The organism is Paenibacillus sp. OK076 (genome assembly GCF_900110055.1).
Taxonomy (GTDB): domain Bacteria; phylum Bacillota; class Bacilli; order Paenibacillales; family Paenibacillaceae; genus Paenibacillus.
This window is the reverse complement of record NZ_FOCH01000001.1, coordinates 3,690,795-3,921,480: the sequence shown is the minus strand read 5'-3', so window position 1 is coordinate 3,921,480 and position 230,686 is coordinate 3,690,795. Positions and strand designations below refer to the sequence as shown.

Here is a 230,686-nt window from a genome sequence, read left to right as displayed (position 1 = left end):
GCGTTGAGATTAACGCTCACTACGATCATCGCGTAATTATGGCACTGACCGTTGTTGGTCTGCGTTCCAAAGAACCGCTTCGTATTCGGGATGCACACCATGTAGCCAAGTCTTATCCCCAATATTTCGATCATTTGCAGGCGCTTGGCGCCTCGGTTCAATGGGTAAAAGAGTAAAATAACACGTTTAAGAAGTTGTTCAAAAAACCGCTTCATCCCATCTTCTCGGTACTGAAAACCGGTCTTTTTGAACACGCACTTTAAGCAGAAAAGGATGGTGCTTGAACATGGAATTTAACAATCCTACTCGTGAAGAAATTGGACAAATTTTGCGCAAGGCAGGCAACATTGCAGTCGTCGGCTTATCGGACAAATCAGATCGCACTTCCTATATGGTAGCGGAAGCGATGCAAAGCAGAGGTTATCGCATCATCCCGGTAAATCCACAGGTACAAGGTGAGATTCTCGGTGAGACAGTATATGCAACCCTCGCGGATATCCCTGAGCCGGTAGATATCGTGAATGTATTCCGCCGCGATGAATATTGCGCAGATGTCGCTCGTGAAGCTGCGGCGATCAAAGCAAATGTACTGTGGCTTCAGCTTGGTATCCACAGCGATGAAGCCGTACAGATTGCTGCTGAGAACGGCATGACAGCGGTAACGAATCGTTGTATCAAGGTAGAGGATTCCATCGTTCTGCGCGGTGCTGGACGCGGTTAAATCTCGATCACTTAATCCCGTTAACCTCGAGTTGACGGGATTTTTCTGTTGTATACTTGGAATATTGAATAAATGACCAACAGGTTACTGTTTTGCTTTGACAAAACGTTGCGTAAAGCTTACCATCTAGGATAGAAAGGAGAGGTCGCCATGAATTGGCTCGGATCCTTGCAGCAGCTCGGACGAGCGGTAATGCTGCCTACAATGGTCCTTCCCGCCGCCGCAATTTTGCTGAGTGTTGGCAGTTTGCCCTGGGACGCCTGGGGATTGAAAGTTGTTGGTGAAGTGTCTACCGTGGCCGGACACGGTATTTTTTATTTTTTGCCGTATTTGTTCGCTGTCGGTGTAGCGCTGGGACTCTCCAACCAGGCCGGACAAGCGGGACTCGCTGCTCTGGCTGGTATTGTGATATATGATCAGGTGACTCGCAATTTCGGGGATGGCACCGTTCAACCTGCTTCCTTAATCGGAATTATTCTCGGTGCACTTGCCGGGGTGACGCATAATCGGTTCAAAAGTATTAAACTGCCCGAAATCTTACAGTTTTTCGGTGGTTCGAGGTTTGTTTTGCTCATCGTAGGGCTGTGCTCGGCACTGTTCTCCTTCTTTATGTTATGGATCGCACCCATTTTGCAACATGCATTGAACGCCATCGCCACCTGGGAATACAGTCTCGGCGGTTTTGGGCTGTTTATATATGGGGTCCTGTACAGGGTGTTGGTGGCCTTCGGACTGCATCATCTGCTGAACAATGTGTTCTGGTTCCAACTGGGGACGTATGAAACAGCAGACGGCAATATTGTGCAAGGGGATTTGCCGCGATTTTTTGCGGGTGATCCAACAGCAGGGTATTTTATGGCCGGGTTATTCCCGATCATGATGTTTGCGATTCCAGCGATTGCCTTTGCGATTATTCAGGAGGCAAGGGAAGACCTGAAGCCGAAAATCAAAAAAACATTTCTTACTTCCGCACTTGTTTGTTTTCTGACAGGGGTATCGGAGCAGATTGAGTTTGCCTTTTTGTTTGCGGCACCCTATCTGTTCATCGTGCATGCAGTCATGTCGGGACTTGCGATGTGGATCAGTTACTGGCTTGATATACGCCATGGGTTCTCCTACTCGGCTGGCATTATTGACTACATACTCAATTTCCATCTATCGGAGAATGCTTGGAAGCTCATACCGATTGGCATACTATATGGGTTGGTCTATTATTTCCTGTTTAGGTGGGCGATTCGCACGTTCAAGATTCCAACTCCAGGACGCGAAGAGGGGTCCATGCTGGAAGATTGGGTAGGTAACATTCCTTATCAAGCTCCTCTCATTTTGGAAGCATTGGGCGGGAAAGAAAACATTGTGCAGGTAGAGGCCTGCATTACACGACTTCGACTCACCGTGCATAATGATCGATTAATCGATACAGGTGCAATGAAGAGTATGGGGTCTGCAGGGCTGATCAAGCTGGGTGGCGGTAACGTACAAGTGGTATTTGGCACCTATTCGGAATTAATCCGGGAAGAGATTGCGAAGCTGCTTGAACGGGATCTGCAACAAGTTCTGTTCTGTGCGCCTGTGCAGGGTAAAATGCTGCCGATTGAAGAGGTGCCGGATCAGATATTTGCAGCCAAGCTTGTGGGCGATGGTGTAGCCTTTGTCCCGGAAAAGGGAGAGCTGGTCTCGCCTGTGTACGGAACGATTATGCACATGTATCCGACAATGCATGCCTTGGGCATTTCGACTCGGGAAGGGCTTGAGGTGCTGCTGCATATCGGTATCGACACTTCCCAACTGAAAGGCCACTTTGAAGCCTTTGTTCAGGAAGGGGACACGGTGGAGCCGGGGCAGTTGTTAATCAAGTTTGACCTAGCTGTACTGCGAGCCGAGGCGGCATCGCTGACGACACCAATGGTGATCACGAATCCCGATCGTGTCAAATCATGGAGCTTTGCTCCATTTAAGCAAGTTAAGAAAGGTCAGGCATCCGTTATGTCCGTGGTGCTCTATGACAGGAACGTTGGAGGGGTAGAATGAAGATACAAGGCATCAACGGCGCTGCAGGCATAGCCATCGGCAAAGCATTTGTCCTGCCCAGTTGGGAATGGGATCTGCCGGATCAGAAGATGGATTCAGTGGATCTCGCCCAAGAGTTCGAACGGCTGTACGAGGGCATACGGACATCGAAGGATGAGATTGAATATATCAAGAACGAGTTCAAGGAAGTGGTCGGTCCTGAAGAGTCCAGCATCTTTGATGCGCATCTGGCTATTCTGGAAGATCCGGTGTTCATGAACGAAATTCGCGGCATTATTGAACGGCAGTACAAAGCAGCAGAAGTAGCCGTCAAAGAAGCCATTGATCATTTTGTCACCATGTTCGATCTGCTTGACGACGAGTATATGAAGGAGCGGGCGATCGACATTAAGGATGTGGGTAACCGTCTGTTAAAACATCTGCTGGGCGCACCGGAAATTACGCTCCCATCGGATACCCAGCCTTATATACTCGTGGCCAAAGAGCTGTCGCCCTCTCAATTGGCGCATTTGAATCCAAGCCACGTGCTGGGCATTGTGACACTTATCGGAGGCAAAACGTCACATTCGGCAATTATGGCTCGTGCCCTTGGCATTCCTCTCGTTTCCGGTCTGGAGGCGAGTCTTGGCATGCCGGTAGAGACCGGAGATATGTTGGTTGTCGATGGAGATAACGGCCTCGTCTTTACGGAGCCGGACCGCAAGACGATTGAACGTTACACGATGATTCGCAGCAAACAACTGAAGAAAAAAGAACAGCTGCAGGTACTTGCAACAGTGGATGCCGTAACTAAAGACGGTTCCGTTCTGCATCTGGCTTCTAACATCAGTTCCGTCAAGGAACTGGATATGGCACTGAAACATGGGGCGAAGGGCGTGGGGTTGTTCCGGACAGAGTTCCTATACATGGACCGTGCTACGTTCCCTGGTGAGCAGGAACAGTATGAGGTCTATCGTCTTGTCGCTGAGAAAACTGCAGGTCAGTCTGTCGTTATTCGTACGCTAGATATTGGTGGTGACAAGCAGCTAGACTACTTTGAACTGCCAGAAGAAGATAATCCATTTCTCGGATATCGTGCGATTCGGATCAGTCTGGACCGCAAAGATCTTTTCAAAACGCAGCTCACAGCCATTCTGCGTGCCAGTGCTGCGGGCAATGTCAAAATTATGTACCCGATGATTTCTTCGGTAGAAGAACTTCAGGAGGCCAATGAAATCCTGCGTGAAGCGATGTCTGATCTGGACGAGCGAGAATTGCCGTACGATCCGCATATTCAGGTGGGCATCATGATTGAGGTTCCCGCAGCGGTGATGATAGCCGATCTGCTTGCCGAGGAAGCTGATTTCTTCAGTATTGGTACCAATGATCTAGTGCAATATGTACTGGCTGTGGACCGAATGAATGAGCAGATTGCACATATGTATCATCCGTATCACCCGGCTGTACTGCGCATGCTTCGTGCAACAGTGGAGGCGGCTCACACGGCAGGCATTGATGTCAGTGTATGCGGAGAGATGGCAGGAGACGAGCGCTCGATTCCCCTATGGCTGGAGCTGGGGATCAGCAATCTGAGCATGTCTCCACAATCTTTGCTGCGTGTGAAGCACAGGGTATTGAATACGACGGCTGCTGCTGCCAAAGAGGCAGCTCATGATTGCTTCACTTTGCGGACAAGTGCAGATATCGAACAGCGTTTGCAGGTCTTCAATGATTCGATGGGCAGTCCGGATGAACAGAGTGGATCGAACGCATCTTGAATAGGATATTTTCAAATAAATACCTTTAAGTGAAAATATTAACTTTTGTATAGTTTTGGAAAATAGTCTTATTTCAACGATAAAGCCCCACGCCATATTGGCGAGGGGCTTTGTTTTATTTTTCAGCAAGGGCATCGCAAAATGCTTTGCCATACGGCGGAAGGTCAGGTGGACGACGAGCTGAAATGATGTGTCCATCCACAACAACGGCTTCATCTTTCCAGATGGCTCCCGCGTTTTCCATGTCATCCCGGATGCCTGGTGTAGAAGTCACCGTAACCCCGTCCAGTATTTTGGCGGATATCAGTACCCAGCCTGCATGACAGATCTGTCCAATCGGCTTACGATCCACATGCATTTCCTTGACGAGTTCAAGTACTTTAGGATAGCGACGAAGCTTGTCCGGTGCCCAGCCGCCGGGTACAAGAATACCATCATATTGTGAACTATCGAGTTCATCAAAACTGTATTCCGCCTCGGCGGGAACACCATATTTACCAATGTAGGTTTTGCCTTTCTTCTCTCCGGCGAGATGCACCTCAGCGCCTTCTTCACGGACACGATGCACCGGATACCACAGTTCCAGATCTTCGAATTCCTCATCGACCAGGGCGATGACTTTTTTGCCTGTTAATCTCATCATCATCTCTCCTTTTGCGGTAATTAGCACATAGCGTCTTTATTGTAACAGATTATCAAGGTGACTTCATCGTCATGCAATCTAGCGATCGGGGAAGCGATTACAACTCAATGAACGCCTACATTCGACAACCTTCTTCTGGAGACGGTGGTAATTTGTGCAACCTATGGTGTATAGCAGGATTTGAGCGGAAATAGGTCGAATGGTATCTGTATAAGAGTATGGAACGAATGGGGTGATGACTGTGCGTAAGACGTGCAGATGCGGACATGTAATGGAACTGGAATTAAGAACGGTGGTATATGCCAAAAAGGTGGAGATTCGTAACGTACCTGTATTTGCTTGTACGGATTGCGTTTCCTATGAAGTGCTTCAGCCGGTCAAGCCGGATTTGAAAGAGTGCATCAGTACACTTGGTGAACAGCCTGCGAAACAGGATGTATCATTTGGAGAGCGAAATGAACTTGCGGATCTCTTTCATGAACAGCTGCTGGCCTGGCCGGACGCTACGGACCGTGAGATGGAGCATCGGATGCAACGTGCTGTGGAGGAGAGAATTAACCTGCTGCTGGATATTATGGGTTACGCCCAAAACTCTAATGATGAAGAATGGATCGAGACAACACAGCGCAGATTAGGTCAATTATCCGGCTTTGTATGGCAGGCGCACTTCTCGAATGCTGTCTAATTTTGACGTGCAAAATGCTTGTTTTCATGAAAATTGGCTTTTTCGCCCGCTTTTTGTTAAGATATCGTAGAGTGAAAACGCTCAACATAGCGGTAATCCTGGTAAAGGGGGATGTATATCAAATGGCTGACATGACTAAAATGACAAGTATTGAACAGCTAAACTCCGCAGTGGAGGCTACCGAGGATCAACCTTTGCTTCTGTTTAAGCACAGTACACGCTGCCCGATCAGTGCGAACGCCTATCAGGAGATGAACAATTATTTGCAAAATAGTCCAAATGAACAAGTGAAATACGGTATCATCTATGTAGTGGAAGACCGCCCTGTATCCAATGAAGCAGCGGACAAGCTGGGTGTTAAGCACGAATCTCCGCAGGCGATTCTAGTCAAAAAGGGAATTCCTGTATGGCATACTTCCCACTCGGATATTACTTCAACCACAATCACGAAAGCACTGCGTGAGTCCTAAAGCCTATTTTAATTGATTAATGCATAAATTTGTCGTAATATAAATCTTAATGAAAATGGTATGAAAATTTACTGGTAATGGAGAGAAGTACTGTGACGGTAACCATTTATGATGTGGCACGTGAAGCCGGTGTCTCTATGGCAACGGTATCACGGGTTGTTAATAATAACCCTAATGTTAAGCCACAGACACGCAAAAAAGTATATGAAGCCATCGATCGGTTGGGATATCGTCCGAATGCGGTAGCCAGAGGTCTGGCGAGCAAGAAGACAACCACGGTCGGGGTCGTTATTCCGGACATTTCGAACTCAACCTTTGCAGAGATTGCTCGCGGAATTGAAGATATTGCGAATATGTATCACTACAACATTATTTTGTGTAACGCGGATAAGAAGAAAGAAAAAGAAATTCGTGTAATTAACACGTTGCTCGAGAAACAAGTGGACGGTCTGCTCTTCATGGGTGGAACTGTGACGGACGAGCACATTCAAGCGTTCCAATCAGCGGCTGTACCGATCGTTCTCTGTGCAACAAGTGACGAGAAGGGCACATACCCTTCTGTAGATATCGATCATGAAGCAGCGGCATTTGACGCTGTAAATACGTTGATCCGTCATGGACACAAGGAAATCGCAATGATCAGTGGTACCCTGCAAGATCCTGCCAACGGTTATGCTCGTTTCCAAGGGTACAAGAAAGCGCTTGAAGCAGCAGGTATGGAATATCAGGAGGATCTCGTACGCATTGGTAACTATCGTTATGAATCCGGTGTGGAAGCGATGAAGTATTTCCTCGGATTGAAGAAAAAACCATCAGCAATCTTCGCTGCAACAGATGAGATGGCAATTGGTGCGATTCACAGCATTCAGGATGAAGGTCTGAAAGTTCCAGATGACTTCTCTATCATTAGTGTGGATAACATTCGTATGGCTTCCATGGTTCGTCCTCAGTTGACTACTGTAGCTCAACCGATGTATGACCTGGGCGCTGTAGCCATGCGTTTGCTGACCAAGCTCATGAAGAAAGAAAACGTGGAGAACCCACGGGTTATCTTGCCGCATGAAACGATTCTTCGTCTGTCTGTAAGCCACGCAGACGTCGTTTAAATCAGGCGTTGAGGTTCATCGTCATTTCTAATTGAAATGGAAGATGATTGAAGAAAGGGAGAAGGCATTCTCTCTACATAGTGGAATGACGAAAGCTCCGGAAACGGAGCTTTTGTGCTGAATGGGCAGAATGTAGAATGCTATATAGGAGGTCAGAACATGCGTGAAACAATCGGTATCATTGGTGCAATGAATGAGGAAGTCGAACTTCTCTTGGCTGGTATGAAACAACTAGAGACTGTAAAACAAACCGGGATTACCTATGTTGCAGGCGAATGGCTGGGTAAACAGATTGTAGTCTGCAAATCAGGCGTGGGGAAAGTAAATGCGGCTGTGACGACACAGATTTTGATTGATCGTTTTCAGGTCAACCGTATTATTTTCACAGGTGTTGCAGGTGCAGTTCATCCAAAGTTGAATATTGGAGATATGGTCATCTCGTCCGAATGTGTACAGCATGATATGGATGTGACTCCACTTGGATTTGAGCGCGGGGTTATTCCTTACCAGGAGACGTCCGCCTTCCCGGCGGAAGCATCCCTTATCGCATTAGCTGAAGAAGCCTGCAAAGCGCAGGGAGCGAACTATCTGATCGGCAAAGTGCTGTCAGGAGATCAATTCATTGCAAGCAAGGATACGGTGAAAATGCTGTATACCGAAATGAATGGGGCATGTGCGGAGATGGAGGGAGCTGCCGTAGCGCAAGTGAGCTACATGAATCGTGTTCCGTTCGTTATACTTCGCGCAATGTCTGACAAGGCGGATGGATCAGCACATGTGAACTTTGCCGAGTTTACGGTGGAGTCTTCCCAGCGCTCTCACCGTATTGTGGAACATATGCTGGAACATATGTAAACCGTTAAGGTTTACGCATGTTGAACATCATAAAGGCTTATAAGCCAACAAAAAACCGCTTATTTCGTAGCAGATCATCCATGATGAACCTGTTTACGAAGAGCGGTTTTTCTATGTATACGTATTGAGAAATCATCCATGTGAATTCGTGATTAGTACATAAAACGATGGCGGAATCGCACGCGGTCGAACTGTTCTTCCGATTCGATGGGCACTTGGCTGCCAATACGGACCATGAGACAGTTTGCCGGATGTGAACAAATCTCGGGATCGTCGGTGGCGTACCAGGTCATGTCTACAGTTTGCATCAATTTTTCCATCATCTTGCGGTAGTCCCACACGGAAAGGGCGCTGCCCTTCAGATCCCAGTGCCAGTAATATTCTGTCGTAAATACGATATATTTCTCCATCTGTTTATTTTCAAACGCAGTGAGCAGCATTTCCCGTCCAATCCCCAGCGATCGATAGGCATCTGCAACCTCAATGGCGCCAAGCTCAATCAAATCAGTCATATTGCCTTCCGACCAACGCTCGCATTCATCAGCATAATGGAAAGTCACATAACCAACAATGGTCTCATTCTCCCGTGCAATGATGATTCGACCTTCAGGCAATGCGGCAATTTCGGACAATGCCTCCTGCTGTTCCGAAGGGCGCCTGAAGGCATCCAGATCGGTATGAAATTCAAGCTGCTTAATCGTCTCAGCCAGAACGGGCCCCTCAATGATGATTCGGTGGCCGGACTTGAAGATGGAACGCATATGATGCTCCTTAATATGCTCCATAGTTCATGCTCCTCTCTCCCCCTACTTATAGAGGTTGTTCAAAAAGTCCGCTTTTGATTACGAAGGATGCCTAGTGGCATCATCAGCATCGAATATGGAATTCAGCCGAAATGTCCGTTGCTCACGTAGTTTTCCCTACGCTCCGCTACTCCATTTCTAGCTTCATCCCATCTTCTTGGTACTGAAAACCGACCTTTTTAAACACATATTTATAGCAAAAAACCAAAAATTTGAAAAGCCATAGACGATGATTGAAAAGATTTGCTATAATTGCGTAGACAAAAAATGTTCACAAATCAACTGCAGTTTGGGTTCATCGGTTTGGCCTGGCAAGTACATGATGAGAAGTTCTCTCTACTAATGTAAGCGCTAACTGGAAGTTCAGTCAACACAAAGGCAATCAGAAGTGACCCATAATGGGAATCGAAATGTCGAGTTGAAGGAGGCTGGCAAGCATGAGTCAAGCACATGGTGAGATGCTGCAAACGGTTGTGTCTGAATCTAATCTGGGCGATTACACAGAGGCCCGAAGCCGGTTTGATTGGGAATCGGTTGAAAGGCACTTTACGTGGCACGCCAGCGGGAAAGTCAACATGGCGCATGAAGCGATAGATCGTCATGTGCTGGAAGGAAGAGGCGGAAGAACGGCATTATTATACAGCGATGCTTCGCGTGAAGAGGCATACACGTTTGCTGATTTGAGCGAGCAGTCGAGTCGCTTCGGTAACGTTCTGCGCAAATATGGCATAGCCAAGGGAGATCGGGTATTTATTTTTATGCCACGGAGTCCTGAGCTCTATTTTAGTCTGTTAGGCATATTGAAGGTTGGGGCTATTGCAGGTCCGCTATTTGAAGCCTTCATGGAAACTGCGGTGAAGGACCGGCTGGAGGATAGCGGAGCCGTGGCACTGGTAACGACCCCTCAATTACTTGGACGAATCAAACGTTCGGAATTGCCTGAACTGAAGCATATTTTTGTTGTAGGTGGAGGTCCGCAGACGGAAGAAGGTCTTATCGACTTTGATGCAGAGATGTCTGCGGCGTCGGATGATATGGAAGTGGAGTGGCTGACTCGTGAAGACGGTCTGCTCATTCACTATACTTCCGGTTCTACTGGCAAACCGAAAGGTGTTTATCATGTGCAGAATGCGATGATTCAGCATTATTATACCGGCAAGGTTGTACTTGATTTGCGTGAGGATGACGTATACTGGTGCACAGCCGATCCAGGCTGGGTAACAGGTACCTCCTACGGGATTTTTGCACCGTGGTTGAATGGTGTGACCAACGTTATTCGCGGGGGACGTTTCAGTCCGCAAGATTGGTACAGCACCATTGAGAAAAACAAAGTCAGCGTATGGTACAGTGCGCCGACGGCTTTCCGCATGTTGATGGGAGCGGGCGAGGAGACCATTGCACAGCATGATCTGAGCAGTCTTCGTCATGTCATGTCTGTCGGTGAGCCGCTTAATCCAGAAGTGGTCCGTTGGGGCTGGAAAGCCTATGGACAGCGAATTCATGATACCTGGTGGATGACGGAGACGGGGGGACAGTTAATCTGTAACTACCCGGGCATGCCAATCAAACCAGGTTCCATGGGACGTCCTTTACCGGGGATTGAAGCAGCCATTATCGATGATCGAGGACAGGAACTGCCGCCATACAGTATGGGGAACCTGGCTATTCGTACTTCCTGGCCTTCTATGATGGCGAAGATCTGGAATAACCCGGCCAAATACGAGGAGTACTTCCGACTTTCTGGCTGGTATGTATCCGGTGATTCCGCTTATATGGACGAAGATGGCTACTTTTGGTTTCAGGGCCGGATCGATGATGTCATTAACTCTTCCGGTGAACGCATTGGCCCCTTTGAGGTGGAGAGCAAGCTCGTAGAGCACCCTGCGGTAGCAGAGGCAGGCGTTATCGGCAAACCGGATGTAACTCGCGGAGAGATCATCAAGGCCTTTGTGGCACTGCGTGAGGGGTATGAGCCGACACCGGAGCTGAAAGAAGAGATCTATCGATTTGTAAAAGAGGGCTTGTCTGCTCACGCCGCTCCGCGTGAGATTGAGTTCAAGGATAAACTGCCCAAGACCCGCTCCGGCAAGATTATGCGCCGGGTGTTGAAAGCTTGGGAGCTGGATCTGCCAACAGGCGATCTATCGACCATTGAAGATTAAAGAGTAAACCAGCGGATGCAACGTGTCTGCCTGTCCATAATTCAAAGCCTGATCCGTATCTCAATGCGGATCAGGCTTTTTGCTTTGGAGTATCCATGAATAACAAAACCCCATCCTCATGATGCGAGAATGGGGTCAAGAGTGGAGTTAGGATCTCTGTATTACGGTTGGAAATGCACGGCTCCAGACGGCTCAGATTCGCCTATGCTGTTGCTGGCGGATACCTTGAACCATCCACTGGTGGATGCAGGCACTCCGTAGTCCATGGAGGTACCTGAAGTTGTGCCAATTTTGGTGTAAGGGGCTGCCCCTGTCTCACTAAAATATACAGCATAACTTTGAACACCATCTGCTTCCGGATTGGAGGCCCATTGAATGCGCAGTCCTTGGGAGAGCGCCGACACGCTCACTTGGCCTGGTGTAGCTGGAGCCGTAGTTGCGGCGTTCTCATTCTGAGAGTCTTCCGGTGTAACAACTGTTCCCGGAACATTAATCGGTTCATTTATTTCTTCATCTGCAGGAGGCTCTACCATTCCTGCACTGCTAACTGCTGCGCTAGGAGCAGACTCACGACCCGCTACATCCACTGCTGTCACGTAGAACGCAAAGTTTCCACCTTGTGCATATGCGGTAAATGATCTGGACTCACCTGTCAGGACAACCTGCCCCTGATTCTGGAATCCAGCGCCATTTACTGAACGATACAGGCGATAACCAACCACGTCACTTTCAGGTGTTGCATTAAACGTAATCACGGCGTTCCCGTTGGCAACGGAAATTCTCACATTGCCTGGTGCATCCGGTGCTTTGCCGTTATCCGTTCTTGGATCGATCTGTGTCGGCATGTCTGCATCGGCATCTTCCGGCAGGTAATATGCAAGTGATTCGTGACGACTCATACGTGAGAATGCACTTTGCAGTTCCTTGATGAGATCAGAGATCGGTTTCTTACGTTTGACAACGGTTTTCTCTTTCGTCATATCTCCGGGTGTTTCATCACGCGGAATGTAGTTGACACCATTGTAAGTGATATATTTGGCTTTGGCGACGCCATCATCGCTGTCCTTCGGCACAAATTTGCTATTGAAAATATCAGTGACAAATCGGTCGGTCAGAGAGGTTGGCAATTTGCCACTATAAGCCGATACGGTTCGTGTCTCGATTCCGGATGGTTTCTTGAACGAATCGGTTACGAACATCTCTTTGTCTGTAGCGATAACTTGATTCATGATTTGCGTCCACAGCTGTTGTGCACGTTTCTTCTGTGATTTGGTCTCCAGTGTGTTTACCGGCTGTTTGTATCCAACCCATACACCCAATGTGACATCCGGCGTATAGCCTTCAAACCAGACATCGGCGTAGTTTTGAGTTGAACCCGTTTTGCCTACGATAGGCACACTCTTGGAGTACTTGTAATTTTCACGAACTTTATCGGCTGTACCTTCCGTAATAACGGTGCGAAGCATATCTGTCATCAGGTATGCCGTCTGTTCTGAGAAAGCTTGAACAGGTTCTGCATCGTGTTTATATACGATATTCCCTTTTGAGTCTACAATTTTGCTGATCATATAGGAATCATTGTACACACCCTTGTTGGCAATAGCTCCATAGGCATTAGTGAGCTCTTCAACGGTAACACCGTACTGAAGTCCTCCAAGAACACCAGTCTGGGCTTGATAATCTGCCGGCTGGATGGTGGTAATCCCCAGCTTCTTGGCAAAAGCCCATGATTTGTCGATACCAACTTCTTCGTTGAATAGCTTCAGCGCAGGCACATTCAGCGAGTAGTTGAGTGCTCTACGGGCAGTCACAAGTCCCTGGTAGCGATTGTTGGCATTTTTCGGAATATGGAATCCGGTCTGGCCGTCCTTCAGAATTATCGGTGAATCATCAATAATGGAGGCCGGTTGAACAAGTCCTTCATCCAGTGCAGGCAGATAAGCGGCAATAGGTTTCATAGTTGAACCTGGCTGACGCACCATCTGGGTTGCATAGTTCATCTGCTCATCCTGGAAATCACGACCTTCAATCATGCCGAGAATGGCGCCTGTTTTATGATTGATCAACATGGCAGCAGTCTGTTCTTTTCCCTTCACGGGATCGTCAGCAGCGAAATTACTGTCATCTTCGGCAATGGTACGCATCGTTTTGTAGATACTCTTGTTGATGGTCGTGTAGATACGATATCCGCCTGTACGCAATTGCTGCTGAGCTTCTTCCAGCAGGGCACTGCTTTCTTTTTGCGGTGTATCTGTACCCGTATCCTTGGCTGTATCCGCTTTGGCATCCGTGCCTTCAGCTTTATCCGAATTGAGTTGCATCAAAATCTGTGCAGCTTGACGCTCTGTTTCCATCATAAGGTATGGATAAGTATTGTAAGCTTTGATGGTTTTGGGTGCGAGTGAACTCTTGATGTCAAAAGCAAGAGCTTCGTCATACTCGGATTGATTAATTTTGCCCAATTCCAGCATACGGCGCAAGACCAGATGCTGACGATTAATTGCACGCTCAAAATTTTCCTCAACAAAGTCGCCTTTTCCATTAAAGGCAGAATAAGAGGAGGGGAGCTGAGGCAATCCTGCCAGATAGGCAGCCTGAGCCGTGTTTAATTTGCTCAAATCATTAATATTGAACAGTCCTTTGGCAGCTGCCTTGACTCCATATACGTTATATCCACTGGAGCCGTTACCAAAAGGAACCTTGTTCAAATAGGCTGTCATAATTTCATCTTTGGTCAGGAAACGTTCGAGTCGGAGCGAAAGTAAGATTTCTTTCACTTTCCGGTCCTCGGTTCGATCCAAATTGAGGAATACACGCCGGGCCAATTGCTGAGTCAGTGTGCTGCCGCCGGTCTGAACAGATTCTTTTAGCACTTTCTGTTTCACGGCACGGAGCGTTCCGCTCATGTCTACACCTTTATGTTCGTAAAAATGATTGTCTTCAATCGAAATGACTGCATCAATAACGTTCTGCGGGATCTGGTCAGAGGTGACCGGACGCCTGTCTTCTTCTGTTCGTAATTGACCGATCGGACTGCCGTCGGCAAAGTAAGCAAAGCCTGTGATGGAGTTTTCGCTGACTTTTTGTTCAATCAGCGCCCTTGAACGGACGGGTTCGTCTTTTACAATGGAACTGACGTATCCCATCAGAGCACCGCCTACGAATAGTACCCCCATGAATCCCAGGACAACCATCCATTTGACGAAACTACCCAGTCTGCGGGCAAAGCTGCGCTTGCGGACAGGCTGTTCATCGGGCTTTTTCTTATTAACATCAACCATTCAGTGTCTTCCTCCTTTTAACAGCACTTATTATAGCATAAAAAGGCTGGTTTGCATGCCTGAGAAATACAAGCAATGGTCGAAAATTGCCATTCTTTCTTGGATTATAATATATATCATGCGGAATTGAGTTGCATATCATGAGAAGTCGTGGAGAATTTCAATAAAACGTGGAGACAGCATGTCTACACCGTTGCTATGGCGGAAAGATGAGTTGAGGGAAAAAGGCCGTAACTGTACATTTCGCACAGTACGGCCTCATGATTTCCTTTTGAATGACGTTTTTTTAGAATATAGAAAAGCTTTGCAAATTAGGTCCTGAAACGCTGAATCAGCTCGAGCAGTTCCTGTGTAAGCTTAGCAAGCGCAGCAGAGGCGGCTGTAACTTCTTCCATCGCTGCAAGCTGCTCCTCGGAGGCAGCTGCCACACTTGAGGCGTGATCTGCCGTCTCGTGACCTATGGTTTTGAGCTGTTCCAATGTGGCGTCCACCTGCTGTGATCCAGCAGACATTTGCTCAGCGATGGCGGAGACATCCTCAATCTGGATATTCACATCGGAAATCTGTGAAGAAATAGAGAGGAACAGTTCTCCACTTTCATTAATTACATCGGCAATATGAAGGACTTCGGAATTTCCTTTTTCCATATTTGCGACAAGGGAGAGTACTTCTTGTTGAACGGTATGAATCAATACTGCGATCTGTTCGGCGGACGTGCGTGACTGTTCGGCCAAATTGCGAATTTCAGATGCTACCACACCGAATCCACGTCCGTGCTCGCCTGCTCTCGAAGCTTCAATTGATGCGTTAAGGGCAAGAAGATTAGTTTGGCGACTTACTTCACTAATCATGTCTGTTATGTTCCCAATCTGCGCCGAACGCTGACGAAAGTTCTCCAGTGCAGACATGGACCCCTGTGCAGAAGAAGTCGCGGAGTCCACCATTCGCATAGCAGACTGAATCTTGTCCGATCCTGCCGCAGTTTGGTCAGCCACGCTTCGCGAAGATTCAGCTACATCTGCTGCGGCTTGTGCAATGCGGCCAATACCTGTCGTAATCTCATTCATGGCACGTGAAGTCTCTTGAAGCTCATGCATTTGCGTGCCGGCCTTTTGAGCAACGTCCTGACCTGTTGAAGCAATGACCTCAGCGGCCTTACCCGTTTCCTCTGCACTGGCTGTCAGCTGTTGGGAAGTGGAACCCACAGATAAAGCATGCTCCGATATCACGGAAATGGTATGGCGGAGCGTATCCATCATCTGATTCAAATGGCCTGACATCACGCCGAACTCATCTTTGGAATAGACAGGAAGCTTCTGTGTAAGATCTCCATCTGCGAGTTGCCCGGCAACCGTATTGACCCGATTCACTTGCCTTACAATGTACAGGATTGTGTAAGTCACAACACCACCAAGCAACAGCAAAGCGAGAAACGCAATGATAACGGACCAGGTCAGGCTATCGTAGAAGGGTTGCAAAATATGACGTTTGGGCAGGGCTGACACGAGATACCAGTTCGAATCCGTTCCTTGCAACTGAGCAGGCTCCGCAATAAACAGTTCTTGCTCTGATCCATCCGTGACGTAAAACTGACGCTCGCCTGTTTGAATCCGTTTAATGACGTTTTGAATCTCTGTCGGGATTACTGCGTCTTCCTTCGCCAATTCCGGATGGGTTCCATGCGCAGCTATTTTTCCATCACTTGTAACCAGCATCGCGTAGCCGTTATCCGGATTTAGTGAAGATATATTCTGTTGAAAGCGTTCAATGGAGAAGTCGGCTCCGACAATGCCAAGAAACGTATTATTCTCATCCAGTAAAGGCAGGACGATGGAGACAAGCAAAGTTTCCTTTCCAGATACGGTGTAGGTGGTTGGCTCAGACCAGTAGGCGGATTTACTCTTTTTGGGCTCCTGATAGTATCTGCTGGTTTTACCTTCTCCCTCATAGGTCGTCAGAGGTTCCACGTGCAGGGTATTCCCATCACGTATCACGTAAGGAACGAAGCGGCCGGTGTCATCGTCATAAACGGTCTTATTCATATTCTCTGTATCTTTTCCGTCGAACGCATCAGGTTCCCAACCGGTATAAAATCCGAAAACCTTATCATCTTTTTTTAAGTATTGTTCCAGAAGGTGGACGATCTCTTTGCGGTCAAGCGACCCTGTACGAGCTGAATCCACTAATGTGGTACGTATTGTATCAAGGGTGTTTTTCACTTGGTTCATTTCAACCATGAATTCATTTTGAGCTCGGTCTGATGCTTGTGCAGCAACGGTTTCACCGTACTGAACGCTCTTGTCGTAGATCATTTTGGTATTAAATGCAATGAGTGTTCCAATACAGCACAATAATACGACTCCCAGTAACAGTCCGAGTTTGACAGCCAGTTTGCGATCGCTCAGAAACTTTATCATGTGATCCCCCCCATGTTTCTCTTTAGATGTACGATGTGTTATTCAGTTCTCCGAAAGGGAGTGTATATTTTATATCGTTACTTGGGGGTTCATAATGTATATTCAGGTAAAAAAACACGTAAAAAAACAGCTGCCGAGAAAATCTCGGACAGCTGTTTGGTGTGAAGCTTAATGAAATTGCAACGATTAACGGTTGTAGAACTCGACGATTTGTTTTTCGTCGATGTCTTGGGACAATTCCGAACGCTCAGGCAAACGAATAAATTTACCTTCCAGAGCAGTATCGTTGAATTCTACGTATGCCGGAAGATGCGAACGGTTTTCCAAAGCTTCCTTAACGGAAGAAAGACCGCGGCTTCTTTCACGCAGGCTGATAACGTCGCCAGTGCTTACTTGGTAAGAAGCGATGTCAACTTTTTTGCCGTTTACAGTTACGTGACCGTGGGATACCAACTGACGCGAACCAGCGCGGGAGTTAGCAAATCCAAGGCGGTATACGAGGTTATCAAGGCGGCTCTCAAGCAAGAACATGAAGTTTTCACCCGCGATACCTTGCATTTTTTGCGCTTTAGCAAAGAGAGTGCGGAATTGCTTCTCGCCCAAACCGTACATGTGACGCAGTTTTTGTTTTTCTTGCAATTGCATACCGTAGTTGCTCATTTTTCTCCGTTGGTTAGCTCCGTGCTGACCTGGAGGGAAAGGACGTTTCAATTCTTTGCCTGTTCCGCTCAGGGAAATGCCGAGGCGACGGCTCAATTTAAATTTAGGACCAGTGTAACGTGCCATGTTTAAAGTAGCTCCTTTTTAGTTAAAGTTCATATAGGGCTCTGTTTGCGCTCCAATTTGTTGATGCGGGCTAGGCCACGCATAAGACGATCAGAAAAGTTCAGCCGCTGTCCTGAAAGCAACAAAAAGAATGAGGGTGACACAACCGGTAATGCCCAAATTTAAAGACCCATTAGTAGTCTTCATCAACAATTTATTTTACAGTTTAATAGAACCAAAGTCAAGCTTGTGATAAAAGCAAAAAAACGTCTAAATTTGTCGATAGGTCATTAGGCCCAAAAAAATGGGACAATTTTCTGAAATATGGATGCAAAAAAGCTTTAAAGAGAGTAAAATAGATTGTATCTTAACTTTAAATGATCTTGTACATTAAGGTTATCGCATAGGATTTGCAGGTTTGCGATAACGTCTGCAGATTAATGCATCCGAGTGGATGCAAAAACGGTGCAAAGGAGCGCCTGACATGTTAGAACATCTAAGAAGTAAAACAGCCAGCTTGAATTCGCGAAGTTCGGGCGATTCCGCATCTTCTGCCGCTCCTCACGAAGCGCATATATTTTGGATGCAAAAAATGGACATCACACCTTTTGATTTTTCATATTTGGGGAGCCTGTTGCAGCAAGCATACACCGACTGGCATGCCCAGCGGCGGCCACACTCAGACAGATCATCGATAATATACAACGTATGGAATACAGAAGGGATCTGTATGGGGCAAGGGAATGAAGGGGTTCCATTGCTTGATGTACATTCGACTGTGATGCAATGCCTTGAATCGGGACAGGCCCAGTCGTTACGTGGAACTACTGAAAATGGAGAGTATCATCTAATGGCTGAACCGCTGTTCTCCAGAACAAATAGGGATATGTTTGCTGTCTTCACTGCTGTAACCTACGAGCAAAATCGAGATGACACGTCTGAAGCTGTTGTTCGATCGGAGGCATTGCATTATCGTACCTGCTTTTACCGAAGATTTGAATACATATTTATGACGGATCTATTACATGCTCATGAACAAACTGCTCGTGAAGATCATCGAAGGTCGATTCTGTTCCAAATCGTTCAACGGATGCATGACAAAATGGATGTGGACGCCATATTGGATGAAGTATTTGACAGCATTGACTACTTATATCCAACGACCCGCATGACATTGTATATGTCTCAGGATCAGAGCAGCCTCAACCCACGCATCAAACCGCTGCTTGTTCATGAACGTGGAGAAGACATCTGTGTACAATCGTTCATGGAAGGCAAGCTCATTGTTGTTCGATCGGATGAAGGTGAACATCGTATTCTGGAGGTTGGTCTTCCTCTAAAAGGCAAACAAGGGATCTATGGTGTATTTCATATTGAGATGAATGAGGAGCTAATGGAAGATTCAGATTTGCAGCTGATTACGATGATGGCGGATACAGCAGGAACTGCTTTTGAAAATGCCAAGCTGCACGAACAATCGAATATGTTGATCCAGGAACTTCGTCTAATCAACGATCTGACACAACGTTTGAACAAAAGCCTGCAGCTAATGGAGATCTACCAAATCTCCGAGCAGGAGTTAAAGGACATCTTCCAGGCTGAATCTTGTTGTATTCTGCAATTGAATGATAGTACGAATCACTTCGAAGTGATGTCATCGAATATAAATGAGTTATATCGCAAAACGTTTCCTATGGACTATGGAATCGCAGGTTTGCTCTATCAAACCGAAGAACCACTCATCCTATCCAATTATGCAAAATACGATAAAGTGTCATCGGTTTTCATGGATCTTACCGGCTCCCTGTCATTGATCGCTTCACCCGTTCGGGTGAATGGGGAAGTGAAGGGTGCCATTTTGCTGGGACATCCGAAAAAGCAGTATTTTTCGTACGATAATTACCGTCTGCTGCAGATGCTGTCCATTCATATTGGACTTGCTCTCTCCAATGCTACCCTCCACGCCGAGGTACGACGTTTGGCAAACCTGGATATGCTGACAGGACTATATGTGAGGCATTACCTGGATACTGTGATCCATGAACGTCAGGCTCACGAATTCTGTGGTTCATTGGTTGTTGTGGACATCGACCAGTTTAAGCAGGTGAATGACACGTTTGGACACCAAACCGGTGATCAGGTATTGAAACAGGTGAGCGACATTGTAACGAGTTCTGTCCGGCCCGAGGACATCTGTGCCAGATGGGGCGGGGAAGAGCTGGCCATCTATATGCCTCAGATTGGTGCTCGTCAGGCACTGGAATATGCAGAAATCATTCGTACCAGGGTTGCTGAAGAGACAAGGCCTTCCGTGACCGTATCCAGCGGTATTGCCGAATGGAACTGGATGGATGAGAAGGTTAGTGTGGAATCGTTATTTTACCGGGCTGATATGGCTCTGTACGATGCGAAGCATGGTGGTCGTAACCGAATCGTCATGGAAAAACAGGAAGTTACACGTTAAGAGAGGACTATTCCGATTTCGGAGTCGTCCTCTCTTTATTTTTTTGAAGAGGCGATGCCAAAGGAAGGAAGTATAAGCAAATAAGGGAGGGGCAGGCTATGGAGAAAGTTTGATGGAAAGGTGGAATAGAATATGTTGAACCGTCGGTATATCCGCGGACTATTGTTAATTCTGAGCATGGTTGTGTTGTGTGCTCCTGGTTGTGGATTGTTAGAGCGAGATCGAACTCCCGAGGAATTATTTTCACTGGCTTTATCAGGAATTGCAGGTAAAGAAAAGCTGAGTTTTGATGGGGAAGCGGGATTGCGACGTGAAAGCAGCGGGCTGTTCGAAAATCAGTTCAAATTTGAGGGCAAACTGGAGGATCATGATCGCCTGACCTTGCAAACGAGGTTGCCTGGAGCTGTAACTGCTGCCGGAACGGGAGTAAAGGGAGTAAATGCCGCTGCTGTTAACAATAATGGGCAACCGAGCGGATTCAGTGCATCTTTTGAACGAAAACGAGGACAATGGATGGCTCTAACCGCCCAACATGAGCCCCTGCGCGGATCGCTGTCCCGTTTTAATCCCATCGCGCAAATGGAAAGTATCGATCGGTTGAACAAAACGATAACGTCCGAGTACGGTTCAGGTCGTCGAACGAAAATACTGCGAATTGAACTCGCGCCGAAAGACGCCAAAACCTTAGCACTCGCACAGCTTAACGACGAGATGGATGCAATCCGGGCAGAATATATGCATAAGGCGGCTGCGGTTAAGGCAGACAATCAGGCGAAGCTGGAGAAGGATTTGAACAAAGTGTGGGAGCAAGGGGAAGCATCGATGCAAGAGATGATGAAACAGGCCGAGGTACAGACGGTGTATCATCTTACCATAGATCGGAAAAGCAGCTTGCCCTTGCGACTTTCCTCGGAAAGCCAGGTGAGCTATAAGGACATGAACAGGAAATTGAATAAAGAAGCTCTTGTCACAGATGTAAACTTCAGGGCTTATGAGTAAATGAGTTGCGGGACTGCCTGCTGACGGGATCGTTGTAGCGTGCTACAATAGTATCGTAATTTACCGTTGTTCAATTCAAGGAATGGCGGATGACAGGAGGAGTTTACACGATGAAGGACCCAAGAATTCAGAAGCTCGCAGCTAATTTGGTGGGCTACTCTGTAGATGTACAGCCCGGTGAGAATGTGCTGGTTGAGATGATCGGCACGGAACGTGATCTGATGAATGCAATTATTGAAGAAGTAGGCAAAAAAGGCGGTAACGTCTTTGTACAGCTGACTGACAAAACAGTACAGCGTGCCATGCTCAAAAATGCGACAGAAGAAATGATGAAAACCTGGGCAGAGATCGATCTGAACCGGATGAAACAAATGGATTGTTACATCGGTATCCGTGCAGGGGAGAACGTGAATGATCTGTCCGATGTACCGGAAGAGAAAATGAAAATGTACAATTCACTGTATTCCCATCCGGTACATAGCGAGCAGCGGGTAAAACATACAAAATGGGTTGTGCTTCGTTACCCGAATGCAAGTATGGCACAGCTGGCGAATACAAGTACAGAAGCGTTTGAAGATTTCTACTTCGACGTATGTAACCTGGATTACGCTAAAATGGACAAAGCACAGGATTCACTGGCTAACCTGATGAAACGCACGGATAAAGTCCGTATTACTGGACCAGGAACAGATCTGAGCTTCTCCATTAAAGATATCGGCGCAGAGAAATGTTCCGGGCAAAAAAATATTCCGGATGGCGAAGTGTACAGTGCCCCTGTACGTGATTCCGTGAACGGAACGATTAGTTATAATGCGCCAACGCTGTATAACGGCATTACTTTTGAGAATATCAAGTTCACTTTCAAAGACGGTAAAATTGTTGAAGCAACAAGCAACGATACAGACCGCATCAATGAAATTCTGAATTCAGATGATGGCGCTCGTCATATCGGTGAATTCGCCATCGGATTCAATCCACATATCCTGCACCCGATGAAGGACATTCTGTTTGATGAAAAAATTGCAGGCAGCTTGCACTTTACGCCAGGCCAAGCATATGAAGAAACAGATAACGGAAACCGTTCCTCCATTCACTGGGATCTGGTGTTGATCCAGCGTCCAGACTACGGTGGTGGCGAAATTTATTTTGATGATGTATTGATCCGTAAAGACGGTATTTTTGTTATTCCTGAGCTGGAATGCCTCAATCCGGATAACCTGAAGTAGGAACCGTATTTTGCTGTTGCTAGGAAAGCGGATTCACGGTATCATGTAGTGGTAATTAATAGATGATATCAAAAGTGAAAAGACGGAGGGATTCCTATGTCGAGTAATAACGCAGCGGTAGTTGAAATTGCTCAAACAGCGAGCAAATTTACTTCTTCAATCGTACTTCATTCAGAGAACAAGTATATCGATGTAAAAAGTATTCTCGGGCTGTTTACAACGCTGATCAGCACGCACAGCTATGAACTGCACGTTCATGGCCCGGATGCAGCTGAGGCCAAAGCAGCTATGTCTGAAGTATTTGCCAAACATGGACTGAATGTGAGTATCGCATCCGAGTAATGGCACTAAGAAGCATCTCTGCCTATTATGGCAGAGGTGTTTTTTTGCATGAAATCATTCAAGTGTACGGCAAGACCTCTCTAAAATAGGGAGATTAGGCAAGAATAAAGCTGTTCATGATCTATGGTTATTTTGGTCAGGTTCTTGTATTAGCTCCTGATTTCGTCTAATATTAGAGGTAGAACGTCTTTACGCGATTTTTGGGACATAGGGGGGAAAAATGCATGACTTCATCTGATCTGCAGGACCAGTTGCACTTGAAAGCGATCAGTCTTCTTCAAGAAGATGCAGATAAAATACAGAAGCTTATTGAAGTACAGATGGAGAATCTGGCTACCCGCTACTGCCCTCTCTATGAGGAAGTATTGGATACACAGATGTATGGGTTCTCCAAGGAAGTCGATTTTGCTGTTCGTGCAGGGCTTCTTCCAGAAGGTGCAGGTAAGCAGCTGGTAAGCGCGCTTGAGCGGAATCTGGCAATTCTATATGAAGCTTTGAACAAGAAGAATGAGCAATAGCCTGCAATAGCGCGGGTCAGAATAGAAGGCATGCAGGTGTTTGCATGCTTTTTTTGTGCGCCTGGATCGGACAGCTTCTCTGATGTGATCCAGGCAAAGGGAATAAGAAAAGGCAGTCTGGAAATGCGATTTCCAGGCTGCCTTTTACGCGCTGATTTTTTAGTAAATCATTTAGGGTGATGGGAGTACTGTTATACCAGGAAGAACGATACACCCAAAATAATATACACGACCATGAGGAGCAGACCTTCGTACCAGTTCGTTGAACCGTCCTGTGTGATGGACTTGGCAATAAATACGGCTACGCCTATGGCAACCAGCTCAATCGTTGTAAATACGATGTCCATCGTTCTGCCTGTGAAGAAGCTGACAAAAACGAGTACAGGGGCAACAAAGAGTGCGATTTGCAAACTGCTGCCGACTGCGATCTCCACGGCGGCACCGATTTTGTTTTTCATGGCAAGCATGATGGCTGCACTATGCTCGGCGGCGTTACCGATAATGGCAACGAGGAACGCACCGACGAACAGTTCGCTGAGTCCGAATTGTTCAGTAAACACCTCAAGGGTGCCAACGAGCCATTCACTGACGAAGGCAACCATGACGGTTGCAAGAACGAGATAGAGAATCGATTTTTTCTTGGACCACTCGGGTGCATGTTCATGCGGCAATTCTTCATCTTCATCTACCGTGACATCTGCAAGATAGTTCTTGTGTGTGACCATGGAAAATACTAACCACGCTATGTAGGCAAGGATTAGTAAGCCTGCGACAATAAGACTGAGTGTATTCGTGTCCTTCTGTGTGATGGAATGGGTATTCAGGAATACGGCTGGAATAAACAGGGCAATGATGGCTACAATCATCAGGGAGCCGTTTAGGCCGGCAAGCGATACGTTATAATTCTGAATTTTGAACTTGAGTCCTCCGGCAAAGATACTTAGACCAAGCACCAGCAGCAAGTTACCGATAATGGAGCCTGTCAAACTCGCCTTAACCATGTCGAACAATCCTTCTTTGACGAGGAAAATGGCAATGATCAATTCGGCGGCATTGCCGAATGTAGCATTCAAAAATCCGCCTAACCGTTGTCCGGCATAATGGGCTACATTTTCAGTGGCTTTGCCTAAAAAACCGGCCACAAAAATAACCGAAATGGCTGAAATGACGAATTGCAGAATCGAATCCCATTTCAAGTAGTGGGCGACGGCGCTGAGTGCAAAGGTGGCAATCAGCAAAATGGATGAAATTCGGTTTCTCACAACAAACACCTCGGTAACGTATTATTTTGTTTTAAACGATAGTACTAAACACTTATGAGATTATTTTCATATTTCAATATAACCAAATCGTGGTAGGTTGTAAACGCATCTTTTTGAGTTTAATTTGCTTTTTGGGGTCGAAAGGATTTAAAATACGAGTAACGAAGTGAAGGAGGATGTGGCATGGCAGAACAACTTCAACTAGAGGGCGGAAACATCCGGATTGCCGATGACGTAGTGGCGAAAATTGCCGGAATGGCTGCGATGGAGACACCCGGAATTGCCGCAATGTCTGGAGGATTGTCAGAGGGCTGGGCGAAGCGCCTGAGCGGTAAAAACGTACAGAAAGGCGTAGGCGTGGAGGTCGGCCAGCTGGAAGCAGCCATTGACCTGCGCATCATCGTCCTTTACGAGACACCGATTCATGAAGTTTCCCGCATGCTCCAGCAGAACGTAAGAGAAGCGGTAGAGACCATGACCGGGTTACGTGTTGTTGAAGTCAATGTAAAGGTAGAAGGCGTATCTTTCAGAGGCGACGATCTGTAAACTTTAGCAATCCGTGATGGAAGAGCAGCTTTATAATGGCTTGGTTCTTCCATCTTGATAGACAGAGTGTACCGAGTATACGAAACCGAGCTCACACAATAAGGCTGCGCACCCCACCGGATGCACAGCCTTTTTGGTGTTGCTTTTTTCTATTGAAGGGGTACATGATTTGTTCCGGTAGGAACAGTCCCATTTACCGAATTCGACGGATGGATTCACGTGAACGAAGTGCGGGAGAGGTACGAGTCTGTGTCTGAACTGTCACCGACTTCGTTTTCTCTTCCTTGATAACGTCCAAATTATTGGTACGCGAGATGCTGAGCAAAATACCCATGGCCACCATCATCACAAAGAGTGAGGTACCGCCATAACTGATGAACGGAAGGGTAACCCCTGTCACCGGAATGGTCTGGGTGACGCCCCCAATGTTGATAAAGGCCTGGATCGCAATTAATCCCATAATACCTATACCGACCAGCGTCCCAAATGGATCGGGACAACGAAGGGAGACGATAATGCCTCGCCAGATGAAGTAGAGGTAAACCAGCAGAAACAGGGCAGTTCCAACAAAGCCAAGCTCTTCTCCAATTACGGAGAAAATGAAGTCGTTATAAGCATTAGGCAAGTAATGCAGCTTCATCGTACCTTGTCCGATCCCGGAGCCGGTGATGCCTCCATCCCCGATTGCAACAAGGGAGCGATAGAGGTTAAGGCTTCCATCAGTTGGATCTGATAGTGGATTTAAGAAAGCCTGAATTCGGCCAATCTTGTAGTTCTGCTTCACTTCCTTAACAGAAACCGTAGAACTATCATCCGGAGAAGACATGGAAGAAAAAAGGGCATTCGCTCCAAGTGCTAATGCTGCTCCCAACACTACGAGCAAAATGGAACCCATAATGTGTTTCATACTTGCTCCACCCGCATAAATGACCAGACCGCACGTCGAAACCAGAATGAAGCAGGTACCAAAATCCGGTTGCAGCATAATCAGTCCTGCAATGAATCCGACAATGACCAGCACGGGAATATATCCTGTCCTAAGATCCCTGAACCGTTCCCCTTTTTTGGTAATCAGTGCAGCGAGGTACAAAATAATGGCGATTTTGGCAAATTCCGCAGGTTGGACACTGAAGCCGATAATTTCAATCCAGCTTCGGGCACCGTTTACCTTCTTGCCTGCAACTAATACAATTAGTAGCAATACCGTGGTAAGTAAGAAAAAGGGTGCATAAAGTTTTTTGTATTTGTTAAATCGGATATTCATGGCAAAAAACATGCCCACTAAACCGATAACCGCCCACATAAGTTGTTTTTTCGTGAAGAACAGGGCATCATTGTTAAAACTTTTATTTGCAATTGCAATGCTGGAACTGGAGCTGAACACCATCACCAGTCCAAAGCCCACCAACAATAAAGTGAGGATTAGCAGTTGAAAATCCGGCGTGCCTCTCTTCGTTTTCGTTTGGGCCGTTTGTTGTTTCATGGTTTGGCCCAGCCTAAGCTTCCAGCAGTTCTTTAAGCTGCTGTAATTTTTGGGCGGCCAGCTTCACGACTGGCTGCGGTACGGTAGAGTCATAATCCAGACCATGCGGAAAGGTTGCTTTTCCAAGATAAACAGCTTCAACTGCGAGAACCGTATCCGGTTTTTCGAGTTTGCCATCGATCGCACGGGTATTAATACGTACAAAGTATTCCGATTTGGTTTGTTCATCTTCAATTTTGTAGTCATATGTAGCACGATAATATTCCCATTGCCACCGGACAAATCCGACTTTCTCGGCGCTCTCATCCAGGTATGCCAAGTCGCTCTTCAAGCCATCCAAGCCTGTATTCTCAAAAATCATAAGCGTCTGATCCTCCTCATAAGCTTCCGAGAGTATAAATCTCGTTCTTTTCTCTAGTTTATGATAGTATGTTTCCCCTTCCCGTGCAAGCTTTCAAGCGGTCATTCGTATCGGTTTTCTTCCAATTCTGCTACAATATACAGCAATAGGTTTCAAGAGGAAGGTTCGGGCTTGATGAAAGTCCCGTATAGAGAGCGAAAGGATGGAGAGACATGACAAATAATATATGGTGGAATGACCTGCAAATCCACATGGTAGAATGGCGTCGTCATCTTCATCGGAATCCTGAGGTTTCCTTTCATGAGGAGAAGACATCCTCTTTTGTAGCGGGTATGCTGGAGAGCTTTGGTGTTGAAGTGAGACGGCACGTTGGCGGACACGGGGTTATAGGTACCCTTCGTGGGGACAAGCCAGGGCCTGTCGTAATGCTTCGTGCAGATATGGATGCACTTCCGATCCAGGACGAGAAGGACGTTGAATATGCATCACAACAAGCAGGAGCCATGCATGCCTGCGGCCATGATGGTCACATATCCATTTTGCTGGGCACGGCATTGTACTTCAGTCGTCATAAACATGAGATCAAGGGTGAGATTCGCTTTTTGTTCCAACCTGCAGAAGAATTACTTCCAGGTGGGGCGCTCAAGGTCATTGCAGACGGCGGACTGGAAGGGGTAGATGTCATCTATGGTATTCATCTGTGGACCCCGCTTCCTGTAGGCGTGGCAGCAAGTACTCCGGGGCCGATGATGGCAGCGGCAGATGACTTTTATATTGAGATCAAAGGAAAAGGTGGACATGGCGGCATGCCGCAATCCACAGTGGACAGCCTGGTGGCTGGCTCCGCCCTTGTAATGCAATTGCAGACGGTTGTCAGTCGTTCAGTGGACCCTTTGCGTCCCGCAGTATTGACGATTGGCACAATGCAGGCGGGGTCAGCACAGAATATCATCGCTGAGTTATGCAAAATGACGGGTACGGTGAGAACCTTTGATGAAGAGACGCGCAGTATCATGAAGGAACGTGTGCATACGATCGTGGCTCAGACCGGAGAGATCTACGGTGCCGAGACGAAGTTGAACTATATTATGGGATATCCTCCTGTTGTGAATGATGAGCAGGAAACGGCACGATTTTTCAAGGAAGCGGTGGATGTATTTGGCGCAGACCATGTACAGAAATCACCGATGCTGATGCCGGCTGAAGATTTCGCTTATTACTTGCAGCAGATTCCTGGCTGCTTTATGTTTGTCGGAGCAGGCAACCCGGAGAAGAATGCCATCTATCCGCATCATCATCCCAAGTTTGACTTTGATGAGGATGCCATGCAGAATGCGGTGAAACTATTTATAGCAATGGCTAAAGGATATACAGCCGAATGATTTGAGTATAGTTGGGCATCCTATTCATACGAAGGTATGGGCAGGGTGCTTTTTTTGTTAGGTTTTTATAATGATTAGGTTAAGGTCGAACTGTTGTACGATACAGGTTCAATTTCGGAAGAAACCGGAACTGGACTTTTTGTGATGCCTGTTATTCGGAAAAACATATAACTCATTTTTAAATTAGGGAGGCAGCGGAATGGAGAAAACGGACGCCTGCATTGTCCAGCGTGATTTTACAGTATTGCTTGAAGTGGGTCATTCTGGATTTGACCAAGCCCGAGCTCAATTAGGGATGTATGCCGAACTGGTGAAGACACCTGCGGCTTTTCATACATATCGTATCACTGCATTATCGTTGTGGAATGCGGCTGCACTCGGATGGAGTGCTGATCAAGTGATAGCAAGTCTGGAATCCGTGTCTCGTTGGAATGTTCCTGCCGCCCTGATTCAGGATATCCAGAGAATTATCCATCAATATGGGAAGCTGCAACTGAGGCCAGAGGCAGATCATGGGAGAATGCGTCTCGTGAGTGAAGACGAACGATTGCTGGATGAATTAAGCAGTATGAAGACCATCTCGGCTTTTCGAATGGAACGTGTCGATCCCCATGAGCTTATGCTTGGCGGTGAGCAACGCGGATTGTTGAAGCGGGAATTGACCCGTTTGGGTTATCCGGTGCTGGATTATGCGGGATATCGAGAAGGAACAAGTCTGCCGTTCGAATGGCGAGCTAATACGCTAGGCGACAGTTCTGATGGCTTCCGGTTGCGCCCGTACCAACGAGATGCTGTGGATGCTTTTGAAGGTAGCGAAGGCATGGGAGGAAGTGGTCTGCTTGTTCTTCCCTGCGGTGCAGGCAAAACGGTTATTGGGATGGCTGTATTAGAGCGTTTACAATGTGAATGCCTTATCTTGACCTCGAATACCACATCCGTGCGTCAATGGATTCAGGAATTGCAGGACAAAACAACGATAACGAGTGAACAGATTGGTGAGTATTCCGGTCAGAAAAAACAGGTGAAACCTGTGACCGTGGCTACTTATCAGATTCTTACACATCGAAAATCGAAAGATGCTGATTTTACTCATATCAAATTGCTTAGTGAACGTCAGTGGGGACTTATCATTTATGATGAGGTCCATCTGCTGCCAGCACCTGTATTTCGGGCTACTGCAGATATTCAGGCTACGAGAAGACTGGGATTGACAGCAACATTGGTGCGTGAGGATGGCTGTGAACAGGATGTGTTTTCACTAATTGGTCCGAAACTATATGACATGCCGTGGAAAGAATTGGAACAGCAAGGCTGGATTGCTAATGTAGAATGCCAGGAAATACGCATTCCGTTTACTCCTGAACTACGATCAACCTATTTGGAAGCGGAGGTGAAACATCAATTTCGCCTTGCAGCGGAAAATCCGGCCAAATTATCGGTGATCAAACGGATATTGGACCATCATGAGGGGATGCCAGCGCTTGTCATCGGACAGTATTTGGACCAGCTTGAGAGCATTGCCCGGGAAATTGAAGCCCCGCTCATATCGGGTACGATGTCGCAGCAAGAGCGAGTGAAATGGTTTGCGGCTTTCCGGCGTGGTGAGATCAAAACGATTGTAGTATCCAAAGTTGCCAATTTTGCCGTAGACTTGCCGGATGCTGCTGTTGCACTTGAAATATCCGGAAGTTTCGGTTCAAGGCAGGAAGAAGCCCAGCGATTGGGTCGGATCTTAAGGCCGAAGTCCGGAAAAAATAAAGCTTATTTCTATGCCCTTGTGTCCGAGGACAGTAAGGAACAGGAGTTTGCATTACGTCGTCAGATGTTTCTGGTCGAACAAGGATATGAGTACAAAATCGTTCATGAATTGCAATGAAAAAATGCTGTACATCTCTACTTAAAATTATGGGAAAGGCATGATAAGCAATGCATACACAAGGTAATCTGAATGTGAATTCATTAAAAGAGCTTTCATGCGTTGAAAGAATGGTACTTGGTGTGTTTTTCTGCAAATATGCTGGACAGCCCTTTTCCAACATGTTGACATCAGCAGAGTGGGCTGTGAATGGTCTTAGCAGAGCTGAAGCAGTAACCGCGTTTATAGCGCTTCGGCATAAAGGGTGGATTAAAGCTGTGCGCAAGTCTTGGGGCGAACGCCTGTATTACATACCAGAATCATTACTTTCGTTGTTAACTATTGCCTATGCAGCACGGGTCGGACATTTCGTTCAGCAGAAGGTGAACGTATTACAGAATGATATGACACAAGCTAAGTCCATCTCCAATAATGAAGTCCAGAAAGTGAACGTTGTTCGAGAGGGGAAGCCGGATATTGCTGCGGAGCTTCTGCATGTATTGGCTTGGATGGTAAGGGAAGGTCAAGCTCAAGGCGGACTTCCATTAACAAGTAAGGGAACGATCCACAAGAAAATGGTGCAGCGATTAAGTCGAATGACGGTTCTGGACCCTGAAGACTTCGCCGAACTAGGTATTCGTTACGATCATGCGGATGTATATCCAGTCCATGTGGCCCTTGTGATTGATGTACTGCTTAGTCTGGGTTTGATTGAAAAGGCGCATAATCGAATGCATGTGTCATCAGATCGTCTTTATCACTGGTTATCAATGCCGTGGTCTTCAATGCACCGAGAAATTTATAGCATATGTCTGGACCGATATGGTATAGCGCAGCCCAAACTTCAACATTTTCGTCAGCAATTGCTGATGTTTGCTTCACGGGAAAATGAATGGTTGAGTATTGCAGCAGGAACTATATACGGCGACAACAATCCGGAAGAAGCAATTGTAAATAGTGAGAGTGGAGATTCTTTGAGACCATCTTTCTCAACACATATTCGAGGGTGGCTCAATGTTCTGGCAGGTTTGGGATATGGTGAGGTTGGTGAGTCAACTGCGGGAGAGCTTTTTTATCGCTGGCAGATTGATCCTAAACTCTTACTGAACTTGGCAAATGATGAGGCGGAACATGAGGGGGGGAATACCATTTTTGTTCAGCCTGACTTTGAAATTATGGTTCCCCCAGACGTAATTCCTTCGGTTCGCTGGAATTTGGATATTGGTGCAGAGCTTATAAGTCGTGATCGAATGTCCATATACCGGATAACAAAGGAACGAATCGTCGCAGCCTCAGAGATCGGTCTTACAGCGGATGCAATGATAAACTTCCTTAGGCGGTATGCTGCCTCGGGATTGCCTGAGCATGTGGAGCTGGCAATCCAGCAGTGGGGACAGGAGGCAGAACGACTTCACATCGATGCTGGGAAGAACGTTGATGAGGACGAAGCAACGGATACATTCAAGAAAAGGGATACATGGATATATGAATCAAGAAGTGAACTACCTGAGGAGTTGACCCGGACAGAGTCGGACGCCATTGCAGATGAGTCCATTGTCGGGGCAAATGAGTTCAATGTCGGACTTGAGGTGCAGAAGGAACTCTTTTATATTCGTGGGAGGGTAGGGCTCATTCAAGGTGAAACCAATTTGCACACGTATGAACAGGATCATTCCATCACGGAACAGTCGGGGCTGTTTCCCGGATACGGAGAGATCCCGGAGATGTGGCATAACGAGTGGCGGGGATATCATGTGTCCACTGCCCGTCAGATTGCTGCAAAAGCTATTGAATGGCAGACAAAACTGGGTCTGAAGCTGGACAACAATATCGTATACGTGATTCCCGATCAGATTCACGGTCATGAAGATTGGACACTAACCGGATGGTCCATAGCGGATGGTGATACAGATCCCGTAGAACGCCGTACTTTTTCACCTAACGAATGGAACCAGATCCGCCTGATTATTCCGGACCATGCATAAGTTTGATTATCTTTGCTAAAGCAGATCCCATGTTCCCCATATTTCTATTTGCAGGAAAAACTCTTCTTAACTTTTCGGGGATATGATATGATGAAGTAGTCTACGTTAAGTAGAACTTTATATATAGATAGGATGAATTTCATGAGCGTAGCGGAAATGAACACGGTCGATATGGCCCAAGTGTTAACGGGCGCATATGAACTGGGCGACATGATTAACCAATCAGCCGAAGTATCGGATTATTTATATTGGAAGCAGCAAGTGGAGACGAACCCTGAAATTCAGGCGGGAATACGCAAGCTGGACGCCAAAAAGGAACTATTCGAAGAAACCCAGCGTTTTGGGCATTTTCACCCGGACTATCACGCCGCAAAAGATCAGGTCCAGGCTTTGGAGCTGGAGTTGGAACGTTTCGAGGCGGTAGCCCGCTTCAAACAGGCGGAGAAGGCATTGGACGATATGTTGTTCCAGATGTCGGAGACAATTGCATTCGCCGTGTCAACGACCATTAAGGTTCCGAGCAATGATCCGAATCCGAAGGGCGGCTGCGGTAGCGGAGGCAAGTGCGGTTGTAGCTAAGATGTGATCAGAAAATAAATTCATGACAGACCGGACCTTTCCGAGGCTCCGGTCTCCATTATAGAAAGGCGGGGAAAATGATGTTTGCGGAAAGGACAGGATTCATTATTTGGGTCAGTGATTTGAAAGCGGCTCGTAATCTCGAAAAGTATGGTACCGTTCATTACATCTCCCGCCGTATGCATTATGTCGTCATGTATGTTAATGCAGAGCGGGCAGAAGATACGATGAAAAATGTGAACAGACTTTCCTATGTGCGCAAGGTTGAACGTTCCTACCGGAATGAGATCAAAACAGAGTATGCTAGCAAAACAATGGACAAAACGAGTTTTTACGGAATATAACAAAATGGTTTGGGTATGTACAGTGAACTTGTTGCCACAGTACATTCCGAAACGATTCACCAGAGGGGTCCTTCGGGGCCGCTCTTTTATTGAATTAGGCATAAACTGGATTTTGTGAAAAAAACTGAAGTTACGCCTTGAGGTTGCGGGACTTATGTTGTAATATATTGGGTAAATAAATAGATAGAAAGTCCTATCTGGTGGAGAGTGATTCCCATGCGTGATAAGGTGATGCAACGTTGGAGCACGTATGAGCCTTTTTTCGTGGCTCTTGGAGACAAAAAAGTGGCCGACATCGTCATTACCAATCATGCCAAGATGCGGTATGCAGACCGTATTGAGCCGGCACGTAATGATGATGACCATATTGCGGCATGGTTATGGGAGTGTCTGAAGCAGGACCGTATTACACCATACTACCGTAATGAGCAGGATGTTTACCTGATCGACGAAGATCTGGTCGTGGTTGCTGAATTTTCCGAACTTGAAGGGGAATATGATATCGCCGGCAATCCGCTTCATAAGATGATTGTGGTTACGTTTCTGGGGAAAATGTCCGAGACAATTGAACTGCGGGATTTAAAATCGTATTATTCTTGGCTAAGACATTCAAGACGAATGACTCTTGTCAAGAACAGTCGCAAGCATAAGTAAGTTTGGAATAATCCATATTTTCGAATTGATAGATTCAGGTTACATCGCATGCAGACAAGCTGCATGCTTTTTTTGTTGGAATTCACGAAATCGGCTACAATGGGGAAAGCGTACAGAAGAGGGGCGAAGATATGAATTTTCATCAATTGCATATTTTTTATACCGTAGCAGAGAAGGGAAGTTTTTCAGCGGCTGCGCAAGCACTACATATGACACAACCTGCGGTGACGATGCAGATTCAATCGCTTGAGGATTATTTTGGGACCAAGCTGCTGCATCGTTCTACCAAGAAAATAGAATTATCCGAGGCGGGGCGGACATTACTGCCTCATGCCAAACGCAGTGTAGAGTTGGTCAGACAGACAGATGAGGCGATGTCTGCGTTTACACAAATGCTGCAAGGCCGATTGCAGCTTGGTGCAAGTTTGACGATTGGTGAGTATGTGCTGCCACGCATGCTGGGTCCTTTTGCCCGTCAATACCCGGATATCTCGATCGTTATGAAAGTGATGAATACGACGCAAATTATGGACGATATCTTGAAACATCAGCTTAACTTTGGACTGATTGAAGCCCCGGTTCATCACCCGGATATGATTGTAGAGCCGGTCATGCAGGATGAATTGAAGCTGGTTGTTCCGGCAGGACATGCACTGGCAGATCGTGGTGAAGTAGAGCTGGAGGATGTGCTGAGCTACGCATTTGTACTGCGGGAGAAAGGCTCAGGCACCCGTCAGGTGATGGAGGATCAGCTGCAGAAGAGAAATATAGACCCACAGGACATGAATGTAGTGATGGAACTTGGCAGTACAGGTGCTGTGAAATCTGCCGTAGAAGCGGGTGTGGGCATCACCATGTTATCCCCGTCGTCGGTTCAGCATGAGCTGGCTCTTGGACTGGTTCATATCGTGGATATTCGTGGGCTTGAGTTCAAAAGACAATTCTACGCTATACATCTGAAATCTTCATTACTTCCCTTGTCAGCAGTAGCTTTCCTGAATTATTTACGTCAGCAGGAGCAGACATTATGAGAAGGAAGAGCGGAATAAGAGGATAATATCATTTAGAAATTCGTCCAGCTAATCACTTGATATAAGAAGGAGCTGTTGTTCATGCATCAATCTAACGGACGTTGTGATCTTCATACGCATAGCCAAGCGTCGGACGGAATGCAGCCACCTGCCGAGAATGTGAAGCTTGCCAAACAAAGGGGTCTGTCTGCGGTTGCGCTGACGGATCACGATACCGTAGCGGGTGTAGCCGAGGCACAGCAGGCTGGCCGTGAATATGGGGTTGACGTTGTGGCAGGAGTAGAGATCAGCACCCGCGCAGGCGGTAAGGATATTCATGTGCTGGGGTATTATGTGAATACAGAAGATGAGAAATTTCTGGATCGACTGCGCGGGCTGCGTGAAGCGAGAGAGGAACGCAATCATCTGATCATTGCCAAGCTGCAAGAGCTTGGACTCGAAATTAGCTGGCAGGAGGTCATTGATGGCCTTGGCCGACCGCTGGAGCCGGATGAAAGCATCGGTAGACCTCATATGGCCGATGTGTTGGTACGGAAAGGATATGCCGCTGATATGAGGGATGCGTTCAATCGTTATCTGGCTGAAGGTCAACCGGGCTTTGTGTCGGTTCCCCGAGTTGCACCAGAAGACGCATGCCAGTGGATTAAAGATGCGGGTGGTGCTGCTGTTATTGCTCATCCTGGTTTATACGGAGACGATGAATTGGTTCGTCGTATTCTGGAGGACTCCCGCCCTGACGGTATTGAAGTGGTTCATTCGGATCATGGACCAGAAGAAGAGCGCAGATATGCGGAGTTGGCACAGGAATTTGGGCTTATTCAAACAGGCGGTTCGGATTACCATGGTGTAAGGCAAGGGGTAGTATTCCACGGGGATCTGGGTAGCAAAACCGTAACCATTGATGTGCTCGATAAACTCCGGGCTGCCGCCGCAAAGTCTTGATTCGGAAACTCTCTTCAGTTGTTGTATGAGACTGGGTATAAGGGATCGGATGTCATCGTGCTAAAATTGAATATGAAAAAAAGAAAGGACATAGAGATGGGTGAGCGTTAGTCGCTAGCCATGTCTCTATGTCCTTTTGGATTGCCTATAATGGGCTAGGTGATGGAATAATTCACCCATGTGCCGCGAGCAGCCCCAAGGCGTTCAAATAACTGCTGTGCCCGCTCGTTGGTTGCTGCTGTGATCCAGGACATGTAAGCACATCCGTGTTCACGTGTATATCGCTGACAATGTTCAAACAATCTGGCCTCGGCTTCGCCTTCTCTCCAAGCTTCCGTCACAAACAAGTCATTCATAATGGCCACGCGGTTTGCCTTCATCGTGCTGTAGGTAAAATAGAGTGTAGCGAACCCGATGAGTTCACCATCCTGCTCTGCAACGAATTGAACACCGATCTGCTGATCAAGCAGGTTTTTGAACAAAAGCTCGATTGCCTGATCACCAGGCCAGGGGTTGTTATAAAAGCCGACGACATACTCTTGCATTAATGCACTCAGCGGCAGTATATCATTAGGCTGAGTTGGTCTGATATTTAGCGTCATGGGACACATCCTTAGAAGTTAATATATAGATTTCACAATTGAATTATTATACATTATAATGAATTTATATTCAAAAAAATAAAATGGATCAACTGCATGACTTCCATATTTATTTGAGAACAAAGAAAATCCTCCGGACCGTCTTTTGTTCCGGAGGATTTTATGTTGCCTAACAGGGTTGAAAGCAAACATCTTATCCATTTTTGATCGTGGATGGCAAACTTTTAACCAGTTCTTCGTTCGGCGTCACAAACAGGGTCTTCTGATGGTCATAAATCACAAAGCCTGGTTTGGAGCCGCTTGGCTTGCGCACATGTCGGATAAAGGTGTAGTCCACCGGCACGCTGCTGGATTCTTTGGCCTGACTGAAGTAAGCCGCGAGTTGAGCAGCTTCCTCCAGGGTTGCTTCGCCAAAGTCTGTGCTGCGAATGACGACATGTGAACCGGGGATGTCTTTGGTATGCAACCAGGTATCATTGGCAGAAGCCAGACGGTTGGTGACGAACTCATTTTGCAGGTTATTTTTGCCTACGAGAAGTTCAATTCCCTCCGAAGAAGTAAACTGATGCACGGTAGGGCGGTCGTTTTTCTTTTTCTTTTTTCCTTTTTTGTTGCGGTCACGAAGATAACCCTGCTGTACAAGTTCTTCGCGAATTTCTTCGATGTCGTTCATGGATGCGATAGACAGTTGCTGGAGCAAATTGTCGAGATAGTTGATCTCGTCTTTCGTTTTTCCAAGCTGCTCATGAATAACTGCCAGACTGTTCTTGTATTTGTTATATCGTTTGAAATAACGTTGAGCGTTGTCAGACGGTGTTAGTAATGGGTCAAGCTGAATGGTAATGTTGGCTTGATCTTCATCATAGAAGTTCACAAGCTCCACACTTTTGTCCCCTTTACTAACCTGGTGCAGGGAGGCAAACAACAGCTCACCCCATAATCTGAATTTATCCGCATCGTCGGCTTCCAACAGATCCTTGTTCAGGTTGTCCAGCTTTTTGATGTTTTTGCTGCGCTCATTTTGCAGAAAACGTAGAAGATCGCTCACTCTTTGCTTAACCGTATCCCGCTCAGCCTTGTCTCCGTAATAATCCTCCATACACTTGCTCATCGTGTCATAGGTTTTCTCTGCGTCCTGAATGCTCTGAAGCTGAACGGCTGAGAAAATCATTTTGCCTTTGGCATTTAGCCCGGTTACAGGCGTATAACTATTATCTCTTACTGGCCCCATGACGGACTCAAAAGCAGTCCACAGCGCATCGGCTTCGATTCTAGCATCTTCACCTTCGCTTAGAGCGTGGTCGTCACCTTGATCGGCAGATACCCGAGAGGTAATCTCTCCTGCGATCAGCGGACTAAGACCGCTGAATGAATTCACCAACCAGCGAGAGGCTTCTTCTTCAGTAGCAGTATAGCTATTTCGGAATTCAGTGCTGCTAACTTCCAGTGGATTGCTTTTATGCTGCTCTGGTGGTTCGGTGTACGAAAATCCAGGCATAATGACCCGGTAACTGCTGATGGACGGGGTTACGTGATGAATTCCATCCAGAATCGTTCCTGTTATCGGATCGACCAAAACAATATTACTGTGACGCCCCATCAGTTCAATGATGATCCGTTTGACCGAAACATCCCCCAGTTCATCACGCTGACGCACGTCAATATGAATAATCCGCTCCATGCCAATCTGACGGATATCCTCAATGATCGCGCCCTCGCAGTGCTTGCGCAGCAGCATGCAGAACATCGGAGCTTCAGTGGGGTTAACAAACGTTTTTTCGGTAAAATGCACACGCGGATATGTCGGGCTGGCCGAAATAAGCAATTTGCTATTTCCGCGCTGAGCACGGAGGGTCAGTACAACATCATGGCCGTTAGGTTGATGTATTTTGCTGATTCGTCCGCCCTTGCAGCCTTGCAGTTCATGCACGATAGCTCGTGTTACGATGCCGTCCAATGCCATTTTTTTCAACGTCCTCTCTATCTATAACTGAAATGAACACCGGGATATGTAAAAAAGAACCCGTTGCAGATTCGTATTCGTTTGTATAGCAAAAAATCGGATTGCCACTGTGTACATAACCACAGACCTTTATTTTAGCTTATTCTGCCCATCAGGGAAAGGATTCGCCATCGGGTGCTAATTAGGGTCCTGTCCGAATACATATAGAGCAGGTAGTTTGTCCGGCATCGCGTACAACCTGTTGATTAGCATAGCCGGTGTAGTATGTGTGACGTTTTACAGAGGAAATACAGACTGGGAGGGAATTTTGAAGCATGGAACATACCAAGTGGCACCAACTAAGCGTTGAAGAGCTTCGTAACACTCTTGGCGTCAGTCTTGAGGAAGGATTAACCGAAGAGACTGCAGCAGAAAAGAGGAAGACTGCCGGTTCGAATGAGCTGAGCGAAGGAAAGCGCATATCTCCAATCACATTATTGCTTAATCAATTTAAGGATTTCATGGTTCTGGTCTTGATGGGGGCCACACTGGTGTCCGGATTGCTTGGAGAATACCTGGATGCTGTAACGATTGTTGCCATCATCGTCCTTAATGCCATTCTTGGTTTTGTACAGGAATTCCGGGCGGAGCGTTCCCTTCGTGCGTTGAAACAATTGTCAGCCCCATTGGCCAAAGTGCTAAGGTCGGGTCAGGAAGTTCATCTTGCAGCCAAACTTCTGGTGCCAGGGGATATTGTGCTTGTGGAAAGCGGTGATCGCATACCTGCCGATGTGCGCTGGCTGTCCACGAACAGCCTCGATGTGGAGGAATCTGCACTTACTGGGGAATCAGTTCCTGTAAGCAAACATTTCCATCCCATAGCTGCGGATGACGTGCCGCTCGGAGATCAGAAGAACATTGGATTCATGGGAACCATGGTTACTCGCGGTACCGCCAAGGGCGTTGTGATCCGGACGGGCATGGATACCGAGATGGGCAAAATCGCCGATCTGATCCAGAATACGGAGGAACAGGAAACACCACTGCAACACAGGCTGGAACAGCTGGGTAAAATTTTGATTTTTGTGGCGCTTGGATTAACCGTTATGGTTGTTGTTGCAGGTATTCTGCATGGACAGCCGGCAGTAGGCATGTTTCTGGCAGGGGTCAGCCTCGCAGTGGCCGCCATACCAGAAGGGTTGCCAGCGATTGTAACGATTGCGCTAGCCCTGGGCGTACAGCGTATGATCAAGCGAAAAGCGATTGTGCGCAAGCTTCCCTCTGTGGAAACCCTTGGTTGTGCCTCGGTCATCTGTTCGGATAAAACGGGTACGTTGACCCAGAACAAGATGACGGTTACGGACGTGTGGCTGGAGGGACGCAGCATCAAGGTCACGGGGGATGGATATGCACCAGAAGGGCAGATGCTGGAGAATGGTCGTACCTTGGAACTGAAGAGTGACCAGACATTGCGGAGAATGCTTCAGATCAGCGCACTTTGTAACAATGCCAGTATTATCGAGAGTGTTGCAGATGAGATGCGGAATAAAAAGAAAGGCAAAGAGACAAATAAGGATAGTAAGAAAGAGGCGAAGAAAGGTACAAAAAAAGATCAAGTTAATGAATCGGTCAAGGAAGAGAGCGTGGTATGGGAGCTGAAAGGCGACCCTACGGAAGGGGCGCTCATAACACTGGCTTCCAAAATGGGGCTTACCCCCGCTGGCCTCAAAGAGCTATATGCACGTGAGCAGGAATTCCCGTTTGACTCTGATCGGAAGCGGATGTCCGTCCTGGTTCATCATCAGGGTGGGCGCATGATCTACACCAAGGGTGCACCGGATGTGCTGATTGGGCAATGCAGCTACATTTTGTGGGAAGGCAATGTTGTACCTTTCACAGGAACGCTGCGGCAGAAAGTCATGGCGGCGAACGAGAATATGGCGGGTTCTGCACTGCGGGTTCTCGGGATGGCTTACCGCGATGTACGGCCGAATGAAAAAGTAGAGAATGAACATGCTGCCGAGAGCCAACTCGTCTTTGTCGGGCTTGCAGGCATGATTGATCCACCGCGGCGTGAGGCACGGGATGCAATTGCGACTTGTCGCAGAGCAGGCATACGCACCGTTATGATTACGGGCGATCATGGCACGACGGCAGAGGCTATCGCCCAGCAGTTGGGTATTCTTCAGCGGGGTGGGTCTTCACTTAGCGGCCAACAATTGGCGGGCATGACGGACGAGCAATTGGATAAACAGGTAGAGGGGATTTACGTATTCTCACGAGTATCGCCTGAGCACAAACTGCGGATTGTAAAATCATTACAGCGTAAAGGGCATGTCGTAGCGATGACTGGAGATGGCGTGAATGACGCACCAGCCATTAAAGCAGCAGACATCGGTATTGCGATGGGAATTACCGGCACGGATGTGACGAAGGAAGCCTCGGCGTTAATCCTGAGTGATGATAATTTTTCTACTATAGTAGCTGCAATTGAAGAAGGACGTAATATTTATGAGAACATCCGCAAGTTTATCCGGTATTTGCTGGCATCCAACGTTGGCGAGATTTTAACGATGTTTTTCGCGATGATGATGGGATTGCCGTTGCCACTCGTGCCGATCCAGATTCTGTGGGTCAACCTGGTGACGGATGGCTTGCCAGCAATGGCACTCGGTGTGGATCAGCCGGAAAAAGATCTGATGGAGCACAAGCCACGTGGCTCCAAGGAAAATATTTTTGCCAGACGACTGGGCTGGAAAATTGTCAGTCGGGGTGTATTGATCGGACTTTGCACACTCGGGGCATTCTGGCTTACCCTACAGGCCGCGCCGGATCAACCGGGTCAGCTCATTAAAGCTCAATCTGTAGCCTTTGCTACGCTCGTTTTGGCACAGCTCATTCATGTATTCGACTGCCGTAGTTCACGCTCCATCTTTCATCGGAATCCATTGCAGAACAAGTATCTGGTGTTTGCAGTTATTTCATCCATCGTGCTGATGCTGGCGGTCATGTATGTAGAGCCGCTGCAGCCTATCTTCAAAACCGTACCGCTGGGTATGCGTGAATGGGCGATTTCCATCGTTGCCGCAGGTATTCCAACCTTCCTTATGGGAGTGGGCAGCGTGTGGGGAGGTCGTCGCAACCGTCGCCGCATGGGCCCTGAGCGCTTCGTACCGAAAAGTACAAAGTTTTCGGCATAAAATCAATAGCAATTGCTTATCGTTTTCGTTATGCTATCCTCAAAATGATTCGAGGCGAGATTCCTCGGCATTTTGCAGGATAGCTTTTTTTATTTGGAATGTTGGATATGAATTTTCCGGGTTATCCTGTAGAGGAGCAAGAATAACGCTTTGGCAGCAGACTGCCAAAAGGAGTGGGCAAGGTATGGAATTTACAAAAATGCATGGACTCGGCAACGATTTTATTGTTGTGTTTGGAGAACAACAGCTTCCGGCTGATGCAGCAGAATTAGCTGTAAAATGGTGCAACCGTTTCTTCGGCATCGGCGCGGATGGCCTGGTTTATATACTACCTTCAGAGAAGGCGGATTTTCAGATGCGCATCATGAACTCGGACGGTTCGGAGGCAGAGCAATGCGGCAATGCCATCCGCTGTGTATCCAAATATGTATATGATCATGGTCATGTGACCCAAGAACAGATTACGATTGAAACCATCGGTGCGGGTGTACAACCCGTAAGCTTGAACATTCGTGATGGTAAAGTGGAAACGGTTCGTGTGGATATGGGAGAACCTATCCTGAATGGACTTCAGGTTCCCACCACCGTCGATGCCAACCCGGTGGTAGATCACTCCATTGAAGTGAGCGGACAGGAGTTCAAATTTACGGCAGTCTCTATGGGTAATCCTCATGCAGTCATCTATGTCGATGATGCTGTCAATTTCGATCTCTCGACATGGGGGCCACTTCTTGAAGTTCATCCTATGTTCCCGAAAAAAATCAATGTAGAGTTCGCGACGGTTCGCGATCGCGGATATGTGGACATGCGTGTGTGGGAACGCGGTGCTGGCCCAACACTTGCCTGTGGAACTGGAGCTTGCGCAACACTGGTATCATCCGTTCTGAACGGACATACGGATCGCACAGCGGTGATCAGCCTCAAGGGCGGCGATCTTCATATTGAGTGGAACGAAGCAGACAATCACGTATACATGACTGGGCCTGCCGAAGTTGTTTTCAAGGGAGTCACTTCGTAAAGGATACGTTTAAATGAGGAGGCCTTAGGGCCTCTTTTTTTGCAGTTATATGAATTCCTACTAGTCCAGATGGTTATAGAAACTGAATTTCACGAAAAACCTGTGTTTTTCTTCGTTTTCAGATGTTTTTTGTGTTACATTAGTATGAAATGATCAGTCAGGCGGGGGGAAAAGGGATGAAGGCGGATTTACGCAGTGTAATGCAGGAACGGGTCCTCATAGGGGATGGGGCGATGGGAACTTTCCTGTATCAGATGGGATTCCCGGTAGGGATTTCTTATGAAGAGTTGAACTTGATTTCACCTGAAGTGGTGGCAGATGTGCATCGTCGTTATCGCGATGCGGGTACAGAAATTCATGAAACCAATACGTACTCTGCCAATTACGATAAGTTGTCCAAGTTTGGTCTGGAATCCAAGGTGGAGGATGTAAATCGTGCCGGTGTGCGCATTGCCAAAGAAGTAGCTGGGCCAAACGGTTATGTTCTGGGCGCGGTTGGCTCCATTCGTGGAGGAAAGCGGACGAACGTATCAACAAGTGAATTGAAGCGCTTCTACCAGCAGCAGATTTTTGCACTGCTCGAAGAAGGAGTGGACGGCATTCTGCTCGAAACCTTTTATGATATCGAGGAGATGGATATCGCCCTTCTGCAGGCGCGCAAGCTGAGTGATCTCCCGGTAATTGGACAGTTCGCTGTTGAGGATGTAGGGCATACACTGGATGGATACACGATGCCTGAAGCTTTCCGAATCATGCGTGAGCAAGGGGCTGACGTCATTGGTTTCAACTGCCGTTCCGGTCCAAACGGAATCATGCGGGCGATGGAAACTGTATCAGGCCGTATCGGTGTTCCCATGTCTGTTTACCCGAATGCGGGTGCCGCGGATTACGTCGATGGTCAGTTCCGTTATGGAGCGTCTCCGGAATACTTCGGACAGACCGCAGTGCAATTTGCTGATCTGGGCGCACGTATTATCGGAGGCTGCTGTGGTACGACACCTGATCATATCGCGGCAATTGCCCAGGCTCTTGTTGAGTACACACCTGCTCCGATACTGGAACCTGATCCGTCCGAGTCGAAACCGCGTATCATCTTGCATGAGAATGTAGATGAACGGTCTGGACGGGGTGGGCAGCCTACGATTGTGGATCTGGTCAAACAACGTCATACCGTCATCGTCGAACTTGACCCACCGCGTGATCTCGACATTGCGAAGTTTATGAAAGGTGCCGAGACACTGAAAGCGGCTGGTGCAGATGCATTAACATTGGCTGATAATTCCCTGGCGGTTACCCGGATGAGCAACATGGCTCTAGGTCATCTTGTTCAGGATCGTACTGGATTGCGCCCACTGGTGCATATTGCATGTCGTGACCGGAATCTGATCGGGACACAATCGCACATGATGGGATTTGATGCTCTGGGCATTAATCATGTACTCGCTGTAACAGGTGATCCTGCACGATTTGGTGATTTGCCCGGATCAAGCTCGGTATACGATCTGACTTCATTTGAAATTATACGTATGATCAAACAGTTGAACGACGGCGTGTCCTTCTCCGGTAAACCGCTTAAGCAGAAGGCAGGCTTTGTTATCGGTGCCGCATTTAACCCGAATGTGAAACATCTGGATAAGGCTGTACAGCGTCTTGAGAAAAAGATTGCTTCCGGAGCCGATTATATTATGACACAGCCGGTATACGATCCTGAACTAATCGTAGCCATGCATGAAGCGACCAAGCATCTGGATGTGCCGATCTTCGTAGGGGTAATGCCGCTAGCCAGCGGCCGAAATGCAGAATACCTGCATAATGAGGTTCCGGGTATTCAACTGTCGGATGAAGTTCGCTCCCGGATGGCTGGTCTCGAAGGCGAAGAAGGTCGAGCAATGGGTGTGAAGATCGCCAAGGAGCTTCTGGATGTAGCAACAAAACATTTCAAAGGAATCTATCTAATGACTCCATTTATGTTCTATAGTATGACGGCCGAATTGACCCAATATGTGTGGGAGAAGTCGGAGCATCAATGTCCTACTTGTTTCAACCCTAATAATCAATTACAATAGTGTAACGGATGTGATGCCGATGTCATTCAGTATGACCGGATACGGTCAATCCGCCTTTCATTTTGGAGGCTATAAGGTACAATTGGAAATCAAGTCTGTCAATCATCGTTATTGCGAAGTGATGATGCGTCTCCCAAGAGAGTGGACGTGTTATGAAGACGGATTGAGGAAAAAGGTACAAAGCCGCTTAAAACGTGGGCGGATTGATGTTTATGTAATGAAAGAAAAAGATGAAGACCAGGCTCTTCCCGCTGTTCTGAATGAGCAGGCGGTCAGGGCCTATCTTCAGGCCGCAGAGCAATTGGAGAGCCGCTATGGTATGCAGGGCAAACCGAGTATTATGGATATGCTGGCACTTCCAGATGTCATGGTTCATTCGGATGGGACGAGTTCGCTTCCGGAAGAGCAGAAGGACGAATGGGAGCGTGTCCTGCAGCAGGGGTTGGAAGAGGCTTTATCCGGTCTGGAGCAGATGCGCGCCCGCGAGGGTCTTCATCTGGCCAGTGATCTGGAACGACGTGTCAGTCGTCTGGAATCACTGCATACCGAGATGCTTGCTCTTGCGCCGACTGTGGTGAGTGATCATCGCAACAAGTTAAGACAAAGGCTTACGGAAATGCAGGAAGAAGGCTCTTTCCCTTTTGACGAGCATAAATTGGGTATGGAAATTGCTATGTTTGCCGATCGTTCTAACATAGAGGAAGAGCTTACGCGTCTACTCAGTCACTTTGGACAGAGCAGGGAGCTGCTGAAAAGTGATGAGCCAGTAGGCCGCAAGTTGGACTTTCTTATTCAGGAGATGAATAGGGAAGTCAATACGATTGGATCAAAAGCCAACCATTTGGCTCTGGTGAACCGTGTTGTCGAGATGAAGGCGGAACTGGAGAAAATTCGTGAGCAAGCGGCGAATATCGAATGAACGGTCATATTTCGGCAAAAGAGTCGCATGTATAGGGGGAAGAACCTGATTATGGCAATCAAACTCATTAACATTGGATTCGGTAACATCGTATCGGCGAACCGGATTATATCCATCGTGAGTCCGGAATCGGCGCCGATCAAGAGGATTATACAAGAGGCAAGAGACCGTCATATGCTGATAGACGCAACGTACGGAAGACGTACTCGTGCCGTGATTATTACGGATAGCGATCATGTCATTCTGTCTGCGGTTCAGCCAGAAACGGTCGCCCATCGTCTTTCTTCGAAAGATGATGACAACGACGAATAAAATGGAGTGTAATATGTCTAAGGGATTACTGATAGTGTTGTCCGGCCCATCTGGGGTCGGGAAGGGTACAGTATGCAGCGCTTTGCGCAAACGGGTGCCGGAATTGATTTATTCTGTCTCGGCAACGACTCGTCAGCCACGTCTGGGTGAGGAACATGGCGTCAATTATTTCTTCAGAAGCCATGAAGAATTCCTGAACATGATTGCTGAAGATCAATTGTTGGAACACGCAGAATATGTAGGGAATTATTACGGAACACCGCGTGATTTTGTGGAGAAAACGATTAACGAAGGCCGGGACATCATTCTTGAGATTGAAGTTCAAGGCGCGTTGAAAGTGAAAGAAAAGTTCCCGGAAGGGATCTTTGTATTTCTGTTGCCTCCTTCATTGGACGAGCTTAAAGATCGCATTCAGGGCCGTGGTACGGAAAGTCAGGCGACGATTGATCACCGGATGTCCGTCGCGGTAGATGAGATCAGTCTGCTGGAGCAGTACGATTATGCTGTCGTTAATGATGAAATTGATTTGGCGTGTAAACGAATAGAAAGCATCATTATCGCCGAACATTGTAAGATCAATAAATAATCCATTTGCCGCCGCAAAATGCGATAATCAGTGGAGTTGCTGTCATAGGATATATGAGAGTAGCTCCAGTCTGGTTAACGTATCCAGCGGTGCACCATGATTCCGTCAGGCGGCGAATTGTGATTATACTAATGCAAAGAGGTGTTTTGTAAATATGCTGTATCCTTCTATTGATGAAATGATGAACAAAGTCGACAGCAAGTATTCCCTTGTTGTTGCCGCTTCCCGCCGGGCAAGACAGCTTCGTGAAGGTGAGAAAACGGATTTGAGAAATGCCAGATCCCATAAACAGGTTGGCGTTGCACTTGAAGAAATTTATGGTGATCTGCTCGTTGTCATCAAAGGACAGGACGAAGAGGAAGAAGAGTAAGCCGCCTGCGGCTGCTCTTCAACTGCATACGGCGCATGCCGGATTTATTTGACAACCGCGAGGTTGTTATTTTTTTCTCTATTCATCATTATAAACGTCGTATATCGGGGGGATAACCATGTTGAACGGTAAAAAAATCGTGCTCGGTGTGACTGGCGGCATAGCCGCATACAAAGCGGCTACATTATGCAGCAGGCTGGTGCAAAAAGGAGCGGACGTTCATGTCATTATGACGAATTCCGCGAAACAGTTTATTACCGAATTAACGCTGCAAACCTTGACCCGAAATGTGGTATATAGTGATACATTTGATGAGCGGGAGCCTTCGGTCGTCTCGCATATCCATCTGGCTGATATGGCCGATCTTGTTCTGGTTGCTCCGGCAACAGCCAATGTCATTGCCAAAATGGCACATGGGATGGCAGATGATATGCTCTCAACAACCCTGCTTGCAACCACTGCTCCGGTGATGATTGCGCCAGCGATGAATGTACATATGTATGATCATCCGGCTGTGCAGCATAATATGTGCCTGTTAACGGAGCGCGGAACGATGATGATTGAACCGGGTGAAGGTCAACTGGCGTGCGGGTATGTGGGCAAAGGACGTTTGGAAGAACCAGAGACAATTGTCGATGTGGTGGAACGTTTTTTTGAACAGCAGGAGTCTGCCAAACTGGAACGTAACGAACAGCTTTCCTTGTTGAGCGGGAAGAAGGTTGTGGTCACTGCAGGAGGTACCATTGAACGCATTGATCCGGTGAGATATATTACCAATGATTCCTCTGGAAAAATGGGTTTTGCCATTGCAGCGACAGCGCGTGATCTGGGGGCAGATGTGACTTTGGTTATGGGGAATACCCAGGTTCAGCCGCCAGCCAATGTAAAGGTGATCCCGGTACAGTCTGCGCAGGATATGTATGATGCGGTAGCAGGTGAGTGGGATGATGCAGATATCGTGGTTAAGGCCGCGGCTGTTGCGGATTATCGCCCCAAGGAAGTGTACACGGAGAAAATCAAGAAGAAAGGCGATACATTATCGCTTGAACTTATTAAAAATATAGATATTCTTGAAACGCTGGGTAAGCAGAAAAGCCATCAATTTTTGATTGGTTTTGCTGCGGAGACAAATTCATTAGAAATGTATGCACGTGAGAAACTGGAACGGAAAAACTGTGATCTGATCGTAGCCAATGATGTCACCCAGACGGGTGCCGGATTTGGAACAGATACCAACGCGGTGCACATCTATGACCGTGAAGGTTTGGTGGAAGAGCTTCAGGTGGTGGCCAAGGAAGAGGTGGCCCGCCGGTTGCTTTCGATTGCGGCGGAGCGCATTGCCGGGAGGAATTAATATGGAGATCGCCAAGGTTATTGTCGATGTTCCTGTGAAGGAAACGGACCGGCCGTTTGATTATCTGGTGCCGGAATCCATGCGTGAATGGATTGAGATTGGCAGCAGGGTAGGTGTACCTTTTGGTCATCGGACGGTGCAAGGTTTCGTAATTGATCTGGTGCCTCGCACGGGTACGGAGACTTTCAAACTCAAACCGATTCAGGAATTGCTGGATATCGTTCCACCGTTGTCTGAAGATTTGGTGGAATTAGCCGAGTGGATGAGTGAACGTTATGCCAGCAACCGCATTTTGTCTTTGCAGGTGATGGTCCCGACTGCACTGAAAGGGAAAGCAGAACGGTATATCTCACTGGGAGATGCCCTGGATGGACAAATGGCAGGTTCTGCGTCAGGTGAAGAAGTTCTGTTTGTGTGGGGAGAAGAATCGACTTCAGAAAAAGTGCAGCAAGATATTATTCGTTTTGTAAAGAGTCGTGGGCAGGTTCCCCTCCAACAATTGAGTCGTAAATACCCCAATCATGCTGCGCTGATCAAGAAGTTGTTGCTCAGTGGTGTCCTGCTTGAAAGTCAGGCGATTAAGGACAAGCTGAATAAAAAAACGATGAAATCCATTAATCTAGCTGTGGAAGCAGCGGCTGCGGAAGAAGCATTGACTTCATTCCCTGCAAAGGCGCAACGGCAGAAGGAAGTTTTGGCTTTCTTGCTGGAAATGAAAGAACTGTTGCCGATGGCGATGAAAGAATTGCTGTCCACACTTCAGGTATCAGCGGCTACAGTCAAAGGTCTGGAGGAGAAAGGGCTGGTTGTAACGGAGGACGTCGAAGTCTTTCGTGATCCTTATCAGGGACGTAAGTTTCGTGCGACCGAGCCACTGAATCTGACCGATGAGCAGCAGCTTGTCTATAACAATATTAATGGTCGATTGCAGGAAAGGCGCCATGGCGTCTTTTTGCTTCATGGTGTAACAGGCAGCGGCAAGACGGAAGTATATCTCCAGACCATTCAGCGCTGTATTGAACAGGATCGGCAGGCGATTGTGCTTGTACCCGAGATTGCATTGACACCGCAGATGGTTGAGCGTTTTAAAGGACGTTTTGGTGATCAGGTTGCCGTGATGCACAGTCGTTTGTCTGGTGGAGAGCGTTATGATGAGTGGCGCAAAATTCGGGAAGGCCAGGTGAAAGTTGCCATTGGCGCCCGTTCAGCAGTTTTTGCTCCGTTCAGTCGTCTTGGTTTGATCATTATGGACGAGGAGCACGAAACTTCATATAAACAGGAAGAAACCCCGAAATATCATGCCCGTGATGTAGCGGTAAAAAGAGCACAGCAGCATCAGGCGGTCGTAGTCCTGGGTTCAGCGACACCTTCGCTGGAAAGTTACTATGCTGCTCGTTCACAGAGCAATGATGATTTTGCACCACTTTTGTTGGAGATGCCGACCCGCGCACTTGGTAATAAGCTGCCGGAGGTACGGATTGTTGATATGCGTGAAGAATTGAAGGACGGTAATCGCTCGATGTTCAGCCGCGCCTTGCACAAAGGATTGGAAGAGCGGTTGGAACGTGGGGAACAGACCGTGCTTTTGCTGAATCGACGTGGCTATTCCACCTTTGTGATGTGTCGCAGTTGTGGATACGTCGCAGGCTGTCCCGAGTGTGATATTTCGTTAACCTATCATCAGCGTTCCAACAATCTTCGTTGTCACTATTGTGGATATGCGGAAGCAGCACCAGAAGTGTGCCCGGATTGTGGCAGCGAGCATATTCGATATTTCGGTACAGGTACGCAGCGGGTAGAGGAAGAATTGGCGAAGTTGTTCCCGGGTATTCGCGTCATTCGGATGGACGTGGATACAACGAGCGAAAAAGGTTCGCATGAGAAGTTATTGAAGCAGTTTCGCGAGAAAAAGGCAGACGTATTGCTCGGTACCCAGATGGTGGCTAAAGGGCTTGATTTTCCTGATGTCACTCTGGTTGGTGTCATTACCGCAGACTCCGCACTCAATTTGCCTGATTTCAGGGCTGCCGAAAAAACATTTCAACTGCTCACCCAGGTGGCGGGTCGTGCAGGTCGACATCAACTGCCGGGCGAGGTATTCGTTCAGTCCTATACACCAGAGCACTATTCGATTGGGCATGCGAGCCAGCATGACTATGTTTCGTTTGTCCGTGAGGAATTATTGCATCGGCGCAATTTGCAGTATCCGCCTTACTGTCGCCTGATTTTGGTGACCTTCTCACATGAGCAGCTTCCGGTACTGATCCGACTGGCTGAGAACTACACACGAATACTGAAAGAAAAGGCAAATGCTGCTGGCTGGTTAGGCAGTTTGGATCGTTTCAGCAATGATGCCTTTGACGTGCTTGGCCCGGTAGCATCACCGATTCCCCGGATCAAGAATAGATACAGATTCCAATGTATGATAAAATGGCGGGGGGATGTCGACGCCATTGGCCTGGCGCTCGCGACGGCCCGGCGCATGGACGACGACGTTCAGGCGCAGAAGCTGCAAATTAGTCTGGATGTAGACCCGCAAATGTTAATGTGAGCATTTGTAGTAAAATGCGGATGTAAACAAGCGGTATAAACATAGATTAAAACAACATGAATGATGGCTCGAACTTAAAATCAGTTTTTGATACCTGCTACATAGCAGAAAATCAGTACTATTTTTGAAATGAGCCTGATGTCCTGAAATTATGATGAGGATTAGGAAGGTGCTTACAACATGTCGATTCGTATTATCGTGAAAGAACCGGATGAGGTACTACACAAAAGAGCTAAAGAAGTAACGAAAGTTACACCCAATGTACAGAAACTGCTGGATGATATGGCAGATACGATGTATGACGCAGAAGGCGTAGGTCTGGCTGCACCACAGGTTGGTATTTTGAAACGGCTTATTGTGATCGATTGCGGAGATGAGCAGGGCCTGATCAAGATGATCAATCCGGAGATTATTGCGAGTGAGGGAGAGCAATTTGGACCCGAAGGATGCTTGAGTATTCCTGGTATTAACGGTGATGTGCGTCGTTTTGAGACAGTTACTGTCAAAGGGTTGGACCGCGAAGGCAAGGAACTGATTATTACGGGCAGCGGACTGTTGTCTCGCGCATTCCAACATGAGATTGACCATTTGGATGGCGTGCTATTTACGGATATTGCTGAAAAGGTGTACGAAATTGCAGCCGATCAAACCGGGCCGCGTCGTAACTAAGGAGTGATCGATTTGAATATTGTTTTTATGGGAACGCCTGAATTTGCAGTTCCGTCTCTCGATATGCTTATTGCCGAGGGATATAACGTGGTTGGGGTAGTCACACAGCCGGATAAACCACAGGGCCGCAAAAAGGTACTAACACCAACACCGGTCAAGGCTGCGGCAGAACGCCACGACCTGCCTGTATTTCAACCAGTGAAACTGCGTGCGCCGGAAGCTGTAGCCCAGTTGGCTGAATGGAAACCGGATCTGATTGTGACTGCGGCTTTTGGGCAGATTCTGCCCAAAGCTGTGCTGGATATGCCCGTTCGCGGTTGTGTGAACGTGCATGGCTCTCTTTTGCCAAAATATCGCGGTGGTGCCCCGATTCAACGTTCCATTATTAATGGAGAGCCGGTGACGGGTGTTACACTGATGTTTATGGCGGAAGGCTTGGATACGGGAGATATGATCTCACGTGTAGAAGTAGCGATTACGGATGAAGATACATCAGGGTCCATGTTTGTAAAGCTCAGCGAAGCGGGCTCCAAACTGCTTCAGGAAGAAATGCCGCGGCTGATTGCAGGTGAAACAACGGCTGTCCCACAGGATGAAGCCGAGGCTTCCTATGCACGTAATCTGACTCGGGATGACGAGAAGATGGACTGGAATCGGACGTCGCGTGAATTGTTCAATCAGATTCGCGGTCTTGTGCCGTTCTCGGGTGCATTCACGATGTGGGATGAGCAGGTCTTCAAGGTATGGGCAGCAACGAATCCGAAGCAGATGGATGTACTCTCGTCTTCCGATGCTGGACAAGCTGAGCCGGGAACGGTGTTACAATTGGGCAAAAACGGCATTGAAGTTCGCACAGGTGACGGTTCTCTCTGGCTTACTGAGGTTCAGCCCGCAGGCAAAAAAGTAATGCAAGCTGCTGACTTTGCCCGTGGTGGTACCCTGAAACCAGGAACGGTGCTGCAATGAGCGGAAATACACCGGGCCGTCCGTCAGGAAATGGTCATAAAGTCGCAGGAAACGCCTCTCGGGGCGGAGGAAACCAGCGTCGTCCGAACACAGGAAAATCGGGTCGTGCAGGACATTCATCTGCATCCCCAGCTTCTGCCAATGGTGCATCACGCTCGGAGCGGCCTAAAACATCTGCTCGTGCACTCGCTGTAAAGGTACTCAGCGCTGTTGAGCAAGAAGGAGCGTACAGCAACCTTGAGCTGAACCGGCGTCTGAAAGAAGCCGAGCTAAGTCCGGCAGATGCTGGGCTGGCTACAGAGTTGGTCTATGGTACGATCGCAAGACGGAATACCCTTGATTATTTTCTGGAACGATATGTAGCCAAAGGTGTATCCAAGCTGCAACCTTGGGTTCGCAGCCTGCTGCGCATCAGCGTGTACCAGATGTTATATCTGGACCGTATTCCGGAACACGCGGTGGTGAGTGAAGCTGTCAATTTGGCTAAGAAATTGGGTCATCAGGGCATCTCCGGTATGGTGAATGGAGTATTGCGGAACATGATTCGCAATCGTGATGAACTGCGTATTCCCGAACATCTGCCTGCAGCTGAACGTATCTCACTGGAGCATTCTCATCCGCTGTGGATGGTCGAACGCTGGATCAGCCAATATGGCGAAGAGACAGCGGAAGCGATCTGTCGTGCGAATAACGAGCCGCCTGCGGTTAGTGTTCGTGTGAACACGACAATGACTACACGTGAGAAACTGATGCAAGAGATGGAGAGTACGGGAGCGATCGTGGAACCTTCTCGACTTAGTCCGGACGGTATTCTCGTTCGCAGTGGTGGTAACATGGCACATACGTCCTGGTATCGGGATGGCTTGCTGTCCGTTCAGGATGAAAGTTCCATGCTTGTAGCTGAGGCCGTTGGGCCTGAAGATGGTCAGACTGTACTGGACTGCTGTGCAGCTCCCGGCGGAAAGACAGCCCATATGGCGGAGAAAATGCAGGACCGTGGACGGATTGTGGCCAATGATGTACATGCTCACAAACGTCAGTTGATCATGGATCAGGCAGATCGTCTGGGACTTAGCTGCATTGATGCTGTGACAGGTGATGCCCTTGATCTGGATAAGCGTTATCCAGAGGCATCCTTTGACCGCATTCTGCTGGATGCGCCATGTTCAGGTCTGGGTGTTATTCGCCGCAAGCCAGATGTCAAATGGACCAAAACTGCGGAAGACATCCAGGATATCTCCAATCTGCAACGTGAACTGCTGGATCGGGTTGCACCGCTATTAAAGCCGAATGGTGTTTTGGTGTATAGTACGTGTACAATCGAGCCAGCGGAGAATGAGCATAGGATCGCTGACTTTTTGGCTCGGCATCCCGAATACAAGGCGTCTGAAGACGTTGCCTGGTCTGGTATGGAAACAGCGGATTTGAAGGTTGTTAACGGTGGTGTTCAGATTCTGCCACAGTACGCTCACAGTGACGGGTTTTTCATTGCCAGGTTGACAAGGATAGCGGATTAACAGTTTAATAGAGCACTGAAGGATAGCCGCCGAGGGGAACTTCGGCGGATTTCTTTGTGATTAGCCTCAAGGTTTAACATCAGTAAAATGTCATGATAGGGTGCGATGCAGGCATTGAGGTGTTATAATGCATGAAGTAAAGGCATCAAGGGTATACATGGATGTAACGTGGTCTTTGTGATAGAATAGGACGAATGGAAAGAAAAGAAGGAAGACGATCAAAAGAAAAGAAGGAATAGGTGTTGACAACAAAATGAAACCTTTTATATATGATTATTCCCTGGAGGAGCTGCAACAGTGGGCTGTTGAGAACGGGGAGCCGGCTTTTCGCGGTGGTCAGATTTTCGACTGGATTTATGTGAAACGTGTGAATGATTTCAGTGAAATGACGAACCTGTCGAAAGCGCTGCGTGAAAAGCTGACTGAACAATTTGAATTCGTTACACTAACTGAAATTACGAAATTTGAATCCAAGGATGGAACGGTTAAATTCCTGTTCGGTCTGCATGATGATCATGCGATCGAAACAGTTATTATGAAGCACAACTATGGTAACAGCATCTGTGTAACAACACAGGTTGGCTGCCGGATTGGCTGCACGTTCTGTGCATCCACGCTGGGTGGACTCAAACGTAACCTTACAGCTGGCGAAATTGTCGCTCAGGTTGTGCAGGCCCAGAAAATTCTGGATGAACGCGGTGAGCGGGTCAGCAGCATCGTAATCATGGGTTCAGGTGAGCCTTTTGAGAACTATGAAGCAACAATGACGTTCCTGCGTATCATGATTCACGAAAAAGGGCTGAATATCGGTCAGCGCCATATTACGGTGTCCACAAGTGGAATCGTACCGAACATTTACAAGTTTGCAGATGAAGATACACAGATTAACCTGGCGATCTCCATCCATGCGCCAAATGATGCATTGCGTTCCAAATTGATGCCGGTAAACCGCCGTTTTCCTTTTGACGATGTAATGGAGTCATTGCGTTATTACTTGGCGAAAACGGGCCGCAGAATTACGTTTGAGTACGCACTTATCGGTGGTGTGAATGATCAGCCGGAACATGCGGCAGAACTGGCAAGTGTGCTTAAGAACATGCTGTGCCACGTGAACCTGATTCCGGTCAACCATGTACCTGAGCGTAAGTACGTAAGAACATCCAGAAGCGACATTTTCAATTTTCAGAAGATCCTCTCGGAGCAGGGTGTTAATGTAACCATTCGTCGTGAACAGGGACATGATATTGCTGCCGCTTGCGGTCAGCTTCGTGCAAAGCATATGGAGTTGAGGTGAGAACGTTTTGATCAAAACAGTTCATGTGAGCCATATCGGACGGGTGCGTTCGGTGAATGAAGATTCAGCCTGGATTCGAAATCTTGATACAGGTTATATTCTGGGTATTGTTGCCGATGGTATGGGCGGACATCTTGCAGGAGATACAGCGAGCCGCCTGGCGGTAGAGACGTTGGTGCAGGATCTGGGAACGCTTGAGCCGGGTCTTTCACATGCGTCTTTGTCAGCCGCACTCAGCGATGCTATTTTGCATGCCAACGAAGTGATCTTCCGCACTGCATCCTCGGATGATAATTACCACAACATGGGAACCACCGTGGTTGCGGCCTTATTGAATGATACGGAAGGCGTTATTGGTCACATCGGTGACAGCAGAGCATACAAGATTGCAAACAAACATGTGATCCAGTTGACCGAGGACCATACGCTGGTCAATGAATTGTTCAAAAATGGTCAGATCAGCAAAGAAGATGTCTCTCATCATCCGCGACGCAATGTGCTGACACGTGCACTTGGGACAGACGCTGAAGTGAAGGTGGATCTGGATACTGTCAAGCTGGAAGAAGGCGAAGTTCTTCTCCTGTGCAGTGACGGGCTTAGTAATCTGGTCAGCAATGAGCAGATCATTCAGGTCGCAGGTAATCTGGAACTGGCATTGGAAGATCGGGCGGATCGCTTGCTTCAGCTGGCTTTGCTTGCTGGAGGAGATGACAATATCACGGTGGCATTATTCGAACTGCAAAAGGAAGGTTCCGTGACATCGGAAACGGGGTGTGAGTCATGATTGGGCACCAGCTAGGCGGACGCTATGAAGTGATCGAGCGTGTCGGCGGTGGCGGCATGGCTCTTGTGTACAAGGCCCAGGATCTGTTGCTCAACCGGAACGTTGCCATCAAAGTGTTAAGGCAGCAATTTGTGCATGACGAAGAGTTTATTCGCCGTTTCCGCAGGGAAGCGCAGTCTGCAGCATCTCTCTCCCATCCTAACGTGGTCAGTATCTACGATGTGGGGCAGGAAGATGACGTTCATTATATTGTCATGGAATATGTCGAAGGTAAAAACCTGAATGAAATTATTAAAGAGCGGGCGCCTCTGCAGGTGGACGAAGCGGTTCGGATCGCCTCCCAGATTGCAGATGCCCTCGATCATGCACATCATAATCAGATCATTCATCGGGATATCAAACCACATAATATATTGATTGGTCGTAATGGCCGTGTGAAAGTAACGGATTTCGGGATTGCCCGTGCGGTTACGTCCACAACGATTACACAGACCGGCTCCGTAGTTGGTTCCGTACATTACTTCTCACCTGAGCATGCCAAAGGCATCGTGACTGGCGAGAAGTCGGACTTATATTCCCTTGGTATTGTACTCTATCAAATGCTGACTGGGCAGCTTCCGTTCCTGGGAGAGAGTCCGATTAGCGTTGCTTTGAAGCATTTGCAGGAAGAGTTTGATGAACCTCGCAAATTCAATCCGCTTATCCCGCAAAGCGTAGAGAACGTTATTCTGAAATCCATGCGCAAAAATCCGCAGGAGCGTTACCAATCCGCTAAAGAAATGCAGACGGATCTGGAAACCTGCCTGATGCCGGAAAGACGTAATGAAACGAAGATTGATTTTCCGGATGAGGATGATATCGATCAGACCCGTGTTATGCCGGCGATCAAGCCGGAGCCGCGTGGAGTTACATCCACAGGTGCTATACCCGTGATGGAGTCTGACCAAGATAACAACAAGGGCAAACCCAAAACAAAGAACTGGAAAAAGCCAGCGTTGTTGATCTCGTTGACCGTGCTTATTCTTATCGCGATGGTTGGAGTTGTGTGGTACGTGAAAGGCATGCTTGTTGTGCCAGATGTGACTGTACCCAATGTCATTGGCCAAACCGAGGAGAAGGCTCGTCAAATGTTGCAGGATCAAGGGCTTGTGGTCAGTGATACTGTCATCCGGGAGTACAAGGAGGATGTGGAACCAGGTATTGTATTTGACCAGACCCGAAATGAAGGCGACGTGGTCAAAGAAGGCTCTGAGGTCCAGCTGAGTGTTGGCGCGGAAAAAGAGTTGTTGAAGATGATTGATCTCAAAGACCTTTCATATGATGAAGCGGTCAAACAACTTACCAGCCTGGATATCAAAGAGGATCAGATTCAGCGTAAGGATGAATATTCAAATGATAAATCTGCGGGGACGGTTCTATCCCAAACTCCTGGGGTGAATGTAGAATACGATCCGGCAGAGGTTCAGATTGTTCTGACCGTGAGCAAAGGATCCGAAACGATAAAAATGCCGGACTTGAAAAATCTCACGCGAAGCGAGGCTGAGAAAAAGCTCCAAACCGCCGGCTTAATTCTTGCTCAGGTTCAGGAAGAGTCGAGCTACACCGTAGATGAAGGCAAAGTGACACAGCAATGGCCTGTGGAAGCTGGTGCAGAGGTGAATCCTGGTGATAAAATCACCATTTTCATTAGTACTGGATATCCGCCTGAGGCATTGAACTACCCCTATAACATTAACGTTTCGCCAAAAGAAGTAGGAAAGAGCAGCAAAATTCGAATTACTTTCGAGGATGCTCGTGGCAAAAGTCAGGAATGGGGAACCCGGAGCATCAAGTCTGCCCAAACGCTGACAATTCCGCTTGTTCTGGCTCCAAACGTCGATGGTGTTGTCTCTGTCTATCGGGATGGCCAATTCCTGGATACGTACCTGGTGTCCTATATTGATGCCAAAAATGGAACGGTAGTTGTGCCTACCATTGAGCCCGAGAAGGGTGCAGAGCCGCCTCCAACAACGGAGGAGCCTGATCAAGGCGGTGGTGGTGATGAGGGCACTGTAGATACACAACAGGAAGGTGAGCCTGATACACCTGTGGATGGTGAAGTGGACAACGAAGAGGGAGATACTTCTGCGATGAATAAGGATAAGGGTCCCTCCAAAGGCAAAGATAACAAGAAAAAGGAAGTCGTTAACGCATCAAGCCGTCCATAAGGACGGCTTATTGCCGACGTTCAGGGTAAATGTACTGTAAATTAAAAGGAGGGCGACGGAGCTATGCCAGAAGGTATCATCGTTAAAGCGCTAAGCGGTTACTATTATGTCATGCCACTGGAAGACAGCGGGGTGCCTTCGGTTGAAGGCTCCGCCGTTCAATGCCGGGCCAGAGGCATCTTCAGAAAACGGGGTACCTCACCGCTTGTGGGTGACCGTGTCAGCTATATGCTGACAGAGAACGGGGAAGGAACAGTAGATGAAATTCGCAAACGTGAGACGGAGTTAATTCGTCCACCTGTAGCCAATGTAAGTCTGGCTGTTCTGTTATTTTCCGTTAAGGAACCGGATATGAATCTCAATCTGCTGGATAAATTCCTGGTACATATCGAACAAGCCGGACTGGATGCACTAATTGTGCTCACGAAGCAGGACCTGGCTGATCCAGAAAACGATGCCCGTGATACAGTGGCTGAAGTAAAGGCTTTGTACGAGCAAATTGGATATGAAGTTATCTCTACGAGTTCACGAACTGGTGAAGGTAATGAACTGCTCAAGGAACGTCTTGCCGGCAAGATTAGCGTATTCTCCGGGCAATCCGGTGTAGGTAAATCTTCGATGCTGAATGCATTGATGCCAGGTCTAACCCTGGAGACCAGTGCAATCAGCATGCGCCTGGGCCGAGGGAAACACACCACCAGGCACGTGGAGCTCATACCGCTGGATAATGGTGGCTTTGTCGCCGATACGCCGGGATTCAGCCAACTGGACTTCCTGGAGATTGGTGTGGAGGAGTTATCTACTTGTTTCCGGGAGTTCGCTCAATATGCGGATCAGTGTAAGTTCCGAGGCTGTACCCATACGCACGAACCAGGTTGCCGGGTGCTTGCAGCCAAGGCGGAGGGAATGATCTCCGAAAGCCGTTATCAGCATTACGAACAATTCCTTACAGAAATGAAAGACAAAAAGCGGAGGTATTAATATGATTAAAATTGCCCCATCTATTTTATCTGCGGATTTTGCCCGTCTCGGCGCGGAAGTGGCGGAAGCCCAAGCTGCTGGCGGAGACTGGATTCATGTTGATGTCATGGACGGTCATTTCGTCCCTAATATTACGCTTGGACCTGCGATTGTAAAAGCGATCGCTCCACATACAAGTTTGCCGCTTGATGTGCATTTGATGATTGAGAACCCAGAGCGTTATGTGGAGGAATTTGCGAAAGCTGGCGCAGCTGTTATTACGGTTCATGCCGAGGCTTGTGTGCATCTGCACCGGGTTATTCATCTGATCAAGGAACAGGGAGTGAAGGCAGGGGTTGCTCTTAATCCGGGAACTCCGGCAAGTGCAATTCAGGAAGTGCTGGACGATGTGGATATGGTGCTTGTCATGACCGTAAATCCCGGTTTTGGTGGACAGGCCTTCATCTCAGGCACCATGAATAAAATCAAGCAAATTCGTAGCTGGCTGAACGAAAAAGGACGCCATGACGTGCATATTGAAGTGGATGGCGGTATTGCTGCCGACACAGCTCCGCTTGTGGTTGAAGCTGGAGCGGATGTGCTCGTTGCAGGAAGTGCTGTATTTGGACGTGAAGATCGCGCAGCGGCGATTGCCGAAATTCGCAGTAGCTACGGAGGCTGAGCATGAACCTCAAGGAGACGCTGTGGACAATGGGTGCAAGTCTCGTTACGGGACTGGTGCTTGCTATGTTTGCGGTCATTCAATCCCCTTACAATGCGATTACGTCATTGATCGGGGTTGGTGTTGTCATTATGTACTTCCGCAAATTTGACCGTACAGGACTTCGGGTTACTTTTGTGATATTCAGCATACTGTATTACTTATTGAGTGTATTCATGATCGCTGTCTATCAATATATCCCTACCCAAACCTAAATGACCTGATAACCAGGCTCGTCATTGTGGAATAGGGACAAAGGGTTCCGCATAAATATGGTTACATGAGCAGGTTTCTCATGTAGCCTTTTTTGTCGTGTTTAAGGCAAGGAAGGCCTGGAGCATAGGATACGGCGGATGCATGAGCATGATGGGGAGGGTGAAGTATGAAATTTTACACATTCAAACTGCCGAAGTTTTTGGGAGGCTTTGTAAAGGCGATTCTTAATACGTTTCAAAAGAACTGACATGATTAAAAGGTTCCATTGGCGAATACCGCCGCTATGGCTTCAGGATCATCTGGAATTCGGACCTGCGAAGCGCCATGCGGCGGCCATTCACATGCTGATGTGTGTATTCATGATTTTATTTCTGAATACCAAAAAAGCACCTGCAAGGAACAAGGTGCTTTTTGCTTACCCGATTTATAGTAGCTTTGCGTGATTATACGCGAGTCACTTTACCGGCTTTCAGTGCACGGGTGCTTACGTATACACGTTTTGGTTTACCGTTCACGAGAATGCGGACCTTCTGAACGTTTACGCCCCAAGAACGACGGTTACGGTTGTTAGCGTGGGATACGTGGTTACCGGTGCCCGGTTTCTTACCTGTCACATAACATTTGCGAGACATAGATTACACCTCCTATCCTAAAATAACCAGTTGCCCTAAGGAGACACGAATGCCATTCCAGACGGGCTAAATTGTTCTTCCTGACCGCAATGGTCAGGTTCCAGTAGCTAATGGCGTTGTTCAAGCCGGCATAGCCGGATCATTTCCATTACTAAACCTGCATAAAACAATACTTGAATATAATATCATATTGAAAAAAGCTTCGTCAACTGATCCAAAAACTTTATTTATTTCTCCTGTCTAATATAGTACAATGTTGAATAGTCCATAATACAGCGGTGAACAGGCTGTTGCCGCGGGGAAGCCGGAGAAAAAACCGGCCTTAAAGGGTCGGTGGTCTGCTTTTTTGGCAACGCTGTGAGCTGCGGCATTCCATCATTGGCACCAGTCTCCATGCGGCATTCATGCCGGCTCTTGATACCGGTGCATATCCGTATGCCCCGAATTAGGGGTTACAGAGTAATTGCAGGATATCGGTTGCCCGGCCGCCCAGACCGTTAATCCGGCTGACATGTTGTATGATATGCCTGTGCCGGACAAGGTATGGACGAAGAATAACGCGATAAGCGTTTGCGCATGAACAGACCAGATAACATCTTGGTGCAAGATGTTCGTGTATCAAGCTAGGAAGGGGAATTCTCACTTGAGTATACGTTCTTTAAATGGAACAGATTTCACCGCAATGGTACTTGCCGGAGCGGAACAACTTGGACAGCATGCAGAGCACGTCAATTCCCTGAATGTTTTCCCTGTGCCGGATGGCGACACGGGAACGAACATGAATTTGACAATGAGTGCAGGAGTCGCAGAGATTAAACGCAAGAGTTCTGCCTCCATCGGAGAAGCTGCCGGTATTTTATCAAAAGGCCTGCTAATGGGCGCACGGGGGAATTCCGGAGTAATATTATCGCAATTGTTCCGCGGATTCAGTCGTTCAGCTGCTCCTTACGAGGAACTGAATACACTCCAGTTCGCAGCAGCCCTGCAGAACGGTGTGGACGCAGCTTATAAAGCCGTAGTGAAACCCGTTGAAGGGACCATTCTTACCGTAGCCAAGGAAGCGGCGAAACATGCCAATTACTACGCAAGACGGACGAATGATATAACTGAATTAATGAATGAAGTATTGTTAAAAGCAAAAGAAGCACTGGCAATGACTCCGGAATTGCTGCCTGTATTGAAACAGGTTGGTGTTGTGGACTCAGGTGGTCAGGGGCTTGTATATATTTACGAAGGCTTCATGGACGTTCTGTTGCAAACGGACGGGGCGAGCCGTACATCCTTCCAGAGAGACGTACAACCAACCGTAGCGGCATCTGCATTGAAACCGGCTGCACCGTCAGAAGTGGTTTCTGCGAAGTCTGCACAGCAGGTAATTGTACCGGAGATGCCAATGTCTGCCCAGGCGCGCCTGGAAACGGAAGATATTGAGTTCCTGTATGACATGGAGTTCTTTATTAACCGCGAGCTTGGAGAGAACGCAGGTGTTACATTTGATGACGAAGCATTCCGGAAAGCGTTGTCAGTTAACGGGGATTCCATCATTATTATTGCTGACGATGAAGTGATTAAGGTTCACGTGCATTCCAAGACACCTGGGGATGTATTAAACCTGGCTCTCCGTTATGGAGAAATCACACAAATTCACATTCTCAATATGCGTGAGCAGCATCGTGATCTGCTGACTGCAGGCATGGACATTGCGCCTTCGCCTGAGCTGTTCGCAGAGATTCCACCTGAAGCGGCGCGCAGTGTGGAAAAAGCCGTGCTCCCAGCAGACGAGATGGCACCATATGGTTTCATCGCGGTATCTTCCGGTGAAGGCATTGCGGAGATTTTCCAAAGTCTTGGCGTGGATGTCGTTCTGTCTGGTGGACAAACGATGAATCCGAGCACCGAGGATTTTGTGAAAGCGGTGCGTTCGATCGCGGCAGAACAGGTTTTTATTTTGCCGAACAACTCCAATATTGTGCTTGCTGCCGAGCAGGCCCGGGAGCTGCTGGAAGATGAACGTCGAATTATTGTGATTCCGAGCAAGACGATCCCTCAGGGCATGGCAGCGGCTTTTGCTTTCCAGGAGGATGAATCTGCGGAAACCAATCGTGACCATATGCTTGAGGCAATTAGCCGGGTACAGTCCGGTCAAGTGACTCATGCGGTCAGAGATACACAATATGACGAGCTTGATATCAAAGCGGGACACTACATCGGTATCCACAATTCCAAGATCGTGGCAACGGACGAGAGCATGCTGCATGCATGTGAAGGCCTGCTGCAACAGATGATGGAAAGCGGAGATGAAGTGGTGACGATCCTTGAAGGGGACGAGGCTACCCCTGAGATTACCGCTGCGCTTGTCGCATGGCTTGAAGAACAATATCCTGATGCTGAGGTAGAGGTGCATCTTGGAGGACAGCCGGTTTATTATTATTTGTTCTCTGTAGAGTCCTAATAGAGGTTGTTCAAAATGTCCCCAGTTAACTTTTTGAACATGCACTAATAGCACTAAAGCAAAGAGGAGGGATCTGATGAGCCACAAGGTTGCGATCGTAACCGATAGCACGGCAGATATACCGGAAGAACTGATCCGTAAATACGGGATTCATGTTGTTCCGCTGCGTGTTTTGTTCGGGGAAGAAGCTTATGCAGACGGCGTTGATCTGACTTCGGAACAGTTCTATGCAAAATTGGAGAAGGTATCCGTGCTGCCTACAACCTCACAGCCTTCTCCCACTGATTTTATGAATATCTATAACACATTGTTGGATGAGGACCCGGAGCGGCCCATTGTATCGATTCATTTGTCTTCCGGCATGAGTGGTACCTATCAATCGGCTCTGCTTGGCAAATCGTTGCTGGAACGTGAAGAGGATATAACGGTACTGGATTCGAAGTCTGCATCCTATGGATATGGTTTAATGGTCGTACAGGCTGCCGAGCTTGCCGAACAAGGCAAGTCCGCTGCGGAGATCGCTGCGGCTGTAGCCGCCATGCAGCAGAGCCGCAAGCTGTTCTTTCTCGTAGATACATTGGAGTATTTACAGAAAGGCGGTCGGATTGGCAAGGCTGCGGCCATCTTAGGAACACTGCTGAATATTAAACCGATCTTGTCCATTGATGAGGAAGGCGTTATTTACGCAGTGGAGAAAGTCAGAGGTCACAAAAAAGCCATGGCACGCATTATTGAGCTGTTTCAGCAGGATCTGGCGGGTCAACGTGTTAATCTGGCGGTAGGTCATACCGCAGACCCCGGATCAGCGATCGCTTGTGCAGAGCAATTACGCGGGCATTTTACACTGAATGAAGTGGTATATACCAATATTGGGGCCGTCATTGGCAGCCATGTTGGGCCAGGCGTAGTTGCCATCTTTATGTGGCCTGTTCCGGAATGAGGGATTAGACATGAAATGGGAAGAAATATCCGTAAAACAAATTAGCGGCGTGAGTGCTCTCAAAGAGGGAGAGCTTCACGCCTTTGGCATCTCTACTGTAAAAGACCTGCTTGAATATTATCCGTTCCGTTATGAGGATTATCGGCTGCGTTCGCTCAGTGAAGTGAAGGACGGGGATAAAATTACGGTACAGGGTAAAGTGATGGGCATCCCGGTGTTGCAGCGTTATGGCAAAAAGTCACGCCTTACCTGTAAGGTGATGACGGAAGAATGGATGATCTCAGCCACCTGGTTCAATCGGCATTTTCTGAAGGAGCAGCTTACGCCCAATCGAGAGATTGTTATTACGGGGAAATGGGAACAAAAACGTATGCAGATGACCGTAACGGACTCGGAATTTCCGGATAAAGGGGAAGGACGATCGGGAACGCTGCAGCCTGTGTATTCCGTAACCGGCAAGATTACGCAGTCCTGGATGCGTAAAACGATTAATCAGGGGTTAGTCCAATTCGGGGAAATGATCCCTGAAATTCTGCCTCACTCCCTCATGAAGAAATATGGATTCATGCCTCGCAAACAGGCGATTGCCGGGATTCACCGTCCGCAGGATAACCGGGAAGGCCAGCAGGCCAGACAGCGGATGGTGTATGAGGAGTTATTTTTGTTTCAACTCAAGATGCAGGCATATCGTGCATTGAACCGGGATCGTATGGATGGTGTAGTGCACACAACGGATAATACGACGATTCGCGAGTTTGTTCGCAGTCTGCCATTTGAACTCACGGATGCGCAGAAGAAGGTAGAGCTTGAAATTCTGCATGATATGCGTTCACCGTATTCGATGAATCGATTGCTGCAGGGAGATGTAGGCTCAGGTAAAACGGTTATTGCAGCGATTGCGCTGTATACAACCGTTCGTTCCGGTTTTCAGGGGGCACTGATGGTGCCTACGGAGATTCTGGCAGAACAGCATATGCGCTCACTGCAAAAGCTGTTTGAACCTTTTGGCGTAACTGTGGGGCTGTTAACGGGCAGTGTGAATGGACGCAAGCGCAAAGATCTGATTGCATCCTTGCAGATGGGCATGATCGATATCGTTGTGGGTACACACGCTCTGATCCAGGAGGATGTATTTTTCCGCGATCTGGGTCTTGTCGTTACGGATGAACAGCATCGCTTCGGTGTAAACCAGCGCAGCATTTTGCGGCGTAAAGGGTATAACCCGGATGTGTTAACGATGACGGCGACGCCGATACCGCGAACACTGGCGATTACGGCTTTTGGTGATATTGAGGTATCCACCATCTCGGAACGTCCAAAGGGACGGATTCCAATCTCGACGTACTGGGTCAAGCATGACATGATGGACCGGGTTCTTGGTTTTATTTCGCGAGAAGTGGACCAGGGACGTCAGGCCTATCTGATCTGCCCGCTCATTGAAGAGTCGGAGAAGCTGGATGTACAGAATGCGATTGACCTGCATATCCAGATGCAGCAGAACTTTCCGAAGTACCGTGTAGGTCTGCTGCATGGACGGATGACGGCTGGCGAGAAGGAAGAGATGATGCGTGAATTCTACAGCAACGAAATTCAGCTTCTGGTCTCCACAACGGTTGTGGAGGTCGGTGTCGATGTACCCAACGCTACATTGATGGTTATTATGGATGCGGATCGCTTCGGTTTGTCACAGCTGCATCAGCTTCGTGGTCGGGTCGGGCGGGGTGCTCATGCATCTTATTGTGTGCTCATTGCTGATCCCAAGACAGAGGTTGGGCAGGAGCGCATGAAGGTCATGACGGAAACCGAAGATGGATTCGAAGTATCCCGTCGAGATCTGGATCTGCGGGGACCGGGCGATTTCTTTGGCACCAAGCAAAGTGGATTACCGGAGTTCCGTCTTGCCGACATGGTTGCGGATTTTGCCGTATTGGAGCAGGCGCGAGATGATGTGTCCAGCCTGATTGCGGATGCGAGCTTCTGGACGTCTGTTGACTACGCTCCTTTACGTGACTTTTTACAGCAGCAGCAAGTATTCCAGGGTGATCTGATCGATTAATCGGGGCTGTGGATATGTAGTTTTCCACATTTTCCGTGGGAAAATGTCAAGTGTACAAGCCCTCCTGTCATATGAATAAGAAGTGAGTTCATTATTCAGGAGGTGCTGTACGTTTTGGGTTACCAACAATATGGAATCAGTCCGCAGCTGGTGGAGCGGATCAAAACGAAAATGAAAAATCCCGCTGTCAAAGAGCGTATCAAAAAGTTGATAGATGGGGTCACCAAGTCTGATTTGCAGGATAAGGCAAAAGTAAGAAGACTGGTCAAGTCGTCAGCGGTCATTTTGAACGAGAATTTTTCTGCGGCTCAGGAGGAACAATTTGTTGCTTTTGTTCTCGCGCAGAAGATCGATCCGAACAATACGTTTCATTTGATTAAGCTGTGGGGCATGTTCAGGTAGGGATTCGATGGAATGTTGGGTGGTATAAAATGAACTACAGGGTGTTACACGTGGTCACTCCGAGTGCAGTACCATCTTCCGATCGCTGTTATCCCCGGATTTTTTTGAATTACCCTTTGAAAGGGTAAAATCCGGTGATAAAGGCGAGCGCTTCGCTTCTCCAGATTGGTTCTGCACTCTCCGTTACTGTGTAACTGGAAGTTCATTTTATAAAAACCAAATTACATCGAATGTGTATGAAGTAATTATAGTGGATGGGCGGTTCATAAGTCAGGGAGATGACTTATGAACCGCCTTTTTGATTGTTTGATTCAAGGACAAGTATTTAATGATATTTGAAAAAGCGATTATGCTAACTTAACGGAGTGATGCTATTCGTGAGATAGAGAATTCGGATGCTTTGTGCTTGGGAAGATCCTTCAGTGTCGTCCTATCACTCTTTGTTCTTAACAAAAAAAGGACTCGTAGCTATTAAAGATGCAATAAATACTAAAATTAAAATGGCATTAGAAGGTACGGTTGCATATATGTAGTTTTCGACGATTAGTACGAGGATCGAAATACTTAAAATCACTCTCAGCACATGAGCAGACGAGCGATTAGGGTTTTGGGTACGTTTCGAGATAAAGTAAATGATGAACCACAAACCACTAAACAGCAGAAGTGAACCTACGAGTAGCATTACATACATTAAAATACACCTTTCTTAAATAAATTATCTTGAACCAATTAGCATAATGTTCCAATTAATTATAACACAGTGGATTTCTGGAAGTGGAGTTTTATGTGTAGGAAAGTGAAGCTTTGTTGGCAGGGAAGAGAAAGGTTTGGAGCAAAATGAATTCCGTATTGTCTGTTCAATAGGTTAGCAACTTTCGTCTACTTCCTTGTGTATCTTATTTTCACAGGATTGACTTTGCTTTCCTCCTATTGGAGCGGTAAACTGTTGCATACGAGCATACATGGATTTCAAAGTGAGGAAAACGCTGCTGCGATAAGGGGCGTTTATTTTTGACGGATGTGGAGGAAGTCAGATTGACAGAGATGTTTACGATGCTGCTGGGGTTGTTTGAACGGGCGGCACTGCTGATTATATTTTTATTCTTTCTGTCGAGGATACCGCGGTTTAGACAGATTTTGCAAAAGGGAAAATTGAGATGGCAGGAGTACATTGCTGTTACGTTGTTATTCTGTGGATTTGCCATCTTCGGTACCTATACCGGTATTAATGTGGAAGGCTCGCTGGTGAATGTGCGCATTATTGCTGTCATGTCTGGCGGTATTCTGTTCGGGGGGCCTGTGGGCATCATTACCGGGATTGTGTCCGGGGTGCATCGGTATTTAATCGATATGGATGGAGTTACGGCGATCCCGTGCCTGATCACGAGTATTCTGGCAGGTCTGGTCTCCGGGTATATACATAAGTATACGCCTAAGTCGAAGCGCTGGATGATCGGTATTGCGGCGGGAATGATCTGTGAGGCGCTTACGATGCTGCTTATCCTGCTGTATTCCTATCCCGATCCTCTGGGTGCCGATATTGTCTCGAAGATTGCGCTGCCGATGATATTGGGTGAGGTGAATATTGGACTGATCGTGCTGCTGGTGCAGAGTGTGGAAGGGGAAAAGGAAATGATTGCAGCTCGTCAGGCCAAGCTGGCGCTAGAGATTGCGAACAAGACCTTGCCGTACTTCCGTTCCATTGATGAAGACTCTCTGCGTACGATCTGCCGGATTATTCAAGAGGATATTCAGGCGGATGCGGTTGCCATTACGGATACGCGAAATGTACTGGCTTATGTGGGATTTGGTGAGGAACGATATCACATCGGTAATGAAATTATTAGTGAGATGACGAAGAAGACAATCTCCAGTGGAGAGATTACGATCAGCAATGATGTCATTGACGAAAAAACGCCGGATATTCACTCCCTGCTCATTATTCCGCTCAAAGAGCGAGGCGAAGTGACGGGTGCCCTGAAAATCTATTACCGTAAAGCGTACAAGATTACGTATCCGTTGCAAACGATGGCTGTGGGTTTGTCCCAGATTATTTCCACTCAGATGGAAGTATCACGTGTGGAGGAGATCAAGGCTGCCGCCAATAAAGCGGAGCTGCGTGCATTGCAGACCACGATTCATCCTCATTTTCTATTTAATGCGCTGAACGCCATTGCCTCATCGATTCGAACTAAGCCGGATCGGGCGCGTGAGCTGATTGTGAATCTGTCTGGATATATGCGTTATAATCTGGAGCTGTCGGATGAGCTTATTGATATTCATAAGGAGTTGGAGCAGGTCCGCAATTATGTGGAGATCGAGAAGGCGCGCTTCGGCAGCAGGCTTAACGTGATTTATGATATTGATGAGGTGGCTGTGCATATTCCAAGTCTGGTCATTCAGCCGCTTGTGGAAAATGCCATTATTCACGGTATTCTCAAGGTAAAAGGACCCGGAACCGTACGGATTCGGGTACAGGACTATCCTGACTTTGTGCGAATTGGGGTCAGTGATACAGGAGCAGGCATTGGAGCCGACATTATTGAGCGTGTATACCATGACCGTATGCCAGCCAACCAGATCGGGTTGTACAACGTGCATCGGCGGGTGAAGCTCATTTATGGACAAGGGTTAACGATTACTCGGCTGGAGCAAGGAACCGATATTTTATTTGATGTACCCAAAGGAGATGTAGTAACAAGGTGATGAACGGTCGATGAGAGCCCTTATTGTTGAAGATGAAATTCCGGCCAGTGAGGAACTGAATTACTTGATACAGGAACATAGCCAGATTGAAGTGATAGATTGTCTGGAAGATGGACTGGATGTGCTGAAGTTTTTGCAGGAGCAGGAAGTCGACGTTATTTTTCTCGATATTAATATCCCTTCGCTGGATGGCATGATGCTGGCACATCATATTGGGAAGTTTGCGAGCAAGCCCTATATCGTATTTACAACGGCGTACAAGGAACATGCGGCTGAAGCGTTTGAGCTGGAGGCGTTTGACTATATTCTGAAGCCCTATGATGAGAAACGAATTGCCGCGATGCTGCAAAAACTCGAAACGGCATTCAAACGGGATCATGAGCAGGACGAACGTGAACGTGGCAGCGACGATGGACAGGCTCACAATACGGCTCAAGCCAACGATGAATGGTCTGCATCACATATGCAGGCGCGGGAATCCAATACTCAGACGGAACGACGCATTAACCTGTTGCGCAATGACAATATTATTGTGACAGATACCGCCGATATTTATTATGCAGAAGCACAAGAAAAAGTAACGAAGGTGTATACCAAAAACGGTGAGTTTACGATGCCGGTCAGCATCTCGGATTTTCACGGCCGATTACCGCAGGAAACCTTTTTCCGCTGCCATCGCTCTTACGTGGTGAATTTGTCTCAAATTCGTGAAATTGTGCCCTGGTTTAACAATACGTACCTGCTTCGTTTGCGTGATCTGGAGGCTGAAGTACCTGTTAGCCGGGGTAAAGTCAAAGAATTCAGGCAGCTCATGCGCATCTAGAGGCATTTCATTCCGCATCTGATGCAACTCATGCTCAAATCGGTGTAATGAATCCCCTTTCATGTATGATTAGCTTGTGAACGCATTCATATATATGACATCGGCAAAGGGGAGATCACGATGAAAGCAGCTATTTCATCCGCACCTAATTCAGCATCTACAACTATGAAAATGAACCGCTGGCTTATTGTACTGGGAACTATTATTGTACAAATGGGTCTCGGAACCATCTACACCTGGAGTTTATTTAATCAACCGTTGTCTGATCGTTTCGGATGGGACGTCAGCTCGGTCGCGATAACTTTTTCGATTACCAGCTTTGCTTTGGCATTTGCCACACTGTTTGCCGGCCGACTGCAAGAACGATGGGGACTTCGTCGTCTGATTCGGGTAGCGGGTGTGGTGCTTGGTCTGGGACTCGTGCTCAGTTCTCAAGTGAGTTCGTTGACACTGCTCTATATTCTGGCCGGATTTGTGGTTGGATTCGCGGATGGTACGGCGTACATCACTTCCTTGTCCAACCTGATCAAATGGTTCCCTGAGCGAAAAGGTCTGATCTCAGGTATTTCGGTCGGGGCCTTTGGTACGGGCAGTCTGTTGTTCAAATATGTGAACTCGGCATTAATCGGTGCTGTTGGTCCTGCTCAAGCTTTTATGTACTGGGGCATTATTGTATTGGTATTGATTGTAGGTGGCTCGTTCCTGATCCGTGAAGCGGTTGTTCGTGAACAAGCTCCGGCAGCAAGCAGCACAGACGGTGGGAAGCAACAAGTAACACGTCATGATTATACGGTCAAAGAAATGCTGCGTACAAAAGAAGCTTATATGCTGTTCGTTATTTTCTTCACGGCATGTATGAGTGGACTGTATCTGATCGGTATTGTGAAAGACATCGGTGTGCAGTTGGCAGGTCTTAATGTGGCTACAGCTGCCAATGCGGTGGCGATGGTTGCCATCTTTAACACCGCCGGACGTATCATTCTGGGCGCGCTGTCAGATAAAGTAGGACGGATGAAAGTTATTGCCGGAGCACTGCTGGTTACGGCTGTTGCCGTAATGACGCTGAGTCTGGTACCGCTGAGCTTTGGCATCTTCTTCGCCTGTGTGGCCGCTATCGCATTCTGCTTTGGTGGGAATATCACGGTCTTCCCGGCAATTGTGGCAGATTACTTTGGACTGAAAAATCAGAGCAAAAACTACGGCGTGATCTATCAGGGATTTGGATTGGGTGCCTTGGCTGGATCGTTTATCAGCGCCCTGCTGGGCGGATTCCATCTTACCTTTATTGTGATCGCTGTACTGTGTGCCGTCTCGCTTTTGCTGGCGTTGATTATTACGCCTCCGGGTCAAGGACGTCGTACACGTCAACGTGAACAGCAGATGAATCTTAACCCTTCATCCCGGGCAAGCTGATCGTAGTGGGATGAAGTTCTATTTTTAAAAAGCAAGCTGGCGGTCTCTACGGAGGCCGCTTTTTGGTATCAGCTCAACCTCAGAGGAATGGAGACTTCTGTACAAGAAGCGGTTGTGTGCAATGCATACTTTGCTTCTGGTATACTCTAGGTGAAATAAAAAGAGCAAGTCCTTGTTAGCCATTTGGAGGAGGTATGTTCGTCATGAATTTCTTGAAATATGCACCATCTGATTTTGCTGATTATTATGCTCTTGTGTCCAATATTGAAGTCATGCAGCAGATTACCGAACGGGCTCTGCCTGAGCATGAAGCTACGGCGGAATTTGAATCCATGCTGAATTATAATCTCGGCAACAATTGTGGCTATTATCGAATATCTGGTGAAGATGGGGTAGGAATGGCCTACGCCAAACTGATCCCGGATGAAGCCGATCCGTCCCGGGCGGAAATGGGTTACATGATTCTGCCGGAGTATTGGGGGAAAGGACACGGGACTTCCATCGCAGCTCGGCTGATTATTCAGGCACAGGCGGCGGGAATTGGTGTACTCTATGCGGTTATCGATCCATCCAATGCGGCATCACGTCGAATATTGCTCAGACAGAACTTTGTATCCACATGGGTTGGGGATTATCATGGGTTACCTGGCGAAATTCTGGAGCTGAATCTTCAGGTGAAGCGGTAAGGGATCAGGCTTGCGGGTAATACATACCATACCGGGCATTTTGCATCACTTCGATGGGAACTTATCATTCGGAGGCGTGTGAAATGCTCATACAGAGATTTGGAGGAGATGGAGATGAGCAATGCTGCGATGGAACGTCTGAACCAGTTGCTGCCGGAATGGCTGGAGACCAGCCGTCTGCACACTGGACAGGGGAAAGTGGCTTCTTATATTCCCGAATTGTTCAAGGCCTCACAGGACGAACTAGGTATACATATCATGAACGCCGAAGGCAATCATGTGTCAGCCGGAGACTGTGGTGTCCCGTTTACGATGCAAAGTATCTCCAAGGTATTTACACTCATTCTGGCCCTGATGGATCATGGGGAGGAAGCGGTCTTCTTTAATGTAGGAAAAGAACCTACCGGGGATGATTATGATTCCATGATCAAGCTCGAACTGGTCGAACCGGGCATTCCGTTTAATCCATTGATCAATGCGGGTGCGATTACGGTATCGTCCCTGATTGCCGGGGATTGCAAAGAGGAGAAGTCACGGCGCATTTTGGAATTTTTCCGCAAGCTGGCCAATAATGATCGGCTGGGCTATAACGAGGCGGTGTATCGGTCCGAATCGGAGACAGGCCATCTGAACCGCTCGCTTGGTTATTTTCTGAAGCACAATGGTGTGCTCAAGGATGATGTCGAAGATGTGCTTGCCGTCTATTTCCGCCATTGCTCCATCGAGGTGACTTGTGCGGACCTGGCCCGTATGGCACTGGTGCTTGCTTATGACGGGACAGATCCGATCACCGGGAATGAGCTTATTCCTCGTCGTTATGTGCAGATCGCCAAAACGTTCATGACTACCTGTGGTATGTATAATGCATCAGGCGAATTTGCAATTCAGGTCGGGTTGCCTGCCAAGAGTGGAGTGTCTGGTGGAATTCTGACTCTGGTTCCAGGCCAGTTTGGCATCGGGCTTGTAGGTCCGGCTCTGAATCGGAAAGGAAACAGCATTGCAGGCGTGCATCTGCTTGAGCGTCTTTCCAATGAATTTGACTGGAGTTTGTTCTAAACTAGGAAATCCCCTTACCCTCCTGAGTGGCCGATGAATCGCCATTTCGTCCTTTTGCTTCTTTGGAACGAAATGGTCTGATAGGAATGCAGTTTGTCGGCTGCTTCAGTCTTGGTTCAGAACGTGTAGGAAAACGGTCCTGCATGGCAACAGCCATGCTGCTTCTATTCCGGTATACCCGCACGCTGGGGTGAATTCGGGATGCTCCCTTTATATCACGTGCATTCGCCTGGGGCTTTGGCTCGCATCATTCATTTGCGAGCACCACATCCGTAATCAGATTCATCTGAATTTCACGGGTCCCGGTCTCCGTTAACAGTCTGAGAGTGCGGGCAGGGGAGTCCAGTCGAAGCACCTGTCCGGTAAAACGGATATCATCATGTTCATGGAACAGGCTGATGGTGACTGCGTCCCCAAGCAGCATGGAGTTACTAAGTAAACGGGACATTTCTTCCGCTGCCTGGGCATCCAGGGATGGACGGGTACGGGGAGCAAGTTGCTCCTGATGAATGATGTAGGCTTCCCGGTGTTCGGGAAGCATCATGCGTGACGACTCAAAAATCCCGTTTTGCTGCAATTTTTTACTCATTTATAGTGACCTCCAATTTTATGAGAACGGTCCTGTGCCTGTGCGGACGAGCAGAGCGAGGAGGCCCGCATGATCGCGGTTTCTCCGAACTTGCGCTTGATGTCATCTGTGGCGCGTTCCAGTTCTCTTTTGCGTTCACGGTCATCGAACCAGGACAGTTGTACTTCGGAATCGGGCACGAGTCCGGTCAATGACACGCTGATGCGGCGAATGGGTAATCCGTCCCAATGGCGCAGAAACAGAGCTGCTGCCGCATCGTATACTTCATCCGTGATGTTGGTAGGTTCATTCACCTTCATCTGGCGGGAGAAGCCGGTTGGACGATCGTAATCCTGCCCCCGACATCCTACAGAGACGACATGGCCCATGAGCGATTTGTCCCGGGAACGCCGGCTGACCAGCTCCGCCAGTTCAAGCAGTACCACTTTGATGTCTTCCCACGATTCATAGTCCCGAGGCAATGTCATCTGATGTCCAATGCCCTGCTGCTGGTGGGCATATGTCCCGGGTTTTACCGGAGAATCATCGATTCCGCGGGCAATACGCCACAGTACCTCACCATTGACACCCCAACGCTCTCTCAGCCGGGACAAGGGAGTCTGCGCCAGATCACCGATCGTATGAATCCCCATCTTGTAGAGATGCTGGCCCATCCGGGAACCGACCATAAACATGTCTCGAACAGGTTTATTCCACAACGTTTTCTGCATGTCCTTGCGGGGCAGTGTGTAGATGCCTCCTGGGACTTTTTTGGCATACAGGTCACAGGCCATTTTGCTGACTACCTTGGTGTCGCTGATGCCAACGCGGATATAGACGCCAGTCTCTTCCATGACCCTGTCCTGAATGCTGCGGGCAATCGTTTCGGGACTGCCGAACAGATCCAAACTTCCGGTGACATCCAGAAACTGTTCGTCAATGCTATATGGTTCAACCAGATCGGTATAGGACTGAAGGATACGGGTAATGTGTAGGGAAACACGAATATATTCGGCCATCCGGGGACGAATGACGACCACATCAGGACATTTGGCAAGAGCTTCACCCAGTCGTTCTGCAGTAGTAATTCCATAGGACTTGGCGAGTGGGCAGGCGGCCAGAATAATGCCTGAACGGCGTGCAGGATCTCCCGCAACAACAAGCGGACGGTCTCTGTATTCAGGATGTGCAGACTTCTCCACACTGGCATAAAATGACTGGCAATCGGCCAGCATAATGACACGTCCGTCTTTGCGGGGCATAGTACTTCTCTCCTTTTATTCATGATTCGGCTGCTTCTGTGCAGTGATGGGTTTCATTCAGTCAACGTTATTTTACAGTTTATTTACAGTACGGAACAAGTGTTCCTGTTTTATAAGCATATCCGACAATGTCAGATGCGGCAACCGGAATTATTTTGCAATTTGGACACAAATATTGGATGGACCTAATAGAGTCAAAATTTAGGAAATAAGATGTATTTTTTTACATTTCATGTAAGAGATCCGTGACTTCCGGGTGATGACCGGGTGTTCATTGGGCTTTGTGTAAAAGTAATATAGATGGGCACAGTCCTATAGGGGGGGACTGATGTCCTTTTTTCATTTTCTGCACTTTTCAGAAAACCTTGATAGGGCGCGGGTTTTCAAGGATACGTTATCGGACTATAGTATCAATTTTGTAATCTTTATGGTTAATACTGTAAAAATGTCCGCAACTTTAAAATATCATTAGCGTTTAATGGGGTAAGCGTTCAAGCGGAAACAGATCTCGCAATCCGCGTTGCATATAACAATAACGGGTAGAGATGTGCAGGCCTGGAAGAACCTCAAACGGACGGTTAAAGTGGCATATATTCGTGTCCATGGAACATAAGAGCAAGAGGACTCCTGGATGCTAGTTGATGGCGCATTTTACGAATTATGGGCAGAATGTTGCAGTTCACGTTTGCTTCCATCAGCCTAGTTACAAATGCAGAGTCTTAGAGCTATAGTGAGAACTACACCGCTGACATCTCTACCCAAAGCGGACATCCGATGCGGGATTACCCGCAGACCTTCATGTCATTTAAGATCCGCAGATGAAGCAGGATGCATACTAGAGAGGTGAGCAATTAAGAGCCATGAGCAGACGAAGACGTAGACGCTGGTTGCTAACGATGTTTGCAGGAGCGGCCATAGTGACAGGCGGAATATTTGCCGGATGGCACTATATGCAGCCCCAGCTCGTTACGTACACAGCGGACAATGGCACGGAGATGAAATTCAAGACCGATGGAGACCGGTTCATGGAATATGGACCCGATGGCGCATGGCGGGAGATGTTCGTGAAAGGTGTGAACCTGGGCGCGACATCACCAGGACATTACCCGGGCGAGTTTCCGTTGACGAAAGAGGATTACTTGAAGTGGTTCCAGCAGATTGAGGATCTGGGGGCCAATGTCATCCGGGTGTACACGGTACATGAGCCGGTTTTTTACAACGCATTGGTTGAGTATAACCGTGGCCGGGAGCAACCGTTATATTTTATACAGGGCATATGGTCGCCGGAAGAAGAGTTGATCGAGAAGCAGGATGCCTATGCTGACCATATTGAGCAGACGTTCAAACAGGAGATTGAAAAGGCGGTATCGGCTGTATATGGGGATGCGGACATTCCCGATAAACCGGGAGAGTCAAGCGGCAAATACAAGACGAATGCCGGGAAATATCTAATGGCTTGGCATGTGGGAACAGAGTGGGACCCTTCGATGGTGAACAACACGAATGAGAGTCACCCCGACGTGCCGCAGTACAAAGGCGTTCATTTTTCCGGGACGCAGGATGCATCACCGTTCGAGAATTGGCTGGCAGAGCTGCTGGACTATACCGCCGTGTTGGAGAAGAAATACGGATGGGAGCATCCGATGACCTTCACCAATTGGGTAACCACCGATGTGCTGGATCATCCGGGCGAGCCGCTGTTCGAAGAGGATTTGGTGAGTGTGGATGCGCGACATATTCAACCGGAAGAGTGGCAGGGCGGATATTTTGCCGCATACCATGTGTACCCTTATTACCCGGACTTGTTCCATACGGACCAGACACTCCAGACCATCAAGGATGAGAACGGCGAGTACAACACGTACAAAAGTTATCTGCGCAAGCTCAAAGCCGAGTTTTCCGATATGCCTGTAATGATTACAGAGTATGGTGTACCGTCTTCGCTTGGGATCTCCCATCTGGGTATGGGAGGTCGGGATCAGGGCGGACATAACGAGGCCGAGCAGGGCGAGATCGACGCATCGCTGACTCAGGATATTTATGATGAGGGGTATGCGGGAGCGATTTTGTTCATGTGGCAGGATGAGTGGTTCAAAAAAACCTGGAACACGATGCCGCTGGAAATTCCAGCTGATCGGCGGGCCTACTGGCTGAACGTGCTGACGAATGAGAAGATGTTCGGTCTGCTCGCCATGGACCCCGGTAAGCAGGAACAGCTGACCATCGACGGGAAACTGGATGACTGGAATGCGCTGAAGAAGGAAGAGGTCACCATCTGGCAAGGTAAGGTAGACGGCATCAAGGAAATGAAAATCACCCATGATGAAGCCTACCTGTACATTGGCATGACGCTGGATCAACCTTTTGACCCGGACCAGACCTTGCTGCGCATCGGAACGGATACGCTGGATGGTGGGAATCAGCCGGGTACGAGACTTCCGGATCGAACGCTGAGTGATGGACTCGAAACGGTGATTACATTGGGGCAGGATGATGAATCACAAGTGGAGATCGCCAAGGACTATGACTTTAACCAGCGCCTCTATGGCAAGGACGGTTACGGGATGCTGACCGAGGAGCAAGAGAATGCGGCAGATCCATTCCATCCATGGAACCTGGCAGTCAGCCTGCGGATGACCCCACCGGATACCCGGTCCGCCCAACCGTTCATGAATGAGCAGGTCGGTACATTGAAACGCGGAACGACAGCTCCAGATCAATCCGATACCGATTCGTTAACCGCCTGGCAATATAACGGTAATCAGGTTGAGATGCGTATTCCATGGATGCTGCTTGGATTCGGTGACCCAAGTTCACTGCAAGCGATCAAGTACGGAGCGCTGAAAGGTGGACGGGAATTCGAAACGGTCGCAGTCAAGGGCGTTACTCTGGTTCCGTGGCTAATGGATCGTTCTACTGGAAATATCTCTTGGCCTGGTGGTGACCAGAAGACACTGGATGTGAAGACATTGCCTATATACAGCTGGCAGCCCTGGGAGCAGGTACAGTACAGTGAACGACTGAAACTGAGCTACGAGGAAATGAAGAAACGGTATGAACAAATTCCAAGTTTTCAGACCGAATAAATGAGTATAAAGGAGGACCTTTTCACATGTTTCCGAATTTGGCTTTGGCTTATCTATTTCTATACATCTGTACGGCGCTTGTCGTTGTAGGTGTAATCCTGCTGTTTGCCATGAAAATGTCCCACAACGGCAAACGGCGCAAGATTGAGTTTTATAAATTAAAGCAGCGTGACTACTTTACGTATCTGCAGACGGCGCTGACAGAGGACAGTCCATTGAAATTGCCACCTGGGAAGCTGGCCCCGCTGGAGCGTCGGGTCATCCAGAGCAAGCTTATTGAATGGATTGATCAGTTCAAGGGCGAGTATCGCAACAAATTGATTGTACTCTGCCGTGAAGCCGGATTTGTAGAGCATGATCTGAAGGAACTGAGTCGTATTCGTTATGGACGCCAGATTGATGCAGCTTATCGATTGGGCGGCATGCGTTGTCCGGAGGCCGTTCCAGGCTTGATGGAATTGCTTAAGGATGAGAAGCCTGGTCCGATGGCGATTATGATTGGTCGTTCGATCGCAAGATGTACGATCCGTCAGGGTGAACTGAAAGACATGCTCGCGCTGCTGTTGACCAAAGGAAAATCGATTCATCATCTGGCAGCAGATATTTTGCTCGAAACCAGTCTGGAACCAAGCAGAATTCTGATTGAGTTGCTGGAAGATCGCAATCCTGACTTTGTCAAAGTGGGACTGGTTGCGATGTGGGGACAAGCTGTGCCGGAAGTGATGCCTGCACTCGACAGACTCGTTGGTGCAGAACATCAGGATGTACGGGCAGAAGCGGTGAAGCTGTACCTTAGCGCAAGTCCGGCACTTCAGGACGAGACCATTCTGAAGCTTATGCAGGATTCGGACCCGGAGGTGCGTGCCGAAGTGGTGCAGGCGCTCGGTTCGAAACATGCGTCAGGCAGCATTCCACTGCTGCGCAAAGCGCTGCGTGATGAAGATTGGGGCGTACGCTATAACAGTGCGGAGAGCCTGGGCAAGCTGGGCGAACCGGGATTTGAAGCCTTGTGTCAGGCCGCTGTGGAGGGCACAGGTGCTGAACGGGAAATTGCAATGCAGCAGATTGAGAGTACGATGCAGCACTCAGGAACAGACCACAAAGCCGTTGACCAGATGATTGCACATAACAAAAAAAGGCTGCTGTATGATCGGTACTTCGGTCCCGTACGTGGGAACCGGACACCAAGCAAGAAACGTACAGGTGTGGCTGCGGTAGGAGGGGATTACACTGCTTAGAGATCTACTATTAATCTACGGCATGGTTGCAATCTATTATGTCGTTGCCGTAAATACGCTTTACTTTTCGATTCTGGCCTTATCATTCCGTAACATTTGGACAATCTTCAGGCGTTCGCATTATTCCAAATACAATACGTTGTCAGGCTCGGAGCTGGTACCATCGGTTTCCTTGCTGGTGCCTGCATACAACGAGGAACTGACGATTATTGAAAATGTAAACTGCCTGATGACGCTGAATTATCCAACGTATGAAGTCATCGTGGTGAATGATGGTTCCAGCGATACCACCTTAAAGGTGTTGCTGGAAGAATATCGTCTGAAGCCGGTACCCAACACGAAGATTCGGGGCAAGATTTCCTGTCAGAAAATTCGCGGGATCTACCACAATCCGGAATTCCCCGACCTGTATGTCATTGACAAGGAAAACGGCGGAAAGGCCGATTCCCTCAATGCCGGAATCAACCTGTCTCATTATCCGTTGATTTCTTCCATCGATGCCGACTCTTTGCTGGAGAAGGATGCCCTGATTCGTATGGCTCGCATGTATATGGAGAATCCGGAAGAGACGGTGGCTATTGGTGGGGATGTACGGATAGCTAACGGCTGCAAAATCGAGAATGGGGCAGTGCAGGACGTTTCACTGCCTCGCAAGATTTGGCCAATGTTCCAGTCCATCGAGTATCTCAAAGCCTTTCTCGGCGGACGGATCGGTTGGAGTCACATGAATGGTCTGATCATCGTCTCGGGTGCCTTCGGCATGTTCCGCAAGGATGCGGTTATTGCGGTTGGGGGATACCGGGACGGTTATCCGGGTGAAGACATGAACATTATCATCAAGCTTCACCGTTATATGCTGGAGAACAAATTGAAATACCGCGTAGCTTTCTGCCCTGAAGCCGTGTGCTGGACGCAGGCGCCGGATTCCTACCGGATCTTGTCCAGTCAGCGCAAGCGCTGGGGACGTGGAAATCTGAAGAACATGATCGAGAATCGCGGCATGTTGTTCAACCCGAAATATAAAGTCATGGGCATGCTGACTATGCCGTACAATATCCTTTTTGAAGCGCTGAACCCGTATTTCCGCATTACCGGACTTCTCGCTCTCACGGGATATGTACTGATGGATATGACTCAGTGGCCGATACTTCTTCTGTTTGGATTGCTCAACGTGGTGAGTGGTTATCTGCTGAGTGTGGGAGCACTTGTGCTCGAGGAAATTGCATTCAAGCGGTATAACAAGCTATCGGATCTGGTCAAAATGCTGTTCTACTCCGCTCTGAAATTCGTCGGCTATCATCAGCTCGGCGTGCTGTGGAGATTGCAGGGGCATATCCAGTTCATGCAAAACAATAACTCATGGGGTACCATGACACGCCAAAGCTGGTCCGAAGAAGAGAAGACAAGCGAGGCGGCTTAAGCACAGCGTAATTAAAGTAATACAGCAGAAACAATATAGATGTTCAACTAAACATTTACACGAGAACGGAGAGGACAGAAATAACCTGAAGAAGCGAAGCTACATGCTTTCTACAAGAAAGCTACATCGGAAGCATACGCTATCCCCGGATTTAACCTTTTCAAAAGGAATCAAAAAAATCTGGGGATAACAGCGATCGGAAGGTTGTTCTGTCATCGAAGTGTCAGTGTAAATACCCATTAGTTGGACTTGTATAGATAACCGAGGGAGAAGGGTGGAAAAGAACATGCCAAATACGGCGACATTGCAGCGTGAGGCTGCCGTTAATGTGTACCGCAGTGTAGAACAGGGATTGAAAGAAACGGGTGCCGAAACATGCGGCTTAATGTTCATCCATTGTGCAGGGCAGTCTCAGCCGGAGCAGCAGGTCAGGACATATCTGGAGCAGACCAGTGAGTCTGCCTTCCAGGTCTGGCAGGATGGAGCCACACAGGCGATTGCTGTCCTGCTGCCAGGGTTGACACTGGATGAGGTTCATTATGAGGGGCTTCGCATCAAGCATGAATTGCAGGAGACGGTACCTGGTGCCGATCCGCAAATTACGCTGGCAAGTTTCCCGGCAGGTGAGCGTCCTTCAAAGGCAACCATTCAACATATGGCTGAGTCCGCCAAGCTGGTAGACCCGTCGGAGATTCATATCTACACGCTGGACAAGACGGCAGACGAGCCGGAACGAATTTTGATTGTGGATAACGATCCGACGGTACGCGAGTTTCTGCAATTGCGTCTGAAGATGCAGGGGTATGAAACTTATGAAGCGGTGGATGGACTGGCTGCACTGGAACTGATTGAGAAACTCACGCCTGACCTGGTGCTGACCGAATTGAACCTGTATGGCATTGATGGCCTGCCGTTCATTCAACATATTCAGAACCTGGATGTGGAGCAGCCGCCCAAAATCGTCGTATTGACGGAACAACGTGTGGAGCAAACGATCAGCCAATGCTTCCGCAGCGGAGTCGATGATTATATGACCAAACCGTTCTCACCTGTGGAGCTGGATGCCCGAATCAGGCGCTGCCTGCACTAAATGCAACCACAAGCAAAGCCAAGAGAAGCCAATAGCCTTCATTCATTTTTATCAGCCCAATAAGTACATTTACAGACAAACATCTATCAAATGGATTCGTCAATCAACCAAAAAAATACACTGCCCGGAGGGAATATCATGGAGAATCAACAATTCCACACATTACTGAATGCGATCGAAAATAAAGAAGCGGTGCTCGGCGTGGTCGGGCTCGGTTACGTAGGATTACCACTTGCGGTGGAAATGGTCAATCAGGGTTTCACGGTAATCGGGATTGATCTGGATGCATCGAAAGTGGAGAGCATTTATCAGGGAGATTCCTATATTCACGATATTTCGTCCGATGAATTGAAAAAAGTGATGCAAAGTGGCCGCTTCCAGCCTACAACGGATTACAGCATGCTGCGCGTGATTGACGCGTTGAGCATCTGCGTACCTACACCGCTCAGTGAAAATCAGGACCCGGATACGTCTTATATCGAGACGGTTGTGGATCAGATTAAACTGCACATGAAACCAGGTATGCTGATTACACTGGAGAGCACCACTTATCCGGGTACAACGGAAGAACTGATCCAGGATGAGCTGGACAAAATCGGACACGAAGCAGGCAAAGACTACTTCTTGTGCTTCTCGCCTGAACGTGTGGACCCGTCCAACGGACGATTCACTACTTTTAATACACCAAAAGTAATCGGGGGCACAACTGAAGCTTGCCTCAAGCTGGGAACAGCGTTGTACAGCAAATACGTTGAAACGGTTGTACCTGTATCTTCACCCAAAGTGGCTGAAATGTCCAAACTGCTGGAAAATACGTTCCGCAGCGTAAACATTGCCTTTGTTAATGAAATGGCCATGATGTGTGACCGTATGGGCATCGATATCTGGGAAGTTATCGACGCAGCTGCGACGAAGCCGTTTGGCTTCATGCCTTTCTATCCGGGCCCTGGCATCGGTGGTCACTGCATTCCGCTTGATCCGATGTACCTGTCCTGGAAGGCCAAAGGATTCCGTTTCTACAGCAAATTCATTGAGCTGGCGCAATCCACCAATGACAACATGCCATATTATGTACTGAACAAAACATCAACCATTCTGAATGAGTATGCGAAATCGGTACGTAAATCCAACATTCTGTTGCTTGGTATGTCGTACAAACCGAATATCGCCGATTTGCGTGAGTCCCCAGGACTGGAAGTCTATGAACTGTTCAAGGAAGGTGGAGCTAATGTCAGCTATTATGATCCGCATGCTGAATCGTTCCGGGACAAACATGGCGAGACAGTATATAGCGAAACGTTCAATCTGGAACAGTTCAAGAAGTACGATTGCATCGTGCTGATTACCAACCACAGCGATTTGCCTTACTTTGATATTGCCGAGATGGGTGTGCCGATCCTGGATACACGTAACGCGTTCAAAACGTATACACATCCGCACATTTACAAGATTGGTCATTCGGTACAGCACCCTGTGCTGGAGCCAAGTGAAGCGTTGCTCGTCTGAGGAATCTGATGAACAAGTGGGGCAAACTGACGGTGAAAGCAAAATGGGCCATCTTGGCCCTGCTGTTCTGCCTGCTTCTTCTGCCCTGGCTACTCAAATGGTTTTCACATGAGGAACATAAAGCGACCTGGCTGTGGGACGCTTCCATTATTGCGGAGCAGACACCTGAGATTATCTCCTTCTCCAAATCGCAGGGTGTGGATACCATTTTCCTGCAAATTCAGGATGAGGTACCCGATGCGACATACCGCAAATTCATCGCGGCTGCCCGGCAGGCTGAGATCGAAGTGCATGCCCTTAACGGTCATGCAGACTGGGCCTATACGGAGAAGCGGGAAGAGGGACTTGCGTTTATTGAAAAAGTACGGGCATACAATGCAGCTTCGGCCAAAAATGAACGCTTTGAGGGAATTCAGCTGGATGTGGAGCCTTATCAGCTAAAACGCTGGGAGAACGAGCAGAATAGCGTTATTGCGGAGTGGAGCGACAACATGAAGGCGTGGACCCAAGCTGGTAAGGATGCTGGACTCTACATGAGCGCCGCAATCCCTTTCTGGCTGGATGCACGCGAGTCGGCAGAAGGCGGAGGTACATTCAGCCGCTGGGTGATTGATCACTTTGATGCGGTAGCCATCATGGCTTATCGGGATCGTGGTCAGCAGATGTATGATCTGTCCAAGGAAGAGCTGGACGAAGCGGATGAGCTTGGCAAGAAAGTATGGGTTGGAGCCGAACTGGCGGACACGCATGAGGGCGATCATCTAACCTTTTTCAGCAAATCCATCACCAATATGGACGAAGAAATGAAGAAAGTGTTTGATCTCGGCGCTTCTCATTCCTCCTTTGCAGGTGTCGCAGTGCATCATTATGAAGCATGGTATGCAAAGGAAAACGGAATTCCGCTGGCTCGAAAGAGCGAGGAGAAGAAGTAGCGGGTGTTTATAATAGGTGTATGCCGTTTACAGAAAGAGCACTGTCATATGTCATGAGGAAAAGGCAAGTCTCCGGTCAAGGAGGCTTGCCTTTTTGTTTGGGTTTGCTTAGGGTACGCATGGTTTGCGGGCAAATCAGCTTTTGTTGTTCTCGGCCGTTCGATAGCGGTTGGGTGGCAGACCGACCTGCTTTTTGAACGCTTTGGAGAAGGAGAACAGGTCGGGGTAACCCACCGAGTGCGCAACTTCAGTTAACGTTAACGGGGTCTGAACAAGCAGCCGTTTGGCCTGATTCATTTTGAGACGTTGAATGTACTGGACAGGAGACAGGCCGTAGGCTTTGCGGAATTGTTTGGTAAAATGGGTCCGATCCACGCCTGCGTGTGAAGATACACCTTCCACAGTAATGCCGCCAGCAAAGTGAATATCCATGTACTCCTTCCCCTTTTGCAGCCATGGTGTGGCAGAGTCTGGTTGAAGCACTCGGGTAGCGGGAGATTTGGCAATTCGGTCAAACAATCCGAGAAAACGAGTAAGTCGTCCCAGGTCGCTTGCGCCTCCCTGAGGTTTGCGAACCTCTTCCATAAAAGCACGCATGCCACTTGCCGTCTCTGGGGTAAGTACACCTGAGCGATGCGGCGTGTCCGGGGTAAGCCCGATTCGTGTCAGAAGTTCAGCTGCATGTTTTCCATCAAAGGCAATGAAAATTTTGTGCAAAGATTCCTTCGGGTCGGACCAATATTCATGGGTAACCTGTGGATACAGGCAGAAAGCATCACGGGCACGGAGGGAGTACCGATGTCCGTTCTGTATGAAAGTACCCTCGCCCTCCAGAACAAAAATTAAATAATGAAAAGGCGTCGTTCGCGGGCCGATATGATAGTTGCTCTTGGCTATATTACGACCGATTCGAATCGGCCATGCTCCACCGGCTTTTTCGAATTCAGACGGAGTAAAAAAAATAATATCCAAAAACTCGTGGTGGTCCTCCTTCATGCTCTCGATCATCAGGAACACCTCTTTAATATAAGTATAGTTTGTAATCTCTGAAAGTTTCTCTTATAACCTATTATACAGGTGGGTTTTGTAAATATTCAAGATCGAGAAGACCTATTCCTGTGAATTCACCACAAAATGACAAAATGAAATTACCGCGAAATGACATTGATCACAGACAAATCAATTGTTATGATGTCCATACCTATTAAACCAAGTTATTTTATCGGCATTTGGGAGTGTACGTACTTATAAATTGATTAGAAATTAGGCGCACTTTAAAAATAAGGTTTAACGAGTGCGAACGTAGTGGAGGGGACGAAATCGATTCTGGAAGAAACGCAGTGTTCGCCTTTATCTCCGGATTTTCCCCTTGGAAAAGTGAATCAAAAAAATCTGGAGATAACAGCGATCGAAAGAACGATTCGTACCCGGAACGGCCATGTTGCACAACACCGATCTTATTTTTAACATGAGACTTTATTTATTCATAGAAGGGATTGACTTGCGTGAGCGAACAGGAAGAGATGAAGTTTGGTTGGTTTTTGCCTACAGCAGGAGACGGAAAGTATGTGGGGGTTGCCCCGGAGCGGGAGCCGAGCCTGGATTATTTGATTCAAGTGGCGCAGACAGCGGAGACGGCAGGTTTTGAATTTGTATTGATTCCGACAGGGGGAGCCTGTCTGGATGCGTGGGTTGTGGGTTCGGCTGTTATGAGTCACACGAAAACACTGCGTCCGCTTGTCGCCATTCGTCCAGGTCTGGTCACCCCTGTATTGGCGGCGCGTATGGGAGCTGCACTGGATCAACTGTCTGGTGGTCGTGCCATGATCAATGTGGTGACAGGCAGTTCGGTTCGGGATTTGGAGGAACTGGGAGATCCACTGGCTCATGCTCACGATGAACGTTATGAACGGGCGAGCGAGTACATGGAAGTGATGAAGCGTTCATGGACACAATCGGCCGGGCTCAATCTGACCGAGTTTGCCGGAAGTGGTGCTCAATCGAATGAGGAAGCATCCGAAGATAATTCGGAGTTTAACGGTAAGTATTACAATTTTAAAGGTCCGGTAGGCATGCCTGAAACGGTGCAAAAACCGTATCCGCCGTTCTATCTGGGTGGAAGTTCACCGATTGCGAAACGGGTCGCTGTTGAACACGCAGATACATTCCTCATGTGGGGCGAGCCGCATGACTGGATTCAGGAGCAGATCGAAGAAATTGAAGTCATTCGCGAACAGATCAAAGAGGAAACCGGACAAGATCGCCAGTTGCGTTACGGCATGCGGGCACAGGTACTCATCCGGGAAACGGAAGAAGAAGCATGGGCGGCGGCTTGGGAGATTATTAGCAAAGTACCACCAGAGGCCATCGAAAAAGCCAAAGCAGCCTTCGCAGAGACGGATGCAACCAACCAACGCAGACAGAATGAGCTGCGGGAACTGTCCGAGAAGCAGCAGTTCGTCGTAGGCCCCAACCTGTGGACAGGTTTGTCTGTTGTGCGTTCCGGCGGTGCCATCCTCATTGTGGGTACAGCAGAACAGGTTGCAGAACGATTGATGGAATATGGAGATCTGGGCGTGACGACTTTCATTCTGTCCGGTTATCCGCATCTGGAAGAAGCCGAAATTTTCGGCCGGACTGTGATGCCCATTATTCGTGAGAAGTGGAAAACAAGACAGAAGAAGCATTCAGTTACTACCAACTAAATAAGTTCAACTAATCTTTTTATACGAAAACGGAGAGGACAGAAATAACGTGAAGAAGCGAAGCGTTCGCCTTTATCACCGGATTTATCCTTTTAAAAAAGAAATCAAATAAATCTGGGGATAACAGCGATCGGAAGGTTATTCTGTCATCGGAGTGGTCAGTATAAACAATCTTTAGTTGACCTTATAGAACATTAATCATCCTTCAGGAGGTCTTCTTTCATGAGAAAAAAACAAAAATATATCCTGCCCCTAGTCAGTATGCTGGTGATGTCCATCCTGCTGTCTGCCTGCGGCGGCGGGGATAACGCGGCATCAGGAGGGAGCGATTCCTCCGGTTCGGGCAAAGTAACAATCAGCTTCATGCACTGGCGTGGAGAGGATGTGGAAGCACTGAACAAGACGATTGATGCGTTTGAAAAGGAAAATCCGAACATCCATGTGGAAATGCAGACTCTTCCTTCGGACCAATATCAATCCACTGTACAATCCAAAATCAGTGATGGTTCAGTTGGGGATGTATTTGCTTCCTTCCCTGGTGCACAGTTCGAAGCCTTCACCAAAGCCGGATTGTTCACCGATCTGACTGGATCGTCGTTTCTGTCTGCATACAATCCTAAGTTAATTGAAGCAGGCCAGCACGATGGGAAGCAATATGCAATCCCTTATCAACTCGTATACAACGATCCAATCTATAATGTGAAGCTGTTCGAAAAATATGGATTGACACCACCGACGGATTGGGAAGGCTTCCTGGCACTCTGCCAGACGCTGAAAGACAATGGCATTATTCCGATTGCCTTTGCTGGAGCGGACATTGGTCCGGGCCAATTCATGAATACGATGGTGATGAACAATGCGCCGAGTGACGACATTTTTACCAAAGTAGAAGCTGGCGAAGCCAAACTGACGGATGAGTTCTGGGTGAAAACATTAACTCAGATCAAAGAACTGAACGACAAAGGATACTTCCAGCAGGACGCACTGGGCACGAAAGACCCGGCAGCGGGAGCGCTGTTTATTCAGGAAAAAGCAGCGATGCTCGCAAGTGGATCGTATCAACTCGCTCAGAACAAACAGCAAAATCCGAATCTGGAGCAAAAGCTGCTTGCACCGATTACCGTAAGTGCAGATCAGGCGAAGTATGAAGGTGTTCATACCACGACATTTATGCTCGCGGTGAACAGTAAGTCCAAACATCCGGAAGAAGCGAAGAAGTTCATCGAGTTCCTGAGCAATCCGGAAGTGGCTGGTGAATATGCGAACCAGACGGGACAGAATGTAACGGTAAATGATGTGAAGTACGATACACCTGAGCTTCAGGTTGCCGGAGATTGGGCGAGCAAAAAGACCGTGTTCCAGCCACGGTTTACCATCCTGAATGGAGATAATCAGAAAGCAGTGACGAACTCCATTCAGGCTGTGCTGAGCGGCACTTCTCCTGAAGAAGCAGCGCAGCAGGCACAGGCGATCATTGATCAGCATATCGGGAAATAAACGATGAAGAACCGTATTCAGCTATCCCTGTTTCTGTTACCCGGGTTGCTGCTGTACGTTGCACTGTTCGTATTTCCTACATTGACGGGGCTGTTCTACTCCTTTACGGATTGGGACGGGGTATCCCCGTCGTATGCATTTGTAGGGCTGGATAATTACAAGGACAGTCTCAGCAGCATCGTATTCCGCAAAGCCTTTGGCAACAACGTGGAGTTCATGTTAACGGTTGTCATTGCGCAAACGTTTATTTCACTTGTTCTGGCGCTGCTCCTGGTACGCAACACCAAGACACGCATTGCACTCCGGGCGCTCTATTTTCTGCCTGCGATTCTGTCCTCCGTATCGGTGGGTCTGATCTGGGCATTTATGTATGATCCTTCGATCGGGCTGATTAACTATGGATTGAACGAGGCAGGTATGGGGAGCATGGCCCACAACTGGATTGGTGATCCGAAGATCGCCATCTACTCGATTGCCGCGGTACAGGTCTGGGCACATGCCGGGCAAATGATGATCGTGTTTATCGCAGGTCTACAAGGCATTCCGGCAGAGCTGTATGAAGCAGCACGTATGGATGGCGGCAGCAAATGGCAGGTATTCCGTACCGTGACCTGGCCGCTGCTTGCACCTTCGGCAACGATTGTTGTTGCCTATACGACGATTCAATCGTTTAAGGCGTTTGACCTCATTTTCACCATGACGGACGGAGGCCCGAACTACGCTACTGAAATTTTGACGACATATATCTATCATACCGCCTTTGGCAGCTACTCATTTGGCCTCGCCTCTGCGGGTTCGATGATTTTCCTGGTTCTGCTCGCTTTGCTGACGTTATTGCAGTTCAAGGCGCTGCGTGCCGACCGGGTAAGCTATTAACGATTGGACGGATTGATATGTTCGTGAGCATGGAAGTTGAGAATACTATGAGTTATTGAACGAGTTGTTGAGTCCATTAAGTTGAAATAACTTGAGGGCTGGAATGATTAATTTTAACGGACTCTGGCAGCAGACCTAAGGAAGAAGGGAGGGAATTTATATGTTTTTAAAATGGTTCAACCGCCTGGTTTTATTGGTGTACGCGCTGCTGATTATCGTGCCGTTGTACTTTGTATTTGTGTCATCGTTCAAAACGAGCAGCAACTTCTTCATCAGTCCATTTAGCTGGCCGGACCCGTTTACGTGGGATAATCTTACGGGCATGTTCCGCAACCAGCCGATGTGGCAGTACTTCGGGAACAGTCTGGTCGTAACGCTGGGTACGGTTGCGATTGAGTTATTGCTCAGCAGTATGATTGCTTATGCCATTGTCCGCTGGGGCGGCAGCGTGGGCAAAATTGTGTTTGCTTTATTCGTGGCTGGGCTGATCGTTCCTTCCCAAGTGAGCATGCTGCCGATCTATTCCCTGACGCGTACGCTTGGATGGTCGGACAGTCTGACAGGACTCATTGTAGTATCAGCAGCGATGTTAATGCCTGTCTCCGTATTTATGCTGACAGGCTTCATGCGTATGTTGAATGCAGAAATACTGGAAGCGGGCAGTATGGATGGAGCAAGCGAGTGGAGGCTCTACACACGAATTGCGCTACCACTCGCTGCACCTTCTCTGGCGGCAACAGCTACGTTCCTGCTCGTTATGGTGTGGAATGATCTGCTTATTCCGATGCTGATGCTCAGCAGTAAATCTAAGCTAACGTTACCACTCGCACTCATGCAGTTCCGTGGGGAATACGTGACGAACTATCCGATGATGCTCACCGGTGTGCTGGTTACAGCCATTCCGATGATCGTGCTGTTCATTCTGCTCCAGCGTTATTTTGTAGCAGGTTTGACAGCGGGTTCACTCAAGGGGTAAGGAATAGGTAGAAGATCAACGGATATGCGTATTTTACATTGATTTCTGGATCATTCTGCATAATAATGGTTTAGTGTCAGAATGACTACATAGAGATCAAGGGAGCTATAGGACATGAGCAAACTGGAAGTATTGCGGAATCCCAAGCAGCGCAAGCTGCTGTTCAGTGCCGGCATGAGCTGGCTGTTTGATGCCATGGAAGTCGGTATGATTTCCTTCATCGTGGCTGCACTAGCCAAGGAATGGAGTCTCAGTCCCGGACAAGTCGGGGTGCTTACGAGTATCAACTCCATCGGTATGGCGCTAGGTGCATTGCTTGCGGGTGCACTCGCGGACCGTTTCGGCCGAAAGGCCATTTTGATGTGGACCCTACTGGTATTTACGATCGCGAGCGGCCTGTCAGCATTAGCGACCGGTTTCGCCGTATTGTGTGTACTGCGTCTGATTGCCGGTATCGGCCTCGGCGGAGAACTGCCCGTTGCATCTACATTGGTATCGGAGTCGATGCCTACGGCAGAACGTGGACGTGCAGTTGTACTGCTGGAGAGCTTCTGGGCAGGTGGCTGGATTGTATCGGCACTCATTGCCAACTTTGTTATCCCGGAATATGGCTGGAGAATTGCTTTTGCCATTGGTGCCGTTCCGGCGTTCTATGCGCTGTATCTGCGCCGTGCCATTCAGGACCCGCCTCGTTACAAGAACAATACCGAGATTAAGAAAATCACGTTCCGCGAAAAGGTAGCGACGGTCTGGTCGGCACCTCATCGCCGCACAACGTTGATGCTCTGGATCTTGTGGTTTACCGTCATTTTCTCTTATTATGGTATGTTCTTGTGGTTGCCTTCGGTTGTTATGGCAAAAGGCTTTACACTGGTTAAAAGCTTCCAGTACGTGCTGATTATGACGATCGCACAGCTGCCAGGTTACTTCACGGCGGCGTACTTCATTGAGCGGTTTGGCCGCAAATTTGTACTTGTCGTTTATCTTACATTAACAGCAGTAAGTGCGATTGCTTTTGGACTGGCCACAACGGAAGCGACTATTCTGACCGCAGGGATCTGTCTTTCTTTCTTCAATCTGGGAGCTTGGGGCGGTCTGTATGCGTATAGTCCGGAATTGTACCCCACCTCCGTTCGTTCAACAGGTGTGGGTCTTGCCACATCGGTAGGTCGGATCGGGGGCGTGCTTGCTCCATTAATGGTTGGTATGCTGGTTCAGCGTGAAGTTGCAATCAGCCTGATTTTCACGATTTTCTTCGTGACCATCCTCATTGGCGCTGCGGCTGTACTGTTCCTGGGCCGGGAAACCAAGGGTCTGGAACTGGCCGAATAAATGTCAATAAATACAACGCAACTTTTGTGCGGGTCTGCCTGCCTACACCTACAACGGGTTGGATATGCGGCAGAAGGTTGATACAAGAAGAGGCATGACCATGGTGTGACCATGGGCTCATGCCTCTTTTTGCTGTGTTTCGAGTGGGTTTTCGCCTGCGCCATCGGTCCGATAGACGTCACTTTTTCTATATCCTATAATGACACTCGGGATGTAGGGCCGTGAGGATTCAGGGGGAAGAAGTGGGATCTGGATTCAGAAAAGTGGAGGTTAATGGAATGATGAAGAACAAACTTGAAATGGATCAAACGTGTGAAATGAATGCAAAGAATATGATGAGTGGACAGAATAGCGTGTGTGAACGGATACGTGTGATTGAGAATGGCGGGATAAATGTGATGTACAGCTATAATGGCAGCGATAGGATGAATGAGATAAACGGGAGATTTGATGTCATTGATCTTACTCCTGTTAACGAGATGAAAGAGATGAAAGAGATGAAGATGACGAGCTATATCTACAGCCATGATGAAGAGTTTAGATTAGTTCGCGGGAATGAGAGGCTTGATCTGCATGATCTGCATGCAAGCACTGACCACATGGAACCTATTACCGTCAGCCGGAAAGTCACCCATCGCAGGGGGAGAAAGGCTGGCAAAAGAGCAGGACGAGTCAGCGTGCTTCTCGGTGCCTTCGCGATGGCTCTCGGACTTACGATGGCAGCTCCGTCTGCCGGAGCACAGAAACTGGAGCAGGGCGTTCGCGGTGAACATGTGCTTCAATTGCAGGAGCAATTAAGCGAACTGGGGTATTTTAAAGCTGGATTGACCGGATATTACGGTTCTATTACCAAAGGTTCTGTCCGTAAGTTCCAGCAGGCTCAGGGGCTGAGTGCGGATGGGATTGCAGGTCCAGCAACACTGAACAGACTGAACAAGAAGGCTGCAGCCCAAGGTAATACGCTGCGCCAGCTCGCGAAGCTGATTCACGGGGAAGCGCGCGGAGAATCCTTTGAAGGACAGGTTGCTGTAGGCGCGGTTGTCTTGAACCGAGTGCATTCAAATGCATTCCCGTCATCAATTCCGAAAGTAATTTTCCAAAAAGGGCAGTTCACGGCCATAGACGATGGACAGTTTAATACCAAGCCAACCCAGACTTCCTACCAGGCAGCTCGTAAAGCTTTGAATGGCACTGATCCGACCCACGGAGCACTTTATTATTACAATCCGAAGATAGCGACGTCATTGTGGAGTAAAAGCAGACCAACGTTGCTTACGATTGGGCAGCATGATTTTACGCGGTGAGTTAGGTAGAAGAGAATTGGATTCAATAACTTAAAATTAATGAATGATATCAGTGTTCCATCTGAGAATCTTGATTGGGGAATGCTCGAAGCATGAAGATGTAGAGCCATGGTCATTTGATTCTGAAAAGACAATTGAGTATCTGGAACTTCAAATTGTTGCTCATGTAAATAAGCAAATATCGAAATTTATCAAGGAAAAATAAGAGAGCCGCCTTATAGATTAGGTGGCTTTTTACCTTGCTATAAATGCAAAATTTTACATATAACACCCCAGTCATAATCATCCTCACTCTTGATGAAAGCGGTTTTATATGATAGCCTATATAAGGTAATTATATCCATATAAGGAAGGTGTTTAAATTTGAAACGCAAGTTGGTTGCATCGTTACTGAGCCTTGCCCTTGTTCTTCAGGTATCACCAGTAAGTGCGGAGGAGTCAATTTATGATCCGATCACAGAATCAACTACGATTACAAAAGAGTATCTCAAAGAAAAGGCGATACGAGAAGGAAAGCAATTGGATATCGCTGACTTAGAAAGTAAACTAGAAAATGCAAATACCCAATTGGAAATAGAAGAAATAATGAAATCAGTAGATGATTATTCAGTACACACAGAGATTGAATACCAGAATAAGCTATATAGCGCAGATAATTTAGATAGTTTTGATCGATCTATTACCCTAATGGCTTCCCCTGGAGACACAAGACTACGTACTGAATATTCTTATGGTGCGCAAACATTGTACGGTAATGAACAAGGTGACTTAAATAAGATGGGGAATAAACTTATTCAGATCGGAGCTGGAATGACACATCCTTATGTAGGGGCTTTTATGACTGTCTTAGATCTATTTCTGAAAGAAAGTGAATATGAAAGTTATAAAAGTACTATAACTAGAACAATGCACGACCATGTAATAATATATAAATATGTCGATGTATATCAGTGGAATGGCTTTCAATATATTTGGGCGCCAATGGCAACCTCAACCAAGAAAAACACCGCTGCTCAAATTAACGTTGTTTACTACAAAAATGCCGTTCGATATACACCAAGTAATTTTGATTTAGGACAAATTTCTGGTCAAGCTGGTGAATATTTTTACGATGAATCAAGATTAACTCAACTCGCTAAAAATACTTTGTCTCCATTGTATTATGGTTACCAAAGTGGAGCTATTATACCGGTAAATGTCTCCGGGAAATTTAAGTATTAAATATCGAAGAGGGGGAAGACTTTTCTGAAATTCTACCTCCTCTCTTTATTAACTGTGGAGGTGGGGAAATGAAGAAAATAATTTTTATTATTTTTATTAGTACACTTATTATTTCTGCATGCAGCAACAATGAAAAAATTCAGATATCATCTCCATCATATATGTATAGCAAAAGTACTAGTATAAGTAAGGAATTAGAGGTGACATTAAGAGGGGATTTCAATAAAGATGACGATAATTATGAAGGGTCTTTATCAATAAATGAGATTAATTTTGAAAAAGTGCTGTTTAAACACAATTCATTATTAATTGCTTACGAAGGCTCAGAGAGAACTGTATTAGGGAATATTTACTTAAATAAATCGGAAAATGAATTCTCAATTACCATTACAGATCCTACATTATACAAGAAATTAACAAACGAGGAATTCAAAAAGGATAATTTAGTAATAAGTTCCCCTGCTTTTAGTCAAGAAGAAGCAATTGAGGTTGCGGAGAAACTGAAAGCAATGGAGTGATGAGAGTAGAATCGATGTTTCTAAAAACATCATTGATTGTAATCACATTCGAAGTTGTGTTCTGGGGCATGATATGACTCTGTTAGAATGATATGTATGAAATGGGGGCAACTATTGCCCGATCCATAATTAATTGATTATGCGTTCTTGAGTTTAATGAACAAGCCAGTCCGATAGTGGCAGGTTTGTTCATTTTTTTTGAGAAGCGCAATGATGCTAATAAATGTACTTTGATATTGGAATCATCAAACCATTCCTGTAAAGTGTAACGATGCAATCGCCGAACAGAATGTGGAGCGGATTTAGAATATGAAATTAAAGAATAATCTGACGCCAGCAACTATCCCTATGAGGGCATTCAGTTGCATTGGAAACAAATCGATATAAAAATAAATACATATTAAAACTATCGGATTATCACTATCGGATTATCACTCCTTGTGGATGGTGGTGTAGCATTTGGCTTCATGTCTGGTTCGGAGATGAAAGAATGGCTTTTATATGGATTGCAACGATTTTCATGATTTTTGAACGATTTAAATCACCTAAAAGTGAGTTGTAACTCATAAGAAGTAATCTGTAATATAATTTATAGTTTTAATTTTAGTTCTTATAGGTTACTCGTTCGAAAATGCTATCAAACAATTGATGGCTCTTTTTTTGTGACAGTAGGGCGGAAGTGGCTACACGAAGGGCATTTTTTTCGCTAATTCACCTAATAGTCGTGCGATTTTTGGATGCTCACAAGCGGTACAACAAGACGGACCGCATATCCTTTTTTCGATGTAGAAGTTCCAGGGCTACAAGAAGCGCACTGGGTATCTTGAAACCGAATCGAATTTACAAAGTGTATATAAAGGAGGATATAATTAGTTGGTTATAAATTTGGATGAACGGAGAATTAGCATTTAAACAGATTTAGTGGAACCACAGCATTTTGCAAATTAGAATTTGGCCACGAGGGTTTAGCATGGGATGTGATTAAGCGTAGATGAAATTAAATTAACTATGCGGATTCCTTGGTGCAGGTGAGGTGTGTGTTTGGTTACATCCATAGAGGGGAGGACGAGTATGCCATTTATTGGGGGAATCATTTTAATCTTGATCCTAGCATTTATTCTATGGGCATTAATGATCCCGCTATTCAATAAAATAGGTAGTAGAATTCTGAAGAAATACAATAAATTCAAACAAGAGGAGAATGGTGATGAAAAATTCAAAGACGTTTAGGGTAGGGGCAATTGCGGTTGCATTAGTTATTATTGTGGGAGTGTTACTGGTGACCTTCTTTTTAACACGAATTCCTAATGGATATGTTGGGGTCGTGTATTCACCAAATGGAGGCGTAAAAGATAGTACACTGAGTCAAGGGTGGAAACTCGTTGGAGCGTTTGATAAAGTGACGAAATATCCGATCCGAATTCAAACGGTGGAATACAGAGATATTCAGATTGCTACTTCTGACGGGAAAAATATCACAATCGATTTTGCCTACAACTACCAAGTAGAACCAAGTAAAGTATCTTCTATATTCAATACATTTGGGCCAATTAGCATTCAAGAAATTGAGGATACATATCTCAAAACACGTTTCCGTGACGCAGCTCGTAAAGGTATCTCCAAGTTTACAGTAATTGATGTGTATGGTGAAAAGTCATCCGAAGCAGGAGTGGATGTCCAACAACGTTTTTCTGATGACGTTAAAGATTTAGGCTTTATTGTATCAAACGTTACTGTAGGTGTTCCTCAACCTGATGCTAAGACTCAGGAAGCAATCGATAAGCGTGTCGAAGCTTCTCAAGAACTGGAACGTAAAACGACTGAACTTGAGATCGCCAAGAAAGAAGCAGAGCGCAAGCGCGTTGAAGCGCAAGGTAATGCAGACAAACTATTGATCGAAGCAGAAGGTCAAGCTAAAGCAAACAAAGAGCTTCAACAATCATTATCGAGTCAACTTGTTCAATATGAAACCATCAAGAAATGGGATGGAGCCCTTCCATATGTAAGTGGATCAAATACGCCAATGATTCAATTGCCGACTTCGACTACAAAAATAGAGCAAGAGAAATAAATTTTTCAAATTGTAATGAACAAGCCGGTCCAATCGTGGGCTGACTTGTTCATTTTTGAGTCTTTTCAAAGGTAACATGAGGGATTTAGTTAAGCCCTGACATTGGATTTACCTAGCCGATCCTGTAAAATGAATAACGAAAAATACAAAGGTAGATTAAGGATGGATCAGCACGATGAGAATGATCATATCACCAGCTAAAAAGATGAAGATCGATACCGATCATATGGCTATCGCGCAGATGCCGCAATTTATAAACGAGTCAGAACAGCTATTGAGTTTGCTTCAAAAGTTATCCTATGACGAGCTCAAAACAATGTGGAAGTGTAACGATGCAATCGCCGAACAGAACGTGGAGCGGATTCGGAATATGAATATAAAAGCAAATCTTACGCCAGCCATCTATGCCTATGAGGGCATTCAGTATCAGTATATGGCTCCGGGTGTTTTTGAACATGAGGAACTGGCGTATCTTCAGCAGCATTTACGTATCTTATCCGGTTTTTATGGCATGTTGCGGCCTTTGGATGGGGTTACCCCTTATCGCTTGGAGATGCAGGGCAGGCTGCAAGGTCCAGGTTTCAAATCGCTCTATCAATTCTGGGGCAGCAAGTTGGCCGATCAGCTTCAAGCGGAAAGTAACTGCATTCTGAATCTGGCTTCCAAAGAGTATAGCAAGAACATCACCCCTTTTCTGAAGGACGAAACCCGTTTTATCACTTGTGTCTTCGGACAAATGGTCGATGGGAAGCTGGTTGAAAAGGCAACTCGCGCCAAAATGGCTAGAGGTGAGATGGTGCGGTATATGGCAGAGCGGAAGATTACAGATGTAGAGGATATTAGAAACTTTGATCGGTTAGGTTTTGTTTTCTCAGAAGAGAACTCGGATGAAGGGAATTATGTGTTTATATATTCAGAGGGAAAATAGTCATTAGTGTGCCAATTATATATGAGAAGAGTGGTTTATTGTCGTTAATCAAAACGCTGTACAACATGAATCTTGATTTCATATGACATTGGCTTCCTCTGGCATACAAAACTCCCATCATAGTAGAGTTATTTCTACTGTCTACTATGACGGGAGTATAACAAGAATTACAGTGGGCAGTTTTTCGTATTATATACAGCTAGAAATGTAATCTTTGTTTTCTCGATTTTTAAAAATATGTGAGAGTTGGATTGGTGTCAATGTTTAGCCTCTGGCGTTTCTTCAAGATGGCGCCCCCCATGTCGTTCTCACACGCTTAGAGCAAGTGTCCGCCAGATACTTCGATGTCTTGGGCTGTGACCCAGCCGAAATCATCGGACAATATGTTCACAATGACCTTCGCAAGATCTTCTGGTTGGCCTATTCTGCCAAATACAGATTGCTCAGCCAGTGGTTTGATGAATTCGGGATGTTTATCGAATACGCCATCACCGAAATTGCTGTGCGTAGGACCAGGAGAAACGGCGTTGACCCGAATTTTACGTGGGGCAAGTTCTTTGGCAATATAACGAGTCCATGTGGAGAATGCTGCTTTTAACGAGCCGTAGGCAGAGTATCCTGGAAATGATTGGTTCTTGGATGAACTCGTAGTATTAACGATGGCTCCATGATCATCCATAAATCGCACAAGGTGTTGTGTTAAAAAAACGGGTCCTTTAAAGTTCGTATCAAGAATGTTGTCGAAGTATTCTTCGCTCATCTCATTGAACATCATAGGTCCGCCAATACCGCCATTATTAACTAAGTAATCAAAAGTCGTTCTGTCCCAGATATCGTTGAGGTACTGCTTGACCTCTAAGGCGAAACTTTCGAATGTTGATATCTGGGTCAGATTTAACTTCAGTGCTACAGCCCGAACTCCTGTATTTTTTTCCACTTCCTTAACGACCGCTTCTGCTCTGTCCTTGTAGGAATTGTATGTGAGAATCACGCTAATTCCGCGCTTGCCTAGCTCCAGAGCCGTTGCTTTTCCAATGCCATTACTTCCACCTGTTACGATTGCAATTTTCATCATATCCACCCTTTCTTGTGATCGATCTGGACTTTATTTTAGTATTCTCTGCGTAAATAATATAGATCTAATCACACCTTTAAATTGCCTAAAAACACCACGTGTAATTGTAATGAGCAGATAATATCGTTCTTTTATAACATCAGAAAAGCCTAAAAATGCTTCTTCATTTCAGAGCTGTGTTGAGGGATACACATTCATCTGATAAAATAGGTGCATGAAAAAAATTATGGATGAAATTATCGAATTAATGAAATGTGCAGGCACTCGACCGATTGAAACCGAAGTTCCAGGGCTGAGCATGATTAAGGGAGATATTCCTGCTCATCAGCTTGCAGCACTCTACGAGCCGATGATTGGTTTTACGGTTCAAGGAACAAAGATGCTTTCAATCGGGGAGCGCAGAACTACACTGGGAGGCCCCTCATATTATGTTTTGCCGGTACATGTTCCTGCAACGGCGAGTGTGCATCCAGATAGGAATGGCGGCCCTTACATGTCTCTTGGTCTTGCGTTAAATCAGAATGTTCTCCAGCGCTTATTAAGAGATCTACCTGAAAATCTAATCCCAACTTCTTCTGCGCAGTTCGCAGCTTGTGAGATGGATCTTGAATTCATGGAGGCATGGCTACGCTTATTGCGATTAACTAAGTCAACCAGAGATATTCCGGCTCTTGCACCGGCTTATGAACGTGAAATCCTTTATCGCGTTCTGATGGGACCGCAAGGATGGTATCTGAAACAACTGGGTATGAGGGAAAGTAACTTTGCCAAGATTTCTCAAATTGTAAAATGGTTTCGTGATAATTTTATGAGGCCCATAGACATCGGTGAGATAGCATCTAAATCGGGTATGGCTGTAAATACCTTTCATCGTCAGTTTAAAAGTGCAACGGGATTAAGTCCTATTCAATTTCAAAAGCAATTAAGGCTTTTGGAGGCTAGGAACCTCATTGCTTTTGAGGGTTATGCAGTAGCCAGTGCTGCATATCAGGTTGGCTATCAGAGTGCCTCGCAGTTTAATCGCGAATATTCCCGCTTCTTCGGTTTATCTCCAGCTCGAGATACGGAGAAACTAAGACGAATCGAACATGCAAGGGACTAGACAAGCCGGGGATCATTAGCATTAATCTGGACGGAAACGATGTTCCCATTAAACTGTAGGACCATAGTATGGAAGCTCAACATTGAGAGAGTGGATTAATGAATTGAAATCAGGAGGTTAGCCGGATGAAATTGCCATTAAACTTCTGCTAACATAGTTTTATCCCATATCAAATGAGCGGTGAAAACAGATGAGTACAATTAAAGTTACCCCTGAGCAGTTACATTACTTGTCAGGTCAGGTGGATCAGGCGAGGCAACAATTGGAGCATATTCAAGATAATCTCTCCAGGCAGATTATGTTCCTTCAAGCCATGTGGATGGGTGTGACACAGGAGCGTTTTTATGATGATTTTGCGCGGTCGCGTCCCTTACTACAGAAAGCACTGGAGAGCATGGTGTATACTTCGAAAGAGTTAAAGGATATTGCGACACGGTTTGAGTATGCAGATGCGGAGAAGAGCAGTCTGGGTAGTGTTATTGGTGCTGTTGGTGCGGCAGCAATGATGAAGAGCACAGGGAGTGATGCGGGTTCGGGTGATAAGGGCTACCAGATGGCCCAAATCAATATCTATGGTCGGCTGATGTGGATGCCAGTAAACGAGAATGGTGTTCCCGATCAGGCCTCTCTGCAGGCATATCAGAAGGATCAGGGGCATTTGGATATCAACCGGATGCAAGCAGGTCATGCGGAAGAGCCGGGGGAAGATCTTAATGCTTTACAGATTAAAGCTTTTGAGAATAGAATCCATCCTTTCACAGGCGAGCCTGTATCCGATAGGTATGCTCAGATGATGCTGACTTCTCTGAAGTTCAGCCAGATCTTTATGGCTTTTCAGATGGTTCGCGGAAGTATGCCAGGTCGCAAAGGTCCGTTTCGCTTGCCTGCTTCTGATCCGGCGGTAGCGAAGATTAAAAAGAATTTGGAAACGGCTGAGGCAAGGAAAGGTAGTAATATTAAGAGGATGGGTAAAGAGACATACACTGGAGGCAGAAATCACAAAGAGGTGGATGATTTAGCTCGAGATCCTTCAGGTGGTGGTAAAATAGAACCAAAAAATATAAATGAAAGAGATGTTGGATTACAATTAGAAGCAAGAGGTGATTTAGGAAGAATAATACGTGATCCACAAGCAGATAAGGGCGCAGAGTTCATTGATACCACTACGGGCATAAAGTGGGACGTGAAGAGTTTTGAATCATATCCAAGTGGTAGGAACGGAATACCTATAACCAATCCTAAAAAGGGTGCTTTTACTATTCAAAATGGTATGCAAAAAATACATGAAGAATTTGCTAAGGGGCATGACGTAATTATTGATACGAAAAAAATGGTGCCTGAGCATATTGAACAACTGAAGAAAGCAATTGATAAAGAAGGAATAGCAGATAGAATATTATGGTTCCCCTAAGGAGTGGAAAAATGGAAGGAAAAGATATTATTAATATGTTTGCTTTGCATAAAAAGTGGGTTGAGACAATTGGTGATGAAGGTGAGCAGTTAAAGTTAGATGAAGTTGATTTAAGAGTTTTTGACTTATCTGATGTATTACTTGAACAATCCTATTTAATAGATTGCACTTTTGATGATCTCAAACTGGAAAATGTTGATTTTCATTCATCATTATTAGCCTCATCAACTTTTATCAATGCATCTTTAGATAAATGTGATTTTTATAAATCAGATCTCAGGTATACGGATTTTTCCAACTGCATCATTAGAAATAGTAGATTTAGTAAAGGTGATTGTTGGGAAGCAGCATTTAATAACGCATGTTTAGTTGATTGTAATCTGATTAATGTATCTTTCCATTTAACCGATTTTAGAAATGCAAGACTAGAAAATATAGATATAAGTGTATCGACATTTAAAGATACGTTGTTAAACGGAGTAACACTAAAGAGTATTAAAGGGATAGAAGAAGCTTTTTTTCAGAGTATAAATATTGGTACACCAGAAAAACCAGTATTGTTAGAAAAAGAAGAAGCTAGGAGATGGTTTTTAGAAAAGTGTTAACCCTAGATATTGTTATTCCATTACATCATACAGGTTGATCATAGCCGGCCACTGTGATTGACCTGTCCATTCTGATTTAGCCTGAGGTATTCATCCATAAAGTAAAAAAAACCTCTAGTACCATATATTTCTTTTAATATGATCGATTTTGAATAGCGATAAATTGGTATATAAACCTAAATATTCATGATAATAAATTAGAAATAGAGAGCTGCGACGTCTGAATGACACGCTGCAACTAAATCCGCAAGGGAAGAGTAAATTCGAGCTGGTTTGGAACTGATTTTGATCAAGTGCAGTTATTAGGGAAATAGGTGTAGAATCAAATATGTTCCTGTTATTTAGGAAAAAGAAGGAAAACACAAATTTATGTCGAAAACGACATGTAGTGTGCAAATTAGTCCTAATGTGATTGTGATCTTTTAAATAAAAAGCAGTTTTCGATATATTTCTTAAGATGTTCATACAATTAATGAGGTGCAAAAAATGGATACATACACGCAAGATAGTAGTGGAATATTTAGTTTAGGTGGATTTTCCTTCCAAATGAGAGTGTTTGTTTATTATATGCTTACATTAAAAAAAGGTATGCAGATTGAATTTGAAACTATTGATGATGTAAACATAAGAAAGTTAAAACATCAAGAGATTGATAAATACGACGATAACTTTGTTAGCAAAATAGTAGGCAATGATACTAACGTAGCTGTTCAGGTCAAACGAACCAGTATTACAGAAAGTAGCGTCCTAAAGGTCTTACTCAACTGGATTATACTTGAATCCTCAGAGAATGCTATATCAAAGTATATTCTCTTTACACATGATGAATACAAAAACTCAGATATATTATTTAGCAAATCTGCAGAAGAACAGTACGAAATTATTAGGAAGTCAACTAAAGGCTCAAAGGCTCTCATCACAAAAGTGAAAAAAATGTATACTGATTTTGAAAGTTTTGAAAAGAGATTCAATTCTATTAAAAGTAAATATGAATTCATTTCAATAAATGATATGGATGAAAAAATTGATGAGAACTGTTCGGAACATTTTAGGAAGGCTGGCATTAATAAAGTTGTTTATTATGATCGAATTAAGGAATTACTCAAGCATGTTACTGTACAGATCATGGAAAGCATAAATAGAAAAAAGCCTTATATTCTTTCTTATCCTGATTTTATTAAGTTAATAGAGGATATATGTAGCAGGATGACTGAGCAAATTACTCTCCCGCACTATTCAGATTTCAAGAAGCTACATTCTGTAGATTTCAATGATTTGAGTATTGCAAATTCAAGGGAGTATAAGCAATTACTCGCATGTAATCTTCCTCAACCATTAATAAAAATACACCTTGGATATGGTGAATATTATAAAGATCTTCGTTTTAGATACATGGAGACTAATAAGTTGGCGAATATAGAAAATATTGAAGAGACGACATACGAGAATTATATAATTTCTAAGCATAAGTTAGAAATAGAAGGTCGAGATTTTCCGTACAATCGGTTTCAAGAAACGATGAATAGAAGTAACACATTTGCAGAGAACGACCAAATTCGTTTTGGTTCTGGAATTTATCTAACTAAAAATGAGATCGAGAATAATCAGATATCTTGGGAGGATGAGGAAAATGAAACAACTTAAACTTGAGACGGAAACGATTCAAGTTAGCATTTATTGTGAAATAATACATGATATATTAAGTAAACATCAACAATTAAGTATAAACAAAATCCTTGTTTTTTCATATTTAATTAAAAAGAATTATTATATTCCTAATAATGTTTATAATGGAAACAACAAACAAGATATTATATACAAATGTATTTCTCTTTTGGCGGGGGATTATATAGAATATTGTAATAATATTCAATTTATCATTAAAGCAATTCACTTACTTAATACTAAAGGATTAATCTATGTTAAGAATGATAATTTACATATTTTTAATGAGTTAAAGAAAAACAAACCTATTTATGAACTCAGTATATTTATGCAGAGCGCAATTAATGCTAGTAACAAAATGACTGATAGACAATTTATGAGAGAGGTAACTAACAATGTTTAAAATAAAAAAAATGGTGATGTATGGTATTGATGATGAGAAAGTGTTTAATTACAAATTCAAGTCTGGAGTGAATTATTTTAAGGGGAAAAACAGTTCTGGTAAAACAGAATTTTATAAGTTTATTGATTTCATGTTTGGTTCTTCAGAAGATATAAGGAAGAAACCTTGGTATAGCGAATCATTGACAAAAGCTACTATGATATTTGAATTTGATGATATCAGTTATAATATTTCACGAACAAGGGATCCATCTCAGAATTATTTGTATTATTCAGATGAAGAAGAAGCGGATTGTATTGATCTTAAAGAATATAAAGAAAAGCTTAATTTGATATTTACCAGAGACATAGAAAATTTAAAAGATATTAGACTTTTTACTGAAGAAGATCTCACATATAGAACATTTACTTTATTTAATTTTTTAGGCGAAAAGAGACAAGGTGCAATACACGACTTTTTTGACAAGTGTAGTGATTTAAAATACTCAATTAAATTAACCCCTGTCCTAAATTTAATATTTAATAATAATCTAGAAAAAATATACGAGTTACAAAAAGAATTGAATACGTTGTTGAGGGAAGTAAAAAAGTTAGAAGTTGACTCTGCAAAATATGAATTTATTTATACTCAGGTGAATATAAACCTTCAAAAACTAGGTGTTAGCACCATGTTTACGGGGAAAAATGCTGATGTCATCAAAAAATATCTCAATGAAATCAAAGAAATGCATATGACTGTTAAAAATAATAAATCCAGGAATATTTCTGAACTGGAAGTTATGTACAATAACATAACGGAACAGATCAAAGTATATGAGAATCGTATTGAAGATGTGAAGCAAATGGAAAAAAATAACATAAACAGAAAAGTGCTTTTAAATAACTTGAATGAAATACTGGAACAGAACGATGATTTTGAGTATCTAGTCACTCCTTTGAGAAAGCTAATCTTCGAACTTGATAATACAATATCATTTAGCAAGTTTCTGATAAGCGATAATACTATTAAAGAGTTGAGAAAACAGAGGGCTCTCTTGAAAACCGAAATTAAAAAAAATGATTTTAGATTTAAAGCATTCTCACTAGATGAAAAAGCGAGATCTATTGCTTTGATAGAAGATTACTTGTCAACAGATGTTCGCTCCTGTGAAGAAGAACTCAAAGAAAAGAATAAGAGAATAAAAAATGTAAGAGATGAACTAAGGCTACTACAGAATTCCGATGACAACTTAAAAATAAGTGCATTGTCCGATTACATCACAGAACTTTATAAGTCAGCAAAAGAAGTTTCCTCCGTTGTAAATGATGATTTCCAAAGAGAAGGCTTTAAAATTTCATACTTAAAAAAGGGAAATATACTTCAACCTACAATAACAAAAACGCTCACTGTTAATGAGAATTTGGAAGAGAAGAAATCAGAGAATTACTATATAGGGAGTATGGCAAGACATACACTTATTCAATTATGTGGCTATTTAGGTTTTTTGAAATTGCTACTTAAAGAGGGGCGATACCCTTTGATACCTATATTAGTTATTGATCATATATCAAAACCCTTTGACAGGAACAATTGTAGGGCTATAGGGAAAATCATAAATAAAGCATTGAATGATATTGGAAAAGAAGAGATACAACTTTTTATGTTTGATGACGAGGAGTATAACACTTTAGAAATTGTACCAGATCACTCTGAGAATTTGGTTACCAATATTAAAACGGGATTTAATCCTTTTTATACCCCTTTGACTGGTGGAGAAGAACTATAAATTATTTGGTAAGCTTTATGGCTTATCGTAAATTGGGGTGTTGAAAAAGGAATATGAAAATAATTAAATTAACTCCTTCTGATAAAGAGCATTTTAAATTAACCGCAACAAGTTTTGAGAATAAAACTCATAAAGCACACCCCTTCTTTCGTAAACAAGGCAACGAAATGAGACATTATGCTACTTGTCCAGCCTGTAATAATCCTGTACAGATAATTAATCTTTATGTTGATACAAGACTCGATGAAAATGCTAATAAAATGCCGTTGCATGCCAGGCACTTTAGTGAAACTATTGAAGGTGTAGCGGAGTATATTCAAGAAAATTATGATGAATGTCCTTTTAAAAATCCTGTTTCTTTTAGCAATGTAGAGAAGAAGAGGAATAAAAACAAGAAAAATGAGTTGCTTTCAATAATTAGAGAATTTCCAGAAGTGCTACTTAAAAGTATCCGTGAATTTTCAAAAATCAACTTATCAGAAAATAAGTTTAGTGAGATGATTTCAAATTTTATGAGCATGGAGGGGTATTACTATAGATATATTAATAAATTCAATCTACCATATTCATTTTTTTATATGCAAAAAAGTATTCAAATATCATATCAGAATTTAGCTCAGTTCAACAGTGAAGCGGTAAGTAATGCAATTAAAAGTAATTCTCACTTGTTTATAATAAAACATGGTCGTATCGTCAAAAAAGAAGGAATTAAAGGATATGCAACCATGAATGCATATTTTACGAATCACCGTTTTTCTCAGAAGACAGAATTTATCGACTATGTAATTACTGAGAAAATTGACAATCGTTCAGAAGTTGTTATTTTGAAGGAAGTAGTAGAGATTGATCATGAAAAGTTTTTAAATACAATTAACAAAACTATACGACTAAGGAACATTGTTGAGGAATACATTCCATATTAATTCATTAGATGGTTTGATTTTAAGACTTAGAATCTCATAAGAATTAACTTATCCCCTGAACCTGAGGCTGCATAATGCAGATGTTAGATTCAGGGGATTTTGAACTGCCCTGTCATGGTTTAATATAAGGGATATGGCTTTCTTACATCCGTCCGATTCAAAAGATAATCTGTACTGGTCTGATGATAATCAGCCAGCTTTATCAATATAGCCGTTGGAATATCCAACTCACCACGTTCATAGTTGCTATAGACACGTTGACTACAACCGAGATAGGCGGCCATTTGTGTTTGGGATAAGTCTTTATCTTCACGCAAATTGCGTATACGAGTATACATGTTCATCACCTCACCAACATCATACTTTAGCGTGTTATCCGCTATTGATTTTTAGCGGAAAATCCGCTAAAGTATAGTGAGAATAGTTGGTAAAAAGACTAGGTGGGGATAACATGTCAAACCTGATCGAGGATTTGTTTCACGGTAACCTGCGGTTGGACGAGTCGATTCATCCTGAGCATTCCGAGTATCAGGAGATCAATCGCCAGATATCGGACATGATGCAGAACTACAAAACAAATCTCACAGATACAGAATACGATGCTTTGGAGCAACTGATAGACTTAATCGGACAATCCACATCTATGTATGTGGAAGCGGCGTTTGAGCAAGGTTTTCGTACAGGCGGCAGACTGATGATTGAGGTTTTAGCCAAGCCGTGAGTATTTATCTATCTACCTACCTCATAAGCCAGCAGACAATACAAAGCAACTCAAAAATCCCCTCCTCCATTACCACCGCTTAGGCGGAATGGGGAAGGGGATTTTGCTTTTAATTACTCTTTTATCTTATTACTTACCACCTACCGCGCCCCAATATTCGTACCCGCTGGCGTACCCGAGCCGATCAGATCACTACCACCCGCAAGCTTGAGGAAATTGCCCAGGACAGGCGTTCCGTCCGCGCTGCGTGTTACTGAAGGCACGAGGGAGACAAAGTCGGCTGCGCTGGCGAGCAGGCCTTTGGCGTTCTCGCTTTTTTTGTTCTTCCACCAGACGTTGGTGCTGCTGACGTCGGTTCCGCTGGTTTTGTCGCTGGCGCCGCCTTCGAAGGACAGGTTGTTGGTGAAGATATGTGTGCCTACATCAAAGGCAAAGTTGCTTTGACCATTTTGCCAGGACGTATTGTTTTTCATCTGAATGGAACCGGGATTGCTGTTATAGGTGAAGCCGTGCTTTTTATTTTGAAAAGCAATGCTGTTCTCGACAATATGATTCACCGCGATTTTCTCGCCGCCCAGCTTGAAGCCGTTACCGTCACTATTGGAGGTGGATGTGCCATCCGAAGTCTGCCCGTTGTGATGGGAGATGCTGTTACGGATCGTCACGACGCCAATGGCGCCTGTATCTGTTTTGCTGTACAGATCCCAGCCATCGTCCACATTATAGGCAGCGATACAACCGTCGAACAGGTTGCCCGGGCCAACCGTCAATTTGGCGGCAAAACCGTCCGCATCCTCGCCGTCATCCGGGTCATAGTTATCATGGGAATAGGAGCGAATAATCTCGTTATAGGCAGGCCATTCGCTGTTTGAAGCAGTCGAAGCATAACGTCCGAGCTGGATGCCAGTATCCCGGTTATGATGAGCTTCGATCTGTTCCAGGCGGTTGTAGCTGCCCCCGATAAAGATACCGTTGTCGCCTGCGCCCTTCACTTCAAGTCCTTTGACGAGCCAGTAGTCTCCGAACATTTGCAGCCCGCGATTGGTGGAGGCGAAGGCTTGTGCCGAGAAATCAAAGACAGGCTTTTCCGATCCGTATGCCACCAGATTTTTGCGCTGTCCCGATGTACCACTATTGCCTCGCTCAATCGTAACCGTTTCCGAGAAGCTGTAGGTGCCGCCGCGCAGATATATTGTTTTACCCGGTGCGATCTGGGTCAACGCGTTAGCCAGTGACGTAGGACTCGCGAGGGTTCCGGGATTGCTAGCCGATCCTCCAGGAGCGACATATAGATCACCTGCAGCGAGTGCAGTGCTGGAGGCAGCCACTGAATCAGAGGAATTTTGCAGTCCGCTATCGATCAATTCGGCCGCACCAGCCAATCCACCGCCGAGCAATAATAGAGGGAACGCGGCACTTAGGCAGATGTTAGTCATTTTCGATTTCAGCGAACGTTGAGATGAGGAATGAGCAGAAGTAATAGGGAATAATTTCATTAAGCAAACCTCCTTAGTAATTGGGAAATGAAGTCCTAAAGGACACAGGTTCATGGTAAATGCTGTAAACGTTATCATCAATAATCATTTGATCAGATGGACTCAACCTGCTGACAAGCCTCGTATAACTGGTCGAAAATGGAAGTTCATGTGAGCTGCGCATAATCCTGCGCTCAGTTCATGTCCCTCATTTAACAGGGGATCATCTGAAATGAACGTAGGAAGAGCCCCTTTTCCCAGCAAACGGCATGATCCATACCTCTAATCCTCCGAAATCAACTTTAAAAATATTTAAAATAGGAGAGCCCCGCGTAATCAGCTCACAGGCTGCTCAGGTTGGAACGCCAAATACCCCCGATAGCAAGCTGCTTAAGCAGTCTTTGCTACCGAGGGTTAATTAATGAACCTATGCGTTTCCTATATAACATGTCCGTTACCTTAAAATACGCCTTAACTAAACCATCCAGTGCTTAATATGGATCTGCTTCATGACTGCGCTTGGCGGCCTGTTCCACTGTGGGCTCATCCTTGGGCTGAACCATGGCACTGTCATCCGTTGAGACGGAGGATAATCCTTCCGCTACCCGGCGCCCATAATCAGCATCCGCTTGTGTGAAATGGGAGATCATGCGTTCCCGGATATCCGGTTTGCATTGGGCCAACGCGCCAACCATGTTGCTGATCAGCTCATCCCGCTCCCAATCCTCGAACGCCCGGTACGTATCACCTGCTTGTCCAAAGTCATTGGTACGCTCAATTTTTTCACGAACAAGTCGGCCTTCCACCAGTGGTTCATGTTCCTTGCCTCGTGGGGTTGCTTCCTTTAAGCCGCCCAACGAGGAAGGTTCATAGTTGATATGCGGATTCTGACCCGGTGCACGATCCACCTGATATTGCATCTGCCCGCCGCTCTGATTGGTGGCTACCCGCTTTTTCGGTGCATTGACGGGCAGTTGCAGATAGTTGGCCCCCACTCGGTGACGCTGGGTATCCGAGTAGGAGAAGGTGCGGCCTTGCAGCAGTTTGTCATCTGAGAAATCCAGTCCATCCACCAGCACTCCTGTGCCAAACGCTGCTTGTTCCACTTCATTGAAGTAGTCTTCGGGATTGCGGTTTAGGGTCATTTTCCCAACGGGTAAAAACGGAAACTGCTCTGGCGGCCACAGCTTGGTCGGGTCCAGCGGATCAAAATCCAATTCGGGATGCTCGCCATCCTCCATAACCTGAACGCACAACTCCCATTCCGGGTAGTCCCCTTGTTCAATGGCGTGATACAGGTCCAGTGTAGCATGGTTAAAGTTCTGCCCCTGAATATCGCTGGCGTCCTTCTGGAGCAGGTTGTGTATGCCTTGATTGAGCGGTTCCCAATGATATTTAATGAGCACGCCTGTGCCTTCCTGATTTACCCATTTGTATGTATTGACGCCTGACCCCTGCATTTGTCGATAGTTGGCCGGAATCCCCCAAGGGGAGAAGAGAAACGTAATCATATGGGTCGCTTCTGGACTAAGCGAAACAAAATCGAAGAACCGTTCCATATCCTGTGCATTGGTCAACGGGTCTGGCTTGAAGGCATGCACCATATCCGGGAATTTGAGCGGGTCACGAATGAAAAAGATTTTCAGATTGTTGCCCACCAGATCCCAGTTGCCGTCCTCGGTATAGAATTTCACAGCAAATCCGCGCGGGTCCCGAAGCGTCTCCGGTGAATGTCCACCGTGAATAACCGTAGAGAAGCGAACAAATACGGGCGTTTCTTTGCCTTTTTCCTGAAACAGACGTGCGCGTGTATACTTCGATACCGGTTCATCCCCGGCCGTTCCATACGCCTGAAATACGCCATGAGCGCCAGCGCCGCGGGCATGGACTACCCGTTCCGGAATACGTTCGCGGTCAAAATGGGTGATCTTTTCGAGAAAGTGATAATTCTCCAGTGTAGTCGGTCCCCGGCTGCCGACGGTTCGAACATTCTGATTGTCCGTGATGGGATGGCCTTGCCGATCCGTTAATGTCTCAGGTGCCTTGTCTGAGGAATGCTCAGGTTGTGAAGACTGATGATTCATGGAGCACCGCCTTTCCTTTTGATGGATTCGAATATATATTTTCCCTGCAAGTCGGTTCTATACATCGTTTTCATTAAAAAAAGCTTGTCACCCGCCTCATGGCGTGGGATAATTAACTTTTGCCCAGCGGCCTTTTTTGAACGGAAAATGAAATTTGGACCGCTTGTCTAAGAATGGAGGCTGACCTAGGATTGTCTACACAACGTTATCCTTTTGCATATGATCCGGCAGAGCCCTTTGTATCCCGTCTAGGGGAATGGGTTGCCGATGTTTTTTACGATATTTTGCCAGAGTCCGGCTTCGAGGTACGGGATGAACAGATTTTTATGGCGTACCAGCTCGAACGGGCCTATGGAGATAAAAAGACCATTATGGCTGAGGCTGGAGTGGGAACAGGCAAGACGTTAGTTTATCTGCTCTACGCGGTCTGTTATGCACGTTATACGGGTAAACCGGCGGTGATTGCCTGTGCCGATGAGTCTTTGATTGAACAGTTGGTGAAACCGGGCGGAGATATTGCGAAGCTGGCTGCACATCTGGACTTGGAAGTGGACGCACGTCTGGGCAAGTCACCTGACCAATACGTCTGTCTGAACAAATTAAGTGCGATGAGATTCGCCGATGAGGATGCGCCTGTTATTGAAGAAGTGCATGAGAGCCTTCCGGATTTTGTGAATACGCCGGGTACGCTTCAGGCCTTCCATCCGTATGGTGACCGCAAACAGTATCCACATCTGAATGATCGCCAGTGGAACAAAATTAACTGGGACCCTTTTCAAGACTGCTTTGTTTGTCCCAAACGTCAACGCTGTGGTCTGACGCTATCACGTGACCATTACCGTCGTTCCAAGGACATCATCATCTGTTCCCATGATTACTACATGGAGCATGTGTGGACCTATGAAGCGCGCAAACGCGAGGGACAATTGCCACTGCTGCCAGATCATAGCTCGGTTGTATTTGACGAAGGACATTTGCTGGAAGAAGCGGCCTTGAATGCACTGAGCTACAAACTGAAACACCGCATCTTCGAGGAACTGGTGACTCGTCTGCTTGAAGGCGAGATTCGTGAATCCCTCGCGGAGCGTGTGGATGAAGCGATTGAGAGCAGTGAACGATTGTTTGCGCTGCTGGATACGTATACGGTAGCCATTCCGGGATCGGAACGAAAAGAAGTGCGGGTAGAACCGCCGCTGCTGCGTGAGATCGAACGTCTGACCAGCGTATTGGATGCGATCGGCGAAGAATTGGTATTTGAGAGCGGATTGTTCTCGCTAGATGGCTATCAGATGCGTGTCGTGGAAGAACATCTGGACATGATTCAGTCTGCCCTTGCGTTGTTCCGTAAGGAAGATGGGTATATCTGCTGGGCTGAAGAGAGCGAAGACGAGACAACCTTATCGATCATGCCGCGTACCGTGAAGGAAATTCTGAACGAGCGTGTGTTCAATACAGGCATTCCAATTGTCTTCTCATCCGCAACGTTATCTGTGGACAGTTCATTCCGTTATGTGGCAGACAGTCTGGGGATTGATGATTTTGTATCGTTCTCCGTGGCTTCTCCATATGACTACGCGGACAAAATGCAGATGAAGATTACCGATGAAACCGTACCTGGTCACCCTGAAAATGAAAATCGGTTGCGTGACGCCGTGACGCTGCTTCAGGAGAGTGGGGGTCGTGCCCTGATTCTGTTCCGTACGATGGAAGAGCTGCGTGCATTCAAGCAGGATATCGTTCATATGCCTGAGGCTCAAGGGTTACGCTTTATGTACGAGGGAGATCGGGAGATTAGTGACCTGATCGCGGCGTTCCAGCAGGATGAGGAAAGTGTGCTGTGTTCCGTCAATCTGTGGGAAGGACTGGATGTTCCAGGACCGTCATTATCCAATGTCATGATCTGGTCGCTCCCGTATCCACCACAGGACCCTGTATTCAATGCAAAACGCACAGCGTCAGCGGCACCTTATGAAGAGATCGATCTTCCATACATGCTGCTGCGTGTAAAGCAAGGTCTTGGACGTCTGATTCGGACGAGCACGGACTCCGGTTCTGCGGTCATTCTCGATGAATCGCTGTATACGAAAAAGGAAGCCAAAGACCGCATTGCGGCTCTGCTTCCCGAAGGTGTAGAATGGACAACCCTGACACACTAATCAGCTTACGTTAAATGTTCATGCTTTATTGTGATGATAAGGCTTCTTACCGAAAATAAGTTCTTGTTCTCTGCGGACTCACCATCCGTATGTGAGCAAGAGCTTATTTTCTCGTTATCCTCAAATTTTCTTCTCGTGCCTTTTTTCAAGGGAAGGATTCGATCTATAGGCGAACGCTGTGTTTCTCCGAATCATTTTGTTCCTTCCCTACGTTCCTCTATGAGTCAAGGTAATGTATGGATAGGGATTTCCCCTCGCTTCAAATGGCTCCAAAATTCTAACGAACCTGCGGCATCTTATTAAGGTAATACTCAAGTAATGAAAACTTTAACGAACCCCATTAACGTTATCTCCCCCAAAAATGGCTTTTGAGCCTGTAAATCGACCGAATTTGGAGAAATAACGTCGCTGTGATTCGTTACACGTCAAACCTGCATAAATGAGAGCGAATAACGTGTGTCAGGTTCATTAGAACCGATGAGCGCTAACAAGGGGGTGTTCTCTGTCATGCTCATGACTTAGGGGAAAGTCCCTTTTTGGTGTGTAACGATTGTAGCTGTGTTAAAAAATACCCATGCTCAAATACCGTTCCCCGGTATCAGGCGCAATGCAGAGCACCCGGTGACCCGGCCCCAGTTCCCGCGCGATGCGCAGGGAGGCCCACACCGAAGCGCCAGAGGAAGGGCCGAGCAGCAGCCCTTCCCGGGCAGCAAGCTGCCGCATCGTATCCAGTGCATCCTCATCGGACACCTGGATAATGGCATCCCACACGTCGGTATTCAGAATGTCCGGAATGAACCCCGGACTTGTACCGACGAGCTTGTGGGGTCCGGGCTCGCCACCGGACAACACCGGAGAACCTTTGGGCTCCACCGCATAGATGCGGATACCGGGCAACTGCTTGCGCAGTTCTTCCCCGGTGCCAGTAATGGTTCCGCCGGTTCCCGCCGTAGCGATGAAGGCGTCCAGCCTGCCATCCATCTGCTGCATAATTTCGGGTGCCGTGGTGATCCGGTGGATGTCCGGGTTCGCCTGATTCTCGAATTGTTGGGGAATGAAGCTTCCTGGAATGTCCGCTTGAAGCTCTCTGGCCTTGCGAATCGCACCAGGCATTCGTTCCGCGGCAGGGGTAAGTATGACATCTGCACCGTAGGCTTTCAGGATATTGATGCGTTCCTTGGACATGTTGTCCGGCATGATCAGAATGGCTTTATATCCCTTGGCAGCAGCATTCATCGCCAGACCGATGCCGGTATTTCCGCTGGTCGGTTCGATAATGGTTGCGCCGGGAAGCAGCAGTCCTGCCCGTTCCGCCTGAAGGATCAGGTTGTAGGCGGCACGGTCTTTGACGCTTCCGCTGGGATTGAAATATTCCAGCTTGACGTATACGTCAGCGGAGTCGCTGCCCGTAAGTCTGTTCAGTCTAACGGCAGGTGTCTGGCCGATCAGTTCGGTAACATCTGCGGCAATGCCTGTATGTGCGGGTGGTTGATTTTTAATTAAATGCGAATTCAAGTCCATGAAGTACAACTCCTTGATTGATAAGACGTTTAAAAGCAATTCCAATGAACAAGTCTGTCCGCCATTAATGGCAGGCAGGCTTGTTTGCTTATAGGAATCCATTTTCATTACAAGTCTGAACGGAATGTACAGACAAGTCTATTCCATCTTAATGAACGCAGCCTCCCGGGGTCAACCTGTTTCGATTAGGCAGAAGGGTGGGGAGTCTGAGAAGTAAGCGAACTAAGTGGACTAAGAAATGTGAATTCAAACGAAAACGGGTACATTAAGCAGATGAATCAGCTATAACGGCTGGGTCAAATCCATATCCAGATGCCGGCTAAGCTCTTTTTTGACTTCATTCCGCGCAAACGTCCACAGCATATAGAACCGCTGCAAATATCCTCTGCACAGATACTGGGTCTCGATTCCATCGACTTGCCGCTTCTCCTCCAGAACCTTGACACCACGAGTTCTCATCTGTTTGCGAAGCGTCAGCATTTCCTTGAGTACATCATTCTGAATGCGGGTTAGAGACAGAATGTAGACCTCTGGCATTTTCAGCTGCAACGTATCCAGTGTGCGAATATCCCGTTCAAGCACATCCAGCAGCAGGGTGCGTACAACCATGCTTTTAATCAATCGGTGGTCTTCATCCGCAGGGGATGGGGCGGAAGGGGATGATGACATACTTTCACTTCCTTAACCTTGAATTCGGACATGTTCTTATTTACAGAACGTATGTTCTTATATTATAATCAATATATGCAATGATGATACACAATACAACCGAGAAATATTGGAAGCAGTCCATATGCGATTTATGCTGAGATTTGAGGAGGTGAAATAGGGACAAGCCTTCTCCAAAATAAGGTATAATTTTTGGGTTTTGCAGGAAACCTAAGGGCATAAAGAAATCGACTTAATGCATCAAAGGGTGAGATGAAGAGGTAGAGAGCTTTTGGTCCGTTGATAAAGGGAAGGTTATGAAGGATTGCGAAAGTGTTGCAACAAAAAAGCCCCTGCCTTGGGCGGCGGGGCTAGATGATCTGCCGAACCAGACGGCAGAGTTGTATATGAGCATGAAGCGGTTAAGCCAGATACTGAGGTTTCTCATAAAGAGCCTCTTTTTCCAGAATCACTTTGTAAGGTCTTTCCTTACCCTTCAGCGAAGGGCCAATCGTAGTCAGCGGTACGGCCGGTTTGTGGAAACGATCTTCTTCCTTGGGTTCCGGAACCGGTCGTGATGATTCGGGCGCAGAACTGAGGCGTACTTTTTTGTCGCTGCCCCAGCGCTTGCTTATTTTTTTCGTTTCCGGTTTCATTCCGGTTCGCCTCCTAACAAATCGTTGATGGCGTTAAACAGATGACGGTTCTCCAAATCCATCTGCTGAAATATCGCCTCATCCGCTTCAATATGTCCAATAATATGAACTGTGATTACATACCTCTTGGCTACAGGATAGCATAGCAGATACTCTTTCTCAAGGTAGTCGTCGTAGAGATTGATCTTGATTTTGTTCTCCAGGTAAGAATCAATAACCAGAATTCGCTTCGGATCATCGGGCGGTTTGTCGTCGTTGGCGGACAAGTTATATTTTCTCCCCGGTTCCCCAACATTACCACATAATTGTTCAATATGACCACTGTCATCTGTACGGTATATGGCAGTCCCGCGCACGGCAAATGGAGGAAGGGAGACAAATGCACTTCGAAGTGCATCGCTCATTCGCTCCAGCATAACTGCATCTGCTTTGCGGGTACGCAGTAACTCCCTGAAGAATCGCAGCAGCTTGAGCAACTGCAACCGGGCTTCGCCCTCAGACCTTTTGTACTTCTCAATGATTTGTTCCACTTCGGGATCGCTCCATCGTCCCTGTTCTTCGATGCTGTCGGCGATTTTGGAACAGGCCACCGAGACGGCTGGCGCCCATTTCCCATCTGAACGAATTTCGTAAACCAGCGGATTTAAACCTAGTAGATCGGTGGGCATCCGCAGCCCTTCAACTTTTGTGGCATCCTTGATGTCCGTAATATCTTCAGGGAGAATGAAAAAAATACGCTTTCGTCCTAGTCGACCCATAAACAAACCCATTTCCAGCATTGTATTATCACGGACAGAGGCATAGTACTTCCCGCGAATTTTAGATATATCATCCGGATGAAAAATAAAAATGGCAAAGTCAGTCGTACGCACTTCTGTTTCCAGATCGTCCATGGTATAACTGCTTGGATTAAAAACTCCGGAGTACCAAGGGGTAACTTCGGCCGAGAAACGCAAGTTTTCGTGTACTGCGGCTGCAATCGGCTTCGCTTCCAGCGAGCAGCCAATAAAGACTCTTGGCTTTAACGTTTTCATCAATCCGCCTCGCTTAAACCGTAGTGGGAATCAATTGTTATATTATACCATAAACAGCAGAGTAAGTCTGGAAACGTTTAGCTGAACCAAGAAAGCCGATTACATCTGCTATAGTGTATGTGCAAGAGGGGAATGATTCCTTTAAAATCCGCGGAAAAATAAAAAATGGACCCAAATTGTCACAGTTGGGTGACTGGACAGTTATATTTGGAAGCTTCAGTCATAGAATGAAGGAGCAGGTAGCACCATTAGGTAGAGAAGCTTGTCCTGGTGTGGCTGTTTGACGGCTCAAGCAGGCCAGAGTGTGCTTTTTGCGCATATTTGAAGGATCTGCTGTTTCGACCCAATCACATCGGTGTTATATAATAGAAGAACAAGCAAGTTAGCTTAGATTTTTAAACTAAACCTTTACACGGTAACGGAGAGTGTAGACCCGTCTGAAGAAACGAAGTGTTCGCCTTTATCACAGGATTTTTCCCTTACAAAAAGGGAATCAAAAAAATCCGGGGATAACAGCGATCGGAAGAGGGGCTACAATCGAAGTGATTAGTGTAAAGTATAGGTTTAATTGGCACAGCTAACCACCAACAGACAGAAAGGATCAGGATACCATGAGTTCCCGAAGGATAATCTCCCCAAGGACGATCTGGAAACGTTACGATCTCTCTTACACTTAGCGCCCCTTGTAGAGTACATCACCGTAAAGAAAAAAAACGGCTGACTCTGCGAAAGAGGGGATTGGAATGAATACTATTCGAAGGACAAATACGATGATTTCTTCCAGGCTTGCCTTTTGCAGGGTACGGTCGGTGCAAACCAACCTTTACAAACTGCGAGGGAACCTGAATGAAGAGAACATCGTTAACCTTACAACAAGTTAAGACAGAGGCGGGAAAGTTCGCCATTATGCTGCTCGGAACATTTATTTTGGCATTTGCCTACTATCACATTAATTTTCAGAATCATTTATCGGAGGGCGGATTTGTCGGTCTGGCCCTGCTTGGAAAGTACGCGACAGGCTTATCACCTGCGATCGGCATGCTGCTGCTGGATATTCCAGTCATGATTCTGGCCTGGTTCATCAAGGGCTGGAAGTTCATGATTCAGGCGCTGCTGGGTGTGGCCGCATTCTCATTGTTCTATGACGGGTTTGAGCGGTACTCCACCCTGGTCATTCCGTTTCACGGTAATCTGTGGATTCCGGCAGTCCTGTCCGGTGTTATCACGGGCGTGGGAGCTGGTATGGTGCTTCGATTCGGAGGCGCGACAGGTGGAGATGACATTCTGGCGGTGCTCATTAGCCGTTGGAAGGGCTGGAAGCTGGGAACGGTTTTCTTTGTCAGCGATGCGTTTGTACTCGGATTGTCGCTTTTCTTTCTACCGGTAAAAGAAACTTTATATACCATTCTGGCCGTATGGATTGCCAGTAAAGTCATTACGTACATGGTCAGTTTCCCGGCTCGCCGGACAGTTACGACCTCAGCTGTGAAGCTGCCTGTATCGACTGCAGCCAAAGTAGTCAGCGGTGCCTCACAACGAGCTCCGGTGGCTAGAGGGGTTTCGCATTAAACGTAAAGATCCCCCTATTCGTAATGAATGTTGTTCGAGTAAGGTGGGCTTGCCTCATACCAAACACAAAGCCCTTTTGCATGCTTGATGGGAATTATTCCATTAGCGGCGAAAGGGCTTTTTTGCTTGCCTTAAGTAAAAAATTGACGTGTACATTTACGATATATCCTATTTTAGAACAGATTTACTCAAGTTTTAGAACAGATCACTCAAGGCTTGATGGAAGAGGCAATTTGTCCATCTTCATTATGGATAATAGCTCGAATGTTCTGTTTTTCACTCTTTTCTTTGGCAGCATCTACAGCCTCTGCTTTGGTTCGGAACGTAGCCAGAGATTTGGATTGACCTTCTTCCTTGATGGCCCAGCCTGAATCGGTAGGAACGACATGAATATTATCATGGCTTTTGGAAGAAGAGACAGGTTCGGAATGACGGCGTGGAGAGGAAGATTTTCCATGGTCCGATTTGCTGTCTGATGAAGATTTGGTAGTCTGCTTCGAACTTTTCGATGTGGGATGATTCTCATCCCATTCTTCCGCTTTGGCAGTAGCGATTGCAATGGAGCGTCCTTCCTCGTAACCGTCATCCAGCAGTGCATTGGCAATTTCAATGGCCTTATCTCTGACACGAGGCTCCAGATTTTTCATGGAAACGGGATAATCCTGTTTGTTCCACGGCATATTGATTCCCTCCTGTACAATATAAGTTATTTGTATATTACCCTTTACCCGGATGAATAAACGATTATTTGTGGAGAACCCTTAAGCGGATGGTGTAGTTTTAGTGCATTATACCGTTCAACTTTTCAGTGCTTTTCTATACTTTTATGTGGATTAGCAGTATAATACTTCCAAGCTTGAAAGTACAGATAGAAGCACATTAGGAAAAAAGATAAGGAGTTTTACATATGTTTAGTTTGAGCCTGGCCATTCCTATGTTATTTACCATGCTTATTCATGCGGCTGACAGTTTGTCCTATGCGCTGCGTCTTGGGGGATTGCGTACTCGCAGAATCGCGCTGGCCTTATCCCTGTCCGGAATTTTGCTGCTGGTGTCGCGTACCTCCAATATGGCCCAAGGGCCGATGGTAGGCAATCTCGTGGATACGGCGACGAATGGAGGGAACCCACACTTTGCAGCGCAACTGCACTGGCTGATGGGCGCGGCTACGGTTGGAACAGCCTTGGCGATTATAAGTTTTCCAACGATGGTCAAGCTCGCTTCCCGAATGGTCGTTCATTTTGAGGCGGCAGGATCGATTCCTTCGATGGTTCGAGGTCTGCTAAAACGCAGCAAGATCAAAAACGCGATGTATTATATTACCCCACCATCATGGAAAATGGCAAAATTATTGGTACACAACGGAATGCCGAGACGTCTTATGACGTTGAACATAGCGGTGACAGCAATCTATACGACTGGAGTTCTGTCCAGCCTGTACGCTGCGTATCTTTATCCAGGGCAGGCTGTAGCTGCTTCGCAATCCACCGGACTCATTAATGGAGTAGCCACCATTTTGTTAACCATCCTGATTGATCCTCGTATTTCGTTGCTCAGCGACAAATCTTTGCGTGGTGAAATCCGGCTGAATCGAATGAATCAGATCTATGGCTGTATGCTTGTATCCCGTTTATTTGGCACATTGTTGGCTCAGTTGTTATTGATTCCATTTGCTTACTGGATCGGCTGGATTGTGAGTATGATGTGATAGAGTAGGAATGCAAAAGTCAAAAGAGGATCTCGGAATTACTCCGATAATCTGTACTTTCGCATCTGAATCCATTCAAGAAAGGGTAGGATCACCATGGAGAGCCCTAGTAAGGAGAGAAGCAGAAGACTGGGTTCTTCATGCATCCAATGGTCTATAGCAACAGCGATAAGAATAAAGAATGTCAGTAGAAAATACCCCAGCTTCGAGCTCTGTTCCGTAATTTTTCTACCCAATTCCTCGTCTTCACGAACATGATCTTGATCTGCCTTTGTTCCCCATGTCACGGTTGACATGAAAAGCATCATGATTGCCCCAAGTGTTACCATTTCGCCGAGTCCAACGGATTTCCCAAAAGCTGTCCGATATATCACCATTCCAAGCACAAGAAGTGCCGATAAACCTGTAATTCCTATTATCCAGTTTCTTGACCTCATCAGGATTTTCTCCTCTCATACATAAATAACTGTTCAATCGTGACCTCCAGTGCTTCTGAGATAGCAAAAGCCAGTGGTAAACTGGGGTCATACTTGTTGTTTTCAATAGCATTAATCGTCTGTCTGCTGACATCACACTGTTCGGCAAGTTTGCCTTGTGAAATGTCTTTCAGCTCACGCAGTACTTTTATCCGATTTTGCATCCACAAACCTCACTTTACATGGCACGATGAACTCAATTGTGTCAAGAACTCTTTACACCTGGATTTTATATGACTGATCATTCGTATGTCAAGAACTCTTTACATCCCAGCGGAGAATGGGCAAAATATACAACCAAAAGAGCAACGGAAAATTTCCGCTGCTCTTTAAGGTAATTCTATGTGAATGTTATCTTATCTTATTTAAACAGTACAGCGTATTCGGCATATCCTTCTTTTTCAAGGTCTTCTTTGGGTACAAAACGAAGGGCAGCGGAATTGATGCAATAACGCATTCCACCAGCTTCGGCAGGGCCGTCGTTGAACAGGTGACCCAGATGGGAATCTCCTTCACGACTTCTCACTTCAGTACGAATCATGAAGTGGCTGAGATCCGTTTTTTCCTTCACATTGTAGTCCCGCAGTGGACGGGTGAAGCTTGGCCAGCCGCAGCCGGAATCGTATTTGTCGGTGGAACTGAACAGTGGCTCACCGGATACGATGTCCACGTAAATTCCGTCACCATGGTGATCCCAGAATTCGTTATGAAACGCAGGTTCAGTTGCGTTGTTCTGGGTAACTTCATATTGCAGCGGCGTCAGACGCTCTTTCAGGCCGTCTTTATCCACTTTGCCGGACCAGTTACGTTCGATAAAGTCTTCACGTCCAGAACCTTTACGGTACCGTTTATAGTGAGCAGGGTTTTTGTGATGGTAACCTTGGTGATGCTCCTCTGCTTCATAGAACGTTTTCGCTGGCAAAATCGGTGTGAAGATTGGTTTGTCAAAACGTCCGCTTTGTGCCAAAGCTGCTTTGGAAGCTTCTGCGATCTGGCGTTGTTCTTCACTGTGATAGAAGATGGCCGTCTGATAAGATGATCCACGGTCATGGAATTGTCCACCCGTATCCGTTGGGTCGATCTGTTGCCAGAACAATTCAACGAGTTTCTCATATGGGAAGATGGCAGGGTCGAACGTAATTTGAACGGCCTCTACGTGACCTGTCGTTTCCGAGCAGACCTCCTCATATGTTGGGTTCTCCGTATGTCCTCCTGTATATCCCGATACAATCTTATGAATACCGGGTAGTTCCTCGAAGGGGGATACCATACACCAGAAGCACCCGCCTGCAAAAGTTGCTTTTTCACTAGTATGTTGTTCCATGCTATAGTCACTCCATTTCTGATGAAGAATGATATTTTGGCTTACTCTTCTATTATATCCCGAATTGGCAAGCCAACCAAGCAGGATCGTAAAGAGGATGAATCTGAACAGTGTCTGACTATTCCGAATTAGACTTTTTTACGAGAGCGCAAGCGAAACAAGAACAATATTATCGTCATGAACACGAGATAACCGGAAAGGATTAACAGGCTCACCCAGATTGATGATTCTGCTTGTGAACCCGCATAGGCAAAAACAAAAATAGCAGGCAATTTGCCAATCGCTGTCGCAACCATGAACACCCAGAATGGGGTGTAGGTGATGCCTGCATAGATATTAACCGCCATTTGGGGAACGATGGGCAGCAGTCGCATAGACATGATACCCATGAAGGGATGAGCTTCCATCCATGTTGTGAATCGATTCAAAACCCGAATGCGTTCGAGATAGGATCTGGCCTGATTTCTAAATATCGTTCTTGCTCCAGTGTATACAAGCAGTGCAGCAAGCGTAGTGCCAAGCCAGCATATCCAGGCTGCTGTTGCGGTACCGTAACTATAGCCAAAGGCAATAATGATGATTTTGTACGGAATTACGGGTACAAGAGCAAACAACGTTGCCATGGCGAGTAAAAGTGGTATGGACTGATGCAGATCGGTCCAGGCCAGCAGTTCATATCTGTAAATAAACGTGACTCCGGCAAGTAAAACATATAGGAGGAGCCATAACCATTTTCGCAAAATCCCAAACGCTCCTTTCAGACCAGGAAGGGCTTATCGTTTCCCAATCCGTATTGCTATCTCTCTAAAGTTTACCACGTTCACCCAAAGGATGGACAATTCGTGCTGGTTCTAGCTGCAATCACTGGCATGTTGGTGTCTGAAGGGTTACACTATAGGACGTAGAAATATAGAACTCATCTGAAGGTGGAATGATCATAATGGAAACAACCAAGCGAACCCGTGCTGCGATCATCGGACTCGGAGATATTGCGCGCAAAGTATATTTGCCGCTGTTGACTGCCCACGCGAACGTGGAAATTACGGGGATTATGAACCGTTCTCCCGAGCCGGTCAAGGAAATACAGCATACTTATAGATTAAACAATGGAACAACGGATATGAAAGAATTGTTGTCCTGGGATCTGGATGCAGTGTTTGTACATACAGCGACAGAAGCTCATTTTGACATCGTTATGCAATGTTTGGAGCGGGGGCTGGCAGTATACGTGGACAAACCGCTGTCTTATACGTTACGGGAGTCGGAAGAAATGACCGCGTTTGCGGAAGCACAGGGTCTTCTTTTGGCGGTAGGTTTTAACCGGAGATTTGCACCGCTGTATCAAAATGCGAAGGAATGGATGCAGGCTGGACAGGGTTTTGAATCGCTGACAGTTACTAAACATCGGACAGGTATTCAGGATCGTCCCTCTGCGGAAACCATCTATGATGATCTGATTCATATCCTTGACCTAATGTTATGGTATTCGGATCACAATGTGCATCTGCTCCATCAATGGATACGTAAAAATGACCTGGACCGACTGTTGCATGCGGCTGGATCAGCCAAGCTGGGCAGAACGGCATATGGGAGATTCGATATGGTACGCCAAGCAGGAGCGGATCTGGAGAAGCTTGAGTTGTATGGCGGGGGAAGATCGGTAGAAGTGCTGAACATGGAAATAGCGAAGTATGAGGAACGCGGTGCTCAAGAACGCAAGGAAACCTTTGGCAGCTGGGAAAGTATTTTGACCCGAAGAGGATTCACGGGAGCGATTGATCAATTTTTGGAAAATCTTGAAACCCCGGATGACTGTGCCATCAGTGCAAGTCATGTCATGGACAGTCATGACCTGGCTGAACAGCTTATCCGCGGTTAATCTTGAAGAAGGTCGTGCGGGAGTGTGATTGAAGCCTTCCGCACCAATGATTCATTAAACGATATTGGAGGAAGTATAATACCATGGATGAATATGAAAAAGAACGCAACAAACAGATTGAGGAAGCTGTAATTGAGACGTATAAACAGGAAGAGGAAATGATGATTCTGGTATTTGCCCAGTGGTGTGTCAATCATGGACTTGATCCGGAAGAGATGTACCAGCAAGCCTACCCGGAACAACTGAGCAACGAGCGTTTGCAGCAGGTGCTGAAGCTAGTTGTATCCAAGGAGGAAGCCGGTGACATTCCGGACGACACTGTATTGGGCGTGTTATCCATGTTTGGAAATGAAGATCTGGCTATGGTTGTATCCGAGGCGATTGCCGCGCGCAAATAAGTTTCGGTTACGGATAATACGTATACGTATTAATGAAGCGATTACATCTGTTCCCGGTGAATGACGCGGAATACTTTAGGCGACATGCCGAACCGGGAGCGGAATACCCTGTGGAAATACGTATAATTGTTAAAGCCGGAAGATTCGGCTACATGTTCGAGTGTCATTGGACTGAAAATGATCCGTTCCCTGGCCATGTTCAGTCGTACATCCAGTGTATATTGCATAATACTTTTACCAAACGCTTCTTTGAAGAGATGAACTCCCCGTGAAACACTAATTCCAATATGGGTAGCTATATCTTCAAGCTTGAATAAGGAAGAAGCGTTCTCCTCGATGTAACTTTTAATCTCATATGCCACATAGTTGGTATTGGTAATTGTCGGATGCTCCGCGAGCATACGATCCACTTCAAGACAAAGAATTCGCATATAATAACTGGCGATTTCAGGGAAAGGATTGGAAATACGGCGCTGCTCCAGTACGAGCTGTCGAAACAGGGTGAGCAGGCTTTCGGTCAGCTGCACCTTGATCCGGTTCGGACGTTTGTGATGTTTCCACCACTCATCCACCCAGTCTCCATTGAAGAAAATGTGGTAATCACCACTCTCCACAAGTCGTTCACCCATCGGATTTTGCTCTTTGTCTATTCTCAGTTCATACGGCTCATCTGGACTAAACAGAAGCAGATCACCCGCATCAACAAGCGACATCTCGCCGTCTATACGGGCTCGGCAACGTCCGTCTGTCTGGAGCCTCATCAGGTAATTCTTTACTCCCTCAGGATGCAAGCCTATATAAGGTTTGCGATGAAACGAGAAGCCTGCTGTAAGAACCTGGCAGGAATAATCAGTCGGCATTGGCATACTCCTTGCAATTTGAAAATTATGACCAGATAGTTCATGTTTCGATCATATTATTCATTTTAATTGATGCCGAAACGGAATACCATAGTATTAAATTCAAGTGCAACACTCAAGCGCAAAACCTTCAATTACAAATATGCAAGTTACAGGTTCTCACCATTCATAAGGAGATGAACATCACTGTGGAGAAAATGAAAGCGGGCATTATTGGTTGCGGTAACATTAGCGCCATTTATCTAGAGAATTTAAAAGATAATCCTCTCATTGAAGTGGTGGCTGTTGCGGATTTGATCCGTGAACGGGCACAAGAACGAGCTGATGAATTCAATGTCGCAAACGTTTACAATGTAGATGAGTTGCTGCAAGATAAGGAGATTGAGCTTGTGCTAAACCTCACGGTTCCTGGCAGTCATGCCATGACTGATCTGGCTGTGCTTGAAGCAGGCAAACATGTTTATGCCGAGAAACCGTTGGCAATTTCTCTTGAGGATGGTCGCAAGGTAATTGAACTGGCTGAGGAAAAAGGATTGTATGTTGGTTCGGCACCGGATACATTCCTTGGATCAGGCATTCAGACTGCCCGCAAGGCTATTGAAGAAGGACTGATCGGTAAACCGATTGCGGCAACTTCATTCTTCATGGGTGGAGGGCCGGAAGCTTGGCATCCGAATCCAGAGTTCTTTTATGTCGCTGGTGGCGGACCGATGTTTGATATGGGGCCTTACTATTTGACCGCGCTGATCACCCTCCTTGGACAGATTCGCAGAATCAGTTCTTCAGCAGGTGTACAGATCACAGATCGCGTTATTGGTTCCGGGCCGAAGGAAGGTACACCTCTTGAAGTACAGACGCCAACACATCTGGCAGGAACGATTGATTTTGAGGAAGGTGCCATTGCAACAATGATCACCAGCTTCGATATCCGGGGTGCTTCGGATTTGCCACGGATTGAAATCTACGGTACCGAAGGCACGATGAGCATACCGGACCCCAACTTTTTTAACGGGGAAGTGAAGCTGCGCAGATTCGGTCAGGACACATGGGAGACGGTGACGCCTGCTTTTGAAAGCAGACAGAACGAGCGCGGAATCGGCGTTACCGAAATGGTTGAATCCATTCGAGCCGGACGCGAACACAAGGCCAGTGGCAAGCTCGCCTACCATGTGCTTGAAGCTATGCATGCGTTCCAGCGCTCCTCGCTTGAGGGCAAACACATTCAACTGGAGAGCACTTATCAAGCAGCAGCAGAAAACAATACAGATGAAAATCAGTCAGAGGCTGTACAGTCACACTAATTGATTTCGAAGTGAGGTGAGCCGGTAGATGTTGAAGGTTGGATTACAGCTATATACGGTACGTGATGAACTGGAGCGCGATTTCAAAGGCACACTCGCCAAGGTTGCAGAGCTTGGATATCAAGGCGTTGAGTTCCACAACTTTTACGGGCATAGTCCTGAAGAAGTAAGGGGCATTCTGGATGAATTCGGTCTGGAGATTGTGGGTACACATGTTCAGTACAATAGTCTGCTTGAGGATCTCGATGGGGTGATCGCTTATCACAAAGCCATCGGAAACAAAAATCTGATTGTCCCTTACCTGTCGGAAGAACAACGGCAATGGGATAACGTATTTGCTTCCCTCAATGAGATTGGCGAAAAGTGTGCAGCGCAGGACATGGTGTTAATGTATCACAATCATGATTTTGAATTTACAGAGCAGGTTGAGGGTCAGCCGGCGTTATACGCGATGTATGATACCGTAACCGCTTCCCATCTGCAAGTGGAGCTGGATTCGTGTTGGGCTCACGCCGCAGGATACCCGCCAACGGAAGTCATCGCGAAGTATGCGGGACGTCTGCCGCTGGTTCACTGGAAAGACATGCGTCGTTCAGAAGGCCAAGTCCTGACAGTGGAATTCGGCCAAGGCGAGGTAGATCTGGGGGCTGTAGCTATAGCGTCAGATCAGGCGGGAGCCGAGTGGCTTGTTGTGGAACAGGATGTATGTCAGAATCCTCCACTGCAAAGCATCGAGAGCAGTATGAACTGGATTAGAAAATATGCCGCTAATGGAGGACTTGTTCATGTCTAAAGTACTTAATATCGCCATCGTTGGTTGTGGCGGAATCGCCAAAGGTAAACATATGCCCAGCCTGTCCAAACAATATCAGGGCCGTATGGTCGCTTTCTGCGACATTGTGAAAGAACGTGCAGAGGAGGCAGCAGCCGAATTCGGTGCTGAGGGAGCCAAAGTATATACGGACTATCACGAGATGCTGAAGGATGAGAGCATTGATGTGGTACACGTGTGTACACCAAATGACTCCCACTCCGTGATCACGGTCGCTTCCCTTGAGGCGGGCAAACATGTAATGTGTGAAAAGCCAATGGCGAAGACGTCTGCACAAGCGCAAGCTATGCTGGAAGCCGCACAACGTACAGGCAAAAAGCTGTCCATTGCGTATCAGAACCGATTCCGCAATGACAGCCAATACCTGAAACAAATGTGTGAAGAAGGCGAGCTGGGCGATATTTATTTCGGTAAGGCGATTGCACTTCGCCGCCGTGCTGTGCCTACCTGGGGTGTGTTCCTTGATGAGGAAAAGCAGGGTGGAGGACCGTTGATTGATATCGGTACACACGCGCTGGACCTGACTCTTTGGCTGATGGATAATTACAAACCGAAGAGTGTAATGGGATCAACGTTCCACAAGCTGGGTCAACGTGAGAATGCGGCCAATGCTTTTGGGCCGTGGGACCCGGAACAATTCAAGGTAGAGGATTCTGCATTCGGCTTTGTGACGATGGAGAATGGGGCTACAATTATTATCGAATCCAGCTGGGCGCTGAACGTTGCTGAATTTGGCGAAGCCAAAACACTGCTTTGTGGAACAGAAGGTGGCGCGGATATGCAGGATGGTCTGCGTATCAATGGCGAGAAACGCAGCCGTCTGTTTGAAACCAAGGTAGATCTGGACGCAGGCGGAGTCGCTTTTTATTCCGGTAGTGCAGAAAATGAAGCGGATCGTGAAGCTAGAATGTGGCTTGAAGCGATCATAGAAGACAAGGATCCAGTTGTAAAACCTGAACAAGCCATCGTGGTTACTCAGATTCTTGAAGCGATCTACGAGTCTGCTCAGACAGGCAAAGCGGTTTATTTCGACTAAACCGACCGGATGTCATTTCCAATCAAATAACCAGTATTCTTACGTTTAATTTCAGGATAGAATAGCTCTTGATTTTCCACAATAACGATACAATCATGTGATCTGAACGGTATTTTTATGCAGTTCATTGTTCATAAAACCAGCAAATAATATGATATTTAATCTAGGGAGGAATCGCACTTGAAACTCGGCGTATTTTTGGTACTATTCGGAGGACGTAAATTGGAGGATGCACTTGACTATGTTGCATCCAAAGGCTTGAAAGCAGTAGAAATCGGAACTGGTGGACATCCCGGAAATGCTCATTGCAAACCGGATGAGCTTCTGAGCAATCCAACAGCATTGAAAAATTTCAAAAATGCAGTAGAATCCCGTGGTCTGACTATCAGCGCATTGAGCTGTCACGGTAACCCGCTCCATCCACAAAAGGATATTGCGAAAGGATTCCACGATGATTTCGTTAAGACAGTAGAACTGGCTGAGAAACTGGAAGTGCCTGTTGTAAATACATTCTCTGGTTGTCCGGGAGACCATGAGGATGCCAAATATCCGAACTGGCCTGTTGCACCATGGCCGAATGACTTCCAGGAAGTTCTTAAATGGCAATGGGACAACAAAGTTATCCCTTACTGGACAGAGTGGGGCAAGTTCGCTGCAGATCACAATGTGAAAGTGGGACTGGAGCTGCACGGTGGATTTTCCGTGCATACACCAGCGACCTTGCTGAGACTGCGTGAAGCAGCAGGCGAAGTGATTGGCGCCAACCTGGATCCAAGCCACATGTGGTGGCAAGGTATTGATCCGGTGCAAGCGATCCACATTCTGGGACGTGAAGGCGCGATTCATCACTTCCATGCGAAAGATACAACTATTGATCCAATTAACGTGAATAAATATGGTGTAACAGATATGCAGGATTATACAAACATGCTTGATCGTGCTTGGCAATTCCGCTCGGTCGGTTATGGTCACGATAACAAAACTTGGGCTGATATTATTAGCGCTCTGCGTCTGGTTGGATATGATTATGTCGTAAGTATTGAACACGAAGATGGTCTGATGTCGGTAGAAGAAGGATTCTCTAAAGCTGTGCAAAATCTCCAACAAGTATTGATTGAAGAACCGCTGGGAGATATGTGGTGGGTTTAGAGTTACACTAGGGGGAAATTGAATATGATTAACGTCACCATTTGGAATGAATTTGTCCATGAGAAAATTCACGATGAAGTAAGGGAAGTCTACCCTGACGGTTTGCACATGGCGTTGGCAAACGGACTGGGAGGCGAAGGCTTCGCCATTCGCACTGCAACACTAGATCAGCCTGAGCACGGATTAAGTGATGAGGTGCTGAATTCTACAGATGTGCTTATATGGTGGGGACATATGGCGCATGATCGTGTGAGCGACGAGATTACACAGAAGGTTGCACAGCGGGTCCTGGATGGTATGGGGTTGATTGTGCTGCACTCCGGTCACTTCTCTAAGCCATTCAAAGCGCTGATGGGCACAAGTTGTGATCTGAAATGGCGTGAAGCCAATGAGCAGGAGATTATCTGGTGTGTGAATCCGTCCCATCCCATTGCTGAGGGCATCAATAGCAAAATAATTCTGGAAAAAGAAGAGATGTACGGGGAATTCTTCGATATTCCAGTGCCGGATGAGCTGGTGTTTGTAAGCAATTTCCAAGGCGGAGAGGTATTCCGGAGCGGATGTACGTTCCTCCGCGGTTCGGGAAAAATCTTCTATTTCCGTCCAGGTCATGAAACATACCCGACCTTCTACAATCCGGAAATTTTAAAAGTGATCAGCAATGGTGTGAAGTGGGCATATCCTACGCGTAACGTTAAGCCGGAATATGGCTTCAGCGAACCTGTAAGATCACTTGGTAACGTGCTGGTTTAAGCTGCAAATTGGCTGTGTGAACGCATAGAATAAACGATATACCAAAGAACCTTTCTCCAAGTCAAGTATGACTGAGGCAGCAAGGTTTTTTTGGTTAATAAAAGGAACTTTTTGGGTAAGATAGCTACATGGGAGTTAGACGATATTTTCCCATGGTTCCGCTGTCCCATGTGATGTATACTGAGTTGTATCATCGAAGTTGGGTTATGCCTCTAAAATTTTAACTTTTTAGCGGCAGACGTTTTCTTTGAGACTTAAATATGTTATTATGAAATATACTAACTAAACGTAAGTTGAGTGATCTCTAAAGAGGTGATTAATGTGGAAGGCCAAGATCTGCGGATGTGTCCGCGCTTTGAGACGGCGTTTTCTTTCTTGGGTAAGCGCTGGAACGGTCTGATTATTCAAACGTTGATGAGTGGTTCGAAGCGATTCAAGGATATCTCCAACCTGATTCCATCGATGAGTGATAAGATGTTGTCAGAACGGATGAAAGATCTGGAAAGCGAAGGAATTCTGATCCGTCATGTCTATCCGGAGACGCCAGTTCGTATTGAATATGAACTGACAGAGAAAGGCAAGGCGCTACAGCCCGTTATGAATCAAATTCAAGACTGGGCAGAGCAGTGGGTTGAGTAGTAACAGCTTCCACGGCTCAAACTAAAGGAACTGTTGGGATAAAGGCTCTTGGTTTCCAGTGGAAATCAGGAGTTTTTGTCTTCAGGGTTCTGCACATGTTGTCGCGAGTTGTAGTATAATTGTAAATAAAATGGCCGCAGGCGGCCGGAGCGAGGAGGCCACTTGTCATGAGAGAAGAAAGCTTATCCCGTGAAGTACGCTACGGCAAGCAAGATATTGCAGAACTTGAGAGCGCATCCATCCAGGTACATTTAATCTACAAAAAAGCTGCGGAGCTATTTAAACGAACTTCATATTCCCCGTCGGTTAAGGATGATGATGTTGCAGGAGAGAAGACTCATTCTACGAATAGCAATGGTCAGGGAACGGCTCCGGCGGTGCTGCAAAAATGGATTCAGACAGCAAGAGGCTGGAAGTGTATCGGATGTGAATTGAGACAACCCGATTCCAATGGGGGTCAGGCTGAAGCCACCCTTCATGAAGAACGTATGTATCTGGATGTGGGCGAAGGTCGTTTTGTTCAAGCGGAGATGCTGATTCAGGCGATTGTATGGTCACAGTATGAGAAGATCCGCCTGTTTGCGCCCTGGCTGGGTGATGACACCTTCTACACTGTGCAGGAGCTGGATGTGATTGCCCGTTATATTGTACCTACCTATTTCTCCGAACGACCGCTGCATGAGCAGGGCAAGGTATCCAAGGTACACCAGTCATCTGGTCAGATTCCGCTCTATCAGGAATATGTGGATGCACCTTCGTTCTGTGTGCAGGTGGACGGTGGTTTACTTGAAGGGCGTTTGCTGACAGGCGTTTATGTGTCGGAGGAACAGTTCTTTGGGCTCAATCCGTATCTGAAGGATGGAGACGGAGGCCGTACCTACATGCAGGCTTGTGTCCAGTAACGATGCTACCCAAAGACCTTAATGATAATTAGGAGCCAAAGGGCCTGCTTGCAGGCTCTTTGTGCTGTACAAACCAGTTATGGACGCTGCTGGATGAAAAGTAACGGCATTGACACTTTTTTTGCATGAATTTTGTGCCATAATAGAGGTTATGGACAACAGGGTGAATGATTTTACGCAGGGTGGTGTTACCTACATGAAGAAGAGAATCCCCGGTTACATAGGTATATGTCTGCTTATTCTGGTTATATTAGCCGGGTGTAGCGAGACACAGCCTTCCGAACAGCCAATCGTCAAAGAGACCGAATCGCAGAATACAATTACTGTGGCAGTGGATGGCAGTACCTTTTTGCCTGACGCAACGAAGTCCATTAAGAGAGATTTTAGTGAAGGTCTGACGCTCAAGAAAGCACTGTTGAACAGTGGACTTGTCGATTTTACAGCAGATGGCAAGCGGATCCAATCCGTAGGGGAAGTTTCGCTGGACTCCTCACTTAGCTGGGCAGTCAAACTGAATGGCAAGGATATTGACCCGGAAAATTGGGATATGGAGCTTCATGTCAAAGATGAAGTGATCATATATGTAAAAGCCGCTGACAGTGGGGGAGACGATGTTGTTTATCAAACAACATTGCTCAAGGTGAGCGGTGGAAATATTATGCCGAATCTCAATCGTCAATATGCCGGGGTGTATGTTCAGGAATGTACGGTGCGTGATGTATTAAAGTCCAGTGGCATTGTGAGAATGTCGGAGAACAACAAATTTGTCGTTTCAGTCGAAAATGTGACTCCCCGGATGAACCAACGCTGGATGATCATGGTGAATGACAAGGAACTGATGGAAAACGGTTTGGACATGAAGTTGAATCCTCGTGATGCAGTAAAGCTGGAGTTGACTACTGTATCTTAAGCATAACAAAAGCCCAATCTTCGTCTCGGAAGATGGGCTTTTTTTTATCTGCATATCAGGTGAATATCAGACGGGGAAAGCGTCAGATTCGGCAAATCTCGTTAGGACACAGTTCACAGTGACAGATGCCCTGGAGCATGTGCAGATCCTTGATGACAATCATGCCGTTGTCGTATTCTATGGCGTCTTTTTTACGCAGATCGCTTAACATACGGTTGACACTTTCACGGGTTGCTCCAATCATATTGGACAGATCTGTGTGTGTTATTTTTTTATGAATCATGACATGCTCTCCATGAGGCTCGCCATAGGAATTGGACAATCGAATTAGCGTGGAGCAGAGAGCGCCCGGTTTGCCATATAACATCAGATCACGGAATTTGGTTTGGGTTAACCGGTGATGAATACCCATCCATTTCATAAAGTCGATCGCAAAGTCACAATGCTGGCAGATCAGCATCTCCAGGTCTTTATGCTCCAGTACACCGATCTCACTGTCCTCCAGTACTTCCGCCGAAAAGCTGTGTTTCGATCCGAAGAACGGATCAGCCTGCCCAATCATATCTCCGGATTGATACATGTACATAATCAGTTCTTTGCCTTCATCCGTGGATTTGGTGATCTGAGCACGGCCCCGTTTCATATAATAAAGTTTGTCAGAGACATCTCCTTCCCAATACAGATGGGTGCCTTCCGGATAGGTTCTGTCCTTCATCGTTACGAGCAGATGGTTGAAATTCGCTTCCGAGAAACAGTTGGTATTTCCGCGTTTTTCCAGTACACTCAGTTGTTCTCTCATAAGTCTATCTCCCCTTTGTGTCCATCGGGCGGCCTTCTGCAGCTTGGACTGGCCCCCGTGGTTCGCCGCAAACCGTTGCCGTCCTGATCAGGGTCATCTCTCGGCCGGGAAGGACGGTACAAATTGCGGTGGTTCAATTTTTAAGTTCAGTATATACCTTATCTTTCTGTTTGAGGGGCATGGAAAGGGGGCAAAAATGGCGAAATTTCAAACATTGTGATTAAATTCACTTTCGGAAGGGGAGGATGAATCTGACAGCCCTATAGTTTAAATAGGAAGTGTAAATGGCTAAGTGAAAGACAGTAAAAAACTTAAATTAAATTTGTTATACTTTGTGAAAAAAATCACATAATTAACTCTTTCCCCATGATACGATGTGAATGTAAAGAAGAGAGACAAACCAATACGAAACCTTTAGGAGGATGAGGGAGATGGCTGTAAAGAACGAAGTCGCCCCAGTAAAAGAACCGACAGCAGGTCAGTATATTCAAACGTTAATTGACAAAGCGAATAAAGCACATGCAGCATTCATGTCCATGGATCAGAAACAGATTGACCGCATCGTGCAAGCGATGGCGCTGGCAGGTCTGGACAAACATATGATGCTCGCCAAGATGGCCGTGGAAGAAACAGGCCGGGGTGTGTATGAGGATAAAATCACCAAAAATATATTTGCAACAGAATATGTGTATCATAGCATCAAATATGACAAAACAGTAGGGGTTATTGAAGATAACGAATACGAAAGCTTCCAGAAAATTGCGGAGCCTGTCGGTATCATCATGGGGATTACCCCGGTAACCAATCCAACATCCACCACGATGTTCAAAGCACTGATTTCCATCAAAACGCGTAACCCGATCATCTTCGGTTTCCACCCATCTGCACAGAACTGTAGCCGGGAAGCTGCCAAAATCCTGCTTGATGCTGCGGTGAAGCATGGTGCTCCAGCGGATTGTATCCAGTGGATTGATGATCCTTCCATGGATCGCACAAACGCGCTCATGAATCATAACGATGTGGCGCTCATTCTGGCAACAGGCGGATCAGGCATGGTACGGGCGGCATACAGCTGTGGTAAACCGGCACTGGGCGTAGGGCCAGGGAACGTACCTTGCTTTATTGAGAAAAGTGCAGATATCAATCAAGCGGTAACGGATTTAATTTTGTCCAAATCGTTCGATAACGGCATGATCTGTGCTTCCGAGCAAGCAGTCATTATCGAAGAACCGATCTTCGATCAGGTGAAAAAGAAAATGATCGCGAACGGCTGTTACTTCGTGAACAAGGATGAGGCCGCAAAATTGACCGCAGGTGCGATTAATGCTGAGAAATGTGCGGTGAACCCGGCGATTGTTGGTCAATCTGCAGTCAGTATTGCGCAAATGTGCGGTATCGAGGTCCCTGCTGGCACCAAAATTCTCGTAGCCGAGATTGAAGGGGTAGGCACGAAGTTCCCATTGTCGGCTGAGAAACTAAGTCCAGTACTGGCTTGCTACAAAGTGAAAACGGCAGCTGAAGGGATTGAGCGCGCAGCGGAAGTGGTTGCTTTTGGCGGCATGGGTCACTCCTCCGTTATTCATTCGACGAACGAAGAAGTCATTGGCAAATTCGCAGATCGCCTGCAAACCGGCCGGATTATCGTCAATTCTCCATCCACACACGGCGCCATCGGTGACATCTACAACACCAACATGCCGTCACTGACATTGGGCTGCGGATCGTATGGACGTAACTCGACTTCTTCCAACGTAACCGCTGTGAACTTAATCAACGTGAAAAGGGTGGCTCGCCGTACCGTGAATATGCAGTGGTTCAAAGTGCCGAATAAAGTCTACTTCGAAAAAGGTGCAACACAGTATCTTGCCAAAATGCCGGACATCACACGCGTAGCCATTATTACGGATGCGATGATGGTCAAACTCGGCTATGTAGAAAAAGTGGAGCACTATCTGCGTCAACGTCAAATGCCGGTAGCGATTGAAGTGTTCTCTGATGTCGAACCCGATCCGTCCACAACAACGGTAGACCGCGGTACGGAAATGATGCGCCGCTTCCAGCCAGACTGCATTATCGCACTCGGCGGGGGATCACCGATGGATGCTGCCAAAGCGATGTGGCTGTTCTATGAATATCCTGACACAGATTTCAACGATTTGAAGCAAAAATTCATGGATATCCGCAAACGGATTTACAAATATCCACGTCTCGGCGTGAAAGCGAAATTCGTAGCGATCCCGACAACCTCGGGCACAGGTTCGGAAGTAACATCGTTCGCGGTCATCACGGACAAAAATCAAGGCAATACGAAATATCCACTGGCAGACTACGAGTTAACACCAGACGTAGCCATCGTAGACCCGGAATTCGTATACTCTCTGCCTAGAACCGCTGTTGCGGATACAGGTATGGACGTATTGACTCACGCCATTGAAGCATATGTATCCGTCATGGCGAATGATTACACGGATGGTCTCGCGATCAAAGCGATTCAACTGGTATTCCAATACCTCGAGCAATCGGCGCTGCAAGGTGACAAATTGGCTCGTGAGAAAATGCATAATGCTTCGACGATTGCCGGTATGGCTTTTGCCAACGCGTTCCTGGGCATTAACCACAGCTTGGCACATAAATGGGGCGGTCAGTACCATACAGCCCATGGACGTACCAATGCGATCCTGATGCCACACGTCATTCGCTACAATGCGAAAAAACCGACGAAGTTTGCATCGTTCCCGAAATATTCGCACTTTGTTGCAGATGAGCGTTATGCCGAAATTGCCCGCATTCTGGGATTGCCTGCCCGTACGACAGAAGAAGGGGTTACCAGCCTCATCAATGCCATCCGCAAACTGAACAAAACATTGGGGATTGAAGAGTCGTTCCAGGAAATCGGATTCGACGCCAAAGACTTTGAGGCACATGTGGATTATCTGGCAGACCGCGCATTCGAGGACCAATGTACAACAGCCAATCCAAAACTGCCGCTGGTGACCGAACTGGCAGATGTATACCGCAACGCTTTCTACGGCAAGTTTGAATAACAACTAAAGCAGCAGCAGGATTTAGGCAGGTATAGTCAGGGTTCCCCGAAAGGGGAGCCCCGATTGCCGTCTTTTCTGTAAAAGGTTACACGGAATCCGTGATGTTACTTTTTGAACCAGGTAATCACACCATAACGGAGAGGGCAGAAAAAACTGAAGAAGCGAAGCGTTTGCTTCAAGCACGATTTTAACCTTCTATGCAATATAGTTTGAACCTTACATGTACACGATAACGGAGAGGAGAGAAAAAACCTGAAGAAGCGATAGCGCTCGCCTTTATCCCCTGATTTTACCTTTTATAAAGGGAATCAACAAAATCTGGGGGTAACAGCGATCGGAAGGTTGTTCTATCCTCGGAGTGGCTAGTGTACATATCCTTTCGTTCAAATTATATTGTTCAATCCAGGAAATCGGATTTGAACAGCGATCGGAAGTTGTTCTGCCCGCGCAGTGGATAAGTGTGAATTTTGCAGGGTTCACTTTGACACAGCACAGGTGGAGTGAGGATGGTCACAAACTTTGTGATAAAAATCACAGATGATGAAAGAACGAAGACGTATACTGAAAATGTAAGAAAAACATTCATCCGCGGTTCCGGTTCCCAAGTAGAGAGAACATGTTCCGGCTTACATGTGAAATTTATCACATTAATCGCGGCTCTGGGCACAGATGAGACGAGTGAAGCATCCTGTCATGTGTCCGGAAATCCAAATTTGTGGAGGGATTACTATGTCGGTGATCGAAAAAGATGTCAAACAACAAACAGGTTGGAGAAACTTTACCAAAGGAACATGGACGAAATCCGTAGATGTGAATGATTTTCTGGCACGCAACTTATCACCTTACTATGGCGACGAAGCATTTCTTGCAGGTGCAACTCAGAATACGAAAGAGTTATGGGATATCGTTTCTGATCTGACCAAAAAAGAGCGCGATAACGGCGGGGTACTCGATGTTGACGTAAATACGCCAGCAACGATTGTTTCTCACCAACCAGGTTATCTGGATAAATCCAAAGAGCAGATTGTTGGTGTTCAAACAGATGCTCCATTCAAACGTTCCATTCAGCCATTCGGTGGAATTCGCATGATGATTGATGCTTGTGAAGCTTATGGTTTTGAAATGCCTCAAGGCGTCATTGATATATTTACGAACATCCGCAAAACACATAACCAGGGCGTATTTGATGCTTACACATCTGAAATGCGTGCAGCACGTAAAGCAGGGATTATTACCGGTCTGCCTGATGCTTACGGCCGTGGCCGGATCATCGGTGACTATCGCCGGGTAGCTCTGTATGGTGTGGACTTCCTGATTCGAAATAAAAAAGGCGAACTGAATGCACTTGAAGTCGACGTGATTGATGAAGATGTCATTCGCCTGCGTGAAGAACTGTCCGAACAGATTCGTGCATTGCAAGAATTGAAACAACTGGGTGAAATGCACGGTTTCGATATTTCCTTGCCAGCCACAACCGCGAAAGAAGCGTTCCAATGGCTCTACTTTGGTTACCTGGCTGCGATCAAAGAGCAAAACGGTGCGGCGATGTCCTTGGGACGTGTTTCTTCGTTCCTTGATATTTACATCGAACGTGATTTGCAAGAAGGTTTGCTAACTGAAGAACAGGCTCAAGAACTGGTTGACCATTTTGTTATGAAACTGCGGATCGTCAAATTCCTGCGTACACCGGATTATAATGAATTGTTCAGTGGAGACCCAACATGGGTAACGGAATCCATCGGTGGCATGTCCGTAAATGGAGAGACCCGTGTTACGAAAAACAGCTTCCGTTTCCTGCACACCCTGAACAACCTTGGTCCTGCACCTGAGCCGAACCTTACGGTACTTTGGTCCACCAAGCTTCCGGAAGCGTTCAAACAATACTGTACCAAAGTATCCATCGAAACGAGTTCCATCCAGTATGAAAATGATGATCTGATGCGTCCGATCTACGGAGATGATTATGGTATTGCTTGCTGCGTATCTGCGATGAAGATCGGGAAACAAATGCAGTTCTTCGGCGCTCGTGCCAACCTCGCAAAAGCATTGCTGTATGCAATCAATGGTGGTCGTGACGAGAAATCGGGAGCACAGGTTGGACCTGAATATCCGGCGATTACAAGCGAAGTGCTGGATTACAATGAAGTGATGAAACGTTTCAAACCGATGATGGAATGGCTCGCCAAACTGTATATGAACTCACTCAACGTCATTCACTACATGCATGACAAATACAGCTATGAGCGTATTGAAATGGCCCTGCATGACCGCGATATCGTACGTACGATGGCTTGTGGTATCGCTGGTCTCTCGGTTGCAGCAGACTCTCTGAGTGCCATCAAATATGCCAAAGTTAAACCGATCCGCAACGAACAAGGCATCGCAATTGATTTTGAAATTGAAGGTGAATTCCCTTGTTACGGTAACAATGAGGACAGTGTCGATAGCATCGCAGTTGAATTGGTGGAAAGCTTTATGGGCATGATTCGCAAACACAAAGCGTATCGTAATGCGATCCCAACACAGTCTGTACTGACGATTACATCGAACGTGGTTTACGGCAAGAAAACAGGTACAACACCGGATGGCCGTAAAGCAGGCGAACCGTTTGCTCCAGGGGCGAACCCAATGCATGGTCGGGACAAAAAAGGTGCACTGGCATCCCTTGGCTCAGTAGCAAAACTGCCTTACGAACACAGCCTTGACGGGATCTCTAATACATTCTCCATCGTGCCTAAAGCACTCGGAAAAGAGTCAGACACACGTAAATCCAATCTGGTAGCCATGATGGACGGTTATTTTGGTCAAGGAGCACACCATCTGAACGTGAACGTATTTGATCGTCAGCAGTTGATTGACGCGATGGACCACCCGGAAAATTATCCGCAGCTGACTGTACGGGTATCCGGTTACGCGGTTAACTTCATCAAATTGACACGTGAGCAACAACTCGATGTCATTAACCGGACCTTCCACGGTTCCATGTAACTCGGGCTTAGCTTAACAGTTCATAGGAGATAGGAGTAGAACCTCCATATTAAACGCACAGCGGATGCGATACAGAAAGGAAGAGGCAGCATGGTTAATGGACATATTCATTCACTCGAAACTTTCGGGACGGTTGACGGCCCAGGCATCCGCTTCGTGCTTTTTATGCAAGGATGTCTGCTCAAATGCCAGTATTGTCACAATCCGGATACATGGGCACTGGATGGTGGCAGGGAAATGAGCGTGGAGGAGGTACTGGCTGAAATCGAGCCGTACTTGTCCTACTACCGCAGTTCCGGCGGAGGACTTACGGTATCCGGCGGGGAGCCAACATTACAGGCTCATTTTGTAGCCGAGGTTTTCAAAGAAGCGAAACGCCGCTGGGGATTGCATACTACGCTGGACAGTAACGGTTTTAATGAACCTGATCGGATTCATGATTTGTTGGATAACACAGACCTGGTTTTGTTGGATCTAAAGCACATCAATGATGAAAAACATATCAAGCTGACAGGCAAATCTAACGAGAGAACATTGCGCACCGCACAGTGGTTATCGGACAATGGACGAAAAATGTGGATTCGCCACGTGTATGTGCCAGGGATTCACAATGAGGAAGAAGACTTGCTCAATCTGGGGCGGTTTATTGGAACGCTAAATGGAGTCGAGAAGTTCGAAATCCTGCCTTATCATCAGATGGGTATTTACAAATGGCAGGCGCTGGGGAAAGCCTATCCGCTGGATGGAGTTCCTTCTCCAAGTGATGAGGAAGTGGAGCGGGCGTATCGTTTGATTGAACAAGGTCGTACGGAAACAGCGGGTATGACTTGCTCCAATAAGTAACAATAGTTATATACAGCACCTATATAATTTGAACTAACTATTTACACGAGAACGTAGAGGACAGAAATAAGCTGGAGAAGCGGAGCGTTCGCCTAAAAGCTTTCTGCAAGAAAGCTACATCGGAAGCATACGCAATCCACGGATTTTCACTTTTATAAAAGTGAATCAAAAAATCTGGGGATAACAGCGATCGGAAGGTTGTTCTGTCTTCGGAGTGGCAAGTGTAATTATTCTTTAGTTCAACTTATATACCAACCAAGCAGTCTTTGCGAACATGTTTCGCAGGGGCTGTTTTTTTGCTGTTATCGATTGTAAATGCATGATTATTTGTCCAGTGAAGGATTTTATCCCTCCATTGATGAATTGTCATCCTTACGATGTAAGCTACAACTTTTTATAATCAGAGTGTAAAGCCAAATGCTCAATATCTTGAGGAGGGTCATACGAATGAAAAAAGGAATGACATTACTGCTTTCATTATTACTTATCACATCATGGACATTGGCAGGTTGTTCGAGCTCAAGTAACGAACCACAACAGGGAGCAGGCAATGCGCCTGCGGAGACAAGCAAGGAACCGGTTGAGATGCTTCTCCGTCACACTCAGGTGGGGGCCGACAAACAAAAAAGGCTGGCCATTCTGCAGGACGTTGTAGCCAAAGTGGAGAGCGAAGTACCCAACCTGACCTTTACACTGGACGGAGTTGAATCCGATGTAAACCGCAAGGAGAAACTTCGTGGAGAGATGGCAGCGGGCAATCCGCCGGATATCTTCGAATTGTTCGGTAGTCCGGATTCTAAAGTATATGCTAAAGAGGGCATGTTGTTGGATCTCACACCGATCTTGCAAGAGCTGGGCATCCAGGACCAATTTTCATCACTTGAACCATTTACCTATGAAGGCAAAGTGTACGGACTGCCTATTGGTGGATCGGGTGAAGGATTCTTCTACAATAAAGAGTATTTTGCACAAAAAGGTTGGAAAGCGCCTTCAACAATGGCTGAACTGGATAATATGCTCGCTGAGATCAAAGCTGACGGCAAGGTTCCACTCGCTTCTGCTTCCAAAGCAGGCTGGGTTCCACTCATGTTAACGAACCATCTGTGGTCCCGTTACGCTGGTCCTGATATTACGGCGAAGTTTGCTACAGGCGAAGCCAAGTGGACTGATCCAGGCGTTGTTGCAGGATTTGCGAAGCATAAGGAATGGGTGGATAAAGGTTACTTCAAAAAAGGTGAGCTTGGCTTTGAATATGCTGAATATACAACTCAATTTACGAGTGGTGAAGCGATTCTGATGTACGACGGAACATGGAAATCATCCGTATTTAAGGAAGGACAGAGCGGTGAATCGCTCATCGGCAAGGTTGGTTTCTTCAATATGCCACCGGTAGAGAATGGTGCAGGAGATCAAACAGCCTTGATGCGTGACGTCAATAACGGATACGGCTTCTCCGCAGCGGTTGCGGATGATCCTCAGAAGCTGGCAGCGGTTAAAGCCTTTATCAAAAACTTCTACAACGAAGATATGCAAGTGCGTGGACTCGTAGAAGATGGTGTGTTACCAGCAATGAAACTGGATGAAAAAGTGCTGACAGACAGCATCACCGACGATTTGATGAAAGAAATTGTAGCTGTTCTGAATGCGTCCCAGACTTCATTCCCGGCATTTGATGCGCTCGTTCAGGCTGATGTAACGACAGAGATCAGCAATCTGCAAATTCAGAAGCTGATTGGTGGACAAACGACGCCAGAGAAGATGGCCGAAGAATTGCAAAAGGTTCAGGAAGAGGCCAATGCTTCAGTAGAATAAACAATACACGATCATTCAAGCAAAGAAACGTAACTGCTAACACCATGCTGGTTTACCCCGGTTGGAACTCTGCCGGGGTAAAACCCTTGGTCCTTTCTAAAGAATTACACTGCTGAGGAATCTGCTCTATACATGAGCATAAGAAGTTGAAGTCACTGAAGGAGGTAGATCATGAACACTTCACTCCGCAGCCCGCTGATCTATACGTTGTTTGTGTTGCCTGCACTGATCTTGTTTATCATGTTTTTCCTGTATCCTATCGGCAGTTCACTCTATTACAGTCTGACCAGTTGGAATGGGGTATCCGCAGAGCCGCGTTTTGTGGGACTGTCCAATTATGCAAAGGCATTGACAGATGAACGTTTTTGGATTTCAACTCGCAATAACGGTTTCTTTATCGCATTTTCCGTTTTGATCCAGGTACCTATCATTGTGCTGTTTTCCCTGCTCATAGCGAACGTAAAGAAATTGAAGGGTTTGTACAAAACAGCCGTCTTTTTGCCGTCCATTATGTCAACGGCCGTCATCGGTATTCTGTGGGGCTTCATCTATGAGCCTAACATCGGCCTGCTGAATCAGTTACTTGAAACGGTAGGAATTTCGCCGGTCTATTGGCTGTCCGATAATCGGTTCGCAATGATATCCATTCTCGTAACCAATGCTTGGCAGTGGACGGGATTCTATATTGTTATGGTTTTGGCAGCCATTCTGGCTATTCCCAAGGATTTGGATGAAGCGGCAGCCATTGATGGTGCAACAGCCGTACAAAGAGCATTCAAAATTACATTGCCACTTATCAGACCTATCATTTCCGTCGTCATCATGCTGTCCATTGCGGGGGCGATGAAGGCAGCTGATATTGTTCTGGTTATGACCAAAGGTGGGCCTGCAGGCTCTACTGAAGTGCTTGCTACGTATATGATCAAATATGCGATTACCAATTTTAAATACGGCTATGGTAATACGATTGCGGTTCTGATCTTTGCTCTGACGCTTGTGCTCACCGCGGTATATCAGTTGCTGGTGGCGAGACGCAACGAAAGGGTGGAATATTGATGGCAAAGAGCATAAAAGGCAGTATACCTCATGTTTTGTTGATGCTGTATCTACTTGCAATTCTGTTTCCCTTTTTATTCGTAATCTTTTCTTCATTTAAGCAGGATAACAATGAGATCGCACTGAATCCGTTCGGTCTGCCTTCCACATGGGTGTTTAATAACTACGTGGAGGCTTGGGTAAATGCCAAGATTGGAACGTATTTCTGGAACAGTATGTACATTTCGGTCTTGTCCTCAGTTGGAACCATTATACTTGGTGCCATGTTTGCTTTTGCTATAACGCGGATGAGACACCGCAAATGGAGCATGTTTCTGTACAGTCTCATTCTGGCGGGTATGCTGATTCCAAACAATGCGCTCATGCTGCCGATTTACTTGCTTGTCCGCAAGCTCGGCATTCTGGATACTCATCTGGCGCTGATCATTCCTTATGTTGCGAATGCAATTCCGTTCACGATTATTATTTTGGCAGCCTTTATGCGGTCGCTCCCTGGAGAAATTGAGGAAGCCGCTGTTATGGATGGGTTGAGGGCTCCGGGTATCTTTGCTAGAATAGTGATACCCCTTACAGTTCCAGCCATTGTTACGGTGTTTATCGTGAATTTCCTCGGCAACTGGAACGAATTTTTACTCGCCAACTATTTCTTATCTACTGATAAACTGCGTACATTGCCCGTCGGCATGGTCCAGTTTCGTGATCAGTATCAAATGAATTATGCCCAGATGTCAGCAGGCATTGTATATAGTGTTGTACCGGTTGTTGTAATCTACGCCATATTGCAGGAGAAAATCATTGAAGGTGTAACGGCAGGTAGTGTTAAAGGTTAATTAACGATGCGTTATATAGGGAGAACGGGAAATGAACTTGCGGATGAAGCTGGCCATGGCATTTCTGTTGCTCATCATTGTACCGATTTGCACGCTTGGAATCGGCATGTTCTTGGTCACATCACATACGATTGAGAAAAAATACAATCAGCAGTCTGAATATGCACTCCAGGCGATTAGCTATAATATCGAGAATGTTTTTCAGCAGATCAACAATGTCACGGACAATGGCATCGCCACATCGGTATTCCAGATGGCTTTGAACGCCAAAGATCCGAGCAAACAGGATCTTGGAATCGGTAATCAATTGTCGCTGAATGCCAGTCAGCGTAATTTCCGTTCCCTTTTATACAACTACCCATTCATCAGTTATGCCTTCTTGTATGATTTGCGTCCGCGTTCGTCCCAGGACAACCAGATTGTCTCTATATTTACGAAGGAAAATTTTCAAGCACTACCTTTTCAACAATTTAAGGTTCATCCAATATTCAAAGAAATCCAGGAGCTCAACGGCGTGCCCAAATGGCTGGCCCCTCTGGAATATCCTGAACTGACGGGCGTAGAGCCTGTCTTTACTCAGATTCGGTTAGTCAAGGAACTTAGTTATTTTCAGAATATTGGGGTCCTTGTCGTTCAGATTAAAAAAGGGGAGATGGACCGCATCTTCCGCCATCTGCAGATAAGTGATTCTGCACAGGATACTTCGTTCCTGCTGATCAATGAAGAGGGTCTGATCGTATACGATCCTTCCGGACGCTACAGCGGAGAGAAGATGGAGAATCTGGGTGTGCGATCTGGAATTTACGGACCGGGATTCAGCAGCACCAGAGCAGTGTTCGATGGCAGTGAAAGCATCATTTCACAATATCATCTGAAAAACTATAACTGGAGTCTGGTCAGTGTTGCTTCATGGGAAGCATTATCCGCAGAGACGAATGTGTTCGCAGGCTGGTCGATTATTATCATTCTGCTGTGTCTGCTTGCTGCGATGGTTTTCAATGTGTTCTTCATGAACCGGATTACCGGCAATATTGCGGTGCTCGTACGATTCATGAGACGTGTAGATGACGGGGATTTTAATGCCCGGGTCGAAGGAAGTGGTTTTGACGAGATGCAGCTGCTCGCCCAAGGGTTCAATGAATTGCTGGATCGGATCGGAGGTCTGTTCCGACGTGTGCGTGCAGAGCAGGAACAGAAGGCTAAGGCAGAACTACGCGTACTTCAAGCCCAGATCAAACCTCATTTTCTATTTAATACGCTGGAATCTATTAACGGACTAGCCATGAGGGGAGAAGGGCGTAAAGTAAGTGAAATGGTGACACGTCTTGGCAATATGCTGCGGATCAGTATCCAGGATCAGGAGGAGATTTCGCTCAGTGAGGAGCTAAGGCACTTGCAGAGTTATCTTGAGATCCAGCATTACAGGTTCAGTGATTTGTTCCGGTATGAGATCGACATTCCGTCTCATCTGTACACATCTTCCATACTCAAGCTTACTCTCCAACCCCTTGTGGAAAATAGTATTCAGCACGGGTTCGAGGGAATTGAATATCAGGGTGTACTTCGGATCAGTGCATTTGTGGAAAGGAATAACTTGGTGCTGCGAGTTGAGGATAATGGTATCGGTATTCCCCAGGAAATGTTGGCTCGATTCGAATACATGGCAGAAGACCCGCCTGAATACATCATGGCTGAGGGAACGAAGCAGCTGTCTTCAATGGCAGAGCGTCGAGGGCTGGGTTTAAGAAGTGTTGCAGATCGGATAAGGATTCAATATGGGGCCGGATACGGAGTGTTTATATGTTCTTCTCCGGGACATGGCACGATCATTCAATGTATTATTCCACAATATGAGCAGGGGGAAGATGAATGAATCTAACCGCGTTGTTGGTTGACGATGAGCTGCCGATTTTGGAGAATTTGAGTTTTATTTTGCCATGGGAAGACATGGGCATTGAAATTGTAGGTACGGCCAGAAGCGGGTCCGAAGCACTGGATAAAGTTGCAGAATGTCACCCTGACATCATGTTATGTGATATTCGCATGCCATCTATGGATGGTCTGGAACTGATTCAAATATTACGTGAGCAAGGTGAAACTTGCGAGATTATTTTGCTGACAGGATATCAGCAGTTCGAGTATGCTCGTACAGCCATTCGTCACAATGTCCATGATTACATATGCAAGCCAATCGATTATCTGGATCTGGAACAGAAATTACGTGAGCTGGCTAGTCAGATTCAGAAGAAACGGTTGGAAGTGGAGGCCGAACGCCACCGCAAATCGGAGATGGAAGTATGGGTAAGGCACAAACATATCATTGACCTGATACGAAAAGAGGAAGATTCATTATATTCTTCCCCTCCTTCTTCCCCCGAACCACAGGCATCTTCGTTACGATATATCCTGCTGCTTATCGATGTGTCGGGTTATTTTAAACATTCGATCGGATGGTCTGGGGCTCGGCATCAAAGCTGGCATGGAATGATCCGTTCCAAACTTAGGGAGATTACAGACCGGATTTGTGCAGGAACTCTGCTGATTTCGGCCCGTAAGGGAGAATGGTGCATGTTGGTGGAGGCGTCAGATGAATGGAGACTGCGAGCAGATGCACTGGCTCAACAGGTTCAGTTGGAACTAGATATGACATTTGAGATAGGTTCAGGCATGAAGACAAGGGTCATTCAGGATGTTATGCCTGTGAAACTGGATGATCAGATGGCTGAGCGATACCGGCACTGTCAGCGATTACTAATCATGAATGATTCTAATCAGCGCAGCGATGCGCTGGAACAAGAATCTGCTGAGCACTCTATGATGTCATCCAAAGAACCTTCCAGCAGGACAACAATGTGGATTACAAAAGAGGATTTGGACTTGATCACCCGCTGGATCAGACAGGGAAATAAACAAGGATTGATAGACCTGCTAGTGAGGCTCAAACATCGAATGAGCGAGCATAAGAGTACGCTGGATGGCGTAGCCGAAAATAGTCTGCGTTTTCTGCTGGTACATATGCTTCGTGAATTGCGCGAAGTACATGTCATGGCTGAACAGGACGAAATACACTTCTGGAGTGCATTGCATTCAGCAACCTCCATCAAGGAATTAATCGAACTGGCAGAGGCACTTGCTTATGTTTGTCATGACAAGAAAAGTGTTCCTCGCCCTTCTGTGTCTGAGTTGATCAGTTCTGCGTGCGAGTATATGAACGCCAGACTGGAATGTGATCTGGGCATTGATGAGGTAGCTGACTGGCTGGGGATCAGTCCGGGTTATTTTTGTCAGCTGTTCAAAAACCAGATGGGTGTAACCTTTGTTGAATATATGACCCATAAGCGGATGGAGAGTGCAGCTTTATTATTGAGTACCACGGAATGGAGTATTACAGCCATTGGAGAAGCGACGGGGTATAAGGAGCGGCGATATTTCTCCAAAGTATTTCATAAACATTTTCACATGAAACCATCCGAATTCAGGTCGAACCAAAGAGCAGGTTCATAATGGGGAGGAAAGCATGCGTATGAATTCGATCGATCAGCTTTCGTTGGAACAGCGGGTAGGACAGCTGTTTATGTGTGGATTCCATGGACAGCATGCGGATGAACAGATCAATCAATTGATCCATGATTATCATGTTGGAGGCGTCATCTATTTCAGACGGAATGTGGAAAGCGTAGACCAGTTAAAACGACTGTCTGCCGACTTGCAAGCGATCGCGGCTGAAGCCGGAGATTTACCCCTGATGATCTCCGTGGATCAGGAGGGCGGGATGGTGGCCCGGATTGACCAAGAGGGAGTGACCCAGGTACCTGGAAACATGGCGCTTGGAGCAACGGGGAATCCCGACTATACCTTGGAATGTGCGCAAATTCTAGGTCATGAGTTAAAAAGCATCGGTATCGATATGAACCTCGCTCCAGTGTTGGATGTGAATAATAACGTTCTTAACCCGGTCATCGGCGTGCGCTCCTATGGCGAGAATGCGGAGAGCGTAGCTGCTCATGGTGCCGCAGCCATCAAAGGGTATCAATCCCGAGGTGTTGCTGCGACAGCCAAACATTTTCCGGGACATGGAGATACAGCGGTGGATTCACATCTGGGTATGGTCACTGTACCTCACGACCGGAACAGACTGGATCAGGTGGAGCTTCTGCCGTTCCATCGCGCTATTGAGGCCGGAGTGGATGCTATCATGACTGCTCACGTCATCTTCCCGGCAATTGAACCGGAGCCGATTCCAGCTACATTGTCCCGTAAAGTATTGACGGGGCTGTTACGCGAAGAAATGGGCTTTGACGGCATTATTATTACAGACTGTCTGGAAATGCATGCGATAGCCAAGCCATATGGTGTGGCCGAGGCAGCCGTTCTTGCCGTTGAGGCAGGTGCTGATCTAATTCTGGTCAGTCACACACTGCAAGATCAAATCTCTGCTGTGGAAGCTGTTGTGGAAGCCGTTCGTACTGGACGAGTGGATGAAGCCACCATTAACCAGGCATTGGAACGTATTATTTCATGGAAGGCAGCACGTTGTGGTCAGTGGGAGCATACGTTTGTCTCCATGGAAGAGGATGATGCTGTGTCGAATGGATCTGATGAGGACGGGATCACGTTCTCAACAAAAGTGAAAGATGAATCATCAAGGTCGCTGGCCTCCATCGAATCCAGGCTGGATGAGATTGCTTCCAATAGCATTACTGTAGTTCAGAATGATGGATTGCTTCCCTTAGACCCTGAAAAGAATGTGTATGTCATCTGGCCGGAGGTTGTGCAACGCACAGAAGTGGATGAACCATGGTCTCACACAGATTCGCTTGGTGTGGCGTTATCGCAGCTGAGAAGCGGAGTTCGGGAGCACAAAATAACGACACAGCCCACTTATGATGAAGCGGACAAGATCCTAAAGGATGTGTCGGAGGAAGATCAAATCATCGTATGTACGTACACTTCCGCAGGCCATCTTCCGAAAGGGCAACATTATTTGGTTCAAAAACTTAGTGAGAAGCATTCCCTGATTGTCGTTGCTCTGCGTAATCCATATGATCTATTGGAGATTCCAAAGCCGGGAAGTTACGTATGTACCTACGAGAACACTCCTGCAGTGGTTCGCGCATTGTCCCACGTCTTAACAGGTGAATTGCAGCCAACCGGACGCTTGCCCGTTAGTTTGCGTTAGCACGTTCGAAATCTCTTAATCTCTAAATCTCTAAATCTCTCTGTGGCATGGTGCTTATTCAACCATGTTCTGGAGGGATTTTTTATTGGAATTTGTGGCTGGTTTTTAAACTGGCTTCACTCCAAAACGAAAGTTTAATAGATAACTATTTTCATAGTATTTTCGCTCGATTAAAAGTTTACAATCGTTATCAAATATTTTTAGCAACTTTTCCCGGTAGTAAGCGTCTAATAGTATGACTTTTTGAGGGGGATATTTATAAAATGGGAGCAGAAGGAGCCAAAGAAAAAGAATGAATTTGAAGAAGAAATTATCCGTACTTACCGCTTTAGCTGTATTCCAAGCGTTTGCAGCGATTCCAGCGAATGCACTGGCAGCCGATCAAAGCGATACAACAACAGTGAATACAGCCAATGTTAAATCCGTGGAGGTTGTGAAGAAAGAACAAACGATCGCGGAATCGGATGTAAAGTCCGGGTCAGATTCAAAACAGTCTGATAACAATGAAGTCGAAGGAACAAACCCGGTGACCAATGAACCAACAGGTACAGACGTTACTCCGGTTGACCCTGTTATAGATCCTGCTGATGAAGAGGATGCGGGAGAGGAAACAACTGTTCCAACAGCTCCAGTTGAGGTTGAGCAACCATCTACAAGCGGTCAATCTGTAGCCGGAAGTAAAGGCGGAGATCTGACACTTTATATGAACAGCAACAAAATGGTGCAAGACGGCAAAACCTATCTTGCCGGACAGCCGATGGCTGTTAAAAATGGCGTATCTTATGTAGCGATCCGCGCACTGGTTGATCGGGTTGGTTATGAAGTGAAATATGATAATACAACCAAAGAAACCATTATTATTAGTGGCGAAGATGAGCTTCGCTTCAAAACGAATAGTAGCGTTTACACAGTTAACGGTGAATCCAGAACGATGAAGGGCCCTGCCTATCAACAAAAAAATACGTTCATGGTGCCACTGACGTCGATTACTCAGGCACTCAACATTACTTATAAAGTGAATCAGTCTGCGAAGACTGTAGTACTGAACCTGAATACCAAACCGGTAGCCAGCTTCACGGTACCAAAAGAGATTTTTGTAGGAGACACGGTGACATACAACACTAAATCCAGCTCTCCCAAGGGATTGGACATCGTCGACGAGCGCTGGACTGGTCGTCAGGATTCGTTTGACCAACCAGGTACATATACGGTAACGTATGCTGTCCAGGATTCGAGCGGGCAATGGAGTGATCCGTATTCTGTTACGATTCAGGTACAGAAACCCAATCTTCCTCCTGTAGCGATGTTTATGACGGACAAGGAAGAATACAAAATGGGTGAAAAGATCACGTACATTGATCAAAGCACCGATGACGAAAATGCTATTGTGAAAACTGAATGGGAAAACAATGCTCTGGCATTCTTTGTTCCGGGACCGAAAACAGTAACGATTACGGTTACGGACAAACATGGTGCTAGTAACAGTTATACCAAGAATGTCAATATCACCAATGAAACACTGTATACTATCTCTGATTTTAATCAGTTGTTCACGCCGGTGGGTGACAAGTTCAGCTTCAACGGCAGTGAAGTTCCTGCCATGGAGAAAGTTCCGTACACTTATTACGATGAACAAAGTGTGCTGATTCGCAGTAACAGCCCGGAAACCGTTAATTCGGAAGGGATTGTGTACAAAGAGACTTCAATCGGTCAGACCCGTTTCATGATTCACCATGTAAATAACACCGGCAAAAACGTGAAAATGTACGTTGTTGCTACGAATAATAATATGTATGCAGCAACATTAGAGCAGCAAAATATGGGCTTCGCAGGTCCTTCGCCATTCGCAACAGTAGCCGGAAGATTATCAATTGAACGTTGGTTCCAGTCTATGCAAGATGGCACTGGAAAATTGAATGTTGTACTGCAGCCAGGAGAAAGCAAATTGATTCTTACTGAACTCAATGCTCTTCCCATGAAGCAAGGGCAAGTTATTTCGCTGTATTCTGATGTTTTCAGCGACTACAGGCTGGATTACAACATTATCATGATCGAAGAAAATAAAGATCCGATGGCCGTATGGTCCACACTGCCTGTTCTGGATCGTGATGGTGTACACAACCGTGGAACGTATCCGAATGCAACACGTGTCATTACGTATGACCAAGAAGTAGGTTCGAAGCCTGCTCGTCTGCCGCTTGGGGATAATGCAAGTGACCCGAATCTGGTCGGCACAGACCCTATGGCCTATACGGAAGCTTCTAACGCGGGTAACTTCGGCGTACTTTACAAAATTACACTGAACAATGTGGCTCCGCGCACACTGATCTCATTCAACCCTCGTGGTGGTAGATACTCGGGTGTGGCACTCGTTAATGGTCAGGTTGTGCAGATTTCGAATAGCAGTAAATCCTTAAGTGCACCAAATGAACAAAGTGTACTCTATCGCACAGGTTCGTACGGCGAAGCTGTAACGATTGTGTTCTCGGCGGCACCAGGAAGCAACCTTCCTGTCAACTTGCTGTTCACACCGCTTCCGACAGAGAAGTAATTACTTCTCCTGTCACCAGGAACGGACGGTTTGGAGTGAAAGTTAATATGCTATATATCCTGTCACCCCAAAAGTCGCCCGAAGGATTAAACTTCTGAACCGTCAGAAGAAAGAGCTGTCCCAAGTCATGCAAGTGACGGGGGCAGCTCTTTTTTAGTTCAGCTTGTAATTAGCGGTATCTAAGCGCTTTCGTTGACTATGAACTTCATTTAAGGCATTATTAGAAGTATATAAATCAAGCATAAGTATCAGCATTTTGCATATTTTGATTCCACACGCTAACGGGTACAATACCTAGACAATTAGAACCACTCCGATCTAGGGATTGCTGGATTGCAGTCGCTCTTTGGATGTATGCAGAATGCTCGTATGACAGGAGGTGTTTTAGGTCATGCTGTCGACAGAACAGATTATTACTACCATGTCCTCGCAGGGGCTCCGCATTACGGATCAGCGGAAAACACTGGCCCGGTTATTTGCCGAATCCCCTGGGTATTTAACACCCAAGGACGTCTATGAATATATGGGGAAAACCTACAGCGGACTGAGTTTTGACACGGTGTACCGGAATTTGCGTGTCATGCAGGAATTGGGTGTGCTGGAACAGGTCATCTTTGAAGATGGGGTGAAGTTCAGAGCACATTGCAGCGAGGATCACCATCATCACCATATGATTTGTCTGAAATGCCAGAAGACATATCCCATCGTTTTTTGCCCGATGCAGCTTGCAGATGCGCCAGAGCAATTCCAGGTTGTCGATCATAAATTTGAAGTTTTCGGGTACTGTAAGGACTGTGTAGAATATATGCCAGCCAAAGTGTCATCCGGACATCAGCACACTCACGGGAAGCACTGACGATGAAGTTATCCCGCAGACTGGTTCAGGCTCCCATTCGGGTGTATCGCAGCTATATCTCTCCATTGAAGCCGCCGACATGTCGTTTCTATCCTACCTGCTCGGCTTACGCGATGGAGGCGATTGAGGTGCACGGTGCGTTCAAAGGATCGCTGCTTGCGGCAAAGCGTATTGCGAAATGCCATCCGTTTCATCCAGGCGGAGTGGATCTGGTGCCGCCGAAGGCTGAAAAGTCTGTGATGGTATCGGATTAACGATTCAATGGTCGTTTTGCCGGTTTGAGTTGATTTAAGATTGCTGTCCACTTGACAAAGGAGGCAGTATTTCAGTATATTTTTCGTATAATGATTTCCAGTGAAGGGATAAGTACAGACACACCCCCAGTGCAGAGAGCCGGATGAGCTGAGAACCGGTCTGGGAGGAGGATGGAATATGGTCCCGGAGGAACCTCTTTCGAGCGTGCAGACGTTGATTAGAACGGCTGTCGTAAGGCTGAGGCGTGATCCAGCGTTAATGGGCGGTCGAAGGACCGGCAGAGCCTGTGGTTTGCGAAAAGCACGGGGAATTTGGGTGGTAACACGTGAGAGCAACTCTCGTCCCATATAGGGACGGGAGTTTTTTGTGTTCTTTTTTAGGCAAAAGCAATGAAAAAGCAGGACCATATGAAGGAGGAGAAGTCATCTATGGCTGATCAAAAAACATTTTATCTGACAACACCGATTTATTATCCGAGTGACAAACTGCATATCGGGCACGCCTACACGACTGTGGCAGGAGATGCGATGGTTCGTTACAAGCGTCTACGCGGTTATGATGCTCACTATCTGACAGGAACCGATGAACATGGGCAGAAGATTGAGCGCAAGGCACAAGAGAAAGGACAGTCACCACAAGCCTTTATAGACGACATCGTAGTTGGCATCAAGGAACTGTGGAACAAACTGGACATTTCCAATGACGACTTCATTCGTACGACGGAAGAGCGCCACAAAACAGTGGTTCAGGATATCTTTGACCGTTTGCTGAAACAAGGGGATATCTACAAGGGTGAGTACGAAGGCTGGTACAGTATCCCGGATGAGACCTATTACACGGAAACCCAACTGGTGGATGTGGAGAAGAATGACAAAGGCGAGATTATCTCGGCTAAAAGTCCGGATAGCGGACATCCGGTGGAGCTGGTCAAAGAAGAATCCTACTTCTTCCGGATGAGCAAGTATGCTGATCGTTTGCTGAAATATTATGAAGAGAATCCGGGTTTTATTCAGCCGGAGTCCCGCAAAAATGAAATGATCAACAACTTCATCAAGCCAGGTCTGGAAGACTTGGCCGTATCCCGGACCACTTTCGAATGGGGCGTCAAAGTTAAAGGCGATCCGAAACACGTTGTATACGTATGGATTGATGCCTTATCCAACTATATTACAGCTCTGGGTTATGGATCATCCGACGAAACACTTTACAACAAATTCTGGCCAGCAGACGTGCATCTGGTAGGTAAAGAAATTGTTCGTTTCCATACGATTTACTGGCCGATTATGCTGATGGCACTGGATCTGCCTTTACCGAAGAAAGTATTCGCTCATGGTTGGCTGTTGATGAAAGACGGCAAAATGTCCAAATCAAAAGGCAATGTTGTTGACCCGGTAACTCTGATTGACCGTTATGGTTTGGATGCACTGCGTTATTACCTGCTGCGTGAAGTTCCATTTGGTTCAGATGGTACGTTTACTCCAGAAAGCTTTGTAGAACGTGTGAACTCCGACCTGGCCAATGACCTTGGAAACCTGTTGAACCGTACGGTAGCCATGGTGGACAAATATTTCGAAGGTAAAGCGCCTGAGTTTACTTCCGGTGTGACTGAATTTGATGCTTCTCTTGAAGAAGCGGGTCTTGCTGCTGTGGAGAAAGTAGAGCAAGCCATGGAAAATCTGCAATTTTCCGTAGCGTTGACAGCGATCAGCCAGTTTGTGAGCCGCAGCAACAAATACATTGACGAGACTCAGCCTTGGGCTCTGGCTCGTGATGAAGCAAAACGCAATGAACTGGCATCGGTAATGTCACATTTAATTGAAAGCTTGCGGATCGCTTCCATCCTCTTGCAGCCGTTCCTGACACGTGCTCCGCGCAAAATTTGGGAACAACTCGGCATCCAGGAAGGTGAACTGACGGCTTGGGATTCAGCGAAGCAATGGGGCGTTATTCCGGCTGGCAACGCTTTGCAGAAGGGTGATCCGATCTTCCCACGTCTGGACTCTGAACAGGAGATTGCTTATATTGCTGAAGCAATGACTGGGGGCAAAAAAGTTGAAGCGCAGCCTGAGGCAGCTCAAGCTGATGCTGGAGGCTCTTCTGAACCCGCTCAACCCGTCACAGCACCAGAAGGCAAAGAAGAGATCGGTATTGATGATTTCGCCAAAGTGGAACTGCGTGTCGCTCAAGTCATTGCCTGTGAACCGGTCAAGAAAGCTGATAAATTGCTGAAGTTGCAGCTGGATCTGGGCTATGAGCAACGTCAGGTTGTATCGGGAATCGCGAAGTTTTATTCACCTGAAGATATGGTTGGACGCAAAGTCATCTGTGTGACGAACCTCAAGCCTGTGAAATTGCGCGGTGAACTGTCCCAGGGCATGATTCTGGCCGCATCCCATGGTGACCAGCTTACACTGGCAACGGTACCGGACAATATGCCTAATGGCGCACAAGTGAAATAGGGTTTTGACTGTGTAATCAAGAAATTGATTTATATTGTTGTAATAGAAGGTGGCTCGATGAGAATCGGGTCACTTTTTATTTTGGGATGACATCGCATCTAAGACGAAGAAAACAAGCATATACTGTTATGAACTCCGTGCTCAAGGAAAGAATGAATAGGACAGAGCGGCTTGACAAGTTCGAGCAGGTTACCTATAATTCTTTCAGTAATGTTTACGATTAAGAGATGCGGAGTGAATACTAGTGAAACTTTATTATGGAAGAAATTCAGACCAGGTAAACCGGACTTTAGCGACAGGTAGAAGAAGGCATATGAAATGGTTGCTTAGTGGTCTGCTTGTTCTTAGTTTGCTCATATTGTCGGCATGCGGTCAGAATAATTCGGAGAATGCCAAGCTGGTGGAAGGCAAAGTGAATGTGATCACGAGCTTCTATCCTGTCTATGCGTTTACGGCCACAATTGGCGGAGAAGATGCAAATGTCATTAATTTGCTGCCAACAGGTGTTGAACCACATGACTGGACGCCAAAAAGTCAAGATATTGTAAATACATCCAAAGCCCAGTTATTTCTATACAATGGTGCAGGACTGGAAGGATGGGTCCCCAACTTCCTGAAGTCACTGAATAGCGATACCAAGGTGAAGTCAGTTGCAGTAAGTGAAGGGGTTACTCTATTGACTGCTGAAGGTGATGATGGACACGGTCATGGTGAAGAACAGGTGGATGAACATAGCGACGAACATGCAGATGAAGCGAACGCAGAGGACATTGCAGACCATCATGTGGACCCACATACATGGGTAAGTCCAAAATCGGCAATGGTAATGGCCGAGAATATCAAAAACAGCCTGGTTGAAGTAGACCCTGCACATAAAGAAGGATATGAACAACGCTACGAAGAGCTGCGGACCAAGCTGGAAGCACTGGATCAGCACTTTACGGATGAATTGTCCAACGTACCGAACAAGGAAATTGTCGTATCACACCAAGCCTTTGGGTACCTTGCACGTGATTATGGGTTGACCCAGCATGCTATTATGGGACTTTCTCCAGATGCGGAGCCCACAGGTCAAGATATTGTGAAATTAGCCAAGTTGGTGAAGGATGAAGGGATTAAATACATTTTCTTCGAAGAGCTGGTGTCTGATAAACTGGCGAAAACCCTTGCTAATGAAGCGGGTGTAGAGACCATGGTATTGAATCCGGTAGAAGGTTTAACCAAAGAACAGGCGACCAACGGGGATGATTATTTCACCCTGATGGAGAAAAATTTGCAAAATCTGCTGATCGCATTAAAATAAGATAGACTGAAGGATTCGTTTGCAATCCTTATATATAATGAAGGGCGGCTTTGCCATGCAGCAAATCATGCCATTGTGTCATGATCCAATCATAGAGATCGAGAAACTATCATTTTCCTACGGAGACCAGCGAGTAATTGAAAATCTTGATTTTATGGTCCAGGAAAGGGATTTTGTCGGGATTATCGGTTCAAACGGGGCGGGCAAAACGACATTACTGCGGATGTTGGTTGGACTATTACCTCCAGCCGAGGGAGATATCAAGCTATTCGGACAGTCGATCCGCCGTTTTAAAGATTGGGAACGGATTGGTTATGTTCCGCAAAAAAATGCGTTTAACCCATTGTTCCCTGCGACGGTACGGGAAGTCGTGATGTCCGGCTTGTACAACAACAAGAATATGTTCCGCCGCATGTCTCGTAAATGTCAGCAGCAGTGCACAGATGCCCTGCAAGTGATGCGGATCGAGGATCTAGCGAACAAACGAATTGGACAACTGTCCGGCGGACAGCAACAGCGTGTATTTTTGGCACGGGCGCTTATTAATCACCCTGATCTGTTGATTCTGGATGAACCGACGGTGGGCATTGATGCGGAATCCCAGGCCAGCTTTTTCGAACTGATTACCCATATGCATGAACATCACCGGATGACATTCCTGATGGTATCACATGATATGGATCGGATGGAGAGTTATCTCGGTTCCAAAGCAGCGGTGACGAACGGAAAGATTCATTTCCATGTTCGTCACTCCCATGAGGTGGAAGACTGTGCCGAGACTAATTTGCAGCATACCACCACCCAGGTTCGTTAGACGCGAGTGCGCAACCAGATTAGAGCAAGGCCGAAGGAGTCGTGTGTGTTTTGGAAATATTAATGAGTGATTTTTTTCAGCGGGCGCTGGCGGGTGGATTGCTAATCGGCATCACCGCACCGTTGATCGGATTGTTTCTGGTGCTGCGCCGTTTATCCATGATCGGGGATACCCTGTCACATGTAACGATTGCGGGGGTTGCACTCGGATTCCTGATTGAAGTGTATCCGATTGCGGTGGGACTTATTTTTGCCGTGCTCGCATCATTTGCGATAGAGAAACTTCGCAAGGCTTACAAAAGTTACGCCGAGTTATCGATTGCGATTATCATGTCCGGTGGAGTAGCGCTGGCTTCGTTGTTCTTCACACTGGGCAAAGGATACAATACAGATGTTATGAGTTACCTGTTCGGCAGTATTTATACACTAGACTCCACGGATTTGAAGCTGGTTGGTGTGGTCACGCTGATCGTGGTCATCGTTGTAGCGCTGTTACATAAGGAGTTTTTCCTGCTCAGCTTTGAAGAGGATGCCGCAGCGGTTACCGGATTGCCCGTGAAAGTGCTTAACATGTTGATTACCGTGATGACAGCTCTTGTTATTAGTACGGCGATCAAAATCGTCGGCGCATTGCTAGTATCCGCATTGCTGACCATTCCGGTAGCTGTCAGCTTGCTAATGGCACGAAGTTTCAAATCGGCGATTATATTGTCCGTGGTCATTGGCGAAATTGCTGTGGTCATTGGACTGGTTGTGGCCGGGATCTGGAACCTTGCACCGGGAGCAACGATTGTACTTTTGCTTATCATGATGCTGATTCTTACGATGATTGGAAAAAAAGGGTTCCGAGCCTGAGTCTGAACGTGAGCAAGTGAGCCCCAGGGAAGGGAGACATCCGCTTCATGCCTGATGTTAATGTGTGGCTGGCTTTTGTAGCAGGATTAGCTTCGTTTATATCGCCATGCTGTCTTCCGCTGTATCCTTCGTATCTTTCCTACATTACGGGGATGACGGTACAACGGTTGAAGGATGAACGCAATCAGCGTGAAGTTCGCTTCAAGACATTGACTCACACGCTGGCGTTTATTTTGGGCTTCTCGGCTGTGTTTTATTCGCTCGGGCTGGGAGCCGGATTATTTGGTCAATTTTTCAATGATAACCGTGATCTTATTCGTCAATTATCCGCAATCTTGATTATGTTAATGGGTTTATTTTTGCTTGGTTTGTTCAAACCTCAGTTTCTGATGAAAGAGCGCAAGCTGGATATGAAATGGAAACCAGCGGGTTACTTGGGCTCATTTATTTTTGGCATTGGTTTCTCGGCAGGCTGGTCGCCTTGTATTGGACCGATTTTGACTGCTATCATCGCGATGGCTGCGAGCGAACCAACCACCTGGTTGGCTTTGATTACGGGTTACACGGCCGGATTTGCGTTACCGTTCTTCATTCTGGCCTTTTTCATCGGTTCTACACGCTGGATCTTGCGTTATTCCAATATCATGATGAAAGCCGGGGGCGCATTAATGTTGTTCCTCGGCGTGCTGTTATTCACGGATCAGATGACGAAAATCACGATCTGGCTACAGCAAATTACACCAGACTGGATGATTATCTAGCGCAGAGTAACGACGCTTTTTGTTTTACTCAATTGTTATTTTAAATATGAACAAAGCAGGCTACATGGGAACCAGAACAATTCTGGGACCATGTAACCTGCTTTTTTAATCAATGGCTCTTATCAAAAGTTGCTAATGCCGGCTCTACGCTTAGGTGAAGTAATCAATGTTGGCCAGTGGAAAATGCTCAAAAATGCGCTCGGTTATAAACTCGCGCAGGGCATCCTGCTGATCATCCTTATACACATATTTATATTGTCCCCAGCGGCCCCATTTCATTTTCCGCTTTTCGATATCCATCTCCAGCTTGGTTTTGGGGTATCGCTTCTCGATGGTGGCTTTTGCTGTTTTGGTGAAACGATGCTGGATCATTTCAAAGGTTAGATCCTTGGTTGCTTCTTCGGGAAGTGTGACGGCAAGCTTTTGTAAAAGCTCACTATATCCTTCTTCCCATCCGTCGTACCAAATAATTGGGGCAATAATGAATCCGAGCGGATAACCGGCATGAGCTATTTTGCCTGCAGCTTCAATCCGCTCTTCAAACCGTGAGGTGGCTGGCTCAAAATTTTTGATCACATAATCGGAATTCACACTGAAACGGATACGAGTGTGTCCGTTATGTTTGATGTCTAATAATGGATCGACATGATGATATTTGGTTACAAAGCGAAGTCGCCCATGCTCCTCATCCGCCATAAAACGAATCAGGTCACCGAGATTTCCCGTAATATGCTCCAGACCTACGGGATCGGATGTACACGCTGCTTCAAAACGGGTAAGTTCAGGTGCACGTTCCTCAATGTATCCCTTGGCAGCCTCAATGATCTCTTCGGTGTTTACATAGACGCGGACATAGGGCTTGGCCCCAAGTGTTGTTTGAAGATAACAATAATGACAGTGGCCCATACAGCCTGTGGAGATGGGAATAGCATATTCGGCCGAAGGCTTCGATTGGTCAAACTTGAGTGTTTTACGTACGCCTACGACAAGGGTACGCTTCGCCATTCGGTACTTTTCCTGTTCTGTTTCACCAGGGAGATTGGTAATTCGATTATGGGATGTCGTCATCTGATATGGGATATCTTTAGAAGTAACCCATTCCATAATTCGTTTGCCTTTCTCATATTCCAGCGCACCGGGTTCAAAATACACCAAATCGGGAATAAAGGGTTTAGTGCCTTTTGCTTTGCGAACGGGTGGATGCGCTACACTTGTACTCACGAAATCACTCCTTTCAATACGGAACCTTGCTTAGTTTGCCTCGTTTCGGGATAAGTCACCCTTGCCAATACTTGCGTAATGGTAACGGATTTGAACCCTGAGAAGTATTTAAAGGACAGGAAATAGTGAATGAATTGTGCAGGACTTGCCAATGCGTATTGATAACATGTATCATTATAAGATAGGGACCAGGCAAGAATATTGTCGGTCAGAGAGAAGAGAGGGAAGCAGATGCCAACGCCCAGTATGGAAGATTATTTGGAGCGTATATACAAATTAATTGATGAAAAGGGCTATGCTCGTGTGTCTGATATAGCTGAAGGTTTGGAAGTACATCCTTCATCGGTGACGAAGATGATCCAAAAGCTGGACAAAGACGAGTACCTGATCTATGAGAAGTACCGCGGGCTGGTACTTACGCCAAAAGGCAAAAAGATGGGCAAACGACTGATGGAGCGCCATCATCTGCTTGAACAATTTTTGACGACGATTGGTGTCCAAGAGGAAAATATATACCAGGATGTTGAAGGAATTGAACACCATCTGAGCTGGGATTCCATTACCTGCATCGAATCTTTGGTTGAATATTTCCGCCAGGATGAGAATCGACTGCGTGATCTTAAAAGTATTCAGGAAGTCATGAGCAATACAGAATCCTAAGCCTTCAAAAGCCAGACTCGCCTGGAAAATCACAATGAATATCCAATCAAAATCAGAGGATGCACCTGCCGCTAAAACGGTAGGTAGCGTCCTTTTGCTTTTTCTTGACCAAAATTTGGCGATTATTCGCAACTTAACAATCATTAGGAGCGTCTATTAAACTAGCAGAATTTGCCGCGAATTTATAATTATTTTGGAGGATTGCACTGATGAAGCTTCGTAAAGGATTGATCCTGCTGCTCATTTTTGTTCTGGGTTTACAAACCTCAGGACTGACGGCGCAGGCAGCTAGTCAAAAGGAAATTGTCATTTATTTGGATGGTCAACGTTTGGAATCGGATGTCTCACCTTACATTTTGCCCAAAGTAAATGTAACGATGGTTCCTCTGCGTGTCATTAGCGAAGGACTGGGTGCATCTGTGCTTTGGTCACAGGCTACGCGCACAGTTACAATCAAGAAATCCGATTCAGTCATTACGATGACGACTGGACGCCAGCAGGCAACAGTGGACAGTACCGTGGTTGATCTTGATGCATCGGTCGAACTGAAGCAAGGTCGTGTCATGGTACCGATTCGATTCGTCAGTGAGAACTTGGGAATTCAGGTCACATGGAACCAGTCTGAGCAGACGATTAATCTGACCACAGGTAATGCCCCTAATCCTAATCCAGTAACACCAGCAGAGCCTGGAGGGACAGGAACTACGCCAAATACGGATGAGATGCGAGGAGCCTGGATTTCAACGGTAAACGGTGACTGGCCTTCATCTAGTGCCAAAGGAAATGTGGAGAAACAAAAGCTGGAGTTCATTCAGCAGCTTGATACGTTGAAGGATATGGGAATGAATGCTGTATTTGTTCAAGTGCGAGCGAATGGGGATGCGATCTATCCATCAGGTCTCGTACCGTGGAATAGTGTGCTGACAGGTACACAAGGGAAAGATCCCGGATATGATCCACTTGCATTTATGATCGAGGAAGCTCACAAACGGGGTCTTGAGTTCCATGCCTGGTTCAACCCGTTCCGGGCTACCAATTCGGCAACGACAACCGGGCTTGCTGCCAACCATGTATCCAAGCTTCACCCGGACTGGATTGTTAACGCATCAGGCAAGCTGTATATCAACCCAGGCATCCCGGAAGCGAGACAGCATATTATTGACTCCATTATGGAAGTGGTTAATCAGTATGATGTTGATGGCGTACATTTGGATGATTATTTCTATCCTTCCAATGTAACGTTTAATGATGATGCGGCTTTCAAAGCATACAACACCTTGAATACGAGTGACCGTGCAGAATGGCGCCGGGACAACATCAATCAATTCGTCAAGCAGCTTGGAGAGAACATCCACAAGGTGAAAGCTGGCGTTGAATATGGCATTAGCCCATTTGGTGTATGGCGTAATAAATCAGTTGATATGACAGGTTCTGATACAAAGGCAGGAGTAACCGCTTATGACAGCATGAATGCGGATGTGCGGACATGGATTAAGCAGGAGTGGATCGACTATGTTGCACCCCAAGTGTACTGGAGCATGACACTAAGCGCAGCACGATATGACAAGGTGGTTGACTGGTGGGCTAATGAAGTAGCTAATACGGATGTGAAATTGTATATTGGTCACTCGCCTTATAAGCTCGGCACACCGGAAATCGGGTGGCAGACATCACAGGAAATCATTGATCAGCTTATGTATAATGAGAAATATGACACGGTGAAAGGGGACATTTTCTTCAGCTCACAGTACCTGACGAAAAATCCGCTCGGCTTGATCGCCAAATTAAAAGCTTATTATGGATTGTAAAACAATTTAACGTCATATGACCAACCCCTGTTCTCATACAGTGGCAGTAGTAGCATGGACTGCCTGGAGAACGGGGGTTTTATTTGTGTTGATTAATGGAGTTTTTGAAGGTGGCGGCGTTAAGGGGATTTCGCTGGCTGGCGCCGTAAAGGGTGCGGAGGATCTAGGTGTTGAGTTCAATCGCGTAGCGGGCACGTCATCGGGCTCCATCGTAGCTGCTTTGCTGGCCGCGGGCTATTCGGCGGAAGAGATGAAAGTCATTATCGAGAATACGCCGTTTGCTTCGTTGCTGCGACGTTCTCCCCTATTTGATACCAAGTGGATCGGACCCGCAGCGAGGCTGTTTTTGAAGAAAGGGTTATATTCTGGGGAAGCACTGGAATGCTGGATTCGGGATATGCTGAAAAAAAAGGGAGTGCGGACGTTTGCTGATTTGCCTCCAGGTAAGTTGCTAATCATTGCATCGGACATTTCCAACGGCACTATTTTGGTGCTTCCAGATGATATCAAACGATTCGGAATTGATCCTTCGAAACTGGAAGTAGCCAAGGCTGTACGTATGAGTTGCAGTATCCCCTATTTTTTCGACCCGGTTGCCATTCGCAGATCCCCGATCCTGTCCAAAGGATTACGCTTTGCGGACCAGTTTGTTTACATCGTCGACGGAGCATTACTGAGCAATTTTCCACTCTGGTTGTTTGATGGAGAGCGTACAGAACGTGGAGGAGATCTCATCCCTGTAGTCGGTTTTAAAATGGTTGGCAAAATCGAAGGAGAGCCAGCTAGAATCAGAGGGCCTCTAAGTATGCTTCAGGCATTGGTTGAAACGATGCTTACTGCTCATGACGAGCGATATATCGAACAGGTTAATCGTTTCCGAACTGTGAAAATTCCTACCCTTGGAATTAAACCTACAGAATTTAACCTTTCCGTACAGGACAGTACTGCTTTATATCAATCTGGGGTCACTGCTGGTACTGAATTTTTCAGTGGATGGAATACCAAGATATACAGTGAACAGCTGGACAAACAGAAACGAGAGTTAAGAAAGAAACAGGCGGAGACCCCACCGCTGACTCCTGTATAAAAATGAAAAAGCAATTCTCCGCATGTTTGGAGAATTGCTTTTCTGTGTATTTCACCGATATTGGTGCTTTAGTGATACTTAGGTACGTCCTCATCACTTTTACCCTTTTGTCCCTGAATCACTTGGAAAGGATAATCCTTGCGTTTTTTGGTAGAACCGCTACTTTTTCGAGTGCTAGACTGCGCATTAACTTTAGCCATGGTTTTAGCCGATGGTTTAATCTTCGGTGACGATGCCTTGCGTGCCCAACGGCGGGGCGGATATTTATAGAGCAGGAACACAACTCCGAACACGACGAGGGGGATGATAATTTGAGATAAACCTCCACTTCCCAGCCTAGCCAAGATTCCAATAGCAGCGAGTGCAATGAACGTCCAAAATAGGATTGCCTGCTTGTTCATATCATTCACCCTTTCACAGGATCAAGTGTTGCAACAGGAACTTCCGACGTGGCGGATACGTTTGCGAGTTTGGCATCCAATTCACGCATACGGTTAAACGAAGCAATGGATACTTCTACCTGTTCATTCGTTGGCTCTTTGGTTGTCAGCAATTGCAGCCACAGCCCCGGGTATCCGAGATAACGAAGTACAGGGATGTCACGTACCGAGTTGGTCAACTTCAACAATTCGAATGAAATACCGAGTACGACTGGCAACAACAGCAGCCGCTGTCCCATACGTTCCCAGAGGTTATCGTATGTGAAGAGCGAGTACAAAAATACGCCAATAATGACAGTTAACATAATAAAACTACTTCCGCAGCGGTAGTGCAGACGGCTATACTTCTGCACATTCTCTGGTGTAAGCTCTTCTCCGGCTTCATGAGCACTAATGACTTTGTGTTCTGCACCATGGTATTGGAACAGCCGTTTAATCATCGGTGTCTGGGAAATCAGCCACAGATAGGCAAGCAACAGAATCAGCTTAATTCCGCCTTCCAGTAAATTATGCAAAAACTGATTGTCGAATGCATTTTTGAAAAGAAAATTCTCAATAACAACCGGCAACAAGGTAAGCACTATTTTACCAAAGAGGAACGAAAGGATAGCTACTGCGGTGACGCCGATAATCATGCTAAGGCTCCAACCTGAGCCTTCTTTTTCTTTTTGCTTTGCTTTTTCTTCAGGTTCCAGTTCATCATCAGCGTATGCGTCAGCAGAATAATTGAGGTGTTTGCTTCCTTTGACGCTCGAATCTATAATGCTGACAATCCCGCGCAGTAGTGGAATCCGCCGCAATTTCATGACCCAGGACTTGTCTTGCTTGGGAACTTCCAGATACGTAATTTCGCCGTCTTTTCTTCGCACAGCTGTAACGTTGACATGTTTACCGCCGAACATTACGCCCTCAATGACAGCTTGCCCCCCGTAGCTGACAGGCTTGGATTGTTGAGGCAAATTATTCACCTTCCTATTCTGTTCTCGGCCTTCATGGTCGAAGGCAGTTTAATAAACCTATTGTATCGAATTTTGAGAGCAATTTCTAGTTTACGAGTCGATCCATTGATGATGTTGTTATCTTTGTCCTTATTTGTACATACTACCCGATAGAGTTAGGACGAAAATGGAGATTTATTCGCAATTTTGCAAACTGAACATGAAGGAGAATTTTGATGACAGAATACACGGGTGAACGCACATCCCATAAGGAAAATCGACGTGCTGACAAAGGGGAGGAAAAGGACCGCGGGAAACGTCCTACCCAGCGACAAGGCCAGTCACATTATTTCACCAAACCGTTCCCATTTGCAGTGGAGCTAGGTTTCTTCGCAGGTTTTATCTGGGGAGGTTTGCATTGGCTGTCTTATCTGCTTCATTTTACGATTGTGCCACTGGGATTTTTGGCTGAACCGTTTTTCAAGCACAATTTTATCTATACTGCAGCTGGGCATTTGACCGGCTGGCTATTTTTTATTGTCTTTTCGGTCCTCACCTCCCTGATTTACACGTTCACTTTGAAAAAATGGAAAGGACCGATTCCAGGCATGGGATACGGGATTTTATGGTGGCTCATTATCTTTGTTCTGGTAGGTCCCAAACTGGATATGGTGAAGCCTTTAAACCGCTTAACCTGGGATTCAATCATTACCGAATTTTGCTTCTTTTTGCTGTGGGGACTCTTTATTGGCTACACCGTAGCCATGGAGTTTACGGATGAACGGAAACGTGAGCCAGAGAAAGCGGGAGCATAGCCGCAAAAAAGCTTCTCAATCCGGCAATGGCTGTGTTAAAATAGCAGATGGTTATTTGCAGAAAGGGTGGAGCAGCTATGAAACGGATTGTTGTAATCAATGGCCCGAACCTGAACATGCTCGGTGTACGTGAACCCGGCATCTATGGAACGCTTAGTCTGAAGGATATTGAAGACAAAATTCGCAGACAGGCGGAGGAGCTTGGTGTCTCCATCGCTTTTTATCAATCCAATCACGAAGGGGACATCATTGATCGCATTCATGCAGCGATGGGCGATGCAGACGGAATCATGCTGAATGCCGGAGCACTGACCCATTACAGCTATGCTGTGCGTGATGCCATCAATGCCGTAAAAGTTCCTACAGTAGAAGTACATCTATCCAACATTCATGCACGCGAAGCGTTCAGACATCATTCAGTAATTGCTGCAGAAACAATCGGGCAGATTGCCGGATTTGGCGAAGTAAGCTATGAACTGGGGCTGCTGGCTCTCGTGCGTCATCTGGACAAACAAACCTGAGCCGGGGACCCGGGAATGTGAGAGAAAGAAGGGTTACCGATGGAAAACAAACGAGTAAATAAGTTGCGTGAGGCCATGCATGAACATGAACTCACGGCTATGCTGATTACAAATCCGATTAACCGTCGTTATATGACGGGTTTTACAGGCTCAGCAGGATATGTGCTGATTACGGAACAGGAAGCTTATCTGCTTACCGATTTCCGTTACATGACACAGGCGCCGCAACAAGCCAAAGGATTTACCGTTGTGGAACATGGACCAAAACCGTTGGAATCCGTACGCGAATTGCTTGCATCGGCAAACATCAAACAGGTCGGCTTTGAGCAGGATCATGTCACCTATGGTACGCATACTGCTTATGCTGAAGCGCTTCAGTCCATTGAATTGAAAGCTGTATCCGGTATAGTGGAGCAACTTCGCATGTTCAAGGACGAAGATGAGATCGCTGTAATGCAAAGAGCTGCGGATCTGGCAGATGCAACATTCAGTCACGTTTTGCAATTCGCAAAAGCGGGTATGACTGAACGTGAAGTGGATTTGGAGATGGAGTTTTTCATGCGCAAACATGGAGCAACCTCCTCTTCGTTCGACACCATTGTGGCATCGGGTGAACGTTCTGCTATGCCTCACGGTGTAGCAAGCGGCAAAGTCATCGGACAAAATGAGTTAATTACATTTGACTTTGGTGCTCTTTTGGATGGATACTGTTCAGATCTGACACGTACCATCGCAACAGGCACACCTGTACCTGAACTGCGTAAAATTTACGATATCGTACTGGAAGCCCAGTTACATACGCTGGCGAACCTGAAACCGGGCATGACCGGACGGGAAGCAGATGCATTGGCACGTGATATCATTGCAGGACACGGATATGGAGAGCAATTTGGACACAGCACAGGCCACGGTCTGGGTATGGAAGTCCATGAGGCTCCTCGTTTGTCCAAGCTTAGCGACGATGTATTGAAACCGGGCATGGTGGTAACCGTTGAACCGGGTATCTACATTGACGGCCTTGGCGGCGTGCGTATCGAGGATGACGTGGTGATTACCGAGACAGGTATTCACATTTTGACGAATTCGGACAAGAAGTTCACCGTAATCGGCTAAATTACAGCCAACGGTGATATAAGACGATTTTTAATTTATAGGTACAGGTTATTGCTGATTGTTATGGACCATTGCAAAAGTAGTGAAGGGAGCGGAATCGATTCTGAAGAAGCGAAGCGCTCGCCTTTGTCTCCTCATTTTAAACCCTATTAAAGTCTAATCGGGAAAATGAGGAGACAACAGCGATCGGAAGAACGATCCGAACCCGTAACGGTCACGTTGCACATGATCATCAATTCAGAATGAACCCACCTTTAAATTAACGCATCGTCTTATATCACCTACTTTTCAACCATATCAGGAGGGATTTTTTGTGATTTCAGTAAACGATTTTAAAACAGGCTTGACCGTACAAGTAGACAACGACATCTATACCGTACTTGATTTCCAACATGTTAAACCAGGTAAAGGCGCTGCCTTCGTACGTTCCAAACTGAAAAACCTGCGCAACGGTAACACCGTTGAGAAAACATTCCGTGCAGGTGAAACCATTGGACGTGCCATCATCGAAAACCGTGGCGTATCCTACCTGTATGCTAGTGGTACAGAGCACACGTTCATGGACAACGAAACTTATGATCAGTTCACACTGACAAGCGACCAATTGGAATGGGAATTGAATTTCCTCAAAGAAAACATGAACGTAAAAATCGTTAGCTACCAAGGTGAAATCCTCGGAATCGACTTGCCTACAAGCGTAGAGTTGAAAGTTATCGAAACAGAGCCAAGCGTAAAAGGTAACACGGCACAAGGCGCTACTAAAAACGCAAAAGTGGAAACTGGCTTGAACGTACAAGTGCCATTGTTCATTAACGAAGGCGATGTTCTGCTGATCGATACTCGTGAAGGTAAATACTCTTCCCGCGCGTAACGTTCGCATAATGTAAGCTTAATAAAGCGTTAATTCAACCCTTTGCCGTTTCTCTGGCAAAGGGTTTTTTCGAAAAAAGATTAGCCTATCAGACGCTTTCGTAATATACTGGGTTAAAGTCATTTTTCGGAGAGAATAATGACGGTGGACATCAATTATGCATACTGCACAAGGTAGGGAGTGGATTTGCGTTGTCATTGTACGTCATGAAATTTGGGGGCAGCTCGGTCGGAGATACAGAGCGCATGAAGCGTGTAGCCGGACGTGTTGTAGAAAAAGCGGATGAAGGACATCAGTGTGTAGTCGTGGTTTCGGCCATGGGGGATACCACGGATGATCTGATTGATCAGGCGAAACAGCTGAACAGTGAACTGCCTGCACGTGAGATGGATATGCTTTTGACTACGGGAGAACAGATCTCGATTTCATTGTTATCCATGGCGATTCAGGCACTAGGACGCAAAGCCATTTCATTTACAGGCTGGCAAGCGGGATTCCGGACAGAGCCGGTACACGGCAAAGCACGGATTAACGATATTCATCCGGAACGGGTGAATGAGGCGCTGGCTGAGGGCAACATTGTAATCGTTGCAGGTTTCCAGGGAATGACGGAAGACGGCGAGATTACGACACTTGGCCGCGGGGGATCGGATACAACAGCAGTAGCCTTGGCAGCAGCTATTAAGGCGGATGCTTGTGAGATTTACACGGATGTAGATGGTATCTATTCCACCGATCCGCGGATCGTGAAGGTTGCACGCAAGCTTAAGGAAATTTCGTACGACGAGATGCTGGAACTGGCCAACCTGGGAGCAGCGGTATTGCATCCGCGTGCTGTTGAATACGCGAAGCATTCCGGTGTGCCTTTGATTGTAAGATCCAGCTTTAACCATAATGAAGGAACGGTTGTGAAGGAGGAAGCAACAATGGAACAAGGCGTGGTAGTTAGTGGAATTGCCTATGACAAAAATGTGGCTCGCATCAGTATTCTGGGTGTACCAGACGTACCGGGGGTTCTCGCTGAAGTGTTTGGTGCCCTTGCATCAGAACAGCTGGATGTCGACATTATCGTTCAGAGTGGTGTGATGGACGGTAAAGCAGACTTCTCGTTCTCTGTTGCGCTGTCTGACCGGGAGAACGCACTGCGTGTCATTGAAGCCCTCCATAGCCGCCTGCCTTACCGTGAAGTTACTTCTGAAGAAGACCTGGTGAAAGTCTCCATCGTTGGCGCAGGCATGGTTAGCCATCCGGGTGTTGCTGCGAAGATGTTCAAAGTCATCTCGGGCGAAGGCGTGAGCATCAAGATGGTCAGCACTTCCGAGATCAAGGTATCCTGTGTTATTGACGGAGAGAAGCTTCATGACGTAATTAAGGCGCTGCATACAGCATATGATCTGGATACGGCTGAGCAGGCAGTCATTGGCGGACCGCAAGTTCGCAGATAAAAACAATACAGTTGTAAAGACACACTAAAGGTGTACTGTGTATTCCCATTCGGGATCGCAGTACACCTTTTTAGGTTGTTCACAGCAATTTAAACAGCCGTTCCTTACGTGTTCCTCTGAATGGTTGCATCCGGTTCCCTTCACCCATCTCTGGAACACAGTCCAGCAAGTTCAATTGGGTGCAATACGTTATGTCATGTATCCTCCCTAGCCTTTCCAGCCTTCGACCACCAGCGGATACTCTAACAAGATCGGGTAATTTATCCTCGGCATGAGAGGCAGCCTGATGGAGCGCCAGGCCCAAATCGTTCAGCCTAATGGGGAAAGTGGATTGTCGGTACAACTCCTCGATAATGCTGCCTGCACATAAACCATCTTCCAGCGCGAACTCATCCTGATCCCCTGCGCATAACAATAAAATATCCCGGCGCAGCTCGCACAGAACATCCGCGACAGCCTTCACATTGAGAAATGAGCCTGCGAACACATGTCTAGCCTTGGATGCCTTGATCAGGGCACGTGTACCATCTGTCGTAGTCAGAATAATGGTTTTACCCGCAATATTCGGAGTCATATATTCATAGGGGGAATTGCCCACCTCGAATCCTGTAATTTTTTTATCAAAACGCTCCCCACCACGAATGGCATCCTGCACGTTCAATTGTTTCGCTTGAGGAACAGTTTCTACAGCAATGACGTCCGCTGCATCGTATGCCAGTGCCGTAACGATGGTACTGGTCGTTCGCAACACATCGATAACAACCACACATCGTCCTGCAATATCCATTCTTCGAACTTCATTCACATTACCTACCACATCGACTCGCACTCCCCACAACTCCTTTCTGTATTTGGGGATAGGTGGTTCTGTCCTTTTTATCCCGGAATGAATATCACCTGTCTGCAAGCACTATATGCACTTGGATCTAGACGGGTGCCTAGAACAAGAACAGTAGTCTGATCTATGATTTTTAAACTCTCCTCCCTATTTTGAAGAAAATGATAGAGTTCAGCGTCATAAATTCAATGTACACACATAAACTTGAGATATGAACAAGCACCAGGAACGCAATAAAACCGAATTCAAGGTTGGAGGGGCCTATTCATGATGGTGAACTGGAAGGATCTCTTTCCGGAACCGATTCGAACCATTCTGGGAAGAATGCCGCCCGCTTTATTAGATAAAGTGGAGGAAGTACGTATCCGTGAAGGAAGACCACTGGAAATCAATGCAGGAGACACCTATCACTTCCTCACACCCCAGGGCAGTCCGACTTCGAAGCCTGATGAAGCCTATATTCCTTTAAAAGAGGTAACACACAGGCTGCTGGATCTGATCAGCAATCATTCGCTTTATACATTGGAAGAGGAGCTGCGTAAAGGCTTCATCACTATTCCTGGCGGGCATCGGATTGGACTGGCTGGCCGAACAGTGCTAAGTGGAGGCCGCGTCGAATACCTGCGCGACATCAATGGATTCAATGTCAGGGTGGCCCGAGAAATTCACGGAGTCGCTGATCGGATTTTGCCATATCTGCTGGACATGAAAAGTGGACAGGTCATGCACACCTTAATTCTTTCACCTCCGCAGCAAGGCAAGACCACATTACTGCGGGATCTGGCAAGACAGATTAGCAGTGGAACCAAACTTACGGGTGTCAATGAACTTGTTCAGGGCATGCGTCCACGTCTAAAGGTTGGCATCGTTGATGAGCGGTCCGAAATTGCTGGAAGCTACAAGGGCGTACCTGGATTTGATGTGGGACCTCGTACCGATGTCATGGACGGTTGTCCAAAGGCTGAGGGCATGATGATGATGCTTCGCTCCATGTCTCCCGATGTTCTGATCGTGGACGAGATAGGCCGACCGGAAGATGCGGAGGCGGTCATGGAAGCACTACATGCAGGCGTATCGGTCATCGCCACTGCGCATGGTCGTGATCTGGCCGAGCTTTCTTCCAGACCTGCACTGAGAACCCTGATCGTCGAGCAGATGTTCCAGCGTTATGTACAGCTGCAACGGACGAGCCGGGGCATGACCTTTCGAATGGCCGATGGCAAAATGCGCGGTCTCCAGCAGGCAGAAGTGGGAGGTGAGGCCTTTGGTTAACATGCTCGGTGCCGTCATCATTCTGCTGGCCAGTACCCTAGCCGGATTCTACAAGGCGAGGCAGTATGCCTTGAGGCCAAGACAACTGCGAGAATTAATCGCTGCTCTTCAGCGGTTGATGACAGAGATTAACTACGGGCTGACCCCGTTGCCTGATGCTATGGGGAAAATGGGGGCCCAGACAAAAGAGCCTGTTCGGACGCTGTTCCTCCACGCAGCCAAGCAGATGGAGCCACCTCATGGACACACTGCTCGTGAGAGTCTTCAGTCTGGTATAGAAGAGGCATGGGGAAGATCAGCCATGAAGGCGGACGAGCGGGAGGTCATGCTGCAATTGAGCTTCAGCCTTGGCACCAGCGATCGTCAGGATCAGACCAAGCACATCTCGTTAGCCATTCAGCAACTAATGCATGAGGAATCCCGCGCCCAAGCCGATCAAATGAAATATGAACGAATGTGCCGCAGTCTCGGGATGCTTGTCGGAGCGTTAATCGTCATTCTGATCTTCTGAAATAGCCGGGATAGTGAGGTGCCAAGGTCATGAATTTAGAAGTGAACGCAATCTTTCAAATTGCGGGCATCGGAATCATCATTGCAATGATTCATACGGTGCTGAAACAAATGGGAAAGGAAGATATGGCTCACTGGGTGACCGTGATCGGATTTGTCGTTGTATTGTTCATGGTGGTCCGAATGCTGGACAGCCTGCTGCAAGAGATCAAATCGATATTTCTTTTTCAATGAAAACGGTCATGAAGCCGGGATGGTGGTGACCTGTGGAAATTATCCAAGTTATAGGTCTGGCGCTCATCGCAACGGTGCTCATTCTAGTTATCAAAGAACAGAAGCCGATGTTCGCTTTTCTGATAGCTGCTGCTACCGGCATCGTGATCTTCATGCTGCTGATTGGCAAGATTGGCGCGGTGATCGAGGTGTTGAAACGGCTTGCCGAGAATTCAGGCATGGAGAGCATTTATCTGAAAACTGTACTGAAAATTATAGGCATAGCGTACATTGCTGAATTCGGCGCACAGATTGTCAGGGATGCAGGCCAGGAGAGCATTGCTTCTAAAATTGAACTTGCTGGCAAGGTGCTGATCCTTGTACTCGCGATACCCATCATCAGCATTATTATCGAAACCGTCATGAAGCTGATGCCGGTATAGAGGGAGGCGTGCGGACTTCATATGAAAATGATGCATCACAAGCCGCAGTGGCGCCTTACCTTCGTGCTGACGCTGTGTTTTCTATTTGCCATCATGGGACAGGTGGCCGCTGGTTCTCCCTCGGGAGAGTGGATGCAGCAGCAGGCTGACCAGCTTCCCAAGGATCAGGTGGAAAAGTATTGGGACCAACTCATGCAACAATACGGTGGTTTTTTCCCGGAAGGAAAAACGCCTTCTTTTATGGATATGTTAGTGCCCGGCAATGAAGGGTTTAGCCTGAAGTCAGTGTTTATAGCGATTGGAACCTTCATGCTGCATGAAATTTTATATAACGGCAAGCTTCTGGTCACGATTGTGATGCTGAGTGTGCTGAGCATGATTCTGGAGACGTTGCAGACCGCTTTTGAGAAAAACAATATTAGCAAAATCGCTTATTCCATTTGTTACATGGTCATTATTATCATCGCCATAAACAGCTTCAGTGTGGCGATTGGATACGCCAAGGATGCCATTGCCAGCATGATCAACTTTATGATGGCCATGGTGCCCCTGTTGTTTACACTGCTGGCTTCCATGGGAAATGTCATTACCGTTTCTGTGACTCATCCGCTGATCATTTTCATGATTCATCTGGTCGGTACATTGATCCACATGCTGGTGTTCCCGCTACTCTTTTTCTCAGCCGTATTACATCTCGTCAGTTCCTTGTCCGACAAGTACAAGCTTACACAGCTGGCAGATCTCTTACGGAATATTAGTGTAGCTCTGCTCGGTATACTGCTTACGATGTTCCTGGGCGTAATTTCGGTGCAGGGGGCATCGGGCTCCGTGGCAGATGGTGTCAGTCTGAAAGCGGCGAAGTACATCGCAGGCAACTTTGTCCCCATTGTCGGCAGAACGTTTGCGGATGCAACGGACACGGTGATCACAGCGTCACTCCTGGTGAAAAATGCAATCGGACTAACGGGTGTCATCATCATCTTGTTTTTATGCGCGTTTCCTGCACTTAAAATTCTGACGTTAGCCCTGATCTACAACATAACTGGCGCGATCATGCAACCGTTAGGAGATACGCCGATTGTAGGATGTCTGCAAGCGATAGGTAAAAGCATGCTTTACGTATTTGCAGCACTTGCTGCTGTCGGACTGATGTTTTTTCTGGCAATCACGATCCTACTAACCGCAGGCAATCTGACCGTCATGATGAGATGAGGGGATGCTCGATAGAAAGGGGCTGGAAGGATGGGGTGGCTGAGCAGCTGGCTCCGGGAATTGATCATGATCGTTCTGCTGGCGACTTTCGTGGATATGTTATTGCCCAACAGATCCATGGAACGCTATGTCAAGCTTGTGCTGAGCCTCCTTATCCTGCTAACCCTGTTATCGCCTATAACCAAGCTCTTGAAAAGTGATCCTGTTGGCGAGCTTAAGCGAGCGATGACCGCCATGGATTCGCCATCTGATGGAAATGCAACACTTGAACAGATTTTGGCTCAGGGCAGGCGGCTGCAATCCAATGAACAGGAACAATCGCTGCAATGGACAGCCAAAGAGCTGGCTAACGTAATGAAAGGGCAAATTGAAGAAACAACCGGGGAGCGAGTGCAGTCTGTTGAGGTAAAGCTCGCCATGAATACTACTAAGCCGGAGACGGACTTGACTTCCTCGGTGGAACTTCCGGTGATCCAGTATGTTTTGGTGGAGATGACAGGTGAGGCAGCAGCGGGGAAAGTCAGCCTCAACACAGATCAGCAGGAAGCAGCGGCAACGACAACACCGATATTCGAATCTGACCCGGAATCCGAAGCCACTGAATCACCTCCAGTAAAGGAGCCAATCCAGATTGGTCAGATTGAGGTCCCTGATGTACAGATCGAGGTGAACAGTGGCAGCAATCATGAAAGTAGCATGGGTAAGGGTAACTCTGGCGAACCGCAAAATGGACAGGGAGCTGATTCCACACCTGTGTCGGGTGGGCAGGCAGAGACAAACTCTCAGCAAGGACAGACGTCCTCCCGATCTGAACGAGCAGTACAAATAATTACGCTATTGACAGAGAAGTGGGATATCGATGCCAACAAAGTACAGGTGAAAGAAAAGAAAAGCGCTTCGGCGCTGTAAGAAGGAGGGTATCCGATGAGGCAATGGCTCAAAAAGATGGAAAGCTGGCTCGGCGGAGGAGAAGGCGGGCAGCGGCGCAGTCAAACCTTTCGCTGGCTGATTATCCTTGGTTTGATCGGTGTCGGAATTATGCTGTTCAACTCTTTCGTCAATGTCAAAAAGATTGATTCCGAAAATATCGGTCGCGAGCCTCCTGATCCGGCTACATCCATGGCATCCATACAGGCGGATCCGACGGATCAGAATCCATTTCAGGCGATAGAGATCGCATTTGAGGACAAGATCAAGGGTGTGCTGGAAAATATCGTTGGTGTGGGAACTGTTGATGTGATGGTGACCGTGGATTCTACAGAGGAGCTTGTTGTACAGCGTAATGTGAAGGATTCGCAGCAGCTCACCGAAGAAACGGATGCAAACGGGGGAAAGCGACATATGACGCAATATACCCGGGATGGCGAAATTATAACGTATGAAATATCAGGGGATCAGACACCGATTGTCACGAAAAAGCTCAAACCGCAGATCCGGGGCGTGCTTGTCGTTGCCAGAGGTGCAGAGAACAAGGTTGTGAAGGACCTGATTACAGATGCTGTGGAAAAAGGACTGAATGTTGCGGCCTACCGGATTTCGGTTGTTCCGCGCAAACAAGATTAGTCCGAAACCATGAATCACAAGATTTGATTGTCATAAGAATGAAGCCAATTCGAGGAGGAAGTTCTAATGAATAACAAACGTCAAACGGTATGGCTCGTATCCATGCTGAGTCTGATGGTCATTTTGTCCGCCTATTACCTGTTCACTGAAGATTCCGGTCCGGTTAATACGCCTGTAGCTGAGAGCACGCAGGTGGATGGTATGAAACAGGGAGAAGCGAAGGAAACGGCTGGAATCCTTGATCCGACAGAAGGTCTGGTTGTGAATGAAGTGGTGAATGGCGGCGAAGTTACAGGCACTGAAGGAGATCAAACGGCAGCTGAATCTGTGGATAATCCTGCGGTTGTAGACGGTAAAGAAGCTGGAGACACCGAGAAATCACCAGCTGCGGAATCCGGCGAGAAACAAGGTGAAGCGGGTAAAGGCAGCGAGAAAGGTACAGACAAAGGAACAGACAAAGGAACAGACAAAGGCGCAGTAACCACCCCTGAGACAAGTACTGGAACAGAAGGCAGCGCAACGAAAACCGATGAGGACGTTCTCAAAGAGATGGAGGAGCAGAATACGGCAGCGTCTGCGAGCAGCCAGTTCCAGAACTACCAGTGGCAGCGTGAGGAGAGCAACAATCGCAAGTATGAAGAACTTATGACCGTTGCGGGTGATCTGAGCAAAACACCAGAAGAAAATGCCAAAGCAACAGAGCAGCTTCGTACGCTGGAAGAAAAAGAAGCCAAAATCAATGGCATCGAAGAAACCCTGTCACAACAGTTTGCCAATGCCATCGTTCAGGAGGATGCCGACAAGTATAAAGTTGTTGTTCTCAGTGACAAACTGGATGTAAAACAGGCGGTTTCCATTGTGGATCTGGTGATGAAAGAACTGGCTGTATCCCAAAATAAAATCAGCGTGCAATACGTGACAGAACAGTAATCTAAAAAATGGAAAAGTAGCCCCGAGAACTGGATCAGATCTCGGGCTCTTTCCATTTTTAATGATTATGATATAATACATAAAGCCATATGACCGTCCTAGTGAGACTGGCATGATGCCGAAGGAGTGAATAATGGAAATGTTTAAATTGAGTGAGATCAAAGAGCTGATCAAACTGGTAGATGAAAGTTCCGTTCAAGAGTTGGAAATTGAAAACGAAGGATCACGGTTGTCGATTCGCAAACCGGGTAAAACCGAGTATGTTCAGGCAGCTGCTATTCAACCGCAAATGATTGCTGCACCACAGGTGCAACCCGCTGCAGTGGTGGCTGAGGCTGCTCCTCAAGTCGATACTACAAGTCATTTACATAAAATTGTATCCCCGATGGTGGGTACTTTTTACAGAGCTTCCTCGCCGGAAGCGGGTCCTTTTGTAAGCGCTGGTGATAAAGTTGTTGAGAAAACAACGGTATGTATCATTGAGGCGATGAAGCTGATGAACGAGCTTGATGCTGACATCAAGGGAGAAATCGTTGAAGTGCTGGTTGAGAACGGACAGCTGGTTGAGTATGGACAACCCCTGTTCCTGGTGAAACCGGAATAACGGTTATAACCGCATAACGGCAACTGCATGAGCTTCGAAGGAGGACAATAACGAAATGAAATTTCAAAAAATACTGATTGCGAACCGTGGCGAAATTGCGGTACGTATTATTCGTGCCTGTCGTGAAATCGGCATTTCGACGGTAGCAGTCTATTCGGAAGCGGATAAAGACTCCCTGCATGTTCGTCTCGCAGATGAAGCGTATTGTATCGGGCCTACACTTTCGAAAGACAGTTATCTAAACTTCACCAACCTGATGAGTGTAGCTACACTGACAGAATGTGATGCGATCCACCCAGGTTATGGATTCCTGGCAGAGAACGCTGATTTTGCAGAAATCTGTGGTTCCTGCAATATTACGTTCATCGGCCCTTCTCCAGAAGCCATTACCAAAATGGGTGATAAGGCTGTCGCCAAACAAACGATGAAGGATGCAGGTGTTCCTGTCATTCCGGGATCCGACGGTTTGGTTGAAAATATGAATGAAGCCATTATGATTGCTAGAGATATTGGATATCCTGTCATTATCAAAGCTACCGCTGGTGGTGGAGGTAAAGGGATTCGTATTGCTGAAGATGAAGAGGCGCTGATCAAACAAATTACAGCTGCCCAGCAGGAAGCACAGAAAGCTTTCGGCAATGCCGGAGTATATCTGGAGAAATTCCTGACAGGCATGAAGCACGTGGAAATTCAGATCATTGCAGACAAACATGGAAATGCAGTGCATCTGGGCGAGCGTGATTGTTCTGTTCAGCGTCGACGTCAAAAGCTGGTGGAAGAAGCACCTTGTCCAATCATCTCCGAAGATGTGCGTACATTGATGGGAGAAGCCGCAGTAAGGGCAGCGCTTGCGGTGAATTACTCGGGAGCAGGTACACTTGAGTTCTTGCTCAGCCCTAACGGTGAATTCTATTTCATGGAAATGAATACACGTATTCAGGTTGAACACCCTGTAACTGAAATGGTTACTGGCGTGGATTTGATCCGCGAAATGATCTCGGTAGCTGAAGGCAATCCGCTTTCATTCCGTCAGGAAGATGTTGTGATCAATGGCTGGTCCATTGAGTGCCGTATCAACGCAGAAGATCCGGACCGTAATTTTATGCCGTCACCAGGCAAAATTGGTTTCTATCTTGCACCAGGAGGACCGGGTGTACGTGTAGATAGTGCAGCTTATCCGGGATACACGATCTCTCCTTATTATGACTCCATGATCGCCAAATTGATCGTGTGGGGAGCAAACCGTGAAGAGGCTATCGCGAAGATGAAGCGTGCATTGGCTGAATTTGCGATTGAAGGCATTTCCACAACGATTCCTTTTCATCAGAAATTGCTGGAGCATCCAACGTTTGTTCGTGGGGACTTTGATATCAAATTTCTTGAGGAAAATGAGATTTAAAAGGTATATTGGGCTTGTTTGTCATAATGTAGCCCAAATGATATAGTATGTAATAATAAGAGCGCATGTCTCCTGCAGAGGATAAGCCGCCGCACATACGCGGATGAAGTTGCAGGAGTTCCGGTAAAGCCGGACCGGAAGGGTTCTGAAGGCCAGATAGGCCTGAGCACCAGCGCCCTGACGGATGGCCGCAAACTTATTTCGCGAAAGGTGTGTTGAACAGTTATGAGTACACTGCCGACAGAATTTGAACGAACGGATATCGGTGAAATCCAGATCGCACCTGAAGTTATTGAAGTGATCGCTGGACTGGCTACAGTTGAAGTTAAAGGTGTTGCAGGCATGAGCGGTGGATTCGCTGGTGGATTTGCTGAATTGCTTGGTCGCAAAAACCTTTCCAAAGGCGTTAAGGTTGAAGTAGGTCAGCGTGAAGCTGCTGTGGATGTTTCCGTTATTATTGAATATGGTTACCGTCTGCCACAGGTGGCTACCGAAATTCAACAGAACGTGAAGCGCTCCATTGAGAACATGACAGGATTGAATGTGAATGAAGTGAATGTGCACATTCATGACGTTCAGTTCAAGAGCACCGAGAAAGTGGAAGAAATCGACCTGAACAGTCAGCGCGTAAAATAAAAGAAGACAGATTCCCCCGGCATCACTGCCGGGGGTTATCCCGTCTTGGACAGGTCTTCATAATAAGCGTAAGCTTGCACCTGAGGGTTATCCTTTTGCCAAAGGGCAGGTTAAGCCATGTTAGTGAGCAAGGGAGGCTGTGCAGTTCGTGGCTAAAATACTGGATCGGCTTCTGTTGTTTATATACAGCATAAGCGTTGGAGCAATATCGGCAGCAGTCATACTTCTTATCAGTGGTGTGCTGCCTTACGAATTGAATTACCAGCAGGAACAAAACGTCATTATTGCGGCGGTAGTTGCAGCAGCAATTTTGTTTATCCTGAGTTTGCGATTTTTCTACATCTCGGTTCGGCGTGATCGTGCTTCATTGCCATCTGTAGATCAGCGTACTGAGTATGGTGATGTGCAGATTTCGATGGAAACGATTGAAAATCTCTGTCTCAAAGCAACTTCCCGTTTCCGGGGAGTTCGTGATGTCAAAGCTCGTATTCGTGTGGTTGAATCCGGACTGGAGATTATGATCCGTGCAGTAGTGGATGGCGAGACGCCAATCCCGACGCTGACAGCCGAACTGCAGAAGGCAATACATGATCATGTACAGGAGATTACGGGTATCCCGGTTTCTTTTGTCACCGTGTATATTGCCAACGTTACCCAGTCGCCTAACTACAAGAGTCGAGTGGAATGAGGTGAGTTTCACTGATGCTGTGGAGAGAGATTTGGGATAGTCACAGAGGCCGAATTACTGGAATTGTCGGCGGCATCTTTTTTGGATTTCTTTATGTATGGATCGGTTTTTGGGATATGTTGTTCTTTGCACTCTTGGTGTTCATCGGTTATACATTAGGCAGACGAAGCGACTCAAAGCTGGGCTCGTTCATTCCCTGGAGGGAATGGGGGCAATGGCTTGGTGATCGCTGGCGTCCCTTTAAGTGAGCCACCTGAACCCTGCAATATGTTTCTTCCGAAAATAGAGCTGTAGTTTAGGTTGCCCGTTTTTTGGAGGAAACGATTGCAGGTTTTTTTGTGAAAAGGGATAACAATATAATAAGATCTCTGATTCCATCAAAGATTTTATATTTTAAAATAAGCATGATGACGCTCCACAGGGAGCGCTGCAGGAGGCAGGACATGAAAAGACGTTTGGCAAGGGAAATTGCAGTACAAAGTCTGTATCAGATGGAAATGAATGAAGTGGGCGCAGCTGAAGCCGTGAATATGCTGATTAATGAAGCCGCTGAAGACAATGAAACTGAAGTGGTTATTCATGATGCAGATGTAATGCGTACCTACGTGACCGAAATGGTACAGGGCGCATGGAACAATAAAGAAGCGATTGACGGATTATTGGTCGATTATTTGAAAGGCTGGCAGATTAGCCGTCTGTCACGTGTAGATCGCCAGATTTTACGGCTTTCCACGTATGAAATGGTGTTCCGTGATGATATTCCGGCAAAAGTATCTGTCAACGAAGCGATTGAATTGTCCAAGTATTTTGGTACAGATGAATCGGGTAAGTTCGTTAACGGCGTACTTGGGCGCATGATTCAGGAAGTCAGCACCATCAAAGCAAAACTGTCTTAATTTTGTGAGTCACTTAATTATATGTTCACATAAGGGAGAGAGTACAATGACAGCATCTATTATTAACGGAAAAGAAGTATCCCAGGAAATGCGCGCAAGCATGACAACAGAAGTGAAACAGCTTAGCGAACAGGGGGTAGTACCTGGCCTGGCTGTTGTGCTCGTCGGGGAAGATCCGGCATCCCAAGTATATGTGCGTAACAAAGAAAAAGCATGTCATGACCTCGGTTTCTATTCCGAAGTTCATCGTTTGGATGCAAGCACGTCCCAAGAGGATCTGCTCGCGTTGGTGGACAAGCTGAACAAACAGGAATCCATTAACGGTATTTTGGTTCAGCTCCCATTGCCGAAACATATCGAAGAGAAAGCGGTGATTGATGCAATCGCCGTGGACAAGGATGTGGACGGATTCCATCCGGTTAATGTGGGGAACCTCGTCATTGGAGACGATAGTTTGTTGCCATGTACGCCTGCGGGCGTGATTGAGCTAATCAAGCGTACGGGTCTCGAAATGTCAGGCAAACATGCCGTAGTTATCGGTCGCAGCAATATTGTGGGCAAACCGGTATCCTTGCTGCTTCAACGTGAGAACGCAACGGTAACCATGTGTCATTCCCGTACAGCGAACATGAAAGAGATCACCCGTCAGGCAGACATTCTTGTGGTTGCTATCGGTCGTGCAAACTTTGTGGATGCCGATTTCGTCAAACCGGGTGCTGTTGTAATCGATGTGGGAATGAACCGCTTGGATAACGGCAAACTGGCTGGGGATGTAGATTTCGAAAGCGTGAAGACGGTATCTGGCCCAATTACTCCAGTTCCTGGTGGCGTTGGTCCAATGACAATTACCATGTTGATGCAAAATACACTGATCGCAGCCAAACGCGCTCACGGATTGGCCTAGGTAACTGTCTGTGGCAGATCAAAAGATCTACTCCATCAAAGACCTGAACCGATACATCCGGATGAAACTGGAATCGGATCAGGTACTGTCGGATGTATGGCTGCGCGGAGAGATCTCCAATTTTACACATCACTCCAGCGGTCATATGTATTTTACATTGAAGGACAAGGACAGCCGAATTAAGTCCATTATGTTTGCTTCCCATAATCAACGATTGCCCTTTGTACCGAAGGAGGGTGCAAGGGTTATTGCTCGTGGTAATGTTTCGGTATATGAGCGGGATGGACAATATCAGTTCTATGCCACACACATGCAACCGGACGGTATTGGAAGTCTGTATTTGGCCTATGAGCAGCTGAAAAAAAAGCTGGAAGACGAGGGGCTGTTCTCTGCATCACGGAAAAGGCCGATTCCCCGTTTTCCACAGACGATTGGTGTGGTTACTTCACCTACAGGTGCTGCGGTAAGGGATATCATGATTACATTGCAGCGCAGATATCCATCTGCCCAAGTGATTCTATATCCAGTACTCGTTCAAGGTAAAGGTGCGGCTCCATCCATTGTGAAGGCCATCAATAACCTTAACCGAATGGGAGAAGTCGATGTGCTGATTGTTGGACGAGGCGGCGGATCACTGGAGGAGCTATGGGCTTTCAATGAGGAGATCGTGGCAAGAGCAATTGTGGGTTCTGCCATTCCTGTGATTTCAGCGGTTGGGCATGAAACGGATTTTACGATTGCCGATTTTGCTGCTGATCTGCGGGCGGCAACACCTACGGCTGCTGCCGAACTGGCAGTACCCAATCGAGCTGAGCTGCTTGATCAGATCGCTCAGCGCCAGCGTCAGCTGCAGCACAGTTTACGTCAGCGTGCTGTTCATAATCGGGAGCGACTGGCCAGATTGCAACGATCACCTGTGCTTGTGCATCCCAGACGTACCTTAATGCAGCATACGGAGCGGCTGGATATGCTGCAACAGCGTCTTCTGCGAACTGTAGATACACGTATGAAATGGACGACCGAGAAACAGGAGCGTTTGCGTGCAGCGCTGCAGCGGTTCAATCCACGTGAACAGGTGAATGCTGCAAGACGGGAGAATGCATCAGCCCGGCGTCAGCTGGAGGTTGCAATCCGATCCATTACGAGAGCGAAGCAGCAGCAGTGGAAATCATCTGTACGTCATTTGGATGCGCTAAGCCCGCTCAAAGTTATGTCACGCGGATACAGCCTTGTATACGACGAGCAGGAGCAACGATTGATCAAATCGATGAAGGATGTACAGCCTGGAGATTCGATAAAGATTAAATTAACAGACGGACAGCTGGACTGTCAGGTTTGGGGAATGAAGGAGGACGACAATACCCATGGCGAATGAACCGGAATTGAATTTTGAAGAGGCAATGGCGGCATTGGAAGACATCGTAGGTCAGCTTGAGCATGGTGATGTTCCACTGGAACAGGCCATCGATTTGTTTCAGCGCGGAATGAAGCTTTCCCAACTTTGTGGTTTGAAGCTGGAACAAGTGGAACGTAAGATCGAGATGATCGTAGAAGAGGATGGGGAACTTCGCAAGAAACCGTTCGGCGCTGCCGTCGACGAAAGCGGTGAAGTCAATGAGTAATCGTCCTTCGTTTGAAACGTATCTTGAGGAAGTTACAGCTGAAGTGACGGGAGAGTTGAGGCAGGCTCTTCCTGTTCACTGGGATGTGCCTCAGTCACTGGTTGACGCGATGCAGTATTCACTTATGGCCGGGGGCAAACGCCTTCGTCCACTTCTGGTCGTTGCTGCGGCGGAAGCCTTCGGTGCACAGCGTACAGCTGCATTGCCGGTAGCCTGCGCCGTGGAGATGGTTCATACGTATTCGTTGATCCACGATGACCTGCCTGCTATGGATAATGACGACTATCGCAGGGGAAAATTAACGAATCACAAAGTGTTTGGTGAAGCGACTGCTATATTGGCTGGCGATGCACTGTTAACGCATGCTTTTTACAGTATTGTTCAGGCAGGTCGTCGCAGCGGTGTGTCAGCAGACGCATTATTGTCCATTGTGGAGGATTTGTCCGAACTGGCAGGAGCGAGAGGCATGGTTGGCGGACAAGTGGCCGATATGGAAGGCGAGCAGGGCATGACAGATCTTGCCCAATTGCAATATATTCATCTGCACAAGACCGGAGATTTAATTGTGTTTTCCCTCATTGCTGGCGCTCGTATTGGTGGTGCGACAGAAGGACAGTTGGAGGCGCTGCGTGTATTTGGCAGAGACCTGGGGCTGGCATTCCAGATTCAGGACGATATTCTGGACCTGACGGGTGACGAGCAGAAAATGGGCAAGAAAACGCAAAGTGATGTGAATCAGCAGAAGGTCACATACCCCTATTTTATTGGCATGGATGCCTCTCTTCAAGAGGTGAAGTCCCTGACGCAATCAGCTAAAGATGCACTTGTTAGAGCGGAGTTACCTGACCCTTCCCGACTGATGGAGATCGCAGATTATCTGATGAGTCGAGATCATTAGTTTTGGTTGAGGGTAACTGTTTCAAATCATTCGGAATCGTTTAATCAATTTAATGTGCTTTTTCTGGGCTTCATGAGGAAGGGTTGGTCCAAGTAGGTATGTGAATACATATTGAGGAAGATCATACGAACCATGCTGGCGAAAATACTCGTTATCTGGAGTAAAGTGCCGTAAATTATGATTCTTGTTCTTTTATGTTATAATGTTTTAATGTTATTTAATAAACTGTGTATATATGGATTACACCAAATCAAACAATCTAGGAAAGCGGGGAGATTCTCGTGCTGCTTCCACAAATTAAACAACCCAGTGATCTAAAGTCGATGTCTCAGGATGATCTCGTTCTTTTGTCGGCAGAGATCCGGCAGTTTCTGATTGAGAAGCTGTCCGTTACAGGGGGCCATCTCGCACCCAACTTAGGAGTGGTTGAGCTCACGGTAGCCCTGCATTATTGCTATAACAGTCCAGTGGACAAAATGATTTTCGATGTAGGGCATCAGGCTTATGTGCACAAGGTTCTAACGGGGCGGATGGATCGCTTCGATACACTGCGTCAGCATAATGGCTTGTGCGGATTTGTTAAACGTAACGAGAGTGAACATGATGTATGGGAAGCGGGCCACAGCAGTACATCGTTATCTGCTGCAATGGGCATGGCGCTTGCCCGTGATCTTAAGGGTGAAAACAATCAGGTCATCGCGATGATCGGGGATGGAGCGCTTACAGGTGGTATGGCCTTTGAAGCTCTCAATCACATTGGTCATGAACAGAAAAAGCTGATGGTTATCCTCAATGATAATGAAATGTCCATTGCTCCGAATGTTGGGGCAATGCATAAATATTTGAGCAAAATTCGTTCGGATCGCCATTATTTGAAAGCCAAGGATGACGTGGAAGGAATGCTCAAAAAAATTCCTGCCATCGGGGATCGTTTGGCCAAATCGGCGAGCTGGATTAAAGATAGTGTCAAATATATGATGGTTCCAGGGGTTCTGTTCGAAGAGCTGGGCTTCACCTATTTGGGACCTATTGATGGACACGACATTCCGAAATTGATTGAAACGTTCAAACAGGCGGATAACGTAGATGGGCCTGTAATGGTTCATGTACTGACAACCAAAGGTAAAGGCTATCAGCCGGCTGAGGCCGATTCACACAAATGGCACGGAATTTCTCCGTACAAAATTGAATCAGGTCAAGTACTCAAAGCTGTGGGCAAACCGATGTATACGGAAGTTTTTGGTAAAACGTTGGTTGATCTTGCCAAGCAGGATAAACGAATTGTAGCGGTAACACCGGCCATGCCAACAGGTTCGGGTCTCATTCCTTTCAGTAAGGAATTCCCTGATCGCATGATTGACGTGGGTATTGCCGAACAGCATGCAGCAACCATGTGTGCAGCACTGGCTATGGAAGGGTTAAAGCCGGTATTTGCGGTCTATTCGACATTTATGCAACGTGCGTATGATCAAATTGTACATGATATTTGTCGTCATAACGCCAATGTCATATTCGCCATTGACCGTGCCGGATTTGTCGGTCCGGATGGTGAAACACATCAAGGTGTGTATGATGTAGCGTTTATGCGTCATATTCCGAATATCGTACTGATGATGCCTAAGGATGAGAATGAACTGCGCCATATGATGAAGACGGCGCTTGAATATAACGAAGGCCCGATTGCTTATCGTTATCCACGAAACAATGTTGTAGGGGTGCCTCTTGACGATGAACTCATTCCGATTCCAATCGGTACATGGGAACAGCTTCGTCCATCAGAAGGCTATGCAATTATCGCTTCGGGATCAATGGTACAGCTTGCTGAAGAAGCTGCCGAAACGGTTAAAAGAGAAGGGATTACGGTTGGTGTAATTAACGCTCGTTTCCTTAAACCGCTTGATGAGCAGATGCTGCGTGATCTGGCAGTTCGAGGCACGAAGTTAATTGTGCTTGAAGAAGCTTCCCAAGCAGGCAGTATGGGCAGTGCAGTTCTGGAGTTTTACGCAGAACAAGGGCTGCATGATGTTCATGTGCAACTGATGGGCATTCCGGATCGATTCATTGAACATGGCAGTATTGAGGATCAAAGAGCTGAAGTGGGACTCACGGTTGAGAATGTGAGTTCGGAGCTGCGCAGCATGGCAGCCCAATCTTCATTTGGTATGTCCAGAACTCGGTTCCCTTCATAACAGGAACAATTAGAGAAACTGGAACACATTATTGATTAATTAGGATTACTAGATGATAGGAGAAAGACATGTCACTCCCGAAAGAACGAATTGATGTTCTGCTGGTTGAGCAGGGATATTACGAAAGTCGTGAGAAGGCAAAAGCTGCAATCATGGCTGGTCTGGTATATGCCAACAATGAGCGGATTGAAAAAGCGGGCATGAAGATTCCACGGGAAGCCGAACTGAAAGTAAAGGGTTCAGTACATCCCTATGTCGGCAGAGGCGGATTAAAGCTTGAAAAAGCGATCCGTCACTTCGATCTCGACATGAATGGACTTGTGATGCTCGATATCGGTTCATCCACTGGTGGATTTACCGATTGTGCCTTACAACATGGCGCATCTCATGTATATGCCATCGACGTAGGTTATAATCAGCTGGATTGGTCACTCCGTAATGATGAACGGGTTACTGTAATGGAAAGAACCAATTTTCGTTATGTGACTCCAGAAGATCTACATGGACCTGTGCCGAATTTTGCCAGTATTGATGTATCTTTTATTTCGCTGAGAATTATTTTGCCACCGTTGCTGGCACTTCTGAAGCAACCGGCAGACATTGTAGCCTTAATTAAACCCCAGTTTGAAGCAGGCCGTGAGAAAGTTGGCAAGTCAGGCGTTGTTCGTGATACTAAGGTTCACAAGGACGTTTTGCAGACGATGCTTCGTTTCGCCAATGAACTTGGATTAAAGCTGAACGGTTTAACATTTTCGCCGATTACAGGCGGAGAAGGCAATATCGAATTTCTCGCTCACTGGCGTCTGGAAGAACCAGAAGCAACACTACAAGAGAACGTTCAGGCTTCACTTGATGCACTTGCAGATCAAGTTGCAATGGAAGCTGCCCATACTTTTACAGGAAACTCATCATAGGATGGGTTTCTTTTCGCTGGAAAGGTGACATTATAAAAGGAAATCGGTTGTCGAAGCTCGAATATGTCTTCGAGGTGAGCGATGATGGATGGGCAATATGACACAATGGTTATTGGTGTACTTGCTGTCTGCTTGATTATTTGGCTGTTCTTTGGCTTTCGTAATTGGGTTAATCGTCCGATTCCGGTAAGCTTGTCGGGTATGCAACTGAATTCAGAAATTCAGGATTCACCGGCAGTCGATCTGCTTGAAGCGGAAGGATATGAAGTCATCGGAGGTAAAATGAAAGTTCCTTTAGCTATTGAAGCGGATGAATCCGTTTATTACAGCAGGCTGTTCATTGATTATGTAGCCGAGCGTGATGATGAGAGATATCTGGTGAAGACGTCCCGTCGCAGGCAACCTCTTGAATTTACTGGGCCCTCCCTGCGCGATCGCTTCCTGTATTATTTATTGTTATATCCCGGCTGTGAAGGGCTGCTGTATGTGGACATGGAGGAATTGGATATCAAGGTCATCAGACTCATGGACTATCAGGAAGACGTGTACGATGGAGATGATCTGGACTAAGGGTACTTATGGAGCCTGAAAGTTGTTTATATAACGAATGAGGAATAATGGATGGCAAACTTTAAGGAAATTAGAATTAGTCATTTGATGCAATACATTGAACTTTTAACTGGAGGCATGTATGAAAGGACAACGACACATTAAGATACGTGAAATCATTAGTCAAAACGAAATTGAAACCCAGGATGATCTGGTTGAAGCTTTGCGGAAATCCGGATTTCAGGTGACTCAAGCCACGGTATCACGGGATATTAAGGAGCTTCTTTTAATCAAGATCCCGATGGATGATGGACGATATAAGTATTCGCTGCCTACAGACCAACGATATAATCCGATTCAGAAACTGAAACGGGCCCTCGTGGATAACTTCTTACACATCGATCATACAAACAATCTGGTCGTGATGAAGTGTTTGCCTGGCACAGCTAACTCCATTGCTGCCTTGCTCGATAATATTGAGTGGACTGAAGTGATGGGCACCATCTGTGGAGATGATACGATACTCATTATCTGCCGGACGGAAAGTAACAGTGTGACCGTAATCGAGCGGATTATGGGTTATATTTCCTAGAATATAATGGTTCAAAAACATAATTTCTGAGTGAGTCTTCCGGAGGTGTTTTTGCAGATGTTAGTAACATTGTCGATTCGTAATCTGGCTGTTGTAGAAGAAGTTGATGTGGTTTTCCACCCGGGCTTCCATGTCTTGTCTGGTGAAACGGGAGCAGGTAAATCGATTATTATTGATGCCCTGGGTTTGATTGCAGGTGGACGAAGCTCTGCCGATCTGATCCGTTATGGATGTGAGAAGGCCGAGATGGAGGCTCTGTTTGAAATGGAGCCAAGCCATCCGGTATGGGAAACGCTGGAGAAGCTTGGTATCCATTGTGAGCCGGAGGAGCATCTCGTGATTCGCCGTGAACTGAATACCCAAGGCAAAAGTACATCTCGTATTAACGGCCAATTGGTCAATTTAACGATGCTCCGTGAAGTTGGAGAGAAATTAATTAATATTCACGGACAACATGAACATCAAAGTTTGTTGCGCGCAGAAAGTCATCTGGGGCTTCTGGATACATACGGGGCAGCAATCATCGGTCCAGTCAAAACGGAATATCAGGCACGCTACAGTAAATTTATTACGGCGGAAAAAGAACTGCGTGCACTTCAGGAATCCAGTCAACGTGCGTATCAATTGCTGGACATGTATCGCTTTCAGCTTGAAGAGATTGCAGCGGCTTCTCTAACACAGGGTGAGGATGAATTACTCGGAGAAGAACGGGTCAAACTATCCCATAGCGAGAAAATGATGGACAGTGTTGCTGGTGCATATGATTTGCTTAGCGGTCAACGTGGGTTAGAAGCTGTAAGTATCGCATTGTCACGAATTGAAGATATATCAGGATATGACAGCAAAGGCTTGCAGCCTATTGTTGAACAGCTCCAGTCTGCATTTTATCAGCTGGAGGACGCGACGTTTCAGTTGCGTGATTATCGGGAGAAGATCGAATTTAACCCGGGTAGATTGGAAGAAGTGGAACAGCGGCTGAATCTGATTTCTGGCCTCAGACGGAAATACGGCGACAGTGTGGAACTTATTTTGAATTATTATGAACAAATTAGCCATGAGACCGACCAGCTGGAGAACAAGGATGAACGTCTGGAGAAGCTGCGTAATGAACGTGACAAATTGCTCAAATTAGTCATGGAGTCTGCGGAGGAGCTCAGCCGGGTTCGTAAACAATGTGCCGAGGAACTTGCAGCGCAGGTGGAGAGTGAGCTAAAGGATCTGCAGATGGAGAGAACGACGTTACGCGTTCAGATTACGCCTTTTGAAGATGCAAAAGGGATTGAATGGAATGGGCGTCGCATTCGTCTTACGCGTCAGGGTGCAGATAATGCAGAATTCCTGATTTCTCCGAATCCAGGTGAGCCTTTACGTCCGCTCGGCAAGATTGCTTCCGGTGGTGAGTTGTCCCGAATGATGCTGGCGATGAAGAGTATTTTCGCACGTCATGACCGGATTCCTGTGTTGATCTTTGACGAGGTGGATACGGGGGTAAGCGGAAGAGCAGCACAATCCATTGCGGAGAAATTATATCGCCTGTCCTCCACTTGCCAAGTATTCTCTATTACTCACTTGCCACAGGTCGCCTGTATGGCGGATCATCAGTATCTCATCGAAAAGCATGTGTATGATGGACGCACGATGACACAAGTGGAGTCGCTGTCAGACGAAGGCAGAGTGAAGGAATTGGCACGTATGCTGGGCGGAGTGGAAATTACAGAAAAAACGCTGCATCATGCACAGGAAATGTTGAATTTGGCGGAAGCCAAAAAAGGGTGAAACGAGCGGCTGGCGTAATGATTGACAGTAATAAAAGCCTGGGGGCGAGGTTATCTTATAGGTACGCAATTGGCGACCACCTTTCGTCAAGCGAAAGAAGCAAAGGGAGTGTGACAGCCATTGAATTCCCCCCTCAGGAAGAAATTGCTAGGTCTTTTATTTGCCTTCTTTCTATGTGTGATCAGCCAGGTCATTCAGCCTGTGCAAAGTTATGCTTCATTGCCTGATGAACTTCAGGTATTTGCAGGCAGGCAAGCTGACGTTCATCTCGCTGTACCGGCTGCTTCAAGCGCTGTTGTGGACCGTCCTGACATCATTGGTTTTGATGGAAAGGAAACTGCGGTCCATGTAACGAAGCAACAACCTTTGCATCTTCATCCCCAACAAACGGGACATGCCAAATTAACGTTGAAGTTGTGGGGCAAAATTCCGGTGAAAACGGTTAACGTAAACGTGATTCCGGATTTGCGTGTAGTACCCGGGGGACAAACCATTGGCGTCAAAGTAAAATCTGCAGGTATTCTGGTTGTGGGGCACCATCTGGTCCGTTCTGGACAAGATGAACGTGTATCCCCTGGAGAATCAGCAGGGATTAAGCTCGGGGACCTGATTACTCATATGGACGGTAAACGTCTTGATGGTGTATCGGGCGTAGCTGAAGCTGTTGAGCTTGCAGGCAAGAGCAAAAAAGGAATTGATGTGGTGTTAAAACGCGGCAAAGAAACAGTTAAGACGCGTTTGACACCGGCTTATGATGCCGAAGACAAAGCCTGGAGGCTGGGATTGTACATTCGTGACTCTGCTGCAGGTGTAGGGACATTAACCTTTTATGCTCCGGATCAGGGCGTATATGGCGCTCTGGGACATGTTATTACGGATATGAACACACAGACCTCCATCGTTGTTGGTAGTGGTCAGATTGTTCAGTCTAATGTAACATCGATCTCCAAGAGTGAGTCCGGTGATCCGGGGGAAAAACGAGCTCATTTCCTGAAAGAAAGCAAAATTCTGGGCAATATTGAACGTAATACGGCTTTTGGTATCTTTGGTAAAATGTCCGGTAATCCTGAACATAGCTTGTATTCAAAAGGCATTCCCGTTGCTTTTTCCCATGAAGTAAAAGAAGGTCCTGCGGAAATTCTCACTGTCGTTGAGGGCCAGCAGGTGGAACGATTCTCGATTGATATTGTACACGTAGCAGACCAATCCGAACCGGCAACCAAAGGCCTGGTGCTTCGAATCACAGATCCAAAGCTGCTGGATAAGACCGGAGGCATTGTGCAAGGCATGAGCGGCAGCCCCATTGTGCAAAACGGTAAACTGATTGGTGCTGTGACCCATGTGTTTGTCAATGATCCGAAATCAGGTTATGGCTGCTTCATTGAGTGGATGCTACAGGATGCAGGAGTCATGATGAAAAAGGAACATGCGAAAAACCTTAAGGCGGGTTAACCTCCTTAAGGTTTTTTTGTCGAATGGAAACATATAATATCGGATAATGAAATAAATTATTTATTATATAGCAATGCGAAAAAAAAATAAAGAAAAATAATTTTCGACAGAAGGAATTTCCTCCCCTGTGTCGAAAATTTAACCTGTAAGGAAATGTACGAAACGATGTTTAAATTAAAGGAGGATACCGTTTTGCAAAAAATTGAGGTATTGCTGGCCGATGATAATCGTGAATTTACGAATTTGCTTGCCGAATATATATCCGAACAGGAAGATATGGAAGTAACCGGAATTGCATACAATGGAGAAGAAGTGCTGCAGTTGCTGGAGCAGACTCGCGATGTACCGGATGTACTCATTCTGGATATTATTATGCCTCACCTGGATGGACTTGGTGTTTTGGAGCGTCTGCGCAACCTGAATCTGTCTCCACAGCCCAAAGTCATTATGCTTACGGCTTTCGGACAAGAGAATATCACGCAGCGTGCCGTGCAACTCGGAGCTTCTTATTACATCCTGAAACCGTTTGACATGGAAGTGCTCGCGAATCGTGTGCGTCAACTGGTGGGCACGCAAACTACGATCTCCACAGGTGGTGGTGGCGGTTCATCGATGTTTATGAACAAGTCCAACGTGGTACCGATGGGTAAACACAAAAATTTGGATGCAAGCATTACGTCCATCATACATGAAATCGGCGTTCCTGCGCATATTAAAGGATATCAGTATTTACGCGAAGCCATCACCATGGTGTATAACAATATCGAAATTTTGGGTGCCATCACCAAAACCCTGTACCCAGCGATTGCCGAAAAGTTCAAAACAACGCCGTCTCGCGTCGAACGAGCCATCCGTCATGCCATTGAAGTGGCTTGGACACGTGGCAACATCGACAGCATCAGCCACCTGTTTGGCTATACGATCAACATCAGCAAGTCGAAACCGACGAATTCCGAATTCATCGCGATGGTTGCTGACAAGCTGAGAATTGAGCATAAGGTGTCCTGAAAGGATCAGGAATAACGATCACCTGAACCCAATAAATACTTATTTACACATAAGCGAACACCACGTTTTTATTGAGTCTTCCAAGACCATTAGAACGTGGTGTTTTTTTGCGCGAATAATATGGAATTCCTTTTTAGAAAAATGAAGCAATCTTTATTAAACAGGAGTGGCTGTAGTGAGGCTTTTTCAGATATAAATTTTTGAATGGTGAAATTTTTTACAAACTTTTACTTGCAGTTAACGCTTTCTCAGCAAGAAAGTGGTACGATGTGACCACTGACAAGATCCACATTATAGGTATAAAGGATGAATTAAATGAAGAGAACGACTTTTTTCTGTACATACATAAATGAACTATACAATTCTCTGAAATATGTACATAAATCACTTCAACATTCTATGCTTAGTTACAGACAATTCACCGGACTGCAAAAAATTATGCGTAATAGAATGCTTACTACATATTTTCAGCCAATTTTGAATCTGCAGGACGGGCGATGTCTTGGATACGAGATATTAAACCGTCCTCCCATATCTGATCTTTTTCCAAATGCAGAATCTTTTTATCAATTCATTGGTCATACGGATCAGGTGTTCACATTTGAACGCTTCTGTCGTGAGATTTCGATTGAAAGATTCAGAGACTCTTTAACTACAGAATGTTATCCCGACAGTACCGTTGGTTTTTTAAATATACATCCTCAAGTTTTAGCGGATTCTACTTACCGCAGCGGAGAAACAATCAGTCTATTGAACAGTTATGGTCTATCCCCTGAGCAAGTGGTCTTCGAGCTAACCGAAAAACAGGCAGTCCAGGACTATGTAGAATTCGAACGCATACTCTCGAATTATCGCTCACAGGGCTTTCGGATTGCCATTGATGATGCGGGTTCCGGGTATAGCAGTCTGAAGGCGATTGTAAGTCTAAAACCTGATTTTATTAAATTGGACAGAGCGCTGATTAGTCGAGTGGATACACATCCGGATCAGCAGCACATTGTTAGAATTCTTAAACAATTTGCTGTCGACTCGGGGACCAGTATCATCGCGGAAGGCATCGAGCGTTACGAGGAAATTCATTTTTTACGACGTGAAGGTATCGAATACGGTCAGGGTTACGCCCTTGGAAGGCCTGACACAGTATTAAGGCCGTCTCCCTTATCTTTTCCCGGGTAATTAAGGATTTAAAAAGTAGATGGTATGGCTAGGTATAGAGGAGGCGAATGGTATATTTACGCAAATAGGTGAGATAGCCGATACGATTCCTGTAGTAGCGCCTGAAACAAAATGTGATATCGTCTACAATCTTTTTAAATCAAATCCCAATCTGGAAGGTGTGGCAGTTATGGGAGAACAAGGGGTGTCATTAATGATGCGAGCTCGTTTCTTCCAGCAGATTGGTACACAGTACGGCTATAATTTGTATATGGGACGCCCGGTGGAACTGGTTATGAACGCGCGGGCACTAGTCGTTGATTACGCTGAACAGATTACGGATGTAAGCCTTCTGGCTATGAATCGATCTGAAGAAGAGTTATACGATCTAGTACTTATAACAGCTGAAGGCGTCTTGTATGGAGCAGTTAGTATCCGACGTCTGCTGCTTGCTGTTGCGGATGTTCGAGCCGAGATGGCGATTTTCATGAATCCCTTGACAGGTCTTCCAGGTAACCGAATTATAGATGAACGATTGGATCAGTTACTACAGCTTGATTATTTTAGTGTTCTATACATAGATTTGGATTACTTTAAATCCTACAATGATAGCTATGGGTTCAAAATGGGAGATCAGCTCATTCAAGCTACTGCTAACCTGCTCCGGAAGCTTTTTGTTTTCCCAGAGGCTTTTCTTGGCCATATCGGTGGAGACGATTTTATTGTGATATTAAATCATCATGAATTTAGGCACGTTTGTGAAGAGGTGATAACAGGTTTTGAGCAGATCAAGGGAGCGTTTTACAATCAGGAGGACTTGGATAAACAATATGTTTTGGGCGAAGGGCGTTCTGGACTGAACCGAGCTATCCCGCTTGTATCGGTGTCGATCGCTGTGGTCACGAACCGTAGAAAACAGTATGAAAACATTGATCAAATTGTGAGTGAGGCGACCCGGATTAAAAAAGTATGTAAATCGGTAAATGGCAGCATTATTTGTGGGAATGAGGAAGCCGTATAACCAGTAATGTCGGGAAAAACATTAGATACGGAAAAAACCGTTATTTAAAGGTAGAAGAGACCTGTAAATAACGGTTTTTTATTGGAGAATAGTTATCCATTATGTAATCTAATTAAACCCGAATGTCGAGCGATGTATAGGATGGGACAGGGGATGCATTGGATTGAGTCTCTTGAATTTTTCCTGGGTCTTTATCATTCTGCGTAGCATTGGAAATCTTCGATTTATTTTCAGCCTTATTCTCTTTATTTACTTCCTGATCTTCATCTGCATGAGATGGTGGAGTAGAATGGATAGCTTCTGTTGGTACCGGTTGGTTGATTTCTTTTAATTTTTCCCCGATAGACTGATCAACCTTACGGATTTGAGAATCAATCTCTTGGACCATCTCACGCTTCATTTGAAAAACAGTTTGTTCAGCGTTCTCCAGCATCATCGACTTGCCCATATCGTTTCCAGCGTCATTATCGAGAACGATGCGGTCGAAGCGGGTTTCCCCTTCTAGTGTTTGAATGGACCCGTGCATGCGATCACGCAAACCTACCAGTTTGCCTAACTGATCATAAGTCTGGCTATGTTTGATTAGATGACCCATTGCCGGAGCCTGATTTTCACCAGAGAGCTCAGACGGTTGCGGCTCCTGTTGCTTAGGTTGCTCAGACTGCTTCAATTTATTTTTTTCTTGAATCTCCTCGCTTTTGATTTGAGCGATTTGATTATCGACCTGTTGGATGAAACTCGTTATAGATTTAACTCGTTCTGCCTTAATTATGGAGTCCAACTGATCATTAGATTTGACAGATTGCAGTTCTTCATTAAGCCTGATTTTTTGTTTCATAAGTCCCTGAATTTCCTTATCTCTACTGGAGACTTGACTCCCTGAGGTGAAGCTGCTTTTGGAGGCAGGTCAAATTGAATTCATAATCTTTTCCCTTTCATAGTTATATCGTGGCTACTTACATATATGAAATGTTACGAGAAGCAAATGAAGATACCCTGACGAATAAGTTGACTTTCACTTGTGTGTTGCTTACTTGTTAATAATAAATGATAATGGTTATCAATGAGTGAAGGACTGTTTAGTCAATTTATTAGACGGAGTTGGGTTAATGAAATGTGGAATAATTATTACATACTCTGGAACTATGCTGCTGTGAGTATTGCGGATATACGTTATATGGAGTTAAGGCCAACTGAGGAGCTAACCTATAAATTTCCTGCGAGCACATTTGTGTTCACCATCCAGGGTAAATCCAATGTGACGATAAACGACCAGAAGCATGAAGTGAGTCGTTTTTATATTCTCCATGGTGGAAAGGGAAGCGTGCTGCATATTGAAGCTGGACAATCCGGATTGAACCTGTTTTACCTTATGTACAAAGTAAGTCTGCCAAGTGGAGGAAGAACCGATTTGGGCAACATGATGGAGCACATGAACCCATTTCAGCTAACCTATGGTTTTGCCCCCAAGTCACCAATTGTGCTGTATGAGCAAGTAAAACAGATATACACGTTATGGAATCAAAAGAACCCCATACATCATTTTCAGGCAAAAAGCCTGTTTTATCCTTTTGTAGAGCAAGTATCAGCACAAATTCCTCATGCTGCATCTCGCTATTCCGTTACGGATCAGGTCAGCAAAGTCATCGAAATTGTGGAATCATCTTATGCGGAGCCATTGACGTTGCATGTTTTGGCAGAGAAGGTTGGCAGCAGTCCCAGAAGTCTGTCCCGCAAGTTTAAGCAGGCCACGGGTTATAGTCCAATCGATTATTTGATTCAGTTCCGTTTGTTCAAGGCCAAGGAGATGCTGCTGCATACCGACGCTACATTGGATGAGATTGCAGCAGGCATCGGTTATCCGGACGGATATTATCTGGGACGTATGTTCAAAAAACATACAGGTGTTTCTCCACTTCAGTTCAAGGAGAAAACATCTGGACCCCTTAAATGGCCTGATCTGACATCGACCTTGGCGCGAAATGACATTTCCAGTGGAAGAGTGGGAAGGTATGTTTATAACGATGATGATAATCATTATCAATATAAACACGGAGGGTCATTGTACATGAATAGACAGACCAGAACGGGAATGCTGCTTAGTATTTTATTAAGTCTTACTTTACTGCTGAGTGCCTGCTCGCCAGGGGCAACTAGTAATTCTGTTGGAGAAACCGCCGGAAGAAATGGGACTTCGAGTGCCACCAGCACAGTAACGGCAGATAGCCAATCGAGCGCTCCCGTGCCTCGGATCATCTCGACAATTAAGGGAGATATCACGGTACCGGCTGAACCCAAGCGAATTGTAGTTGATTTATATTTGGGAAGCCTGATTGCTCTGGGAATCAAGCCAGTCGGTACACCGGAAATGAATCTGAAGAATCCGTATTTTATCAAATCACTTGAGGGCGTAGAGAATATTGGTGAATACGAAACCATTTCTCTTGAAAAGGTATTGGAACTTCAACCAGACCTGATTGTCACGGGTGATCCTGATTTGTTTGATTCTTTTAGCAAAATTGCGCCTACGCTTGTTATTCCTTATGGAGAGTTGAAAAATACCCATGAAGAAATCGCTTATTTCGGTAAAGCGTTGAACAAAGAAAAAGAGGCTGAGTCATGGTTGGCCGACTACGACGGACGAATTGCGGATGCCAAGAAGCGTGTAAGTGAAGCAATCGACGCAGATGCAGAAGTATCCGTTATGCAATTTTACGATAAAGGACCGTTAGCCTTTGGTGATAATTTTGGGCGTGGAGGTCAGGCTGTGTACAGTGCTCTCGGATTGAATCCTCCGGCAGACAAAAAAGAGATATTAATGAAAGATCAGCTTGTTGAAGTCTCGTCCGAATCCATACCCGAATTTGCCGGTGATTACATTATTCTTACGGCAGACAACCTAACTTTGGAGGAATTGAAATCCAAGCCAGTATGGAGTTCGCTTGATGCCGTTAAGAATGATCGTGTGTTTATCTGGAGTCCGGATCGTTCATGGTACTTTGACCCTATTGCAACGTTGGATCAGACCGAGGAATTGGCAGCTTGGTTCACGAAGACACCGGATCAAAAGTAAATCTTTCGGATCATTGGTTGATGAAATTGAATCCTGGTCAAAATTCAGTTGATAATGAAAATTATTATCATCTATAATGAAGGAATAATAGTGAACCACCATAACGCTTCAGTTAAGGATGGTTTGCAGAATAATGACTTGTACAAGGTCTTTGTTCCTGGTGAGACTGGGATTGGAGAGTAATCGATGCAATTAAACGAACAGATGCAAAGCTGGAATCATGCGGCTGTTAAAATTCTGGATATACGCCGGATCGTCATGGAGGCAGGGGAGATACAGGAGTCCTATTTGCTTCCGGCAAACGCTTTTATATACAGCATTCGGGGTGCAGCTCAACTTAAATTGGATGGGAAAACACACGAAGCACAGCGATTCTGTATTCTGCATGGTGGTAAAGGATCATCACTGGATATTCGGGTGAGCGAAAAGTTTGAATATTACTTGCTGTTCTACAGGGCATTCCTTGCGTTCCCAACTCATCGTAAAACATGGCGGTTGTCACAACCTCCTCAGATTGCTCCGTTCTCTTTGCAATATGGATTTACGCCGAGCAATCCTCTTGCTATATTGCGCTATTTTGAAGAACTGGAGAAAGCGTGGGATCAGGCGAGCAGACTGGACTTGCTACAAGTAAAAAGTTTGTTCTACCAATTTATTCATGAGCTGTTGTTTCAATTGGCAGAGCAGGAAGTCAGAACAGTGCTTCCAGACCCTATTGAGCAAACACTTCGCTACATCCAGGAGCATTATAGGGAACAGGTGACTCTGGATTTTCTGGCTGAACAATTCAACTACAGCTCCCGTCATTTATCTATGCAATTTAAAAGAAAGACAGGACACAGTCCGATTGATTATCTCATTCAAACGAGACTGACCAAGGCCCGGAATCTGCTTGTGCGATCCGATGCCACCCTGCGCGAAATCGCGGCAGAAGTGGGATACACGGATGTGTATTATTTCAGCCGTATTTTCAAAAAACATGTGGGCCTGTCCCCCACACTCTATCAGCAGAAAATAAGGAACCAGACCCTGGCAGAGGATCGTCCATTACAATTCTCCGAATCATCCATTGGCTGGAGATGGAAGCGAGGATATATTGATTATGAGAATCATTATCAATATATAGACGGAGGGTCTACATCAATGAAAAGAAGAAAAACAAGCTCCAGCATGATTTTGGTTGCACTTTTAAGCATCACAATGCTTTTATCGGCATGCTCCGCTGGCTCTGCAACAACAACAGTTACGGGGGAAGGTACGAATACGAACTCATCTACGAGCACAGCCGCATCTTCATCATCAGATTCAGGTAGTCAAACGAACAATGAAAATGGAACACGCACGGTCTCCACGGTTAAAGGTGATGTTGTTGTCCCGGCAAATCCTAAACGGGTGGTTGTACTTTATCTTCAAGGAGATGTTGTAGCGCTTGGAATTAAGCCTATTGCGACGTCTGACGTATTTGATGGGGCTGCATATAAGAATGAGCTTGAAGGGGTAAATTCACTAGGCACCTGGTTCGAACCAAACCCTGAGGCTGTCATTGATCTGGACCCGGATTTGATCATTGTTCCTTCAGAAGAGACTTACACGCTATTAAAAGATATTGCACCAACTGTGTATGTCCCATATGAGAAAATGACAACGGAAGAAAGACTTCATAGTATCGCTAGCATTTTCGGCAAAGAACAGGAAGCAGACGTTTTAATCGACAATCTTAACAGTAAAGTTGAAGAGAGCAAGAAAAAACTTGCTGATGCAGGTATACTGGACAAAACGGCCTCCATCGTCGAGGGTGGGCTGAAAGAGATGGTCATTGTAGAAAGTAAGCAATACGGCCGAGGATCTCAGGCTATATACGAGTACTTGGAAATGAAAGCACCTGAAGCGGTCCAGAAAAAAATTGACGCCGTTTCCGACGCTGCAGGTTCGACCTTGTCCATGGAAGTTCTTCCTGAGTATATGGGAGACTACGTGTTTCGTTCGGTATATGAAGGGGCAGATAACCTTAACGATAATCCAATCTGGAATAGCATACCCGCTATCAAAGAAGGCCGTCTAATCGAGATTGATTTTGATTTCTTCTATTACTCGGATATCTATTCCATCAACAAGCAAATCGATTTTGTTGTCGAGCATCTACTCGCAGCTCCCAAAGTAAAGTAATCAACAGATAATCAAACCGATGGTAGTTTTGTATAAGAAATGTTTGAATTTTAGCCATTGTAATTTGATAAGTTTCCCATTAGACTAGGAAAAGAGTGATAATGAGAATCGATATCAAATAGTCGAGTGGTTTGGATCGAACTGATGGAGGTAACTACATGGATCAGCATTTGGAATTATATGATGTAACAATTATCGGCGGGGGACCTGCCGGCATGTATTCTGCATTTTACAGCGGGATGCGTGATATGAAGACCAAGTTGATTGAGGCGAAGGATAGATTGGGTGGTCGCATGCTCTTTTATCCAGAGAAAATGATCTGGGACGTTGGCGGCGTTACCCCGATTCTGTGTGAAAATTTGATTAAACAGCTGGAAGAACAGGCGAGAACGTTTGAGCCAACGATTGTGTTCGAACAGCAAATTGAAGGATTCAAACGTCAGCCTGATGGCACAATTCTGCTGACATCGCATACAGGAGAACAACACTGGACACGTACCGTCATATTGGCGATCGGGTATGGAATATATAAAATGGCGAAGCTGGAGCTTGAAGGCGCTGACCGTTATGAGGTTACGAACCTTCATTACACAGTACAGGAGCTGGAACCTTTCCGTGGCAAACGGGTACTGATCTCGGGTGGGGGTGACTCCGCGGTGGATTGGGCCAATGAACTTGAAGCGTTGGCAGAGCAAGTGACGGTGGTGCATCGTCGTGACCGCTTTGGCGGATTGGAGCGTAATGTACTGCGGATGAGAGAATCCTCAGTGGATATTCGTACACCATACGCCGTTGATACCCTACATAGTCAAAGTGGGGAGATCATCGAACAGGTGACGATATCCCATGTTGAGACAGGTGAGAGTGAAGTTCTTGATGTGGATGCGATTATCGTCAACCATGGCATGAAGAGTGATTTTGGCCCGATCCGGGATTGGGGACTTGATCTTGGTGAATGGCATGTCACCACAACAGAGAAGCTGCAAACGAATATTCCAGGCGTCTTCGCTGCAGGAGACTTTGTAGATTATGGAAGTAAACTGTATCTGATTGCTGGTACATTTACGGATGCGGCCCTCGCGGTAAACAGTGCAAAACTGTATATGGACCCTGAGGCAGAGAAAGTTGCCTATGTGTCTTCCCATAACAGCCGTTTTAAGGAGAAAAATAAAGCACTTGGTGTTGTGGAAGAATAGAATCTCTTCATATAATTCAACTCCAATTGTTCAAATCAAACGAAGTAGTTCTGGCTGATGTCGGAACTGCTTTTTTTGTTTCCATTTTCGGTATGAACCTCCTCAAATTGCACAACATAGAACAGGCACCGGAATTGAACATGCATCATCAACTGTCTATAATGAGCCTTAGAAGTGAGGAGAAACATCAAGAAACGTTAAACAGATTAGAGTGGAGTGCACAATTATGAAAAAAGAAATTCAACGTATATCCACATTCATGCATCGGTGGTTCAAAGGCCCTGAGAAAAAACGCATCAAATGGTCGGAAGTCTATCTCGCTGTTGCTGGGAAAATGCACCGACTTCTGGTGGAAGGCCGGCGCGCACGTTCAGCAGCCAGGAGGCTGCATCAGGATTTGCCTATTATCGCTTTGGGCCAGATGAAGCTGGAGCCGGGAGATATTTTATATACGCCAAGTTCGGAATCGACTTATTACGCCGGGCATATGGGGATTATTGGACTCGACGGTAAAGTGTATCACGTACACCCTTATGGACCTGTGTTTGCCGATTCCTTGGAATGGTACGTTACCCGCTTTTATGAGGGGGACCGTTTCATTGTATTTCGTTCCCGTTTGAATCAGGCTGGTGTGAAGGCAGCGCAGTGGGTGCATGATCATTATAAGCAGGTGAAATTCTATCGATTGCAGACGAATCTGCGCAGCATTGAACGAAACTATTGTTCCAAATTTATATATCAGGCGTACCAGTTTACATCTGGACTTGATCTGTGGAGCCGAAAGTTTGTGAAGCTGAATCAGGGATATATCTATCCGTTTCGAATTGAGCGCTCACCCGCGCTGGAGGTTCTTGGAACGTTTTATAAATAAGGCTAGTTAACCGACGGAAGTTCCTTACTTTTACAAGAGGAAGGGGCGGGTTCTGTCGGTTTTTTTTGTATGCATAGAGATCAAAAACAGGAAAAAGGCTCAAAACGTCGAATAGAATATGAGATAGGCATGTACAACTTGGAATCGTATACATAACCAATGCAGGATCAATTTTTGCCTAAACATAAGCAATTCACCCCTTAGAAGGCAAACAAGGAAGAGAGAGAAAGAGATGAAATGGCTCAACTTTATGCGCAGGTTCAAATCAACCTCAAACGTAGTAAACCTATCCGACTATACTCCCAGGAAGGAAAGGAGGTATTATTGTTCCATCTGTAGTAAAAAAGTGAAGTCTATTGTGCATTATGCGACTTCCCAGGGAAATGTTACAGGTGTATGCAGTTCTTGTAAATCATTGGCGGAACATCGAGGAATGTTGCCCCTTTAATAAGGAAGAGATACGCTCAGGAAATAACATTGCTTTGATTTATGAGCGTTTTTGTAGTACATTAGCAAATGTATTCGAAGGAGGATTCTAATGTACTCAGGTAGACAAGACGATACTTTATACATCATGACCTACACCTTAAACAGCGGTATCAAGGGTACGGTTCCACTGTCAAATAAGCAGATTATTGAGTGGCTGGATTGCTACAGAAATGAGAAGCGCTTCGTGACCGAAATCGGCAAGGAGTTTTTTGGATTGAATGCAGGGTTGGTAGCAGATTTCAAAGTTCAGAATCATTTATCGGATTATCAGCAGACGATTATGCCTACACAGCAGCAGGATAACATGGAACGTTTGTCCAGCGCATATAAATCAACTGAGTTATTAATGAAGATTGATTGCAAATGTGGCACGGCATATGTTACGGAATCTCCATATAAGCGCACCAAATGGTATTGCACCAAGTGCAAAGAAATTGTATTTTTGGATGCCAAAAAAGGAATGGTAGAAACGTCGCGTGGCGACGCTTACTACATGACCAACAAATATTTTGTTTCCCGGGACTAGCGGGAGATGAGGAATGGGAAGCATCGCTGTGAGGCGGTGCTTTTTTGTGTACACAGAAAGGGCTAATGACGAAGATAAGGAGAGGTATATTAAGGGTATGCTGGTAAAATGGAGATATAATAAAAAAAGCCCTCAGGGGCTTTTTTTGAAATCTCAGGAAACCTGTAGCAGCAGATACCGCCGATCAGAACCTATAGATTGATCATTGAAAAACTGAATCAGCTCAGCATTCAACTTTGTGAGGAGGAATGAAGCAGCAGCGACAGCGCGGCTCATAAGCTTCTGAATCGCCAATCATGACGACTGGTCCAAGCGTTACAGGCTCTCCATTAACGATACGCTGGGTGAAAGCCGCATCCGGGCTTCCGCATACGGCACAGAATGCCGACAGTTTCTCAATGTCATCCGCCATGGCGAGCAAACCGCCTACATATCCAAATTCCTTGCCACGGTAATCCATATTCAATCCATCCACAATGACATGTTTGCCACAGTAGGCTAGCTCGGAGACCAGTTCCATGATGGCACTGCTGAAAAATTGTACTTCATCAAAGGCAACAACATCAGCATCTTTGGTTTGAGTCAGGATCATTTCTACGGATTCCGGGGTCAATTGCCGGGGAATGGAATGAGCAGGCAGACGATAGCCGATACGGCTAACAATCTCGTCTTGGGCAAACCGATCATCTTCGGCAGGTTTGTAAGCAACGACCTTTTTACGGCCAAATTGAATTAATTTCTGACAACGGCGAATGAGTTCACCGGATTTTTCACTAAACATAGGTCCTGTAATTACGGTAATTCGTCCTGTTTGCACAGTTCTGCTACTCCTCTCACATACGGGATTCAACAAAAAAAAGCGACCATTACAGAGTACCACAAAATCTTTAGTAAGAGCCAGAACTAATCTGAGCAGCTTTGTGTTACTATATGGATTGTTAAGCTGTTGGTTACGGCAGTGTAGTGCATAAGCCAGGAGCGATTGAAAAGAGGTGTTAACGATGAGTGAAGCATTATCCGAATTACAAGAACGATATGAACGTTTGAAAGGACAGTCAGTCCTGGACGAAGCTGCGCAGGCGTTGTTTGCAGACTTGTTCGCTGAAGCGGAGCGGCTGCAAGCCAGTAATCTGACGTTACGCAGAACGATTCTGAAGTCCTCTTCCAAAGAGTCGCGTATGTCTACAAAGCTGCGGGATGCATTATACGAATAACCCGGGGACTACTCCGGGTTCTCTTCTGTCTGCAATTTGCGGGGAAATAGAATACCTGCTGTAATTCTGGCAATCATGGCGAAGGTGAGGCCGATACCTGCAAACATATAGATGACTGTAAAAGCCTTGCCGAATCCGGTTGATGGTACAAAATCCGGATGTCCCACCGTGGTTAGCGTTACTGCGCAGAAGTAGAGGGCATCAATCCAGTGCAGCCCTTCAACGCGGGTATAAAATAACGTGCCCGAGAGAAGTGTCGCCGCAGTTAATACAAACAGAGCCAGGAACTTCTGGTCCTTGAAGGCATGAAAAATGCCTTTAAGCAATCTTTTTAGCGTAATGATAAATGAGACCATGTTGATCCATCCTGTCTATGGAAGAGTGGGCATTGTGCATATTCAAGATGCTAACTCTGAATTTATGCAAAATACGTGTTTGAATAAATAAGCATTATACCTGATCGAGTACCGTATATAAAGGCAGATGTAAAGTTCGGAAGTTGAAATGTTGCGTAGCCAGAAAAAATGACAAAAAGCCCGGACTCAGGAAGTCGTACCGGGCGTCTCTGCTTTGTCGGCTGAGGGTGCGCTTTTTGAACGAAAACGGGGGCCTACATAATTACGCTTGCGGTCACGGAACAGAATCCAGCCTCCCAGAAAACTCATGCCTGCGGCGAACAGGACAAGTCCTCCACCAAAGGAGAGCCATTGAAAACCTGGTGAGATCTGCTCGTTCCCATGCTCGGCATAATACAGGAAAAGGGCGTCCTTCATCATCAGAAAACCCTTCATTGCCATTAACCCGGGAATGACCAGAACAATAATCGCCACAAATCGTGCAAAGATCAGTCTAGTATTCATCACCATTAAACTCCTTCTGCCTGAGGTTGAACAGGTTGGCGTAAAATAAAGGTTGCGCTTACAGGTCATACCTGATTCCATCATAGCTTGGTTTCCAGAAGCTGTCCATGCGTTTCAGGCTCAAATTTTGAGTTGACTGCTCAAGGGGAGTACAATGGAATATAGATAACGTCTATGAAAAAGAGAATCATTTGAATTATCATCTTACAAATATATTGAAATTGTAATGAAATTATATGGATAGAGGAGAACATTAAAGATGCCAATTACATGTGATGTTGCCATTCTTGGAGGAGGAACGGGAGGGTACGTAGCTGCCATCCGTGCCGCACAATTAGGAAAACAGGTTGTTATTATCGAGAAGGATAAGCTCGGGGGCACCTGTCTGCATCGTGGCTGTATTCCGAGCAAGGCGTTGCTGCGAAGTGCGGAAGTGTACGCAGAGATCCAAGAGAGCGAAATGTATGGAATTGAAACAGCTGGAGCGACACTTGTATTTCCGAAGGTTCAGGCGCGCAAGGATGCAATTGTGGAGCAGCTTCATCAAGGTGTGCAGTATTTAATGAAAAAAAATAAAATTCAGGTCGTACATGCCAAAGGGCGCGTGATCGGACCTTCCATTTTCTCTCCTCAGAGCGGTGCAGTGGCTGTCGAGTTTGAAGATGGCGAGATGGATACGGTTGTGCCAACCAATCTCATTATTGCTACCGGGTCTCGCCCGCGGGTATTGCCGGGTCTTGAGCCAGACGGCCGATACATAATGAGCAGTGATGAAGCTTTGCGAATGGACGAATTACCGGCATCCCTGATCATTGTTGGTGGTGGCGTGATTGGCCTCGAATGGGCCTCCATGCTGAATGATTTTGGCGTCGAAATTACAGTTGTTGAAGCCGCTGCTCATGTATTGCCAGCAGAGGATGAAGATGTAGCCAAGGAAATGCAGAGATTGCTTGGGAAACGCGGTGTTCGCTTCCTAACAGGCGCTAGCGTTCTGACAGAGACATATAACATACAGAAAGACGGTATTCAGATTGATGTCAAGCTGGGGGATGAGAAGCAAGAGACCCTGAAAGCGGAGAAGATGCTGGTGTCGGTTGGGCGTCAGGCCAATGTCGAAAATATCGGACTCGAAAATACGGATATCAAACTCGAACGCGGATTTATTGCTGTGAATCAACATCTGCAAACGGGTGAGGGACATATTTATGCAATCGGCGATGTCATCGGCGGATTACAACTGGCGCATGCAGCGAGCCATGAAGGCATTTTGGCAGTGAATCATCTGGCGGGTGAAACGGTACATGCCGTCGAATCACATCGAATCCCGCGCTGTGTCTATACTCGTCCGGAAGCAGCGAGTATCGGATTCACGGAGCGCGAGGCCAAAGAGCGTGGTTATGAAGTGAAGACAGGCAAGTTTCCGTTCCAGGCGATTGGAAAATCTTTGGTTCATGGAAGTCGGGATGGGTTCGTGAAGGTAATCGCGGATGCCAAGACGAATGATATATTGGGTGTACATATGATCGGTACCCATGTGACGGAACTGATCGCAGAGGCCTCTTTGGCTCAGATGCTGGATGCCACACCGTGGGAAGTGGGACAGACGATCCATCCTCATCCAACTTTGTCGGAAATCGTGGGTGAAGCCATGTTGGCAGTAGACGGAAAATCGATTGGAATGTAAGCCGGACAGGCTTATGAGAAAGGTCCTTTCCTTTTTTGGGCAAATGGGATTATAATAAGGTTAAGCCAAGTCTTAGTACCAGGTTATAAGATCGGGTAGTAAGACGGGCATAGGCTTTGATTAAAAGGAGGTACCTCATATGAGTTCAAAAGGTACTGCAGACGCGGTCCATCGGCATGAACAGCTGGGACTTAGCGATGGTGAAGTATTGGATATGTATAAATACATGCTACTCGCACGCAAGTTTGACGAGCGCTGCTTGCTCTTACAGCGGGCCGGCAAAATTAACTTTCACGTATCCGGTGTAGGACAGGAAGCGGCGCAAGTAGGCGCTGCTTTTGGTCTGGACCGGGATCACGATTATTATTTACCGTATTATCGCGATTATGGCTTTGTACTGGCGGTTGGCATGACTCCACGTGAGCTGATGCTGTCTGCTTTTGCGAAGGCGGAAGATCCGAATAGTGGCGGTCGGCAAATGCCGGGTCACTTCGGTCACAAAAAGCTGCGGATTGTAACGGGCTCCAGCCCGGTTACCACACAGGTTCCGCACGCTGTAGGGTTTGCACTGGCTGCCAAAATGAAGAAGCAAGAATTCGTTTCTTTTGTAACTTTTGGCGAAGGGTCGAGCAATCAGGGCGATTTCCACGAAGGTGCCAATTTCGCAGGTGTTCATAAACTTCCTGTGATCATTATGTGTGAGAACAATCAGTATGCCATCTCGGTGCCAATCCACAAGCAGCTGAGTGGTAAAATATCGGATCGTGCACTTGGGTACGGGTTCCCCGGACTTCGTGTGGACGGAAACGATGCGCTGGAAGTATACGGTGCAGTCAAAGAAGCTCGCCGCCGCGCAATCGCTGGTGAAGGACCTACGCTTATTGAAGCAATGATGTATCGTTTGTCTCCACACTCTACTTCCGACAATGATCTGGCATACCGGACCAAGGAAGAGGTTGAAGAGAACTGGAAGAAGGACGGGGTCCTTCGTATGAAGAATTATCTAATCGATTGCGGCATCTGGGATGAAGCCCGGGATGCGGATTTGGCTTCCCAGCTTGCGTTGGAAATGAAAGAAGCGACTGAATACGCAGACAACGCGCCATATCCGAAACCTGAGGACACTCTGACGCACGTTTATGCGGACAGCGAAGAAGGGGGACGGTAATCATGGCGGTTATGGAATATATTGATGCAATCCGTCTCGCGATGAAAGAAGAGATGGAGCGGGATGAAAATGTTTTTATCCTTGGTGAAGATGTTGGACTCAAAGGCGGCGTGTTTACTACAACCAAAGGATTACAGGATCAGTTCGGCGAAATGCGTGTTATGGACACACCTTTGTCCGAATCAGCCATTGCAGGTGTAGCCATTGGCGCTGCGATGTACGGTATGAAACCTATTGCCGAGATGCAATATTCGGATTTCATGCTGCCTGCAACGAATCAGATTATTAGTGAAGCGGCCAAAATTCGCTATCGCTCCAACAATGACTGGAGTTGCCCGATTGTTATTCGTGCGCCGATTGGCGGCGGTATTTTTGGTGGGCTGTATCACTCCCAATGTCCTGAATCGATCTTTTTTGGCACACCAGGTCTGAAAATTATTGCTCCATACTCGGCATACGATGCAAAGGGACTGCTCAAAGCAGCGATTCGCGACCCGGACCCGGTTCTCTTTTTTGAAAATAAAAAATGCTACAAGCTGATCAAGGAAGATGTGCCGGAAGATGATTACATCGTTCCAATCGGTAAAGCCAACGTGCTTCGTGAAGGAGCAGATATTACGGTTATCGGTTATAGCCAGCCACTTCATTTTGTCATGCAGGCTGCCGAGGAGCTGGAGCGTGAGGAAGGCATTACTGCCCACGTACTGGATCTGCGCACATTGCAGCCACTTGATCGCGAAGCCATCATTGCATCTGCTCGTCTGACAGGCAAAGTGCTGATCGTGCATGAAGATAATAAAACCGGTGGTGTAGGAGCGGAAGTTGCGGCTATCATCAGTGAAGAATGTCTGTTCGAACTGGATGCGCCAATTCAGCGTCTCTGCGGACCGGATGTACCGGCAATGCCGATTAGCCCAACATTGGAGAAATTCTATATGCTGAGCAAGGAGAAAGCCAAGGAAGCGATGCGTACACTCGCCGAGTATTAATTCGTGTAGTGAGATAGTTTAAAAGCAAAGTTTGGAGTGATATAACCAATGAGTATGAAATGGATCGAGGTCATTATGCCGCAGCTGGCGGAATCGCTGGTCTCGGCTACCATTGCCAAATGGTTGAAAAAACCGGGTGACCGGGTTGAACAATACGAACCGATCTGTGAAGTGATTACGGATAAAGTCAACGCAGAGATTCCATCAACCGTTGATGGAATTATGGGTGACCTGTTGGTCGAAGAAGGTACGACCATTGCAGTTGGTGAAGCCATCTGCCGCATGCAGGTAGCTGCTTCTGATGCGGAAGCACCAGAGCAAGTCACACAAGCTTCGCAGCAACAGAATGGTGATCATGTTCACGCAGAACAACGTGCGAATTACGCACCTGCTGCGGGTGCAGCGAGTACAACAAGCCATGATCCCAATCAGCCGATGCGTAACCGCTATTCTCCTGCGGTTCAATCCCTTGCAGCTGAACATGGTCTGAACTTGCAGAGCATTCAGGGCACTGGAGCAGGTGGACGGATTACTCGTAAGGATGTACTGGCAGTCATTGCACAGGGTGGAAACGCGGGCGCAGCGTCTGCACAGTCTTCTCCTGTAGCAGCACAGCAGGTCTCTTCGGGAGTGCCTTCTGGTTCTCCTTTCAGCGGATTGAATCGGGGAAATGCAGACTTGGGCGCATCTGCCGGAGAAACCGTTCCAGCAGCTGACGCAGGCGTTCCTGTGAGACATTCCGGCATACATCTGACCGAAAGTCCGAAAATTCCAAAAATCGAAGTAGAGGGCGGCGGACAGGGAAGATCCGAATACTTTATCGACGTCACTCCTGTTCGTAATGCCATTGCTCGTAATATGCGCCAAAGTGTATCGGAAATCCCGCACGCGTGGACGATGATCGAAGTGGACGTGACGAATCTGGTGATGCTGCGCAACAAACTCAAGGATGAGTTCAAGCGCAAGGAAGGCATCAACCTGACGTACTTGTCCTTCATGATGAAGGGGGTCGTTAATGCGATTAAAGACTACCCGATCATGAACTCGGTATGGGCTGTTGACAAAATTATTGTCAAACGGGATATCAACCTGTCGATGGCAGTGGGTACAGAAGACTCTGTACTGACACCTGTAATTAAACATGCAGATCAGCGCAACATCGCTGGCCTGGCTCGTGAAATTGATGAGCTGGCACGCAAAACTCGTGAAGGCACTTTGAAGCTGGACCATATGCAGGGCGGAACGTTCACGGTTAACAATACCGGATCATTTGGGTCCATTCTGTCACAACCTATCATTAACTACCCGCAGGCAGCGATTCTTACCTTTGAGTCGATCGTCAAGAAACCTGTGGTCATCAATGACATGATTGCTGTCCGTTCCATGGCGAACCTTTGTCTCTCCCTGGATCATCGTATTCTGGATGGAGTCATTAGCGGACGGTTCCTGCAACGTGTAAAAGAGAATCTTGAAGGATACACCATGGAATCGAACGTGTATTAAGAGAGAGCAAGTGCATCATTTCAATGAGTTACAAATGATGCCAAGCGCTGAATAGATGGATAATGGGAAAGTGTATGTGCCAATGGCCGTGCACTTTTCCCGTTTTCTTCAATGAATGCTCATCATGCAATTAACATTGAAACAGAAGGGTGTGGGGGAATCATGAGCAAGCCGCTGGATGTGGTGTACATACCGATGCTTGATTATGAAGAGGCTTGGAACCGCCAGAAAGCGATTGTGCAGCAACTGGATGAGGGAGAAGGCGCGGAACAGATGCTGCTGCTCCAGCATCCGCCGACGTATACGATCGGTTCACAGAACCACCCGGAGCACCTGCTTCTCAGTGAAGATGAGCTGCGGGAGCAAGGCATCTCCTTGTTTCAAATTGACCGTGGCGGTGATATTACGTATCATGGCCCTGGCCAGTTGGTAGGTTACCCGTTACTTGTCCTTGGGCGGGATGAAGCCTTGGATTTACATGGCTATTTGCGTTGTCTGGAGCAAATGATTATTGATTACCTGGCTGATCAGGGTATCGAAGCGGGACGCAAAGAGGCGTACACAGGAGTGTGGATCGGAGATTTGAAAATTGCCGCCATCGGCGTAAAGTTCAATCGATGTAAACATCGGCGCGGCTTCGTGACGAGTCACGGATTTGCTTTTAATATTACCTCGGGGATTCAGCACGCAGGCTTTCAGGGGATTGTACCTTGCGGGATTGAGCAGTATGGTGTGACCTCATTGGAGGATATTACAGGCAAGACCTATACTATAGAGCAGGTTGCGCAGGATATCGTTCCATACTTTAACCGTATTTTCCCGTATGAGATTACCTGGATTACAGAAAAAGAAGCCCTTCCCCGTCTGTAAATCAGACAGTACAAAGGCTTCAGGTTTCTATCCGAACAATAAAGGTTCGAGCGCAATGAAAAGGGTGGACCCAATCATGGCGAGCAGCATGAGATAGATAATGATGCGGAACCATTTCTTTTTTTGCATGATGAGAGAACTCCTTTCAACAATTGAATAAACAGACCATAGTAATTGTATTGTACCGTATCGACGAAAGGTAGGAAAGTCCTATGATAAAACAGCAGCGTGTTATTGATCATTTTATGGAACTGGTGCAGATTGATAGTGAAACAACCCATGAACAAAATATATCAAAAGTGTTAAAAGAACAGTTTACTCAACTGGGCCTCAGTGTATATGAGGACGACACCATGGAGAAAACTGGACATGGCGCTGGTAATCTCGTGGTTACCTGGGAAGCCGAGAATACTGAAGAAGCAGCACCAATCTTTTTCACATGTCATATGGATACCGTAACGCCTGGACAAGGAATTAAACCTGAGCTGGGTGAAGACGGCTGGATTCGCAGTGATGGCACGACGATTCTGGGTGCAGATGACAAGGCGGGGATTGCCGCTTTGTTTGAAGCGATTCGAGCTATTCAAGAGAACAACATACCTCATGGGAAAATTCAGTTTGTGATTACTGTTGGGGAAGAGTCGGGTCTGGTTGGTGCACGTGCCATGAATCCGAACGATATTGAAGCCGAGTTCGGTTACGCTCTGGATTCCAACGGAGCTGTGGGTACAATCTGTGTGGCAGCTCCGGCGAGAGCCGAAATTCAAATGAACATCTATGGGAAATCCGCACATGCGGGCGTAAATCCGGAAGACGGCATCAGTGCCATTCAGGTGGCGGCCAAAGCAATTGCGGCGATGAAGCTGGGACGAATTGATGATGAGACTACGGCGAACATCGGCAAATTCCAGGGCGGATCAGCACTGAACGTTGTTTGCGATTTTGTGCAGATTGAGGCTGAGGCACGCAGTATTGTGCAGGAGAAGGTAGAGCTTCAAGTGGCCCAGATGCGTGAAGCACTGGAAACGACATGCCGTAAATATGGTGCAACCGCTGAATTCCGCAGTGAGATTCTCTATCCTGCATTTGGCTTCCATGATGAACACGAGGTTGTTCAGCTTGCACAGCGTGCGATTCGGAGCCTGGGGCTAGAGACCAGCACGTTTGCATCCGGTGGTGGCAGTGATGCCAACATCTTCAATGGCTTCAACATTCCTACGGTCAATCTGGCTGTAGGCTATGAGGACATCCATACGACGAAAGAACGCATCCGCGCCGAGGATATTGTGAAATTATCTGAAGTGGTTGTGGCTATTATTCAGGAAACGGCTGCAAGTCAAAAGTAATCCAAAGAGACTGAGGGGCGAACCTCCCCCGTGCATCAATTGAAAAGTCCGAATCCGGTACAAACCGAGTTCGGACTTTTTGGCAAAATCATGGTATATTTCATGGGTATTGCAGACCAAGAACAGTATCATTTACGTCCAGCGAGCATATCAACTAACTTGGCATCTGGACCCCACTCACGCACCCATTGCTTGAGTATGAGCTGGACTTGTCTGGCTTGTCCGACCACGTGTACGGATTGCGGTGTTAAATAACTATTCATTGGTTGTCCCCCTGATTCGCTATATTTGTTTGAAATCGCTATAAGCTCACCATATGCCAAAAAACAGAGGTTTATACGTATAAGAGAACCAAAATTCGAAGAAGTGGAGTTGAAGAACAGATGAACCCAACCAATCCTAAACATCCTGCCAATCCAAAACTGGACGAAGAGACGATATCGACAAAGCCCATCTTCGAGGGCAAAGTCATTTCCCTTCAGGTCGACACGGTCAAGCTGCCTAACGGTCAGACCGCTACCCGTGAGATCATCCGTCACCCTGGAGCGGTAGCTGTCCTCGCGCTGAATGGCGATCGTATGCTGGTCGTTGATCAGTATCGTCAGGCTATGGGACGTACCGAAGTCGAGATTCCGGCAGGCAAGCTGGACCCGGGAGAAGAACCTGAAGTGGCAGCAGCGCGTGAATTGCGCGAAGAGACTGGTTATGTAGCCAAATCACTGCGGCATTTGCGTTCGTTTTACACTTCGCCAGGATTCGCGGATGAGATCATTCATCTGTACATCGCCGAGGAGCTCGAAGCAGGAGACATGGCTTTGGACGAAGATGAATTTCTTGAAGTGTCCGAGATTACAATTGAAGAGGCTTATCAGTTGATGGATCAGAATCGGATCAGTGATGCCAAAACGATGATGGCAGTGTATGCATGGGATCTTTACAGAACGACAGGACGGTTTTAATGATGAATGAGCAGCAGACAGCGTCTGCAGGGTGGGGGCCTTGTTATGCTGACCTCCATATTCACATTGGGCGAACTTCGCGCGGTGAAGCTGTTAAAATCAGTGGCAGCCGTGATCTGACATTTGAGAACATTGCTAGAGAAGCCTCGGATCGCAAAGGAATCCACCTACTCGGCGTCATTGATTGCCACTCCCCGGTTGTGCAGATGGACATTGAACAGCTGCTTGAGAACGGCACGATGTCCGAGCTTGAGGGAGGAGGCATTGCGTATCAGGACACAACCATCCTGCTGGGTACGGAATTAGAACTGCGTGAGCCAGGAATGCGGGAGTTCCATATGCTGGCCTACTTCCGTGATCTGAAAACCATGAAGTCCTTCACGGACTGGATAAAACGTTATATGAAAAATGTGAACCTGAGCTCACAGCGGGTATATGTACCTGCGCTTGAGATGCAGGGCGAGATAAAGGCGCGTGGCGGGCTTATTGTGCCAGCGCATGCGTTTACCCCGCATAAAGGCATATATGGCAGCACAGCTCCTCGTATGGCTGATGTGCTGGATACGAGCCTGATCGATGCGGTTGAGCTTGGGCTAAGCTCCGATTCATCCATGGCCAGTTATATTCGGGAACTGGATCAAGTTCCTTTTCTAACGAACTCGGATGCTCATTCTCTGGGCAAGATTGGCCGGGAGTACAACCAGTTACAACTCGAGAAGCCTTCCTTTGACGAATTCAACTTGGCACTTAAACGACAAGCAGGCAGAAGCATTATGGCCAATTATGGTTTGAATCCAAGACTTGGCAAATACCACCGAACCTATTGTGCATCCTGTGGAAGCATTATGGACGAGCATGCGATGTCGGCAGAACGTTGTCCATACTGTGGCAGTGTGAAGCTTGTGCAGGGTGTACTCGATCGCATATTGGCAATCGCGGATCGGGAGAGTCCTCAGGTTCCCGCAAACCGACCTGCTTATCACTATCAGGTACCGCTCGAATTCATCCCGGGTTTGGGGAAAGCCAAACTGCGCCAGCTGCTGGATCGCTTTGGTACGGAAATGAACGTATTACATCGTACAAGCGAGGATGAACTTGCAGAGGTCGTTGGACCGGTTCTGGCAGGTCTTATCGTTGCTGCGCGGAATGGTCAACTTGAATTGTCATCTGGTGGTGGGGGCACTTACGGAAAGGTGTCCAGTAAGGAAAGATCAGAGTAGAGAGGTTTGCGATAGGCCCCGTAAAGTGAGTTCGCATCATTTGGTCGAAAACGACATTTTGACATGTAGAAGGAAGTGGAATCCGGACAAGAAGTCATACGTGTGCATTCCGGTTCATAAGAATGACTATAAGGATTTCACTCGACATCCTTGCAGCATGATAACCGGAAAGGGGACCCGTACCTGTATGCGTTCTGCCTACTTCACATTCAAAGGCCAAACCTCTTTATATGTATTCGTGGCTGTCTTGTTTCTGGTCGGTGTCATTTTTGGCGCCCTGATGGTTAATGCCCTATCTCTTGAACAGCGCCAGGATCTGGAGGGGTACCTCGGTAACTTCTTCATGACGGTACAGCACAGCGGACAGGTGACTGAGACCGGAACCTATTGGGACATTGCCATGCTTCACCTAAAGTGGGTTGGCCTGATTTTCATTCTGGGTTTATCGGTCATCGGCCTGCCGGGCATATTGGTTCTGGATTTTCTGAAAGGAGTGCTCATTGGTTTTACAGTGGGTTACCTTGTTGGACAGTATTCATGGAAAGGGCTGTTATTTGCCCTGGTTTCCGTTGCGCCTCATAATTTATTCGTGATTCCGGTACTGCTCATTTGCAGTGTGTCGGCCATGACCTTTTCCTTATACATTATTCGGAACCGTGTGCTGATGCAGCGGACGCCAGGCCGTCAGAAGCCTTTTGCTTCATATATGGTGTTAACTCTCGTTATGGCAGCGCTGCTGTTAGGGGTTGCGTCATTTGAAACATGGGTTACACCTGCGATGATGCGCTGGGTCACACCGATGCTGCTACCGGCTTAGCATTGCGCGTGATCGTGTAAAATGTTGACTTTAATTATGCACTCCCCCTATAATGAAAGAAGTGGGTTAAGTTGCAGTGTGCAGTGATTTCCTAGGGGGAGGGAGAAAATGGAAGCACGGATCGATAAAATTAAGCAGCAACTACAGTCCCAAGGATATAAATTAACGCCCCAGCGGGAAGCCACCGTAAGAGTACTTCTTGAGAATGAAGAAGATCATTTGAGCGCAGAAGACGTATTCATGCTCGTGAAAGAAAAGGCTCCCGAAATCGGTCTGGCAACCGTGTACCGTACCCTCGAACTGCTGAGTGAGCTGCATGTTGTAGAGAAAATCAACTTCGGCGACGGTGTAGCGCGTTATGATCTACGCGGAGATACATCCAAGCATCACCATCATCACTTAATCTGTGTTCAATGCGGAAGTATGGATGAAATACGTGAAGACTGGCTTGGACCGCTTGAAGAGCGACTGGAGCGGGAATTTAACTTTTCGGTAGTAGATCACCGACTGGATTTCCATGGAATTTGTTACCGTTGCAAAGCTAAAAATGACCAGAAGCCCAAAGATGAAGAATAACATAGCATATCTTCAAGCTCTCACCGGCGGTTTTGACGGGAGAGCTTTTTTGGTCCAGCGTGTGATGTGAGGTTTACCCTGAATGTCATATTCCTGCGTTCGTTAACATACCCTGATTCTAGACGAGTCGGATATGAACCAGAAAGGGGTACAACCCATGATTATATCGCTGCGGAGAGGACTCCGTTTTATTCGATTTATCGTATTTTTTGCTGCATTAGTTTATCTGTTCTATCATGTCCTGGATTTGTTCAACGGATGGATCTCACCTGTGGACCAATATCAGATGCCAACAGGAAATGCGGTTAAAGTATTTCAGGAAACGGTATGGCCAAGTAACGGGGAAGGACGTCCTACGATGGCAGAGCGTCTCCGTTTATTCTATTGGTACGGAGAGTAGCTGGACAGCCAGGGATGCAAATACGGAAGCAGGTTGCCCGTGTGGCAGTCCTGTCAGATGAGGAGCGTTGTACATGAAGCAGACGATACACGCCTATGCCTTATACTTGGAAGAGGATAAAGGGATGTCGAGCAGCACTCTGGAATCGTATCTTCGGGACGTGGACAAGTTCATCGAATTTGCGGATAAAGAATACGGTATCCGGGAAGCGGAGCAGGTGCGCCGGACGCATGTTATCCTGTTTATAGGCCAGCTGAAACAGGCAGGACGTGCGAATGCAACCATTGCCCGCAGCGTCGTATCCCTGCGCTCCTATTTTCATTTTTTGATGCGGCGTGGTGACATATTACAGGACCCTACGTTTGATGTGGAGGCTCCAAAAGCAGACAAGACACCGCCGCAGGTGTTAACCATCCAAGAGATCGAGTTACTGCTCGCGTCCCCTGATACTCGTTCACCGCAAGGGGTGCGTGACCGGGCCATGCTGGAATTATTGTATGCGACAGGCATTCGTGTATCCGAACTGATTGCACTGGATGTGCGGGACGTACAGCCAGGCATGCGCTTTATTCGCTGTGGAGGTGCTGGTAAAGAACGAATTTTGCCAATCGGTGCACCAGCAGCAGAGTGGGCAAGTGTTTATGTGAATGAGTACCGCAATCGGCTAATCAAAAATGAGACGGACGAGCAGGCTCTCTTTGTCAACGTGTCTGGTAGACGATTAACCCGGCAGGGCTTCTGGAAGCTGCTCAAAAAAGCAGCGATGGATGCGGGAATCTCGGGTGAAATCACACCACATACGCTGCGTCATTCCTTTGCGGCTCACCTGATTGCCAGTGGGGCAGATACGCGTGCGGTGCAGGACATGCTCGGTCATGTGGAGCAACCTGGGCAACAATATGGGCATCATGGCCGCAAAACGATGAAAGAGATTTATGAATCTCATCATCCGCGGGCAAAATAGTTTGTACTTGGTTACAAATCTGAAAAAAAGCAGAACAATAGTCCGAATTAGGATAAAATAAATTGAACACATTTAAACGCCGTTATACATAAGCAAATGCATCATTTCAGCGTGTAGTTAGCGCGTAGTTTGGATTGATTCCATTTGCGGATACAGACGGATCGTTTCAACTCAAGGGGGAACATCTTATGACAGCATTAAACCAACAGATGATTTTGGAAGCGGCATCTTATATCCAAAGCAAAAGTACGATTAAACCGGAAGTCGGTTTGATTTTAGGTTCAGGACTTGGCATTTTGGCAGAATTGATTGAAGATGGCGTCAGCATCGCTTATCAGGATATTCCGCATTTTCCGGTGTCCACAGTAGAGGGACATGAAGGTGAATTGCTGGTGGGAACCATCAAAGGCCGTCCGGTCGTGATGATGAAGGGTCGTTTCCACATGTACGAAGGATATGGTCCTGAACTTACTGCCTTCCCGGTGCGAGTTATGAAAGAATTGGGTGTAACTTCCTTGCTCGTAACGAACGCTGCAGGTGGAGTGAATACCTCATATGAAGCTGGTGACCTGATGCTGATCTCGGATCATCTGAATCTCACAGGCAAGAATCCGTTAATCGGACCGAATGACTCCGCACTGGGAGTTCGCTTCCCGGATCTGTCCGAAGCATACAGCCGTCGTCTGCGTGCGCTGGCGAAGGATACAGCCGCGTCACAAGGTTTTGATGTACGTGAAGGTGTATACGCAGGTATGCTCGGTCCAAACTACGAGACACCGGCTGAGATCGTGATGCTGCGTACGCTGGGTGCGGATGCTGTCGGCATGTCTACCGTTTCTGAGGTTATCGTAGCACGCCACGCCGGCCTGGAAGTACTCGGTATCTCTTGTATCAGCAACATGGCTGCCGGCATTCTGGACCAGCCGTTGTCCCATGATGAGGTAATGGAGACGACAGAGCGTGTTCGTGAATCGTTCCTGGCCCTTGTACTGGCTGTTATTCCACAAATGTAATTGTAACTGATCAATAAGAAGAGGCGATTTACCTAATGTGATTCATTGGGTGGGTTGCTTCTTTTTTTTCCTAAACGTGCTGCTCAACTGCTCAGTGAGTGCCAGCTCGTATGTTTGTGTTTCACACGGATTACATAAAAAGTTCGGGAAATCATTCTTTACATGGAATAATTTACTTCAATCGGGCCGACAATGATTAGCAGTACATGCATGGAACATGCAGTAAGCAAGTCATTTGAGGAGGTAACCCTAGTGAAGAAACGAATAATGGCATCGTTCATGACCCTTTGTATCCTGCTGCCCTTGATGGCATCAACCGCGCTGGCTGAAGAGACTCCCAAAGCAGCGGGTGGAACCGATTTGGCCCCGTCGGCACGCTCCGCCATTTTGATGGATGCAGATACGGGCACTGTCATTTTTGAAAAAAACAGTCATGATCAGCTGCCTCCGGCGAGCATTACGAAAATTATGACCATGCTGCTCACCATTGAAGCGGTCGACTCTGGCAAGCTGAAGCTGACGGATAAAGTGAGAACGAGTGAATATGCCGCATCGATGGGCGGATCACAGATTTTTCTGGAACCCGGGGAAGAGATGACGGTCGACGATATGCTAAAAGGTATTGCTATGGCTTCCGGTAATGATGCCTCTGTAGCGATGGCTGAGAAACTTGCCGGTTCGGAGGAAGCCTTTGTGCAACTGATGAATGATCGCGCGAAGGAACTCGGCATGAAGGATACGCATTTTGCCAATTGTAACGGCCTGCCGGTAGAAAACCATTATTCTTCCGCCCATGACATTGCGGTCATGAGCCGTGAACTGCTGAAGCATCCGGGGATTACGAAATATACCGGTGCATACCAGGACTACCTTCGTAAAGATAGCGAGAAGCCATTCTGGCTGGTGAATACGAACAAGCTGGTTCGTTTCTACTCCGGTGCGGACGGGTTGAAAACAGGATATACTTCCGAAGCTAAGTTTTGTCTCTCGGCTACCGCGATGAAGGATGGGTTGCGCACAATTGCGGTAGTACTTGGAGAACCGAATACCAAAACACGGAACAGCGAAGTGTCCTCGATGTTTGATTATGCTTTTGGGCAATACACGATGAAAGCTCTGTACAAGTCAGGGGACCTGCTGGGCAGTCTGAAAATTGAAAAAGGTGAAGTTGCCGAATTGCCGCTGAATGCAACGCAAAATTATAGTGTGCTGATGCGCAAAGGTGCGAAATCGGATGAGATCCGTCATGAATTGCTGATGGCCAAAGAAGTGAAAGCTCCGGTCAAAGCAGGTCAGAGTGTCGGTAAGCTAGTCGTCTACCAGGGCAATGAAGTCATCAAGGAATTTGATATAAAGGCTCCGCAGGATGTGGACAAGGCTGGCTGGTGGAAGCTGTTCAAACGCACAACCTCCAATCTGTTTGATTAAACGGCGATTTATGCAGGTTACGTACATCCTTTGAACATATTTTGTAGTTAAATAGGGGTTTTCTTCTAGTTTTGTCGGGGGGCAGGAAAAGCCTTCGGGAACGTAGAAATCCTTGTTCAAGACAGGGAGGAGAGTGAGCAAACGTGAACTTGCATGTGGAAATGGAACATCACCGCGGGATTCTGATTGTACGATTATCCGGGGAGCTGGATCACCATACAGCTGACATGGTACGGATGCAGATGGATGAAGCCATCCAGCGCAGACAATGCGAGCATCTGGTACTCAGCCTGAAAGATCTGCAATTCATGGACAGTTCGGGTTTGGGTGTCATTTTGGGAAGATACAAGCTCATTAAGAATAAAGGCGGCAAGATGGTTGTCTGTGATGTCAATCCGCCAGTGTATCGTTTGCTGGAAATGTCGGGTTTGTTCAAGATTATGCCGATTTACGAAAATGAGGGAACTGCTCTCTCGGGTCTGGAGGTCGTCTCATGAATGAAGGAACGGGGACAAATTTCATGAATCTGCAATTCGCGGCCAAGTCGGAGAACGAATCGTTCGCACGGGTGACGGTTGCTGCCTTCATCTCCCAGCTTGATCCTACGATGGACGAGCTTAGCGATCTGAAGACGGTCATTTCGGAAGCCGTAACGAACAGCATCATCCACGGTTACAACAACAATCCGGAAGGTGTCGTGTCCATTCAAGCGGAGATTCGCGATGACATGATCACCATCATTGTGGAAGACCGCGGTGAAGGCATCGAAGATCTTGAATTGGCGAAACAGCCGCTGTATACGTCCAAACCCGAACTTGAGCGCTCGGGCATGGGCTTCACCATTATGGAAAACTTCATGGATGAATTCGAAGTCAGCAGTGAGCCCGGCAGAGGCACCTCCATCAAGATGAAGAAAAGGATTGAATCCAAGAAAGCATTGTATAATTAGGGGTTGGTGGTCTTATGGATGCTGAAGTGAAACAGTCTTCACAGACCTATTTGGACGATGCCGAGGTCAAACGGCTGATTGCGCTCAGTCAGTCGGGTGACCATGTCGCACGGGATACGCTGGTGAACTGCAACATCAGACTCGTCTGGTCCGTCGTACAACGTTTTATGAACAGGGGATATGAGCCGGAAGATCTGTTCCAGATTGGTTGTATCGGGCTGCTCAAATCGGTGGATAAATTCGATCTCAGTTATGATGTAAAATTCTCCACCTATGCTGTCCCGATGATTATCGGAGAAATTCAGCGCTTCCTGCGGGACGACGGCACCCTTAAGGTCAGTCGTTCACTGAAGGAGATGGCGAATAAAGTCCGCAAGAAAAGGGATGAGTTGTCCAAAAACCTGGACCGTCTGCCCACGATCAAGGAAGTGGCTGAAGAACTGGGGGTAACCCCGGAGGAAGTTGTTTTTGCCCAAGAAGCGAACAAACCGCCGACCTCCATACATGAGACGGTGTTTGAGAATGACGGCGATCCGATTACACTAATGGACCAGATTGCCGACGAGTCTCAGGAACGGTGGTTTGACAAACTTGCGCTAAACGAAGCGATTGGCGGTCTCAGCGAACGGGAGCGGCTGATTGTATATCTCCGGTATTACCGGGATCAGACTCAGTCCGAAGTCGCCAGCAGACTGGGGATATCCCAGGTGCAGGTGTCACGGCTGGAGAAAAAAATACTTCAATCCATCCGCGACCAGATCGCACAGTGATTTTGGATTGCAGACAACAATATTGGCGTTAAACTACCAATATACGACAACTAACAACCTTCTATCGCGCATTAATATGCGAGGAAGGTTATTTGTCGTTAGCCTGAATGGGCTTGGGACGATTCGACTGCAACAATACTATCAATCCAATGATACATACGGTTCCCAGCCATTGAAATAATCCAAATGGTTCATGTAACCAGATAACAGTGGTGCCAACGGCAGCAAGTGGCTCCGCACTTCCCATTAGACTTGTTTCTTTGGCTGACAAACTTTTTAAACTTTCGATATAGAACCAGAATGCAATCATCGTCCCGAAAATAATGGTGAAGGCCAAATATCCGTAGGTTTCCAAACGCAAGCTGGCAAAGTCCAAGTTCCACGGTGGGTGGATGAGACTCAGTGCAGCACCTCCGATAATCATTGCCCAGCCGACTACCACGAGTGAATCAAACTTTTCAATCAGTTTCACGGCGTAGAGGGTATAGAAGGCAGCGGTGACTCCGGATAACAACCCCCACGAAACTGCGGGTAAAGGCACAGACAATTGGGAGAGAGAACCATTGGTCAGCAGGAGAAAACACCCGCTCAGAGCCAGAATCGCTGATATAACATCCTTTCTAGTCAGAGCAGCCTGTTTTCGCCAGATCATATAGACCATGATCATGACTGGTGATAGATATTGAAGGAGTGTCGCCACCGCGGAGTTGCCATGTTGAATAGACGCCATGTACGTATATTGAACAGCGAGCATCCCGAGTAATCCGAAAATGATTAGCTGCAAGGCTGTTTTTTTCTGCTTCCACATATCGAAAATTTGCGAGCGCCTTGTGGTGAAGGACTGAACCGTCAGCAGCAGTATACCAGCAATCAGCAGTCGTACCGTTACAAACCAGTTGACTTCAATTCCGTATTGTTGAAACAGCTTTTGTGAAACCGTTCCACCAATTCCCCAGCATATCGCTCCTGTAAGAACAAAGAACAGGCCAGATTTTCTAGATCTTTGAATAGATATTTCCATGGGTAGCGTCCTCACCTTAAATATAAGAATAGTGCTATATTAAAATGAAATAGACTATAATAATATCAATATCGCACAGATAAATATCATTATATTGAGATGAGAAAAATGCTTAAAACAGAATTTAGGATTGATCAAAACGGGAGGGAGTTGACGGAGCATCGTACGGTTACATTGCCCGTTGCGTGTTATGAAACCACAATTGTACGCAATGTTCACGGGCATATTCCTTTGCACTGGCATGATGAATTGCAGTTTGTTTTGGTTGTCCAGGGAGAAGCTCTTTTTCATGTGAATGATCAAAAGGTCATTGTGTCGCAAGGCGACGGGCTGTTTATCAACAGTGGTTGTATGCACATGGCAGAGGAACAGGGTAAGAATGATCATTGTATTTATCTTTGCCTTAATGTTTCTCCTCATTTTGTTGTGCCTTCCGAGCTATATTTGAAGTATGTTCATCCTTATATCTCAGCAACCAATTTACCTTATCTTCATATCAAAAGGGAACTTTCCTGGGGAGCTCAAATCCTTAACGGTATTCGACATGTTAAAAAGGACCTGAATGAGCAGGCTCCATTTTACGAAATGAATGTGGCTTCAAGCCTTTTGACGATATGGAAACATCTGATTACAAGCGGATACGCGCTGGAATATGATCCATCCGAAATCATTAGAAGCAAGCGAATGAAGGACATGGTTGAATGGATTCACCTGCACTTCGCTGAACCCATCCAATTGGAGGACATTGCAAGGGCAGGTCAGTTAAGCCGCTCGGAAACCTGCCGTTATTTTAAGCAAATGCTGAAGATAACCCCTGTGCAGTATGTAATCGATTATCGCATCCAAAAGAGCGTGGAGCTGCTACAACTCCAGGAACGCAGTATTACCGAGATTGCTTATGAAGTTGGGTTTAATAGCACGAGCTATTTTATTAATCAGTTTCGCAAAACCATGCAAATCACCCCGTTAAAGTTTAGAAGAGAAATGGTCAATCCATAAGATGTTCTCCTCTCAATAAGTCGCTAAATTAGCGGCTTTTTTTGTTTTTTTGAATTAATCATAAAAGAAATGTAAAAGAGAAAAAGCTGTAATTAATCCAGCTAATAAAATCTTCTACTACCGTCTTCCCTGCATCATTATTGCAGGCCTTTGGAAAAAAAGGGACCCGTGCAGCGGAGGGATGGAATCGGACAAAAGGAGCGAAGCGTGAGGGTTTGTCCCAAGGATACACATAAGCAACTAAGGCGGTAGATTAGACCTGAAGAAGCGAAGTATACTCGAGCGTGTCCAGAGTAAGCAATTGAGCTGTATCCTTAATGTGCGAGAGTGTGTCCTTCATGAACGAGCAAACGCTGACGAATCTGAGGCGTCTTATTCAAGGATTTGGAGCGCTCGCAGAAATCTAAGAAACCTGAGACACGTTATATCAGGATAAACAGTCGCTTGCAGCTCTTTTTCAGGAGATTTTGGGAAATAACGTGTCTGATGTTCTTTACAATTTAAAAAGAGGGCTCAAAGGCCGAATAAGACGTCCTGTGTTCCTTAGAAAATCGTCTGACAATTCGTCAAAATCAGCCAGCCTCAACATTAAGACCTTTGGGACCCTGACATCCATTATGGTATAGGTTGTCTGAATTTGAAGACATACACTAGTAGAAATCAAACCAAAGAATTTGGAGACAACAGCGATCGGAAGGTTGGTCTGCCATCGGAGTTTCTGGATGCTTTTTTCCTCATACCTCACCCCTGAAAGTTTATTGCAGGCCTTTGGAAAAAAAGGGGACGCGTGCAGCGGAGGGATGGAATCGGTCAAAAGGAGCGAAGCGTGAGGGCTCGTCTAAGGATACACATAAGCAACGAAGGCGGCAGATTAGACCTGAAGAAGCGAAGCGTTCGCCTAAAAGCTTTCTGAAAGAAAGCTACTTCGAAAGCCTACACTGTCTCCGAATTTCTACACAAGTAGAAATCAATCAAGAAAATTTGGAGACAACAGCGATCGAAAGGTTGGTCTGCCGTCGGAGTGTCTGCGTGTATCCTCCCCCCGAACAACAGCGACCGATGGCCGATCCATCTCGAAGCGCCCGCAGGGTCCAACCAACCTTTTTCCAACCAAAATGTAATAAATTTTCACATTCTTCAAATACTAACCTAAATTACGCAGTAAAGGAGTGTTTCGGATGTCCCTGACACCCACTCCAACGGTCTATGTTCGTTTGCGCAGCCGTATTCGTATCCAAAGGGGCCGAAGTATCAAGCTTGGGGATGTAGCTCACTTGCTCACCTCTCCCGAAGAACAGGAAGGGAGGATGCTTGAGCTTGAATTGATGCGTCCCGGACCGGAGGACGGCAATCTGATCCTCATTGATATATTGCAGATTATCCCCGAGATCCGTCGTGCCTTGCCAGATGTCACCGTTGAATTAATCGGATCGGGTCATACGCTAGTTGAGGTGGTTGTGGGAAGTGGCAAGCCTTCCAAATCTCTGTTCATCCTGGTGTGGCTGCTGCTTTTCTTTGGCTCAGCATTGACCATTATGAATTTTCATGCGGACGTAAACATGCAGGAAGTTCAGATTCGAATTGTAGAGATGATTACAGGTCGCCGGGATGAGCATCCGTATCTGTTTCAGGTGGCGTATTCCCTTGGGATCGGGTTTGGCATGGCGGTGTTTTTCAATCATTTATTCAAGAAAAAGTGGAATGAAGAACCTACCCCTTTGGAAGTGGAAATGTTCCTATATCAGCAAAATGTAGACAAGTATGTGGTGATTGAAGAAACCGAACGTATGCATGACGAGGAACGCAGGGAGATGAATGCGGATGAGCGTTCTTAACGGAGCAATCAGCATTGTACTGGGCATTGCGGGGGGGATCGCGGTAGGGAGCGGTGTGATTGCGCTTATTCTCGTGCTTGATATGATCCCCAGACTAGCTCAGCTTACGCGGACCTACGACAAAACCCATTGGTATGAAGGGGCTTTGATTGGAGGTTCGCTGCTTGGTACCGTTGCGGATTTTTGGCACTGGAAAGTGCATGGAGCGCTGTTGCTCAGCCCGATCATCGGACTGTTTTGCGGTGTGTTCATCGGACTGCTTGCGGCGGCACTGACTGAAGTGCTGAATGTACTGCCAGTGCTGGCGAAACGACTGGGCATGAAATCGTATTTATTTGGATTGCTGCTTGCTATGATTTTGGGGAAGATGACAGGTTCACTGTTTGACTTTTTTGTATACCAGCGTTAAAACGTTAGGCCTAAGGAGGATGGGAAATGGACGTAAGATCGGACAACGACGGGCATGACTCCAGCGAAGCAACATCCGAAGAGATGAAGCATAAATCTCCTTATGAGATTCAGGAGGAAGAAGAAAAGAAGGCTTACGATAAAAAGAAGCAAAATGAAATGTCTGACAGTATCGAGGAATCGGTAGAATATTGGCAGGAAAACGACGATATTTCCCCTCGCATGAGTGATAACAAATATACGCTTCAGCAAGTGTTGGGACTTGGAGAGTCCTTTGATGTGAATATGAGGGAAATGGTCTTGGGTGGCAAACACGTTGGATTACTGCTGCTGACTGGGTTTGCGAAGGATGAGATTCTACTTGAAGTGTTAAAAAGGCTAACTTATCTGACACCGGACCAAGTGTCCGGACATGCGTTGAAATCGTATTTCGAATGTTACATTCCTCATATTCAAGTTGAGCGAGTGGAGAAAATGAGCGCCGTCATCAACAAGGTCCTCACAGGCATGAGTGCCATGTTTGTCGAAGGGGACCGTTCTGTCATCATTATGGATACCCGGAGCTATCCGGTGCGTTCCCCGGAGGAACCTTCGCTGGAGAGAGTGGTGCGCGGTTCAAGAGACGGATTTACGGAGACACTTCTGACCAACGTGGCGTTAGTGCGCCGAAGAATACGGGACCCAGGATTAAAATTTGAAATTATGCAGGTCGGACGCAGATCGCAAACGGATGTCTGTGTTGTATATATTGACGATATCGTGGACAAGGTTCAGGTGGATTCCGTTCGTGAAAAAATCAAACGAGTGAATATCGACGGTATCCCTGCTGCTGATAAGCAGCTTGAAGAAGCGATTATTAATAAGGGGTGGCACCCGTATCCATTGGTTCGTTATTCGGAACGGCCGGATGTGACCGCTTCTCATCTGATGGAAGGGCGAGTTGTCATATTTGTAGATACTTCACCCAGTGTGATGATTCTGCCCACGACCTTTTTTGATCTGTGTGAGCATGCGGAGGAGAACAGACAGACCGCTTTTATGGGGACCTATCTGCGATGGGTACGATTCGGGGGCATTTTGATATCCCTTTTCCTGTTGCCTCTGTGGTTACTGATGGTGATTGACCCGGCGATTAAACCCGTTGGTATGGAATTTATCGGTCCACATAAGAATGCAGAGCTTCCTCTAATTCTACAGTTCCTTCTCATTGAATTTGGGGTCGATTTATTACGGATGGCGGCTGTTCATACGCCCACGCCACTCGCGTCGGCCATGGGGTTGATTGCAGCGATTCTGGTTGGAGATATCGCTGTGAAAACGGGTTATTTTGTGGATGAAGTTGTACTGTATATGGCGATAGCCGCAATTGGCATGTTTGCAACTCCCAGTTATGAGCTTGGATTGGCCAATCGCTTGGTGAGGTTGTTTTTGCTGGTGGCCGTGGCGATTTTCAAGGTCCCTGGCTTCGTAGTCGGGACGACGTTCATTATTGTGGCTCTCACCTTGCATCGCTCCTACAACTCTTCGTATCTCTGGCCATTCATACCGTTTAATGCAAAGGCTTTGGGTAACTTTTTGTTCCGTTTGCCGCTGTTGGAAAATAAAAAACGTCCTTCAATCAACAAAACGCGTGACAATACCAAAATGGACAATGATCCGGACGGGGAACTGCAAAAAAGTAAAAAACACAAATGATCTGCCGAAAAATCCATTCTTCTCATTTTCTAATTTGATATACTGGTGTAAAATCATTGGAATAACAGCTGTTCCAGTATATAAAAAAGTGAGGAATGCAGATTATGTATTTACATGGTACAAGTAAAATAAATGCACAGGGACATCTGGAAATTGGCGGAGTCGATACAACCGACTTGAAAGCACAATTTGGAACTCCCCTGTATGTTGTGGACGAGCAATTGGTTCGTGAGCGCTGCAGAGAGTACATGGAAGCGTTCCGTGCTTCAGGTCTGGGCTTCCAGGTTGCTTATGCAAGTAAAGCATTCTGCGTAATGGCGATGTGTGCCCTTGCTGCGGAAGAAGGACTTTCCCTGGATGTTGTATCCGATGGTGAATTGTTCACCGCACTGCAAGCCGGTTTCCCGGCAGAGCGTATTCACTTCCACGGCAACAACAAAACGCTGGAAGAGATCGAAATGGCGCTTGATGCAGAGATTGGCTGCTTCGTTGTGGATAACTTCAATGAACTGCACTTGCTGCAAGCTGTAGCCGCAGACAAAAATCGCAAAGTTAACATTTTGCTGCGTGTGACGCCTGGTGTTGAAGCGCATACGCATGAATATATCTCGACAGGACAAACGGATTCCAAATTTGGATTCGATATCGGAAACGGAACGGCATTTGAAGCCATTGAATTGGCTTCCAAGCAGTCAAATCTGGTATTGCTCGGTGTACATTCACACATCGGATCACAAATCTTCGAAGTTGAAGGCTTCCAAATGGCCGTTCAACGCGTTGCTGAGTTTGCAGCAGCTGTGTATGAGCGTCTTAACGTGGCATTCAAAGTGGTTAATCTGGGCGGTGGCTTCGGTATCCGCTATATTGATGGAGATACACCACTTGAAGTTTCACAATACGTAAAAGCCATCACGGATGCGGTGAAAAATCATTTTGCTCAAATCGGCTATGCTGTGCCTGAGATCTGGGTTGAACCAGGCCGCAGCATTGTAGGTGAAGCGGGAACAACACTCTATACCGTTGGAACAAGCAAAGATATTCCAGGGGTTCGTAAATACGTTGCTGTGGATGGTGGAATGACAGACAATCCACGTCCAGCACTGTATGAGTCCAAATATGAAGCTGTATTGGCAAACCGTGCAAATGAGGCTGCTCAGGAAACGGTATCTGTTGCTGGTAAATGCTGTGAGAGTGGTGATATGCTGATCTGGGATCTGGACCTGCCTAAAGTGCAAAGCGGCGATCTGCTCGCAGTAGCTTGCACAGGCGCGTACAACTACTCTATGGCAAGCAACTACAACCGGATTCGTCGTCCGGCAGTGGTATTTGTCAAAGACGGTCAAGGCGATGTTGTCGTACGCCGTGAGACGTATCAGGATATCATCCAGAATGACCTGGTGCCTGAGCGCATTGCAAAGCAACCAGTTACCCGTTAATTAAAGGATATCTAACGGAGCTCTATTATGAAGAAGACAAAAAAGGACACTCCTTTTTTGTCTTCTTTTGCATCTTTAGGGCAGGATTTTGAAAAAATCTTGCTGATTATTTTGCGATCAATCCATTTTCAGTGTACACTAAGAAAAGTGCTATAAAGCTTGGCCCAGGGTCATGCGTTCTGGCACCATTAACGATGGTCAATACGAAAGGAGTCATTTACATATGGCGAAACAAGCGAAAATCAAAATGGCAAACGGCGGAGAAGTTGTAATCGATTTGTTCGATCAAGAAGCTCCAAACACAGTAGCAAACTTTGAGAAACTGGCTAACTCCGGTTTCTACAACGGTCTTGTATTCCACCGTGTTATTCCGGGCTTTGTAGCTCAAGGCGGATGCCCTAACGGTTCCGGTGCAGGCGGCCCAGGTTACACAATCAACTGTGAAATCAACCCGAACAAACATGAGCGCGGAACATTGGCTATGGCACATGCAGGCCGTAACACAGGCGGAAGCCAGTTCTACATCTGCTACCAACCGCAACCACATTTGGATGGACAACATACTGTATTTGGTAAAGTAACCAAAGGTATGGAGTTCGTGGACGCTTTCGAAGGTCGCGACAAAATGGAAACTGTTGAAGTAGTAGAAGCTTAATCAATATCCGTATGTAAACCGTTTCGCAATGAGCGAAGCGGTTTTTGTTTACACTTAAGCTTATTAAAAGTTAGTATGTGACAAAAAGGAACAAAAAACAATTGATTTTTTGACGTTAAAGTGCTAACATCCAATTAATAACGCAACGAATCCTTCAGGGCAGGGTGTAATTCCCTACCGGCGGTGATGCAGTATGTGAGGATATCTTTCCAGCATTGATGCAAAGTCCGTGACCCGTCTGCCTGTGGCAGATGGCTGATCTGGTGTAATTCCAGAACCGACAGTATAGTCTGGATGGGAGAAGGAGAGGGTGCCGTCCTTAGGGACCGCATTCCGCAGGAGTGTTGCTGTACAGTTTTTGATGAATTCATTTCCTGTGC

General features: G+C 46.6%; 209 protein-coding genes, 1 pseudogene and 1 riboswitch (1 of these 211 running past the window's edge). Of the genes and pseudogenes, 170 read left to right on the top strand and 40 right to left on the bottom strand.

Annotated features, from left to right (window positions below):
• From aroA to ptsP, 4 genes are all read left to right on the top strand, one after another.
• Window positions 1-176: the final stretch of a 3-phosphoshikimate 1-carboxyvinyltransferase gene (gene aroA, locus BMY78_RS17415; RefSeq protein WP_090901131.1), read on the top strand. It extends 1,120 nt beyond the left edge of the window; only the last 176 of its 1,296 coding nucleotides appear in the window; the start codon falls outside the window, past its left edge; its stop codon occupies window positions 174-176.
• Window positions 177-286: 110 nt separating this feature from the next.
• Entirely contained in the window at window positions 287-721 is a 435-nt protein-coding gene (locus BMY78_RS17410) for a CoA-binding protein (protein ID WP_024631155.1), read from the top strand.
• 150 nt (window positions 722-871) lie between these two features.
• Complete coding sequence (locus BMY78_RS17405) at window positions 872-2,752, top strand: glucose PTS transporter subunit IIA (protein WP_063565571.1); 1,881 nt, start codon at window positions 872-874, stop codon at window positions 2,750-2,752.
• Window positions 2,749-4,509, top strand: coding sequence for a phosphoenolpyruvate--protein phosphotransferase (ptsP, locus tag BMY78_RS17400; protein ID WP_090901128.1), 1,761 nt, complete (start codon window positions 2,749-2,751; stop codon window positions 4,507-4,509). The genes BMY78_RS17405 and ptsP overlap by 4 nt, the downstream gene beginning before the upstream one ends.
• A gap of 115 nt (window positions 4,510-4,624) precedes the next feature.
• On the opposite strand, the gene BMY78_RS17395 is transcribed toward ptsP, so the two are convergent.
• Entirely contained in the window at window positions 4,625-5,152 is a 528-nt protein-coding gene (locus BMY78_RS17395) for a type 1 glutamine amidotransferase domain-containing protein (RefSeq protein ID WP_090901125.1), read from the bottom strand.
• Between the two features lie 271 nt (window positions 5,153-5,423).
• On the opposite strand from BMY78_RS17395, the gene BMY78_RS17390 reads away from it, so the two are divergent.
• The 4 genes from BMY78_RS17390 (at window position 5,424) to BMY78_RS17375 (ending at window position 8,268) form a co-directional block, all read left to right on the top strand.
• Entirely contained in the window at window positions 5,424-5,837 is a 414-nt protein-coding gene (locus BMY78_RS17390) for a hypothetical protein (RefSeq protein ID WP_090901122.1), read from the top strand.
• A gap of 122 nt (window positions 5,838-5,959) precedes the next feature.
• The gene (gene ytxJ, locus BMY78_RS17385) at window positions 5,960-6,307 is read left to right on the top strand and encodes a bacillithiol system redox-active protein YtxJ (RefSeq protein ID WP_090901119.1); all 348 of its coding nucleotides are present in this window, start codon (window positions 5,960-5,962) and stop codon (window positions 6,305-6,307) included.
• Window positions 6,308-6,399: 92 nt separating this feature from the next.
• Window positions 6,400-7,413: a catabolite control protein A gene (gene ccpA, locus BMY78_RS17380; RefSeq protein ID WP_024631149.1), complete on the top strand. Its 1,014-nt coding sequence runs from the start codon at window positions 6,400-6,402 to the stop codon at window positions 7,411-7,413.
• A gap of 159 nt (window positions 7,414-7,572) precedes the next feature.
• Window positions 7,573-8,268, top strand: a complete 696-nt coding sequence (locus BMY78_RS17375; RefSeq protein WP_090901116.1) for a 5'-methylthioadenosine/adenosylhomocysteine nucleosidase — start codon at window positions 7,573-7,575, stop codon at window positions 8,266-8,268.
• A 152-nt stretch (window positions 8,269-8,420) separates the two neighbouring features.
• Here the strand turns inward: BMY78_RS17375 and BMY78_RS17370 are convergent, their stop codons facing one another.
• A complete protein-coding gene (locus BMY78_RS17370) occupies window positions 8,421-9,053 on the bottom strand; it encodes a GNAT family N-acetyltransferase (protein WP_090901113.1) in 633 nt (210 codons plus the stop codon).
• Between the two features lie 455 nt (window positions 9,054-9,508).
• Between BMY78_RS17370 and acsA the strand changes: the two genes are divergently transcribed.
• Complete coding sequence (acsA, locus tag BMY78_RS17365) at window positions 9,509-11,233, top strand: acetate--CoA ligase (protein ID WP_090901109.1); 1,725 nt, start codon at window positions 9,509-9,511, stop codon at window positions 11,231-11,233.
• A 161-nt stretch (window positions 11,234-11,394) separates the two neighbouring features.
• On the opposite strand, the gene BMY78_RS17360 is transcribed toward acsA, so the two are convergent.
• The 3 genes from BMY78_RS17360 to rpsD form a co-directional block, all read right to left on the bottom strand.
• Window positions 11,395-14,514, bottom strand: coding sequence for a transglycosylase domain-containing protein (locus BMY78_RS17360; protein WP_090901106.1), 3,120 nt, complete (start codon window positions 14,512-14,514; stop codon window positions 11,395-11,397).
• A 311-nt stretch (window positions 14,515-14,825) separates the two neighbouring features.
• Window positions 14,826-16,931 (bottom strand): methyl-accepting chemotaxis protein, encoded by a 2,106-nt coding sequence (locus BMY78_RS17355; protein WP_090901103.1) that lies wholly within the window; start codon window positions 16,929-16,931, stop codon window positions 14,826-14,828.
• A gap of 186 nt (window positions 16,932-17,117) precedes the next feature.
• The gene (gene rpsD / locus BMY78_RS17350) at window positions 17,118-17,717 is read right to left on the bottom strand and encodes a 30S ribosomal protein S4 (protein WP_076288214.1); all 600 of its coding nucleotides are present in this window, start codon (window positions 17,715-17,717) and stop codon (window positions 17,118-17,120) included.
• A gap of 463 nt (window positions 17,718-18,180) precedes the next feature.
• Between rpsD and BMY78_RS17345 the strand changes: the two genes are divergently transcribed.
• The 5 genes from BMY78_RS17345 (at window position 18,181) to BMY78_RS17325 (ending at window position 23,245) form a co-directional block, all read left to right on the top strand.
• A complete protein-coding gene (locus tag BMY78_RS17345; protein WP_090901100.1) occupies window positions 18,181-20,160 on the top strand; it encodes a sensor domain-containing diguanylate cyclase in 1,980 nt (659 codons plus the stop codon).
• Window positions 20,161-20,292: 132 nt separating this feature from the next.
• Entirely contained in the window at window positions 20,293-21,159 is an 867-nt protein-coding gene (locus BMY78_RS17340) for a hypothetical protein (RefSeq protein WP_090901097.1), read from the top strand.
• Between the two features lie 110 nt (window positions 21,160-21,269).
• A complete protein-coding gene (locus BMY78_RS17335; protein ID WP_090901094.1) occupies window positions 21,270-22,385 on the top strand; it encodes an aminopeptidase in 1,116 nt (371 codons plus the stop codon).
• 96 nt (window positions 22,386-22,481) lie between these two features.
• Entirely contained in the window at window positions 22,482-22,727 is a 246-nt protein-coding gene (locus BMY78_RS17330; protein ID WP_024631140.1) for an HPr family phosphocarrier protein, read from the top strand.
• Between the two features lie 224 nt (window positions 22,728-22,951).
• Window positions 22,952-23,245 carry an Fpa/YlaN family protein gene (locus BMY78_RS17325; RefSeq protein ID WP_024631139.1) on the top strand — a complete coding sequence of 98 codons (294 nt, stop codon included), beginning with the start codon at window positions 22,952-22,954 and terminating at the stop codon, window positions 23,243-23,245.
• Between the two features lie 191 nt (window positions 23,246-23,436).
• Here BMY78_RS17325 and cax read toward each other — a convergent pair whose 3' ends face one another.
• Entirely contained in the window at window positions 23,437-24,507 is a 1,071-nt protein-coding gene (gene cax, locus BMY78_RS17320) for a calcium/proton exchanger (protein ID WP_090901092.1), read from the bottom strand.
• Between the two features lie 183 nt (window positions 24,508-24,690).
• Between cax and BMY78_RS17315 the strand changes: the two genes are divergently transcribed.
• Window positions 24,691-25,053: an Asp23/Gls24 family envelope stress response protein gene (locus tag BMY78_RS17315; RefSeq protein ID WP_024631137.1), complete on the top strand. Its 363-nt coding sequence runs from the start codon at window positions 24,691-24,693 to the stop codon at window positions 25,051-25,053.
• A gap of 193 nt (window positions 25,054-25,246) precedes the next feature.
• Here the strand turns inward: BMY78_RS17315 and ftsW are convergent, their stop codons facing one another.
• Together ftsW and BMY78_RS17305 are read right to left on the bottom strand one after the other, a co-directional pair.
• Window positions 25,247-26,536, bottom strand: a complete 1,290-nt coding sequence (gene ftsW, locus BMY78_RS17310; protein WP_090901090.1) for a putative lipid II flippase FtsW — start codon at window positions 26,534-26,536, stop codon at window positions 25,247-25,249.
• 13 nt (window positions 26,537-26,549) lie between these two features.
• Complete coding sequence (locus BMY78_RS17305) at window positions 26,550-26,897, bottom strand: YugN family protein (RefSeq protein WP_053784292.1); 348 nt, start codon at window positions 26,895-26,897, stop codon at window positions 26,550-26,552.
• Between the two features lie 212 nt (window positions 26,898-27,109).
• On the opposite strand from BMY78_RS17305, the gene BMY78_RS17300 reads away from it, so the two are divergent.
• The 8 genes from BMY78_RS17300 to BMY78_RS17265 all read left to right on the top strand — a co-directional run bounded on the left by BMY78_RS17300 (window position 27,110) and on the right by BMY78_RS17265 (window position 35,669).
• Window positions 27,110-28,279, top strand: a complete 1,170-nt coding sequence (locus BMY78_RS17300; RefSeq protein ID WP_090901087.1) for a M20 family metallopeptidase — start codon at window positions 27,110-27,112, stop codon at window positions 28,277-28,279.
• A gap of 199 nt (window positions 28,280-28,478) precedes the next feature.
• Entirely contained in the window at window positions 28,479-30,155 is a 1,677-nt protein-coding gene (locus tag BMY78_RS17295) for a DNA repair helicase XPB (protein ID WP_090901085.1), read from the top strand.
• A 161-nt stretch (window positions 30,156-30,316) separates the two neighbouring features.
• Window positions 30,317-32,119, top strand: coding sequence for a helicase-associated domain-containing protein (locus BMY78_RS17290; protein ID WP_177185758.1), 1,803 nt, complete (start codon window positions 30,317-30,319; stop codon window positions 32,117-32,119).
• A gap of 141 nt (window positions 32,120-32,260) precedes the next feature.
• Window positions 32,261-32,698, top strand: coding sequence for a YlbF/YmcA family competence regulator (locus BMY78_RS17285; protein ID WP_090901080.1), 438 nt, complete (start codon window positions 32,261-32,263; stop codon window positions 32,696-32,698).
• An 80-nt stretch (window positions 32,699-32,778) separates the two neighbouring features.
• On the top strand, window positions 32,779-33,042 hold the full coding sequence (locus tag BMY78_RS17280; protein ID WP_063565591.1) for a YlbG family protein: 264 nt from the start codon (window positions 32,779-32,781) through the stop codon (window positions 33,040-33,042).
• 216 nt (window positions 33,043-33,258) lie between these two features.
• Window positions 33,259-33,696 (top strand): hypothetical protein, encoded by a 438-nt coding sequence (locus BMY78_RS17275; RefSeq protein WP_063565592.1) that lies wholly within the window; start codon window positions 33,259-33,261, stop codon window positions 33,694-33,696.
• Window positions 33,697-33,827: 131 nt separating this feature from the next.
• Entirely contained in the window at window positions 33,828-34,727 is a 900-nt protein-coding gene (locus BMY78_RS17270; RefSeq protein WP_090901078.1) for a selenium metabolism-associated LysR family transcriptional regulator, read from the top strand.
• Between the two features lie 81 nt (window positions 34,728-34,808).
• On the top strand, window positions 34,809-35,669 hold the full coding sequence (locus tag BMY78_RS17265) for a PHP domain-containing protein (protein WP_090901075.1): 861 nt from the start codon (window positions 34,809-34,811) through the stop codon (window positions 35,667-35,669).
• Window positions 35,670-35,824: 155 nt separating this feature from the next.
• Here BMY78_RS17265 and BMY78_RS17260 read toward each other — a convergent pair whose 3' ends face one another.
• Window positions 35,825-36,271: a GNAT family N-acetyltransferase gene (locus BMY78_RS17260; protein ID WP_090901072.1), complete on the bottom strand. Its 447-nt coding sequence runs from the start codon at window positions 36,269-36,271 to the stop codon at window positions 35,825-35,827.
• A 193-nt stretch (window positions 36,272-36,464) separates the two neighbouring features.
• Window positions 36,465-38,234 (bottom strand): Rqc2 family fibronectin-binding protein, encoded by a 1,770-nt coding sequence (locus tag BMY78_RS17255; protein WP_090901069.1) that lies wholly within the window; start codon window positions 38,232-38,234, stop codon window positions 36,465-36,467.
• Window positions 38,235-38,548: 314 nt separating this feature from the next.
• On the opposite strand from BMY78_RS17255, the gene BMY78_RS17250 reads away from it, so the two are divergent.
• The 20 genes from BMY78_RS17250 to BMY78_RS17155 all read left to right on the top strand — a co-directional run bounded on the left by BMY78_RS17250 (window position 38,549) and on the right by BMY78_RS17155 (window position 60,366).
• Window positions 38,549-41,413, top strand: coding sequence for a calcium-translocating P-type ATPase, SERCA-type (locus BMY78_RS17250; RefSeq protein ID WP_090901066.1), 2,865 nt, complete (start codon window positions 38,549-38,551; stop codon window positions 41,411-41,413).
• A gap of 184 nt (window positions 41,414-41,597) precedes the next feature.
• The gene (gene dapF, locus BMY78_RS17245) at window positions 41,598-42,431 is read left to right on the top strand and encodes a diaminopimelate epimerase (RefSeq protein ID WP_090901063.1); all 834 of its coding nucleotides are present in this window, start codon (window positions 41,598-41,600) and stop codon (window positions 42,429-42,431) included.
• A 176-nt stretch (window positions 42,432-42,607) separates the two neighbouring features.
• Complete coding sequence (locus BMY78_RS17240) at window positions 42,608-44,497, top strand: bifunctional homocysteine S-methyltransferase/methylenetetrahydrofolate reductase (RefSeq protein ID WP_090901060.1); 1,890 nt, start codon at window positions 42,608-42,610, stop codon at window positions 44,495-44,497.
• 19 nt (window positions 44,498-44,516) lie between these two features.
• Window positions 44,517-45,416 carry a YicC/YloC family endoribonuclease gene (locus tag BMY78_RS17235; protein ID WP_076288229.1) on the top strand — a complete coding sequence of 300 codons (900 nt, stop codon included), beginning with the start codon at window positions 44,517-44,519 and terminating at the stop codon, window positions 45,414-45,416.
• Between the two features lie 51 nt (window positions 45,417-45,467).
• Window positions 45,468-45,728, top strand: a complete 261-nt coding sequence (gene remA / locus BMY78_RS17230; protein ID WP_006209218.1) for an extracellular matrix/biofilm regulator RemA — start codon at window positions 45,468-45,470, stop codon at window positions 45,726-45,728.
• A 13-nt stretch (window positions 45,729-45,741) separates the two neighbouring features.
• Complete coding sequence (gmk, locus tag BMY78_RS17225) at window positions 45,742-46,314, top strand: guanylate kinase (protein WP_090901057.1); 573 nt, start codon at window positions 45,742-45,744, stop codon at window positions 46,312-46,314.
• A gap of 154 nt (window positions 46,315-46,468) precedes the next feature.
• The gene (rpoZ, locus tag BMY78_RS17220) at window positions 46,469-46,684 is read left to right on the top strand and encodes a DNA-directed RNA polymerase subunit omega (RefSeq protein ID WP_024631120.1); all 216 of its coding nucleotides are present in this window, start codon (window positions 46,469-46,471) and stop codon (window positions 46,682-46,684) included.
• Between the two features lie 118 nt (window positions 46,685-46,802).
• Window positions 46,803-48,038 carry a bifunctional phosphopantothenoylcysteine decarboxylase/phosphopantothenate--cysteine ligase CoaBC gene (gene coaBC, locus BMY78_RS17215; RefSeq protein ID WP_090901055.1) on the top strand — a complete coding sequence of 412 codons (1,236 nt, stop codon included), beginning with the start codon at window positions 46,803-46,805 and terminating at the stop codon, window positions 48,036-48,038.
• Between the two features lies 1 nt (window position 48,039).
• On the top strand, window positions 48,040-50,589 hold the full coding sequence (priA, locus tag BMY78_RS17210; RefSeq protein ID WP_090901052.1) for a primosomal protein N': 2,550 nt from the start codon (window positions 48,040-48,042) through the stop codon (window positions 50,587-50,589).
• Window positions 50,590-50,769: 180 nt separating this feature from the next.
• The gene (def, locus tag BMY78_RS17205) at window positions 50,770-51,258 is read left to right on the top strand and encodes a peptide deformylase (RefSeq protein WP_090901049.1); all 489 of its coding nucleotides are present in this window, start codon (window positions 50,770-50,772) and stop codon (window positions 51,256-51,258) included.
• Between the two features lie 12 nt (window positions 51,259-51,270).
• Window positions 51,271-52,224, top strand: coding sequence for a methionyl-tRNA formyltransferase (gene fmt / locus BMY78_RS17200; protein WP_090901046.1), 954 nt, complete (start codon window positions 51,271-51,273; stop codon window positions 52,222-52,224).
• Window positions 52,221-53,741, top strand: coding sequence for a 16S rRNA (cytosine(967)-C(5))-methyltransferase RsmB (rsmB, locus tag BMY78_RS17195; protein WP_090901043.1), 1,521 nt, complete (start codon window positions 52,221-52,223; stop codon window positions 53,739-53,741). The genes fmt and rsmB overlap by 4 nt, the downstream gene beginning before the upstream one ends.
• A 253-nt stretch (window positions 53,742-53,994) precedes the next feature.
• Entirely contained in the window at window positions 53,995-55,035 is a 1,041-nt protein-coding gene (gene rlmN / locus BMY78_RS17190; protein ID WP_090901040.1) for a dual-specificity RNA methyltransferase RlmN, read from the top strand.
• Window positions 55,036-55,042: 7 nt separating this feature from the next.
• A complete protein-coding gene (locus tag BMY78_RS17185) occupies window positions 55,043-55,819 on the top strand; it encodes a Stp1/IreP family PP2C-type Ser/Thr phosphatase (RefSeq protein WP_090901037.1) in 777 nt (258 codons plus the stop codon).
• Entirely contained in the window at window positions 55,816-58,026 is a 2,211-nt protein-coding gene (gene pknB, locus BMY78_RS17180; RefSeq protein ID WP_090901035.1) for a Stk1 family PASTA domain-containing Ser/Thr kinase, read from the top strand. Before BMY78_RS17185 ends, pknB begins: the two co-directional genes overlap by 4 nt.
• A gap of 63 nt (window positions 58,027-58,089) precedes the next feature.
• Window positions 58,090-59,007 carry a ribosome small subunit-dependent GTPase A gene (gene rsgA, locus BMY78_RS17175; RefSeq protein ID WP_090901032.1) on the top strand — a complete coding sequence of 306 codons (918 nt, stop codon included), beginning with the start codon at window positions 58,090-58,092 and terminating at the stop codon, window positions 59,005-59,007.
• Window position 59,008: 1 nt separating this feature from the next.
• Window positions 59,009-59,668 (top strand): ribulose-phosphate 3-epimerase, encoded by a 660-nt coding sequence (gene rpe / locus BMY78_RS17170; protein ID WP_053784310.1) that lies wholly within the window; start codon window positions 59,009-59,011, stop codon window positions 59,666-59,668.
• Window positions 59,669-59,670: 2 nt separating this feature from the next.
• Window positions 59,671-59,922, top strand: a complete 252-nt coding sequence (locus BMY78_RS17165; protein ID WP_090901029.1) for a hypothetical protein — start codon at window positions 59,671-59,673, stop codon at window positions 59,920-59,922.
• 167 nt (window positions 59,923-60,089) lie between these two features.
• Entirely contained in the window at window positions 60,090-60,170 is an 81-nt protein-coding gene (gene spoVM / locus BMY78_RS17160; protein WP_019424875.1) for a stage V sporulation protein SpoVM, read from the top strand.
• A 1-nt stretch (window position 60,171) separates the two neighbouring features.
• Window positions 60,172-60,366: a hypothetical protein gene (locus tag BMY78_RS17155; RefSeq protein ID WP_064636619.1), complete on the top strand. Its 195-nt coding sequence runs from the start codon at window positions 60,172-60,174 to the stop codon at window positions 60,364-60,366.
• On the opposite strand, the gene rpmB is transcribed toward BMY78_RS17155, so the two are convergent.
• Window positions 60,367-60,555 (bottom strand): 50S ribosomal protein L28, encoded by a 189-nt coding sequence (rpmB, locus tag BMY78_RS17150; protein WP_024631107.1) that lies wholly within the window; start codon window positions 60,553-60,555, stop codon window positions 60,367-60,369.
• Between the two features lie 643 nt (window positions 60,556-61,198).
• Between rpmB and BMY78_RS17145 the strand changes: the two genes are divergently transcribed.
• The 9 genes from BMY78_RS17145 (at window position 61,199) to glsA (ending at window position 73,089) form a co-directional block, all read left to right on the top strand.
• The gene (locus tag BMY78_RS17145) at window positions 61,199-63,007 is read left to right on the top strand and encodes a DAK2 domain-containing protein (protein WP_090901026.1); all 1,809 of its coding nucleotides are present in this window, start codon (window positions 61,199-61,201) and stop codon (window positions 63,005-63,007) included.
• A 76-nt stretch (window positions 63,008-63,083) separates the two neighbouring features.
• The gene (locus BMY78_RS17140) at window positions 63,084-63,947 is read left to right on the top strand and encodes a DegV family protein (RefSeq protein WP_090901023.1); all 864 of its coding nucleotides are present in this window, start codon (window positions 63,084-63,086) and stop codon (window positions 63,945-63,947) included.
• A gap of 10 nt (window positions 63,948-63,957) precedes the next feature.
• Window positions 63,958-66,003 (top strand): ATP-dependent DNA helicase RecG, encoded by a 2,046-nt coding sequence (recG, locus tag BMY78_RS17135; RefSeq protein WP_090901020.1) that lies wholly within the window; start codon window positions 63,958-63,960, stop codon window positions 66,001-66,003.
• 114 nt (window positions 66,004-66,117) lie between these two features.
• Entirely contained in the window at window positions 66,118-66,405 is a 288-nt protein-coding gene (locus BMY78_RS17130; protein WP_090901017.1) for a stage VI sporulation protein F, read from the top strand.
• A 1,053-nt stretch (window positions 66,406-67,458) separates the two neighbouring features.
• A complete protein-coding gene (locus BMY78_RS17125) occupies window positions 67,459-69,111 on the top strand; it encodes a sensor histidine kinase (RefSeq protein ID WP_090902551.1) in 1,653 nt (550 codons plus the stop codon).
• A gap of 10 nt (window positions 69,112-69,121) precedes the next feature.
• Window positions 69,122-69,934 carry a LytR/AlgR family response regulator transcription factor gene (locus BMY78_RS17120; RefSeq protein ID WP_090901014.1) on the top strand — a complete coding sequence of 271 codons (813 nt, stop codon included), beginning with the start codon at window positions 69,122-69,124 and terminating at the stop codon, window positions 69,932-69,934.
• A gap of 120 nt (window positions 69,935-70,054) precedes the next feature.
• Window positions 70,055-71,347, top strand: a complete 1,293-nt coding sequence (locus tag BMY78_RS17115) for an L-lactate MFS transporter (RefSeq protein WP_177185757.1) — start codon at window positions 70,055-70,057, stop codon at window positions 71,345-71,347.
• A gap of 203 nt (window positions 71,348-71,550) precedes the next feature.
• Window positions 71,551-72,033 (top strand): GNAT family N-acetyltransferase, encoded by a 483-nt coding sequence (locus tag BMY78_RS17110; RefSeq protein WP_177185756.1) that lies wholly within the window; start codon window positions 71,551-71,553, stop codon window positions 72,031-72,033.
• 114 nt (window positions 72,034-72,147) lie between these two features.
• The gene (gene glsA, locus BMY78_RS17105; protein ID WP_090901009.1) at window positions 72,148-73,089 is read left to right on the top strand and encodes a glutaminase A; all 942 of its coding nucleotides are present in this window, start codon (window positions 72,148-72,150) and stop codon (window positions 73,087-73,089) included.
• A 247-nt stretch (window positions 73,090-73,336) separates the two neighbouring features.
• On the opposite strand, the gene BMY78_RS17100 is transcribed toward glsA, so the two are convergent.
• Window positions 73,337-73,678, bottom strand: a complete 342-nt coding sequence (locus tag BMY78_RS17100; protein ID WP_090901005.1) for a YolD-like family protein — start codon at window positions 73,676-73,678, stop codon at window positions 73,337-73,339.
• Window positions 73,675-74,919, bottom strand: a complete 1,245-nt coding sequence (locus BMY78_RS17095) for a DNA polymerase IV (RefSeq protein ID WP_090901002.1) — start codon at window positions 74,917-74,919, stop codon at window positions 73,675-73,677. Before BMY78_RS17095 ends, BMY78_RS17100 begins: the two co-directional genes overlap by 4 nt.
• 860 nt (window positions 74,920-75,779) lie before the next feature.
• On the opposite strand from BMY78_RS17095, the gene BMY78_RS17090 reads away from it, so the two are divergent.
• The 6 genes from BMY78_RS17090 (at window position 75,780) to BMY78_RS17065 (ending at window position 84,191) form a co-directional block, all read left to right on the top strand.
• On the top strand, window positions 75,780-78,005 hold the full coding sequence (locus BMY78_RS17090; protein ID WP_090900999.1) for a hypothetical protein: 2,226 nt from the start codon (window positions 75,780-75,782) through the stop codon (window positions 78,003-78,005).
• A 26-nt stretch (window positions 78,006-78,031) separates the two neighbouring features.
• A complete protein-coding gene (locus BMY78_RS17085) occupies window positions 78,032-79,243 on the top strand; it encodes a HEAT repeat domain-containing protein (RefSeq protein WP_090900996.1) in 1,212 nt (403 codons plus the stop codon).
• 22 nt (window positions 79,244-79,265) lie between these two features.
• Window positions 79,266-80,663 carry a glycosyltransferase family 2 protein gene (locus tag BMY78_RS17080; protein ID WP_177185755.1) on the top strand — a complete coding sequence of 466 codons (1,398 nt, stop codon included), beginning with the start codon at window positions 79,266-79,268 and terminating at the stop codon, window positions 80,661-80,663.
• Window positions 80,664-80,949: 286 nt separating this feature from the next.
• Window positions 80,950-81,753, top strand: a complete 804-nt coding sequence (locus BMY78_RS17075; protein WP_090900992.1) for a response regulator transcription factor — start codon at window positions 80,950-80,952, stop codon at window positions 81,751-81,753.
• Between the two features lie 138 nt (window positions 81,754-81,891).
• Window positions 81,892-83,259 carry a nucleotide sugar dehydrogenase gene (locus BMY78_RS17070; protein ID WP_090900989.1) on the top strand — a complete coding sequence of 456 codons (1,368 nt, stop codon included), beginning with the start codon at window positions 81,892-81,894 and terminating at the stop codon, window positions 83,257-83,259.
• Window positions 83,260-83,267: 8 nt separating this feature from the next.
• Window positions 83,268-84,191 (top strand): hypothetical protein, encoded by a 924-nt coding sequence (locus tag BMY78_RS17065; protein WP_090900985.1) that lies wholly within the window; start codon window positions 83,268-83,270, stop codon window positions 84,189-84,191.
• Between the two features lie 135 nt (window positions 84,192-84,326).
• Here BMY78_RS17065 and BMY78_RS17060 read toward each other — a convergent pair whose 3' ends face one another.
• The gene (locus tag BMY78_RS17060) at window positions 84,327-85,199 is read right to left on the bottom strand and encodes a helix-turn-helix transcriptional regulator (protein ID WP_090900982.1); all 873 of its coding nucleotides are present in this window, start codon (window positions 85,197-85,199) and stop codon (window positions 84,327-84,329) included.
• Window positions 85,200-85,714: 515 nt separating this feature from the next.
• Between BMY78_RS17060 and BMY78_RS17055 the strand changes: the two genes are divergently transcribed.
• The 10 genes from BMY78_RS17055 to yaaA all read left to right on the top strand — a co-directional run bounded on the left by BMY78_RS17055 (window position 85,715) and on the right by yaaA (window position 97,619).
• Complete coding sequence (locus BMY78_RS17055) at window positions 85,715-86,896, top strand: LLM class flavin-dependent oxidoreductase (protein WP_090902542.1); 1,182 nt, start codon at window positions 85,715-85,717, stop codon at window positions 86,894-86,896.
• A gap of 222 nt (window positions 86,897-87,118) precedes the next feature.
• Window positions 87,119-88,393: an ABC transporter substrate-binding protein gene (locus BMY78_RS17050; protein ID WP_090900979.1), complete on the top strand. Its 1,275-nt coding sequence runs from the start codon at window positions 87,119-87,121 to the stop codon at window positions 88,391-88,393.
• 3 nt (window positions 88,394-88,396) lie between these two features.
• Window positions 88,397-89,269 carry a carbohydrate ABC transporter permease gene (locus tag BMY78_RS17045; protein ID WP_175383100.1) on the top strand — a complete coding sequence of 291 codons (873 nt, stop codon included), beginning with the start codon at window positions 88,397-88,399 and terminating at the stop codon, window positions 89,267-89,269.
• Window positions 89,270-89,429: 160 nt separating this feature from the next.
• The gene (locus tag BMY78_RS17040; protein WP_090900976.1) at window positions 89,430-90,245 is read left to right on the top strand and encodes a carbohydrate ABC transporter permease; all 816 of its coding nucleotides are present in this window, start codon (window positions 89,430-89,432) and stop codon (window positions 90,243-90,245) included.
• A 114-nt stretch (window positions 90,246-90,359) separates the two neighbouring features.
• Window positions 90,360-91,577 (top strand): MFS transporter, encoded by a 1,218-nt coding sequence (locus BMY78_RS17035; RefSeq protein WP_090900974.1) that lies wholly within the window; start codon window positions 90,360-90,362, stop codon window positions 91,575-91,577.
• A gap of 278 nt (window positions 91,578-91,855) precedes the next feature.
• Entirely contained in the window at window positions 91,856-92,881 is a 1,026-nt protein-coding gene (locus BMY78_RS33365) for a cell wall hydrolase (RefSeq protein WP_256222174.1), read from the top strand.
• A 363-nt stretch (window positions 92,882-93,244) separates the two neighbouring features.
• The gene (locus tag BMY78_RS17025; RefSeq protein ID WP_090900971.1) at window positions 93,245-94,102 is read left to right on the top strand and encodes a hypothetical protein; all 858 of its coding nucleotides are present in this window, start codon (window positions 93,245-93,247) and stop codon (window positions 94,100-94,102) included.
• A gap of 68 nt (window positions 94,103-94,170) precedes the next feature.
• Entirely contained in the window at window positions 94,171-94,620 is a 450-nt protein-coding gene (locus BMY78_RS17020) for a hypothetical protein (RefSeq protein WP_090900968.1), read from the top strand.
• 1,207 nt (window positions 94,621-95,827) lie between these two features.
• Window positions 95,828-96,691: a prohibitin family protein gene (locus tag BMY78_RS17015; RefSeq protein WP_090900965.1), complete on the top strand. Its 864-nt coding sequence runs from the start codon at window positions 95,828-95,830 to the stop codon at window positions 96,689-96,691.
• 175 nt (window positions 96,692-96,866) lie between these two features.
• Window positions 96,867-97,619 carry a peroxide stress protein YaaA gene (gene yaaA / locus BMY78_RS17010; protein WP_090900962.1) on the top strand — a complete coding sequence of 251 codons (753 nt, stop codon included), beginning with the start codon at window positions 96,867-96,869 and terminating at the stop codon, window positions 97,617-97,619.
• Between the two features lie 316 nt (window positions 97,620-97,935).
• Here the strand turns inward: yaaA and BMY78_RS17005 are convergent, their stop codons facing one another.
• The gene (locus tag BMY78_RS17005) at window positions 97,936-98,694 is read right to left on the bottom strand and encodes an SDR family NAD(P)-dependent oxidoreductase (protein WP_256222173.1); all 759 of its coding nucleotides are present in this window, start codon (window positions 98,692-98,694) and stop codon (window positions 97,936-97,938) included.
• Between the two features lie 214 nt (window positions 98,695-98,908).
• Here BMY78_RS17005 and BMY78_RS17000 point away from each other — a divergent pair, with 214 nt between their 5' ends.
• The 7 genes from BMY78_RS17000 (at window position 98,909) to BMY78_RS16970 (ending at window position 106,568) form a co-directional block, all read left to right on the top strand.
• Window positions 98,909-99,796, top strand: coding sequence for an AraC family transcriptional regulator (locus tag BMY78_RS17000; RefSeq protein ID WP_090900957.1), 888 nt, complete (start codon window positions 98,909-98,911; stop codon window positions 99,794-99,796).
• A 190-nt stretch (window positions 99,797-99,986) separates the two neighbouring features.
• On the top strand, window positions 99,987-101,207 hold the full coding sequence (locus BMY78_RS16995) for a WXG100 family type VII secretion target (protein WP_090900954.1): 1,221 nt from the start codon (window positions 99,987-99,989) through the stop codon (window positions 101,205-101,207).
• 11 nt (window positions 101,208-101,218) lie between these two features.
• Window positions 101,219-101,812 carry a pentapeptide repeat-containing protein gene (locus BMY78_RS16990; RefSeq protein WP_090900951.1) on the top strand — a complete coding sequence of 198 codons (594 nt, stop codon included), beginning with the start codon at window positions 101,219-101,221 and terminating at the stop codon, window positions 101,810-101,812.
• A gap of 486 nt (window positions 101,813-102,298) precedes the next feature.
• On the top strand, window positions 102,299-103,456 hold the full coding sequence (locus BMY78_RS16985; protein WP_090900948.1) for a hypothetical protein: 1,158 nt from the start codon (window positions 102,299-102,301) through the stop codon (window positions 103,454-103,456).
• Entirely contained in the window at window positions 103,443-103,880 is a 438-nt protein-coding gene (locus BMY78_RS16980) for a hypothetical protein (RefSeq protein WP_090900945.1), read from the top strand. Before BMY78_RS16985 ends, BMY78_RS16980 begins: the two co-directional genes overlap by 14 nt.
• Window positions 103,873-105,645, top strand: coding sequence for a coiled-coil domain-containing protein (locus tag BMY78_RS32870; protein ID WP_177185754.1), 1,773 nt, complete (start codon window positions 103,873-103,875; stop codon window positions 105,643-105,645). Before BMY78_RS16980 ends, BMY78_RS32870 begins: the two co-directional genes overlap by 8 nt.
• A gap of 53 nt (window positions 105,646-105,698) precedes the next feature.
• Window positions 105,699-106,568: a hypothetical protein gene (locus BMY78_RS16970; RefSeq protein WP_090900942.1), complete on the top strand. Its 870-nt coding sequence runs from the start codon at window positions 105,699-105,701 to the stop codon at window positions 106,566-106,568.
• Between the two features lie 119 nt (window positions 106,569-106,687).
• Here the strand turns inward: BMY78_RS16970 and BMY78_RS16965 are convergent, their stop codons facing one another.
• On the bottom strand, window positions 106,688-106,906 hold the full coding sequence (locus tag BMY78_RS16965) for a helix-turn-helix domain-containing protein (RefSeq protein ID WP_090900938.1): 219 nt from the start codon (window positions 106,904-106,906) through the stop codon (window positions 106,688-106,690).
• Window positions 106,907-107,019: 113 nt separating this feature from the next.
• Between BMY78_RS16965 and BMY78_RS16960 the strand changes: the two genes are divergently transcribed.
• Window positions 107,020-107,289, top strand: a complete 270-nt coding sequence (locus BMY78_RS16960; protein ID WP_090900935.1) for a DUF6809 family protein — start codon at window positions 107,020-107,022, stop codon at window positions 107,287-107,289.
• A 140-nt stretch (window positions 107,290-107,429) separates the two neighbouring features.
• Here BMY78_RS16960 and BMY78_RS16955 read toward each other — a convergent pair whose 3' ends face one another.
• Both BMY78_RS16955 and BMY78_RS16950 read right to left on the bottom strand, forming a co-directional pair.
• On the bottom strand, window positions 107,430-108,785 hold the full coding sequence (locus tag BMY78_RS16955) for a right-handed parallel beta-helix repeat-containing protein (RefSeq protein WP_090900932.1): 1,356 nt from the start codon (window positions 108,783-108,785) through the stop codon (window positions 107,430-107,432).
• 563 nt (window positions 108,786-109,348) lie between these two features.
• Window positions 109,349-110,848: pseudogene (locus tag BMY78_RS16950) on the bottom strand (catalase); the annotation flags it as partial.
• Window positions 110,849-111,039: 191 nt separating this feature from the next.
• Between BMY78_RS16950 and BMY78_RS16945 the strand changes: the two are divergent.
• The gene (locus BMY78_RS16945; protein WP_256222172.1) at window positions 111,040-113,004 is read left to right on the top strand and encodes an ATP-dependent DNA helicase; all 1,965 of its coding nucleotides are present in this window, start codon (window positions 111,040-111,042) and stop codon (window positions 113,002-113,004) included.
• A 561-nt stretch (window positions 113,005-113,565) separates the two neighbouring features.
• Here the strand turns inward: BMY78_RS16945 and cysK are convergent.
• From cysK to BMY78_RS16925, 4 genes are all read right to left on the bottom strand, one after another.
• Complete coding sequence (cysK, locus tag BMY78_RS16940; RefSeq protein WP_218152276.1) at window positions 113,566-114,525, bottom strand: cysteine synthase A; 960 nt, start codon at window positions 114,523-114,525, stop codon at window positions 113,566-113,568.
• A 282-nt stretch (window positions 114,526-114,807) separates the two neighbouring features.
• Window positions 114,808-115,194, bottom strand: coding sequence for a YhjD family protein (locus BMY78_RS16935; protein ID WP_064636668.1), 387 nt, complete (start codon window positions 115,192-115,194; stop codon window positions 114,808-114,810).
• 401 nt (window positions 115,195-115,595) lie between these two features.
• Window positions 115,596-115,829 (bottom strand): hypothetical protein, encoded by a 234-nt coding sequence (locus BMY78_RS16930; RefSeq protein WP_063565650.1) that lies wholly within the window; start codon window positions 115,827-115,829, stop codon window positions 115,596-115,598.
• Window positions 115,826-116,863: a nucleotide-binding protein gene (locus BMY78_RS16925; protein ID WP_090900923.1), complete on the bottom strand. Its 1,038-nt coding sequence runs from the start codon at window positions 116,861-116,863 to the stop codon at window positions 115,826-115,828. The genes BMY78_RS16930 and BMY78_RS16925 overlap by 4 nt, the downstream gene beginning before the upstream one ends.
• Before the next feature lie 846 nt (window positions 116,864-117,709).
• Here BMY78_RS16925 and BMY78_RS16920 point away from each other — a divergent pair.
• A complete protein-coding gene (locus BMY78_RS16920) occupies window positions 117,710-118,432 on the top strand; it encodes a YitT family protein (protein WP_053784366.1) in 723 nt (240 codons plus the stop codon).
• A 209-nt stretch (window positions 118,433-118,641) separates the two neighbouring features.
• On the opposite strand, the gene BMY78_RS16915 is transcribed toward BMY78_RS16920, so the two are convergent.
• Window positions 118,642-119,112: a DUF2188 domain-containing protein gene (locus BMY78_RS16915; RefSeq protein WP_090900920.1), complete on the bottom strand. Its 471-nt coding sequence runs from the start codon at window positions 119,110-119,112 to the stop codon at window positions 118,642-118,644.
• A gap of 227 nt (window positions 119,113-119,339) precedes the next feature.
• On the opposite strand from BMY78_RS16915, the gene BMY78_RS16910 reads away from it, so the two are divergent.
• Window positions 119,340-120,140, top strand: a complete 801-nt coding sequence (locus BMY78_RS16910) for a lipid II flippase Amj family protein (protein WP_090900917.1) — start codon at window positions 119,340-119,342, stop codon at window positions 120,138-120,140.
• A gap of 38 nt (window positions 120,141-120,178) precedes the next feature.
• Here BMY78_RS16910 and BMY78_RS16905 read toward each other — a convergent pair whose 3' ends face one another.
• The 4 genes from BMY78_RS16905 to BMY78_RS16890 form a co-directional block, all read right to left on the bottom strand.
• Window positions 120,179-120,577: a hypothetical protein gene (locus BMY78_RS16905; protein ID WP_090900915.1), complete on the bottom strand. Its 399-nt coding sequence runs from the start codon at window positions 120,575-120,577 to the stop codon at window positions 120,179-120,181.
• Window positions 120,577-120,780: a helix-turn-helix transcriptional regulator gene (locus BMY78_RS16900; protein ID WP_090900912.1), complete on the bottom strand. Its 204-nt coding sequence runs from the start codon at window positions 120,778-120,780 to the stop codon at window positions 120,577-120,579. Before BMY78_RS16900 ends, BMY78_RS16905 begins: the two co-directional genes overlap by 1 nt.
• A 197-nt stretch (window positions 120,781-120,977) precedes the next feature.
• Window positions 120,978-121,940, bottom strand: coding sequence for a peptide-methionine (S)-S-oxide reductase MsrA (msrA, locus tag BMY78_RS16895; protein WP_090900909.1), 963 nt, complete (start codon window positions 121,938-121,940; stop codon window positions 120,978-120,980).
• Window positions 121,941-122,068: 128 nt separating this feature from the next.
• Window positions 122,069-122,680 (bottom strand): TVP38/TMEM64 family protein, encoded by a 612-nt coding sequence (locus BMY78_RS16890; protein ID WP_090900906.1) that lies wholly within the window; start codon window positions 122,678-122,680, stop codon window positions 122,069-122,071.
• A 200-nt stretch (window positions 122,681-122,880) separates the two neighbouring features.
• On the opposite strand from BMY78_RS16890, the gene BMY78_RS16885 reads away from it, so the two are divergent.
• A complete protein-coding gene (locus tag BMY78_RS16885; RefSeq protein WP_090900903.1) occupies window positions 122,881-123,819 on the top strand; it encodes a Gfo/Idh/MocA family protein in 939 nt (312 codons plus the stop codon).
• 83 nt (window positions 123,820-123,902) lie between these two features.
• The gene (locus BMY78_RS16880) at window positions 123,903-124,217 is read left to right on the top strand and encodes a hypothetical protein (RefSeq protein WP_090900900.1); all 315 of its coding nucleotides are present in this window, start codon (window positions 123,903-123,905) and stop codon (window positions 124,215-124,217) included.
• A 41-nt stretch (window positions 124,218-124,258) separates the two neighbouring features.
• Here BMY78_RS16880 and BMY78_RS16875 read toward each other — a convergent pair whose 3' ends face one another.
• The gene (locus BMY78_RS16875; RefSeq protein WP_090900897.1) at window positions 124,259-125,077 is read right to left on the bottom strand and encodes an AraC family transcriptional regulator; all 819 of its coding nucleotides are present in this window, start codon (window positions 125,075-125,077) and stop codon (window positions 124,259-124,261) included.
• A 188-nt stretch (window positions 125,078-125,265) separates the two neighbouring features.
• Between BMY78_RS16875 and BMY78_RS16870 the strand changes: the two genes are divergently transcribed.
• The 8 genes from BMY78_RS16870 to BMY78_RS16835 all read left to right on the top strand — a co-directional run bounded on the left by BMY78_RS16870 (window position 125,266) and on the right by BMY78_RS16835 (window position 132,599).
• A complete protein-coding gene (locus BMY78_RS16870) occupies window positions 125,266-126,378 on the top strand; it encodes a Gfo/Idh/MocA family protein (RefSeq protein ID WP_090902532.1) in 1,113 nt (370 codons plus the stop codon).
• Window positions 126,379-126,406: 28 nt separating this feature from the next.
• Complete coding sequence (locus BMY78_RS16865) at window positions 126,407-127,171, top strand: sugar phosphate isomerase/epimerase family protein (RefSeq protein WP_090900894.1); 765 nt, start codon at window positions 126,407-126,409, stop codon at window positions 127,169-127,171.
• On the top strand, window positions 127,164-128,246 hold the full coding sequence (locus tag BMY78_RS16860) for a Gfo/Idh/MocA family protein (protein ID WP_090900891.1): 1,083 nt from the start codon (window positions 127,164-127,166) through the stop codon (window positions 128,244-128,246). The genes BMY78_RS16865 and BMY78_RS16860 overlap by 8 nt, the downstream gene beginning before the upstream one ends.
• A 180-nt stretch (window positions 128,247-128,426) precedes the next feature.
• Entirely contained in the window at window positions 128,427-129,395 is a 969-nt protein-coding gene (locus BMY78_RS16855; RefSeq protein WP_024631039.1) for a sugar phosphate isomerase/epimerase family protein, read from the top strand.
• Between the two features lie 24 nt (window positions 129,396-129,419).
• Complete coding sequence (locus tag BMY78_RS16850) at window positions 129,420-130,148, top strand: ThuA domain-containing protein (protein WP_090900888.1); 729 nt, start codon at window positions 129,420-129,422, stop codon at window positions 130,146-130,148.
• A 342-nt stretch (window positions 130,149-130,490) separates the two neighbouring features.
• On the top strand, window positions 130,491-130,787 hold the full coding sequence (locus tag BMY78_RS16845; protein WP_148661829.1) for a winged helix-turn-helix transcriptional regulator: 297 nt from the start codon (window positions 130,491-130,493) through the stop codon (window positions 130,785-130,787).
• A gap of 167 nt (window positions 130,788-130,954) precedes the next feature.
• On the top strand, window positions 130,955-131,689 hold the full coding sequence (locus tag BMY78_RS16840) for a hypothetical protein (RefSeq protein WP_090900885.1): 735 nt from the start codon (window positions 130,955-130,957) through the stop codon (window positions 131,687-131,689).
• 196 nt (window positions 131,690-131,885) lie between these two features.
• Complete coding sequence (locus BMY78_RS16835; protein WP_090900882.1) at window positions 131,886-132,599, top strand: hypothetical protein; 714 nt, start codon at window positions 131,886-131,888, stop codon at window positions 132,597-132,599.
• Between the two features lie 82 nt (window positions 132,600-132,681).
• On the opposite strand, the gene BMY78_RS16830 is transcribed toward BMY78_RS16835, so the two are convergent.
• Window positions 132,682-133,398, bottom strand: coding sequence for a Crp/Fnr family transcriptional regulator (locus BMY78_RS16830; RefSeq protein ID WP_076291848.1), 717 nt, complete (start codon window positions 133,396-133,398; stop codon window positions 132,682-132,684).
• Window positions 133,399-133,829: 431 nt separating this feature from the next.
• On the opposite strand from BMY78_RS16830, the gene adhE reads away from it, so the two are divergent.
• From adhE to BMY78_RS16745, 17 genes are all read left to right on the top strand, one after another.
• Entirely contained in the window at window positions 133,830-136,442 is a 2,613-nt protein-coding gene (gene adhE, locus BMY78_RS16825; protein ID WP_090900879.1) for a bifunctional acetaldehyde-CoA/alcohol dehydrogenase, read from the top strand.
• Between the two features lie 729 nt (window positions 136,443-137,171).
• Window positions 137,172-139,430 carry a formate C-acetyltransferase gene (gene pflB / locus BMY78_RS16820; RefSeq protein WP_090900876.1) on the top strand — a complete coding sequence of 753 codons (2,259 nt, stop codon included), beginning with the start codon at window positions 137,172-137,174 and terminating at the stop codon, window positions 139,428-139,430.
• Between the two features lie 90 nt (window positions 139,431-139,520).
• Window positions 139,521-140,273 carry a pyruvate formate-lyase-activating protein gene (gene pflA, locus BMY78_RS16815; protein ID WP_090900873.1) on the top strand — a complete coding sequence of 251 codons (753 nt, stop codon included), beginning with the start codon at window positions 139,521-139,523 and terminating at the stop codon, window positions 140,271-140,273.
• 447 nt (window positions 140,274-140,720) lie between these two features.
• Complete coding sequence (locus tag BMY78_RS16810) at window positions 140,721-142,085, top strand: extracellular solute-binding protein (protein ID WP_090900871.1); 1,365 nt, start codon at window positions 140,721-140,723, stop codon at window positions 142,083-142,085.
• A 171-nt stretch (window positions 142,086-142,256) separates the two neighbouring features.
• Window positions 142,257-143,141, top strand: a complete 885-nt coding sequence (locus BMY78_RS16805) for a carbohydrate ABC transporter permease (RefSeq protein WP_090900868.1) — start codon at window positions 142,257-142,259, stop codon at window positions 143,139-143,141.
• A complete protein-coding gene (locus tag BMY78_RS16800; protein WP_090900865.1) occupies window positions 143,141-143,971 on the top strand; it encodes a carbohydrate ABC transporter permease in 831 nt (276 codons plus the stop codon). The genes BMY78_RS16805 and BMY78_RS16800 overlap by 1 nt, the downstream gene beginning before the upstream one ends.
• 31 nt (window positions 143,972-144,002) lie before the next feature.
• Entirely contained in the window at window positions 144,003-145,844 is a 1,842-nt protein-coding gene (locus tag BMY78_RS16795) for a cache domain-containing sensor histidine kinase (RefSeq protein ID WP_090900862.1), read from the top strand.
• Window positions 145,841-147,475, top strand: coding sequence for a response regulator (locus BMY78_RS16790; RefSeq protein WP_090900859.1), 1,635 nt, complete (start codon window positions 145,841-145,843; stop codon window positions 147,473-147,475). The genes BMY78_RS16795 and BMY78_RS16790 overlap by 4 nt, the downstream gene beginning before the upstream one ends.
• A 13-nt stretch (window positions 147,476-147,488) precedes the next feature.
• On the top strand, window positions 147,489-149,150 hold the full coding sequence (gene nagZ / locus BMY78_RS16785) for a beta-N-acetylhexosaminidase (protein WP_090900856.1): 1,662 nt from the start codon (window positions 147,489-147,491) through the stop codon (window positions 149,148-149,150).
• Window positions 149,151-149,442: 292 nt separating this feature from the next.
• Window positions 149,443-151,701 carry a stalk domain-containing protein gene (locus BMY78_RS16780; RefSeq protein ID WP_090900853.1) on the top strand — a complete coding sequence of 753 codons (2,259 nt, stop codon included), beginning with the start codon at window positions 149,443-149,445 and terminating at the stop codon, window positions 151,699-151,701.
• Between the two features lie 391 nt (window positions 151,702-152,092).
• Window positions 152,093-152,557 (top strand): Fur family transcriptional regulator, encoded by a 465-nt coding sequence (locus BMY78_RS16775; protein ID WP_090900850.1) that lies wholly within the window; start codon window positions 152,093-152,095, stop codon window positions 152,555-152,557.
• A 2-nt stretch (window positions 152,558-152,559) separates the two neighbouring features.
• Complete coding sequence (gene yidD / locus BMY78_RS16770; protein ID WP_024631022.1) at window positions 152,560-152,811, top strand: membrane protein insertion efficiency factor YidD; 252 nt, start codon at window positions 152,560-152,562, stop codon at window positions 152,809-152,811.
• A gap of 429 nt (window positions 152,812-153,240) precedes the next feature.
• Entirely contained in the window at window positions 153,241-155,271 is a 2,031-nt protein-coding gene (gene metG / locus BMY78_RS16765; RefSeq protein ID WP_371129141.1) for a methionine--tRNA ligase, read from the top strand.
• A gap of 313 nt (window positions 155,272-155,584) precedes the next feature.
• Window positions 155,585-156,574: a metal ABC transporter solute-binding protein, Zn/Mn family gene (locus tag BMY78_RS16760; RefSeq protein ID WP_090900847.1), complete on the top strand. Its 990-nt coding sequence runs from the start codon at window positions 155,585-155,587 to the stop codon at window positions 156,572-156,574.
• 55 nt (window positions 156,575-156,629) lie between these two features.
• Window positions 156,630-157,388, top strand: coding sequence for a metal ABC transporter ATP-binding protein (locus BMY78_RS16755; protein ID WP_053784393.1), 759 nt, complete (start codon window positions 156,630-156,632; stop codon window positions 157,386-157,388).
• Window positions 157,389-157,438: 50 nt separating this feature from the next.
• Window positions 157,439-158,242, top strand: a complete 804-nt coding sequence (locus BMY78_RS16750; RefSeq protein ID WP_090900844.1) for a metal ABC transporter permease — start codon at window positions 157,439-157,441, stop codon at window positions 158,240-158,242.
• Between the two features lie 47 nt (window positions 158,243-158,289).
• Window positions 158,290-159,003 (top strand): cytochrome c biogenesis CcdA family protein, encoded by a 714-nt coding sequence (locus BMY78_RS16745; RefSeq protein ID WP_090900841.1) that lies wholly within the window; start codon window positions 158,290-158,292, stop codon window positions 159,001-159,003.
• Window positions 159,004-159,153: 150 nt separating this feature from the next.
• Here the strand turns inward: BMY78_RS16745 and splB are convergent, their stop codons facing one another.
• Complete coding sequence (gene splB / locus BMY78_RS16740; RefSeq protein ID WP_090900838.1) at window positions 159,154-160,224, bottom strand: spore photoproduct lyase; 1,071 nt, start codon at window positions 160,222-160,224, stop codon at window positions 159,154-159,156.
• 231 nt (window positions 160,225-160,455) lie between these two features.
• On the opposite strand from splB, the gene mntR reads away from it, so the two are divergent.
• From mntR to BMY78_RS16725, 3 genes are all read left to right on the top strand, one after another.
• Complete coding sequence (mntR, locus tag BMY78_RS16735) at window positions 160,456-160,884, top strand: transcriptional regulator MntR (RefSeq protein WP_090900835.1); 429 nt, start codon at window positions 160,456-160,458, stop codon at window positions 160,882-160,884.
• Between the two features lie 209 nt (window positions 160,885-161,093).
• Complete coding sequence (locus BMY78_RS16730) at window positions 161,094-162,692, top strand: family 10 glycosylhydrolase (RefSeq protein WP_090900832.1); 1,599 nt, start codon at window positions 161,094-161,096, stop codon at window positions 162,690-162,692.
• An 85-nt stretch (window positions 162,693-162,777) separates the two neighbouring features.
• Window positions 162,778-163,779 carry a patatin-like phospholipase family protein gene (locus BMY78_RS16725; protein WP_090900829.1) on the top strand — a complete coding sequence of 334 codons (1,002 nt, stop codon included), beginning with the start codon at window positions 162,778-162,780 and terminating at the stop codon, window positions 163,777-163,779.
• A gap of 68 nt (window positions 163,780-163,847) precedes the next feature.
• Here the strand turns inward: BMY78_RS16725 and BMY78_RS16720 are convergent, their stop codons facing one another.
• Together BMY78_RS16720 and BMY78_RS16715 are read right to left on the bottom strand one after the other, a co-directional pair.
• Window positions 163,848-164,180: a hypothetical protein gene (locus tag BMY78_RS16720; RefSeq protein ID WP_090900826.1), complete on the bottom strand. Its 333-nt coding sequence runs from the start codon at window positions 164,178-164,180 to the stop codon at window positions 163,848-163,850.
• A 5-nt stretch (window positions 164,181-164,185) separates the two neighbouring features.
• Window positions 164,186-165,178 (bottom strand): DUF1385 domain-containing protein, encoded by a 993-nt coding sequence (locus BMY78_RS16715; protein WP_090900822.1) that lies wholly within the window; start codon window positions 165,176-165,178, stop codon window positions 164,186-164,188.
• Between the two features lie 215 nt (window positions 165,179-165,393).
• On the opposite strand from BMY78_RS16715, the gene BMY78_RS16710 reads away from it, so the two are divergent.
• The 5 genes from BMY78_RS16710 to BMY78_RS16690 all read left to right on the top strand — a co-directional run bounded on the left by BMY78_RS16710 (window position 165,394) and on the right by BMY78_RS16690 (window position 169,922).
• The gene (locus BMY78_RS16710) at window positions 165,394-165,972 is read left to right on the top strand and encodes a YqhR family membrane protein (RefSeq protein ID WP_090900819.1); all 579 of its coding nucleotides are present in this window, start codon (window positions 165,394-165,396) and stop codon (window positions 165,970-165,972) included.
• A gap of 77 nt (window positions 165,973-166,049) precedes the next feature.
• Window positions 166,050-166,493, top strand: coding sequence for a type II 3-dehydroquinate dehydratase (aroQ, locus tag BMY78_RS16705; RefSeq protein ID WP_076291868.1), 444 nt, complete (start codon window positions 166,050-166,052; stop codon window positions 166,491-166,493).
• Window positions 166,494-166,532: 39 nt separating this feature from the next.
• A complete protein-coding gene (locus BMY78_RS16700) occupies window positions 166,533-167,606 on the top strand; it encodes a M24 family metallopeptidase (RefSeq protein WP_090900816.1) in 1,074 nt (357 codons plus the stop codon).
• A 313-nt stretch (window positions 167,607-167,919) separates the two neighbouring features.
• Window positions 167,920-168,477, top strand: coding sequence for an elongation factor P (gene efp / locus BMY78_RS16695; RefSeq protein WP_024631007.1), 558 nt, complete (start codon window positions 167,920-167,922; stop codon window positions 168,475-168,477).
• 191 nt (window positions 168,478-168,668) lie between these two features.
• Window positions 168,669-169,922: an aspartate kinase gene (locus BMY78_RS16690; protein WP_090900813.1), complete on the top strand. Its 1,254-nt coding sequence runs from the start codon at window positions 168,669-168,671 to the stop codon at window positions 169,920-169,922.
• Between the two features lie 79 nt (window positions 169,923-170,001).
• Here the strand turns inward: BMY78_RS16690 and BMY78_RS16685 are convergent, their stop codons facing one another.
• A complete protein-coding gene (locus BMY78_RS16685; protein WP_090900810.1) occupies window positions 170,002-170,751 on the bottom strand; it encodes a 2-phosphosulfolactate phosphatase in 750 nt (249 codons plus the stop codon).
• A 276-nt stretch (window positions 170,752-171,027) separates the two neighbouring features.
• On the opposite strand from BMY78_RS16685, the gene spoIIIAA reads away from it, so the two are divergent.
• The 27 genes from spoIIIAA to BMY78_RS16550 all read left to right on the top strand — a co-directional run bounded on the left by spoIIIAA (window position 171,028) and on the right by BMY78_RS16550 (window position 195,206).
• Window positions 171,028-172,032, top strand: a complete 1,005-nt coding sequence (spoIIIAA, locus tag BMY78_RS16680) for a stage III sporulation protein AA (protein WP_090900807.1) — start codon at window positions 171,028-171,030, stop codon at window positions 172,030-172,032.
• The gene (spoIIIAB, locus tag BMY78_RS16675) at window positions 172,025-172,543 is read left to right on the top strand and encodes a stage III sporulation protein SpoIIIAB (protein WP_090900804.1); all 519 of its coding nucleotides are present in this window, start codon (window positions 172,025-172,027) and stop codon (window positions 172,541-172,543) included. Before spoIIIAA ends, spoIIIAB begins: the two co-directional genes overlap by 8 nt.
• Window positions 172,544-172,572: 29 nt before the next feature.
• Window positions 172,573-172,776 (top strand): stage III sporulation protein AC, encoded by a 204-nt coding sequence (gene spoIIIAC / locus BMY78_RS16670; protein ID WP_017687585.1) that lies wholly within the window; start codon window positions 172,573-172,575, stop codon window positions 172,774-172,776.
• A 32-nt stretch (window positions 172,777-172,808) separates the two neighbouring features.
• The gene (gene spoIIIAD / locus BMY78_RS16665; RefSeq protein WP_090900801.1) at window positions 172,809-173,198 is read left to right on the top strand and encodes a stage III sporulation protein AD; all 390 of its coding nucleotides are present in this window, start codon (window positions 172,809-172,811) and stop codon (window positions 173,196-173,198) included.
• Window positions 173,199-173,219: 21 nt separating this feature from the next.
• The gene (spoIIIAE, locus tag BMY78_RS16660; protein WP_090900799.1) at window positions 173,220-174,410 is read left to right on the top strand and encodes a stage III sporulation protein AE; all 1,191 of its coding nucleotides are present in this window, start codon (window positions 173,220-173,222) and stop codon (window positions 174,408-174,410) included.
• A 30-nt stretch (window positions 174,411-174,440) separates the two neighbouring features.
• Window positions 174,441-175,319 carry a stage III sporulation protein AF gene (gene spoIIIAF, locus BMY78_RS16655; RefSeq protein ID WP_090900796.1) on the top strand — a complete coding sequence of 293 codons (879 nt, stop codon included), beginning with the start codon at window positions 174,441-174,443 and terminating at the stop codon, window positions 175,317-175,319.
• Between the two features lie 15 nt (window positions 175,320-175,334).
• Window positions 175,335-175,973, top strand: a complete 639-nt coding sequence (gene spoIIIAG / locus BMY78_RS16650; protein WP_090900793.1) for a stage III sporulation protein AG — start codon at window positions 175,335-175,337, stop codon at window positions 175,971-175,973.
• 66 nt (window positions 175,974-176,039) lie between these two features.
• The gene (locus tag BMY78_RS16645; protein WP_090900791.1) at window positions 176,040-176,903 is read left to right on the top strand and encodes a SpoIIIAH-like family protein; all 864 of its coding nucleotides are present in this window, start codon (window positions 176,040-176,042) and stop codon (window positions 176,901-176,903) included.
• Between the two features lie 139 nt (window positions 176,904-177,042).
• Window positions 177,043-177,507, top strand: a complete 465-nt coding sequence (accB, locus tag BMY78_RS16640) for an acetyl-CoA carboxylase biotin carboxyl carrier protein (RefSeq protein WP_063565765.1) — start codon at window positions 177,043-177,045, stop codon at window positions 177,505-177,507.
• A 55-nt stretch (window positions 177,508-177,562) separates the two neighbouring features.
• Complete coding sequence (accC, locus tag BMY78_RS16635; RefSeq protein WP_090900788.1) at window positions 177,563-178,906, top strand: acetyl-CoA carboxylase biotin carboxylase subunit; 1,344 nt, start codon at window positions 177,563-177,565, stop codon at window positions 178,904-178,906.
• A 225-nt stretch (window positions 178,907-179,131) separates the two neighbouring features.
• Window positions 179,132-179,542, top strand: coding sequence for an Asp23/Gls24 family envelope stress response protein (locus tag BMY78_RS16630; protein ID WP_024630996.1), 411 nt, complete (start codon window positions 179,132-179,134; stop codon window positions 179,540-179,542).
• Between the two features lie 148 nt (window positions 179,543-179,690).
• On the top strand, window positions 179,691-180,230 hold the full coding sequence (gene amaP / locus BMY78_RS16625; protein ID WP_090900785.1) for an alkaline shock response membrane anchor protein AmaP: 540 nt from the start codon (window positions 179,691-179,693) through the stop codon (window positions 180,228-180,230).
• A 14-nt stretch (window positions 180,231-180,244) separates the two neighbouring features.
• The gene (locus BMY78_RS16620) at window positions 180,245-180,478 is read left to right on the top strand and encodes a DUF2273 domain-containing protein (RefSeq protein ID WP_053784412.1); all 234 of its coding nucleotides are present in this window, start codon (window positions 180,245-180,247) and stop codon (window positions 180,476-180,478) included.
• A gap of 195 nt (window positions 180,479-180,673) precedes the next feature.
• Window positions 180,674-181,126, top strand: a complete 453-nt coding sequence (nusB, locus tag BMY78_RS16615; RefSeq protein WP_063565701.1) for a transcription antitermination factor NusB — start codon at window positions 180,674-180,676, stop codon at window positions 181,124-181,126.
• A gap of 46 nt (window positions 181,127-181,172) precedes the next feature.
• The gene (gene folD / locus BMY78_RS16610) at window positions 181,173-182,030 is read left to right on the top strand and encodes a bifunctional methylenetetrahydrofolate dehydrogenase/methenyltetrahydrofolate cyclohydrolase FolD (protein ID WP_076291880.1); all 858 of its coding nucleotides are present in this window, start codon (window positions 181,173-181,175) and stop codon (window positions 182,028-182,030) included.
• 10 nt (window positions 182,031-182,040) lie between these two features.
• Entirely contained in the window at window positions 182,041-183,405 is a 1,365-nt protein-coding gene (gene xseA / locus BMY78_RS16605; protein ID WP_090900782.1) for an exodeoxyribonuclease VII large subunit, read from the top strand.
• Window positions 183,395-183,652: an exodeoxyribonuclease VII small subunit gene (xseB, locus tag BMY78_RS16600; protein WP_063565703.1), complete on the top strand. Its 258-nt coding sequence runs from the start codon at window positions 183,395-183,397 to the stop codon at window positions 183,650-183,652. Before xseA ends, xseB begins: the two co-directional genes overlap by 11 nt.
• Window positions 183,645-184,550, top strand: a complete 906-nt coding sequence (locus tag BMY78_RS16595; protein WP_090900779.1) for a polyprenyl synthetase family protein — start codon at window positions 183,645-183,647, stop codon at window positions 184,548-184,550. Before xseB ends, BMY78_RS16595 begins: the two co-directional genes overlap by 8 nt.
• Window positions 184,551-184,831: 281 nt before the next feature.
• Entirely contained in the window at window positions 184,832-186,739 is a 1,908-nt protein-coding gene (dxs, locus tag BMY78_RS16590; protein ID WP_090900776.1) for a 1-deoxy-D-xylulose-5-phosphate synthase, read from the top strand.
• 68 nt (window positions 186,740-186,807) lie between these two features.
• Window positions 186,808-187,653: a TlyA family RNA methyltransferase gene (locus tag BMY78_RS16585; protein WP_090900773.1), complete on the top strand. Its 846-nt coding sequence runs from the start codon at window positions 186,808-186,810 to the stop codon at window positions 187,651-187,653.
• 81 nt (window positions 187,654-187,734) lie between these two features.
• On the top strand, window positions 187,735-188,223 hold the full coding sequence (locus tag BMY78_RS16580; protein WP_256222170.1) for a hypothetical protein: 489 nt from the start codon (window positions 187,735-187,737) through the stop codon (window positions 188,221-188,223).
• A gap of 121 nt (window positions 188,224-188,344) precedes the next feature.
• On the top strand, window positions 188,345-188,794 hold the full coding sequence (ahrC, locus tag BMY78_RS16575) for a transcriptional regulator AhrC/ArgR (RefSeq protein ID WP_063565708.1): 450 nt from the start codon (window positions 188,345-188,347) through the stop codon (window positions 188,792-188,794).
• 57 nt (window positions 188,795-188,851) lie between these two features.
• Complete coding sequence (gene recN / locus BMY78_RS16570; RefSeq protein ID WP_090900766.1) at window positions 188,852-190,570, top strand: DNA repair protein RecN; 1,719 nt, start codon at window positions 188,852-188,854, stop codon at window positions 190,568-190,570.
• 120 nt (window positions 190,571-190,690) lie between these two features.
• Window positions 190,691-192,022, top strand: coding sequence for a SpoIVB peptidase (gene spoIVB / locus BMY78_RS16565; RefSeq protein WP_090900763.1), 1,332 nt, complete (start codon window positions 190,691-190,693; stop codon window positions 192,020-192,022).
• A gap of 192 nt (window positions 192,023-192,214) precedes the next feature.
• Entirely contained in the window at window positions 192,215-193,030 is an 816-nt protein-coding gene (gene spo0A / locus BMY78_RS16560; protein WP_076291888.1) for a sporulation transcription factor Spo0A, read from the top strand.
• Window positions 193,031-193,345: 315 nt separating this feature from the next.
• The gene (locus tag BMY78_RS16555) at window positions 193,346-194,206 is read left to right on the top strand and encodes an EAL domain-containing protein (RefSeq protein ID WP_090900761.1); all 861 of its coding nucleotides are present in this window, start codon (window positions 193,346-193,348) and stop codon (window positions 194,204-194,206) included.
• Between the two features lie 19 nt (window positions 194,207-194,225).
• Window positions 194,226-195,206, top strand: coding sequence for a GGDEF domain-containing protein (locus BMY78_RS16550; protein ID WP_256222168.1), 981 nt, complete (start codon window positions 194,226-194,228; stop codon window positions 195,204-195,206).
• A 112-nt stretch (window positions 195,207-195,318) separates the two neighbouring features.
• On the opposite strand, the gene BMY78_RS16545 is transcribed toward BMY78_RS16550, so the two are convergent.
• Complete coding sequence (locus BMY78_RS16545; protein WP_090900758.1) at window positions 195,319-196,044, bottom strand: hypothetical protein; 726 nt, start codon at window positions 196,042-196,044, stop codon at window positions 195,319-195,321.
• A gap of 276 nt (window positions 196,045-196,320) precedes the next feature.
• On the opposite strand from BMY78_RS16545, the gene BMY78_RS16540 reads away from it, so the two are divergent.
• The 5 genes from BMY78_RS16540 (at window position 196,321) to BMY78_RS16515 (ending at window position 203,527) form a co-directional block, all read left to right on the top strand.
• The gene (locus tag BMY78_RS16540; protein ID WP_177185753.1) at window positions 196,321-198,279 is read left to right on the top strand and encodes an AraC family transcriptional regulator; all 1,959 of its coding nucleotides are present in this window, start codon (window positions 196,321-196,323) and stop codon (window positions 198,277-198,279) included.
• A gap of 186 nt (window positions 198,280-198,465) precedes the next feature.
• Complete coding sequence (locus BMY78_RS16535; protein ID WP_090900752.1) at window positions 198,466-200,445, top strand: AraC family transcriptional regulator; 1,980 nt, start codon at window positions 198,466-198,468, stop codon at window positions 200,443-200,445.
• A gap of 158 nt (window positions 200,446-200,603) precedes the next feature.
• On the top strand, window positions 200,604-201,641 hold the full coding sequence (locus BMY78_RS16530; protein ID WP_090900749.1) for an NAD(P)/FAD-dependent oxidoreductase: 1,038 nt from the start codon (window positions 200,604-200,606) through the stop codon (window positions 201,639-201,641).
• A 226-nt stretch (window positions 201,642-201,867) separates the two neighbouring features.
• The gene (locus tag BMY78_RS16520; protein ID WP_090900744.1) at window positions 201,868-202,512 is read left to right on the top strand and encodes a hypothetical protein; all 645 of its coding nucleotides are present in this window, start codon (window positions 201,868-201,870) and stop codon (window positions 202,510-202,512) included.
• A gap of 538 nt (window positions 202,513-203,050) precedes the next feature.
• Window positions 203,051-203,527 carry a hypothetical protein gene (locus tag BMY78_RS16515; RefSeq protein ID WP_024630975.1) on the top strand — a complete coding sequence of 159 codons (477 nt, stop codon included), beginning with the start codon at window positions 203,051-203,053 and terminating at the stop codon, window positions 203,525-203,527.
• Between the two features lie 223 nt (window positions 203,528-203,750).
• Here BMY78_RS16515 and BMY78_RS16505 read toward each other — a convergent pair whose 3' ends face one another.
• Window positions 203,751-204,344 carry a thymidine kinase gene (locus BMY78_RS16505; protein ID WP_024630974.1) on the bottom strand — a complete coding sequence of 198 codons (594 nt, stop codon included), beginning with the start codon at window positions 204,342-204,344 and terminating at the stop codon, window positions 203,751-203,753.
• A gap of 184 nt (window positions 204,345-204,528) precedes the next feature.
• Between BMY78_RS16505 and BMY78_RS16500 the strand changes: the two genes are divergently transcribed.
• Complete coding sequence (locus BMY78_RS16500; protein WP_064636776.1) at window positions 204,529-204,741, top strand: hypothetical protein; 213 nt, start codon at window positions 204,529-204,531, stop codon at window positions 204,739-204,741.
• A gap of 8 nt (window positions 204,742-204,749) precedes the next feature.
• Here BMY78_RS16500 and BMY78_RS16495 read toward each other — a convergent pair whose 3' ends face one another.
• Both BMY78_RS16495 and BMY78_RS16490 read right to left on the bottom strand, forming a co-directional pair.
• Window positions 204,750-205,097, bottom strand: a complete 348-nt coding sequence (locus BMY78_RS16495) for a potassium channel family protein (protein ID WP_024630972.1) — start codon at window positions 205,095-205,097, stop codon at window positions 204,750-204,752.
• A gap of 186 nt (window positions 205,098-205,283) precedes the next feature.
• On the bottom strand, window positions 205,284-205,607 hold the full coding sequence (locus BMY78_RS16490; RefSeq protein WP_064636780.1) for a DUF2627 domain-containing protein: 324 nt from the start codon (window positions 205,605-205,607) through the stop codon (window positions 205,284-205,286).
• A gap of 253 nt (window positions 205,608-205,860) precedes the next feature.
• Between BMY78_RS16490 and lpdA the strand changes: the two genes are divergently transcribed.
• From lpdA to lipB, 5 genes are all read left to right on the top strand, one after another.
• On the top strand, window positions 205,861-207,285 hold the full coding sequence (gene lpdA, locus BMY78_RS16485; protein ID WP_090900739.1) for a dihydrolipoyl dehydrogenase: 1,425 nt from the start codon (window positions 205,861-205,863) through the stop codon (window positions 207,283-207,285).
• 139 nt (window positions 207,286-207,424) lie between these two features.
• On the top strand, window positions 207,425-208,453 hold the full coding sequence (locus BMY78_RS16480) for a thiamine pyrophosphate-dependent dehydrogenase E1 component subunit alpha (RefSeq protein WP_063565722.1): 1,029 nt from the start codon (window positions 207,425-207,427) through the stop codon (window positions 208,451-208,453).
• 2 nt (window positions 208,454-208,455) lie between these two features.
• Window positions 208,456-209,442, top strand: a complete 987-nt coding sequence (locus BMY78_RS16475) for an alpha-ketoacid dehydrogenase subunit beta (protein ID WP_090900736.1) — start codon at window positions 208,456-208,458, stop codon at window positions 209,440-209,442.
• A 48-nt stretch (window positions 209,443-209,490) separates the two neighbouring features.
• Complete coding sequence (locus tag BMY78_RS16470) at window positions 209,491-210,945, top strand: dihydrolipoamide acetyltransferase family protein (RefSeq protein WP_090900733.1); 1,455 nt, start codon at window positions 209,491-209,493, stop codon at window positions 210,943-210,945.
• Between the two features lie 162 nt (window positions 210,946-211,107).
• Window positions 211,108-211,815, top strand: coding sequence for a lipoyl(octanoyl) transferase LipB (gene lipB, locus BMY78_RS16465; RefSeq protein WP_090900730.1), 708 nt, complete (start codon window positions 211,108-211,110; stop codon window positions 211,813-211,815).
• A gap of 27 nt (window positions 211,816-211,842) precedes the next feature.
• Here the strand turns inward: lipB and prli42 are convergent, their stop codons facing one another.
• Window positions 211,843-211,944 (bottom strand): stressosome-associated protein Prli42, encoded by a 102-nt coding sequence (prli42, locus tag BMY78_RS16460; protein ID WP_090810668.1) that lies wholly within the window; start codon window positions 211,942-211,944, stop codon window positions 211,843-211,845.
• An 83-nt stretch (window positions 211,945-212,027) separates the two neighbouring features.
• Between prli42 and BMY78_RS16455 the strand changes: the two genes are divergently transcribed.
• Entirely contained in the window at window positions 212,028-213,161 is a 1,134-nt protein-coding gene (locus tag BMY78_RS16455) for a tripeptidase T (RefSeq protein ID WP_090900726.1), read from the top strand.
• 128 nt (window positions 213,162-213,289) lie between these two features.
• Here the strand turns inward: BMY78_RS16455 and BMY78_RS16450 are convergent, their stop codons facing one another.
• Window positions 213,290-213,424 (bottom strand): Z-ring formation inhibitor MciZ, encoded by a 135-nt coding sequence (locus BMY78_RS16450; protein WP_090900723.1) that lies wholly within the window; start codon window positions 213,422-213,424, stop codon window positions 213,290-213,292.
• A 120-nt stretch (window positions 213,425-213,544) separates the two neighbouring features.
• On the opposite strand from BMY78_RS16450, the gene BMY78_RS16445 reads away from it, so the two are divergent.
• The 11 genes from BMY78_RS16445 (at window position 213,545) to sigF (ending at window position 222,257) form a co-directional block, all read left to right on the top strand.
• Complete coding sequence (locus BMY78_RS16445) at window positions 213,545-214,120, top strand: NUDIX domain-containing protein (RefSeq protein WP_090900720.1); 576 nt, start codon at window positions 213,545-213,547, stop codon at window positions 214,118-214,120.
• The gene (locus BMY78_RS16440) at window positions 214,120-215,340 is read left to right on the top strand and encodes an endonuclease Q family protein (protein WP_371129140.1); all 1,221 of its coding nucleotides are present in this window, start codon (window positions 214,120-214,122) and stop codon (window positions 215,338-215,340) included. Before BMY78_RS16445 ends, BMY78_RS16440 begins: the two co-directional genes overlap by 1 nt.
• Before the next feature lie 187 nt (window positions 215,341-215,527).
• Window positions 215,528-216,157: a stage II sporulation protein M gene (gene spoIIM, locus BMY78_RS16435; protein WP_079694097.1), complete on the top strand. Its 630-nt coding sequence runs from the start codon at window positions 215,528-215,530 to the stop codon at window positions 216,155-216,157.
• Between the two features lie 108 nt (window positions 216,158-216,265).
• Window positions 216,266-216,733 (top strand): ferric iron uptake transcriptional regulator, encoded by a 468-nt coding sequence (locus BMY78_RS16430; RefSeq protein WP_024630961.1) that lies wholly within the window; start codon window positions 216,266-216,268, stop codon window positions 216,731-216,733.
• A 157-nt stretch (window positions 216,734-216,890) separates the two neighbouring features.
• Window positions 216,891-217,133 carry a DUF4227 family protein gene (locus BMY78_RS16425; protein ID WP_024630960.1) on the top strand — a complete coding sequence of 81 codons (243 nt, stop codon included), beginning with the start codon at window positions 216,891-216,893 and terminating at the stop codon, window positions 217,131-217,133.
• A 73-nt stretch (window positions 217,134-217,206) separates the two neighbouring features.
• Entirely contained in the window at window positions 217,207-218,097 is an 891-nt protein-coding gene (locus BMY78_RS16420) for a tyrosine recombinase (protein WP_090900716.1), read from the top strand.
• 188 nt (window positions 218,098-218,285) lie between these two features.
• On the top strand, window positions 218,286-219,110 hold the full coding sequence (locus BMY78_RS16415; RefSeq protein WP_090900713.1) for a purine-nucleoside phosphorylase: 825 nt from the start codon (window positions 218,286-218,288) through the stop codon (window positions 219,108-219,110).
• A gap of 306 nt (window positions 219,111-219,416) precedes the next feature.
• Window positions 219,417-220,538, top strand: a complete 1,122-nt coding sequence (locus BMY78_RS16410) for a D-alanyl-D-alanine carboxypeptidase family protein (protein ID WP_256222220.1) — start codon at window positions 219,417-219,419, stop codon at window positions 220,536-220,538.
• Window positions 220,539-220,681: 143 nt separating this feature from the next.
• On the top strand, window positions 220,682-221,035 hold the full coding sequence (gene spoIIAA / locus BMY78_RS16405) for an anti-sigma F factor antagonist (RefSeq protein ID WP_036663380.1): 354 nt from the start codon (window positions 220,682-220,684) through the stop codon (window positions 221,033-221,035).
• Complete coding sequence (spoIIAB, locus tag BMY78_RS16400) at window positions 221,032-221,487, top strand: anti-sigma F factor (protein ID WP_062324397.1); 456 nt, start codon at window positions 221,032-221,034, stop codon at window positions 221,485-221,487. Before spoIIAA ends, spoIIAB begins: the two co-directional genes overlap by 4 nt.
• A gap of 14 nt (window positions 221,488-221,501) precedes the next feature.
• Window positions 221,502-222,257 carry an RNA polymerase sporulation sigma factor SigF gene (gene sigF / locus BMY78_RS16395; RefSeq protein WP_076291907.1) on the top strand — a complete coding sequence of 252 codons (756 nt, stop codon included), beginning with the start codon at window positions 221,502-221,504 and terminating at the stop codon, window positions 222,255-222,257.
• Window positions 222,258-222,345: 88 nt separating this feature from the next.
• Here sigF and BMY78_RS16390 read toward each other — a convergent pair whose 3' ends face one another.
• A complete protein-coding gene (locus tag BMY78_RS16390) occupies window positions 222,346-223,278 on the bottom strand; it encodes a DMT family transporter (protein WP_090900708.1) in 933 nt (310 codons plus the stop codon).
• A gap of 108 nt (window positions 223,279-223,386) precedes the next feature.
• Between BMY78_RS16390 and BMY78_RS16385 the strand changes: the two genes are divergently transcribed.
• The 6 genes from BMY78_RS16385 to BMY78_RS16360 all read left to right on the top strand — a co-directional run bounded on the left by BMY78_RS16385 (window position 223,387) and on the right by BMY78_RS16360 (window position 230,306).
• On the top strand, window positions 223,387-224,277 hold the full coding sequence (locus BMY78_RS16385; RefSeq protein ID WP_090900705.1) for an AraC family transcriptional regulator: 891 nt from the start codon (window positions 223,387-223,389) through the stop codon (window positions 224,275-224,277).
• 1,178 nt (window positions 224,278-225,455) lie between these two features.
• Window positions 225,456-226,112, top strand: coding sequence for a stage V sporulation protein AA (locus tag BMY78_RS16380; RefSeq protein WP_090900702.1), 657 nt, complete (start codon window positions 225,456-225,458; stop codon window positions 226,110-226,112).
• Complete coding sequence (locus BMY78_RS16375) at window positions 226,099-226,521, top strand: stage V sporulation protein AB (RefSeq protein ID WP_063565738.1); 423 nt, start codon at window positions 226,099-226,101, stop codon at window positions 226,519-226,521. Before BMY78_RS16380 ends, BMY78_RS16375 begins: the two co-directional genes overlap by 14 nt.
• A gap of 83 nt (window positions 226,522-226,604) precedes the next feature.
• The gene (locus BMY78_RS16370; RefSeq protein ID WP_090902520.1) at window positions 226,605-228,215 is read left to right on the top strand and encodes a spore germination protein; all 1,611 of its coding nucleotides are present in this window, start codon (window positions 226,605-226,607) and stop codon (window positions 228,213-228,215) included.
• Window positions 228,216-228,319: 104 nt separating this feature from the next.
• Window positions 228,320-229,651: a diaminopimelate decarboxylase gene (lysA, locus tag BMY78_RS16365; protein WP_090900699.1), complete on the top strand. Its 1,332-nt coding sequence runs from the start codon at window positions 228,320-228,322 to the stop codon at window positions 229,649-229,651.
• Window positions 229,652-229,874: 223 nt separating this feature from the next.
• Window positions 229,875-230,306: a peptidylprolyl isomerase gene (locus BMY78_RS16360; RefSeq protein ID WP_024630947.1), complete on the top strand. Its 432-nt coding sequence runs from the start codon at window positions 229,875-229,877 to the stop codon at window positions 230,304-230,306.
• A 146-nt stretch (window positions 230,307-230,452) separates the two neighbouring features.
• A riboswitch (FMN riboswitch) is annotated at window positions 230,453-230,616 on the top strand.
• Window positions 230,617-230,686: the final 70 nt, after the last annotated feature.

Excerpts from the sequence above, each read along its gene's own strand:
- BMY78_RS17410 (WP_024631155.1), top strand. The coding sequence starts at position 287 with ATGGAATTTAACAATCCTACTCGTGAAGAAATTGGACAAATTTTGCGC.
- BMY78_RS17405 (WP_063565571.1), top strand. The coding sequence starts at position 872 with ATGAATTGGCTCGGATCCTTGCAGCAGCTCGGACGAGCGGTAATGCTG.
- ptsP (WP_090901128.1), top strand. The coding sequence starts at position 2,749 with ATGAAGATACAAGGCATCAACGGCGCTGCAGGCATAGCCATCGGCAAA.
- BMY78_RS17395 (WP_090901125.1), bottom strand. The coding sequence starts at position 5,152 with ATGATGAGATTAACAGGCAAAAAAGTCATCGCCCTGGTCGATGAGGAA.
- BMY78_RS17390 (WP_090901122.1), top strand. The coding sequence starts at position 5,424 with ATGGAACTGGAATTAAGAACGGTGGTATATGCCAAAAAGGTGGAGATT.
- ytxJ (WP_090901119.1), top strand. The coding sequence starts at position 5,960 with ATGGCTGACATGACTAAAATGACAAGTATTGAACAGCTAAACTCCGCA.
- BMY78_RS17375 (WP_090901116.1), top strand. The coding sequence starts at position 7,573 with ATGCGTGAAACAATCGGTATCATTGGTGCAATGAATGAGGAAGTCGAA.
- BMY78_RS17370 (WP_090901113.1), bottom strand. The coding sequence starts at position 9,053 with ATGGAGCATATTAAGGAGCATCATATGCGTTCCATCTTCAAGTCCGGC.
- acsA (WP_090901109.1), top strand. The coding sequence starts at position 9,509 with ATGAGTCAAGCACATGGTGAGATGCTGCAAACGGTTGTGTCTGAATCT.
- BMY78_RS17360 (WP_090901106.1), bottom strand. The coding sequence starts at position 14,514 with ATGGTTGATGTTAATAAGAAAAAGCCCGATGAACAGCCTGTCCGCAAG.
- BMY78_RS17355 (WP_090901103.1), bottom strand. The coding sequence starts at position 16,931 with ATGATAAAGTTTCTGAGCGATCGCAAACTGGCTGTCAAACTCGGACTG.
- rpsD (WP_076288214.1), bottom strand. The coding sequence starts at position 17,717 with ATGGCACGTTACACTGGTCCTAAATTTAAATTGAGCCGTCGCCTCGGC.
- BMY78_RS17345 (WP_090901100.1), top strand. The coding sequence starts at position 18,181 with ATGTTAGAACATCTAAGAAGTAAAACAGCCAGCTTGAATTCGCGAAGT.
- BMY78_RS17340 (WP_090901097.1), top strand. The coding sequence starts at position 20,293 with ATGTTGAACCGTCGGTATATCCGCGGACTATTGTTAATTCTGAGCATG.
- BMY78_RS17335 (WP_090901094.1), top strand. The coding sequence starts at position 21,270 with ATGAAGGACCCAAGAATTCAGAAGCTCGCAGCTAATTTGGTGGGCTAC.
- BMY78_RS17330 (WP_024631140.1), top strand. The coding sequence starts at position 22,482 with ATGTCGAGTAATAACGCAGCGGTAGTTGAAATTGCTCAAACAGCGAGC.
- BMY78_RS17325 (WP_024631139.1), top strand. The coding sequence starts at position 22,952 with ATGACTTCATCTGATCTGCAGGACCAGTTGCACTTGAAAGCGATCAGT.
- BMY78_RS17315 (WP_024631137.1), top strand. The coding sequence starts at position 24,691 with ATGGCAGAACAACTTCAACTAGAGGGCGGAAACATCCGGATTGCCGAT.
- ftsW (WP_090901090.1), bottom strand. The coding sequence starts at position 26,536 with ATGAAACAACAAACGGCCCAAACGAAAACGAAGAGAGGCACGCCGGAT.
- BMY78_RS17305 (WP_053784292.1), bottom strand. The coding sequence starts at position 26,897 with ATGATTTTTGAGAATACAGGCTTGGATGGCTTGAAGAGCGACTTGGCA.
- BMY78_RS17300 (WP_090901087.1), top strand. The coding sequence starts at position 27,110 with ATGACAAATAATATATGGTGGAATGACCTGCAAATCCACATGGTAGAA.
- BMY78_RS17295 (WP_090901085.1), top strand. The coding sequence starts at position 28,479 with ATGGAGAAAACGGACGCCTGCATTGTCCAGCGTGATTTTACAGTATTG.
- BMY78_RS17290 (WP_177185758.1), top strand. The coding sequence starts at position 30,317 with ATGTTGACATCAGCAGAGTGGGCTGTGAATGGTCTTAGCAGAGCTGAA.
- BMY78_RS17285 (WP_090901080.1), top strand. The coding sequence starts at position 32,261 with ATGAGCGTAGCGGAAATGAACACGGTCGATATGGCCCAAGTGTTAACG.
- BMY78_RS17280 (WP_063565591.1), top strand. The coding sequence starts at position 32,779 with ATGTTTGCGGAAAGGACAGGATTCATTATTTGGGTCAGTGATTTGAAA.
- BMY78_RS17275 (WP_063565592.1), top strand. The coding sequence starts at position 33,259 with ATGCGTGATAAGGTGATGCAACGTTGGAGCACGTATGAGCCTTTTTTC.
- BMY78_RS17270 (WP_090901078.1), top strand. The coding sequence starts at position 33,828 with ATGAATTTTCATCAATTGCATATTTTTTATACCGTAGCAGAGAAGGGA.
- BMY78_RS17265 (WP_090901075.1), top strand. The coding sequence starts at position 34,809 with ATGCATCAATCTAACGGACGTTGTGATCTTCATACGCATAGCCAAGCG.
- BMY78_RS17260 (WP_090901072.1), bottom strand. The coding sequence starts at position 36,271 with ATGACGCTAAATATCAGACCAACTCAGCCTAATGATATACTGCCGCTG.
- BMY78_RS17255 (WP_090901069.1), bottom strand. The coding sequence starts at position 38,234 with ATGGCATTGGACGGCATCGTAACACGAGCTATCGTGCATGAACTGCAA.
- BMY78_RS17250 (WP_090901066.1), top strand. The coding sequence starts at position 38,549 with ATGGAACATACCAAGTGGCACCAACTAAGCGTTGAAGAGCTTCGTAAC.
- dapF (WP_090901063.1), top strand. The coding sequence starts at position 41,598 with ATGGAATTTACAAAAATGCATGGACTCGGCAACGATTTTATTGTTGTG.
- BMY78_RS17240 (WP_090901060.1), top strand. The coding sequence starts at position 42,608 with ATGAAGGCGGATTTACGCAGTGTAATGCAGGAACGGGTCCTCATAGGG.
- BMY78_RS17235 (WP_076288229.1), top strand. The coding sequence starts at position 44,517 with ATGTCATTCAGTATGACCGGATACGGTCAATCCGCCTTTCATTTTGGA.
- remA (WP_006209218.1), top strand. The coding sequence starts at position 45,468 with ATGGCAATCAAACTCATTAACATTGGATTCGGTAACATCGTATCGGCG.
- gmk (WP_090901057.1), top strand. The coding sequence starts at position 45,742 with ATGTCTAAGGGATTACTGATAGTGTTGTCCGGCCCATCTGGGGTCGGG.
- rpoZ (WP_024631120.1), top strand. The coding sequence starts at position 46,469 with ATGCTGTATCCTTCTATTGATGAAATGATGAACAAAGTCGACAGCAAG.
- coaBC (WP_090901055.1), top strand. The coding sequence starts at position 46,803 with ATGTTGAACGGTAAAAAAATCGTGCTCGGTGTGACTGGCGGCATAGCC.
- priA (WP_090901052.1), top strand. The coding sequence starts at position 48,040 with ATGGAGATCGCCAAGGTTATTGTCGATGTTCCTGTGAAGGAAACGGAC.
- def (WP_090901049.1), top strand. The coding sequence starts at position 50,770 with ATGTCGATTCGTATTATCGTGAAAGAACCGGATGAGGTACTACACAAA.
- rsmB (WP_090901043.1), top strand. The coding sequence starts at position 52,221 with ATGAGCGGAAATACACCGGGCCGTCCGTCAGGAAATGGTCATAAAGTC.
- rlmN (WP_090901040.1), top strand. The coding sequence starts at position 53,995 with ATGAAACCTTTTATATATGATTATTCCCTGGAGGAGCTGCAACAGTGG.
- pknB (WP_090901035.1), top strand. The coding sequence starts at position 55,816 with ATGATTGGGCACCAGCTAGGCGGACGCTATGAAGTGATCGAGCGTGTC.
- rsgA (WP_090901032.1), top strand. The coding sequence starts at position 58,090 with ATGCCAGAAGGTATCATCGTTAAAGCGCTAAGCGGTTACTATTATGTC.
- rpe (WP_053784310.1), top strand. The coding sequence starts at position 59,009 with ATGATTAAAATTGCCCCATCTATTTTATCTGCGGATTTTGCCCGTCTC.
- BMY78_RS17165 (WP_090901029.1), top strand. The coding sequence starts at position 59,671 with ATGAACCTCAAGGAGACGCTGTGGACAATGGGTGCAAGTCTCGTTACG.
- spoVM (WP_019424875.1), top strand. The coding sequence starts at position 60,090 with ATGAAATTTTACACATTCAAACTGCCGAAGTTTTTGGGAGGCTTTGTA.
- BMY78_RS17155 (WP_064636619.1), top strand. The coding sequence starts at position 60,172 with ATGATTAAAAGGTTCCATTGGCGAATACCGCCGCTATGGCTTCAGGAT.
- rpmB (WP_024631107.1), bottom strand. The coding sequence starts at position 60,555 with ATGTCTCGCAAATGTTATGTGACAGGTAAGAAACCGGGCACCGGTAAC.
- BMY78_RS17140 (WP_090901023.1), top strand. The coding sequence starts at position 63,084 with ATGAGCCACAAGGTTGCGATCGTAACCGATAGCACGGCAGATATACCG.
- recG (WP_090901020.1), top strand. The coding sequence starts at position 63,958 with ATGAAATGGGAAGAAATATCCGTAAAACAAATTAGCGGCGTGAGTGCT.
- BMY78_RS17125 (WP_090902551.1), top strand. The coding sequence starts at position 67,459 with ATGCTGCTGGGGTTGTTTGAACGGGCGGCACTGCTGATTATATTTTTA.
- BMY78_RS17120 (WP_090901014.1), top strand. The coding sequence starts at position 69,122 with ATGAGAGCCCTTATTGTTGAAGATGAAATTCCGGCCAGTGAGGAACTG.
- BMY78_RS17115 (WP_177185757.1), top strand. The coding sequence starts at position 70,055 with ATGAAAGCAGCTATTTCATCCGCACCTAATTCAGCATCTACAACTATG.
- BMY78_RS17110 (WP_177185756.1), top strand. The coding sequence starts at position 71,551 with ATGAATTTCTTGAAATATGCACCATCTGATTTTGCTGATTATTATGCT.
- glsA (WP_090901009.1), top strand. The coding sequence starts at position 72,148 with ATGAGCAATGCTGCGATGGAACGTCTGAACCAGTTGCTGCCGGAATGG.
- BMY78_RS17100 (WP_090901005.1), bottom strand. The coding sequence starts at position 73,678 with ATGAGTAAAAAATTGCAGCAAAACGGGATTTTTGAGTCGTCACGCATG.
- BMY78_RS17095 (WP_090901002.1), bottom strand. The coding sequence starts at position 74,919 with ATGCCCCGCAAAGACGGACGTGTCATTATGCTGGCCGATTGCCAGTCA.
- BMY78_RS17090 (WP_090900999.1), top strand. The coding sequence starts at position 75,780 with ATGAGCAGACGAAGACGTAGACGCTGGTTGCTAACGATGTTTGCAGGA.
- BMY78_RS17085 (WP_090900996.1), top strand. The coding sequence starts at position 78,032 with ATGTTTCCGAATTTGGCTTTGGCTTATCTATTTCTATACATCTGTACG.
- BMY78_RS17080 (WP_177185755.1), top strand. The coding sequence starts at position 79,266 with ATGGTTGCAATCTATTATGTCGTTGCCGTAAATACGCTTTACTTTTCG.
- BMY78_RS17075 (WP_090900992.1), top strand. The coding sequence starts at position 80,950 with ATGCCAAATACGGCGACATTGCAGCGTGAGGCTGCCGTTAATGTGTAC.
- BMY78_RS17070 (WP_090900989.1), top strand. The coding sequence starts at position 81,892 with ATGGAGAATCAACAATTCCACACATTACTGAATGCGATCGAAAATAAA.
- BMY78_RS17065 (WP_090900985.1), top strand. The coding sequence starts at position 83,268 with ATGAACAAGTGGGGCAAACTGACGGTGAAAGCAAAATGGGCCATCTTG.
- BMY78_RS17060 (WP_090900982.1), bottom strand. The coding sequence starts at position 85,199 with ATGATCGAGAGCATGAAGGAGGACCACCACGAGTTTTTGGATATTATT.
- BMY78_RS17055 (WP_090902542.1), top strand. The coding sequence starts at position 85,715 with ATGAAGTTTGGTTGGTTTTTGCCTACAGCAGGAGACGGAAAGTATGTG.
- BMY78_RS17050 (WP_090900979.1), top strand. The coding sequence starts at position 87,119 with ATGAGAAAAAAACAAAAATATATCCTGCCCCTAGTCAGTATGCTGGTG.
- BMY78_RS17045 (WP_175383100.1), top strand. The coding sequence starts at position 88,397 with ATGAAGAACCGTATTCAGCTATCCCTGTTTCTGTTACCCGGGTTGCTG.
- BMY78_RS17040 (WP_090900976.1), top strand. The coding sequence starts at position 89,430 with ATGTTTTTAAAATGGTTCAACCGCCTGGTTTTATTGGTGTACGCGCTG.
- BMY78_RS17035 (WP_090900974.1), top strand. The coding sequence starts at position 90,360 with ATGAGCAAACTGGAAGTATTGCGGAATCCCAAGCAGCGCAAGCTGCTG.
- BMY78_RS33365 (WP_256222174.1), top strand. The coding sequence starts at position 91,856 with ATGATGAAGAACAAACTTGAAATGGATCAAACGTGTGAAATGAATGCA.
- BMY78_RS17020 (WP_090900968.1), top strand. The coding sequence starts at position 94,171 with ATGAAGAAAATAATTTTTATTATTTTTATTAGTACACTTATTATTTCT.
- BMY78_RS17015 (WP_090900965.1), top strand. The coding sequence starts at position 95,828 with ATGAAAAATTCAAAGACGTTTAGGGTAGGGGCAATTGCGGTTGCATTA.
- yaaA (WP_090900962.1), top strand. The coding sequence starts at position 96,867 with ATGAGAATGATCATATCACCAGCTAAAAAGATGAAGATCGATACCGAT.
- BMY78_RS17005 (WP_256222173.1), bottom strand. The coding sequence starts at position 98,694 with ATGATGAAAATTGCAATCGTAACAGGTGGAAGTAATGGCATTGGAAAA.
- BMY78_RS17000 (WP_090900957.1), top strand. The coding sequence starts at position 98,909 with ATGAAAAAAATTATGGATGAAATTATCGAATTAATGAAATGTGCAGGC.
- BMY78_RS16995 (WP_090900954.1), top strand. The coding sequence starts at position 99,987 with ATGAGTACAATTAAAGTTACCCCTGAGCAGTTACATTACTTGTCAGGT.
- BMY78_RS16990 (WP_090900951.1), top strand. The coding sequence starts at position 101,219 with ATGGAAGGAAAAGATATTATTAATATGTTTGCTTTGCATAAAAAGTGG.
- BMY78_RS16985 (WP_090900948.1), top strand. The coding sequence starts at position 102,299 with ATGGATACATACACGCAAGATAGTAGTGGAATATTTAGTTTAGGTGGA.
- BMY78_RS16980 (WP_090900945.1), top strand. The coding sequence starts at position 103,443 with ATGAAACAACTTAAACTTGAGACGGAAACGATTCAAGTTAGCATTTAT.
- BMY78_RS32870 (WP_177185754.1), top strand. The coding sequence starts at position 103,873 with ATGTTTAAAATAAAAAAAATGGTGATGTATGGTATTGATGATGAGAAA.
- BMY78_RS16970 (WP_090900942.1), top strand. The coding sequence starts at position 105,699 with ATGAAAATAATTAAATTAACTCCTTCTGATAAAGAGCATTTTAAATTA.
- BMY78_RS16965 (WP_090900938.1), bottom strand. The coding sequence starts at position 106,906 with ATGTATACTCGTATACGCAATTTGCGTGAAGATAAAGACTTATCCCAA.
- BMY78_RS16960 (WP_090900935.1), top strand. The coding sequence starts at position 107,020 with ATGTCAAACCTGATCGAGGATTTGTTTCACGGTAACCTGCGGTTGGAC.
- BMY78_RS16955 (WP_090900932.1), bottom strand. The coding sequence starts at position 108,785 with ATGAAATTATTCCCTATTACTTCTGCTCATTCCTCATCTCAACGTTCG.
- cysK (WP_218152276.1), bottom strand. The coding sequence starts at position 114,525 with ATGGACTTGAATTCGCATTTAATTAAAAATCAACCACCCGCACATACA.
- BMY78_RS16935 (WP_064636668.1), bottom strand. The coding sequence starts at position 115,194 with ATGTCATCATCCCCTTCCGCCCCATCCCCTGCGGATGAAGACCACCGA.
- BMY78_RS16930 (WP_063565650.1), bottom strand. The coding sequence starts at position 115,829 with ATGAAACCGGAAACGAAAAAAATAAGCAAGCGCTGGGGCAGCGACAAA.
- BMY78_RS16925 (WP_090900923.1), bottom strand. The coding sequence starts at position 116,863 with ATGAAAACGTTAAAGCCAAGAGTCTTTATTGGCTGCTCGCTGGAAGCG.
- BMY78_RS16920 (WP_053784366.1), top strand. The coding sequence starts at position 117,710 with ATGAAGAGAACATCGTTAACCTTACAACAAGTTAAGACAGAGGCGGGA.
- BMY78_RS16915 (WP_090900920.1), bottom strand. The coding sequence starts at position 119,112 with ATGCCGTGGAACAAACAGGATTATCCCGTTTCCATGAAAAATCTGGAG.
- BMY78_RS16910 (WP_090900917.1), top strand. The coding sequence starts at position 119,340 with ATGTTTAGTTTGAGCCTGGCCATTCCTATGTTATTTACCATGCTTATT.
- BMY78_RS16905 (WP_090900915.1), bottom strand. The coding sequence starts at position 120,577 with ATGAGGTCAAGAAACTGGATAATAGGAATTACAGGTTTATCGGCACTT.
- BMY78_RS16900 (WP_090900912.1), bottom strand. The coding sequence starts at position 120,780 with ATGCAAAATCGGATAAAAGTACTGCGTGAGCTGAAAGACATTTCACAA.
- msrA (WP_090900909.1), bottom strand. The coding sequence starts at position 121,940 with ATGGAACAACATACTAGTGAAAAAGCAACTTTTGCAGGCGGGTGCTTC.
- BMY78_RS16885 (WP_090900903.1), top strand. The coding sequence starts at position 122,881 with ATGGAAACAACCAAGCGAACCCGTGCTGCGATCATCGGACTCGGAGAT.
- BMY78_RS16880 (WP_090900900.1), top strand. The coding sequence starts at position 123,903 with ATGGATGAATATGAAAAAGAACGCAACAAACAGATTGAGGAAGCTGTA.
- BMY78_RS16875 (WP_090900897.1), bottom strand. The coding sequence starts at position 125,077 with ATGCCGACTGATTATTCCTGCCAGGTTCTTACAGCAGGCTTCTCGTTT.
- BMY78_RS16865 (WP_090900894.1), top strand. The coding sequence starts at position 126,407 with ATGTTGAAGGTTGGATTACAGCTATATACGGTACGTGATGAACTGGAG.
- BMY78_RS16860 (WP_090900891.1), top strand. The coding sequence starts at position 127,164 with ATGTCTAAAGTACTTAATATCGCCATCGTTGGTTGTGGCGGAATCGCC.
- BMY78_RS16850 (WP_090900888.1), top strand. The coding sequence starts at position 129,420 with ATGATTAACGTCACCATTTGGAATGAATTTGTCCATGAGAAAATTCAC.
- BMY78_RS16845 (WP_148661829.1), top strand. The coding sequence starts at position 130,491 with ATGTGTCCGCGCTTTGAGACGGCGTTTTCTTTCTTGGGTAAGCGCTGG.
- BMY78_RS16840 (WP_090900885.1), top strand. The coding sequence starts at position 130,955 with ATGAGAGAAGAAAGCTTATCCCGTGAAGTACGCTACGGCAAGCAAGAT.
- BMY78_RS16835 (WP_090900882.1), top strand. The coding sequence starts at position 131,886 with ATGAAGAAGAGAATCCCCGGTTACATAGGTATATGTCTGCTTATTCTG.
- BMY78_RS16830 (WP_076291848.1), bottom strand. The coding sequence starts at position 133,398 with ATGAGAGAACAACTGAGTGTACTGGAAAAACGCGGAAATACCAACTGT.
- adhE (WP_090900879.1), top strand. The coding sequence starts at position 133,830 with ATGGCTGTAAAGAACGAAGTCGCCCCAGTAAAAGAACCGACAGCAGGT.
- pflB (WP_090900876.1), top strand. The coding sequence starts at position 137,172 with ATGTCGGTGATCGAAAAAGATGTCAAACAACAAACAGGTTGGAGAAAC.
- pflA (WP_090900873.1), top strand. The coding sequence starts at position 139,521 with ATGGTTAATGGACATATTCATTCACTCGAAACTTTCGGGACGGTTGAC.
- BMY78_RS16810 (WP_090900871.1), top strand. The coding sequence starts at position 140,721 with ATGAAAAAAGGAATGACATTACTGCTTTCATTATTACTTATCACATCA.
- BMY78_RS16805 (WP_090900868.1), top strand. The coding sequence starts at position 142,257 with ATGAACACTTCACTCCGCAGCCCGCTGATCTATACGTTGTTTGTGTTG.
- BMY78_RS16800 (WP_090900865.1), top strand. The coding sequence starts at position 143,141 with ATGGCAAAGAGCATAAAAGGCAGTATACCTCATGTTTTGTTGATGCTG.
- BMY78_RS16795 (WP_090900862.1), top strand. The coding sequence starts at position 144,003 with ATGAACTTGCGGATGAAGCTGGCCATGGCATTTCTGTTGCTCATCATT.
- BMY78_RS16790 (WP_090900859.1), top strand. The coding sequence starts at position 145,841 with ATGAATCTAACCGCGTTGTTGGTTGACGATGAGCTGCCGATTTTGGAG.
- nagZ (WP_090900856.1), top strand. The coding sequence starts at position 147,489 with ATGCGTATGAATTCGATCGATCAGCTTTCGTTGGAACAGCGGGTAGGA.
- BMY78_RS16780 (WP_090900853.1), top strand. The coding sequence starts at position 149,443 with ATGAATTTGAAGAAGAAATTATCCGTACTTACCGCTTTAGCTGTATTC.
- BMY78_RS16775 (WP_090900850.1), top strand. The coding sequence starts at position 152,093 with ATGCTGTCGACAGAACAGATTATTACTACCATGTCCTCGCAGGGGCTC.
- yidD (WP_024631022.1), top strand. The coding sequence starts at position 152,560 with ATGAAGTTATCCCGCAGACTGGTTCAGGCTCCCATTCGGGTGTATCGC.
- metG (WP_371129141.1), top strand. The coding sequence starts at position 153,241 with ATGGCTGATCAAAAAACATTTTATCTGACAACACCGATTTATTATCCG.
- BMY78_RS16760 (WP_090900847.1), top strand. The coding sequence starts at position 155,585 with ATGAAATGGTTGCTTAGTGGTCTGCTTGTTCTTAGTTTGCTCATATTG.
- BMY78_RS16755 (WP_053784393.1), top strand. The coding sequence starts at position 156,630 with ATGCAGCAAATCATGCCATTGTGTCATGATCCAATCATAGAGATCGAG.
- BMY78_RS16745 (WP_090900841.1), top strand. The coding sequence starts at position 158,290 with ATGCCTGATGTTAATGTGTGGCTGGCTTTTGTAGCAGGATTAGCTTCG.
- mntR (WP_090900835.1), top strand. The coding sequence starts at position 160,456 with ATGCCAACGCCCAGTATGGAAGATTATTTGGAGCGTATATACAAATTA.
- BMY78_RS16730 (WP_090900832.1), top strand. The coding sequence starts at position 161,094 with ATGAAGCTTCGTAAAGGATTGATCCTGCTGCTCATTTTTGTTCTGGGT.
- BMY78_RS16720 (WP_090900826.1), bottom strand. The coding sequence starts at position 164,180 with ATGAACAAGCAGGCAATCCTATTTTGGACGTTCATTGCACTCGCTGCT.
- BMY78_RS16710 (WP_090900819.1), top strand. The coding sequence starts at position 165,394 with ATGACAGAATACACGGGTGAACGCACATCCCATAAGGAAAATCGACGT.
- aroQ (WP_076291868.1), top strand. The coding sequence starts at position 166,050 with ATGAAACGGATTGTTGTAATCAATGGCCCGAACCTGAACATGCTCGGT.
- BMY78_RS16700 (WP_090900816.1), top strand. The coding sequence starts at position 166,533 with ATGGAAAACAAACGAGTAAATAAGTTGCGTGAGGCCATGCATGAACAT.
- spoIIIAA (WP_090900807.1), top strand. The coding sequence starts at position 171,028 with ATGATGGTGAACTGGAAGGATCTCTTTCCGGAACCGATTCGAACCATT.
- spoIIIAC (WP_017687585.1), top strand. The coding sequence starts at position 172,573 with ATGAATTTAGAAGTGAACGCAATCTTTCAAATTGCGGGCATCGGAATC.
- spoIIIAE (WP_090900799.1), top strand. The coding sequence starts at position 173,220 with ATGAAAATGATGCATCACAAGCCGCAGTGGCGCCTTACCTTCGTGCTG.
- spoIIIAF (WP_090900796.1), top strand. The coding sequence starts at position 174,441 with ATGGGGTGGCTGAGCAGCTGGCTCCGGGAATTGATCATGATCGTTCTG.
- spoIIIAG (WP_090900793.1), top strand. The coding sequence starts at position 175,335 with ATGAGGCAATGGCTCAAAAAGATGGAAAGCTGGCTCGGCGGAGGAGAA.
- BMY78_RS16645 (WP_090900791.1), top strand. The coding sequence starts at position 176,040 with ATGAATAACAAACGTCAAACGGTATGGCTCGTATCCATGCTGAGTCTG.
- accB (WP_063565765.1), top strand. The coding sequence starts at position 177,043 with ATGTTTAAATTGAGTGAGATCAAAGAGCTGATCAAACTGGTAGATGAA.
- accC (WP_090900788.1), top strand. The coding sequence starts at position 177,563 with ATGAAATTTCAAAAAATACTGATTGCGAACCGTGGCGAAATTGCGGTA.
- BMY78_RS16630 (WP_024630996.1), top strand. The coding sequence starts at position 179,132 with ATGAGTACACTGCCGACAGAATTTGAACGAACGGATATCGGTGAAATC.
- BMY78_RS16620 (WP_053784412.1), top strand. The coding sequence starts at position 180,245 with ATGCTGTGGAGAGAGATTTGGGATAGTCACAGAGGCCGAATTACTGGA.
- nusB (WP_063565701.1), top strand. The coding sequence starts at position 180,674 with ATGAAAAGACGTTTGGCAAGGGAAATTGCAGTACAAAGTCTGTATCAG.
- folD (WP_076291880.1), top strand. The coding sequence starts at position 181,173 with ATGACAGCATCTATTATTAACGGAAAAGAAGTATCCCAGGAAATGCGC.
- xseB (WP_063565703.1), top strand. The coding sequence starts at position 183,395 with ATGGCGAATGAACCGGAATTGAATTTTGAAGAGGCAATGGCGGCATTG.
- BMY78_RS16595 (WP_090900779.1), top strand. The coding sequence starts at position 183,645 with ATGAGTAATCGTCCTTCGTTTGAAACGTATCTTGAGGAAGTTACAGCT.
- BMY78_RS16585 (WP_090900773.1), top strand. The coding sequence starts at position 186,808 with ATGTCACTCCCGAAAGAACGAATTGATGTTCTGCTGGTTGAGCAGGGA.
- BMY78_RS16580 (WP_256222170.1), top strand. The coding sequence starts at position 187,735 with ATGATGGATGGGCAATATGACACAATGGTTATTGGTGTACTTGCTGTC.
- ahrC (WP_063565708.1), top strand. The coding sequence starts at position 188,345 with ATGAAAGGACAACGACACATTAAGATACGTGAAATCATTAGTCAAAAC.
- recN (WP_090900766.1), top strand. The coding sequence starts at position 188,852 with ATGTTAGTAACATTGTCGATTCGTAATCTGGCTGTTGTAGAAGAAGTT.
- BMY78_RS16555 (WP_090900761.1), top strand. The coding sequence starts at position 193,346 with ATGAAGAGAACGACTTTTTTCTGTACATACATAAATGAACTATACAAT.
- BMY78_RS16550 (WP_256222168.1), top strand. The coding sequence starts at position 194,226 with ATGGTATGGCTAGGTATAGAGGAGGCGAATGGTATATTTACGCAAATA.
- BMY78_RS16545 (WP_090900758.1), bottom strand. The coding sequence starts at position 196,044 with ATGAAACAAAAAATCAGGCTTAATGAAGAACTGCAATCTGTCAAATCT.
- BMY78_RS16540 (WP_177185753.1), top strand. The coding sequence starts at position 196,321 with ATGTGGAATAATTATTACATACTCTGGAACTATGCTGCTGTGAGTATT.
- BMY78_RS16535 (WP_090900752.1), top strand. The coding sequence starts at position 198,466 with ATGCAATTAAACGAACAGATGCAAAGCTGGAATCATGCGGCTGTTAAA.
- BMY78_RS16530 (WP_090900749.1), top strand. The coding sequence starts at position 200,604 with ATGGATCAGCATTTGGAATTATATGATGTAACAATTATCGGCGGGGGA.
- BMY78_RS16520 (WP_090900744.1), top strand. The coding sequence starts at position 201,868 with ATGAAAAAAGAAATTCAACGTATATCCACATTCATGCATCGGTGGTTC.
- BMY78_RS16515 (WP_024630975.1), top strand. The coding sequence starts at position 203,051 with ATGTACTCAGGTAGACAAGACGATACTTTATACATCATGACCTACACC.
- BMY78_RS16500 (WP_064636776.1), top strand. The coding sequence starts at position 204,529 with ATGAGTGAAGCATTATCCGAATTACAAGAACGATATGAACGTTTGAAA.
- BMY78_RS16495 (WP_024630972.1), bottom strand. The coding sequence starts at position 205,097 with ATGGTCTCATTTATCATTACGCTAAAAAGATTGCTTAAAGGCATTTTT.
- BMY78_RS16490 (WP_064636780.1), bottom strand. The coding sequence starts at position 205,607 with ATGGTGATGAATACTAGACTGATCTTTGCACGATTTGTGGCGATTATT.
- lpdA (WP_090900739.1), top strand. The coding sequence starts at position 205,861 with ATGCCAATTACATGTGATGTTGCCATTCTTGGAGGAGGAACGGGAGGG.
- BMY78_RS16480 (WP_063565722.1), top strand. The coding sequence starts at position 207,425 with ATGAGTTCAAAAGGTACTGCAGACGCGGTCCATCGGCATGAACAGCTG.
- BMY78_RS16475 (WP_090900736.1), top strand. The coding sequence starts at position 208,456 with ATGGCGGTTATGGAATATATTGATGCAATCCGTCTCGCGATGAAAGAA.
- BMY78_RS16470 (WP_090900733.1), top strand. The coding sequence starts at position 209,491 with ATGAGTATGAAATGGATCGAGGTCATTATGCCGCAGCTGGCGGAATCG.
- lipB (WP_090900730.1), top strand. The coding sequence starts at position 211,108 with ATGAGCAAGCCGCTGGATGTGGTGTACATACCGATGCTTGATTATGAA.
- prli42 (WP_090810668.1), bottom strand. The coding sequence starts at position 211,944 with ATGCAAAAAAAGAAATGGTTCCGCATCATTATCTATCTCATGCTGCTC.
- BMY78_RS16455 (WP_090900726.1), top strand. The coding sequence starts at position 212,028 with ATGATAAAACAGCAGCGTGTTATTGATCATTTTATGGAACTGGTGCAG.
- BMY78_RS16450 (WP_090900723.1), bottom strand. The coding sequence starts at position 213,424 with ATGAATAGTTATTTAACACCGCAATCCGTACACGTGGTCGGACAAGCC.
- BMY78_RS16445 (WP_090900720.1), top strand. The coding sequence starts at position 213,545 with ATGAACCCAACCAATCCTAAACATCCTGCCAATCCAAAACTGGACGAA.
- BMY78_RS16440 (WP_371129140.1), top strand. The coding sequence starts at position 214,120 with ATGATGAATGAGCAGCAGACAGCGTCTGCAGGGTGGGGGCCTTGTTAT.
- spoIIM (WP_079694097.1), top strand. The coding sequence starts at position 215,528 with ATGCGTTCTGCCTACTTCACATTCAAAGGCCAAACCTCTTTATATGTA.
- BMY78_RS16430 (WP_024630961.1), top strand. The coding sequence starts at position 216,266 with ATGGAAGCACGGATCGATAAAATTAAGCAGCAACTACAGTCCCAAGGA.
- BMY78_RS16425 (WP_024630960.1), top strand. The coding sequence starts at position 216,891 with ATGATTATATCGCTGCGGAGAGGACTCCGTTTTATTCGATTTATCGTA.
- BMY78_RS16420 (WP_090900716.1), top strand. The coding sequence starts at position 217,207 with ATGAAGCAGACGATACACGCCTATGCCTTATACTTGGAAGAGGATAAA.
- BMY78_RS16415 (WP_090900713.1), top strand. The coding sequence starts at position 218,286 with ATGACAGCATTAAACCAACAGATGATTTTGGAAGCGGCATCTTATATC.
- BMY78_RS16410 (WP_256222220.1), top strand. The coding sequence starts at position 219,417 with ATGGCATCAACCGCGCTGGCTGAAGAGACTCCCAAAGCAGCGGGTGGA.
- spoIIAB (WP_062324397.1), top strand. The coding sequence starts at position 221,032 with ATGAATGAAGGAACGGGGACAAATTTCATGAATCTGCAATTCGCGGCC.
- sigF (WP_076291907.1), top strand. The coding sequence starts at position 221,502 with ATGGATGCTGAAGTGAAACAGTCTTCACAGACCTATTTGGACGATGCC.
- BMY78_RS16390 (WP_090900708.1), bottom strand. The coding sequence starts at position 223,278 with ATGGAAATATCTATTCAAAGATCTAGAAAATCTGGCCTGTTCTTTGTT.
- BMY78_RS16385 (WP_090900705.1), top strand. The coding sequence starts at position 223,387 with ATGCTTAAAACAGAATTTAGGATTGATCAAAACGGGAGGGAGTTGACG.
- BMY78_RS16380 (WP_090900702.1), top strand. The coding sequence starts at position 225,456 with ATGTCCCTGACACCCACTCCAACGGTCTATGTTCGTTTGCGCAGCCGT.
- BMY78_RS16375 (WP_063565738.1), top strand. The coding sequence starts at position 226,099 with ATGAGCGTTCTTAACGGAGCAATCAGCATTGTACTGGGCATTGCGGGG.
- BMY78_RS16370 (WP_090902520.1), top strand. The coding sequence starts at position 226,605 with ATGAAGCATAAATCTCCTTATGAGATTCAGGAGGAAGAAGAAAAGAAG.
- lysA (WP_090900699.1), top strand. The coding sequence starts at position 228,320 with ATGTATTTACATGGTACAAGTAAAATAAATGCACAGGGACATCTGGAA.
- BMY78_RS16360 (WP_024630947.1), top strand. The coding sequence starts at position 229,875 with ATGGCGAAACAAGCGAAAATCAAAATGGCAAACGGCGGAGAAGTTGTA.